Raw genomic sequence first — 222,378 nt, forward strand, 5'->3', positions numbered from 1 at the left:
ACCTGACCGGCTCCTTCGGCTCGCGGACGGCCGAGCGCCTCGCGACGCTGCGCGAGTTCCAGCCCACCGGCCCGCTGATGTGCATGGAGTTCTGGTGCGGCTGGTTCGACGACTGGGGCACCCAGCACCACACCACGGACGCGGCGGCGTCGGCGAGCGAGCTCGACGCGCTGCTCGCGGTCGGCGGCTCGGTCAACATCTACATGTTCCACGGCGGCACCAACTTCGGCCTGACCAGCGGCGCGAACGACAAGGGCCGCTACGCCGCGATCACCACGAGCTACGACTACGACGCCCCTCTGAACGAGAGCGGCGACCCGACGGCGAAGTACTGGGCCTTCCGCGAGGTCATCGCGCGCTACGCGCCGGTGCCGAACGAGGTGCCCGCGGTCTCCCCGCCGGCGCCGGTGCTCACCGCGCCGCTCGTGCCGGGCCCCGCGCTGCTCGGACTCGACGCGGCCTTCGGGCCGGCGACGCGCCTGGAGTCGATGGCGAGCTTCGACGACCTCGGGCTGGCCGGCGGGTTCGCGCTGTTCACGACGATGCTGACGGCGGGCGACGCTCCCGCCCGGCTCGTCGTCGGCGAGGAGGTGCGCGACCGCGCCTGGGTGCTGCTCGACGGCGTCCCGGTCGGCGTGCTCGCGCGCGACGACCACGAGCGGGCGATCACGCTGCCCCGCGGCACCGGCGAGCTGGCGGTCCTGGTCGAGGACCAGGGCCGGGTGAACTACGGCGAGCGGATCGGCGAGCACAAGGGGCTGATCGGCGGCGTGCGGCTGGACGGCGCGGAGCTTCTCGGCTGGGTCGCCCGGCCGCTCGCGCTGGAGTGCCTGCCCGAGTGCGGCCGGGTGCCCGGGAGCGGATCGTTCGCCGCCGGACCGGGCCTCGCCTCCGGCTCCTTCGAGCTCGACGCGCAGGCCGACCTGCACCTCGACACGCTGCACTGGGGCAAGGGTCTCGTCTGGGTGAACGGCTTCCTGCTCGGCCGCTACTGGCGGCGCGGGCCGCAGCGCACGCTGATCGTGCCGTCGCCGGTCACCCGGGTCGGGCGCAACGAGGTGGTCGTGCTGGAGTTCGAGTCGATCGCGGAGCCGGAGATCCGGCTGCTCGCGCACGCGGACCTGGGGCACACGGAGATCTAACGGACGGGCCTGCGGGGCGGGGCGGGCCGGGCTGCGGCGGGAGTGTCCGAGGCCTCTGCTAGCCTCGGGCCGCCTCCGCCCCGACGCACGGCGGAGCAGAGGGGGAACCACCATGACGCACACCACCGCCGCCCGAGCCGGACTCGCCCTCACGGGCGCTCTGCTGCTCGCGCTGACCGGCTGCACCGCCGCCGCCGAGCCCGAGCCGACCGCCGAGGCTCTGCCGCAGCACACCGACGCCGAGCTGGCGACGATCTTCGACGACATCCAGTTCGTGCCCGCGGAGTTCACCAGCACCGAGGAGATGCTCGGCTCGGTCTACCCGGGGCTCACCGCGACGGACGCCTCCTGCCTCGCGCCGTTCGGCGTCGGCTGGGACGCGGACGACACGCTCATCGACGCGGGCCTCGCCTACGGGACGAGCGCCGACCGCTCGATGACCTCGGTCGTCGCCAGCACCGGCGACGCGGACACCGCCTCCGCCCTCGTCGCCTCCGCCGAGGACGCGCTCGAGCGCTGCGCCGACGGCTCCGAGCTGTTCGCCCTGCAGGGCACCCCCGTGCAGACCACCGTCGAGCAGACCGAGCCGACGATCACCGGCACCGACGAGGCCGTCGGCTGGACCGTCACCGGCGACGTCGGCGGCGCCCCCTTCACCCTCGTCGGCATCACCACCCGCGTCGGCGGCGACGTCGTCGCCCTCGTCGGCTGGGACCCGTCGACGAACACCTCCTACGTCCCCCAGGCCACCCAGCTCTTCGTCGACGCCCTCTAGCAGCGCGGCTCAGTGGCGAGGGAGAGCGCTCGGGCGCTGCAGAACATCAGCTGAGAAGGGGTGGCCTCCGCTGTCAGGGGAGGCACCCTGCTCTCAGCTGATGTTGTGCGCAACCCCTGCTGGTCGAGCAGCGCGCAGCACGTTTCGAGCCGCGAAGCCGCTTCGCGTCTCGGTGGTGAGGGAAAGGACGCGGCGGCGCCGCGTCATGGTGATCGAGTAGCCCCGCAGGGGCGTATCGAGACCCGCCGTCACCAGCAGGGCGGGTCTGCGGACTCGCGTTCTGACGGTGGCGGATCTCGATACGCCCGCTCCGCGGGCTACTCGATCAGCATGCTTCTCCCCATACGGACTAAGTGATCTTTCCTAGGAGACCCCCGTGGTCGGCGTCAGCTCAGCCAGGAGAGCCGGCCGCCGTGCGGCGCCGCGGAGGCGAGCGGCACCCCGTCCGCCGCGAGCAGGAACGGCGTGCGCTCGGGCGCTGTCAGCGAGGCGGCCTGCTCCCGGAGCGGCGGCAGCAGCGCCTCCGCCTCGAGCGTCACCAGGCTCGCGCCCGACTCGGCGACCGTCGCCAGCACCCGCTCCCGCGCGGCCCACGGCAGGTACACCAGCGTCCCGAGCGACACCACGACCGCGCGCAGCCCCCGCGGCACCGCGGCGAGTACCTCCGGCAGCGCCTCCGCCGCGTCGCACGCGACGATCGCGGGCGGGTCCTCCCGCAGCGTCGCCACGGCGGCCCGGAGCCGCTCGGTGCGCTCCGGCCGGTCCGGCGGCAGCAGCGCCTCCAGCCAGGCGCGGTCCTCGGCGGAGCCGACCTCGAGCGGACGCAGGTCCAGCCCGCGCCGCCACGCCACGACGGGGAGCCGCGAGGGCGCCGCTCCCCCGGTCACCGCGCACTCGAGCACCGGCTCGCCCCGCCCCAGCCGAGTCGCCCCCTCCGCCCCCGTGAACACGTACGAGTACCGCTCCGGCGCCAGGCACAGCCCGGCCGAGGCGCCGATCTCGATCAGCGCGACCGGCTCCCCCGGCTCCGTGATCCGCTCCAGCGCCGCGACCAGCGGGGCGCAGCGCAGCGCCTCGTTCGTCTGGGTGAGGCGCTCCGCTGCCACCGGCGCGACCCGCGGCCACTCCCGCCGCAGCCACTCCGCGAAGGCCGCGCCGTCCACCGCCGGCGCCCCGAGCAGCCGCGCCACCGAGAACAGCAGCGACGGCTGCCGATGGGAGGGCGGCAGCTCGTCGATCAGCGCCAGCAGCGCCTCGTCGCCGGCGACGGCGAGCGCCCACTCGACCTGCAGCTCGGAGGTCTGCGCCAGCTCGACGGCGGCGCGGCGGTAGCGGTCGGCGGTCGGCTCCATGCCTCCATCCTCCGCGATGCCCCACCTGCCGCGACGGCCCGCTCAGCGCTCCAGGTGCGGCGGGTGGTCGCCGTGCCGGTGCACGATCCGCCAGCCCTGCCCGTCGATGCGGCGGTAGACGTGGGTGACCCGGATGATCAGCGGAGCCGTCTCGCGCCCGTCGATCCGCGTCGCGCCGATCTCGCGGCCGACCGTGTAGGCCAGGTCGCCGGCGACATGGATCAGGTCGTAGTGCGGCGTCAGCCCGCCGCCGGCGAACCGGCCCGCGACCCAGCCGAGCGTCTCGTCGATCGCCGCGCGGCCCCGCTCGATCGTGCCGAACGCGCCGTAGAGCGTCGAGTCCGCGGTGTCGGCCCAGCAGTGGCGGTACAGCTCCGCGTCGCCCGCGGCCATCGCGGCGAGCGCCTCGCCGACAGCCCCGAGGGCGAGCACGAAGTCGGGCGGCAGCTCGGTGACGGCGGCGGCGCCGAGGGCGGAGGAGGCGGCGGCGTCCATGCGCGGGACTCTACTCCCGAGGACTGTCGGTGGTCGCCGGTAGAACGGACGCATGTCCGGCACCCGTCAGCGCACCCTCCTCGACGTGCGGCGCATCTACGCCGAGCCGGCCGCGCTCGAGCTGCCCCGCGGGCAGGAGATCGTCGAGCGCTGGCCCGCGGCCGAGATCGTGCCGGTCGACTCGCACTGGAACATCCCGGAGGTGCACGGCGACGAGGCGAACGTCGCGCGCTGGGTGCGGATCAAGACGGAGGCGCTCGTCGTGGGCGTCAAGAAGTCGCTGGTCACCCGCCCCAACGGCCGCTCCGCCGACTTCATCGCCCCCTCCTCCGCCAACGGCTGCGCGATGGCCTGCGTCTACTGCTACGTGCCGCGGCGGAAGGGCTACAGCAACCCGATCACGGTCTTCGCGAACATCGAGCAGATCCAGCGGCACCTCGCCCGCCACATCGCGAAGCAGGGCGTGAAGGCCGAGGCGAACCAGTGCGACCCCGACGCCTGGGTCTACGACATCGGCGAGAACAGCGACTGCTCGGTGGACGCGCTGCTGAGCGACAACGTCCGCGACCTCTGCGACCTGTTCCGGATGTCGCCGACCGCCAAGGCCTCGTTCGCCACCAAGTACGTCAACCGCGAGCTGCTCGAGTGGGACCCGCTCGGCCGCACCCGCCTCCGCTTCTCGCTGATGCCCGCCGAGACGGCGAAGGTCACCGACGTGCGCACGTCGCCGATGGCCGAGCGGATCGCCGCGATCAACGACTTCGTCGACGCCGGCTACGAGGTGCACGTCAACTTCTCGCCGGTGATCCTCACCGAGACCTGGCAGCGCGACTGGACCGAGCTCTTCGATCAGCTCGACGCGGCCCTGCACCCGCGGGCGAAGGCGCAGCTCGCCGCCGAGGTGATCCTGCTCACCCACAACGCGGGCCTGCACGAGGTCAACCTCGGCTGGCACCCGAAGGCCGAGGACCTGCTCTGGGCGCCCCGGATGCAGGAGTCCAAGGTCTCCGAGAACGGCGCCGTCAACATCCGCTACCGCCGCGACCTCAAGCGCGCGGCCCTCGACCGCTTCCTCGCCCTGCTCGCCGAGCGGCTGCCCTACTGCCGCGTCCGCTACGCGTTCTGATCGAGGGTCCGGAGGAAGAGCGACGCCCCCGCGGCCGCATCGGCGCGCAGCCGCTCCTCCAGCTCCTCGTCGCCCGCCCCCCGCATCTGGGCGGCGAAGTGCCCGGCCCACCGGCCCTGCGGATCGAGCAGCATCGACACCGCTCCGCGGGCGACGGCGGCAGGTGGCCGTCGATAGCTGACGGCCGGCAGCTCCAGGATCGATTGCGCGGCCTCCCGCGGACCACCGGGGTTGAAGAGCACGACGAACATCAGGTCGTAGGCGTCCTTAGCCGTGGACCGCGACAGAAGTGCGGCTGATTTCGCGGTCAGGTATCCGGCGAGGGAAGCGAACCGCAGTTCGACGCGGTCAGGAGCGTCGACGTGGTCCGCTCTGACGCGCGGAGAGACGGAGAGTTCTCGAAGGATCGGCTGGACCAGGGCCGCAGCGGGCCCCTCCAGGTTCTGCACGGCAGCGCTCTCGGCGCCGGGGAGGCTGACGGTCTGTCCCGGCTGATCGACTACGTCGCACAGCAGATCCAGGCGCACCAGAGCGTCGCCGAGAACCGCGTCCCACTGCCACCCCGCCGCCCCTCTCCGGGCCCGGAAGCCGGACGTCCGCAGCACCCGATCCAGCCAGCCGAAGTCGAGCTCCTCGCGGTCGTAGACGAAGCCGAGCTCGAAGAGGAGATCGACATCGGTGGTCCCCAGGTGAGCGGCGGGCGCCGAGGGGGCGAGGAAGTCCGGGTTCAGCCCGCCGATGACGACGAAGTCCTGCGCGTGCGCTCCGGCGAGCAGCGCGAAACGGACCAGCGCGTCCTCCGCTCGGGCGCGCGCCGCTCTCGTCCTCGCCTCAGAAGCCAATGACCCTCTCCCTCAAGAACTCCGCCGCCTCGGCGCTCCGGCCCCCCGCCCGCAGGAGATCGGCGTAGACGCGAACCGGCGACGCGACCGTCACACCCTGCACGGACGAGGCCGAGGCCAGGATCTGAGGGGGCGAGGCAAGGAGGTGGATCCGACCGCCGGTCTCGACCTCGACCGCGCCCCCCTCGCCGCTCAGATCCTGGCAGGCTCGGTCGAAGTCCTCTGCCGTGACGCGGATCAACAGGTCGGGGACCCTGGTGAGGAAGGGTGCGAGCCGATCCGCCGCAGCGCTGCCGGAGGCGCACCAGCCGGTGGTCACGGTGCGCTCGACCAGGTCGAGGGAGTCCGCGACGTCTCGCCAGGGGACGTGGAACTGGCGCGACTCGTCCGCTCCCGCCGCTCGAGCCGAGTGCCCGGCCCAGTCGCTCAGCAGCCTGCCGGGGTCGCGGAACTCCCGGCCGGCCGTCCTCCCGCGCTCCGGACCCACCTTCGCGGTGTAGCCCTCCGCGTCGAGAGCGGCGAGCGCCTTGGAGGTCTGCTGATAGGAGAAGCCCGTGGCGGAGACCAGCTCGGCAGCCCGCGCCGCGGAACCACCCGGCCCTCCCCCACCGCGGACGAGAGCGGCGAGCGCGGCCTCCGCTGTAGCGAGCCTCGCGGCGCTCCACGCCCCGACGCGCGGGGGCCTGCGGCGCTCGGGCGGCAGCCGCACGATCAGGAGATCGGGATCGATCCGGATCACGGCGCTCCCCGACTCGTCAGCCCACGATGCGCCCTGCTCATGCAGGAGTGCGCGTGCGCCGGGCGACATCCCGCGGGCGAGGAAGACGGGCACGTCGTTGCGCCCTCCCGGCAGGTCGCGCTCGCGCGCCCGGCGCACGTCGGCCGGCAGTCCCTCGCCGATCCACACCGGAACCAGCGACCATCGCGCCGGCCGACCGACGACGACCCTGCCCGCGTCCACCCGCGGTGACGCCTCCTCGGGCAGGGCGCTGCGCAGGAGCTCCAGCAGCGACTTCTCTCGTCTCTCCACGGTTTTCATCTTACTTGGAGAAAACCTTTCTTTCTCGAAAATAATCGAGTCCAGGCTTCGGGGGAGAGAAGTACGGTCTGAGTGCGTCGGGGCGCCCGGCATCGCATTCCTGGGAGTCCGCCCGCCGTGCCGCGGCGCCGCTTCGCAAAGCGGATAGCGGCCCCCGTTCCAGGGCCGCTCCCCGTACCTTCGGAGAACGGTCGTTCCTGCGACCACTCGCTCGACTCCCCCCTCCGCCCGGCACCCGGCAGAGGGAGTCGCCGCCAGGGCCCTTCGAGCCCGGCGGCGGGTCGGCCTCCTCCGACTCGCACGACGTCCCGGCGCTCCGCCGGTTCCCCCACGTCCCGTCGCGGCCGACACCGCGACTCCCACACAGAACGGCGGCTCCGCACATGGGCGCTCTCCTCTACGGCACTCCGGCCACCTCCCACGAGATCGACGACCGCGCGCTCGCGCACCTGCAGATCGTGATGATCAACAAGTTCCGCCGCAACGAGGCCTTCGCCTTCCAGCTGGACGCCTCGAGCGCGCACGGCACCGGCCGCCAGACGCTCTGGCTGCACCCGACCATCCCGCTGCAGTTCTCCTTCCACGGCAGCCGCGTCCCTGCCATCAACGCCGCCTGGGTGCGCGCGCTGATGGAGGAGGCCAACAGCGGCCGCGGGCTGCGCATCGTCCCCGAGCCGGCGCAGCAGCCGGACTCCGCCGTCGCCACCGCCGCGGCCTGATCCCGTCACGCAGCCGGGGGGCGGGGAGACGATGATGCACGGCACCGAGCACTGGGCCCCCGACTTCCTGCGGCTCGCCGGGCCGGCGCACCACGACGCGGACTTCGCCTGCTCCACGACGCTCGACGGCGTCACCGGCTCGCTCTGCGTCACCGAGGGACTGCTGGTCCTGGGCGGCACGCAGCCGACCGTCCGGCTGCGGGCGCTCGACATCCGCTCCTGGTGGGACACCTCGACGGGCGGCACGTTCTCGCTCGCCGTCGAATCCGGCGCCCGGCACTCGGTGGTGCTGCTCTCGCAGTTCCGCGGCGCCACGGTGGTCGCCATGACGCAGGCCTTCGGGCCGCGGAAGCGCCGCGCCGCCGCCTAGGTCGTCTCCGCAGGCTGTATCCGCCCAGCGAACTTCCGCGCCGCTGCTCTCGACCTCGATGCGCACGCATGCGACGCTTGGGGGTGATGGACGACTCGAACGGCGAGGTCATCCGCTCCGACATCGGCGGGCGGGACTTCGAGCAGGCACGCGCGCTGCTCGAGTCGGTGTACAACGGGCACCGCTTCTCGGTGGAGCCGGGCGAGGACTTCTCCTACCGCTACACCTCGGTCGGCGACGGCGACGTCACGCTCCGCGGCAGCCAGTTCGCCGGCTCGATCGAGGGGCGGATCCAGACCGACGGCGAGTACGTCGTCTCCTGGCTCACCGCGGGCGAGGGCGTCACCGACCTCGACCAGGCGCCGATGCGCCAGATCTACGGCCGCCCCGCGATCTTCGTCACCGGCCGGCCGAACGCCTTCGAGTTCCACGACTACCGGCAGAACCTCATCCACTTCGACGGCGGCTACCTCGAGGGCGTCGCCCAGGAGGTGGAGGGCACGGCGGGCGGACCGCTGCTGTTCGACACCACCGCGCGCCCCGAGGGCGAGGCGCTGCGCCGCTGGTCGGCGACCGTCGCCGCGGTCGCCCGGGTGATCTACGACGTCGACAGCTCCGCGCTCCTGCGCCAGGAGGCCGACCGCGCCGTCGCCGTCGCGCTGCTCGAGACGTTCCCGCACGAGTCGCTCGCGGCGCCGACCGACCTCGCCGTGCCGCGCAGCGGGCGCCTGCGCACCGCGATCGAGTTCATGTACGCGCATGCGCACGAGCCGATCCGCACCGAGACGATCGCCGAGGCCTGCGGCGTGGGCCTGCGCACTCTGCAGTCGGAGTTCCGCCGCGAGTTCGGCTTCACCGCCGTCGACTACCTGCGCCGCATCCGGCTCGACGCCGTGCGCAAGGAGCTGCGCGCCAAGGCCTCGGGCGAGGTCAGCGTGACCGAGGTGGCGCACCGCTGGGGCTTCGCGCACCTCGGCCGCTTCTCGGCGTCGTACGCGCACCGCTTCGGCGAGCGGCCGAGCACGACGCTCGAGAAGTGACGCGCACCCGAGTGACCGGCGCCTAGAAGAAGTCCCCGCCGCTGTCGTGGTCCTCGCTCGCGCGGGCCTCCGTGGTGGGCCGGGCCGGCAGCAGCCGCCGCGTCTTGTCGCGCATGGACTCGACCGCCTCGTCGTCGTCGAGGTCGATCCCGCGGTCGAGCGCCGGGCTGGTGAAGAGCTGGCTGGCGGGCCCGAGCAGCAGGCGGGTCTCGCCGCGCAGCCCCTCGTCGGAGAGCCCCGGGACGACGACGAGGTCGGACTTCCCGACGTTCGCCAGGGCCTGGGCGTACTCGACGACCGCGGTGCACACCGCGTCCCCCAGCAGCACGAATCCGCTCGCGTAGTACAGCTTCTGCATCGTCTTCCCCTCTCGCGCGCACGACCGCGCCGAGATCCGACGCTAGAACGCGGCGCTGAGAGCTCCCACCCCCTTGACGGAGGGCCCGAGAGCTCCCCTCCCCCTACTCCTCCGCGCCGCCGACGGGCGTGCGGTTGAGCGTGTAGGCCTGCTCGCTGCCGGCCACGCCCGCGACGATCACCGTGATCGGCGCCGTGTAGGTGCCGAGCGGCCAGGTCAGCAGCAGGTCGGCGGTCTGCTCCTGGGTGCGGCCGTCGACCGGGACCCAGGCGATGGTCTTGCGGTACGAGCCGTCGGCGAGGTCCCGGTTGGTGCGCAGCAGGAGAGTCTGCGACCCGTCGGAGCCGACGCTCGAGGAGACGACCGAGAAGTTGGGGCCGTCGGCGGCGGTGATGCGCAGTGGAGTCGCGCGCGAGTCGCCGGAGCCGGAGCGGGTCATCCGCGGCGCGACGGTCAGGGTGACGAGCTCGCCGGCGGTGAGCTGCCCGGTGATCGCGATCGCGAGCGGGCGGTTCACGTTGATCTGCTCCTCGCGGAAGCTCTCGGCGGTGAAGGAGGTGTACTCGACCGAGCGGACCGACGGCGGGGGCGGCGGCGTGGTCGAGGCCGCGGCGAGCGGGGCGGCGGCGGCGACCGCGACGATCGGGACGCTCCAGGCGGCGGCGGTCGTGAGCGTGCGGCGGCCGAGGGTGCGGGACGCGGTGGTGCGGGACGCGGTGGTGCGGGATGCAGTGGTGCGGCGGGAGGGGGCGGTGGTCATGTCGTCTCCAGACGTCGGCGCGGTGCGTCCCCCTTCCGGGGACACGCGCCCACGCTAACCGACACCTGACGGCCAGCCGAGTCCCTGCGAGCCCTCTCAGCCCGAGTGCCACCCCTACGGGGGAGGTGGCGCCCGGGAGCCCCGCCGGGAGCGCTACTGCTCCGCCGCGCGCGCCACCGCCTCCAGCCGGGTGACGTGCTCCGGCCACCACTCGGCGGGGACCGGCGGCAGGTTGTCGCCCGGCGTGCGCAGCCCGACGCGGCCGTCGATCAGCTCGCGGACGATGTCGGCGTGCCCCGCGTGCCGGTGGGTCTCGGCGGTGAGGTGCACGAGGATCCGGTGCAGCGTCACGTCGCGGTTCGTCCACCACGGCACGACGCCCGGAGCGTCGAGGTCGAGCGCGGCGACCGTCGCGTCGGAGTGCGCCCAGACCCGGCGGTACTGCTCCACCACCTGCTCGCGGGACTCGTCCGCCGTCGCCCACATGTCGGAGTTCGGCTCGGACTCGTCCTCCATCCAGGGCATCGGCTCGGGGAACGGCCGGCCGAAGACGGCGCCGAGGTAGCCGGCCTCCGTCCCCGAGACGTGCTTCACCAGGCCGAGCAGGTTGGTGCCGGTGGGCACCAGCGGCCGGCGGAGGTCGTACTCGCCCAGGCCGTCGAGCTTCTGCAGGAGGGCGTCGCGGCCCTCCTGCAGGTAGCGGAGGAGAGTCTGCTTCTGAGGGGCGCTGCTCGGATCGGTGCTCATGCCCCCCAGCCTGGCCCGGGCCTCAGAGCACCGCCACCCGCGCGTCCTCGCGCACGACCTCGGTCAGCACGGTGCGCCGGGTCTCGGCGCCGACGGGCGACACCTCGCCGGTCAGCACGACCTCGGCGGTCGCCTCCCTCGTGGCGCAGTCCGGCCCGACCCAGAGCTCGACGAGCCCCGGCTCGACCGAGCGCACGCCGCGGCGGTCGGTGAAGGCCAGCCGCGCGGAGGGGACGTCGAAGCGCACCAGCGCCTGCTCCCCCGCCGCGAGCTCGACCCGCGCGTAGCCGAGCAGCTGCGCGACCGGGCGGGTCACCGAGGCGACCACGTCGCGCGCGTAGAGCTGCACGACGTCGACGCCGTCGCGCTCCCCCGTGTTGCGCACCCGCACGGTCGCGGTGAAGGCGCCGTCGGTGGGTGCCTCCGGCGCTCCGGGATCCGCCGACTCCAGCGCCAGCTCCGACCGGCTGAAGGCCGTGTAGCTCAGCCCGTGCCCGAACGGCAGCACGGGCGTGCTGTCGGCGCTGGTCACGTCGGAGGGCCCGCCGAGGATCGGGTGCAGGTAGGAGAACGGCTGCGCGCCGGCCGAGCGCGGCAGCGAGACCGGCAGTCGGCCGGACGGCGAGACGCGGCCCGAGAGGACGCCCGCGATCGCGCCGGCCCCCTCCTCCCCCGGGAAGAACGCCTGCAGCACCGCCGCGGGGGCGGAGGCGCCGCGGATCGCCCATTCGATCGCGTAGGGGCGGCCGGTGAGCAGCACCAGGGCGACCGGCGTGCCGGTGGCCACGACCGCCTCGACCAGCTCGCGCTGACGGCCGGGCAGCTCGAGGCTCTCGACGTCGTTGCCCTCGCCGACGGTGCCGCGGCCGAAGAGCCCGGCCCGGTCGCCGACGACGACCACGGCCACCTCGGCGCCGCGGGCGGCCTCGACGGCCTCCGCGATCCCTGCGGTGTCGGCGGAGGAGTCGTCGCCCTCCACCGAGCAGCCCTCGGCGAGGAGCAGCTCGCTCCCCGGGAACTCGGCGGCGAGCGCCTCCCGCACCGTGCGGATCTCGAAGCCGAGCGGCACGCCCTCGTGGTGCGCCAGCACGTGGTTGGCGAAGGAGTAGCAGCCCATCAGGGCGGGCGCGCTGTCGGCGTTCGGGCCGATCAAGGCGATCCGGCGCGGCTGGGCGAGCGGAAGTCGCCCGTCGTTCGTCAGCAGCACGAGCGACTCCTCGGCCAGGCGGCGGGCGAGGTCGCGGTGCGCGGGCGAGTCGAGGTCGATCGACTCGGGCGCGTCGTCGAAGCGGGCGTCGAGCAGGCCGAGCCGCTCCTTCTGGGCGAGCACCCGCAGCAGCGCGCGGTCGACGATCCCCTCGTCGGCGCCGCCGGAGCGGATCCGCTCGGCGAGCGGCGCGAGGAAGGCGTCGCCGGTCGGCAGCTCCACGTCGATGCCGGCCTCGAGCGCCAGCTGCGCGGCCTCGCCGAGGTCGGCGGCGACGGCGTGCATCAGGTGCAGGAAGGCGACCGCGAAGTAGTCGGCCACCACCACGCCGTCGAAGCCCCAGCGCTCGCGGAGCACGCCGGTGAGGTAGGCCGGCGTCGCGCCGACCGGGTCGCCGTCGATCTCCGCGTAGGAGTTCATCACCGAGCGGGCGCCGCCGTCGCGGATCGCCATCTCGAACGGCGGGAGCAGCACGTCCGCGATCTCGCGCGGTCCGGCGTGCACCGGCGCATGGTTGCGGCCGCCGCGCGAGGCGGAGTAGCCGATGAAGTGCTTGAGCGTCGCGTCGACGCCCGCCGACTGCAGGCCGCGCACGTAGGCGGTGCCGATCGTGCCGACCACGTACGGGTCCTCGGCGATGCACTCGTCCACGCGACCCCAGCGGGGGTCGCGGATCACGTCGAGCACGGGGGCGAGGCCCTGGTGGATGCCGAGCTCGCGCATCGAGCCGCCGATGGCCGCGGCCATCTCCTCGACCAGCTCCGGGTCGAACGAGGCGCCCCAGGCCAGCGGAGTCGGGAAGGTCGCCGCCTTCCACGCCGCCAGCCCGGTCAGGCACTCCTCGTGCACGATCGCCGGGATGCCCAGCCGGGTCTCCTCGACCAGCCGGCGCTGCTCGGCCCACAGCCACTGCGCGCGCTCGACCGGGTCGACCGGGCGGGTGCCGTAGACGCGGGTGAGCTGGCCGATGCCCTCGCGGGTCGCGTCGGCGTAGCCGGTGGAGGTGGCCATCTCGCCGGCCAGCGGCGCGACGACCTCGCCGCCCTGATCGACCCAGTAGCCGACCAGCTGGGTCAGCTTCTCCTCCAGCGTCATCCGGCCGATCAGGTCGGCGACGCGCGCGGACGGGGCGGGAGTCTCGGTGGTGGGGCTCTCGTTCATGGGGGTCATCCCTTCACCGCTCCGGTGAGTCCGCCGACGATGCGGCGCTCGAAGACGCTGAAGAAGATCAGCGCCGGGATCATCGACAGCGACACGAAGGCGAGCACCTTCGCCGTGTCGACGGAGTACTGCGACGAGAAGGCCTGCACGCCCAGCGGCAGGGTGAAGCTCGACTCGTCGCTGAGGATGAACAGCGGCAGCAGGTAGCTGTTCCAGCTCGCGATGAAGGCGAGGATGCCCGTCGTGATCACGCCCGGCATCGCCAGGCGGACGACCATCCGCCAGAAGAAGCCGATCCGGCTGCAGCCGTCGATGAAGGCCGCCTCCTGGATCTCGTCGGGGATCGCCCGCAGGAACGGCACCAGGATGATGATCGTCGTCGGCAGGCCGAACGCGATCTGCGGGAGCACGACGCCGGCGAGCGAGTTCATCAGGCCGAGGCTCTTGATCACCAGGTAGAGCGGCGTGATCGCGACGGTCATCGGGAACATCAGTCCGGCCGCGAAGAGCGCGTAGAACACGCCGCGGCCGCTGAAGCTGTAGCGGGCGAGCACGTAGCTCGCCATCAGCCCCAGCACGACGACGCCGAGGGTGGTCGCTCCGGCCGCGATCGCCGAGTTGCCGACCTCGCGCCAGAAGATGCCGCCGGTGATGACATCGAGGTAGTTCTGCACGTTCCACGGCGCGGGGAACCCGGACGGGTCGGTGGTGATCTGCGCGTTCGTGCGGAATCCGCCGATGATGATGTACGCCACCGGCGCGAGCATCAGGGCGATCACGACGACCGCGACGACGTAGGCGATGATCGTGCCGCGCCCCAGCGGGCGGCGGCGGGGCTTCGGCGGCCGCGGCGAGAGCGGCGTGGTCGCGGTGGGCGGCTTCGTGCCCGGGGGCACTGCTGTCAGGGTCGTCATCTCTTGGCTCCGGCCTTCCGCGTGTCTCCCGTGAGGGCGCCTTCGGTGTCCCGCCGCAGCACGAAGCGCTGGTAGAGCAGCGCGACGATCAGCGAGACGAGGAACAGGACCACGGCGACCGCGTTGCCGTAGCCGTAGTTGCCGGCGTTGCGGCCGTTGGTGACGAGGTACGTCGCCATGGTCGAGGTGCCGGCGGTCGAGGACACGTACTGCCCCCAGATGATGTAGACGAGGTCGAACAGCTGCAGCGCGCCGATGATCGACAGGAACGCCCAGATCCGCAGGGTCGGGGCGAGCAGCGGCAGGGTGATCCGCCGCTGCACCTGCCAGTAGGACGCGCCGTCGATCGACGCGGCCTCGGACAGCTCCTCCGGGATGCCCTGGAGGCCGGCGAGGAAGAGGATCACGGCGAAGCCGATGTACTTCCACGTGATGATCAGCATCAGGGTCCAGATGGCGATCGCCGGGTCCGAGAGCCAGTCCTGCTTCAGCGCGCCGAGCCCGACCTTCTCGAGGAAGCCGTTGACGGCGCCGCTGGTCTGGAGCATCAGGCTCCAGCCGGTGCCGACGACGACCTCGGAGATCACGTAGGGCACGAAGATCAGGACGCGGATGATCGACTGCCCGCGCAGCTTGCGGTTGAGCAGCAGCGCGATCAGGATCGCGGCCGGCCCCTGCAGGACGAGCGAGAGCACCACGATCGTGCCGTTGTGGCTGAGCGCCTCGTGGAAGGTCGGGTCCTGCAGGATCGTCAGGTAGTTCTTGAACCCGACGAAGTCGGTCGGGACGCCGTAGCCCTGCCAGCTGAAGAAGCCGTAGTAGGCCGCCATCACGACCGGGAAGATCACGAAGGCGAGGAAGACGATCAGCGCCGGGCCGACGAGGATCGCGACCTCGAGGCGGCCCGACCAGCCGAGGCCCCGGCGGCGTCGCTTCGCCGCCGGGGCCTCGGGGCGCGCGTCCTCGCGGAGCGCTGTGGTCGTCACGGTCAGGCCTTGGCCGCGGCGGCGTCGACGGCCTCGACGAGCTGCTCCGGGTCGCTCTTGCCGGCGAGCAGGTCGACGACGGCGACGTTCAGCGCGTTGCCGACGTTCTGGCCGTAGACGGTGTCGAGCCACTGCGAGACGTAGGGCGCCGAGTTGTACGCGGCGAGGATGTCCTTCAGGTACGGCTCGGTGACGGCCTCCTGCGCGACGGTGTTCACCGGCGGCGCGTTGAAGGCGGCGTAGTACTCCTTCTGCACGTCGGAGGTGGCGAGGTAGTTCAGGAAGTCGACGCACTCGTCGGGCGCCGCGGTGGAGCAGGAGTAGCCGTCGACGCCGCCCATGATCGAGCCCGGCGCGCCGGCGCCGCCGTCCACCTCGGGGAAGGGGAACCAGCCGAGGTCGGGCAGGGGCTTCTCGTCGGGGGTGAGCGAGGCGATGACGCCGGGGTTCCAGGCGCCCATCAGCTCCATGCCGGCCTGGTGGTTGGCCAGGAGTCCGGCCGAGGATCCGGCGCCCTGCTGGGCGGCGGTGGTGAGGAAGCCCTCGTTGAACGGCTCGGTGCCGGCGAAGGACTGCAGGTCCTCGCCCGCCTTCAGCCAGCAGTCGTCCGAGAAGTCCTTGGAGTCGGCCGCCTCGGCCATGGTGTCCGCGCTGCACTCGCGCAGGGCGAAGAAGTAGAACCAGTGCGCTGCGGGCCAGGCGTCCTTCGCGCCGAGCGCGATCGGCTGCGCTCCAGCGCTCTTGAGCGCGGTGACCGCGGTGTCGAGCTCGTCGAGGGTCTTCGGCGTCTCGGTGATGCCGGCCTCGGTGAAGAGGTCCTGGCTGTAGAAGAGGCCGCCGGGGAGCACGGCCACGGGCATCGCCCAGACCTTGTCGTCGAGCGTGTTCGCCAGGAACGAGCCCTCGGGGATCTCGCTGCGCGCCTGGTCCGAGATGCCGCCGGTGAGGTCCTTGACCAGGCCGCCGGCGACCATCGCGGCGAGCTTGCCGCCGCCGCGCTGGAGGAAGATGTCCGGGGCGTCGCCCGAGTTGAGCGCCGTCTGCAGCTTGCCGTCCAGGTCCTCGTTCTGGATGGCCTGCGACTCGATGGTGACGCCCGGGTTGGCGGCCTCGAAGTCGGCGATCGTCTTCTCCCAGAACTCCTGGCCGGGGCCGGTGGTGGAGTTCTGCCACAGGGTCATCGCGACGGTGCCGTCGGAGGATCCCGCGTCCTGGGCGGAGCAGCCGCTGAGGGCCGCCGCCGCGCCGAGCAGGGCCACGGTGGCCACCGCCGTCTTCCTGAATGCTGATCTCGTGAACTTCATCGTTCGAACCGTTCTCTTCGCTGAGAGGCGCCGCCAGGGAGAGCGGCGCCGGGGTGCGCCCGTCCAGGACGGGCCCGATCAGTCTCAGAGCGGCCGAAAGGATCGGCAAACGTTTTCGAAACCATTTTCGAAGCGCCGGGCTGAGGATCCGGATCGCGCTCTCATCGGCGCGCTTCCGGGGTCTAGGGTCGACCGCATGTCCCTCCGCCCGACCATCCACGACGTCGCCGCCGCCGCCGGCGTCTCGGTCGCGACCGTGTCGAAGGCGATGAACGGCCGCTACGGCATCGCGCCCGCGACGGCGAACCGCGTGCTCGAGATCGTGCGCGAGCTCGGCTACGAGTCGAGCCTGGTCGCCAGCAGCATGCGCTCGCGGCGCACCGGGGTGATCGGCGTGCTGGTCGCCGGCTTCGAGCCGTTCAGCGCGGAGATCCTCAAGGGCGTCGGCTCGGTGCTGCGCCGGTCGCGCTTCGACCTGCTCGCCTACAGCGGCTCGCACGAGGGCGAGCAGGAGGGCTGGGAGCGGCGCTCGCTCAGCCGGCTCAGCGGCACCCTGATCGACGGCGCGATCGTGGTGACGCCCTCGGTGGTGAGCACGCCGTCGGACATCCCGCTGGTCGCCGTCGACCCGCACACCGGCCGCGCCGACGTGCCGACGGTCGAGTCGGACAGCTTCGGCGGCGCCCTCCAGGCCGTGCGGCACCTCGTCACCCTCGGCCACCGGCGCATCGGCTTCGTCGCCGGCCGCGTCGACCTCCGCTCCGCCCGGCTGCGCGAGGCCGGCTACCGCGCCGGGCTCTCGGAGGCGGGGATCGCGTTCGACGAGCGGCTGCTCCGCGTGGGCAGCTACCACCACGACACGGCGCGGCTGCCGGCCTCGACGATGCTCTCGCTGGCCGACCGGCCGACCGCCGTCTTCGCCGCGAACGACGTCTCGGCCCTGGCGATCATCGAGACGGCCGCGCACCTCGGGCTCGACGTGCCGCGCGACCTCTCGGTGGTCGGCTTCGACGACGTGCCCGAGGCGGCCCGCTTCGATCCGCCGCTGACCACGATCCGGCAGCCGATGCAGACGCTCGGCGCGACGGCGGCCGAGATGCTGATCACGCTGATGGCGGGCGGCACCCCCGCCTCGCTGCACGTGCAGCTGCCGACCCAGCTGGTGCGGCGCGCGACGACCGCGCCGCCCTCGATGCGGAGGACACCCTGATGCCGGACGCGCTGACACCGGGCGACCTGACACCGGGCGAGGACGGGGCCGAGCCCCGCGACGCGCACGACGAGCTCTTCGACGCGCTGGTGTTCGTCGACCTCCCCGTGCTCGACGCGCTGCTCGACACCCGCTTCGTGATCGAGCACCCGACCGGGCTCGTGCAGTCGAAGCTCGACTGGATGGACGACATCGCCGAGGGCCTGAAGGAGTACCACGCCATCGATCACGTCGAGAGCGCGGTCTCCGGCACGGCCGCGCACCCGGTGCTCGTCTCGCGCACCCTGACCGAGGCGACGATCGGCTCGCTGCACGCCACCTGGCGGCTGCAGCTCACCAGCCGGCTGGTGCCGATCGGCGACGAGTGGGTGATCACCCGGACGACCGTCAGCACGTGGTGAGCCTCACTCCACCCCCTTGAGGGCGCTCGCCATCTCGATCCGGCGGACCCGCCGGGTGAGCAGGAGCGTCGCCGTCGAGGCGAAGCCGAGGGTGATCGCGGACGCCGCCAGCACGCTCGGCAGCGACACGTACGGGGCGTAGACCGCGCGGTCGTCGCTGAAGATGTCGGTGTAGCGGCCGAGGAACCACAGCCCCGCCGGGATGCCCGCGAGCCAGCCGAGGACGGCCGTGATCGCGTTCTCGGTCAGCGCGAGCGTCCGCAGCTCGCCGTCGCGCGTGCCGAGCACCCGGAGGGTCGCGTAGGAGCGCTCACGCTCGGAGAACCCGAGGGCGCCGAGGTTGTAGAGCGAGACGACGACCAGGAGGATCGCGAGCACCTTCATCAGGGTGAACACCCCCGAGAGCGCCGCGACCACCGACTCGGCGTTCGCCCGCTGCTCGGACAGGGCGAGCACCGGACCGGCGGCCGCCGAGGCCGGCGCGCCGTCGAGCGGAGCCTGGGTGAGGTACGCGGTGGGCGCGAAGTCCTCGCCGAGACCGGTCCAGGCCGCCTCCGAGAGCAGCAGGCCCTGCGGCTGCGACACGTCCGCGACGGCCGCGACCATCGCCGCGACCGGACCCGCGCCGCCGACCTCGAGGTCGACCCTCGAGCCGACCCCGCCGCCGGTCGCCTCCTGGATCCGCGAGGTCACCACCGGCCCGTCGACGAGCGACAGCGGGGTGCCGGAGGCGTCGCGGAGCAGGTAGAGATCGCCCGGCCCGAGCACCGTCAGCACGTACTCGGCGGGGCCGGCGCCCGCCCCGGTCAGCCGGAACGGGCGCTGCTGGATCCACTGCCCCGGCCCCGCCTGCGCGGCGAGCTCGGCGAGCTGCTCGGGCGTCGCTCCCGGCGCCACCTGCACCGAGGCGGCGTACCGGTACTGGTCGCCGTAGCCGCGCTCGATCTGGCGCGCGAGCGACTCCGGGATCCCGAAGCCGGCGACCAGCAGCATCATGCAGCCCGCCGCCGCGACGACCCCGACCGCGACCCGCACCGGGTTGCCGGCCGCATCGCGCAGCGCCCAGCGCTCGCCGAAGCCGATCCGCGACCACAGCGCGGGGAGGCGCTCGATCGCCATCCGGTGCGAGTGCTCGGCGGGCGGGCGCATCCCCTCGGCGGGAGTGAGCCGGCGCGCGCGGGCGGTGACCGCCCAGGCGCCCGCGCCGCAGGCGAGCACGAGACCCGCGGCGAGCGCCGGCGAGGTCCAGGTGTAGGCGATCCGCCACTCCGGCAGCGCGAAGCTGCCGCGCTGCGTGTCGAGCACGTAGAGCGAGAGCACGGGGGCGAGCGCGCCGCCGAGGAGCACCCCCGTCCCGACGACGACCGAGGAGAGCCCGGCGTAGTAGAGACCGATCGCGCGCCGTCCCATGCCGAGTGCGCCGAGCGTGGCGATCTCGGTCCGCTGGATGTCGACGAGCCGGCGGATCGAGGTGAACACGGCGAGGAGCGCGACCAGCACGAAGAGCGCGCTGAACAGCACCGCGAGGCCGCGGATCTGCTCGATCCGGTCGTAGACGGGCGCGATCGCCGCGTTCGTGCTCCGGTCGGCGACGCCGAGGTAGCGCTCGCCGAGGATGCCGGGGGCGGCCTCGCGCACCGTGTCCGCGTCGCCGAGCACGCGGAGGGTGTCGCCGACGAGGGGCACACCGAGGGCGGCGGCCGTCTCGGGCGCGATCACGGCGGCGGCGTAGCGGCCCGGCTCCGGCGCGATCATGCCGGGCTCGGTGAGCGCGAGGGCGTCGGGCACGAGCACCAGTCCGCGCACCTCGAGCGTGCTCGCGACGCCCGCCCGCGAGAGCGGCACCTGGTCGCCGACCGCGATGCCGTTGAGCCGCGCGTAGCCCTCGTCGATCCAGACGCCGCCGCCGTCGGCCGACAGCGCGGCGCCCTCGAGCACCAGGGGCACGTCGACCGCGTCGGACCCGGTCGTCGTGGTCGTGGTCGTGGTGAGCAGCGTCCCGGTGCCCTCCGCGAGCGGATGCGCGAGCGCGAAGGTCGTCGTCCGCGCGACCGCGGTCACCCCGGGCAGCGCCGCGAACGCCGCGACGTCCTCGTCCGTCGAGCCGAGCGCCGACACCCAGGCGTCCGGGAGCGCGTTCTCGGCCGCGAAGGAGTCGATCTCGACCTGCATCCCCCGCCACGCGCCCTCGAGGCCCGCGTAGACCGTGACGCTCAGCGCCGACATCAGCAGCACCGACACGAACTGGCTGCTGTAGCGCAGGAGGTCGCGGCGGAGCTTGCGGACGAGGAAGCGCACGTCAGGCGGTCTCGGCGACGAGGTCGCCGTCGTGCAGGCGGATCAGCCGGTCCGCCGTCCGCCCGATGCGCTGGTCGTGCGTGACGACGACGACCGCGGTCCCCGCGTCGCTCGCCGTCTCGCGCAGCAGCGCCATGATCTGCTCGCCGGTCTTCGAGTCGAGCGCGCCGGTCGGCTCGTCGCAGAGCAGGAGCGCCGGCCGCTTGGCGAGCGCGCGGGCCAGCGCGACGCGCTGCATCTCGCCCCCGGACAGCTGCCCGGGGAAGTTGCCGGAGCGGTGCCCGAGCCCGACCCGCTCGAGGCCCTCGTGCGCGCGGTGCTCGGCGCTGACCCGGTCCGTCGTCAGCGCGGCGGCGAGCGCGACGTTCTCCATCGCCGTGAGGTTCGGCACCAGGTTGTAGAACTGGAAGACGAAGCCGACGCTGAGCCGCCGGTACTCGGTCAGCTGCCGGTCGCGGAACGACGAGATCAGCTGATCGCCCACCCGGATGCGCCCGCTGGTCGCGCTGTCCATCCCGCCGAGCAGGTTGAGCAGCGTGCTCTTCCCCGAGCCGGAGGGGCCGAGGACGACCGTGAACCGGCCCTGGTCGATCGTGAGCGACGCGCGGCGCAGCGCGGTGATCCGGCGCGTCCCGGCGCGGTACGACTTCGACACCGCCTCCAGCTCGATGAACGCCGGGCCCGTCGGGACAGCCGGGCCCCTCGAGACAGCCGGGCCCGTCAGCACTGCAGGATCACCGCGCCGTAGTGCGTGCCCGCGCCGGTGCCGACGAGCAGCAGCTGCTCCCCCGGCTGCGGCTTCGCGCGGTGCAGCGCCAGCGGGATCGCCGAGCCGATCGTGTTGCCCACCTCGGGGAGGGTGATCGTCATCGTGTGCCGGCCCCAGAGCCGCGCCATCCCCTCCATCCCCGCCTTGCTGGTCTGGTGCGGGATGACCCGGTCGATCCCGGGCGTCCCCTTGCTCAGGCCGGGTCGCACGGTCTCGAGGAACCGCGGGAAGTTGCGCAGGGCGTCCACGAGCAGCTGGCCGCCGTGCATGTCGAACTTGAAGTCGGCGACCCGCTCCGGCGCCTCCTCGATCCGGATCCGCGAGCCGAAGCCGCGGATCTCGGCGTGCCGCACCCCGCTGACCTGGGTCTTGAACCGCGAGGTCACGATGCCCTGGCCGGGCGTCTCGGCGCGGCCGATCACGACCGCCGCGGCGGCGTCGCCGAAGAGGATCGCGCTCTCGGCCTGCGCGAAGTCGATGCCGCGGCTGCCGCCCTCGGTCGACACGATCAGCACCCGCTCCGCCCGGCCCGAGCCGATCAGGAAGCCGGCCTCCTGCAGCGCGAACAGGAACGACAGGCAGGTGGCGTGCAGGCTGTAGGCGAAGACGTCGGCGAGCCCCAGCCCGGCCGCGATCAGCGCGCCGCCGTCGGGGATCGCCTGCAGCGAGGTCCCGGAGGCGTTCAGCACGACGTCGACGTCCTCGGCCTCGATCCCGGCCGCGGCCAGCGCCCTCCGCGCGGCGAGCAGGCCGAGCTCGAGCGGATCCTCGTCGTCGGCGAGCCAGTGCCGGGTCTCGACCCCGGTGCGGCGGATCGCCTCCTCGGTCGAGATGCCGCAGAGCGCGGCGACCTCGGAGGTGGGCACGATGCGGGCGGGGAGCGCCTCGCCGGTGCCGAGGATGCGGATGGGGAGCACGTCGGACACGAGGGCGTCCTTCCTGTTCCGGATCGGCGGAATCACCGGAGCGAGTCCTGTATAGCGCTGTTCACGTTTCCGCGGGATGAAGTTCTGCATTCGGCGGTGCCGTCGAATTGACGACGGAGAGAGGCGCCGCCACTATGGGCCGGGGCGAGAGGGGCGGAATGAGCGAGAAGAACTTCTGGGTCGTGATCCCTTTCTTCGACGAGGAGAAGCTGATCGGCGGCACTCTCGAGGCGCTCGCCGCTCAGGACGACCGCGACTTCGAGCTCCTCCTCGTCGACAACGCGAGCACCGACGGCTCCCGCGCGGTGATCGACGCGTTCTCCGCTCAGCACCCCGAGATGAGCATCCGCACGATCGAGGAGGCGCAGAAGGGCACAGGCGCCGCCTCCGACACCGGCTTCCGCCACGCGATCGCTGCGGGCGCCGCGATCGTCGCGCGGACCGACGCGGACTCCCTGCCCGACCCCCGCTGGGTCGGCCTGCTGAAGGCGGATTTCCGCACGGGGGCGCGGATCGTGGGCGGCAAGGTGAAGCCGCGGACCGACGAGCCGGAGTACCGCTGGTACGACGGAGTGATCGGCGCGGTGCTGATCGGGATCATCGAGCGCGCGCCCCGCTACCTCTACCGGCGGCCGGGCCAGCGGTACCCGATGTTCATGGTCCCGGGGCTCAACATGGCGATCGACGCCGACCTCTACCTCGAGGTGGACGGCTTCCCGCGCTCCAGCATCGACGACACCGACGAGGACCTCGAGCTGCACCTGAAGGTGTGCCAGCTGATCCCCGGCGGGCAGGCGAGATTCGATCGCGAGGCCGTGGTGCGCTGCTCCATCCGGAAAGGCAAGAAGCTCGGCTATCTCGGAATCCTGCTCTGGTATTGGGGCCGCAAGAAGCGCACGGACGTGGTGGACATCCGATGAGTGGCAGTGTTTCTACCGTATTTCCCGGAAAGACTTCTGTCCTCGGAAAGGGGACGTCGTGCGGATACTGATCACCGGTGCGACCGGATTCCTCGGCGGTCACGCCGTGCGCGCCTTCCTCGACGCCGGCGACGACGTGATCGCCACCGGCCGCAACCGCGCCGCCCTCGAGCGGCTCTCGGCCGACGGCGCCGAGACGGTGCCCGACGACCTCGCCGGACTCGCGAGCCGGACGATCCGGGCCGACGTCCTGGTGCACTCCGCCGCGCTCTCGAGCCCGTGGGGCACCTGGGCGCAGTTCCACGAGGCGAACGTCGCGGGCACGGCGGCGATGATCGACCTCGCCGAGCGCAGCGGCATCCGCAGGATCGTCTTCGTCTCGTCGCCGAGCATCTACTCGGCCCGGCGGCACCAGTACATGGTGCGCGAGGACGAGTTCGATCCGGCCAGCCGGATGAGCCTCTACATCCGGAGCAAGATCGAGGCCGAGCGGCTGCTCCAGACCGCGCACGCGGCCGGCCGGATCCCCGAGCTCGTCGTCCTGCGTCCGCGCGGCCTGATCGGCGTCGGCGACCCGAGCCTGATCCCGCGCTTCCTCGCCGCGAGCCGGCGCCGCGGCATCCCGCTCTTCGACGGCGGGCGCAACGTCGTCGACGTGACCTGCGTGGAGAACGCCGCCGACGCCCTCGTCCTCGCCGCGCGCACCCGGCACGCGGGCGGGAGCGTCTACAACATCACCAACGGCGAACCGGCGCCGCTCGGCGAGCTGCTGCGCCGCTTCTTCGCGGCGATGGGCGAGGAGCCGCGCTTCATCACCGTCGACCTCCGCGTGCTGAGCGCCCTCGCCGTGCTGCTCGAGCAGGTCTACGCGCGACTCCCCTCCGGCGCCGAGCCGCCCTTCACCCGCTACACGGTCGCGACCCTCGCCTACGCGCAGACCCTCGACATCTCCCGGGCGCGGGCCGAGCTCGGCTACCGGCCGGCCGTGCCGCTGGCCGAGGGCATCCGCCGGGTCGGCGAGCACTATCGAGAACAGCGTGCCTGAGCAACGCGGGTCGCTCCGGGTGTTCTCCTGCGGCGACACGACGTTCCCGCTCTCCCGGGTGTTCCGCGGCGAGGGCCTCCCGCGGCGCACCTTCCCCTCGGCCGCCTTCCTCTACACGCACCCGGACGGCCGCCGCGTGCTCTTCGACACCGGCTACCCGCCGACGCTCGAGGGCACGGGACCGGTCGGCGCGCTCTACCGCCGGATCCTGCCGGCCCGGATCGCCCCGGGCGAGACCGTCGACGCGCAGCTGCGGCGCGAGGGGATCGAGCCCGGCGCGATCGACTTCGTCGTGCTCTCGCACCTGCACCCCGACCACGTCGGCGGGCTGGCCGCCTTCCCGGACACGACGCTCGTGCTCTCCGCGGGACAGCTCGAGAAGGTGCGGCGCAGCCGGATCACCGACGGGGTGTTCGCCGCGCTGATCCCGCCGTGGTTCGCCGACGCGACCCGGATCGTCGTCGACGAGCAGCCGCGGACCGAGACCGGCGGGGTGAGCGGCTTCGACCTCTTCGGCGACGGCCGCTTCGTGGTGACGCCGCTGCCCGGGCACGCCCTCGGCCACCTCGGCGCGCTCGTCGAGGGGCGCGTCCTGCTCGCCGGCGACGCGGCCTGGGGCCGGGAGTTCCTGGAGTGGTCCGACCGCCTCCGGCCGCTGCCCCGCCTGATCAGCGACGACTCCGCCGCGCACCACCGCACCTCGGCCGAGCTGCTGCGGCTGGAGGCGTCGGGCGTGACGCTCTGCTTCAGCCACGACGCGTACCCCTCGCCGATCCTCCTGCCGTGACGGGCCGAGTGCGCTGATGTGCGGAGTGCGCTGATGGGCCGGCTGCGGATCGTCCGGGCCTTCGCGCAGGCCCGGTGGGGCCGCCGGTTCCGCTCGCGCGCGGCCCTCGAGGCGGCGCAGCGGCGGCTGCTCCGGCGGCACCTCCGCTTCCTCGAGCGGCACTCCCCGTACTTCGCGCCGCTCGTGCGTGGACTCGGCGCTGGGCTCGACCCCGAGGATCTGGCGCGACTGCCGACCATGACCAAGGCCGTCGGGATGGAGCACTTCGACGCGATGAACACGGTCGGCGTGCGCCGCGACGAGGCCCTCGCGCTCGCGCTGGCCGGCGAGCGATCGCGGGACTTCTCGCCGACCCTGAACGGCGTCGCGGTCGGGCTCTCCTCGGGGACGAGCGGACACCGCGGCCTGTTCGTGATCAGTCCGCGCGAGCGGGAGGAGTGGGCCGGCACCGTCCTCGCCCGCTTCCTGCCGCCGGGGCGGATCCTCGGGCAGCGGATCGCGTTCTTCCTCCGCGCCGACAACTCGCTCTACGAGACGGTCGCCTCGCGCGCGGTCGCCTTCCGCTTCTTCGACGTCTACGACTCCGCCGCCGCGAACGTCGAGAAGCTCGGCTCCTTCGCACCCACGCTCCTCGTCGCGCCGCCGTCGGTCCTGCTGATGCTCGCCGCGGCGGCCGAGCGGGGCGAGCTCGTCGTCGCGCCGGAGCGGGTGATCGCGGTCGCGGAGGTGCTGCAGCCGGGCGACGCGGCCGTGCTGCGGAGCGCCTTCGGCGTCGCGGTGATCCACCAGGCGTACCAGTGCACGGAGGGGTTCCTCGCGCACACCTGCCGCCTCGGCACCCTGCACCTCAACGAGGACGCCGTGCTGGTCGAGCGCGAGGAGCTGGGCGACGGCCGCTTCGTGCCGATCGTCACCGATCTGCGCCGCCGGGCGCAGCCGATCGTCCGCTACCGCCTCAACGACGTGCTGCGCGCCGCCCCCGCACCGTGCCCGTGCGGCAGCGTGCTGACGGCCCTCGACGCGATCGAGGGGCGGGAGGACGACGTGCTGCTGCTGCCCGGGACGGACGGCGAGCCCGTGCGCGTCTACTCGGACGTGGTCGTCCGCAGCATGATGTTCGCCGAGGGGTTCCGCGAGTTCCGCGTCGTGCAGTCGGGGCCGTCGACCCTCACCGTCGCCGTCGATGTGCTGACCCCGGCGGTGCGCGCGTCGGTCGCCGCCGAGTTCGCGCTGCTCGCCGGCCGGCTCGGCCTCCGCCCGCCGACCCTGGTCTTCGAGGCGTACGCGCACGACCCCGCCCTGAAGCTGCGGCGGGTGCAGCGCAGCACGCCCTGACGAGCGGCGGGACGGTTCAGCCGCAGCTCAGCTCGCGAACTCCTCCGGCCGGTCGTGCTCGGCCAGCGAGAGCCGGACCCGCTCGATGTCGGCGTCCGACGGCAGCTCCGAGGTGACCGCGGCGATCGCCGTGCCGACGTCGACGCGGCTGGCCGGCAGCCCGCCCTCGGCGGCCAGGCGCGTCGCGACCTCGGCGACCTCCTCGTCGGAGAGCCGGCGGCGCAGCAGCGCGATCAGCGGCACGAAGTCCTGCTCGGGCAGCCCGGCGGGGTAGCCCGCGCGCAGCCAGCGGACGACGCGCGTGACGAGTCCGGCGCGCTCCGAGGCCGGGCGCTCCGCCTCCGCGAGCTCCTCCGGGCGGGCGAGCGGCCAGCCGGCGCTCGCGAGCCGTGCCGAGACCCGGACGAGGTCCTCGGGCAGCGCGGGGCCGAGGAGCGTCTCCTCGATGCGCTGCCGCATCCTCGCGGCGGAGAACTCCTCGCCGGCCGCGTCGGCGCGCACCGCGTCGGAGAGCAGCTGGCGGACGACCTGCTCCAGCTCGTCGCGGGTCAGGCTGCGCTGGAGGAGGCCGAGCAGCGGAACGTAGTCGGTCTCCGGCACTCCGGAGGGGTAGCCCGCACGGAGCCAGCTGACCACCCGGGCGACGACGCCGTCCGCGGGAGCGGGAGCCGCCGCGTCGGGCGCCGCCGGGTCGGTCGCCGCCATGGTCAGCCCTTGGGGACGAAGGTCGGGAAGACGTGCTCGAAGCTGACGGCCTGGCCGAGGCCGGTCGCGATGATGATGCTCAGACCCACCGCCACGGCGGCGACCACGATCACGAAGCAGAGCACGCCGAGCGCGCGGAGCAGCGGCGCGGGGAGGCCGGGAGCCTGCGCGGTCGAGGCCGCGGTTCCGCTGGCTCCGTCACCGCCGGCGAGGGCGAACGAGCGGACGCCGACGGCGAAGAGCACGGGCAGGCCCGCGCCGAGGAGCACGGCGATGAGCGCCACCTGGCCGGCGGCAGTGAAGAAGAGGGAGAGCACGGGTCGGTCCTTTCGAGTCGGTACGGAGGGATCCGGGCTAGACGCCGGCGGTCTGCTTCGCCGCGGTGCCCGCGTCCGACCACTCGTCGTTGACGTTGTGCGCGCCGATGCTGTCGCGGCGCGAGCGGACGTAGATGAAGACGGCGACGGCGACGAGGACGGCGGTCATCAGGATGCCGCCGGCGGCCCCGCCGACCAGGTGGCCGATCCACCACATCACGGCGCCCATCAGCGCGGCGGCCGGGAGCGTGATCAACCAGGCGATCACCATCCGCAACGCGACGCGCCAGCGGACCTGCGCGCCGGGGCGGCCGACGCCGGAGCCGAGGATCGAGCCGGTCGCGACGTGCGTGGTCGAGAGGGCGAAGCCGAGGTGGCTGGAGGCGAGGATGACCGCTGCGGAGGCGCTCTCGGCGGCCATGCCCTGCGGGGTGTCGATCTCGACGAGGCCCTTGCCGACGGTGCGGATGATGCGCCAGCCGCCGATGTAGGTGCCGAGCGAGATGGCGAGCGCGCAGCTGAGCTTGACCCAGAACGGGACGGACTCGGTGTCGCTCCAGCCGCCGGCCGCGATCAGCGCGAGGGTGATGACGCCCATGGTCTTCTGCGCGTCGTTGGTGCCGTGCGCGAGCGAGACGAGCGAGGCGCTGCCGATCTGGCCGATCCGGAAGCCGCGGTGGATGCGGCGGTCGGCGAGGTTGCCGATCACACGGAAGACGAGCCAGGTGCCGATCGCGGCGACCGCGCCGGCGAGCACCGGGGACATCAGCGCGGGCAGGATCACCTTGCCGACGACGCCGTCGAGCTTCGAGCCGTCGCCGGCCCAGTTGACGCCGTTGAGGCCGAGGCCGGCGAGCGCCGAGCCGATCAGGCCGCCGAAGAGGGCGTGCGACGAGCTGGAGGGCAGACCGAGCAGCCAGGTGAGGAGGTTCCAGACGATGCCGCCGATCAGGCCGGCGAGCACGATCAGCAGGAGCGCCGAGCCGCCGCCCTCGAGCAGCGCCGGGTCGGGCGCGCCGGTGGAGTCCTGGATCTTGACGACCGCGTTGGTGACGGTCAGCGCCACCTCGATGCTGAGGAACGCGCCGACCAGATTGAGGACGGCGGAGAGCGTGACGGCCACCTTCGGCTTCAACGCGCCGGTCGCGATGGACGTGGCCATCGCGTTCGCCGTGTCGTGGAAGCCGTTGGTGAAATCGAACGCCAGAGCGGTGACGATGACGAGCGCGAGAAGGATGAAGGGATCCACGGAGGAGATCCTCTCGCCCGCGCAGGCCGCTCGGAAGGGTTCGCCGGGGCGTTCACCGGCTGTTCACCTCTCCGAGCGGCGCGCCGGGCTACCCTGTGCAGTTTCTCAGGGTAGGGGCGTCCCGCGGGGCTCGCTCAGTTCGAGGAGTGCGGCAGCGGCGGCGTGAGGTCCGGCACGTGCTCGGGGTCGGCGTCGGGCTGCTGCTCGGGCTGCTCCTCGGGAGCCTGGTCCTGCTCCTGCTCGTCGCGCGCCGCGCTCGGCAGCGGCGGCGTGAAGTCGGGCGTGACCGACGGGTCGGCCGCGCCGACGGCGATGTGCTCGCGCTCGACCACGTGCTTCGGGGCGGAGGGAGCGCTGCGCTTCTCGGCCTGGGCGGCCTTCTTCGCCGCCTTCTCCTGCTGGCGCTTGAGCGTGTCGGTCTGCTCGGCGAGCTTGCGGGCCTTCTTGCGCAGCTTCTTGCTGGAGTCGCGCACGGCGTCGTGGGCCGCGCGGACCGACTTCTCCGCCTTCGCCAGAGCCTTCTTCGCGCGCTTCTGCGCGGCCTTGTCGTCGGTCTTCTGCGACGACTTCTTCGAATCGGACTTCTTCTTCTGCGCCATGCCGGCTCCTCACACTCGTCGACCCGATCGGTCGTGGGTCCACCGTAGCGAGCGGGCACCGCACGGGGCCTGGGCAGAACGGCCGGCCGGGGAGTACAACTGCCGCATGACCGATGCGATCTCCCCGCGCGACTTCCGCGCCGCCCCCGGCACCGCCGACTGGCGGGTCGTCGGCGACGGCGCCCGCGCCTACTTCCGCACCGGCGATCGCGGGGCCGGCTCCTTCGCCGCGGGCGCCGCCCTGGTCGCCGCGATCGCCGTCCTCGCCGAGCAGGCCGGCCACCACCCCGACGTCGATCTGCGCTACGGCGGCGTCGGCGTGCGCCTGATCAGCCACGACGTCGGCGACATCAGCGAGCGCGACCTGGCCCTCGCCCGCGAGATCTCGGCTGCCGCCCGTGCGCTCGGCCTCCCCGCCGAGCCGGCGGCGGTGCAGAGCCTGCAGATCGCGATCGACGCCGTCGACGTCGCCGCGGTCCGCGCCTTCTGGCGGGCCGTGCTCGGCTACTCCCCCGTCGAGGACGCCGACCTCGCCGACCCGCGCGCCCTCGGCCCGAACCTCTGGATCCAGCGGATCGAGGGCCCGCGACCCGAGCGCAACACGATCCACCTCGACCTCTACCTGCCGCGCGACGTCGTCGACGCCCGCCTCGCCGCAGCCCTCGCCGCGGGCGGGCGCGTCGTCGACGAGTCGAACGCGCCGGAGTGGTGGACCCTCGCGGACCCGGAGGGCAACGAGGTCGACCTCGCGCCCTGGCGGGACGACAGCGAGTGGAGTGCGTGAGGCCGTGACCCGGCGAGCCTGGTGAGGCAGGCTGGAGTCATGGTCTTCACTCCGAACCACGGCGGCTACTCCGGCAGGCACGGGCTGCGCCGCCCGATGCGCGGCCCCAAGCGCGACCGCTGGATGTGGTGGCGCCTCGGCTCCGGCGTCGCCGCGACCGTCGCCGGCCTGATCGCCCTGCTGGTCTTCACGAGCGGCCGGTACTGATCGTGTCGCGCGAGAGGGTCACGGGCATCGGCGGCTTCTTCTTCGCCGCGCGCGACCCGGCGGCGCTGGCGCGCTGGTACGCCGAGCACCTCGGCATCGACGAGGTGCCGATGGAGTACGGCGCCCCCTCCTGGCGCCAGGACGCCGGCATCACCGTCCTCGCCCCGATGCCGACCGGCTCCGAGCCGCTCGGCCCCGCCGGCTGGACCCTGAACCTCCGCGTCCGCTCACTCGACGCGCTCGTCGCCCAGCTCCGCGCCGCGGGCATCCCCGTCGAGATCGACCCCGAGACCTACCCGAACGGCCGCTTCGCCGACCTGCACGACCCCGAGGGCAACCGCCTCCAGCTCTTGCAGCCGGCGGGTGTGGACGCCTAGCGTCTCGCAGTCGCAGCCGCGTCAGGCGCGGTCGTGGAGGGTGATCAGGTAGCCGTCCGGGTCGGCGAAGGTGAAGGTCAGGCCGAAGGGGCCCTCGGCGGGGGCCGACGTGATCGGGACGCCGGCGGCGGCGAGATCGTCGTGCAGGGCGGCGACCTCGGTCGCGTGCAGCCAGAGGGCGACGCCGCGGCCGGGTTCGGCGGGGAGCTGGGTGCCGGGAACGATGTCCCGGATCGCGAACGGGATCGGCGCGGTGTCGAAGACGACGGCGTGCGGCGGGCCGGGGCGGCGGGAGAGGCCGAGGCGGGTCTCGTAGAACTCGGCGGAGCGCTCGAGGTCGCGGACCTGGAGGGAGAGGAAGTCGGGGCCGGTGATCGCCATGGGGGTGCCTTTCGTCGGGGGTGGGTGTCAGTTTCCTTACATCGAGCGTATGTCAGACTACTGACATGAGTCGACAGGGCGAGAGCACGGCACGGATCGAGCTGGACACCTCCGTCGGCTACGTGCTGAAGGAGGCGTCGAGCGCCCTGCGCGTCGCGATGGAGGCGGCGCTGCGGCCGCTCGGGATCACGGTCACCGCCTACTCCTGCCTGGAGCTGCTGGCGCACCGGCCGGGGCTGTCCAGCTCCGAGCTGGCGCGGGGCGCGTTCGTCACGCGGCAGTCGATGCACGTGCTGCTGCAGTCGCTCGAGCGCGACGGTCACCTGATCCGGGCCGAGACGGCGCCGAGCGGCCGGGCGCTGCCGATCCGGCTCACGGCGTCCGGCGAGGAGCTGCTGGGCGAGGCGAGCGCGGCCGTCCGGGCGGTCGAGGAGCGCATGCTGACGGGGCTGGACGGGGCGCGGATCCGCGAGCTGCACGCCCTGCTCCGCCACTGCGCGGAGGCGCTCGCCTGAGCCTGCGGCATCGATACCGTGCGCCGCTCGGCATTCTCCCAGTGGCGTTCCGGAGCTGCGCAGGTACTCTGGAGGGTCGCCGCGCGGCCCCCTGAGCCCCGGCTGACATCCCCCTGAGCACCACCTGCTGAGCGCTGCTGAGCGCCCCGCCGCCCCGACCCGCCCTGCCGCGCCCCCGTTCCCCCGCGGCGAACGACCCGGAAAACCACGACTGCATGCACCACTCCGACCACGCCCCGGCCCCCGTCTCCGCCGCGACCGCGCAGGCCCTCCCGACCCGCCGGCAGCTGCGCGAGCAGCGCGAGGCCGAGCAGGTCGCGGCGCGCAGCGTCGCCCGCACCGCCGCCGCCCGCACCGCCGCGGCGCGCAGCACGGCCCGGAGCACCGCCGTCCGCCGCCCCTCGACGCGCCGCGTGTCCGCCTTCGCCGCGATGACCTTCGTGGTCGGCCTGGCCGTCACCTCGACGATGCCCGCCTTCGCCGTCGGCGACACCCCGGAGTCCGCCGTCGCGACCGACACCGCGAACGCCGTCGCCGCGGCCCGCCCGCAGAGCTTCGTCGCCGCGGGCGTCGTGCAGCAGAGCGTCACCCGCGACGCCTTCGCCGCCGAGGCCAAGCCCGAGGTCCTCGTGCCCACCGCCTCCCTCGACGCGATCACCGCCGGCGCGGGCGAGTCGACCGCCGCGGCCGCTGGGGTCTCCGGCACCTGGGTGCTCCCGATCGCCGGCCACATCAGCAGCAGCTACGGCCCCCGCCCCGACCAGCCGGTCGCCGGCGTGAACCTCTTCCACAAGGGCACCGACCTGGCCGGCGCCTGCGGGACCCCGGTCCTCGCGGCCGCGAGCGGCACCGTCGAGGAGGCGGCCTACTCCGGCAGCTACGGCAACTGGATCCTGCTCGACAACGGCGGCGGCATCGAGACCGGCTACGCGCACAACACCGACCTGCTGGTCGACGTCGGCGACACCGTCGTCGCGGGCGAGGTCATCGCGACCCGCGGCTCGACCGGCGCCTCCACCGGCTGCCACCTGCACTTCGAGACCCGCGTCGACGGCGAGGCGGTCGACGCCGTGCCGTTCATGGCCGCCCTGGGCGTGCCGCTGGGCTAGCGCGCCGCGCTCTCCCGCAGAGGGCGCATCGCGAATGGACGCTGGACGGGCTTCGACCCGCCCACAGGACCCTGCTCGCGTCGTTCCGCGAGTCCGGTGATGCGAGTGGACGCCCATCGGGCTCGAGGACTCTCGCAGACCCCGGCTCGCGTCCAGTCGCGCAAGCCGCACAACGTGAGTGGACGCTCATCGGGCTTCGGTCCATGCGCAGGCCCCCGTAAGCGTCGACTCGCGTGGAGTCCCTGTGCCGCGAGGGGGACCGGACTGCGCGTCAGCCCAGCGGCACGGTGCGCGGGCCGGTCGAGACCGCGCCGGACCAGTGGGCGTCGGCGGGGTCGGTCGTCACGGTGATGCGCGCGTCCTGGTCGACGGCGATCTCCATCGAGCCGGTGTTGCCGCCGCCGTTGCTCGTCGTCCGGGTGGTGCCCGGGTCGTAGACGCAGGACGAGCCGGTGGTCATCAGGCCCTCGACCTCGACGATCACCTCGGCGTCGGCGGTGTCGCAGACGACCGAGACGGTCACGTAGAGCGGCTCTCCGGTGAGGCGCACGGTCCGCGGCTCGACGGTGCCGGTCTCGTCGACCCACTCGACGGCGGCGGTCGCCCCCTCGGGCAGCCGGACGGGCCCGATCGGGTGGTCGCCCGGCGAGGCCGAGGCCGAGGCGGTCGAGGAGGCCGCGGGCGCCTCCGAGACGGTCGGCGTCGCCTCCGCTCCGCTCTCCGCCGGGGCGGTGCAGGCGGCCAGCGCCAGCCCGGTGAGGGCCAGCGCGGCCCCCGTGGTCATCGTTCTTCTCCTGCTCTTCACGGCTCCCCCTGCTCGTGTCGGCGGTCGTGCCGGTCCCTCCGGTCTACCCGAGGCGGCCGCCGAGCGGGTCGGTCTCTGCGGCGGTTGCCAGGGACGCGGAGCACCGGTCGCGGCGGCTCCGGGCATCGGATCCACGGAGCCCGCGCCCAGATTCCCGAGTACTACTAGGTATATAGTGCACCTATGGATATCAGCAGCACCCGCTTCACCGATCGCGTCGTCCTCATCACCGGCGGCGGCTCCGGCCTCGGCCGCGCCACCGCCGTCCGCCTCGCCGCGGAGGGCGCGAAGCTCGCCCTCGTCGACGTCTCCGAGCAGGGTCTCGCCGCGACCGTCGAGGCGCTCCCCGAGGGCACCGAGTCGCTCACCGTGATCGCGGACGTGTCGAAGGCGTCCGACGTCGACGACTACGTCGCGCAGACCCTCGCGCGCTTCGGCCGCATCGACGGCTTCTTCAACAACGCCGGCATCGAGGGGCGCCAGAACCGCACCGAGGACTTCACCGCCGACGAGTTCGACAAGGTCGTCGCGATCAACCTCCGCGGCGTGTTCCTCGGCCTCGAGAAGGTGCTCAAGGTGATGCGCGAGCAGGGCTCGGGCATGGTCGTCAACACCGCGAGCGTCGGCGGCATCACCGGCATCGGCAACCAGTCCGGCTACGCGGCCGCGAAGCACGGCGTCGTCGGCCTCACCCGCAACTCCGGCATCGAGTACGGGCAGTACGGCATCCGCATCAACGCGATCGCCCCGGGCGCCATCTGGACGCCGATGGTCGAGAACTCGATGAAGCAGCTCGACGCCGAGAACCCGCGGAAGGCCGCCGAGGAGTTCATCCAGGTGAACCCGACCAAGCGCTACGGCGAGGCGGCGGAGATCGCCTCGGTCGTCGCCTTCCTGCTCTCGGACGACGCCTCCTACATCAACGCGGTCGTGCTGCCGATCGACGGCGGGCAGTCGATCAAGTACTGAGCCCTCACCTCGAAGCCGTCGCGGCGCGAGAGGATGGTCGGATGAACCCCACCGGGCGCCTCCGCGCCGCGCGCGACACCCTGCTCGAGCACCGCACCGACGCGGCGGCCGCCACGGACGCCTTCCGCTGGCCGGACGTCGGCCCGCACTTCAACTGGGCCGTCGACTGGTTCGACGAGATCGCCATCGGCAACGAGAAGACCGCCCTCTGGATCGTCGAGGAGGACGGCTCGGAGACGAAGGTCTCCTTCGACGAGATGCGCTGGCGCTCCGACGAGGTCGCCGCCTGGCTGCACTCCGTCGGCGTCGAGCAGGGCGACCACGTGATGCTCATGCTCGGCAACCGGCTCGAGCTGTGGGAGTCGATGCTCGCGATCATGAAGCTCGGCGCGGTCATCCTGCCCACCACGACGCTCCTCTCCCCCGCCGACCTGGCCGACCGCCTCGAGCGCGGCGAGGTCGCGCACGTGATCGCGGACGCGACCGAGACCACGAAGTTCGAGGGCCTCACGGAGGACGTGGGACTGATCGCGGTGGGCGGCGCGGCGGGCGTGCCCGAGGGCTGGCTCGACTACGCCGACTCGATCGAGGCCCCCGGCATCGCGCCGAGCGTCGTCGTCGACAGCGCCGACGCGTGCCTGATCTACTTCACCTCGGGGACCACCTCGAAGCCGAAGATGGTCGTGCACACCCACGAGTCCTACCCGGTCGGGCACCTCAGCACGATGTACTGGCTCGGCGTCCAGCCGGGCGACGTGCACTCGGCGATCAGCTCGCCGGGCTGGGGCAAGCACGCCTGGAGCTGCTTCTTCGCGCCGTGGAACGCCGAGGCGACGGTCTTCGTCTACAACTACTCCCGCTTCTCGCCGGTCGCGCTGCGCGAGCAGCTCGACCGCGCGGGCGTCACCACCTTCTGCGCGCCGCCGACGGTCTGGCGGATGCTGATCCAGTCCGACCTCGGTGCCCGCCCGCGCGCGCTCAGCGAGATCCTCTCGGCCGGCGAGCCGCTGAACCCCGAGGTGATCGCAACCGTCGAGCGCGACTGGGGCCTCACCATCCGCGACGGCTACGGCCAGACCGAGACCACGGCGATCATCGCCAACCCGCCCGGCGCCGAGGTCGTCTCCGGAGCGATGGGCCGGCCGCTGCCGGGCGTCGCGATCGCGCTGATCGACCCGGTCACCGGCGAGTCCTCCTCCACCGGCGAGATCTGCCTCGACCTGTCCACCGAGCCGGTCAACCTGATGTCCGGCTACCACGGCGACGACGAGCGCACCTCGCGCGCGCGGGCCGACGGCTACTTCCACACCGGCGACGTCGCCGTCCGCGCCGTCGACGGCACCATCACCTTCCTCGGCCGCACCGACGACATCTTCAAGTCGTCCGACTTCAAGATCTCGCCCTTCGAGGTCGAGAGCGTGCTGCTGCAGCACCCGGCCGTCGCCGAGTCCGCGGTCGTCCCGGCGCCCGACCCGACCCGGCACAGCGTGGTCAAGGCCTACGTCGCTCTGGCGGACGGCTGGGAGCCGACCGCCGAGACCGCCGCGGCGATCTTCCGGCACACCGACGAGCTGCTCTCCTCCTTCGAGCGGGTGCGCCGGATCGAGTTCCACGAGCTGCCCAAGACCATCTCGGGCAAGATCCGCCGCGTCGAGCTGCGCGAGCGCGAGGAGCAGGCCTTCGCCCGCGGCGAGGAGCTCGCGGCGGAGTGGCGGAGCGACCGGCTCTAGCCCCGGTCCTGCGTGCTCAGTCCTCCGTCGGGCGGCGGCGCTGCTGCTTGGTGGCGGAGCGCTGCTGCTTGCTCGCGAGGTGGCGGCGGCCGGAGCCGCGGGTGGGGCGGGTCGGCCGGCGCGGAGCGGCGGGCGGGGCGAGGGCCGCGGCGACGAGGTCGCGGAGGGTCGTGAGGGCGACCTCGCGGTTGCGCAGCTGCGAGCGCTCCTGCGAGACCGTGACGGTGATCGCTCCGGAGACCAGGCGCTGGGCGAGCCGCTGGAGAAGGCGCTCCCGCTGGTCGTCCGTGAGCGCGGCGGACTCCGTGACGCTCCAGGTGAGCTGCACGCGGCTGTCCGAGGTGTTGACGTGCTGCCCGCCCGGGCCGGAGGAGCGGGAGAACCGCCACTGCAGCTCGGACGCGGGGATCGTCAGGCGCGCGGACACCTCGAGATCCGCACCCACCTCGACAGCCATGCGGCAAGCCTGGCACGCCGAGCGCGGTCAGGCCGAGGGCGGACGGCCTCCGCCCGCGCCGCCGCCGCCGCCCGAGGGCACCGACCCGCCGGTCGGCTCGGTCGTCGTGTCGACGCGGACGGTGAGGGCGAAGCGGTAGCCGGAGGTGGCGTCGCCGGTCGCGGTCGGCAGCTGCAGCTCGCCGCCGTCGTCGCCGAAGACGTTGTCGTCGTCGAGGCTCACCTGGGCGAGGTTCTCGCTCGAGCCCTCGTAGCCGCTGAGCGCGTAGACCGCGGTGTAGGCGTCCTCGGGGACGGCCAGCTGCGAGGTCGCGATCGCGTTGCCGGAGTCGCTGATCGAGTCGACGTCGGGATAGACCTCGAAGTGGATGTGCGGCCAGCGGCCGGAGTAGCAGGCCGGGAAGATCGAGGTGTAGCCGACCTCGCCGTTCGCGTCGGCGACCTGCACGCCGCGGAGGTAGGTCTCCTCGGTGATGCCGTCGGAGTACATCGAGTAGCCGCCGGACGCGTCGCAGTGCCAGACGTAGACGGCGGCGTTCTCGAACGGCACGCCGCCGTTCGCGGTGTCGAGGATCGTCAGGGTGAAGGAGAGCGGTACGCCGGCCGCGGTGGCGCCGCCGTCGATGCTCGAGCGGATGTCGCTGCGGACGATGCCGGAGTCGCTCAGCACGTCGGGGCCGTTCGAGCCGTCGCCGGGGTAGGGGCCGGCGGTCTCGTCGGGGATCTCCCCGGTGGTCGCTGCGGCACTGCTGCTCGCGCTGCCCGTCGCGGTTCCGGAGGCGCTGCCCGCGACGGCCGAGCACGCGGCCAGCGCCGTGGTGGCGGCGCCGACTCCGATGAGGCCGAGCACGCGGCGGCGATCGAACATCCGGCGGCTCAGCAGGGTGCCGACGTCGAAGGAGAGGCCCTGGTCGACGACCTCGTCGTCGGGGCGGACGAGGTCGCGGCCCTCGTAGCGGAGGCCGTCGGGGGTGCGGTCGGGCTCGGGGATGCGGGACATCGGGGGATCCTTGTCACTCGGGGGCTCGGGGAACCCCAGAGTGACCGGCGCGGCAGGCGGGACCCTTTGCGTCGCCTACGAGCCTCCGATGTCCCGGCGCGACCGCCGCCAGAAGGCCTTGAGCCGGTCGACCTGCCGGTCGGTCCACGCGTTCGACAGCGCGAAGGCCGCGGCGGCGGGATCGCCTCCGCTGCTGATCCGCTGGATCGCCTCGAGCGCCTGCTGGGCGGGATCGCGGTCGTCGGGCGCGTGGGTGTCGGGCGCGTGGGGGTCCGGCGCGTGGGGGTCCGGAGGCGACCCGGTCACGATGCGCTCTCCGGGTACGGCGTGCTCGCCGCCGGCCAGTCCGAGGCCAGCAGCTCGCCGCGCAGCCGGTGGTACTGCTGCACGGCGCTGAGCGAGTCGGTGCGGAACGCGATCGCGACGGCGGCGTCGCGCCAGTAGCCGTCCCAGCCGCTGTACTGAGCGAAGACGCGGGAGCCGATGCTCTCCAGCAGCTCCCAGGCCCGGCCGGCGGTCAGGTAGCCGGCGACGTACGCGTAGCGGATCGCTCCGATCGTGCGCTCGGCATCGCCGGCGAGCAGCAGCACCGGCGGGCGGCCGCCGACCGGCTGCGCGCGCTCGAGCAGGTGGAACTCGCTCTCGCCGGTGAGAGCGGCGATCCGGGAGCGCATCCGCTCGGCGTCCTCCGAGGCGGAGACCTCGGCGAAGCGCGTCGACAGCGGACCGCGGGCGAGGACGTCGGCGACGAACAGCTCGACGTCCTCCGCCGAGGCGATGCGGAAGTCGCGGTCGAGCGCGCCGCGCTGCTCGGTGAGCGCGGGCATCGGCAGCTCCGGCCAGGGCGAGCCCTTGGCGCCGTCGGCGAAGCGGGCGCGGAGCGCGGCGGGCAGCTCGGCCCAGGTGGGCTGGAAGGTGAGCGAGGAGTTCCAGCCGCCGAAGGAGAAGTCGCTGACGGCGTCGAGGGCGAGCAGCTGCTGCTGGCGCAGGGTCGGCGCGGGCGTCCGCGCCTCGGCACGGTAGGCGGCCTGCTGCCGGCGGGGCGCTCCGGCGTCGCGGATCTGGAAGGCGATCGACGCGAGGGCCAGCCCGAGGACGAGGCCGATGCCGAAGGTGAAGATCGGCAGTCCGGTGCTGCCGTCCGCGCTCGCCAGGCCGAGCACGAAGCCGACGATCCCGAGCGGAGCGGCGACGGCCGTGACCAGCAGGGCGCGGCGGCCGATCCCGCCGCCGGGGGCGCGCCGGTGGGCGTCCGCGGCGCGCGCGTAGCGCAGGCGCGAGCGCACGGGGAACTCGACGTCTCCCGGGTGATTCTGCAGCGGCACGATCGGCAGCCTAGACGGGCAGCGAGGACGCCGCGCGTGTGGTTGCCTGGGGGCATGAAGCTTGCCGAAGCACTCCTCGAGCGGGCCGATCTGCAGAAGCGGATCGAGGCCCTCCAGTCGCAGATCGTCGCGAACGCCTCCTACCAGGAGGGCGAGGAGCCGACGGAGGACCCGTCGGAGCTGCTGGCCGAGTGCCTGCGCGCGCTGGACGCGCTGGAGCGCCTGGTCACCGCGGTCAATCTGACGAACACGGCGGCGACCACGCCCGACGGCGTGCGGCTGACCGCGGCGCTCGCCCGGCGCGAGGCGCTCCGGTCGCAGCACAGCATCGTCGTGCGCGCGGCCGACGCGGCGGCGGGCGACCGCGGCTACCGGCAGCTGCGCAGCGAGCTGCGGCGGCTGCCGGCGCTGCCGGTGCGCGAGCTGCGCGCGCGGGCCGACGTGCTCGCGCGCGAGCTGCGCGACCTCGACGCGGCGATCCAGCGCACCAACTGGGAGGTCGATCTGCTGCAGGAGTGAGCCGGAGCGCCCTGCGGGGCGCAGTCGGGCGGTGAGTCGGTAGGCGCACCGGAGCGAGCACACACCGTCGGGCCGGCGGTCAATCCGGCCCACTGTCACGCGGTGGGCAGCGTACGGCTCCGGCCATCACTCACAGCCCAGCACCGACGACCGGTGACCGCGCAGACAGGACATCTCATCACCACGTGCTGGCCGGGGCGCCGAGGGCGGGATCGGGGACCTCACCGCCTGTCTCATGTCAGCGCGCGCAGCTGAGTGGCGAAGAAGGCCAGCGAGCGGTCGACCTCGGGCAGCGCGGGCGTGCGGTTGAGGTGGCCGTGCGGCATGCCCTGCGCGAGGTAGCCGGTCGCGGCGACGCCCGCCTCCGCGAGCTGGCGGAGCAGGAGCTCGGCCGAGCCGCGGAGCTCGTCGAACTCGTTCACCAGGACCGAGGTCGGCGGCAGTCCGTGCAGCGGTGCCGCGCCGGGGAGGGCGTGCGGGGGCAGGTCGGAGAGTCGGCCGACGTAGGCGCGGACCATGTCCTCGATGCCGGCGGGCGGGAAGCGCAGCAGCGGCGGGAGCGGCAGCAGCTCGCGGATCACGGCGTCGTCGAGTGCGGGGTTCGGGAAGTGCGCGAACGGGTAGGCGAGCAGCACGTGGTCGGGGAGGCGGGCACCGGCGTCGCGCTCGCGGAGCGTCGCGGCGAGGGCCAGGGCGGCGCCGGCGCTGGCCCCGCCGATCGCGACGGGCAGCGCGTCGGGGGTCTCGGCGCGGAGGTGGCGCCAGGCGGCCTGCACGTCGTCGAGCGGGACGGGGAAGCGGACCTCGGCGCTCGCGAGGCGGTAGCCGACCGAGACGACGCGAGTGCCGGCGCGGGCGGCGAGCTCGGCGGAGACGACGTGCGACTCGCGCATCTCGAGGTCGCCGGCCTGGAAGCCGCCGCCGTGCACCCAGAGCAGCGCGGAGGCAGCGGGCTCTGCGGGCGCGTAGATCCGGAGCGGGATCGGGCCGTGCGGGCCGTCGATCGCCGCGTCGGAGACGGTGACGCCCGTGGGGAGCGACCACGGGCCGGGGTCCTCCTCGAACTCGGCGACCTTCGCCGCCTGCGCCGCGTCGAGCGGGTAGGCGACTCCGTCGAGCAGCGGCAGGCGGGCGGCGAGGTAGGGATCGAGCGGCAACGGTGCCTCCTGGAGGGTGCGGGGTACGGAGAACACGGTAGCCAGCGTTCTGCCGGACGGTGGATCTCGATACGCCCTCTCCGAGGGCTACTCGATCAGCATGACCCGAGCATGCTGGTCGAGCAGCGCGCAGCGCGTATCGAGACCCCGCTCGCCAACAGGAGCGGACCATGCTGGTCGAGTAGCGCGCAGCGCGTATCGAGACCCACGTCCGTCAGAACGGGGGCGGGACGTCCTCGAAGCGGGGGCCCGGCGGCGCCCCGGCCAGGGCGGGTGGGCGGATCGTGACGGTGCGGCCGGTCGGCGTGGTCCAGACGATGCCGCCGTCCGGGCGGGGGACGTAGGTCCAGCGGTCGCCGTGGCGGACGTGGTGGTGGCTCACGCACAGCGAGACGAGGTTCTCGAGCGACGTCTCGCCGCCGTTGCGCCACTCGATCGTGTGGTCCGCCTCCGACCTCGAGGCGCTGCGGGTGCAGCCCGGGAAGCGGCAGGTCTGGTCTCGGAGCTGCAGATGCAGGCGCATCTGCGGGGGCGGGACCCGGTAGGTGCGGCCGACGGAGACGACCGCGCGGGTGTCCGGATCCGTGAGGACGCGGGTGAAGGAGGCGCCGGTCTCGACCAGCGCGCGGGCGAGGTCGGCCGGGATGAGGCCGTAGCCGTCGAGGTCTGCGGGTGCGTCATCGAGTCCCGCGGCGGTCGACGCGGCGAGGGTGAGCCGCACCTCGGCTCGGATCCCGGGGACGTACGACTCGGACACGCGAGGACCGTCGCTCGCGGGTGTCGTCCCGGCGATGTCGCCGTCGCACAGCAGATCGGTGAGGGCATCGGCCTTCAGCTGAGCCAGGGTGCGCTCGTCGCCGCCCTCCCGGAGGGAGCGGGCGATGCGGTCGAGACGATCCCCGATCCCCATCGCGTCCGGCGCGGGGAGGAGCGCGCAGAGAGTCGCCATCCCGTCGATCTCGGGCGAGATCCACACGGCGCGGTCCTGGCGGGCGCGGGCATGGCGCTGAGCGAACGGCTCCTCGTGCAGCTCGTCGCGGAGCCGGGCGACGATCCGCCTCAGCTGCGTCGACGTCACGTCCGGCGCGACGCCCGCGGCGCGCTCGTCGAAGGCGGCGCGAGAGGCGGCGGGCAGGGTCGCGGCGATCGCGCAGATCACCTCGCTCGACTCCCAGAGGAGGCGTCCCTCCGCCACCGCGGCGCGCGTGCACGGCAGCTCCTCGACCAGCAGGATCGCGCGATCGATCACCTTCGACGCCGCCCGCTCCGACAGGCGCAGCGCGACCGCGAACTGCGCCCGGATCGACCGCTCGACGAGGCTGCTCGCCTCGCTCCGGGAGAGGCCGCCGCCCCGCGCGAACTCCTCGGGAGCGGTGAGCGCCGTGCGGTACGCCAGATGCACGGCCTCGGCCCGCGTGAGCAGGAACCGCGCCGACGTGACACCGAGGTCGGCGGCGACGCCGAGGACCGCGCCGACCGCGGCGACCGGCCCGGTCGGTTCCTCCGCGCTGCTCGCGCCGCTGATCTCATCCATACGAGTATCGAAGCAGGGACCGCCGACACCCGCGGGGCCGTCTCGAGCATCCCTCAGACAACTCCGCGAAAGAGCTCCTGTGGAGGAGCGACGGCGGCGGCTCGGGCCCCTCAGCGTGCAGGCGCAGCGCGCTCGAGGAGGAGGACCCCGTCCAGGAGGACCGTGTCCTCGCCGTCCGGGCCGGTCGCCGTCCGCTCGCGGGTCTCGACGAGCCGGGGCGTCCACTCGGCCGGATCGAGAGCGAGGGCGGCGAGCTCCTCCTCGGGCGAGGCGAGGACGGGCCCGCCCTCGTGCCGGTGCGCGTGCGCGGACCAGGGCGGCGCGGCCGCGTGCGAGACGACCGCGAGGACTCCGCCGGGCGCCACGAGCTCGGCGGCACGGCGCAGGATGGGGATCCGCGGCAGCTCCACCATCGAGTGCAGGAAGCTCGACGCGACCAGGTCGAAGACGCCCTCGACCGGCCAGTCGGCGCCGAGATCCGCCTGGCGGACATCGATCACGAGACCCCGGGCGAGCGCCTCGGCCCGGGCGCGCTCGAGCGCGGTCTCGGAGAGGTCGAGGCCGGTGACGGTCCAGCCCTGCGCCGCCAGCCAGAGGACGTCGCCGCCCTCGCCGCAGCCCAGGTCGAGGGCGCGGCCGGGGGTGACGTCGCCGACGAGCTCGACGAGGGTCGCGTTCGGCCGGCCCGACCAGACGCGGTCGGAGTCGGAGTAGCGCGCCTCCCAGTGCTCGCGGGCGGTCCCGGGCTCGGTGTCGTGCTCGGTGTCGTGCTCGGTGTCGTGCTCGTGCTCGCTGCTCATGTCGTTCCCTCCGGCGAGCGCGGCGCGTGCGTCCGGCTCCGCTCGAGGATGCCGGACCGCGCGCTCCGGAGCCAGCCGTCGTGCCGCTTCGGCACGGGCTCCTCCCCAGGTGCCGAGTGCGGGGCTCTCTCCACCGATCTCCGCGACCCCTTCCGCGACACCGCGGACGCCGATTAGCGTCGGCGGCATGAGCCTGAGCTTCGAAGAGATCATCGTCGACTGCACCGACTTCCGCGCCCTGGGGCACTGGTGGCAGGAGGCGCTCGGCTGGGACATCGTCGACGAGGACGACGAGGGGATCGAGCTGCTGCCCGCATCCGGCCGCGGCCCGAGCCTCCTCTTCCTCGACGTCCCGGAGCGGAAGACCGTGAAGAACCGCCTGCACCTCGACTTCGTGCCCGACGATCAGGCAGCGGAGGTCGACCGGCTGATCGCGCTGGGCGCCACCCGGATCGACGTCGGCCAGGGCGAGCAGTCCTGGGTGGTGCTCGCGGATCCGGAGGGGAACGAGTTCTGCATCCTCTCCGCACGAGAGTGACGGAGGGCAAGGATGCGTATGTATCGATAACCGTCTGAGAATGTCAAGGGTAGAACGATCGTTCTCGACACCTCTAGCATCGGCTTCGACGCGAGCCCGCCCCGGCCGCGCAGAGACGAGGAGAGACCCGTGAGCGCGAACGCCCTGCCCACGACGGCCCTGCCCGCGACGGCCCAAACCGCGAGAGCGGAGAAGGCGCAGTCCCCCGCACTGAACCGCACCGCCGGCCTCTACGCCTACGCCTACCGGCTGACGCTCTCGGAGTCGATGGCCACCGCCGCCCTGCACCAGGCCGCGGTCACCCTCCGCTCGGGATCACCGCGTGTCGTCGACGAGCAGTCGGCCCTCGAGATCGCACGGACGGAGATCGGCCGTCACAGCGTCGGCCGCCGCGCCGCGCTCGTTCCGGCGTCCGCTCCGGTCGGGCTCCGCGAGGACGACCTGCTCCGCTCCGCGTTCCACCGCCGCCTGCACGGCCTGCCCGCCCTCGAGCGCCAGTGCTGGCTGCTGCGCCACACCGGCGGGCACGACGTCGCGGTGATCGCCGACCTCCTCGAGATCAGCGCCGAGCAGGTGCGCTCGGCCCTCGGCAGCGCTGCGGCGATCCTCGTCGCGGGCGAGCTCGCCGACGCCGGCGCGGAGGACGCCGAGAACACCGCCCTCTGACACGCCGATCGCAGCGGCGGGTGCGGGAGGGAAGGAGCCCGAGGGACGCCGGGTCCAGCCGGCGGCGCCCCTCAGGCGTCTGAGACCGCGCGGGCGGCGCTCCCTCGGGAGCCGTCCGGGCGGAGGTTCGGGGTCAGTCGAGGTAGTCGATGTCGTCCCACGGCTCCTGCAGGTCGCCGGTGTCGCGGTCGTCGTCGGGGACCTGGACCTCTTCGAAGATCACCGGCACGCCGGAGGAGATCAGCACGCTGACCTGGCGGTTGCCGACCACGACGAAGTCGATGAGCCCGCCGCCGGCCTGGGTCGCGCGGGTCGCGGACTCCTTGAGATCGTCGACGTCCGTCCCCTGGGAGAGTCCGTAGGTCTTGCCCTCGATGGTGACGGTGGTTCGGATCATCTGGCGCGCCTGCTCCTCGACTCGGGAGCCCTCACCCTACGAATCGTGCCGAAGTGCAGCCAGGCCTTGCGGAGGAGGCGGCGGACTGCCACGCGCGCTCGCGGACTCTGCGCAGGACACGCGCGGAACGGCCCCGCTCACGCTCTCCCCGCTCGCGTCAACGGGGGTCACGGCGGGCCGGGCGGACCGTAGCGTGGCCGACGCACGATCCGAACACCCGCGGGAGCAGGACCGACCGCGGAACGAGCAACGAGGAGGATCCCATGACGGACAAGAGCACCCCCGACACTCAGCCGGTCGAGCCCGACGAGGTCGACCCCGAGACCGCGACCGACCCCGAGGGCGACCCGGTCGAGAACCCGTCCGGCTGAGCCGGGCGCGCGCCGCACGGCGCAGAGAAGGCTGAGAGCGCCGGACCCCCTGCTAGTCGGGGATCCGGCGCTCTCAGCCTGTGTTGTGCGGGTGCCGCGGTGCTGTCACCACGGCACCCGCCGGCCGGGAGGGGGAGGCTCGGCTCCCCCTCTCAGCGGCAGCGCCGCGTCGCGGTGATCAGCTGCGGTTGCGGCGTCGTGCTCGTCGCTGCTGGAGCAGCAGCAGTGCGCCGCCACCGAGGGCGAGGAACGCGAGCGACAGACCGGCACCGGTCTCGACTCCGGTCGAGGCGAGTCCGCTGGTCGGCGGCGTCCCGGACTTCGCCGGGATCACCGGCGGAGTGGAGGCCCGGGGCGTGCGCTGGACCGTGGGCGTGGGCGTCGAGGTGGGGGTCGGCGTCGGCGTCACCACGGGCGGCGTCGGCGTCGGAGTCGGGGTCACCACGGGCGGCGTCGTCGGCGGGGTCGTCGGAGGCGTCGTGGGCGGCGTGGTCGGCGGAGTCGTCGGCGGCGTCGTCGGAGGCGTCGTGGGCGGCGTCGTCGGCGGCGTCGTCGTCGGCGGAGTCGTCGGCGGGGTCGTCGGCGGGGTGGTCGGAGGCGTCGTGGGCGGGGTAGTCGGCGGCGTCGTCGGAGGCGTCGTCGGCGGCGTCGTCGGCGGCATCGTCGGAGGGGTCGTCGGCGGCGTCGTCGGAGGGGTCGTCGGCGGAGTGGTCGGCGGGGTCGTGGGCGGCGTGGTCGGCGGCGTCGTCGGCGGGGTAGTCGGCGGAGTCGTCGGAGGCGTCGTCGGCGGCGTCGTCGGCGGCGTCGTCGGAGGCGTCGTCGGCGGAGTCGTCGGAGGCGTCGTCGGAGGCGTCGTCGGCGGCGTCGTCGGCGGAGTCGTCGGAGGGGTCGTCGGCGGGGTCGTCGGCGGGGTCGTCGGCGGGGTCGTCGGCGGCGTCGTCGGAGGGGTCGTCGGAGGGGTCGTCGGCGGCGTCGTCGGAGGCGTCGTCGGCGGGGTCGTCGGCGGCGTCGTCGGAGGCGTCGTCGGCGGGGTCGTCGGCGGCGTCGTCGGAGGCGTCGTCGGAGGTGTCGTGGGCGGCGTCGTCGGCGGAGTCGTCGGCGGGGTCGTCGGCGGGGTGGTCGGCGGAGTCGTGGGCGGCGTGGTCGGCGGCGTCGTCGGCGGCGTCGTGGGCGGCGTCGTGGGCGGCGTCGTCGGCGGCGTCGTCGGCGGTGCCGTGGTCGGCGCGGTGGTCGGCGGGGCGGTGGTCGCCGGGGTGCAGGAGGACGAGACGAAGGTGTCGTCGTCGAGGGTCACGGCGCCGTTGCGGGCGAGGGCGCGGCCGTCGACGGTGACCGCGTTGGTCACGGTGATCGAGGTCAGCGCGAGGATCGAGCCCGCGAAGTCGGAGGAGGTGCCGAGGGTCGCGGAGCTGCCGACCTGCCAGAAGACGTTGCAGGCCTGCGCGCCGTTGATCAGCTCGATCCGGCTCCCGGAGCCCGTGATGAGGGTGGAGGCGGCCTTGAAGACGAAGACGGCGCCGTTCGCACCCTCGGCATCGAGGGTCACGGTGCCCGTGACTCCGATCGGGCCGGAGGCGGTGTAGACGCCGGGAGTGAAGGTGCGGCCGACGAGGTCGCCGGCGACGGACTCGGTGGTGGCCTGCGAGGTCAGCTGGTCGTAGGCCTTGACCAGGTCGGACTGCGCGCCGATCGCGTCGGCGTCCGCGGCGTGGGTCGCGCCGAGGACCTCGCCGGGCGGGAAGCCGGTGATCGCGGTGCCGGGGCTCACGCCGAGGTCGAGCGGCAGGAGCGTGTCGCCGGTGTTGGTGACGGTCGATCCGCCGAGGACCGAGAAGTTCCCCGCCCGACCGAGGGTCGGCGCCGTGGCCGCCTGGGCGGCGGTCGCGGAGAGGAGCCCCGCGGACAGGAGCAGGATCCCGGTCGACGCCGCGATCCCCACCTTCCAACGGGCCCGGTCTCGTCGGACGTGGGAGGGAGTTCCGTGCGGCATCGTTGCGCAGCGATCCGCCCACGACAGCGTGGGCTCGTGACACCCGAGGTGAGTGGAGTCGAACCGTAGCCCCGGGCCTGAGCAGGAGTACAGGGCGCGATCGCCGGCCCGGCGCGGATCTGCCGGGGATCCGGGCGTGGATCGACGGATTGTAACCCTAACGGGGGACTGCGTGCCGTTGCGCCGGTGTCCCCGGACACGTGACGCGGCCGAGGCCAGGATGACGCGGCGGCCACTTGCCCCGCCCCCGCTCGAGTGGGACCGTGGGCCGCAGCCGCCGACGCAGAGGAGCGCACCGTGGGAACCCTCGACATCGATCTGTTCAGCACCGTCGACGGGGTCGCGCAGGCGCCCGGCGGACCGGAGGAGGACCCGGGCGGCGGCTTCGCGTTCGGCGGCTGGCAGGCGCCGCTGGTCGACGAGGTGGTCGGCGAGCAGGTCCTGGACGGGATGGCCGGCATGGACGCCCTGCTGCTCGGACGGCGCACCTACGAGATCTTCGCGGGCTACTGGCCGCAGCAGCAGGGGCCGATCGCGGAGCTGTTCGACCGGATCCCGAAGTACGTCGCCTCCCGGGGGGCGCCGCCACTCCCCTGGTCCGGCTCGGTGCAGCTCGGCGCCGACCTGCCCGCCGCCGTCCGCGAGGTGCGCGAGCGCCACTCCGCCGTGCACGTGATCGGCAGCCTCGACCTGGTGCAGACGCTGCTCGCGGAGCAGCTCTTCGACCGGCTCACCCTGTGGCTGCACCCGATCCTGCTCGGCTCCGGCAAGCCGGTCTTCGGCGGCGGTGCCGTGCCCACGAACCTGCGGCTCGACGGGCCGGCCGTCACCTCGCCGCGCGGAGTCGTGCGCCTGCAGTACCTGCGGGTGGAGGGGACGCCCGGCACCGGGACGATGGGGCCCTGAGCCGCCGATCGACCCGCCGGCCTCGCGACCCTCCGGCATACTGACGGCGTGCAGGACGAGGACGACGAGCGCCAGGATCTCGAGCGCGCGCTCTACGCCCGCCCGACCGGGGACGACCGCGACGAGGCGCTGCGGGCCGAGGCGCTGCGGATCGAGGCGCAGCGGGCCGAGGCACTGCGGGCCGAAGCGCAGCGCCGACCCCTGGCCGCCGCCGCTGCCCCGGAGGCGCAGCCCGCCCCACGAGCCGCGGGACCCGCGCGGACGGCCGGCGAACCCTCGCCCGCCGTGCCCCCCGCTCGGTCGCGCCTCGTCCTCCTCGGCGCCGGGCTGCTCGTCGGCGGGCTCGCGATCGGCGCGGCCACCGCCTCCGTCATCGGCGCGGCCGTCCCGCAGCCGTCCTCGAGCGGGCCCGCGACGGCGACCGGGACCCCGACCCCGCGCGCGACCGACCGCTTCGCCGCGATCGTCGAGGGCTGGGCCGTCACCACCGACATCCCCACCGGCCTCTCGCTGATCTCGGGCGACGCCGAGGTCTACAGCCCCACCTTCGAGACCGCCCAGGACGACCGGCTGCTGCTCACGGCGCCCGACGCCACCCGGATCTGCCTCGCCCTCGAGCGCCCCGACGGCTCGCTCTCGGCGGGCTGCACCGGCCTCGAGGCCTTCTTCGCCGGCGACGCCCTCGACGTGGTCGGCACGGCGACCGGCGACGACACCCCGGTCTACACGCGCGTCACCCTCCGCCCCGACGGCAGCATCGAGGGCGGCTTCCAGCTGGTCGCGACGCCAGGCCCGGAGGCGTGAGCCGCGAATCCGCAGCGGAGACCTTCCCGCGGCGCACTCTCACCACGGCCGACGGCACCGAGCTCTCCGTCCTGGATTCAGGAGGCTCCGGCCCGATCGTCGTCGTCCTCCACGGCCTCGCCGGCAGCTCCTCCGAGTTCTTAGCCACAGCCCAGGCGCTGCCCGAGCACAGGGTGCTGCTGCTCGACCAGCGCGGGCACGGGCACAGCACGCGGCGGCCGGCCGACGTGTCGCGGGAGGCGTTCGTCTCGGACGTGATCGCGCTCATCGAGGAGGTCGGCCGGCCCGTCGCCCTGGTGGGCCAGTCGATGGGCGCGCACACCGCGCTGCTGACGGCGGCGGCCCGGCCTGAGCTGGTGTCGCGCCTCGTGCTGCTCGAAGGCGGCGAGGGCAGCGGCGACCCCGACCAGCATGCGGCGCTCGGCGAATGGCTCCGCGCCTGGCCGGTGCCGTTCGACTCCCGCGAGGCAGCGCTCGCCTTCCTCGGCGACTCCCCGCTCTCGCGCGCGTGGGTCGACGACCTCGAACAGGCGGCCGACGGCCTCCGCCCGCGCTTCGACCCCGACGTGATGGTGCGCGCGATCACCGCGGTCGCCGTGCCCCGGTGGGAGGAGTGGGAGAGAGTGACAGCCCCGACCACGGTGATCTACGCCTCCGACGGCCTCTTCACCTCGGAGGCGAAGGACGAGTTCATCCGCCGCGGACGCGACGTGACCCGCATCGACCTGGCGGGCGCCTCCCACGACGCGCATCTCGACGCGTTCGACGGATGGATCGCGGCGCTGCGAGCCGGTCTGTCGGGCTGAACGCGCCTGTCAAGCCAGCGCGGGCGCTCAGAGAAACCGAGGGCGCGGGCGCCAGGATGCGGGGACATCCGCCCGCTCCGCCGAGCACCGACCCGAGAGGCCCCGCCGTGCCCGCCAGCACCCAGAACGCCACCGCCGCCACCGACCCCGGCACCACCGCGCCCCAGGAGTACGACGTCGCCGTGATCGGCGCGGGCCCGGCCGGCACCGCCGCCGCCCTGCGCGCCGCCGAGCTCGGCGCGAAGGTGGTCGTGCTCGAGGCCGGCCGCGTCGGCGGCACCTGCGTCAACACCGGCTGCGTGCCCACCCGCGTGCTCGCGAAGACCGCGCGCATCGTCCGCGAGGCCCGCACCGCCGGCGACTACGGCGTCGACGTCGGCACGCCCGTCGTCGACTGGGCCGCGACCGTCCGCCACGTGCACGCGCGGGTCGACAAGGTCCGCTCGATCAAGCGCGAGGCGCAGCGCTTCGAGGAGGCGGGAGTCGAGCTGATCCACGAGGGCCGCGCTCGCTTCGTCGACGAGAGCACCCTCGTCCTGGACAGCGGCCGCCGGATCCGCGCGCGCTCGATCCTGATCTGCGTCGGCGGCCACTCGCGCCGCCTGCCGATCCCGGGCGCCGAGCTCGCCACCGTCCCCGAGGACGTGCTGGCGCTGCCGGCCCTCCCCCGCCGGGTCGCGGTCATCGGCGGCGGCAACACCGGCGCGCAGCTCGTCACGGTGTTCAACGCCTTCGGCTCCGAGGTGACACTGCTCGACGTCGCTCCACGCATCCTCACCACCTCGGACGCGAGCATCTCGGAGCACGTCGCCGGCGCCTTCGAGCGCCAGGGCGTGCGCGTGCACCTGGGCATCGAGACGGTCGAGCGCCTCGAGCGCGCGGAGGACGGCTCGATCGACATCACCTGGCGCGAGGACGGCTCGGCCCGCACCGAGCGCGTCGACGCCGTGATCATGGCGACCGGCTGGCCCGCCGACGTCGAGGACCTGGGGCTGGAGAACGCCGGCATCGAGGTCGTCCGCTCGGCGATCCCGGCCGATCAGTACTTCCGCACGATCGTGCCGCACGTGTTCGCGGTCGGCGACGCCAACGGGCGCGACATGCTCGTGCAGGCGGCGCAGTTCGAGGCGGAGGCGGCGGCCGAGAACGCGGTGCTCGGTGCGAACCGGCGCACCCCGCAGTTCCTGCTGCCGGCCGGCGGCTTCACGGACCCGGACTACGCGGGCGTCGGCTTCACGCAGGAGCAGGCGCGCGAGCGCGACCCGCAGTGCATCGTCGCGTCCGTGCCGTTCTCGAGCGTCGACCGCGCCGTGATCGACGACCGCGAGAGCGGATTCCTGACGCTGATCGCCGACCGCCGCCGCGAGCTGCTGCTCGGCGCGCACGCGGTCGGCGAGAACGCGATCGAGGTCGTGCAGTCCGTGACGACCGCGATGGCGGCCGGCGTCGACGTCGCGACCCTCGCGAACGTGCGGTTCGCCTACCCGACGTACAGCGCGGTGATCGGCATGGCGGCGCGGGCGCTGCTGGCCGAGCCGGCGCGGCCCGCCGAGCTGGAGTGAGCGGCGCTACCCGATCCCGGAGCGCGGCGCCAGCCCTCACCGGGTTCAGCGCCCGCTCCGAATGATGAGGGAAGGGCGACTCCCGCCCTTCCGCTCCCGAGAGGAACCACCGTGCCGATCCCCGCTGTCGACTACGCCCACATCCGCCTGACCGTCCGCGACATCGCCGTGTCGCGCGCCTTCTACGACTCCGTCTTCGGCTTCGACGTCGCCTTCGAGGCGCCGCCCGCGGACGCCCCCGAGGAGCAGAAGGAGCAGCTCGCGTTCCTCTTCGGCGGCGTGATCTACCAGTTCCCGGGCGGACTGCTGGGCCTGCGCCCGGTCGCCGACGCGGGCGACCGCTTCGACGAGGACCGCATCGGCCTCGACCACCTCAGCTTCGCCGTCGCCGACCTCGATGCCCTGAAGGCCGCCGCCGCCGCGCTCGACGAGCTCGGCATCGCGCACGAGCCGATCAAGGACGCCGGCGGCCAGAGCATCCTCGAGTTCCGCGACCCCGACAACATCGCGCTGGAGATCAGCTCGCCGAGCTGAGCGCAGCGCATGCTGGTCGAGTAGCCCCGGAGGGGCGTATCGAGACCCACCCATCGGACGACGGTGGATCTCGATACGCCCGCTCCGCGGGCTACTCGATCAGCATGAGACGGAGCCTTCCGGATGGTCTCGCCAACAGCATGCGAGCCGCTCGGATCGCATTCCATGCTGGTCGAGTAGCCCCGGAGGGGCGTATCGAGACCCGGCGTCTGCAGGACGGTGGATCTCGATACGCCCGCTCCGCGGGCTACTCGATCAGCAGGTGCCTCTCACGGGCGGCGCCAGAGGTACGGGGTCGTCGTCGAGACCTTGACGAGGCCCGAGCGCTCGAGGATGGGGCGGGAGTACTCGGTCGAGTCGCTGTGCACGAGGGTGCGGCCCGCCTCGAGCGCGGCGGCGGCGCGCGCGGCCGTCAGCGCGCGGTAGATGCCGCGGCCGCGGTACTCCTCGAGCACGGCGCCACCCCAGACGCCGACGACGTCGGAGTCCGCGACCGGCTCGAGCCGGCCGCCGCCGACCATGCGGCCGTCGACCTCGGCGACCCACAGCTCCATGCCGTCGCCGCGAGCGAGCCGTGCGACCAGCGCATCGGCGATGTCCGTGTCGACGTCCTCGCCGAACGCGGCGTCGATCATCGCGCTGAACGCGCGGACGTCCGGCTCGTCGACGACGCGGCGCAGGGTCGCGCCGTCGGGCACCGGGGCGTCGCGGGTGAGCGCCTCGAGCGGGCCGATCATGATCGACTCCGTCTCCTCGGCGACGAGGCCGTGACGCAGCAGCGCCTCGTGCAGACCGGGCGCCCGGTCGTGGCCGCGGGTCTTCCACTCGACCTTCCGGATCTCCGCGTCGGCGTCGAAGTGCGCGCGGGCCGCGGTGACGAGGGCGTCGATCGCCGCCTCGTCCGCCCCGCCGAGGTCGCGGTAGGTGACGAAGCCGCGCCCGCCGGCGAAGGTGACCAGCCGGAGCGGCCCGGCGCGCGTCACCGCCACGGCGCTCGGCGTCTCGGCGTCGGTGCGGAGCTGCTCGTCGTAGACGCGCAGGTACTGCGCGCGGAGGTCGTCGGGGTGGGTGCTGGTGGTCATCCCGCCACGCTACGGCCGGAGGGCGCAGATCGCCTCGGGGTGCCCATGCTGATCGAGTAGCCCGCGGAGCGGGCGTATCGAGATCCACCAGCGTCAGGACGGGAGTCTGCAGATCCGCCCTGCTGAGGACGGCGGGTCTCGATACGCCCCTGCGGGGCTACTCGACCAGCATGTTCGCCGGCGCCTCTTCCCGGTGGATCCTCCGATGTCAGAAAGCGAATCTGCAGATCCGCCCTGCTGGTGACACGGGTCTCGAGACACCCCTGCTGGCTGCTCGACCGGCAGGGGTGCGCACAACATCAGCTGAGAGCAGGGGGCATCCCCTGACAGCGGAGGCCACCCCTTCTCAGCTGATGTTCTGCAGCGCTCGAGCGCTCCACGCCGTTCGAGCGGGCCCTCCGGTGGTCGCACAGCACACGTTGCGGGCGTGTCGAGATCCACTCGCGTCAGAACGTGAGTCTGCAGACCCGCCGTGCTGATGACGGTCGGTCTCGATACGCCCCTGCGGGGCTACTCGACCAGCATGAGCGGAGTGACGCACCGGGGGTCAGCCGGTGACGCGGGCGATCAGGTCCTGGATGAAGGGGAGGACGTCGCCGGCCTGGTCGACGCTCGCGAAGGCGGTGGCGAGCAGCGGCCAGACGGAGCCGACGAGGGTGGCGATCACGGCGGCGACCGCGGCGACCCAGGCGAGGGCCGCGTTCCGGGAGACCAGGGCCAGAGCGAGGAACGCCAGGGCGACCAGGTAGCTCAGGACGATCGAGAGGGTGATCGCGCCGACCGGGACGTCGAGGACGCCCGCGGTCGTCGCGTCGGCCGCGCCGATCAGGCCGAGCACCGGGAGCAGCACGCCGACGACGACCAGGAAGCTGACGACGACGCCGGTCGCGAGGGCGGCCCAGGCCGCGCGCGGCTTCCGGCGCGAGCCGTAGGAGCGGGTGCGCACGGCCTACTCCGACCCGCGGCGCTCGGCGTCGGCGATGTCGGAGCCGTCGGCGGCCGAAGCATCGGTGGCCGAGGTGTCGGCGTCCACCGGCTCGACCTCGACGCGGACGACGAACTCGGCGGCGGGAGCATCGGCGGTGACGACGACGGTCTCGACAGCGTCGGAGTCCGAGTCCGAGTCCGCGTCGACGTCGGCGTCCCGCTCCACGCGGGCCGGCCGGGTCGCGACCTCGTCGGACAGCGAGTCCGCGGTGGCGTCCGACGCGGCGGCGCGGTCGGCCGCCTCGTCGAGGCGGTCCGAGGCGTCGTCGAGCGCGTCGGCGGTCCGCTCGCGGGCGGTGTCGAGCGCCGCGGCGCCCTTCTCGCGGGCGGAGTCGAGGGCGGCGCCGCCCTTCTCGCGGGCCGAGTCCATCGCGTCGCCGGCCTTCTCGACCAGCGAGGGGCCGTCCTCGCGCTCGGAGTCCGGCACCTCGATCGGGTCGAAGGGGCCGTGCACGTCGGTGACGTTGACGTTGACGACGACGCGCTCGCGGGTCAGCTGCGCGGCGGCCTTGCCGACCTGCTCGCGGACGGCGTCGATGACCTCCTGGACGGGGCGCGGGTACTCCGACACCAGGTCGAGGTCGAGGACGAGCGCGCCGTCGACGCGGGCGATGCTGACGCCCGGGCTCGTGCTGGTGCCCAGGACGGCGCGGGTCGCGCGGTCGAGGGTGCGGGCGGCGGCGCCGCCGAGGTGGTGGACGCCGGTGACACCGGCGGTGGTCTCCGCGGCGGCGGTCGCGAGCAGGCGCTCGATCGACTCGTCCTCCGGGTGCGCGCCGTCGATGGCGCGGAGGTCGTTCGTTCCGACGGTGTCGGTCATGGGGTACTCCTCAGTGGTCTTCCGGCCCTCCCGAGCGGGAGGGCCGGATCGTCCGGTGCGGCGGGTGCGCGGCACGGGGCGGCGCGGACGCCGCTACTGCACGCGGGCGCTGCTGCTCATCCTGGTGCGGAGGCCGCTGACGATCTGGATGACCACGGGGGTCTCCTCGCCCAGCACAGCGTCCCAGCTCTTCACCGCGTCGTCGATCGCGCGGCGGGTCCGCATCGGCGAGACGCCGCGGCGGGTGTGCGCGGTGACGCGGAGGACAGCGCGGTGCTTGACCTCGAAGGCGGTGACGTCGAGCGCGACGATCGAGGGATCGTGCGACAGCGCCTCCTCGAGGACGTGCTCGGCGACCTTCGCGTCGATGGTGACGGAGCCGCCGGTCGGCGTGCCCGCGCCGGAGCCGGAGCCCACGCGCAGCAGGGTCGACGTGCGTCCCCGGCCCTGGCGCACGATGAAGCGCACCAGCAGCAGGATCAGCACGAGGGCGACCACGGCCGTGACCCAGAGGATCCACGGCTGCCCGCCGGAGAGGGCGTCGGTGGTGGGCTCCGTCGCGTCCTCCGCGCCGGTGGAGACCGTCTCCTGGACGTCGGGGAACAGCGATCCGGCCGCGACGGCACCGCCGGCGAGCAGGAGCACGAGGCCCACGACGAACAGGAGGAGGCGGTTGAGGAACCGGTTGGTGGTGGTCATCGGACCGTCCCCTTCTCGGACAGGCGCACGCGGGCCGTGAGCTTCGGGCTGATGTCGTAGCCGGCGAGCTCGGCGTCGACCGCCGCGCGGATGCTGTCGACGTCGAGGCTGCGCCCGGAGGTGCGGCCGACGGTGACACCGGCCGTGCGACCGCCGATCGACACCGACACCTGGTCGGGGTCGACGTCGCCGGCGTAGGCGGCGGTGCGGGCGAGGCTCTGCGCGATCACGCGGTCGTCGATGACGGCCGCGGTGCGGTCGGCGGCGGCGCGGCGGCGGCCGCGACGACCCGGGGAGAAGGACACGACGATCAGGACGAGCCCGATCAGCGCAGCGACCACTCCGCCGGCCACGATCAGCGGGACGGGAGCGCTCGCGGCGCCGAGCACCGCGGCCGCTCCGTCCTGCGGGGCGACGAGCAGCGCGGGCTGCCCGAGGGCGGCGAGCACCGCCTCCGTGCCGATCCACGCGAAGACGAGGATGAGCAGGACCGCGAGGACGATCGCCGAGGTGGAGCGGGACGAGGTGATCTCGCGCCGGACGAGCCGGGGATAGAGGGCTCCGGTGGAGCGGGTCCCTGAGGCTGCGGGGGTCGTCACGAGACTCTCCTTCGCTCGCGCAGGTCGGCCCCGGTGATCCGGAGGTCGACGCGCCCGATGGTGGACCCGGTCAGCTCGAGGCAGCGGGTGCGGATGGTGGACTGGGCCGTGCTGAGACGGCTGAGGACCGTGCCGGAGCGGCGGTCCCCCTCGCCGAGCGGACGGATGCGCAGGGGGGCCTGCGCGGTGACGTGCAGCTTCCCCCCGTCGTCGTCCAGCTCGACCGAGACGTCCGACGCGTCGACGTCGAGCGCCTCCGCGGTGACGGCCGACACGACCCTGCGCACGGCGCGCGAGGTGATCGTCGTGCGGCCGTGGCGGGCCTGGTCGGCCATCACCGCCGCGGTCACGAGGACCGCCGCCCGCGGAGGGTGTCGGCGAGCGAGCTCAGGTCGAGCTTGCCCTCGACGACGCGGCCGACGCCGTAGCCGATGGCCATGGCGAGGGCGACCCAGAGGAGAGCCCAGAAGCCGAAGACCAGGCCGGTGACGGCGAGGACGGCGCCCAGGATCAGGCCGAGGTGGGACGGAGTCACTTGACGCGGCTCTCGGTGTCCTCGTCCTTGTCGTCCGAGGGGATGTAGACGTCGGCGACGGTCACGTTGACCTCGGTGACCTCCATGCCCACGACCGAGGAGATGGCCTCGGAGACGGCGGAGCGGATGCTGTCGGCGAGCTTCTGCAGCGCGACGGGGTACTCGGCGACGACGGTGATGTCGGCGGCGACCTGCTTCTCGCCGACCTCGACGGAGATGCCCTGGCCGCGGTCCTGCGCGTTGATCGCGTTGCGGATGGCGCCGATGGCGCGGGCGGCTCCGCCACCGAGGTCGTGGACGCCGGCGACCTGGCGGGCGGCGATGCCGGCGACCTTCTCGACGACGCCGTCGGCGATCGTGTTCTTGCCGGTCGAGGTCTCGGTGCCGTGCTTGGCCGAGGTGGTGGCGAGGGTGCTGGGGTTGACGTTGGTCATGATGCTCTCCCTGGTAGAAGGTGATGCGCGACTCGGTCGCGGTGACGACGATCCGTCGCACATGAATCAGACGTGCGGGGCTCCGGGATCGTTCCGCCGGATCAGCCAGTGCGCAGGAAACATCGAGCGACGACGCGCTCTGCGGCCAGCGCCGTCCACAGGCCCGCGGAGTTGCGCGGCAGCTGTCGGCGAGCCTCGGGGAGGAGGCGGTGGGCCGCGTGCTCAGCGGCGCAGCGTGTGGCTCGGCAGCTCCTCGAAGCGGGCCTGGTAGGCGCTGGCGAAGCGGCCGAGGTTGCCGAAGCCCCACTCGCGGGCCACGGCGGCGACGGTCGTCGAGCAGGGGTCGCCCTCGACGAGGTCGTGGCGGGCGCGGTCGAGTCGGACATCGCGCAGGTAGACGGACGGCGAGACGCCGAGGTGGCGCTGGGTGGCCTGCTGCAGGGTGCGGGTGTGCAGGCCGGCGGCGCGGGCGGCGTCGGCCGGGGTGATCGGCTCGTGCGCGTGGTGCTGCAGGAAGTCGAGGGCGACGCGGGTGCGCGAGGCGGAGGGGCGGCGCAGGACGGCGGGAACGTCCCAGGCGCGCCACGGGAAGAGCAGCAGCAGCGCGCGGGCCAGGTTGAGCTCGGCGGTGAAGCGGACGAGCGGGGCGATCGCCGCGCTCGCGAGCGCGGACGTGGCGTCGGTCACCGCGGTGCGCCAGCGGGCGAGGACGCCCGGGTCGGCGTCGGCCTCGTGGTCGAAGGAGACGGGCTGGCGCGGGCCGGAGTGCGACTCGGTCGCGACGTCCTCGAGGAAGCCGGGCGCGAAGTGCACGAGGTTCTGGCGGTGCGGCTGGTAGGCCAGGCCGAACTGGCGCTCGGCGGGCAGCAGGAACGGCGCGGACGCGGCTCCGGTGCGGGTGAAAGGCCGCAGGTTGAGCTGGCCGCCGCCGGCGCGGAACCAGCCGACGACGTACTCGCGCAGGTGCGCGATCTCGCCGGTCAGCGCGCCGGCGCAGTCGGAGGTGCGGAGCGTGACCCGCTCGCTCCCGCGGTAGGCGTAGCGGAAGGAGAAGGCGCGCGCGCCGGGCTGCACCCGGAACGAGCCGCCGCCGTAGGCCTCGGCGTAGACCGCGGACGCCTCGGCGGGGTCCGCTCCGGCGGCCTCGAACCGGCGCTCGGCGCCGACGGAGGAGTCGCTCACCGGGGCGAACGGGCTGCCCATCGTGAAGGTGGAGCCGCTGGGTGCCTGGGCGGGCGCTGTCGGCGACGGGGAGGTGTGCATGGTCGGGCTTCTCTCGGGGTCTGGGAGATCAGGGGCGGACGGGGGTCGGTCTTCGCCTCGGTGCTCTACAGATACAGACGGGTCGACGGCCGGAAACGTCACGGATCCGGGCCGTGCTCGCAATCCGGCCAGCGGATTCGTCGGTGACGGAGGAGGCTGGTAGGCATTCGGAGCAGCGGCTGCCGAGAACGCGCGCAGGCGCGCAACGACGGCGGAACGGCGGGAGGTGGCGATCGTGGCGGAAGCGCTGCCCGACGAGGCCCGGCCCGACGACGACCGGCCCGACGACGACCCGCTGCTCCGCGCCTCCGACGCCACGCTCGCCGCCCGGGCCGTGGACGGCGACATCGCCGCCTTCGAGCAGCTCGCCCGGCGCCACGGCGCGCTGATGCGGGTCTACGCCGAGAAGCTGCTGGGCTCCGAGGCGGAGTCGGACGACGTGGTGCAGGAGGCGTTCCTCACCGGCTGGCGCCGCCTCGGCGACCTCGACAGCCCCGCGCACATCCGGAACTGGCTGATGCGGATCGTCTCGCACAAGGCGATCGACCGGATCCGCGTCCGCCGCCGCCACGACGACATCGACGACTGGGATCCGCCCGCGCCCGCCGAGAGCTCGCCCGAGCGGATCGTCGAGGCGCGGCTCCAGCTGGACGCCGTCTGGGAAGCACTGGACCGATTGCCTCCCGATCAGCGACGCTGTTGGCTGCTCCGCGAGACCGCCGGCTACAGCTACCAGGAGATCGCCGACGCTCTCGAACTCCCCGTCTCGACGGTCCGCGGCCTGCTCGCCCGAGCCCGCCGCTTCCTGCTCCACGAACTGGAGGCATGGCGATGATCGACGCAGACGACGCCGTGCCCGAGGACGGCACGCCCGAGAACGGCGCTGCCGAGACCTCCGCGCCCGGCGGCGCGGTGCCCGACGACGACCTCGAGGGCCACACGCTGGAGGAGCTCGGCGAGTACCTCGACCGCGGACGCACCCCGGTCGATCCCTCGATCGAGGGCTCGGCCGCCTGCCGCCTCGCGCTCGCGAACCTCACCCGCCTGAACGAGCTGTCGGCCACCGCGCTGCGCCGCCGCGCCGACGCGGAGCCGGACCGCGACGAGGTCTGGATCGCCGGGCTGCTCGACGCGATCCGGTCCGAGGTGCGCTCCGGGCGCGACGTGCCGATCCGCCACCCCGACCCGACGCTGCGGCTCGCGCTGACCGAGGCGGCCGTGCGCGGGATGATCCGGCGCGCGGGCGACACGATGGGCGGCGTCATCATGGGCCGCTGCACGCTCGACGGCGACGTCGGGACCCCGGGCGCGGTGATCCGGGTCGACGTCACCTTCGCGCTCGAGTTCGGCGTGCCGGTCGCGACCGTCGCGGACCGCCTGCGCGAGCGGATCCGCTACGCCCTCGAGCGGCACACCGAGCTCGTCGTCGGCGCGATCGACGTCACCGTCGACGACGTGTATCCGAGCAGGGAGGACCAGCCGTGACCGACAGCACCGCGACCGACAGCACCGGGACGGACGACAGCACTCTCGACGGCGCCGCTCACGACGACACCGCGCTCTCGCAGCGTCTCACCGCCGCGATCCGCGATATCGAGGGCGTCGCCGGGGTCTACCCGGCGCAGCCGCTGCTCGAGGCGGCCGCCGACGCGCTCGCGGTGAAGCTCGCCCTGCGGCAGCCGGACGTGCTCGTCGACATCGACCGCTCGGACGGCTTCACCACCGTCACCGCGCACATCGCGGCGACCGCGGCGCTCCCCGCCCCCGAGACCCTGCGCGCCGTCGGCGAGGGGCTCCGGCGCCTGCTCGACTCGGAGCCGTCGGTGATCGGCCCGCTCGCCGTGAACGTGAAGGTCCGGCTGGTCGAGGACTCGGGGCGCGCCGCGGAGTAGCGCCGGTCAGGCGTCGATCGTGCGCTGCGCGCCGGGATCGGGGCTCGCACCCGCGTCGGCCAGCCCCCCGTCGGTCACCCTCACGTCGCTCGCCTCCACGTCGGTCGACGCGAGACTGATCCGGCGCGGCTTCGCCTTCGCGGCGATGGGGATGCGCAGCGTCAGCACGCCCGCCGTGTAGTCGGCTTGCACGCTCTCGGTGTCGAGGGAGTCGCCGAGGACGAGCTGGCGGCTGAAGATGCCCCACTGCCGCTCGGCGGCGACGGGGTCGGCGCCCTCCGGGAGGTGGCCGGCGCGCTCGGCACGCACGGTCAGCACGTTCCGCTCGACGTCGATGTCGATCCGCTCGGGCTGGACGCCGGGCAGGTCGAGCTCGACGACGAAGTCATCGCCCTCGCGCCAGGCGTCCAGGGGCATCACGGTCGGACGGGCGGCCGTGCCGAAGACCTGCCGGCTGAAGCGGTCGAGGTCGCGGAACGGGTCCTGCTGCAGAAGCATCATGGTCTCCTCACTCGCTGGAAATCGGTCGCCACCGGGCCTTTCGCCGGTGACATACAAGTATTTACAGCGGCGGGAGCGCTCGTGCAAGAGCGTCTCAGCGAACGCCGAGGAAGTCGCACCAGGCGGGCTGATCGGGGTCGTGACCGGGCCAGACCTCGACCGGCCGGCCATCGACTCCGTGCTGCGCCGCGAGGTCCGCGAGCCGCTCGATCGAGCGCTGCGCGGCGTCCGCGTCCGACGGGCGGGCCGTCCAGCCGCAGGGGGTGCGCTCGTCGAGGTTGCGCTGCAGGTCGGCGGCGTCGCAGGCGAGCACGATCGAGCGGTCGGCGAGGTCGATCCGGAACGACTGGTGGCCCGGGGTGTGCCCGCGGGTGTCGAGCGCGGCGACGCCGGGGGCCAGCTCGGTGTCGCCGTCGAGGAGCAGCACCCGCACGTCGGCCTCGAGCAGGTCGGCCGGGACGACGGTCTCGCGGCGGCCGAGACCCTCGCCGAGCCACTCCCACTCCCGGCGCTGCAGGGCGACCGGGGTGCCGGCGGGAGCGAGGCGCAGCCCGCCGGTGTGATCGAGGTGCAGGTGCGAGAGGGCGACGAGGGCGAGGTCCTCCCAGCGCAGGCCGGCCGCGGCGATCCCCTCGGCGAGCGCGTCGCCGGGCGGGACGACGGCGGTGTAGCTCTCGTAGTCGTAGTGCGCGGCGCGCTGCGCCGGGTCACGGACGCGGTCGAGGTGGAAGCCGCCGTCGATCAGGATCCAGGAGTCGCCGATGTCGATCGCCGCGCCGGTGACCGGCTCGAGGAGGAAGCGGGCCGGGTCGCCGCCGCGGAGCGAGATCGACTCGGCGATCGGCTCGTGACCGAGCACGAGCGGCACGAGGCGGTGGGGGCGATCGCCGGCGAGGGCGCCGGGCCAGTCCTCGGTGATCATGCGGTCCCCCTTCGCACTCGGATTGGATCCAATATAGTCGTGAATGAATCCACTGATCCACTCCCGCATGAGACGAGGGCTCGCATGACCGGCGCCATCCCGATCAACATCCCGATCACCACCGAGATGCTCCACTGGGGCCGCCGGCCGACCTACGAGATGGTCGAGCAGATCGTGGACGGCTACCCCTCCGACGTCTCGCGCTGGCTGATCGGCGCGCACACCGGCACGCATGTCGACGCACCCTCGCACTTCGTGCCGGGCGGCGCGACCGTCGACGAGATCGCGCTGGAGAGCGTGGTCGGGCCAGTCCGGGTGCTCGACCTGCGGCAGGTCGCGGAGGAGATCACGGACGAGGACCTCGTCGCGGCCGGCGCCGAGGGGGCCGTGCGCGTGCTGTTCCGCACGCGCAACTCGACCGACGCGCTGACCCGCGCGGTGAAGTCGGAGACCTGGGTCGGCCTCGCGCCGAGCGGTGCGCGCTGGCTGGTCGAGCACGGCGTGCTCTTCGCGGGCCTGGACTACATGACGATGGAGGCGCCCGCGCACACCGAGGAGTGGCCGACCCACGTGATCCTCTGCGGCGCCGGCGTCGTGATCCTCGAGAACGCGGACCTCGCGCAGGTCGAGCCCGGCGACTACCTGATGGTCTGCCAGCCGGTCGCCTTCGAGGGCCGCGAGGCCGCCCCCGCCCCGACGGTCCTGCTCCCCCTCCCGTGAGCCCCTCCCCGCGAGATGCCACTTGTGAGCGCGACACGCCGTGGAAAGCGCTCACAAGTGGCATCTCGCGGGGAGAGGCAGACTCGCGGAGGGGGTCAGACTCCTGCGGGCTCCAGGGCTCCCTGCTGCTCGCGGTCGAGCTCGGTGCGGACCGAGCGCTCGCCGGCGAGCTCGCGCGGGGTGCGCGGGGCGAGGAGGCCGACCACGATGAACGTGCCGAAGCCGATCGCCGCGGCGACGAGGGTGGCGTAGCCGTCGAAGCCGGCGCCGATCAGGTCGTTCGGGACGTAGAGGATGTCGTTCGGCACGCCGTAGAGCGTCGGGGTGAGCGCCAGGAAGACCAGGCGGACGACCAGGCCGACGCCGGCCGCCGTGAGCGCGGCGACGACCCCGGGGCGCTTCCAGAAGACGCCGAGCAGGAACGGCGCGGCGAGGCAGGCGAGCATGATGTCGAACGCGAGCGTCAGCAGGATGCCGGTCTGGCTGACTCGGATCGCGAGGAACGAGCCCAGGATCACGATCGGCACCATGGCGACGCGGGTCCAGCGCAGCAGCGGGTCGGGGCCGGTCCCGGAGTGGCGGCGGACCGAGAGCACGTTGCGCACGACGATCGCCGAGGTGGCGAGGATCGCGCCGGACGCCGTCGAGAACGAGGCGGCGACGACTCCGGAGAGCACCAGGATCGCGATGACCGGCGGCGCGTAGTCGTCGAGCAGCGTGAACAGCACCGGGCCGTCGGCCGCCGAGAGGCCCAGGACGGCGGTGGCACTGAGCGCGACGATCGCGAAGATCGAGCCGATCGCCGCGGTGCCGACGGCGGCGGCGTAGCAGGCGCGGCGGGCGACCTCGGGCGACTTGGCGCCGAAGATCCGCTGCATGAAGTCGATCGCGACGAGGTCGCCGATGCCGAGCGCGACGAGGGTGGCCCAGTTGACGGGGGCGCCCATCGCCGGGTCGGTGAGCTGCTCGAAGTCGAACGGCCCCATGCCCTCGGGGATGACGATGCCGTAGGCGAGCGCGACCCAGACCAGCAGCGAGATCGCCGCGACGACCGTGATCACGGTCTGGATGGCCGCGGTGTACGCGTCGGAGAAGAGGCCGCCGGCGATCGTGTAGCTGAGCACGAGGGCGACCGAGAGGATCACGCCCCAGGCGTACGGGATGCCGGCGAAGCGCTCGAGCAGGAAGCCGCAGGCCACCAGGTTGCCGGCCAGCAGGATCGTGAAGGAGAAGACCATGATCACCGAGGCGACGACCTCGGTGGTGCGGTCGTAGCGCATCCGGAAGAAGTCGGCGAGGGTGAAGAGCTTCATCGCGTTCATCGGCTTGGCGAGGAAGAGGCCCGTGATCAGGAGGCAGATCGCCAGGCCGATCGCGAGCGAGGCGCCCGCCCAGAAGCCGAACTGCGAGGTGAGGTCGGTGTTGCCGACGGTGGCGTTCGAGTCGACCGCGGCGGCCGTCAGGCTCACGGCGACGAGCGGGATGCCGAGGCGGCGTCCGGCGACGAGGTAGTTGGCGCTGTCGCCGTCGATCTTGCGGGCGACCGCGATGCCGACGGCGAGGATCACCACGACGGTGATCCCCACTCCGAGGATGATCATGCGTGCTCCGAGCTGCTGGGTGGTGCGGCGGGGTGTTTCTATCGGTTGATAGACACGGATCCTGCCGCGCGCTCGGTCGCGGTTCTTTTCGGGCGTGGGTCGATCCTGTTAACTCCGGCGCGCGTCCCCCTCCGCGAGAACGCGAAAGTTGCGGTAGTCGGCCGCGACTACCGCAACTTTTGGATGATGGGCGGGGGCTCGGCAGGCTCGGCGGGCGGGGCGGACGCGGGGTCAGACTCGGGCGAGCAGGGCCGGGCCCGCGGCGAGCGCCTCGGCGACGGCGGGGCGCGGGAGGTCGAGGACGCGGAGGGCCGCGAGGGCGACCGCCTCCGCGGAGGGGCCGGGCTCGGAGGGCTGCCGGCGGCGCTGCAGGATGACGTTCTCGACGAGGGCGAGCACGAGGGACGCGCCGGTCGCGGGGTCGGCGGCGCCGCAGGCAGCGACGAGGGTGCGGTACGCGGTCTCCAGCTCGGAGCGGCGGTCGCGGAACACGGCGAAGCGCTCGTCGCCGAGCTCGGGCAGCAGGTAGAGCGCGCCGACGTTGTGCTCGCCGGCCGCGAGCAGGCGGGCGTCGGAGACGCAGAGCGCCCAGAGGCGCGCGGCCGGCGGCTCGTCGCGGGTGAGCAGCACGGCGGCGGCGTCGAGCGAGGGCTGCACCGTGCCGAGCAGCAGCTCGAGCAGCACCGCGTGCTTGCCGCCGAAGTGGTGGTAGAGCGAGGCCTGGCGGATGCCGGCCGCCGCCGCGATGGCGTGCGTGCTGGTGCCGCCGAAGCCCTCCGTGCAGAAGAGCGCCGCGCTCGCCGCGAGGATGTCCGCCCGCGTGCCCAGCCCGGTGAGCGACGCCCCGGAGGCGCGCGGCCGTCCGGGGGGTGCGCTGGCCATGCGCTCGACCGTATCAGCGCCGTCGAGCCCCGCCGACTCTCCAAAAGTTGCGGTAGTGGCGCGCGACTACCGCAACTTTTGAGGAGTGGGCGGGTGGGCGAGGGGCGGGGGCCGGCAGACGAGGGGCGGGGGCGGGCGGACGAGGGGCGGGTGGGCGAGCAGGGCGCGCGCGAAACACGATCGCAACGTCGGGGTCACAGCGGCGACACGGGGGCGCGGTTGACTTCCTGTCGAGCGATAGAAACCCCGGCAGCGACCGGACCAGCAGACGGAGCAGGCGCAGCATGACGACATCAGGCACCTCGACCACGGCGGGTGCGCGCGAGCACGCCCGCGCCCAGGAGGCGGCGGCCGCGAGCACGCGCCCCGCGCCGCCGGCGGACGTCTCCCCCGACGACCTGCGCTGGTCCGAGCGGATCGAGGGCGGCGGCTACGGCCACCGCGTCCTCGCCCGCGGCACGCACCTCCGCCTGACCGACGTCACCGGCGACGCGTGCGTCTCACTCCTGGTCTACAACGCGCTGGAGCCGCACGAGCGGCTGAACGTCGCGGACACCGTCAAGGTGCAGTGGCAGGTCTACACGGGCGCCGGCCAGCTGCTGCTCAGCGACCAGGGCCGCGTGCTCGCGAGCGTCGTCGCCGACGACTCCGGCCGCCACGACACGATCTACGGCACCACCGCGCTGGCGCGGAACGTCGAGCGCTACGGCGACGGCTCACCGCAGGGCCCGTCGCCGGCCGGTCGCGAGCTGCTGCTGCTCGGCGCGGCCAAGCACGGACTGGGGCGGCGCGATCTGCCGCCGAGCGTCTCGTACTTCCAGGGGGTGCGGATCCGCGAGGACGGCAGCCCGGAGTGGCTCGGCGGCGCCGGGCCCGGCCGCTCGGTGACGCTGCGGCTGGAGATGCCGGCGATCGTCCTGCTGGCGAACACCGCGCATCCGCTCGACCCGCGGCCGGAGTTCACTGTCGGCCCGGTCGACGTGCACGCCTGGGCGGGCGAGCCGGCGAGCGCCGACGAGCGCGCTGACACTCCGGAGGGCCGCCGCGCCTTCCTGCAGACCGACGAGTACCTGAGCGCGAGGGGCATCGCATGAGCACCACCGGCACCGACACGAGCACGACCAGCACGAGCACCACCACCGCCTACGGCACCGAGACCCACCGCGAGACCGTCGCCGCCCGCGCCCCCTGGTCGCGCCTCCTGAAGCGCGGCGAGTTCCTGACCATCGTCGACGTCGACGGCAACCAGGCCGTCGACTTCCTCGCCTACGACGCGGAGGACCGCACCGCCTACTCCGCGGCCGCGACCCTGCAGGCGCAGGAGACGGTGTACCTGGTCACCGGCTCGGTGCTCCGCGACGCCGAGCACCGCCCGCTGCTCACCGTCGTGGCGACCGACGTCGAGCGCCACGACACCCTCGGCGGCGCCTGCTCGAAGGAGAGCAACGCCCTTCGCTACGGCTTCCACACCACGGCGCAGCACGCCTGCGCCGAGAACTTCGTCGCCGAGCTCTCCCGGCACGGGATGGGCAAGCGCGACCAGGTCTCGAACGTGAACTGGTTCATGAACGTGCCGGTGGACCCGGACGGCGCGCTCGGGATCGTCGACGGCATCTCCTCCCCCGGCCTCAGCGTCACTCTGCGGGCCGAGCGGGACACCCTCGTCGTCGTCTCGAACTGCCCGCAGATCAACAACCCGTGCAACGGCTTCGACCCGTCGCGCGCGGAGATGATCGTGCACAGCGGCGAGAACGCGGGAACGGGCAGCGCATGACCTTCGACACCCTCCTCGTCGCCAACCGCGGCGAGATCGCGGTCCGCATCCTCCGCACCGCGAAGGCGATGGGCCTGCGCACGGTGGCGGTCTACTCCGACGCGGACCTCGGCGCCGCGCACGTCGCGCTCGCCGACGAGGCGGTGCGGCTCGGCCCGGCCCCTGCGGCGGACAGCTACCTGCGGATCGACCGGATCCTCGACGCCGCCGCGCAGACCGGCGCCGGCGCCATCCACCCGGGCTACGGCTTCCTCAGCGAGAACGCCGAGTTCGCGCGCGCCTGCGCGGCGGCCGGCATCGTCTTCGTCGGCCCGACCCCCGAGCAGCTGGAGGTGTTCGGCGCCAAGCACACCGCGCGCGACGCCGCCGAGCGCGCGGGCGTGCCGCTGCTGGCCGGCACCGGGCTGCTCGACGACGCCGACCACGCGGCCCGCGAGGCCGACCGCATCGGCTACCCGGTGATGCTCAAGGCGACGGCGGGCGGCGGCGGCATCGGCATGCGCGCCTGCCGCGACGAGGCCGAGCTGCGCGCCGCCTGGCGCGAGGTGCGGCGCCTGGCCGAGGCCGGCTTCTCCTCCGCCGGCGTGTTCCTGGAGCGGCTGGTCGAGCGCGCCCGGCACGTCGAGGTGCAGGTCTTCGGCGACGGCGCCGGCCGCGTCGTCTCGCTCGGCGACCGCGACTGCTCGCTGCAGCGCCGCAACCAGAAGGTGGTCGAGGAGAGCCCCGCCCCCGATCTGCCGGACGCCGTTCGCGAGCGCATCGCGGAGGCGTCGCGCCGGCTCTGCGCCGAGGCCGGCTACCGCAGCGCGGGCACGGTCGAGTACATCTACGACCCGGTCCGGCAGGAGGCGGCGTTCCTCGAGGTGAACACCCGCCTGCAGGTCGAGCACCCGGTGACGGAGTCGCGCTACGGCATCGACCTCGTCGAGTGGATGCTGCTGCTGGCGCAGGGCGAGACGGCGTTCCTCGACGCGGTCCCGGAGCCGAGCGGCGCGGCCGTCGAGGCGCGGGTCTACGCGGAGAACCCGGACCTCGGCAACGCGCCGAGCTCGGGCACCATCACCGGGCTGCAGTTCCCGGACGACGTCCGCGTCGACGGCTGGATCCGCCCCGGCGGCAACGTCTCCACCTCCTACGACCCGCTGCTCGCGAAGGTGATCGTCAGCGGCGCGACCCGCGAGGAGGCCTGGGCCGCGCTCGGCCGGGCGCTCGCCGCCACCCGCGTCGACGGCATCGCGACCAACGTCGGACTGCTGCGGGCCATCGCCGCCGAGCCCTCGGTGCTCGCGGCCGAGCACTCCACCGCGACCCTGGACGACCTGCGCGACGCGAGCCCGCGGGTCGAGGTGCTGAAGGGCGGGATGCTGACCACCGTGCAGGACGCGACCGGGCGCCTGGGCTACTGGCCGGTCGGCGTGCCGCCGTCGGGGCCGATGGATCCGCTCTCGTTCCGGCTCGGCAACACGGCGCTCGGCAACCCGGAGGACGCGCCGGGGCTCGAGATCACGATGACCGGGCCGACCCTCCGCTTCCACACCGCCACCCGCGTGGTGCTCACCGGGGCACCCGCGCCGGCGACCCTCGACGGCGCGCCGATCCCGCAGTGGGAGCCGGTCGCGGTGCCGGCCGGCGGCGTCCTCGCCATCGGCACGGCCGAGAGCGGCATGCGCATGTACCTGCTGGTCGAGGGCGGGCTCGACATCCCGCTCGTGCTCGGCTCGGCCAGCACCTTCGACCTCGGCGCGATCGGCGGGCACGCGGGGCGCGCGCTCGCCCCGGGCGACGTGCTCGGGCTGCGGACGCCGAGCGTCCCGAACACCGTGGCGATCGTGCCGGTGGAGGAGCGCCCCGCGTTCCCGCGCGCCTGGACGCTCGCCGCGCTCGAGGGCCCGCACGCCGCTCCGGAGTTCTTCACCGAGGACGACATGGCCGTCTTCTACGCCACCGACTGGGAGGTGCACTTCAACTCGGCGCGCACCGGCGTCCGCCTGCTCGGCCCGAAGCCGCACTGGGCCCGCGAGGACGGCGGCGAGGCCGGGCTGCACCCCTCCAACATCCACGACACCCCGTACGCGGTCGGCGCCGTCGACTACACCGGCGACCTGCCGATCCTGCTCGGACCCGACGGCCCGAGCCTCGGCGGCTTCACCTGCCCGGCGAGCGTCGCGACCGGCCACCTCTGGCGCCTCGGGCAGCTCCGCCCCGGCGACACGGTGCGCTTCGTGCCGGTCACCGCGGCGCAGGCGACCGGGCTGCTCGACGCTCCGCTCGACGAGCCCGCGGCCGGCCGCGCGGCGGTCGACGACCAGGGCGTGCTGCACCGCCGGCCCGCGCACGACGGCGATCCGTCGCTGGTGCTGCGCCGGAGCGGCGACGCGAACCTGCTCGTCGAGATCGGCGAGATGAGTCTCGACCTCGCCTCGCGGATGCGCGTGCACGCCATCGCCGAGACGCTGGAGAAGGCGGCGCTGCCCGGCGTGATCGAGCTGACCCCGGGCATCCGCTCGCTGCAGGTGCACTTCGACCCGCGGACGACCTCGACCGACGCGGTCGCCGAGGCGGTGCTCGCGGCCGAGGCGCTACTGCCCGCGACCGCCGACCTGCGTGTGCCGAGCCGCACCGTGCACCTGCCGCTGGCGTGGGACGACCCGTCGACGCGCGAGGCGATCCGCCGCTACATGGCCGGCGTCCGCGACGACGCGCCCTGGTGCCCGTGGAACATCGAGTTCATCCGCCGGATCAACGGCCTGGACAGCGTCGACGAGGTCTACCGCACGGTGTTCGAGGCCGAGTACCTGGTGCTCGGGCTCGGTGACGTCTACCTCGGCGCACCGGTCGCGACTCCGCTCGACCCGCGGCACCGGCTGGTGACCACCAAGTACAACCCGGCGCGCACCTGGACGCCGCAGAACGCCGTCGGCATCGGCGGCGCCTACCTCTGCATCTACGGGATGGAGGGGCCGGGCGGCTACCAGTTCGTCGGCCGCACGGTGCCGATCTGGTCGACGCACCACCAGGCCGGAGCGTTCGAGACCGGCGTGCCGTGGCTGCTGCGGTTCTTCGACCGCATCCGCTGGTACCCGGTGGAGCCGGACGAGCTGCTCGAGCTGCGCTCCGAGATGGCCGCGGGGCGCCTGCCGCTGCGGATCGAGGAGGGCGAGTTCGGGCTCGCGGAGTACCAGGAGTTCCTCGCGGAGAACGCGGAGTCGATCGCGGACTTCCGCGCGGTGCAGGCCGGGGCGTTCGGCGCCGAGCGCGCCGCCTGGGAGGCGTCGGGCGAGTTCGACCGCGTGGAGGCGGTGCCCGCGCCGCCCGCGTCCTCCGCCGTGGAGATCCCGGACGGCTGCGAGGGCGTCGAGGCGCCGTTCGTGGCGACCGTGTTCCGGATCGACGTGGCCGTGGGGGATGCGGTCTCGGCCGGGCAGACGCTGGTCGCCCTCGAGGCGATGAAGATGGAGGCGCCCGTGACGGCTCCGGCGGCCGGGCGCGTGGTCGCCGTGGTCGCCGAGGTCGGGGCGCACGTGGCCGCGGGCACGGTGCTCGTGGTGCTGGAGACGAGGGCCGAGCAGGCCGAGGAAGAGGACGCAGCATGATGGACGACCCCGCGCTGGACCCCGCGATTCAGGACCCCGCGGCGCACGTCGCCGAGCGCTACCGGCGGCTGGCCGCCCGGCCCGAGGCGTTCATCGCCCTGCGGCCCGAGGCCGAGGTGGCGGCCGAGCTGGCCGCCGTCGATCCGGCGCTCCCGCTCGCCGGGCTGCTGTTCGCGGTGAAGGGCAACATCGACGTCGCGGGACTGGAGACGACGGCAGCCTGCCCGGCGTTCGCGTCCGCGCCGGCCGAGGACGCGACCGTGGTGGCGCGGCTGCGCGCGGCGGGAGCCGTGGTGCTCGGCTCGGCCAACCTCGACCAGTTCGCGACGGGCCTCGTCGGCACCCGCTCCCCCTACGGCGCGGTGCGGCACGCGGTCGACCCGTCGCGGATCTCGGGCGGCTCGTCCTCCGGCTCCGCGGTCGCGGTGGCGCTCGGCGGCGCGGACTTCGCGCTCGGGACCGACACCGCGGGCTCCGGCCGGGTGCCGGCCGCGTTCCACGGGCTGGTCGGGCTGAAGCCGACCAAGGGCTGGGTCAGCGCCGCCGGCGTCGTGCCGGCCTGCCGGAGCCTGGACGTGGTGACGGTGATGGCGGCGGATCCCGCGATCGCCCGACGCGCGCTCGATGTCATGGCCGGGCCGGACTCGCGCGATCCGCTCAGCCGCAGCGGAGTCGCCGAGCCGTTCGCCTCGACGGCGCGGATCGGCGTCCCGCGGCCCGGGCAGCTCGGCGAGCTGGCGCCCGGCTGGGCCGAGGCGTTCGACGCCGAGGTCGCCCGCTGGGCCGAGGCGGGGGCGACGCTGGTCGAGCTCGACATCGAGGTGTTCCTCGAGACCGCGCGGATGCTCTACGACGGTGCCTTCGTAGCCGAGCGCTACGCGGCGGTCGGCGAGTTCGTCGACGCGCACCCCGACGAGGTGGACCCGGTGGTCGGCGGCATCGTCTCGCGCTCGCGGGAGCTGCCGGCCTGGAAGCTCTTCCAGGACCAGGAGCGGCTCGACCGCGCGCGGGTCGCCTCGGACGCCGTGTTCGAGCGGATCGACGCGCTGCTGCTGCCGACGACGACCGAGCACCCGACGCTCGCGGCCGTCGCCGCCGACCCGATCGGCGTCAACTCGCGGCTCGGGCGCTTCACCAACTTCGCGAACCTGCTCGACCTGGCCGCCGTCGCCTACCCCGCCGGAGTCGTCGACGGGCTGCCGTTCGGCGTGCAGCTGATCGGGCCCGCGTTCACCGACCACCAGCTCGCCGATCTCGTCTGGAGCCGCTCATGAGCACCGCCGCCGCGAGCACCGTCCTCCTCGCCGTCGCCGGCGCGCACCTGCGCGACCAGCCGCTGCACCACCAGCTCACGGATCGCGACGCGGAGTTCGTCGAGGCGACCACGACGAGCGCCGACTACCGCCTCTACGCGCTGTCGACCGTGCCGCCGAAGCCCGGCGTCGTGCGCGTCGCCGAGGGCGGCGCGGCGCTCGAGGTCGAGGTCTACCGGCTGACGGAGGCCGCGTTCGGCTCGTTCGTCGCGGCGCTCCCGCAGCCGATGGCCATCGGCTCCGTCTCCCTCGCCGACGGCTCGCTCGTCAGCGGCTTCCTCGTCGAGCCGATCGCCCTCGCCGGCGCGGACGACATCACCGCCTTCGGCGGCTGGCGCGCCTACCTCACCCGCTGACGCGCGCCCTTCCCAGCTGGTCGAGTAGCTGGAGCGCGTTCCAAGCTGGTCGAGTAGCGCGAAGCGCGTTCCCTGCTGGTCGAGTAGCGCGGAGCGCGTATCGAGACCCGCCCACCGGACGACGGTGGATCTCGATACGCCCTCTCCGAGGGCTACTCGATCAGCATGAAGTGCGCCCGCTCCGCGGGCTCCTCTTTCAGCCTGGAGAGGCGCGCCTCATGCTGGTCGAGTAGCGCGAAGCGCGTATCGAGACCCACCCACCGAACGATGGTGGATCTCGATACGCCCGCTGCGCGGGCTACTCGATCAGCATGGAGTGCGCCCGCTCCGCGGGCTCCTCTTTCCGCCTGGCTTTCCGCGTCTCGAGACCCGCGCCTCACGCAGCGGCTAGATCGTCGGGAGGAGGATCTCGCGGACGAGGGCGTCGAGGCGGGCGTCGGCGTCGAGGAACTGGCGGAGGGTGCGTCGGGTGGCGCCGAACGAGCCGAACTCGTCGACGGTCATGCCGTCCTCGAAGTAGGCGCGGCGGAACTCGGGCAGCTCGAGCAGCGCGGCCAGGATCTCGGCGGGGACGGGGACGTCGATCTGCGCCGGGTCGACCTCGATGCGGTTCTCGTGGATCAGCAGCTGCCACTCGAACGGCGGCGAGACGACGAGGTCGCCGCCCACCAGCTCCGACCACTGCAGGTGGTTGCGGAACGCGGCCGAGAGGATGCGCGAGCGGTAGCCGCGCTCCCGGAAGATCCGGTACGCCTCCTTGAGCGCCGCGACGCCCGCCCAGTCGAGGTGGCCGGGCTGCACGAGGCGGCGGTCGGCCGCGACCGACGCCTTGATCCAGTCGTCGAGGCGCCCGCCCATGATGGTGACGACGGAGCCGAACTCGTGGTCCGGCAGCCCCTCGGCCGCGCGGCGGTCGAAGCCGCGCTCGATCGCCTCGGCGACGGCCACGGCCTGCGCGACGGTGAACGACACCGTCGCGTTGATGCTGACGCCGCGGTAGGTCGCCTCCTCGATCGCGCGGATGCCGATCGCCGTCGCGGGGATCTTCACGATGATGTTCTCCGCGAGCCCCGAGAAGTGCACGGCCTGCGCGACGAGCGCGTCGGCGTCGCGGTGCAGCCGCGGGTCGGTCTGCACCGAGAGGCGCCCGTCCCGTCCGCCGCTCGCGCGGAACGCGGGGAGCAGCAGCTCGGCCGCCTCGATCGACATCTGCTCGATGGCCAGCCAGCCGAGCTCGCTCTCCCCCGCAGTGGGGTGCTGCTCGGCGAGCGCCGCGATCCGCGGACCCCAGACGTCGAGGTGCTTCTCGATCGTGGTCAGCGCGATCACCGGGTTGCAGGTCGCGCCGACCGCGCCGAACGCGATCGACCGGCCGAGCTCCTCGAGGTCCGCGGAGTCGTTCCAGAGGCTGGTCGCCGTCGCGGCTCCGGCGCGCAGCGGCTCGTACGGGGCGGTCGCTGCGTCGGCGGTCACGGTGGCGCTCATGGTCTTCTCCAGGGGACGGGGCGCGTCGGCGCCGGTGGCAATGGTGCTCATTCTAGGCGGATTCTGTATAAATGTCCTGACATTAGGGCAGGCCTTTCCCGCCAGGCGCTCAGCCCAGCAGCGGCTTCTGCGCCGCCCGCTGCCGCGTGTACTCCTCGAACGCCCGCTGCGTGCTCGGCAGCTCGGACACCTCGGCGACGGGCACGTCCCACCAGCCCTCGCCGCTCGGCGCGTAGAGCAGCGGGTCGCTGTTGATGTGGATGAGGGTCGTGCGGTCGGACGCCTTCGCGGCGGCCACCGCGGCGCGCAGGTCGTCGATCGAGGACCCGCTCGGCGCCACCTCGATCACGTCGACGCCGTAGCTGCGCGCGTTCGCGGCGAGATCGAGCGGGATCTCGCGGTCGTCGAGCCCGCGGTACTGCGTGCCGTAGCGGCCGGAGCCGACGGTCTCGGAGAGGTGCCCGATCGAGGCGTAGCCGTGGTTCTGGATCAGCACCACGATGATCTTCAGTCCCTCGGCCACCGCGGTCACCAGCTCGGTGTGCAGCATCAGGTAGGAGCCGTCGCCGACCATGACGACGACGTCGCGGTCCGAGCCCGACGCCTCCGCCCCGCGCTTGACGCCGAGGCCGCCGGCGATCTCGTAGCCCATGCAGGAGAAGGCGTACTCGACGTGGTAGCCGAGGCTGTCGCGCACCCGCCAGAGCTTGTGCAGGTCGCCGGGCAGCGAGCCGGCCGCCTGCACGACGACGTCCTCGGGGTCGGTCGCGGACTGCACCGCACCGATGATCTCGGCCTGGCCGGGCAGCGCGAGTCCGGAGGGGGCGAACGAGGCGTCGACCGCGGCGTCCCACTCCGCCTTCTCGCGGCGGAGGCGCTCGGCGTACTCCTCGGAGACGTGGAACCGGCTCAGCTGCTCGCGCAGCGCCACCAGCGCCTCGCGGGCGTCGGCGATGATCGGCAGGCGGCTGCCGTGCTTGTAGGCGTCGAACGCGGCGACGTTGATGTTCACGAACACGACGCCGTCGTTCTGGAACACGGTGCGGCTCGCGGTGGTGAAGTCGCTGTAGCGCGTGCCGATGCCGATGACGACGTCGGCGTCGGCCGCGAGGCGGTTCGCGGCGGTGGAGCCGGTGGCGCCGATCCCGCCGAGGTACTGCGGGTGGTCCCAGGCGAGGGCACCGCCGCCGGCCTGGGTGGTGGCGACGGGGACGCCGGTGGCCTCGGCGAACGCGCGCAGCGCCTCCTCGGCGCCGGAGTAGATCACGCCGCCGCCTGCGACGACGATCGGATTCCGCGCGGCGGCGATCGCGGCGACCGCGCGCTCGAGCGGGCCGCGCTCCGGGACCGGGCGGCGCAGGTGCCACTCGCGCTCCTCGAGGAAGGCGACGGGGACGTCGAGCACCTCGGCCTGGACGTCCTCGGGCAGGGCGATGGTGACGGCGCCGGTCTCCGCCGGGTCGGTCAGCACGCGCAGCGCCGCGAGGGCGATCGAGTACAGCTGCTCCGGCCGCTGCACGCGGTCGAAGAAGCGCGAGAGCGGCCGGAACGCGTCGTTGACGGTGATGCCGATGTCGTGCGGCAGCTCGAGCTGCTGCAGGACCGGATCGGCGACGCGGGTCGCGAAGGTGTCGCTGGGCAGCAGCAGCGCCGGGAGCCGGTTCGCGGTCGCGAGGGCGGCGCCGGTGAGCATGTTGGCGGCGCCCGGTCCGACGGAGGCGGCGCTGGCGTAGGTCGCGAGGCGACGGTGCATCCGGGCGTAGCCGACGGCCTGGTGCACCATCGCCTGCTCGTTGCGCGCCTGGTGGTAGGGCATCAGGGTCGGGTCGAGGGCGTTCGCCTGCGCGAGCGCCTGCCCGATGCCGGCGACGTTGCCGTGCCCGAAGATGCCGAACATCCCCGGGATCGTGCGCTCGCGGTGGTCGCCGTCCACGGTCCACTGCCGGGCGAGGAACTCGACGAGCGCCTGGCTCACGGTCATCCGCTGGGTCTTGTCGGCCATCAGTGCTGTCCTCCGGTGGTGCTGGGTGTGCTGTCGGTCGTGTCTGTGCTGGTCGTGCTGTCGGGCGTGTACGGGAGTCGGGGGTCGATGTCCTGGTCGTCCCAGGTGCTGCGGATCCAGCCGTGCGCCGGATGGTCGCTGATCAGCCAGGCGCGCTCCTCGCCCGGGCCGGCCATCACGTTGAGGTAGTAGAGGTCGTAGCCCGGCGCCGCGACGGCGGGGCCGTGGTAGCCGAACGGGACGAGGGCGATGTCGCCGGTGCGCACCGTCGCGTCGATCGCGATCTCGCCCGCGGGCGACGTGGAGGTGCTGAACATCCCGAACGGCTCCGCGCTCGCGGGCGCCTCGACGCCGCGGCTGACGGCGGTCTCGAAGTAGTAGATCTCCTCGAGCCGCGACTCGTGGCCGGGGACGTCCTCGTCGTGCTTGTGCGCGGGGTAGCTCGACCAGTTCTCGGCGGGAGTGATCACCTCGCAGACGATGAAGCGGTCGGCCTCGAGCGCGGCCGGCGTGCCGAAGTTGTGCACCTGCCGGCTGGAGCGGCCGGCACCGCGGAGCTCGACGGGGATCTCCGCGCGCGGGATGTAGCGGCTCGGGTGCGCGGTCGCGGCGGGGGCCTCCGCGATCGCGACGCGGCCCTCCCCCGACACCGTCGCGGAGGACAGCATCGAGAGGTAGAGCACGTCGCTCGGGCCGTCGAAGACCGAGGCCCGGCCCGCGAGGACGGTGGTCTCCGCGGTGCCGTCGGCCTCGTGCCGGACGGTGAAGGAGCCGGCGAGCGGGACGACGAGGCGCTCGAGGCCCGCGGCGGGGAGCGCGAGCTCGACGCCGGGGGCCAGGTCCGCGACACGGAGTCCGGTGTGCTGCCAGCCGGGCAGGCCGGCGTCGACGACGGACTCCCAGCCGTCGCGGGCGAGCGCGCCCCGCGGGAACAGCCACTCGTTGTGCGTGGTCATCTCGGGCCTTCCGTCGTGTCTCGGGGGGGGTGCTGGCGGGGCGGGTCTCGATACGCCGCCTGCGGCGGCTACTCGACCAGCATGTGAGCCCGATGCGTCTGCGCGAGGGTGGAGCGCAACCGGTGAATCGCGTGCCAGCGATTCGACGTGCGCGGACGCAGGACGCTCTGCGGAACGCTCCCCCTTCGCGAAGCCGACCGCGGCCGAGCGACGACGAAGGAGGAGCGAGGCACAACGGCTCAGTTCTGAGGGAAACCCAGGTTGATGCCGCCGTGCGACGGGTCGAGCCAGCGGCTCGTGATCGCCTTCTGCTGCGTGAAGAACCGCACGCCCTCAGCGCCGTGGGCCTTCGTGTCGCCGAACAGCGACGACTTCCAGCCGCCGAACGAGAACGTCGCCACGGGCACCGGGATCGGCACGTTGATGCCGATCATCCCGACCTCGACCTCGTTCTGGAAGCGACGGGCGGCCCCGCCGTCGTTCGTGAAGATCGCCGTGCCGTTGCCGAACGCACCGGTGTTGATCAGCTCGACGCCCTCCTCGTAGGAGGCGACGCGGACGATCGAGAGCACCGGTCCGAAGATCTCCTCGGTGTAGGCGCGCGACGTCGTCGGCACCCTGTCGAGCAGCGTCGGGCCGAGCCAGAAGCCGTTCTCGTCGCCGTCGACCTCGATCCCGCGGCCGTCGATGACGACCTCGGCGCCGTCCTGCTCGGCGATGCCGATGTAGGACGCGACCTTGTCGCGGTGCGCCTCGGTGACCAGGGGTCCCATGTCGCAGCCGCGGCGCCCGTCGCCGATGCGCAGCTGCGACGCGCGCTCCTGGATCTTGGTGATCAGCTCGTCCGCGACCGGCTCGACCGCGACGACGACCGAGATCGCCATGCAGCGCTCCCCCGCGGAGCCGAAGCCCGCGTTGATCGCCGAGTCCGCGACCAGGTCGAGGTCCGCGTCGGGCAGCACCAGCATGTGGTTCTTCGCGCCGCCGAGGGCCTGGACGCGCTTGCCGTGCTTCGTCCCGGTCTCGTAGACGTACTGGGCGATCGGGGTGGAGCCGACGAACGAGATCGAGCGGACGTCGGGCGAGGTCAGCAGCCCGTCGACGGCCTGCTTGTCGCCGTTGAGCACGGTGAAGACGCCGTCGGGCAGGCCGGCCTCCTTCCACAGCTTCGCGAGCCAGATCGCCGCGGTCGGGTCCTTCTCGGAGGGCTTGAGGATGACGGTGTTGCCGGCCGCGATCGCGATCGGGAAGAACCACATCGGCACCATCGCCGGGAAGTTGAACGGCGAGATGATCCCCACCACGCCGAGCGGCTGCTTCGTCGAGTACACGTCGACGCCGGTCGAGACCTGCTCCGAGTACTCGCCCTTGAGGTGGTGCGCGAGGCCGGTCGCGAACTCCACGACCTCCTGGCCGCGGGTGATCTCGCCGAGCGCGTCGGAGATCACCTTGCCGTGCTCCGAGGTGATGATCTCGGCCAGCTCGCCCTTCTTCGCCTCCAGCAGCTCGCGGAAGGAGAAGAGGATCTGCTGGCGCTTGGCGAGCGACAGGTCGCGCCAGGCCGGGAACGCGGCCTTGGCCGAGGCGATCGCGGCGGCGATCTCGTCGGCGTCGGCCAGGGCGACCTCCTTGGTCGCGACGCCCAGCGCCGGGTCGTAGACCGGCGCGGTGCGGCCGGAGGCCGACGGCGACTCGCGCCCGTCGATCCAGTGCGGGACGACGGCGAGCTGGTGGAGCGGGGTGGTGCCGATGGTCTCGGACATGGTTCCTGTTCTCTTCTCGTAGGGGATGCGGTCAGCCGTGCACGAGCGCGGCAGCGGTGTCGACCGCCGCCGCGACGTCGCCGTCGGCCGGGTAGAGGAGCGTGCGGCCGACGACGAGCCCGCGGACGCCGGGCAGCGCGAGGGCCGCGCCCCACGCCGCGTAGGTCTCGTCCGGGCGGCCGGCGGGGTCGCCGCCGAGCAGCAGCGTCGGCAGCGTGGTCGCGGCCATCACCCGCTCCATCTCGGGGACGACGGGCAGCTTCAGCCAGGTGCAGGCCGAGGACGAGCCGAGCCCGGAGGCGATCGCGATCGAGGTGATCACGGCGTCGGCGGAGAGGTCGTTGACGACGGCGCCGTCGACCCACTCGCTCAGGAACGGCTCGAGCATGATCGGCAGGCGGGCCGCCGCGGCCGCGGTCACGGCCGCCGCGTTGGCCTCGAGCGTCGCGACCGAGCCGGCGTCGGCGAGGTTGATCCGCAGCAGCGTCTTCGCGAAGTCGAGGCCGTCGCGGACGATCCCGTCGATGTCGTAGCCGGTGAAGCGGTCGTCCATCTCGAAGGACGCGCCGCGCAGGCCGCCCCGGTTCATCGATCCGACGACGACCTTGTCGTCGAGCAGCCCGAGGAGCGCGAGGTCGTCGATGATGTCGGGGGTGCCGAGCACGCCGTCGACACCGGGACGCGAGAGCGCGGTGGCGAGGCGGTCGAGCAGCTCGTAGCGGTCCGCCATCGCCATCGCGTCGCCGCGCACGCCGAGCGCGCCGCGGGCGGGGTGGTCCGCGGCGACGAGCAGGAGCCGGCCGTCCCCGCCGAGCAGCGGCCGGCGGCGGCGGCCGGCGAGCGCCCGCGCGACGGCGGCCGGGTCCTCGGCGCGGAGCCGGCGCAGCTCCGCGAAGTCGCGATCAGAGCGTGACATCGGTGCGCTCCTCCAGGAAGGCCTCGACCTCGGCCGTGGTGGGCATCGCCGTCGAGCACTCGCGCCGCGAGGCGACGATCGCGCCGGCGACGTTCGCGAAGCGGAGGATCCGCTCCAGGTCCCAGCCCTCGACCAGCCCGTGGATGAGCGCGCCGCCGAAGCTGTCCCCGGCGCCGAGGCCGTTGACGACCTGCACCGGGAAGGGCGCGACCTGGACCGTCTCGGAGCGGGTCTTCGCGAGGACGCCGCGCGGCCCCTGCTTGACGATCGCGAGCTCGACGCCCCGGTCGAGCAGCGCGTCGGCCGCCCGCGACGGGTCGGTCTCGCCGACGGCGACCTCGCACTCCTCGCGGTTGCCGACCGCGACGGTGACCCACTCCAGCGCCTTGGCGACCTCCTGCGAGGCTCGCTCCGGCGAGCGCCAGAACATCGGCCGGTAGTCAAGGTCCAGCACGGTGAACGGGCGGCGGGCGCGCGCCTGCCAGGCCACGAAGTGCGCCGACCGGCTGGGCTCCTCCGTGAGCCCCGTGACGGTCGACCAGTAGACCGTCGCCCGCTCGATCGCGTCGAGGTCGAGCGACTGCGCGGTGATCGCCAGGTCGGGCGCCTTGGGCTTGCGGTAGAAGTACAGCGGGAAGTCGTCCGGCGGGAGGATCTCGCAGAACGTCACCGGGGTGGCCAGCTCGGGCTCGGTGCCGACGAACTCGTCGGAGACGCCGAGCCGGACCAGCTCGCGCTTCACGTAGCGGCCGAACGGGTCGTCGCCCGCCCGCGAGATCAGCGCGGCGGAGTGCCCGTGCCGGGCGGCCGCGATGGCGACGTTGGCGGCGCTGCCGCCGAGGTACTTGCCGAAGGTCTCGACGTCCTCGAGCCCGACGCCGTCCTGCAGCGGGTAGATGTCGACCCCGACGCGGCCGATGGTCAGCACGTCGTAGGGCGCGTCCGTCACTCCGGCCTCGCGGCGGCCTCGTGCGCGACCTCGGCGGTGACCGCGGAGTCGGGCATCGAGCGCTCGAGCTCGTGAGCGAGGGAGGCGAGCTCGGCGCCGCCGGCCATCAGGCTGGTCAGCTCGCCGAGGCTGATCTCGCTCTTCTCGAAGTTGCCGAGGCTGGTGCCGCGGTTCAGGAGGAGGAAGCGGTCGCCGACCGGGTAGGCGTGGTGCGGGTTGTGGGTGATGAAGACCACGCCGAGCCCGGCGTCGCGGGAGCGGGCGATGTACTTGAGCACCACGCCCGACTGCTTGACGCCGAGCGCCGCGGTCGGCTCGTCGAGGATCAGCACGCGGGCGCCGAAGTAGACCGCGCGGGCGATCGCGACGCACTGGCGCTCGCCTCCGGAGAGCGTGCCGATCGGCTGGTCGACGTCGCGCAGGTCGATGCCCATGCTCGCCAGCTCGCTCTGCGTGACCTCCTTCATCCGCTTCACGTCCAGGCGGCGCAGCGGCCCGCGCCCCTTGGTGATCTCGGAGCCGAGGAAGAAGTTGCGCCAGACCGGCATCAGCGGCACGACGGCGAGGTCCTGGTAGACCGTCGCGATCCCCGCCTGCAGCGCCGCGCGCGGCGACGAGAAGGTGACCGGAGATCCGTCGAGGAGCAGCTCTCCCTCGGAGGGGGTGTGCGCGCCGGCGAGCATCTTGATGAAGGTCGACTTGCCGGCGCCGTTGTCGCCGAGGACGCAGGTCACCTGGCCTGCGTTGACCGTGGTCGAGACTCCGGCGAGCGCGTTGACGGCGCCGTAGCTCTTGCCGATGTCGCGGACCTCGACGATCGTCGTGCCCACCGGGGTGCGGGGCGCGGCCGGCCGTCCGGTCGAGGGGCCGCTCGTCGTGTCGGCGCTCATCGCCCGCCTCCTGCTCGTGTCCGGACGAAGTTGTTGAGGAGCACCGCGGCGAGCAGCATGCCGCCGAGGACGGTGCGCAGCCAGTTGGTGTCCCACTGGGCGAAGGTGATGCCCTGGAAGACCATCCCGTAGATCAGCGCGCCGAGGGCGGCGCCGATCGCCGAGCCGTAGCCGCCGGTCATCAGGCAGCCGCCGACGACCGCGCAGATGATGTAGATGAACTCCTGGCCGACGCCGGTGTTCGCCTGCACCGTCGAGGTGCGGAAGAACGAGATCATGCCGACGAGCCAGGCGGCGCCGGCGGTCCCCATGAAGAGGCCGATCTTGGTCTTCAGCACGGGGACGCCGACCTGGCGGGACGAGGTCTGCGCCCCGCCGACGGCGAAGATCCAGTTGCCGGCGCGGGTGCGCAGCAGGATCCAGGTGGCCACGGCCGCCACGACGAACCACCAGAGCACCGAGACGTAGAAGGTGCCGCCGCCGATGCCGGCCGACGAGCCGAACAGCGGCTGGATGCCGTCGTAGCCCGGGACCTTAGTCATGCCCTGGATCGCGACCTGGCCAGTGATGATCTTCGTCACCGCCAGGTCGATGCCGGCGAGGGCGAAGAAGGTGCCGAGCGTCACGATGAAGCTCGGCAGCCCGGTCTTCATCACCAGGATGCCATTGAGGGCGCCCACGCCGAGGCAGACGATCAGCGAGACGAAGACCGCCACCCAGATGCTGAGTCCGTAGTGGGTGGTCAGGATCCCGACGATGAGGGCGGAGAAGCCCGTCATCACGCCGGCGGAGAGGTCGAACTCGCCGCCGATCATCAGCAGCGCCACGGCGACGGCCATGATCCCGAAGGTCGAGGCCGACTCCAGCCAGACCCCGGCGCCGGCGAAGCTCAGGAACTGCGGGGTGTAGAGGGAGAAGAACACGAGCACGGCGAGGGCGGCGACGAACGCGCCGGTCTCGGGCCGGGCCAGGATCTTGCGGAGCGGACGGCGCTCGAGGCGGGGCCTCGTCGCGATCGTCACGATGTCTGTGGTCGTCACTGCTGACTCCTGTCGGGGACGGCCGCGGCCGCTAGCGGGTGCCGTTCGCGGCGAACTCGGCGACCGCGGCCGCGTTCTCCTTGGTGACGAAGGCGGGGCCGGAGTAGACCGGCTGGCCGCCGCCGATGACGTTGCCGTTGGTCGTGTAGAGCTGGAGCGCCGTCACGCCGAGGAAGCCCTGGACGTAGGGCTGCTGGTCGACGGCGAAGGCGATCGAGCCGTCCTCGACCGCGGTGACGACGTCCTCGGAGAGGTCGAAGGTGCCGACCTGGGCCGAGCTGCCCGACTCCGACACGGCGCCGACGGCGTCGATCGCGTACTGGCCGCCGAGGGTGAGCACGCCGTCGATGGACGGGTCGGCCTGCAGCTTGGACTTGATGGTCGCCTTGACGTCGGCGTCGTTCGTGCCGTCCACCTGGAGGTTGCTCATGCTGCCGCCGAAGGTCGAGGCGGCCGCCTTGCAGCGCTCCTCGAGACCGACGTTGCCCGCCTCCTGGATGACGCAGAGCGCGTTGGTGGCGCCCGCCTCGGCGAGCTTCGTGCCGACCGCCTCGCCGGCGACCGTCTCGCTCTGGCCGATGTGGGTCAGGGCGCCGAACTCGGCGGAGCGCTCGATGCCGGAGTTGATGGTGACGACCGGGATGCCGGCCGCGACGGCCTTCTCGACGCTGTCCTTGACGCCGTCGGGGTTGGCCATCGAGACGACGATGCCGTCGACGCCCTGGGCGACCGCGTTGTCGATCAGCTGCGACTGCTTCGCCGGGTCGGGGTCCGCGTTGTAGGTGATCGTCGCGCTGTAGTCGGCGCCGGCCGCCTCGGCACCCGACTTCACGCGGTCCCAGAAGGCGTCGCCGGGGCCGGAGTGGGTGACGACCGCGTAGGTGTAGTCGCCGCCGCCGCTCGCGCCGCCGCCGGCGGTCGAGGCGGGCTCCTGGCCGGTGCCGGTGCACCCGCTGAGCAGCAGGGCCGCCGAGGCGGCGAGGCCCAGGCCTGCGAGGAAACGCTTCTTCATGAGAGCTCCTTCTCTGCGGACGGCGTCGTCTCTGACGGTCCGGAACGTCGTTGTCGGGTCGAGTATGAAATCACCGATTGCAAATGTCAATACATATTGTCATTGCGCTACGCTCGGAGCGGCTCACCGGTGAGTGGCATCGGGTGCCGAGCCGCTGTCAGGAGCATGGAGGAGCGCGCAATGGTGCACCGTTTCGGGGTAGGTCTGGTGTCGGTCGGCTGGATGGGACGCCTGCACACGCGCGCGTACCGCGCGGTCCCGGAGCACTACCCGGACCTCGGCGTCGCCGTGGACCTCGTGTCGGCGGCCGACACCGATCCTGGCACGCGCTCGCTGGCCGAGGACATCCTGGGCTATCGCCGGACGACGGCGGACTACCGGGAGGTGCTCGAGGACCCCGAGGTCGACATCGTCTCGATCTGCGCGCCGAACTTCCTGCACCGCGAGGTCGCCCTCGCCGCGGCAGCGGCCGGCAAGCCGTTCTGGATCGAGAAGCCGATGGGCCGCTCCGCCGCCGAGTCGTCCGAGATCGCGCGCGCCGCGGCCGACGCCGGTGTCGTCACCTCGGTCGGCTTCAACTACCGGCACGCACCGGCCCTGGCGCAGGCCCGCTCCCTGATCCGCGACGGAGCGATCGGCCGGGTCACCAACGTCAGCGTGCGCCTGCTCGCCGACTACTCCGCGGACCCGCTCGGCGCCCTCACCTGGCGCTTCCTGCAGGCGCGGGCCGGCTCGGGCGTGCTCGGCGATCTGCTCTCGCACGGCGCCGACCTGGCGCAGTACCTGGTCGGGCGGATCGACTCGGTCTCCGCGCTCACCGAGACCTTCGTGCGCGAGCGCCCGCTGCCCGGCTCGGCCGCGGCCGGCCACTTCAGCAAGGGCGCCGAGGGCGGCGAGCGCGGCGCGGTCGAGAACGAGGACTACGCGGCCGTGCTCGGCCGGTTCGAGTCCGGCGCGGTCGCGGTGCTGGAGGCGAGCCGGGTCGCGGTCGGGCCGCGCGCCGAGTACACGCTCGAGGTGTACGGCACGAAGGGCTCGCTGCGCTGGGACTTCCAGCGGCTGAACGAGCTGCAGCTCGCCGACGACCCGAGCGGCTACCGCACGATCATGGCCCAGCCGGGCTTCGGCGACTTCTCGCGCTTCCAGCCGGGCGCCGGGACGAGCATGGGCTTCGACGACCTCAAGACGATCGAGGCGTCGCTCTTCCTCTCCTCCGTCCTCGAGGGGCGCCAGCTCGCGCCGTCCGCCGCGGACGCGTGGTCGGCCGCCGAGATCGTCGAGGCGGCGCTGCGCAGCGACCGGTCGCGGGCGTGGGAGAGCGTCGCGGCCGTGAGCGGGGACACCACCTACGACGCGTGAGCCGCGGGGCGGCCTTCAGAGTGCGAAGGCCGCCTCGAAGGCGTCGAGCGCCGACTCCGAGTCGTTCGACGGCCACGCCTCGAGCCCGACGACCCCGTCGTAGCCGAGGGCGCGCAGCTCCTGCGCGACGGCCGGGTAGCGGATCTCGCCGGTTCCGGGCTCGCAGCGACCGGGCACGTCGGCGACCTGGATCTCGCCGATCCAGGGCAGGCAGCGGCGCACGAGCTCGAGCAGGTTCCCCTCGCCGATCTGCGCGTGGTACAGGTCGAGGTTCAGCCGCAGCCCCGGCCGGTCCACCGCGCTGACCAGCGCGAGGGTGTCCTCGGCGCGGGCGAACGGGGTGCCCGGGTGGTCGACGGCGGTGTTGAGGTTCTCGAGGGTGAAGACCCGGCCGCGCTCCTCGCCGAGCGCGGCGAGGCGGCGCAGCGTGTCCCCGGCGCGGTCGCGGTCCCCTGGCGTCACGTCGGTGCCGGGCCGGACGGGCAGGCCGCCCGGGGCGAGGCCGGTGCCGTGCAGGTTCAGCCGCGGGCTGTCGATGACCTCGGCCGCCGCGAGCGAGAGCTCGGCCGTGCGGAGCGTCTCGGCGATGCCGTCGGGGGTGATCAGATCGCCGGTGAGGTAGCCGGTCATCGACGAGAACGTCGCGCCGGTCGCCGCGAGCGCGGGCAGGTCCTTGGTGGACCAGTCCCAGATCTCGACCTCGAAGCCGCGCTCGTGCAGGCGGCGGACGCGGTCGGCGAACTCGAGCTCCGGGAAGAGCATCTCCGCGGAGGCGGCGAGGCGGACGGTCACGGCCGGCGCCCTACAGCTCGACGCTCACCGAGACGCGCTCGACCGCGGAGCGGGCGGCGGCGTCGGCGAGGACCAGGGCGGCGCGGCCGTCGGCGAACGTGGGGCTCGTCGACTCCTGGCCGCGGGCCAGCTTGATGAACTCGGTCAGCTCGGCCCGGTAGGCGACGGCGTAGCGCTCGAGGAAGAAGTCCTGGTACGGCGGCTTCGCCTGCACGCTCGTGCCGTTCGAGACGCTGACCAGGCTGGTGAGGGCGTTCGCGACCTCGATCGAGCCGTCCGCGCCGAAGGCCTCGATGCGCTGGTCGTAGCCGACCGAGCTGTGCCGCGAGTTGGTGATCGAGACGAGCGCACCGGAGGCGGAGCGGAGCGTGACGACGGCGGTGTCGAAGTCGCCGTGCTCGCGTGCGCCGGGGTCGAAGGTCGTCGTGCCGGTCGCGGTGACCTCGACGATGTCGGGGAGGAAGAAGCGCGCCATGTCGAAGTCGTGGATCGTCATGTCGCGGAAGATGCCGCCGGAGACGCCGATGTAGGCCGCGGGCGGGGCGGCGGGGTCGCGGCTGATGATCGAGAGCTGCTCGAGCGCGCCGATCTCGCCGGCGGCGACGCGGGCGCGCGCCTCGGCGAAGGCCGGGTCGAAGCGGCGGTTGAAGCCGAGGGCGATCGGCACCCCCGACGACGTGACGCGGGGCAGCAGGGTGTCGACGCGCGCGATGTCGAGGTCGATGGGCTTCTCGCAGAGCGCGGGGACACCGGCCGAGATCGCGGCCTCGAGCAGGTCGACGTGGGTCGCGGTCGGCGAGGCGATCAGCACCGCGTCGATCTCCCCGGAGGCGAACATCTCGGCGGCGTCGGTCGTCACGGTTCCGCCGTAGCGGGCCGCGACGGCGTTCGCGCCGTCGACGAACGGGTCGCAGACCCAGGCGAGCGTCGCCTCGGGGTCGGCGGCGATGTTCGCCGCGTGCACCTGGCCGATGCGGCCGGTGCCGATGAGTCCGAAGCGGAGAGGGGTGTCGGTCACGGCGATGTCCTTGCTGCCCGGGGGCGGTCTGGGTGGTGGGGTTCGGGAGGGGCGCGGTCAGGCCCAGGCGCGCAGGGCCTCGCGGTTGACGGCCTGGTCGTCGCGGCGCTCGTCGCGGAACGCGGCGATGTCGGCGTCGGGCGCGTTGAGGACGTCCTGCTCGACGACGACCCAGCCGTCGTAGCCCTGGGCGTCGATCGCGGTCATCACGGCGTCGAGGTCGATGTCGCCGCGGCCGAAGGCGACGAACGATCCGGAGGACCAGACCTCGCGCATCCCGCCGCCGGCCGCCAGGACCCGGCGCAGCTCGGCGACGTCGACGTCCTTGAGGTGCAGGTGGTTGATCCGGGGGCCCCAGCGCTCGACGGCCGCGACCGGGTCGCCGCCGCCGATCAGCAGGTGGCCGGTGTCGAGCGTGAGCCCGATGTCGACGGCGCCGAGGAAGCGGTCGATCTCCTCGGGCGACTCGATGTACGTGCCGGCGTGGTGGTGGAAGGTCGGCTCGAAGCCGGCCGCGCGGACGGCGGCGGTGGCGCGCTCGACGTTGGCGACCAGCCGCGACCAGCGGGCGTCGTCGAGCGGGTCGGCACCGGCGCCGCGACCGGGCGAGGAGCGCCGGGCCGCGGAGCCGTCGTCGGCGAGGGTCGGCAGCGGGAGCCGCGCGGGGCCGTGCTCGGACGCCTCGGCGAAGAGGCGGAGCGCGGCGTCGAGCTCGGGGAGCGAGGCCGCGAAGGCCTCGTCGTCCGAGAAGGGCAGCTGGATCCAGCCGCCGGCGATGTCGAGTCCTGACCGCTCGAGGCGCTGGCGCAGCTCTCGTCCGCGGCCGAGGTAGCCGGCCGGTCCGAGATCGACGCCGGTGTAGCCCGCCTCGGCGAGCACGTCGACGAGGTCGTCGGGCGAGACGACGTCGGCGCCCTCGGGGGTGAGCTCGAAGACTCCGAAGCTGACGGGGGCGCCGGCGACCGCGGCCTTCATCGGGACGCCCCGGGGACGGCGTGCGCGGCGGTGGCGTGCGACGGGGCGGCGTGCGCGGGGGCGCGGCGGATCATCTGGACCATACGACGGTGTACAACTCCTCGAGAGGGTGGTCTGTAATGTCGTTACAATAGCACAATGGGACGGACTGCTGAGCTGCTGAGCTGCTGATGTGCGCTGCATAATGTAGTGACGCCGACAGGTGTCGAGGACGGCCGGCGGTGAGTCGGCGGGCGGAGGGGGCGACATGGCGCTGCAGGAGGAGCACGCCCTGCCGATGGACCTCTTCATGGACCTCGACCGCTCCGGCCCGATCCCGCTCTACCACCAGATCGCGACCCGCCTCGAGCGGGCCATCCTCGACGAGACGCTCCCGGCCGGCTCCCGGCTCGAGAACGAGGTGTCGCTGGGCAACCGACTGGGCATGTCGCGGCCGACCATCCGCCGCGCCATCCAGGACCTCGTCGACAAGGGCCTCCTCGTGCGCCGCCGCGGCATCGGCACGCAGGTCGTGCACGGCAGGGTCACCCGCAACGTCGAGCTCACCAGCCTGTTCGAGGACCTCCAGCGCTCCGGCCAGAGCCCGACGACGAGCACCCTCTCCTCCACGGTCGGCACGGCCGACGAGAGGACCGCCGAGGCGCTCGGCGTCGAGGTCGGCTCGCCCGTCCTGCACCTCGTGCGGCTGCGGTCGGCGGACGGGGTCCCGCTCGCCGTGCTCGACAACACGCTGCCGGCCGACTTCGTCGACCTCGACCTCGGTGCCCTCGAGACGCACGGCCTCTATCAGCTGCTCCGGGCCCGCGGAGTGGCGATGCGCGTCGCCAAGCAGCGGATCGGCGCCCGCGCCACGACCCCGCGCGAGGCCCAGCTCCTCGACCTCCGCAAGGGCGCCGCGGTCCTGACGATGACCCGCACCGCCTTCGACAACTCCGGCCGCGCCGTCGAGTACGGCCAGCACTGCTACCGCCCCGACCTCTACTCCTTCGAGATCACCCTCGTCGACCGCTGACCCGCTGCCGGGCGGATCTCGATACGCCCTCTGCGAGGGCTACTCGATCAGCAGGAGAACGCGCGCCCTGCATGCTGGTCGAGTAGCGCGCAGCGCGTATCGAGACCCACGTGCCGGCGGTGGGCGGATCTCGATACGCCCTCTGCGAGGGCTACTCGATCAACATGAGGTGACCGCCCTCGACATGGCTGCTCGATCAGCAGGGACGGGCGCGAGCGCGCTGAACAGCACGGGCGGGCACGCCCGTTCCATGCTGGTCGAGTAGCGCGCAGCGCGTATCGAGACCCACGGGGTCGGAGGCGTCAGTTCCCGTCGCGGCGGAGCCGGGCCTCGCGGCCGGCGATGTGCACGCCCAGGCCGGTGATGCCGGCGGCGAACGCGACGATCACACCGAGCATCCCGTGGACGCTGCCCGCGCCGGCGGCGAATGCGCCGATGAGGAGCGCGATCGAGGCCAGCACGATCAGGACGGCGCCGGCGATCTCGCCGCCGCTGGATCTCCTCAGCACGTCTCGCATGCCTCCAGACTGCGACGCGCAGCGCGCCCGCCGCAAGGCTTCCGAGATGAACGGAGCACGAGAGCCCGCCGCCCGCTAGACGGCCACCCGCCCCCGCCGCAAGCCCGAGAGACGCCGAGCCTCCGCGACCAGACTGGAGGCATGCAGCAGCTGACCTACGCCTCCAAGAGCATCGTCACCACCGACGCCGTCACCGAGGCCCTCCTCGACCTCGTGACCGCGATCGACCGGCAGGAGCACTCGGAGGTGGTCAGCGTCCCCGCCTTCACGGAGGAGGGCGTGCTCATCGAGGCGAAGATGACGCTCGACGCGAGCAGCGAGCTCGTCGCGGTGCCCGTGGAGCGGGCCGTGAACGACGAGGCCGCCACCGAGGACGCCGTCGCGAAGGCCGTCGAGGACATCCGCTCGCGCATCAAGGACAACAAGCGCACCGTCGCCCGCCCCGTGATCGAGACGGAGCCGGAGCCGTACAACTACGAGGAGTTCTGAGCCGCCGCTGACCTCGGAGGTCTAGCCCAGCCGCCCGTCGAGGTCCTTGACCACGCGGCCCGACTGCAGGACCGCGCGCACCGCCGAGGGATCGCCGAGCGCGGCGATGTCGGCCAGCGGGTTCGCGTCGGTCAGCACCAGGTCGGCGAGCTTGCCCGGCTCGACCGAGCCGAGCTGCGCGTCCAGGCCCAGCAGGCGGGCGCCGCCGAGGGTGCCGGCACTCAGCGCTTCGAGCGGCGTGAGCCCGACGGCCACCAGCTGCGCAAGTTCGGCGAGATTGCGACCGTGCGGGTGCACGCCGGCATCCGTGCCGAGGGCGAGCGGGATCCCCGCCGCGACGGCCCGGCGCACCGAGTCGAGACCGCGCTCGCGCAGGAGCTCGCGCTGCCGGAGCCGCTCGACGGTGGTCGTCGCGGGGTCGAACTCGCGGACCAGGATGCTCAGGGTCGGCACGAGCGTCGTTCCGCGCTCGCGCATCAGCGCGATGGTCTCGTCGGAGAGGTCGTAGCCGTGCTCGATGCTCGTCGCGCCACCCAGCACGGCGGCGCGCGCGGCGTCGTCGGAGAGGGCGTGCGCGGTGATCGGCCGGCCGCCGCGCTCGGCGAGCAGCTCCGCGATCAGGGCGACCTGCTTCTCGGTGATGCCGACGTCGCGGGCGTCGTCGTTCGGTGAGCCGAGCCCGCCCGAGGTGGCGACCTTGATCACGTCGGCGCCGGTTCGGACGAGGGTGCGGACCGTCCGGACGACGTCCTCGTCCGTGTCGACGAGCCCGGGCGCGGGCATGCCCGGGCGCACGGCCCAGGCCGGCAGGCTGCCGTTGCGGTGGTGCGGATCGGCGTGGCCGCCGGTCGGCGAGAGCATGGCGATCGCGAGGTGCAGGCGCGGGCCGTCGACCGCGCCGCGCGCGACGGCCTCGCGGTAGCCCGGCGACAGCCCGTCGAGGTCGCGGGCGGTGGTCACGCCGGCGTCGAGCGTGCGGCGCAGGAGCCCGGCGATCTCGAGGACGTCCTCCTCCGGGAAGCGCTCGCGCGCCGCCTCCGGAGCGACCGGCACCATCGCGAGGTGCACGTGCACGTCGACGAAGCCCGGCAGCAGGAATGCGCCGGACACGTCGACCGCGCGACCCTCGAGCCCGGGATCCGCACGGCGCGGCCCCGCGTAGACGATCACGCCGTCGCGGATCTCCACCTCGGAGTCCTCGAGCGGAGCGGCGCCCGTCCCGTCGACGAGCGTCGCGCCGACGAGGCGGAGCACGCCCTCGGCGACGGGGGTGGCGGGCAGGCGGGCCGTCATGCGCTCTCCTTCGCGGCGACCGCCGCGGGACCCGAGAGGCTGAAGCCGGGCGAGCCCGGGTCGGCGTCGAGCAGGCGGCGGGTGTACCAGTGCTGGGGGTCGGCGTAGATCCGCTCGACCGGGCCGGCCTCGACGACCTCGCCGCGGTAGAGCACCACGACCTCGTCGCTGACGCGCTGGACGACGGCGAGGTTGTGCGAGATGAACATCATCGTCAGGCCGAGCGACTCCTTGATCCCGGCGAGCAGATCGAGGATCTGCCCCTGCACCGAGACGTCGAGGGCCGAGGTGATCTCGTCGGCGATCACGAAGGTCGGGTCGATGATCAGCCCGCGGGCGATCGCGACGCGCTGGCGCTGGCCGCCGGAGAACTCGTGCGGGAACCGGTGCCGCATGTTGGCGCTGAGGCCGACGCGCTCGAGCCAGGCGACGATCAGCTCCTCGTTCCGGCCGACGCGGGCGCGGACCGGGTCGATCGCCTCGGCCAGGGTCTGCGCGATGGTGCGCCGCGGCGAGAGCGAGGAGTACGGGTCCTGCGGGATCATCTGCGTGCGACGCCGGTAGGCGTGCATCGCCGAGCGGTTGGCGGCCACGATGTCGACGCCGTCCACGGTCGCCGTGCCGGCGGCCGCGCGGACCGAGCCGACCAGCACCTTGGCGAGGGTCGACTTGCCGGAGCCGGACTCGCCGACCACGCCGACGGTGCGGCCGCGCTCGACCCGCAGGTCGACGCCGTGCAGGACCTTCGCGTGGCCGAAGACCACGTCGAGACCGCGGACGTCGACCATCGCGGAGGACGCGGGGGCTCCGGCGGCCGAAGCGGCGGCGGCGCTCACGAGCGCACCTCCGGCGGCGTCGGCACGGTCACGACCGGCGTCGCGGCGAGCAGCTGCCTCGTGTACGGATGCGTCACGGTCTCCTCCGAGAGGTGGGCGATGTCCTCGATCCGCTCGACGATGCGGCCGTCCTTCATCACGAGGACGCGGTCGCAGAGCGCCCGGACGACGCCGAGGTCGTGCGAGATGAAGAGCACGGCGGTGCCGGAGTCCTCGTTCATGCGCTTGAGCACCGAGAGCACCTCGCGCTGCACCGTCACGTCGAGCGCGGTGGTCGGCTCGTCGGCGATCAGCAGGTCGGGCTTCGCGCTCATCGCCGAGGCGATCATCGCGCGCTGCTTCATGCCGCCGGAGAGCTGGTGCGGGTACTGCCGCAGGCGCCCCTCCGGATCGGAGAGCATCACTGAGCGGAAGCCGCGCAGGAGCAGGTCGAGCGCGTCGCGGCGGGAGTGGCGCAGGCGGATCCGCAGCACGTCGGAGAGCTGGGTGCCGAGGACCATGGCGGGGTTCAGCGCGGTGCCCGGGTCCTGGTAGATCAGGCCGATCTTCGCGGCGAGCACCCGGTCCGGGACGGGGCCGAGCAGGTCGGTGCCGCCGAGCTCGAGCCGGCGCGCGGACGCCTCGAGACCCTCGCCGAGCAGCTTCGCGACCACGGACGCCGTCAGCGACTTGCCCGAGCCGGACTCGCCGACGATGCCGAGCACCTCGCCGCGGCGGATGGTGAAGGAGAGGTCGGAGACGAGCTCGCGGCCGGTCGCGCCGTGGCGGACGGTGATGCCGTCGGCGACGAGCACGGCGTCGGCGGGGGCGGGCGCGGCGGTCGAGGAGTCGGTGGCCCTCGTCATCCGGGCCCGCGTCGTGTTCGAGCGCGGGTTCGCCGCCGCCGCCAGCCCGTCGCCGACCAGCAGCGCCGCGAAGGAGGCGACCGTGAGCGCGAGCGCCGGGCCGAGGATGACGACCGGGTTCACCGAGATGCGGCTCAGCCCGTCGTTGAGCAGCGTGCCCCAGTCGAAGGCGGGCGTCTGGGCGCCGAGGCCGATGAAGGAGAGGCCGGAGATCTCGACGAGCGCGCCGGAGAAGGCGCCGGCGACGAGGATCAGCGTCGGCTCGGCCATGTTCGGCAGCACGTGCCGCAGCGCGACGAGGTGCGTCGGCACTCCGGTCAGCCGGGCGGTCGTGACGTACTCGCTCGCCGCGATCTTGGAGGCGAGGTTGGCCGTGAGCCGCGCGAAGCCGGCGATGTTGGCGACCGCGATCGCGACCACCACCTGGACGACGCCCTGGCCGAGGATGGCGGCGACGATGATCGCGACGAGCATCGTCGGGTAGCTGACGGCCAGCTCGATCGCCCGCAGCCCGAGCTCGCGGACCCGCCGCGGGGCGAGCCAGACGCCGATGCCGACCGCGATGCCGACGATCGCCGAGAGCACGGTCGCGGCGAGCGCCATCAGCACGGTCGAGCGGGTGGCGACGAGGGTGCGGGCGAGCATGTCGCGGCCGAGGGTGTCGGTGCCGAGCGGGTGCTCGGCGGTCGAGCCGAGGCTGGGGCTGCCGCCGAGGCCGGTGGCCTGGCCCTCGAGCGCGATCGGGGCGATCAGCGCGGTGAGGGCGATCACGCCGAGCAGGCCGAGCCCGATCACGAGCCCGGGGTTCCAGGCGAAGGTGCGCGCGCCGGCGGGCTTCAGGCCGCGGACGGCGGGGAGGGACTCAGCCACGCTGCTCTCCGAGGGTGCGCGGGTCGATCAGACCCAGGATGACGTCGATCACGAGGGTGATCACGAGGGAGATGAGCCCGATCACGAAGACGGCCGCCCGGATCACCGGGTAGTCCTTGTCGATCGCGATCGCCTGGACGATCACGCCGCCGAGGCCGGGCCAGGCGAAGACCGCCTCGGTGATCAGCGCCGAGCCGAGCAGCGCGGTGAGGATGATGCCCGAGAGCGTCAGCGCCGTGGTGAGCAGGTTGGGCAGCATGTGCTTGGCGTAGAGGGTGAGCGCGGGCAGCCGCCAGCCGCGGGCGGTGCGCATGTAGTCCTGCTCGAGGATCACCGCGGTCTCGCGGCGGACGATCCTCGCGACGGAGCAGGTGCCGCCGACGGTGAGCGAGGCGATCGGCAGGATCGCGGCGGTGCCGAAGTCGTAGGCCGGAGAGTACGCGGGCGGCAGCACCTTGAGCAGCACCGCGAAGACGACGACGAAGCCGGTCGCGAGCACGTAGGTGGGGACCGAGGAGATCAGCCCGGTGACGGTGCTGAACACGGCGTCGAGCCAGCGGCGGCGGTCGCCGCGGGTCGCGACTCCGACCGCCATGCCCAGCGCGATGCCGAGCACGAGCAGGAGCAGCACCGCGGAGATCGTGATGGTCAGCGTGTACGGCACGGCCGTCATCACGAGGTCCATCGCGGGGATCGTGTAGCGGTAGGAGGCGCCGAAGTCGCCCTGCAGCACGCCGACGAGGTAGGTCCAGAGCTGCGCGGGCAGCGGCTGGTCGAGCCCGAGCTGGGTGCGCACCAGCTCGACCTGGTCGAGCGAGGCCGCCTCCCCTGCGATGGCGATCGCCGGGTCGCCGGGGATGAGCTGCACGATCAGGAAGGTGACCAGCACGAGCAGCGCCAGGTTGACGAGCAGGCCGAGGGCCCGGCGGAGGAGGAACCTCCGCCAGGCCCCGCCGAGGGTGCCGGCGCGGACGGCGCCCGGGCCGGGCGCCCCCGCGCCGGACGACCCGAGGCCCAACGATGCAGCGGTGGTGGCGGTCGTGGTGCTCATCGCGTCGTCTCCTCGTGTCGTCCGGCTCGGGTGGGCTGCTCAGTGGATCAGGGCGTCAGCGGATCAGGACAGGATCCGCATGGCCGAGATGTCCCAGTAGCCCGAGAACACCGAGGTGGCGAAGCCGGAGCGGGCCACGTAGCGGTGCGTGTCGGTGATCAGCGGCGTCATGTCGACGCGCTCGAGGATCGTCTTCTGGGCGGCGAGCAGGTTCTCGCACTGCGTCTCGGTGTCCGAGGCGGCCATCGCGGCCTCGTAGTAGGCGACGCCCTCGGGGTTGTCGCTGGAGGAGACGTTCGTGCCGCCGTCCGCGTAGGTCGGGCCGAGGTAGCGGGCGATCGTGGTGTGGATGAGGCCGGGGCCGGCGTTCTCCGCGGCGATCGCGACGTCCCAAGTGGCGGGCTCGGTGCGCATGGCCTTCGACCAGTCGGCCGGGTCGAGCGCCGAGACGGTGACGGTGGCGCCCGCGGCGCGGAGCGACTCGGCCAGGTAGTCGGCGGCCGGGTCCCAGTTCGACATCATCAGCAGGCGGATCGACTGACCGGTGAGCTCGGGCGTCGCGGCGGCGGGGTCGTACTTCTGCACCAGCGACTCGTCGTCCAGCGCGCAGCGGTAGCTCGCCGCGTTGACGGTGTACTGCGGCACGCCGAGGCCGTCGAGGCCGGCCGAGTTGAAGCCCTGGGTGTCGATCGCCTGGGCGACCGCGGCGCGGAGGTCCTCCTTGCCCTCGAAGATCGAGCCGGAGCCGGGGGCCTCGTTGAAGACGAGGTTGTAGGCCGAGCTGGCGAAGGTGACGGTCGTGTAGGCGGGGTCGTCCTCGAAGCGCAGCGCGTTCGAGTCGTAGAAGCGGGCCAGGTCGACTCCGCCGGACTCGAGCAGGTTGGCGCTCGTGTTGGAGTCGGACTGCACGGTGAGGTTGATCGTCTTCGCGGGCTCGCCCTCGACGTCCTGCCAGTCGGGCCAGGCGTCGTAGTCGTCGCGCAGCGTGTAGGCGGCGCTGACGCCGGCCGAGAGGTTCGAGAGCATGTACGGGCCGGACCAGGCGCCGTCGACGGTGCCCGCGGCGAGGCCCTCGGTGTCGGCGAGGCCGGCGGGGCAGATGATGCCGGTGCCGGGGCGGGTGACGCCGCCGAGCAGCTGCGAGTAGGGCTGGCTGAGCGAGATCGTCAGCGTGCCGGCCGCGTCGTCGGGGGTGAAGGTCGCGTCGCCGGAGCCGAAGGCCTGGTTCTTCCAGGTCAGCGCGCCCGAGTCGTCGAGGCCGGTGAGGTACGTGAAGGAGTCGGCGACGACGGTCGGCGTGATCGCCGTGCCGTCGGCGCAGGTGGCGTCGTCGCGGAGGGTGAACGTGTACTCGGAGGCCGAGACGGCGTTCCACTCGGTGGCGAGGCCGCCGATGTAGCCCTCGGTCTCGCCCTGGCGGAGCAGGGTGTCGAAGCCGAGGCGCGCGACGGTCACGTCGGCGTCGGCGGAGGCCTTCGCGGGGTCGAAGGTGGACGGCGCGTACCAGAGCTCCGCGTTGATGGTGTCGGTGGTGCCGGCGGTGCCGGTGGCGCTCTGCGGGGCGCTGGTGGTCCCGCAGGCGGTGAGCGCGAGGCTCGCGACGGCCGCCAGTGCGACGCCGGCGAGCAAGCTCTTCCTGACCATGGTGCTGTCCTCCAAGGGGTACGGGTGGTGCATCGGGGGCGGGGCGGAGTTGCTCGGGGGGGCCGCTCAACTTGGATCCAATCTAAGGCAATGCGGATCCCATTGTGTTTCGTCGGGATTACATCTGCCGGGCGATCCCCGCGGCCCCGTCGTGCACCGTCCGCCCGCCGACCACCGTGCGCAGCACGCGCGCCCCGGCGAACTCCTCCGCCGAGCACTCCCCCGGGTCGACCGAGAGCAGCACCAGGTCGGCGAGGAAGCCGGGGCGGAGCATCCCGCGGCGGTCCTCCGCGAAGGCCGCGTGCGCCGCGCCCCGCGTGTAGCCCTCGACGGCCTCGAGCACCGTGAGCGCCTGCTCCGGACCGAGCGGGTCGGGCAGGCGGCGCATCCGACGGCTCACCGCGGTCGCGACCACCCGGCGCGGGTCGAACGGGAAGTAGGGGGCGTCGGAGCCGAGCGCGATCACAGCGCCGGAGTCGCGCCAGTCGCGCATCGGGTTCACCGGGTCGGCCCGCGGGCCGAGCCGCCGCGTCAGTCCGGCCGCGTTGCTCCAGGCGATCGAGGGCTGCAGCGAGGCGACGACGCCGAGCCGGGCCGCGCGCTCGCGGCTCTCGGCGGAGGGCTCGAGGTAGGCGTGGATCAGCTGGCAGCGCAGGGCGGCGATCCGCTCGGGCGGGCCCGCCGCCTCGAGCGCGTCGAGCACCTCGGCGACCGCGCGGCTGCCGACCGCGTGCACGCCCAGGCCCCAGCCGCGCTGGACGCACTCCGCGGCGAGCCGCGCGAACTCGGCGGTCGCGATCCGCTGCACGCCGCGGCTTCCGTCTGGCCAGGGCTGCTCGAGGAGCGCCTGGCCCTTCATCCCCTCGCCGTCGTAGTAGACCTTGATCGGGCCGAGACGGAGCAGCTCGTCGCCGTCGCCGGTCGTGCCGTCGACGGTGTCGAGCAGGGCGAGCGCCTCGTCGACACCCGGGACCGCTTCCGTGCCGAGCTCGGGGTAGGGCATCGCGACGACGCGCAGCGACAGCTCGCCGCGCTCGTGGGCCGCGCGGTAGGCGGCGAGCTCGTCGAGCGTGACGGCCGGGTCGATGACGCCGGTGAAGCCCAGCTCGTGCAGCAGCGGCTGGATGCGGAGGAGGGCCGCGCGGCGGTCCTCGGGGGTGGGCGGGGTGTCGCCGAGCCAGTCCGGGGCGTCCGGATCGGCGTCCGCGTCGGCGAGCATCGCGGCCGAGAACGCGTCGGCTCCGGCGTCCGCGTCGAGCAGCTGCAGGGCCTTCAGGCCCGCGCGCTGGGCGTGCGAGTGCGCGTCGATGAAGCCGGGGAGGAGGGTGCCGTCGAGGTGCTCCTCGGGGGTGCCGGCCGGGGCGGCGGCGCGGACCTCCTGCAGGGTGCCGACGGCGGTGATCCGGTCGCCGTCGATCAGGAGCGCCTCGGCGAGCGGGTTCTCGGGGTCCATGGTGCGGACGCGGGCGACGAGGAGGCGGGGGGCCGGGGCCCCGTGGACGTCAGGCATCGGGCGGGACTCAGGCATCGATCGTCTCCCGGCGGTCGAGCCAGTCGTGCACGTCGGCGGCGGTGACGAGCGCGTCGCGCTGGAGGTACTCGATCGCCTCGAGGGTGGCGGCGTGCGCGCGCTCGCTCGAGCCGGCGACGCAGTCGGTGAGCACCCGGACGGCGTAGTCGTGCTGGTGCGCGTCCGCCGCCGTGTAGTGGATGCAGACGTCGGTGAGGCCGCCGACCAGCAGCAGCGTGCCCGCGCGGTAGGCCTTCAGCACGATCTCGAGCTCGGTGCCGAAGAAGGCGGAGTAGCGGCGCTTGCGGATCACGAACTCCTCGGGCCGCGGCTCGAGCCAGGACGCCAGCTCGGTGCCCGGGTCGCCCTCGAGGCAGTGCGGACCCTCGGCGCCGTCCAGCTCGCGGCCGATGTCGATCAGGTCGCGCTTGTGCACCTCCTGCACGAAGACGACCGGCACGCCGGCACTGCGGCAGTGCGCGATCAGGTCGCGCACCCGGGGTGTGCGCTCCGCCCGGCCGCTCATCACGGGGATGCCGGGGGTCGGCAGGTCCGAGGCGGCCCCGCCCTGGATGTCGACGACGAGGAGGACGGGAGTGCCGGAGACGGCGAGCATGCGGGTGGATCCTTCCGGGTGGTGCGCGGGTCGGGTGAGGTGCCCCCACGACCCCGGCGGCGCGAGGGCCGGGGCCCGTCGTCCGCCCGGCAAGTCTGACCAGGCGATCGTTCGGGCGGGGGTCGGCCGTGTTTCCCCGGGGTAAAACCTCGGGCTGCTCGGCTTGTGGAGGAGAGCCGGGCGCGGGCCGCTCCATCCGCGCCCCCTGATTCCTCAAAAGTTGCGGTAGTCGCGCGCCACTACCGCAACTCTTGAAGAGTCGGCAAGCGGCGGAGGCGGCCGGCCGTCATTCCTCAGAAGTTGCGGTAGTCGCGCTCGACTACCGCAACTTTTGGAGAGTGGGTCGGGCGCGGGCCGGGGGGCTAGACCGGGCGGGCGGCGCGGCGGCGGCGGTGCGGGAGCAGGGTGGCGACGGGGACCGGAGCGAAGCCGTCGGCGACGGCGACCCAGACGGTCGCGTCGGGGGCGTGGTCGCCGAGGAGCTCGGCGCAGACGCCGCAGGGCTCGATGAGGTGGCGGGAGCCGGCCGGGCGCTGCAGCACTCCGACGATCGAGACGACCGGGGAGCCGGCGACGACCGCGGCGCTCAGGGCGGCGGACTCGGCGCAGACGGAGGCCCGGCCGGCGCTCGCCTCGACGTGCAGGCCGGTCACGATCCGCCCGTCGGCGAGGCGGAGGGCGGCCGCGACCTCGTGGACGCCGGTCCGGTAGCGCGCGTCGAGGATCGCCGAGGCCGCCTCGAGCAGCTCGCGGTCCGGCGCGGACATCCCCGCGGGAGGCCCGTCGAGCACCGGCCGATCGAGCACCGGGCTCTCCGGCGCGGAAGGCCCCGACTCCGCCCCCTCGGTCACGACCAGCCCAGGATCCGCGCCATGTTGCCGCCCTCGACCAGCGCGCGGTCGGCCTCGTCCGGGATCGCCTTGGCGATCTTCATCCGCTCGAGGTCGAAGTCGCTGCCCGGCCACTCGGAGCCGAGCAGGATCTTCTCAGCGCCGAGCCGGGCGTAGGCGCGCTTGACGTCGGACATCAGCGTCGCCGAGGTCTCGAGGTAGACGTGCGGGTTGCGCTCGGCGACGATGATCGCCTCGGGCACGTTCCAGACCGCGCCCATGTGGGCGATGATCGTCGGCACTCCGGGGAAGCCCTTCGCGATCTCCTCGATGGCGAACGGCGCGCAGAACGCGTCGTCGAGCGCGTTGATCAGCACGGGCAGGCCGAGCTCGTCGCAGACCGCGAACAGCGGGTCGAGCAGCCCGTGATCGGCGACGTGGTAGCCGTGCAGGCTGGGGTGCAGCTTGAGCCCGACCAGGCCGGCGTCGGCGAAGCGGCGGATCTCGTCGGTCGCGTTCTCCCACTGCGGCATGACCTGGCCGAAGCCGAAGAGGCGGTCGGGGTGGGCCTTCACGAGGTCGATCAGGAAGTCGTTCTCGATGCCCTGCGCGAGGGAGCAGACCATCGCGCGGTCGACGCCGGCGGCGTCCATCCGGTCGAGGATGCGCTTCGGGTCGAACGGGGTGTAGGCGGGGGGCTGCTCGCCGGGGCGGACCCCGCTGAGGTAGTCGCTGCGGCCTCGGCGGTCCTGAGTGGTGTTGTACGCGTCGATGATCATGCGGCGTCTCCTTCTTCCGGTGTGGTGCGGGGGTGTCGTGCGGGGTGTTGTGCGGCGGGCGGCGTGTTGTTCGGGGGCGGGGCGGGCTGCTCAGCCGACCGCGGCCATCGCGCCCATGGCGACGAGCGCGGCGAGGGAGGCGAGCCTCCGGGCGGTGTCGAGGCGGCCGGGGCGTCCGGCGAGGGCGACGCGGAGCGTGCACGCCGCGTAGACGGCGACGGCGGCGCCGAGCGGCAGGGCGAGTCCGCCGCCGTGCGCGTGCCCGGCGCCCGCGAGCGGACCGGCACCCGCGGTGGGCGCGGCGTCGGCGAGGAGCACGAGGACGGCGGCGAGCAGCATCCCGACGGCGTGCAGCGCGTCGGCGCCGTGCCGCCGGACGCCTCGGCCGCGGCGCAGCCGGTCGACGAGGGCGGCGACGAGCGCGCAGCCCGCGAGCAGCGCGGACCAGAGCGGAGCGGGCAGGAGGTGCAGGGCGGGCAGGTGTACGTCGAGCATCGCGGCGAGCATGGCCGCCTCGGCGACGAGCCAGCCGCGGCCCACTCCCCGCCAGCCGGCCAGGCCGAGCGTGAGGGAGGCGGCGGCGCCCGCGAGCATCACGACCAGCAGCACGTCCACGCCGGCCTCCTGACCTCGATCGATCGCCACGGCGGGCGAGATTGGATCCAATCTAGGGCCGCGCGGATCCATGGGTCAAGCCGGACGCAGGAGTGGGCTCGCCGTTCGACGACACCGACCCCCTCGTGGGATCCAATACCTGCCATGATTGGATCCCGGCCGACCTGGCCGCTGATCGGAGGGGATCATCGCGTGACGACCCAGGGCGACAACGCACTCGTGGACGATCTGGCCGCCCGGATCCGGGCGAAGATCATGTCCGGCGAGATCCCGATCGGCGCCCCGCTGCGCCAGGCCGAGCTCGCGACGCAGTTCGGCATCAGCCGCACCCCGGTCCGCGAGGCGCTGCGCCAGCTGCAGACCGGCGGGCTGATCGAGGTCGTCCCCAACCGCGGCGCCGTCGTTCGCGTGCCGGTGCCGTGGGAGGTGCGCGAGGCCTACGAGGTGCGCGCCGAGCTGGAGTCGCTGGCCGCCCGCCGCGCGGTCGACCGCCTGGACGATGCGACGATCGCCGAGCTCCGCTCCGTCAACACGGCCATGTACGAGCGCTCGCTCGCCGTCGCCGCCGGCACCGCGGCCGAGCGCGACGGCAGCGCCAACGACCAGTTCCACGGGCTGATCTACCAGGCCTCGGGCAACACCCGCCTCAGCCGGATGCTGATCGAGATCAACGACGCCTTCCCGCGCAATGTGTCGGGCCTGGTCCTCCGCGAGAACTCGCGCCACCGCGAGGAGAACTTCCGCGAGCACGAGCAGATCGTCGAGGCCTTCGTCGCCGGCGACCGCGAGCGCGCCGCCGCGATCATGCGCGAGCACGTCCTCCGCGCGGGCGAGCACCTCGCGCACTGGTACGAGCGCCGCTCCTCGACGGTGTTCACGGGCTGAGGGGCGGAGTCGGCCGCACAACATCAGCTGAGAAGGGTGGGCCTCCTCCCACAGAGGAGGCCGGGTGCTCTCAGCTGATGTTGTGCGGCGGAGTCAGCTCCGCGGCACCGTCGACCCGCGGATCAGCAGCTCCGTCGGCAGCAGCGTCGCCCGCGGAACGTCGTCGCCGGCCAGCAGCCGCACCAGGACCTCGGCCATCGCGTCGCCGAGGCCGGCGGCCGGCTGGCGGACGGTCGTGATCGGCGGCTCGGCCGCCTCCGAGGAGTAGTCGCCGTCGAAGCCGGCGAGCGCCACGTCGCCCGGCACGCTCAGGCCGCGCTCGCGCAGCACCGCCAGGGCGCCGGAGGCCATCTGGTCGTTGGAGGCGAAGACCGCGTCGATCGGGCGGCCGGAGTCGAGCAGGCGCCGCATCGCCTCGGCGCCGTCCCGCGGCGAGTAGTCGCCGATCTCGACGAGCGAGGCGTCCAGGCCGCCCGCCTCGACGGTCGCGCGCCAGCCCGCGAGGCGGTCGATCGCGCCGGGCATGTCCTGGCGGCTCGCGATCATCGCGGGCGCGCGGCGGCCGAGGCCCAGCAGATGCTCGGTGACCTGGCGCGCCGCTCCGACGTTGTCGACGTCGACGAAGTGGCTGTCGTGGTCGTCGAGGCTGAGCGGGCGGCCGCCGAAGACGAGGGGGACGCTCGCGCCGATCCGGGCGTAGGAGTGGTCGCCGCTGTGGTGCGACACCACGAGGGCGCCGTCGACGTTGCCGCCGAGGAGGTAGCGGCGGGTCTTGTCGGGCGTCGCCTCGGAGGCGATCACGATGTTGAGCATGTAGTCGGTCGCGGCGAGGCGGGTCGCCGCACCTTGCACGACGGCGGCGAGGAACGGGTCGCCGAAGACCTTGCCGATCGACTCGGGCACCAGCAGGGCGAGGACCTGGGTCCGCCGGCTGGCGAGCGAGCGCGCCGCGCGGTTGGGCACGTAGCCGAGCTGCTCGATCGCGAGGCGGACGGCGGCCTGCGCCTCGGCCTTCACCTTCGGCGAGTCGTTGACGACCCGGCTGACCGTCGCCCGGGACACTCCGGCGAGCGCGGCGACGGCCTCGAGCGTGGGTGCGGCCGGTGCGGTGTCGTGACTCATGCGTGCCTCTCGAGCGGTGGACCCCCGGGCCCGAGAGTAGCCGAGCGGGCGCGTGCCCTTCGAGACACCCCTGCGGGGGCGCTCGCTCACCGGCCATGGCGGCCGGAGGCGTCAGGAGAAGAGTCTGCAGGCCAGCCCTCCTGGGGACGGCGGGTCTCGATACGCCCCTCCGGGGCTACTCGACCAGCATGCTGGCGGCCTCTCCATGCTGATCGAGTAGCCCGCCCAGCGGGCTTCCTATGCTGATCGAGTAGCCCGCGCAGCGGGCGTATCGAGATCCACCATTGCGCTGGGCTCCCGGGATCAGCCCTTGACTGCGCCGCCCATGATGCCGGCGATCAGCTGCTTGCCCGCCAGCACGAACAGCACGAGCAGCGGGATGATCGACAGCACCGCGCCGGCCAGCACGATCGAGTAGTCGACGTAGTAGCCCGACTGCAGCTGCGACAGCGCGGTCTGCAGCGTCGGGTTGGTCGGGCTCAGCACGATCAGCGGCCAGAGGAAGTCGGTCCACGCCATCATGAACGTGAACAGCGCGAGGATCGCCATCGCGGGCCGCGCGGCCGGCACCGCGACGGTCAGGAACGTCCGGAACTGGTTCGCTCCGTCGACCCGCGCCGCCTCGATCAGCTCGTCCGGGATCACGTCCACCAGGTACTGCCGCATGAAGAACACGCCGAACGCGGTGACCAGCGTCGGCACGATCACGGCGCCGAGGGTGCCGGTCCAGCCGAGCTGCCGCATCAGGATGAACAGCGGGATGATGCCGAGCTGGGTCGGGATCGCCATCGTCGCGATCACGGTGATCATCAGCCCGTCCCGCCCGCGGAAGCGCAGCTTCGCGAACGCGTAGCCGGCCAGGGTCGAGAACGACACGACCGAGAGCGTGATGATCCCCGAGACGACCACGCTGTTCAGCAGCGCCGTCCAGAACGGGATCGCGGTGAACACCTGCGCCGCGTTGGCCAGGAAGTTGCCGCCCGGGATCAGCGGCAGCGTCTCGCCGCGGGTCGCGTTGCTCCCGCTGGCCACCACGAACGACCACCAGAGCGGGTAGGTCGAGCCGAGGATGAAGGCGCTGAGCAGGCCGTAGGTGAGGAACCCCGGGCGGTCGACGCGGCCGGCGCCGGAGGAGCGCGGGCGCCGGGCGCGACGCTCGGGCTCGGCCGCGACAGGCGCAGCGGCGGGAGCGGTGGGAATCGTCGCGGTCATCGGTCGCTCGCCTTCTGCGCCGGTCGGCGCGTGCGCGTTCTCACGCGGTTCTCGACGGACGCGATCCGCCGCGAGATCGCGAAGTTCACCAGTCCGATCAGCACGATCAGCAGGAACAGCAGCCAGGCGACCGCCGCCGCCTCGCCGAAGTTCTGCCGGAAGAACGCCATCTCCCAGAGGTAGAGGACGGTCGTCTGGAACTGGCGGTCCGAGCCGCCGATGCCGCCGGCGTTCGAGACGTCGAACAGGCGCGGCTCGGCGAAGATCTGCAGCCCGCCGATCGTGGCCGTGATGATCACGAAGATCAGGGTCGGCCGGATGCTCGGGATCGTGATCGAGGTGAAGCGGCGGAACGAGCCCGCTCCGTCGAGCGCAGCCGACTCGTGCAGGTCGCGCGGCACGGCCTGCATCGCGGCGAGCAGGATGAGCGCGTTGTAGCCGGTCCAGCGCCAGTTGACCATCGACGCGATCGCGATGTGGCTGGCGAGGCGGTCGTTGGTCCAGTCGATCGGGGCGATGCCGACCAGGCCGAGCAGATTGTTCGCCAGGCCCTCCTGGTCGCCGAAGATGCTCGAGAAGATCAGCGCCACGGCGACCGGCGAGACGACGTAGGGCAGCAGCACGCTCATCCGCCAGAAGGTGCGGGCGCGCAGCGACTGGTCGAGCACCGCCGCGAGCACCAGGGCCACGGCGAGCTGCGGGATCGTGGAGAGCAGGAAGATGCTCAGCGTGTTGCCGATCGAGTTCCAGAAGAAGCGGTCGCCGAGCACCGCGGCGAAGTTGCCGAGGCCGACGAAGTCGCCCTGGCCCTGCAGCAGCTGCCAGTCGTAGAGCGAGACCACCAGCGTGTAGACGAGGGGGAACGCTCCCGTGATCGCGAACAGCAGGAAGAACGGCGAGATGTAGAGGTAGGGCGACGCCTTGACGTCGAAGCGGCTCATCCGCTGCTTGGCCGTCAGCGGCAGGCGGGGCGCGGGGCGGCGGCCGGGAGGCGGCGCGGCCGACGCGGTCGGCGGGGTCAGGGTGCTCGTCATGGGTCGCTCTCGTCGGTCGCTCTCGTGGGGGACGCGTTCGTGGGACACGTCGTGGGACACGTCGTGGGACGCGTCATGGGAAGGGGAGGGAGGGCCCCCGCCCGGCCTGCTACCGGACGGGGGCCCTGTCTGAGGGGAGCGGGTCAGTCGACCAGCTCGTCGAGGAGCGAGAGCGCCTCGTCCCAGCCCTTGTCGCCGTCGAGCTCGCCGCGGTCGACCTTCTGCAGCACCGGGCCGAAGACGTTCTCCTGGATCAGCGAGTCGTCCGGACCCTTGTACTGGGCGACGACGCCCTGGGCGCGCTCGGCGAGGATCGCGCCGGTCGGCGAGCCGTTCAGCGCCGGGTCGGGCGCGGCGGCGGAGGCGAGCTGCTCCTGGGCGGAGACGGTGCTCGGGAACGGACCGGTCGCGTCGAACGCGGCGATCTGCTGCTCCGGCTCACTCAGCCACGAGGCGAGCTCGGCGGCCTCGGCGGGGTGCTTCGACTGCGTCGGGACGGAGAGGAACGAGCCGCCCCAGTTGGCCGCGCCGCCGGGGAAGACGTCGGCGAAGTCCCAGCCGGTGGCCTCGGGGTCGCCGCCGCCGGCCTCGACCTGCGCCTTCACCTGGCCGAGCATCCAGCCCGGGCAGACGAACGTCGCGAAGGTGCCGTCGTTGAAGGACTTGCCCTTGTTCCAGTCCCAGGCCTTCTGCGCGGCCGAGAGTCCGGAGGCGGCGCCGTCGGTGATCCAGCCCCAGCGCTCCTGCAGCTCGGCGTTGCCGTCGATGTTCAGCTCGCCGTCGGCGGTGTAGTAGCCCTCGGGGAGCTGGTTGACCATCGCGTTCCAGACGAAGCCGGACTGGTCGTACCAGGCCTTGCCGGTCGCGTCGTGGTACTGCTTCCCGGCCGCGAAGTAGTCCTCCCAGGTCGCGTCCGCGCCGCCGAGCAGCTCCGCGACGGCGGCGCGATCGGTGGGCAGGCCCGCGGCCTCGAAGGCGGCGGTGCTGTAGCAGAGACCCTCGGGGCCGATGTCGGTGCCGTAGCCGATGACGCGGCCGTCGGGGTCGACGGCCTGCTCGTACTTCCAGTCGACCCAGTCGGCCTTGCGGTCCTCGATGCCGTGGTCGCGCAGGTCGACGAACTGGTCGGAGACCTCCATGATCGAGCCGAGCCAGCCCTCCTCGATGGCGACGACGTCGGCGAGGCCGGAGCCCGCGGCGAGCTTGGTGAACGCGTCGGTCCGCGCGTTGCCGCCGGTGTCGATGTTGTTCGGGACGATCGTGACGCCCGGGTGGGCGGCCTCGTACTCGGCGTAGAGGTCGTCGAACCCCATGGCGCCGAACGTGGTCACGGTCAGTTCGATGTCGCCGTCCTCGGCCGCGCCGGATCCGGACGAGCAGCCGGAGACGAGCAGGGCCAGGGCGGCGGCGCCGGCGATCGCCGTGGCGATCCTGGCGCGTCGTGATTCGAGCACGGTCACTCCTTCGTGATGGGTGTCAGGGCACCCCTGGGGGCGCTCCCACGGTGCTGTGCTGCCGCGTGTGAGAGCGCTCTCACGAGGTGTGAGGCGAGCATACGGAGCGGGTCGCGGGGAGGTCAAGACTTTTGTGAGAGCGCTCTCTTCCGCCTTAGCGGCGGGTGCCGGTGGAGGTTCGGCTCGCGGAATCGGCCTCGGCTCGTGGGTTCGGGCCGGACTCGCGAGCCGGAGGTGCTTCCGCGAGCCGGAGGCAGCGCCGGACGACGTCCGGCACGCGGAACGGCCTCGGGCACGTGGAAACCGGACGAAACAACGAGCCGGAGCTGATTCCGCGAGCCGGAGAGGTGCGAGCTCGAGATCCGCCGGGACCTCGGGCGACTCCGGACGGTTCCGGCACGGATCGAGCACGTGGAGCAACCCTCGGCACGCGGAGATCCGGCAGAACCGCGAGCCGGACGCGATCCCACGAGCCGGACACGGCTCGGGGCGCCGCCGGCACGCAGAATCACCCTCGGCTCGTGGAAACCCGCGGAAACGACGAGCCGGAGCCGATCGCGCGAGCCGGAGGCGGCTCCCGGATCGAAGGCGTCTCGGGCCCGCCTCTTGACGCGGCACTTGTTTTTCACAAGCATGGGCGCAGACGCCGCGGCTCGCGGCTCCCACTGACAAGGAGAGACCGCCATGCCCTCGATGTTCGTCAACCTGCCCGTCACCGACCTCGAGCGCGCGAAGGCGTTCTACGTCGCACTCGGCTTCTCGATCAATCCGGCGTTCTCCGACCACAACGCGGCCTGCGTCGTGGTGGAGGAGGACCACAACTACTTCATGATCCTGTTGCGCGAGTACTTCCAGACCTTCAGCGACCTGCCGATCGGCGACCCGGCCGTGAACCCCTCCGTCTCGACCGCGATCTTCCTCGACACCCGCGAGGCCGTCGACGCCGCCGTGACCGCGGGGCTCGCCGCGGGCGGCTCCGAGTCGCGGCCCGCGTCCGACTACGGCTTCATGTACCAGCGCCAGGTCTCCGACCCCGACGGCAACCTGCTCGAGTTCGGCTGGATGGACCCGGTCGCCGCTGCGCAGGGGCCGGAGGCGTTCACCGGCGAGCAGGCCTGAGGGCGATGGCCGCACGCGACTACGGGCAGTACTCGGCGCTCACCCGCGCGGTCGAGCTGGTCGGCGAGCGCTGGGCCTTGCTGATCGTGCGGGACCTGCTGGTCGGGCCGCGCCGCTACAGCGAGCTCGCGCAGGGGCTCGCGCGCATCCCGAGCAACGTGCTGGCCGGCCGGCTCAAGGAGCTGCAGGCGGCCGGGATCATCCGGCGGGCGCCGCGCTCGCGCATCATCGTCTACGAGCTGACCCCCTACGGCCGCGAGCTCGAGCCGATCGTGCTCGCGCTCGGCGCCTGGGGCTTCAAGGCGCTCGGTGATCCGCGCGAGGAGCAGGTGATCACCCCGGACTCGATGACGGTCGACCTGCGCACTGCGTTCCGGCCGCAGGTCGCGGCCGAGCTGCCGGCGACGGTGTACGCGGCGCAGGTCGGGCCGGCCGGGCTGCTGATCCGGGTCGACGGCGCGGCGCTGGACGTGTCGCGCGGAGAGGTGCCGGGCGGCGAGGCTCCGGTGGATCTCGCGTTCTCTACTGGCGCGGACATCCGACTGCTGCTCTCGGGCGAGCTCGCGCCGGAGCGGGCGATCGCGACCGGCGCGGTCACGGTGCTCCGCGGGCGGGACGCGCTGCTCGGGCGCTTCGCGAGCACGTTCCACCTCGCGGCGTGAGGGAGCCTTGCTGATCGAGCAGTCCGCGCAGCGGACCCCGTGCATGCTGATCGAGCAGCCCGCGCAGCGGACCCCGTGCATGCTGATCGAGCAGCCCGCGCAGCGGACCCCGTGCATGCTGATCGAGCAGTCCGCGCAGCGGACGTATCGAGATCCACCGCCGCTCGGAGGGTGGGTCTCGGTACGCCCCTCCGGGGCTGCTCGACCAGCGTGCGGCGGCGCGTCCGGGGCTGCTCGACCAGCATGGGGGCTGCTCGACCGGCAGGCGGGCGGAAGGGCTGGCCGCTGAGCGAGGGGCGGGTGGCCGCGCAGGGCGCCTCCGGGGCCGCGCGGCCGAGAGCCGACTGGGCGCGCGGCTCCCCCGGCGCCGGCGGGTGCTGGAGTGGCGGTTGCCCTCGCGCGCCGCGGGGCCGTCCCACGACCCGCGGAGGAACCCCCATGCCGTCACCGAAGCCCGCCAGCCGCACCACGAGTGAGCAGCGGAAGGAGCACGCCGAGCAGTACTCCGCCGCGGCGCGCTACGCGTCCGAGGCGTTCGGCACCTTCCTGCTCGTCGCGGGCGGCGTGGGCACGGCGATCTTCGCCTCCGCCTTCCCGGACAGCGGCAACGCGCTCGGCGTCGGCTTCCTCGGCGTCGCGCTCGCCTTCGGACTCACCCTCGTCGCGGGGATCTACGCCGTCGGCCACATCTCGGGCGGGCACTTCAACCCGGCCGTCTCGATCGGCTTCGCCCTCGCGGGGCGGACGGAGTGGCGGCACATCCCCGGCTACATCGTCGCCCAGATCGTCGGCGGTGTCGTGGGCGCCGGAGTCGTCGCACTGATCGCGGCGGACGGACCCGCCGGCTACTTCGACGCCGCCCGCGACTCCGGCTTCGCCTCGAACGGCTACGGCGCCGCCTCCCCCGGCGGCTTCGGGCTCGGCGCGGTGATCCTGGCCGAGGTCGTGCTGACGGCGGTCTTCGTCGGAGTGATCCTCTCCGTCACCTCCAAGAGCGAGTACAAGTCCGTCGCCCCGATCGCGATCGGCCTCACCCTGACCCTCGTGCACCTGATCAGCATCCCGATCAGCAACACCTCGGTGAACCCGGCCCGCTCGATCGCGGCCGCCGTCTTCGCCGGCCCGGACGCCCTCGGCCAGGTCTGGGTGTTCCTGCTGGCGCCGGTGCTCGGCGCGGCGATCGCCGGCCTCGCCTCGAAGACGCTGCACCGCACCCGCTGACGCGCGCGTCCGGCCTGTCGCCGCGTCGACAACGCAGAAGTTGCGGTAGTCGAGCGCGACTACCGCAACTTCTGAGGAATGGGGGCCGCCCGGTGGGCGGGGCGAGCAGCAGGACGGAGGCGGGCCCCGGGCTGCAACGCTCCGGCCGTGCAGAACATCAGCTGAGGGGGCCGCTCGACCGCGATGGGCGATGAGTGCGCGTCTCGGCTGATGTCGTGTCGCACCGATCGCGCGGGATCTCGATGCGCCCGCAAGCGGGCTACTCGATCAGCATGCTGCGGCGGGCGCGTCAGCCGAGGAGCATCGCGAAGCCCTGGGCGGGGAGGGTGACCGGGGTCGCACCCGTGGCGGGCGACTCGCTCACGAGGGTGCCGTCCTGCGCGTAGACGCGGAGGGTGCCGGTGCCGTCGACCGTGGTCGGCTGGGGCGTCGCGGTCGAGTTGCGGACCAGCTCGGTGCGGCCGGTGTCGCCGACGACCACCAGGCGCGAGACGACGGGGCGGACCAGCAGGGCGTCGAGCTTCGTCTCGCCGGACAGGGCGCGGACCTCGACGGTGGTCGAGCTCGCGGGGAGCGTGCGCCGCAGCTTCTGCGGCAGCAGGATTCCGGACGCCTCGGTGACGCCCTGCGCGCCGACGGTGCTGGTGAGCACGTCGAGCGGGCGGCGGCCGGAGTTCCAGAGGCTGATCGGGGTCTTCTCGGTGCCGCGCTCGGCGGCGAAGATCACGGCCTCGACCAGGCGGTCCTGGGTCGCGGAGCCGACGGGGATCGTCGCGGACCGGCGCCAGTTCGAGAGCGACAGGTAGGAGCCGCTCCAGCCGGACTCGCCGGTCCAGGCCGACTCCGGGGTGACGACCGTGCCGCCGCGGGCCGACTCGGCCTCGACGAGGCGGAGGCCGTCGCGGCTCGCCTGGGTCGTGACCGCGGTCGCGCGGGCGGCGACGGACGGGTGGGCGTCGAGCGCGAGCATCGAGAGCAGCCCGTGGATGGTGCTCTCGGCGCCGCTGTTGCGGTTGACGCTGCCGTCGGCCTGGACGCCGTCGTAGGTGACGCCGGTCGCCGGGTCGTAGACGGGGGCGCTGCTGAGGTTGAGCCCGAAGAACCAGGCGCCCTGCACGCCGGCGAGGTCGGTGTAGGCGCTGGAGCCGGTCGCGTCGGCGAGGGCCAGCGAGTTCTGCAGCCGGGAGTCCGCGCCGTAGGCGATCTGCACGCGGTCGGTCGGCGTCGGGTTCCAGCCGTTGTCCGGGCCGCCGGCGGTCAGCAGCTCGGGGGCGAAGCGCGCGGCGTCGACGACGGCCGGCTCGAGGAGCGACGCGTCGCCGAGCGCGACGGACGAGGCGGCCAGGCCGCCCGCCATCTGTGAGGACCAGGAGTGCCAGAGCGAGCGCGACTTCGTCCAGGGAAGGATCGCGCCGTACGGCCAGGAGGTGGTGTCCGCTTCCGTCGTGGTGCGGGCGTAGGCGGCGACGCCCTCGGCGAGCTTCGCGGTGCTGGCGCGCACGGCGGCGTCGTCGGGCGCGGCCACGACGTAGGCGGAGAGGCCGAGCAGCGCCTCCGCGGTGGCGTCGGCTCCGTCGACGATCAGCCAGGCGGGCACGTCGACGCCGTCGGCGACCGCGTACTCGCCGTAGCGGGTGAGCACCTCGCGGTCGACGGCGGAGACGCCGAGGCGGAGACGCTCCTGCAGGAAGGCGGCGAAGTCGGGGTCCTCGTCCTGGAACGCGGCGTAGCCCTCGCCGAGCGCCCAGAGGGTGCGGGCGAGCCAGTAGCTGTCCTCGGAGTCGCTCGGGTCGGGCAGCTCGACGGGCTCGGCGCTGGGGTTCAGCTCGCCGTCGGGCTGCATCCAGAGGACGACGTTGCCGGCGTCGTCGCCGTCAGTGGTCTGGAAGTAGGCGAGCGAGCGGAGGGTCTCGTAGGCCTTGTCGCGGCTCGCCGTCGAGCCGGTCTGCTGCCAGTGCCGGAGGTAGACGACGGCGGCGCGGGAGACGTCGTCGGTGTTGTAGGCGCCCTGCGCCCAGTCGCCGGTCGCCGGGTCGAGTGGGCCGCCGCCGACGCGCTCGAAGGTGCCGCCGTCGCGGGCGTCGGCGTAGGTCCACGGGAGTACGAGATCCGGCTCCTCGGCGAGGCGGTAGGTGCTGTGGCCGGGCTGGGGCTCCGGCGTGGCGGTGTCGAGCAGGAAGTCGAGGTGCGCGGTGTTGGTCAGCGGCTCGGCGGCCTGGGCGGGGGCCGCGCCGACGGCGAGGCCTCCGGCGACGAGGGCGGTCGCGGCCAGGACGGCGGCGGCGCGGGGTCTGAAGTTCGTCATTGAACTCTCTCCTTGAAGGGGGGTGGTGGCTGGGGGTGGGGGATCTCGATACGCCCGCTGCGCGGGCTACTCGATCAGCATGAATAGGCGCCCGCGGCGCGGGCTCGGAGGGGCATCGCCCGCGGGGCTCGGAGGGGCGATCGCATGCGGGGCTCGGAGGGGCGACTGCATGCTGGTCGAGTAGCCCCGGAGGGGCGTATCGAGACCCGGCGCCTGCAGGACGGTGGATCTCGATACGCCCGCGGAGCGGGCTACTCGATCAGCATGAAACGGCGCCCGCCACGCGGGCTCCTCCGCGCCTACTCGTCCGTGCGGAGCAGGCGGGCCGCGCCGATCTTGGAGTCGGCCATGCCGTAGAAGACGTAGTGGCGGCCGTCGATCTCCTCGATGGCGGTGGGGAAGACGACGTTGGGGACGATGCCGCTGCGCTCCTCCTCCGTCTCGGCCTCGAGCAGCGGCTCGGAGGTGCGGGCGATCACCTTCGAGGGGTCGTCGGCGTCGAGGAGGATGGCGCCGGCCGCGTAGTTGACGTGCTGCTGCTGCGAGAAGGCGCTGTCGATGGTGCCGGTGACGCCGTGGTGCAGCAGCAGCCAGCCCTCGGGCACCCGCAGCGGCACGGGGCCGCCGCCGATCTTCAGCTCCTCGTAGGCGAACTCGGGGCCCGCGACGAAGCGGTGCCGGGTCCAGCGGGTCAGGTTCGCCAGGTCGCGGTCCACCTCGTCGACCGGCACGTAGCTGATCCAGATGCTCTGCCGCGGGTCGTCGACGCCGGCGGGCAGCCGCACGCCCTCCCCCGGCCGGGTCTCGCCGAGGTCCCACATCGGCCGGTGCAGCACCGCGAACGAGCGCGTGCCGTCCGGCGCCGCGACGATCTCGGGGAAGAACACCGTGTCCTTGTTGTGGAAGAGCCCGAGGTCGATGTCGAGGTCGTCGTCGTAGGCGAAGGTCACCGGGCCGAGGCGCCGCCACTCGCGCAGGTCCTCCGAGACGGCGAGCGCCGTCCGCGGCCCGAGCGGCCCGTACGCGACGTAGGTCATCACGTGCAGGCCCAGCGCCTCGATGAAGGTGACCCGCGGATCCTCGACGCCGGAGTGCGTCGCCCCGCGCTCGAAGGCGCGGTCAGGCGCCAGCACGACGCCCTGGCGCTCGACGCCGACGGGCACGCCGTCCTCGACGAGCACGCGGGCCAGGCCGATCCGCGAGACGTTGCCGGCGGCGACCATCCGGGGCAGGAGGTACAGCTCGCCGTCGGGTCCGCGTCCGCTGCCGGGGTTGAGCACCCCCTCGGCCTCGAGCGGCTCGCCGGGGAGCGGCTCCATCACGACGCCGACGCGCTCGAGGCGGTAGGGGACGGCGGTGCGGGTGGTGGCGGTGGTGGTGCCGGGGGTGGGAGTCATGGTCATCCTTTCACTCCGGATCCGAGATCCGTCGAGACGAAGTAGCGCTGGAACACGATGAAGAGCACGACGACGGGGGCGGCCAGCACGACGGCGCCCGCGAGGATCGCGCCGAACGGGTTGTCGGTCGACGACGCGACGTTGGAGATGTAGTTGGCGAGGGACACGGCGAGCGGCTGCAGCGACGCGTCCTTCGTGATCAGGAACGGCCAGAGGAACTCGTTCCAGGGGCCGATGAAGGTGAGCAGCACGGCCGTGACGAGCGCGGGGCGCACGAGCGGCAGCGCGATGTTCCACAGCAGCTTGATCTCGCCCGCCCCGTCGATCCGCGCGGCCTCGAACAGCTCCTTGGGCAGCTGCAGGAAGTACTGCCGGAAGATGATCACCGCCGTCGAGTTGATGGCGAACGGCAGGATCATGCCCAGGTGGCTGTCCGCGAGCCCGTAGTCGCGGGCGATCAGCACGTAGAGCGGGATCTGCAGCAGCTGGAACGGGATGACCTGCACCAGCAGCGCGAGCGCGAACACGGCGTTCCGGCCGCGCCACTCGAGCATCGCGAGCGCGTAGCCCGCCAGCACCCCGAAGACGATCGTGCAGAGCAGGACGCCGCCGGTGAAGATCCCCGAGTTGATCAACCCGGTGAGCAGGTTGATCCGTTCGTTGACGTTGACGTAGTTGTCGAGCGTGAGGTTGCCCGCCTCCGGGATCGCCCCGGCCAGGGTGGGGTCGGGGTCGGTCTGCAGCGAGCCGATCACCATGTAGTAGAAGGGGAACAGGAAGACGATCGCGCCGAGCGCGAGCACGACGCCGCGCAGGATCACGGCCGATCGGCTCGAGGCCGGGCGCTTCCGCCGGGTCGGCGGGGCGGCGGCGGCGGGAACCGCGGAGGTCGCGCCTCCGGCACTGGCGAGCGTGCTCATGAGTTCCTCTCCCCGGCGAAGCGGTTCTGCAGGTAGGCGATGACGAGCACGAGCAGCACCAGCACGACGCCGATGGCCGAGGCCACGTCGGGCTGCCCCTGCTGGATGCCCAGCTGGTACATCAGCAGCACGGGTGAGGCGGAGGCGCCGTTGGGCCCGCCGCCGCCGGTGAGCAGGTAGGGCTCGGTGAAGAGGTTCGCGCCGGTCACGGTGGAGACGAGCAGCACCAGCAGGGTCGCCGGCCGCACGCTCGGCACGGTCACCGACCAGAACTGCCGGATGCGGCCCGCGCCGTCGGTCGACGCCGACTCGTAGAGCTCCTTCGGCACGTTCTGCAGCGCCGCCAGGTACAGCAGGATGTAGAAGCCGAGCTGCTTCCAGGTGACGTAGAGCGCGATGATCGGCATCGCGAGCTTGTCGTTGATCAGCCAGGACGGGTCCGGCGCGAGCGGCCCGAGCAGGCTGTTCACGAGTCCGTTCCCGTTGAAGAGGAACAGCCAGACGCCGACGACCGCGACACTCGCGGTGACGTAGGGCACGTAGAAGCTGACCCGGAGGAACGTGCGCAGGTGCACGACCTTGTCCAGCGCCGAGGCGAGCAGCAGCGAGAGCACCACCGTCAGCGGCACGTTGATCACCAGGAAGATCCCGATGTTGCCGAAGGAGCGGATGACCTGCGGGCTCGAGAACGCGGTGACGAAGTTGTCGAAGCCGACGAACGGGCGCTCGACCTGCACGCCGGGGGCCGCGAAGAAGAAGTCGTGGAAGGCGATGTAGACGGAGTAGCCGACCGGGAACGCGAAGACCGCGAGCACGAACAGCAGGTAGGGGCTGCCGAGCAGCAGCCCGAACGGCTGCGGACCGAGGACGCGGCGGAGCAGGCTCCGCTTGTCCTGGGGCCGCGGGGCTCCGGCGCCCTGCGACGCCGGAGCCTTCGGGGCGAGAGTCGTCATCTCACTGCCGTCCGGCGTGTCACTGCTGGCCGGCGAGCCCGGTGACGGTCTCCGCCGCCCCGTCGAGCGCCGACTGCACGTCGCCGTCGCCGAAGATCACGGTCTTGCCCCAGGCGTCGCGGATCGCCTGCAGCATCTGCACGGTGTTCGGGCCCGAGGGCACCTCGATGGTGCGGCTGGCCTGGTCGCCGAAGCGCTGGTAGGCGGGGTTGGCCTCGAAGTAGTCGGCGTAGGTGGTCTGCAGGTCGGTGCGCAGCGGCATCTGGCCGGTGGTCTCCAGCAGCGAGCGGTCCTGCTCCTCACTGGTGGCGAACTTCAGGACGTCCCAGGCGGTGCCCTTGTTCTCGCAGGCGGAGTAGAGGCCGACGTTCTTCGCGTCGCTGAAGGTCCAGGTGTCCTCGGCGGGCGTGCCGTCGGGGGTGGGCACGGAGACGGAGCCCCAGTTCAGGTCGTCGTAGACCGAGACCGCCCACGGGCCGACGATCGACATCGCGGCCTGGCCGTCGGCGAACGCGTCGCCCTGGTACTGCTCGCGGCCGGCGAGGCCCTGGTCGTAGAGGCTCTTCCAGAAGTCGGCGACCTGGTAGCCGGCGTCGTCGGCGAAGGTGGCCTTCCCGTCCTCGACCAGCCCCGTCCCTCCGGTCGCCGCGGCGTAGAGCGGCATGAAGTCGAACTGGGTCTGGAAGAACTCGCTGGTCGGCGCGGGCTGGATCGCGGCGGGCGCGGCTCCGGACTCGACGAGGGTCTTCGCGGTGGCGGTGAACTCGTCGTAGGTGGCGAGCGAGGGGTTCTCCGGGTCGAGGCCGGCCGCGGTGAAGATGTCCTTGTTGTAGAAGATGACGACCGGGTTGCTCTTCCACGGCATCTGGAAGTACTCGCCGTCGGCGTTCTGGTACTGCTCGGCGAGGTCGCCGCTGCGGGTCTCGATGTAGTCGACGCCGTCCTCGAACTCGGACAGGTTCACGAGTCCGCCCTGGCGCTCGAACTGGCCGACCGCGCTGGGCGCCGTGTTGAAGACGAGGCAGGGCGCGTTGCCGGCGGTGATCGCGGCGCCGATGACCTCCTCGCTGCTCTTGCCGGCCGGGATCTCCTGGCCGGTGATCTGCTCGTCGGGGTGGTCGGCGTTCCAGGCGTCGACCATCGACTTGCCCCACTGCACCTCCTGCTCGTTGTTCGAGTACCAGATGGTGATCGGGCCGGTCGCGGTCAGGTCGGTGGAGGCGCCTCCCCCACCGCCGCTGCAGGCGGTCAGTCCGAGGGTCGCGAGCGAGGCGATGCCCACTCCGGTCAGCCAGCGTCTCTTCATCGAGGCCATGGTGTTCTCCTTGTTCTGCGCGTGCGCGGCGGTGCGCAGGCGCGTCAGGTGTTCGGCGGGTCAGGTGTTCGGGGTGTCGGTGGGTCGGGACCGCGGTGGCGCGGTCGAGTGGCGGACCACGAGTCCTGCGGGCTCGAGGTCGACGTCGGGGGCGGTGCCGTTCTCGATCAGGTCGAGGAGGGTCCGCGCGGCCGCCTCGCCCCAGCGCGCGGGGCGCGTGCGGGCCGAGGTCAGCGAGGGGTAGACGTGCGCGGCGATCTCGGAGTCGTCGAAGCCGGTGATCGAGAGGTCGTCCGGCAGGCGCAGCCCGCGGGTGTGCGCGACGCCGAGGCCGGCGATGGCCATCGGGTCGTTGGCGAAGACGATCGCGGTGGGCGGCACGGCGGAGTCGAGCAGGGTCTCGGTGGCGCTCGCGCCCTGGCCGGCGCTGAAGTCCGTGACGACGACGGGACCCGGCTCGAGGCCGGCGTCGGCGCAGGCGCGCTCGAACGCCTCGCGGCGGCGGAGGGAGTGCAGCAGGTGACCGGAGCCGGCGACGTGCGCGATGCGGCGGTGGCCGAGCTCGGCGAGGTGCTGCACGGCGCCGGTGATGCCGGCGGTGTCGTCCATCACCACCGCGGGCGAGCTCGAGCCGTCGAGGCGGCCGAGCGTGACCGCGGGCAGGCCGAGCTCGGCCAGCAGCGCCGGGCGGGCGTCGGCCTCGCGCAGGTCGCTGAGGAAGACGCCGTCCACGCGGCGGTCGGCCGCGAGGGTGCGGTAGACCGCCTCCTCCGAGGCGCCCGGGTCGACGACGCTGAGCACCAGCACCCGGCCGTGCTCGGCGAGCACCCGCTCGACCCCCGAGATGAAGGCCGGGAAGAACGGGTCGGCGGCGATGACCTCGGGGTCGCGGGCGACCACGAGCCCGACGGCGAAGGAGACGCTGGTCGACAGCGAGCGGGCGGTGAGGCTGGGCCGGTAGCCGAGGTCGGCGGCGACGCGGAGGATCCGCTCGCGCGACTCCGGCGAGACGCCCGGCCGGTCGTTCAGCGCGAAGGAGACGAGCGCCTTGCTGACGCCGGCCGCGCGGGCGACGTCGAGGATCGTCGGTCGTGCCGCCATGGCCGTGCCTCCTGCTCGTCGTCGAGTCCGCGTCTGAACCGGTTTACTTAACCGGTTCAGGCACCGTAGCAGGCGCGTGCAGGCGGAGGGAAGCACCGGCGAGGCGCTGACCCCCGGATCGAGACCTGCGCCCGCCCGAACATGCTGGTCGAGTAGCCCCGAAGGGGCGTATCGAGACCGAACATCGCCAGCAGGGCGGGTCTGCAGACTCGCGTTCTGACGGCGATGGATCTCGAGACGCCCACTCCGCGGGCTGCTCGATCAGCATGGGGGCCCGCTGCGCGGGCACCTCGATCGGCATGCTTTCGCCAGCGGACCCGCGATGGGGCTCGCGCCGCGAGCAGGCCCCCGCCCGCGTCCACTCACGAGCGCCGACCTACGCGAGTGGACGCCTACTGGGCCCTGCGCTCCAGCAGGACCCCGTTCCGGGTCCACTCGCCGTACATGCTGGTCGAGTAGCCCCGCGGGGGCGTATCGAGACCCGACGTCGTCAGCAGGGCGGGACTGCGGACTCGCCTTCGGGCGGTGGTGGATCTCGATACGCCCGCTGCGCGGGCTACTCGATCGGCATGGGCCCGTCCCCGCGGGCAAGGCGTGGAGGCCCGCTGCGCGGGCTACCCATCAGCCGGGAGGCTCGCTCCGCGGGCTGCTCGATCGGCATGCAGACGGCCCGAGCCGTCGGCACGTCGAAACCCGACAGTTGCCGGAGAAGGTCTATGCATACGCATGCAGGGTGTGAGACAGTCGGTTGTCGCGACAGGCAACCCGAAACTGCCGTCGTGACGAAGACCTGAGTGGCACGGGCATCCCGAGCGGCGCACCTCGCGTGCGGCGCTGCCCCGCCGCTCTCACGCCCGCCGCCGGCCCGCCTCCTTCCGGAGCGCCCTGGCCGGCGCACCTCACCCCCAAGGACACCCTGATGAACGACACCCGCCTGCGCTCCACCCTGCCAACTCTGCCCACCTCGCCCGCCCTGCCCCGCCGCAGCGTCCTCTCCGGCGCCGCCTGGTCGGTCCCGGTGATCGCCGTCGCGATCGCCACGCCGGCCGCCGCCGCCTCGACCGCCCCCGAGGCCGACAAGGGCCCGATCACCGGCACCATCGCCTTCACGCCGGTCCAGTACCGCGGCACCCGCGCCGGCGACCGGGTCGAGTTCCCGGTGCTGACCGGTGTCGTCACCATCTCCCGCGGCCCGCTGCCGGCCAAGGTCTTCCTCAACTTCTCCGAGGTGAGCGAGGGACGCGTCGACCTGCGCCGCGACGCCGGCCGCTACGTCGCGGTCGACCCGGCGACCGGCCGCTTCGAGGTCCGCGGCGTCTACAACGCGATCGTCGGCGGCGACAACCCGTTCGGCTTCGTCTACGCGGGCGTCGAGGCGGAGGACGCCGACGGCGCCCTCTTCGGCTACACCGTCGCCGAGCTGATCGGCTGACCCGCCGACGGTCCCGCGAGGTCGGCGCGCGTCACCGGGCCAGGGCGGCCAGCTCCGCCCGGTTGTGCGCGCCGGCCTTGCGCAGCAGGTTCGACACGTGGAACTTCGCGGTGTTGCCGCTGATCCCGAGGTCGTCCGCGATCCGCTGGTTCGAGGCGCCGAGTGTGATCAGGTTCAGCACCTCGCGCTCGCGGGCGCTCAGCTCGGCGACGTCGAGCCCGTCCGGTTGAGCCGGCGGGTCGAGCGGCAGGCGGATCGACAGGGTCGAGCCCCAGCCCGCCGTCGACGCGATCGACAGCTCGCCGTCGAGGCCGCGCACGCGCTCCGCGATCGGGCGCAGCGCCTCGTCGCGGGTGGTCAGCTCGCCGCGGCCGTCGTCGCGGATCTCGACCAGCAGGTTCAGCCCGTCGCAGTCCCACTGGATCCGCACCCGCCGCGTCTGCTCCGACTCCACGAAGGCCAGCACCGCGCTCCGCACGATCGCGCGCGCCGCGTGCGCGACCTCGCCGGGCAGCGCGCGTCCCGTCGCCGGCGGCTCGACGAACTGCACGTCGAGATCGCCGAACCGCACCAGCGGGCTCAGGTCGCGCCGCAGCCGGGCGAACGCTCCGACCACCGGCTCGAGCATCGCGCTGCGCTGCTCGTCGGAGGCGGTGCGCAGCTCGACCAGCGCGTTCGCGGCGATGTCGATCGCGACGGTGCGGGCCGCCCGGTCGTCCAGGCGCTCGGCGCGCAGGGCGGCGAGCACCGACTCCAGCGCCACCGCGTGCCGGTCGGCCTGCTCGGCGACGGTGCGCGCGTGCTGCTGCAGCAGCGAGCGGGAGGCGGGGGTCTCGGCGGCGGTCTCGGCGGGCTCCATCCCTCGAACCTACCCGGCCTACCCGCACACGGCGCCACCCACCCGATCGGGTAGGCGGAACCGTCTCATCGGGTGGTGGGAGCCGGTGTCCCCCACGCGCAGGCTGGCCACATGCCCGCATCCACCGACGTCACCACCGACCCCGCCCAGGCCCTCGCCGCGATCGTCGCCGAGGTCTCGAAGGCGACCGCCGCGCTCACGACCGACCGCCTCGAGCCCGTCGCCGAGCTGCTCGCGGACGCCGAGCGCGTCTTCGTGCACGGCGCCGGCCGCTCCGGCCTCGCGCTGCGGATGACCGCCATGCGGCTGATGCACCTCGGTCTCGTCGTGCACGTGGTCGGCGACGTCACCACCCCCGCGATCCGCGAGGGCGACGTGCTGCTCACCGCGAGCGGCTCCGGCACCACCGGCGGCATCGTGCGCGCCGCGCAGTCCGCCGTCGACGCCGGCGCGCGGGTCGCCGCGATCACCACCGCCGCCGGATCCCCGCTGGCCGAGCTGGCCTCCGCCGTCGTGATCGTGCCGGCCGCCGACAAGCTCGACCGCTCGGGCGCGGCCTCGGCGCAGTACTCCGGCGGGCTCTTCGAGCAGGTCGTCGTGCTCACCGGCGACGCCCTGTTCCACGCGCTCTGGAAGCGCGGCGGCGCGAGCGCCGACGAGCTCTGGCCGCGCCACGCGAACCTCGAATGACGACCGACCCCACTCTCCTCCATACCCCCACCTCGACAGGAAGAAGCACCCCGTGAAGCTCCAGTTCGCCATGGACACCCTCAGCACCGACGCCGCCCTCGAGCTCGCCGCCGTGGCCGCCCCGCACGTCGACATCCTCGAGCTCGGCACCCCGCTGATCAAGAGCGCCGGCCTCTCGGCCATCACCGCCGTCAAGGAGGCGCACCCCGACAAGACGGTCTTCGCCGACCTCAAGACGATGGACGCCGGCGAGCTCGAGGCCGACATGGCCTTCAAGGCCGGCGCCGACCTGGTGACCGTCCTCGGCGTCGCCGGCGACAGCACCATCGCCGGCGCGATCGCCGCCGGCAAGAAGCACGGCAAGGGCGTCGTCGTCGACCTGATCGGCGTCCCCGACAAGGCCGCCCGCGCCCGCGAGGTCGTCGCGCTCGGCGCCGAGTTCGTCGAGATGCACGCCGGCCTCGACGAGCAGGCCGAGGAGGGCTTCACCTTCGAGACGCTGCTGCGCGACGGCGAGGCCTCGGGCGTCCCGTTCTCGGTCGCGGGCGGCGTGAGCACCGCCACCATCGAGTCGGTGCAGCGCTCGGGCGCCGTGGTCGCCGTCGCGGGCGGCGCGATCTACGGGGCGCCCGACGTGGGTGCGGCGGCTGCCGCGCTGCGCGCTGCCATCGCCTGATCGCCGCCATCGCCTGATCCCTCGGGGCGGCGTCGCGCGATTGCGCGCCGCCGCCCTCCTGCAGCTCAGCCCCTCAGACTCGCGCTAGGGAAGTCGCGGTGGCGCGATCAGTTCGAGGAAGCCGCCGAGCGCACCCTCGAGGTAGACGATGCGCGTACCCGCTCGGGCGCCGCTGGTCATCCGGTGGGGCGGACCGACCGGCCGCCAACCGTGCGCAGCACCCAGGCCCAGCACCCGGTCGAGGTCCGAGACCGTCAGCGCGATGTGCACCGTGCCGATGTCCGCGGGTGAGCCGGCTGCTCGAGCCGACCGAGGGGGGTCGTACTGCAGCAGCTCGACTCGGTGGTCTCCGAGTGTCACCACCGCTCCCTGGATCGTCGTTCCGTCGACACCCGTGGTCGCGACCGTGGTGTCCGCATCGAGCGTGAAGGTGCGGTCGAGTGTGAAGCCGAGACCGGAGCTCGATGAGCGAGAGGACATAGGCTCGCACGCATGGCAGCCGGCGCAGTGATGTACAACTTCGCGATACAGCTGGCCGATGTGGACCGCGGCGTCTACGAGGACATCACGCTGCGGGCCGCTCGGCACCCTTCCGAGACCGACGTGTTCATGATGACGCGCGTGCTCGCCTACTGCCTCGAATACGTGGAGGGGATCACCTTCAGCGAGGGGATCTCGTCGACGGCGACCGAGCCGGCGGTGCTGGTCCGTGATCTCACCGGCAGGTTGACCACGTGGATCGAGGTGGGCGCGCCGGATGCCGAGCGACTGCACTTCGGGAGCAGGCTGGCCGACCGCACGACGGTCTACACGCATCGCGACCCGGAGAAGGTGATCGCGGCGTGGTCCGGCAAGCGAGTCCACCAGCCCGAGCAGATCACCGTGCAGAGCTTCGACCACGGGTTCCTGGATGCCGCGGTCGCGGTACTCGAGCGCCGCAACTCGCTGACCGTGTCGGTCGTCGAGGGGCAGCTGTATCTCGAGTTCAACGGCGTGACGTCGAGCAGCGACATCCACGTGCATCAGCCGGGCTGAGCGTCGGCACCCTCGACGCGAACGGAAGGACCGAGTCGCGTCCTGTTGCACGTCGACGTCCGTCGACGACTGCATTCCAGGCGGAGGCACGGCCGTCACGACGGGCCGGGTGCAGTGCTCGTCGGTCTGCTGCTCGCGTACTAGGCGGTGCTGGAGGCGTTGATCGCGCCGACGTGCTCCTTGGAATCGTGGTACCGGGACCTGGTGCCGGCCAGGCCGGCTCGGGAGCCGGAGGAGAGCACGACGGTGAGGCCGCGACCCGTACTGCTGAAGTGTCCGACGTCGTGATCACGGCACCGGGAGCGGCCGTGGTCGCGGGGGTGACGAGGGAAGTCGATGTACAGCACCGCGGGTCGGCGGTCAGCAGAATCATGTCTTCGAACGAGGCAGAGAGCATCCAGTTCCCGGTGCAGCGGACTCACTGGGGCACCGGGGCTCTCAGCGACGCCGAGCCGGGCGGTCTTCTTGAACGTCTCAGTGCGCAGTGCGCGGTCGCCGCCGCCGCCGCCGCCGGTCGAGCCACCGTCGCCTGATTCCCGCGGCGCTGCGCGCCCTTCCTCAGGCACATCGCCCTCCTCCAGCGCCAGCCCTCCGACTTGACCCCTCCCGCCCCAGCCCTCCATACTCGTCAAAACGAACTTTGAGTTCACCTAGTGAACTCCGCATCCCTCAACGACGAGCGGAAGGAACACCCCATGGGGTTGGCTGTCTGGGCCCTCATCGCGTACATCGCGGTCATCGTGATCTGGAGCGTCGCGCTCAAGCGCGGCATCGGCGAGGCCATGGTGGTCGGCTTCCTGGTCGTCTGCGCCTTCGGCGGCGGCGACTTCCTCCGCCTGGTCCTGGTCGGCATGCAGGCCGCCTTCGATCAGGAGATCGTGTTCGCCGCGCTGGCCTTCACCTTCATCGGCTTCCTGCTCGCCTCCACCGGCGTCATCGACCGGCAGGTCGACCTGCTGAACTCGCTGCTCGGCCGCCTCCTCGGCGGCGCGGGCTACGTCGCCACCGTCGGCTCGGCGCTGTTCGGCGCGGTCGCGCACTCCGGATCCGCCAACGCGGCGACCATGGGCTCGGTCGCGATCCCGTGGATGAAGCGCTCGAACTGGCCGCCGCACGTGGCCGCGACGCTGATCGCCGGGAACGCGGGCAACGGCACCGTCATCCCGCCGAGCGCCTCGTTCTTCATCCTGATCGGCACCGCCACCGTCGCGCCGTACATCTCGATCGACCAGCTGCTGCTCGCGATGTTCGCCGCCGCCGCCTGGTGCATCCTCTGGCGCCTGATCGTCGTCTTCTACTTCGTGCGCAAGTACAAGATCGGCCGGGTCGCCGCCGCCGACATCCTGCCGTTCGCCAAGTCGTTCCGCCGCGGCTGGACCTCGCTGCTCGTCTTCCTCGGCATCATCATCCCCGTCGTCGTCACCCTCGGCCCCACCGGCGAGGCGCTGACCGGCGTGCTCGGCGCGGACGTGATGGACGCGATCAGCATCATCGTCTGGATCCCCGTGCTGCTCGGCCTCTTCGCCGCCGCGCTGGGCTGGCGCGGCCTGCCGAAGTCGGGCCGGGAGTGGTACGGCTTCGTCGCGAAGACCGCGCCCCGCTACCGCGACATCGGCGCGACCCTGGTCTTCGCCTTCGCCGGCGGCGCGGTGCTCACCGAGCTCGGGCTCGCGGAGCAGCTCTCCAGCGTGCTGAACGGGCTGAACGCCTCGCCCGTCGTGATGTCGGTGATCGTCGCCGTGATGGTCGTCCTGGTCGCCGGGCCGCTGAGCTCGACCGCGACCATCGCGACGATCGGCGGCATCGGCTTCAGCGTCCTCGTCGCCTCGGGCGTCGACCCGGTGCTCGCGGCGTGCGTCGTCCTCGTCGCCGCCTCCACCGAGGGCGCCTCCCCGCCCGGTGCCGCCGCGATCTACATCGCGACCGGCATCGCCCAGGTGAACCCGGTGAAGACGTTCGTCCCGCTGATCGTCCTCTACGTCCTCCCGATCCTGCTCATCGCCGCCCTCATCGGGCCGGGCTGGCTGCCGGTGCCGCACTGATGCGCGCCTGCACCCGCTCCCGCGTCCGCCCCGCCGCCGCTTTCCCGCCCTCGTCCTGGAGACACTGATGTCCGAAGAAACCGCCCCCCGCGACTCCCCGCACGGCCCCGGCCGTCAGCGCGTCATCTCGCTGATGACCACCGTCTTCGTGGTCCTCCTCGTCACGATGCTCGTGCTCGGCACGATCCTCGTCCTGCTGCAGATCGCCGGCCTGGTCGTCGTGAACGGCACCCTCATCGCCGGCGCCTCCGCCGCGCTCAGCCCGTGGACGTTCGGCGTCGCCGGCGTCCTCGGCATCTGGACCCTCCTCCTCTCCTACGCCCACGGCTGGAAGCCCGCCGACTAGGCGGCGCCCCCTCGACACGGAACGAGAACGACATGACCGAGAACGAGCCCTCTCAGAACGCCGCGGCACCGAAGACCCTCCTCGAGCGCTTCGCCGCCCTGCCCGTCGCCAACGTCGGCGACTCGATGGACCGCCTCGGCGTCGTCGACGCCGCGATCCGCCCCGTCTGGCGCGGCGCCCGACTGGCCGGCCCCGCCTTCACGGTGGAGGTCGCCGGCGGCGACAACGCGGGCATCCACGAGGCGATCGGCCGGCTCAGCCCCGGCGACGTCCTCGTCGTCAACGGCCACGGCGTGCAGGACCGCGCGCTCGTCGGCGAGCTGATCGGCGAGCGGCTGCGCAAGGTCGGCTGCATCGGCATCGTGATCGACGGGGCGCTGCGCGACGTCGACGACCTCGAGGAGATGGGCTTCCCGGCGTTCGCCCGCGCGGTCAGCCCGGCCGGCCCCTACAAGAACGGACCGTTCCGGCTCGGCGTGCCCGTCGCGATCGGCTCGGTCGTGGTCTCCCCCGGCGACCTCGTGCTCGGCGACTCCGACGGCCTGGCGGTCGTCCCGCGCGGCGAGGCCGAGGCCGTGCTGGAGCGGGCGGAGGCCAAGCACGCCACGGAGACCGCGACTCGGAAGAGCATCCTGGCGGGGCCGTGACCGGGGACGGGACCGCCGCCGGGGACGCCGGGGCAGCGGACGTCAGCGCCGCGGCCCGGGACAATGGTGGCCATGGCCCAGACTCCCGCGGACGCGTCCGCCTCGACCGTGCGCAGCGTCGACCGCGCGCTCGACCTGCTCGAGCTCCTCGAGCGCAGCGACTCCCCGTTGCGGCTGGTCGAGCTGAGCCGCGGCTCCGGGCTGCAGAACGCGACCGTGCTGCGGATCCTCGGCTCGCTGCAGCACCGCGGCCTCGTCGCCACCGAGAACGGGCTCTACCGGCTGGGGCCGGCGGCGCTCGGGATGGGGCACAGCTACCTCGCGACCGACCCGCTGATCGCCCGGGCCCGGCCGGTGCTGCAGCAGCTGGCGGGCAGCACGGGCCTGACCGCCTCGCTCTACGCGCGGATCGGCGACTCGCGGATCCTCACCGTCCGCGTCGACGGGCAGGACCCGCTGCGCTACCAGCTCCCGCTCGGCCGGCGGCTCCCGCTGCACGTGGGCGCCGGGAAGAACATCCTGGCCGCCCTGCCGGAGGACGAGCGCGACCGGATCCTCGAGGGGCTCGGCGACACCGACACCGCGGCCGGCGAGCGGGTCACGGCCCGCGAGCTGCGCGAGCAGCTCGCGCAGGTCCGCCGCGACGGCTTCCACATCTCCATCAACGAACGCGAGACCGGCGTCGCCGCCGTGAGCGTGCCCCTCGGGGGCGCTGCCGGTGACGTGATCGCCGCGATCTCGGCCTCGGGCCCCCTCGAGACCACCCCCCGCGCCCACCTCGAGGCGCAGGTGCCAGAACTGCGCCGAGCGGCGAACGCCCTCCAGCGCTGATCAGCCGGAGCGCGAGCGTCCGGCGAAGGAAGGACGCGCGATGCGCATCGGATTCATCGGACTCGGCGAGGCCGGAGCCCTCTACGCGGCGGCGGCCGCCGCCCACGGGGACACGGTCTCGGGCTACGACCCGGCCGCTCCCGGCACTCCCGAGGGGGTGGAGCGGACGGCTGACCTGGCGGGCGCCGTCTCCTCCGCCGACCTCGTCGTCGTGCTGACGGCGGCGTCGCTGAGCGAGCGGATCGCGGCCGACGCCGCCCCGCACCTGCGCGCGGGCGCCGTCTACGCCGACTTCACCACCGCCTCCCCCGCCACGATGGAGGCGGTCGAGCGGGTGATCGACGCCGCGGGCGCCCGCTTCGCGGACGTCGCGATCCTCGGCCCCGTGCCCGCGAAGGGCGCGCGGACCGAGACCATCGTCAGCGGCGCCGCGGCGGCCGACGTCGAGGCCTGGCTGTCGTCGCTCGGCGCCGAGGTCGAGCGGATCGACGGCCCGGCCGGCGTCGCGACCTCGCGCAAGCTGCTCCGGAGCGTGCTGATGAAGAGCCTCGCCGCGGTCGTCGTGGAGGCCGTCACCGCCGGCCGCGCCGCCGGCTGCGAGCCGTGGATCCGCGAGCAGATCGCCGCCCAGCTCTCCGGCGACGTCGAGGCCAAGATCGACCGCTACGAGACCGGCAGCCGCAAGCACGCTGTCCGCCGCAGCCACGAGATGACCTCCGTCGTCGAGTACCTCACCGCCCTCGAGGTCCCGTCCGAGATGTCCGCGGCCTCGGAGCGCGTCCTGCAGCGCCTCGCGGACGAGGAGGCGGGCGGCGCATCGCGGGCGTGAGCAGCGAGCGCTCCCTGCTGGTCGAGCAGCCCCGCAGGGGCGTATCGAGACCCATCCTCAGACGTCGGTGGATCTCGATACGCCCGCTCCGCGGGCTACTCGATCACCATGCATCTCCCGGACGGAAAGGGCGCAGCGGCGACCGCCCTCCATGTTGGTCGAGTAGCCCCGCAGGGGCGTATCGAGACCCGCCGTCGTCATGCGTTCGGGTCTGCAGACCCATCTTCAGACGTCGGTGGATCTCGATACGCCCGCTCCGCGGGCTACTCGATCAGCATGAATTCACCAGCGCGAACAAGGTGATCTGTCCGAGGAGACCCAGCTCGGGTTGTCTTCGAGGGCTCCGACGCGCCGCGCCCACCGCTCCCCGGTCCTAGCCCCGCTCGGCTCCGGGCTCAGCGCCCGCCCAGCTCGCGAGGTAGGGCAGGCGCCGCTCGAGTGCGAAGACGCGGGCGACCTCGGCGGCGTCGGCGCGGCGGCGGGCGGACTCCTCGTCGGTGCCCGACCAGGCGTAGGGGTAGGGGAACGGGTCGGTGAGGTGCGCCATCAGGTGCAGCACCATCTCGTCGTCGTCCTCGGCGGTGACGTCGGGGCTCGCGGTGCCGCGCTCGTTCCACTCGGCGCTCCAGCGGCCGGCGAAGTCTCGGCGGGCCGACCAGCGCGGGTCGCCGTCGTAGGCGAGGCGGTCCTCCCGCACGACGGACCAGTGCCGGTCCCGCGACGGCAGCAGCTCGCGCGCCGCCTCGACGACGGAGACGGGCGTCCAGCCGGCGGGGAAGAAGGTGCGCAGCGCGGTCGCCAGGACGAGCGGAGTCGGGAGCGTCGACGCGTCCGCGCGGCCGGCGCTCACCAGCGCGCACACCGCGAGGGTCTCCGGGTGCGGCCCTCCGGAGGCGCGGCCGAGCTCGGCCAGGTGGATCGCGAGGGAGCGGTGGAACGCGGCCGAGGCCTCCGCGTCGGCGAACGGCGGGGCGGGGATGCGGCGGTCGAGCCGGATCCGGGGGATGTGGCGCACGACGGGTCCTCTGGTCGGTCGGGTCTCAGGTCACGGCTGCCGAACGGCGCGCGGCCGCAGGCCGTCGAGAAGCACGTCGAGCAGCACCGCCCGGTCGGCGGGAGAGCCGAGGCGGACGGCGTGCTCGATGCCGCAGACGAGGTGCTCGAGGTGGTCGATCGTGAGGTCCGGGCGGACGGCGCCGGCGGTGCGCGCCGCCGCGAGCACGGCCGCGAAGGACTCGAAGATCTCGCGCTTGGCCGCGCGGACGGACTCGGCCTCGTCCTCCGGCGAGAGCAGCACCGCCTGGAGACCGCCGTCGGACAGCTGGAGGTCGAGCGCCTCGCGGAGGTAGACGGCGAGGGCGGCGCCGGGGTCGGGCAGCGCGACGGCGCGGCGCGAGACGGCGAGCATCGCGTCGAGGGTGTCGGCGGAGAGGGCCTCGACGAGGGCGTGGACGGTCGGGAAGTGCCGGTAGACGGTGGCGACGCCGACCCCGGCCTCGCGGGCGACCTCGTTCAGCCGCAGCGTGCCCCGGTCGTGGGTGCGCGCGACCTCGAGGATGCGCGCGCGGCTCCGCGCGGCGTCGGATCGGAGGACTGCCATGCGCCCCATCCTACGCAAGCGGATGAGTCATCCGTTTCGTGCTAGCGTCCGATGCGGATACATCATCCACTTCGAGAGACGAGGACCGCATGACGAGCGAGCACCCGAGCTGGGACACCGACCGACTCCCCGACCAGACCGGGCGCACCGTCGTCGTGACCGGTGCGACCGCGGGCATCGGCTACTTCGCCGCCGAGCAGCTGGCCGGCGCCGGCGCGGACGTCGTCCTGGCGTCGCGCTCGGCGGGCAAGCTCCGGCGGGCGGCGGACACCCTCCGCGACATGGTCCCGCGAGCCCGGGTCCGGACCGTCGTGCTCGAGCTCGGCTCGTCCGCCTCCGTCGACCGGGCCGCCGCGGAGCTCGCCGCGCTGCCCCGCCTCGACGGGATACTGCTCAACGGCGGCGCGATGAGCATGGACCCGCGCGCGGTCACCGAGGACGGGCTGCCGCTGCTGCTCGGCACGCACGTCGCCGCCAGTGCACGACTGGTCGCGCGGCTGCTGCCCGCACTCGCGGCCACCGCGGCCGAGCACGGCGGCCGGAGCCGGATCGTGCACACGTCGACGGGGTTCGTGCAGCAGTTCCCGATGCGGGTGGACGATCTGCGCCGGGTCCCGCGGGTGGGCATCAGCGCCTACACGAAGACCAAGACGGCGACCGAGATCTGGGCTTTCGAGCTCGACCGCCGGCTTCGGGCGGCGGGCGTCCCGGTCGCGTCGATCGTCACGCGGCCCGGAGTGGGCGTCGATGCGAAGACCCCGGAGCGCGCGGGGATCCGCGACGCGACGACCCCTCACCAGCGCAATCCGTACACGCCGTGGGCGCAGGGCAAGGACACCGCCGCCTGGTCGGCCGTGCGGGCGCTCACCGATCCGCAGCTGCAGGGCGGGGAGTACGTCTCCCCGCGGGGCCGCCTGCGGGGAGCGCCCGTGCTCGTCGCGCCGCCGGCCCGGACCGCCGCTCCCCCGGCGGACGCGGCCGACCGGCTCTGGCGCCAGGTCGAGGAGCTCGCGGGGGTCGGCGTCGACCTCTGAGGCGTGACCCGCGGTCAGCCCTCGAGCCAGTCGAGGGCTGCCGTGAGCAGCCGCACGTGCCCGGGCGAGGAGTACGACGCGGCGTCGTGGCCGAGCGCGTCGTAGACGGTGCGGCCGCCGCCCTCGCGCTCGAGCGCCCAGGCGATCGGGTGCCGCTCGCCGTCGTGCTCGTGCGTCGCGAGGATGCGGGCGGCGTCCGCGACCTCGAGCCAGGAGTAGCGCTCGTCCTGCACATCGAAGTCGTCGAGGCCCGCGGTGATCGGATGCGCGCCCGCGGCGATCGCGATGCGGGCGGGTCCGTAGTCCGGGTGCATGGTCGTGCCGCGGACCCAACGGCCGCCGAGGAGCGTCGCCCACTCCGGGGAGCCCCCGAAGCTCGTGGAGCTGACGTGGATCCCGAGCACCGGGACCGCCGACCGGTCGAGCAGGGCGAGCGCCGCCGCCCCCTCGGCGAGCGGGCTCGCGCCGCCGTCGCGCGGCTGACCGACGTCGACGACGAGCAGGTCCGGGAGCGGTGCGCGGCCGGAGCCGAGATCGGCGAGCGCCTGGTCGACGTCGCCGCGGATCTCGACCTCGTGCCCACGCGCCGAGAGCAGCGCGGCCAGGGCGGCCGCGGTCTCTCCGAAGGGATGCCAAGGATCAGCGTAGCGGCCGTCGCCGCGGAGGAGCAGGGCGGTCACGGCAGCTCCGTTCTCGAGCGGACATCGGTCGCGGCAGCGCGGTCAGCTCGCGCGCGGCATGCGGAGGTCCGAAGACCGCATCCGCCGAGCCGTATCGTCCCACGCGGGTTCCGCGAACTCGCTCTCGTGGAGTGCAGCCGCACAACATCAGCTGAGAGTGGAGGGCCTCCGCTGTCAGGGGAGGCCGGTCCGTTCTGGCTGATGTTGTGCGCGCCGATCCCGTCGCCGGCCGCGGCGAGTCGCCGCCCGGCCCCCGCGACTCTCCGAAAGCTGCGGTAGTGACGCGCGACTACCGCAACTTCTGGAGAGTCGAGGAGGGATGCAGGCCCGGCGTCAGAACGACGGGGCGCGGGCGATCCAGCCGGTGGCCTCCTCCAGGGCGCGGGTCACCGCCAGCAGCTGGGCCTCGCGGCCGTGGCGGCCGACGACCTGGACGCCGACGGGGAGGCCGTCGGGGGTGAAGCCGGCGGAGGTGACGACGACCGGGTGGGCGGTCAGGGTCAGGCGGTTGGCGAGCATCTGCCAGGTGAAGTAGCGGTCGAAGTCGTGGCCGTCCACGGACGGCACCCACTCGAGCTCCGCGGGTGGCGCGACGACGGGGGTCGCCGGCAGGATCAGCACGTCGTGCGTCTCGAGGACGCGGGCGGTGTCGCGGAAGAGGCGGGTGCGGCGCTCGTAGGCGTCGGCGAGCTGCGTCGCCGACATCGCTCGGCCCTGCTCGACGTTGCGGACGTAGTCGGGGCGGAAGCCGGTGGCGCCCGCGTCGACGGCGTGCCGGCCGCCGAGGAAGAACTCGAAGGTCTCGATGGTCTCCCAGGCCTCGTCGGCGCCCGCGAAGTCGGGCTCGTCCGCGTCGAGCACGGCGCCGAGTCCGGAGAGCTGCGCGGCGAACGCGGCGTGCACGGCGCGCACGTCGGGGTCGATCGGCAACCCGCCGGCGTCGTCGCTCCACGCGATCCGCAGGCCGTCGACCGCGACCGGGCGCGCGGCGTGCACCGGCAGCGACGACAGCGGCCAGACGCTCTTCTCGACCGAGAGCGCGTCGAGGAAGAGGGCGGCGTCCGCGGAGTCGCGAGCCATCGGGCCGGTCACGCCGTGCGGGGTCCAGGCGTTGCCGGTGCGCCCGCTGGCCACGCGGCCGGGGCTCGGCCGCACGCCGACGACGTTGCAGAACGCGGCCGGGTAGCGCAGGCTGCCGCCGCTGTCGGAGCCGTCGGCGATCGGCAGCATCCGCGCGGCGAGGGCGGCGGCCGCGCCTCCGCTCGACCCGCCGGCGTGGCGCGAGACGTCCCACGGGTTCACGGTGGTGCCGAAGACCGGGTTGAAGGTCAGCACCCCCTGGCCCATCTCGGGGGTGTTGGTCTTGCCGATGATCAGGGCGCCGGACTCGCGCAGCAGCGTCGCGAGCACGCTGTCGTGCGCGGCGGGCGCGGCGTCGGCGAAGGCGGCGGAGCCGTTCGTCGTCGGGAAGCCGGCGACGTCCATCAGGTCCTTCACCGCGGTCGGCAGGCCGTGCAGCGGGGGCAGCGGCTCGCCGGCGGCGAGCGCCTCGGCGGTGCGGCGGTCGGCGGCCTCCGCGGCGGCGAGCGAGACCGAGTCGGGCTGCTGCGAGACGACGGCGCGGATCGCGGGGTTCCGCTCCTCGATCCGCTCCAGGTGCGCGCGCATCACCTCGACGGCCGAGACCTCGCGGGAGGCGACGGCCGCGGCGAGCGCGACGGCGCTGCTGTCGGCGAGGTGCTCAGCCAGGCCCGCCATCAGCGGCCGCCCTCGTGACCGTGCTGCTGCTCCGCGTGCTCGTGCCCGGCGTGGGCGTCCGACGCGCCATCGGTGTGGCACGCGTGCGCGTCGCCCGAGCCCGCCGGCGCGCAGTGCGCCGACTCCGACGCCGGCACGTCCAGCGACGGGTTGCGGTCGAAGAAGCCGTCCGGCTCCAGTCGCAGGCTGATCCGGTCGACGGGCATGATCGGCCACTGCTCCGGGCGCGGGAAGTGGTGCACGCCGAGGACCGGCCAGAGCACGAGGCGCTCGTTCTCGAGCGAGCGGTCGGCCTGCTGCCAGACGTGCACGCCGTCGTCGCCGAGCTCGCCCTGGTTGGGGTACTCGCCGGCGATGAAGCGCTGCTCCGGGTCGAAGGCGCTCGCCCAGAGGTGCTGCCCGACGAAGGGCGCCTTCCGCTCGACGACGCTGCCCGGGCGGGCGTAGAGCTGCGCGGTGTTCTGCAGCGCGAGGCGGTAGGCGGTCGCCTCGCCGTAGCGGTTCTGCGCCGACTCGCTCTCGATCCGCCAGTGCAGGGCGCGCGACGGGTCGGCGCGGCGGGCGGCCACCGACTCCGAGGCCAGCGGCGTCTCGACGGCGAGGCAGGCGTTGCCGTACGGGTTGGTCGTCTCGTCGGGGTCGGCCTCGGCGTGCACCTCGACCAGGCGGTTGAGCGGGCCGTCGATCGCGGTGTCGAGGCGGACCGCGAAGTAGTGCTGGTGGATCGGCGCCTGCACGTTCGGCGCGACCATTCGCCCCGAGCGCGGCGACTCGCCGTCGGCGATGCCGCTCACCGACATCAGTCCGGTCAGCTTCACCTCGAGCTCGACCGAGCCGTCCTGGTACAGCGACCAGTAGAAGCCGTAGTCGTAGTTCGCGACGGTCGCGAAGCTGGAGATCACCAGGCGGCGGCTGCGGCGCACCTCGGCGCTGCCGGTGCGGGTGTTGACGTGCTTCCAGAGGATCGAGTCGTCCTCCTCGTGCAGGCAGATGCCGTTGACGATGGTCTGCGGCTCGCCGTGGCCGTCGAGGTAGTCGACGTCGAAGTAGCGGATCTCGCCGAGGCAGTCGCAGCCGAGCTCGAGGCTCGCGGTGAGCGGGCCGGCGCCGTACTCGCCCCAGTCGAAGAAGTTCTTGCGGTAGGCGGTCGGGTCGCTGTCGAGGTACGGCACGTACATCTCGTTGACGGCGGCGCGCGCCAGCACCGGACGCTCGACGTCGCCGTCGCGGTAGGTCAGCTCGTGCAGCACGAGGCCCTCGCGGTGGCTGAAGCCGACCCGGAACGACCAGTTCTGCCACTCGACGCGGTGCCCCTCGATCGCGAAGCCGGGGCCGTCGGCCTGCACGATGTCGAGCTTGGACACCTCGCGGTCGGGGCCCCAGGTGCCGGCGGTGTAGACGCCGGTCTCGCTCGCCATCGGGATCACGCCGTGGTCCTCGATCCGGATCACCTCGAGGGTGTCGAGGTCGAGGATCGGCACGAGGCCGGCGACCGGGCGGGCGTAGCCGTTGTCCTCGGGGAACTCGCGGTACCAGACCGTGCCCCAGCTGAGCCGGCGGTCGGCGAGGTCGTCGGGCACGAAGCCGGTGATCGACTCCGGGTCGACCCAGACCAGCGAGGTGTCGGTGATGCCGCGGAGGGCGAGCGCCTCCGTGAGCAGCGGGGAGTTGCGGGCCGCCTGGGCGATCAGGCGCGCCTCGTCGCTGGAGACGCCGGGGCGGCGGTGGTCGACGTCGGTCCAGACCTCGACGATCGCGGGGCTGTCGGGGCCGGCGGTCCAGCCGCGCACCTCCCAGGCGGCGCGGGCGTCCGGGTCGAGCACGACCAGGCGCACGGGGCGCGCGCCGCCGGGCGCGATGCCGCGGGCCTTCTCCTCGTCCAGGCTGATGCCCCAGAACCGCGGGCGGGCGCCGATGCGGTCGCTCGCGCGGACGGCGGCGACGAAGGACGCGATCTCGGCGGCGGCGAGGGGGTCGAGGGAGTGCGAGTGAGTGGTGAGGGTGCTGGTGCTGGTGGAGCTCATGGCGGCGGCGGTCCTTCGGTTCGGGGCGTCAGGCGTGCGGAAGAAAAGGGGAGTTCAGCGGGATAAGAGGAGCGGAGCGACGGGGCCGGTCCGACGAGGCGGGCGCGGTTCCCGGCCGCGACGGTCGAGAGCGGTCAGCCCGCCCCCGCGACGATCGCGCGGCCGTCGGCCCGCGGATCGCTGGCCGCGTCGAGCCGCCCGTCGCGATGCAGCCGCACGAGCTGCACGTGCCCGGCCTCGTCGATCGGGCCGGACGATTCGGCGACCGGAAGCCCGAGCTCTCGCGCCGCAGCGACCGCAGCCGGAACCCCCGGCTCCGCCACGAGCGTCAGCTCCTCGTGCCCGAGGTCCCGCGCCCCGACGACGAAGCGCGGCCGCTCGAGCACGGCGGCCGGATCCGCGGCCGGATCGAGCAGCTCGCGCACGAGCTGGGCGAGGATCCACGGCTGGGCGCTGCCGCCCTGGCAGCCGAGGCCGAGCAGCAGGTCCCCGCTCTCGGCGATGACCGGCAGCAGCGTGTGCGGCGGGCGCAGGCCCGGGCCGACCCGGCCGGGGTGGGCGGGGTCGGTGCTGAAGGCGGAGCCGCGGTTGTGCAGGACGATGCCGGTGCCGGGGTCGAGGATCCCGGAGCCGAAGAGCTGGTAGACGCTCTGGATCAGAGTGACGACGGTGCCGTCGGTGTCGGCCGCGGTGACCGCGACCGTGTCGCCGAGCGCGCGCCCGGCCCGCGGCAGGGAGCCGCGCGAGAAGGAGCGGGGGTCGAGCATGGCGGCGACGTCGATCGCTCCGCCGCGCGGGTCGCCGAGCGCGGACTGCCGCACGAGCGCCGCGTCGCGGACGGCCTCGACGAGCTGCGCCGTGTCGCCGGAGAGCGCCTCGGGCAGGACGCCGAGCAGCACCACGCCCTGGCTGGGCGGCGGAGCCACCCACCAGCGCACGCCGCCCTCGCGGGAGGCGGCCGGCTCGACCAGCTCGGCCTCGTGCGCGGCGAAGTCGGCGGGGGTGTGCGCACCGCCGAGGGCGGCCAGGCGCGCGGCGAGGGAGTCGGCGATCCGGCCGCGGTAGAACGCTCCGGGGTCGTCGACGAGCTCGGTCAGCGAGGCGGCGAGCGCGGGCTGCACCAGCAGGTCGCCCTCGCCGAGGAGCCCGCCGTCGCCGTCGCCGAAGACGCCGCGCATGCCCTCGTCGGCGAGCAGCTCGTCGCGGCGCAGGGCGATCGCGCGGCCGAGCCCCGCGGAGATCGGGAAGCCCTCGGCGGCGAGCGTCGCGGCCCGGCGGAGCGGGGTGTCGAGGCCGAGGCGACCGCCCAGACCGGCGATCGCCTGCCAGCCGGCGACCGCGCCGGGGATGGTGACGGTCTGCGGGCCCTGGCGCGGCATCCGCTCCTCGCGGGCGAGCGCCGCGACGTCGATGCCCGCGGGCGCCGCTCCGGCCGAGACCACCGCGACGACGTCCTCGCCGGGGCGGCGGACCAGCGCGATCAGGTCGCCGCCGAGGCCGCACTGGTGCGGGTAGACGACGGTGAGCGCGGTCGCGGCGGCCAGGGCGGCGTCGATCGCGTCGCCGCCGTCGGCGATCGCGCGGGCGGCGGCGTCGAGTGCGGCGGGATGCGGCGCCGCGACGGCGACGCGGGCGGGAGGCGGGGAGAGGGTCATGCGGTCACCGTCCGGTCCGGGCTGAGGAAGTCGAGGTCGGGGCGGTCGACGCCGTCGACGAGGTCGGCCAGCGCCTCGCCGATCGCGGGGCCGAACTTGAAGCCGTGGCCGGAGCAGGCCGCGGCGACCAGCACCTCGGGCCGGCCGGGCAGCGCGCCGACGACGAAGCGCTTGTCGGGGGTCATCGTGTAGAGGCAGGCGACGGCCTCGCCGCCGGCCGTGTCGATCCCGGGGACGAAGCGACGGAGCAGGCTCTCGAGGTGCGCGATCTCCGCCGCGGTCGGCGGGGCGACGGGCACGGCCGGGTCCCAGACCGGTCCCGCGTCGACGCCGATCTTGGCGCCGGAGCCGGCCGCCTCGGGCAGGCCGAAGACGAGCCCGTCCGGCAGGTCGACGGAGAAGCAGCCGAGCGCCGGCGGCTGCGCGACGCTCTGGCCGGCAGGGACGGTGAGGGTGAGGATCCGCTGCACCTCGAAGAAGCCGGCGGTCTCGGGCAGCAGCCGCTCGACCCAGGCGCCGCCGGAGACGACGAGGCGGCGGGCGCGCAGCTCGCCCGCGGAGGTGCGGACGGTGACGACGCCGGCGCTGTCTCCGGTGCCGACGCTCCAGTCGAGCACCTCCTCGTCGAAGCGCAGCTCGGCGCCGGCGGCGGTCGCGGCGGACTGCGCGAAGGCCAGCGCGCGGGCGGCCTCGACGACGCCGGCGTCGGGGTCGTGGACGACGCCGTAGTCGGCAGGCGGAACGAAGGAGGAGTCGGGCACGGGCACCGGCCGGCTGCGCCCGCCCTGCAGCGCCGCTTCGCCGCGGTGCGCGTAGAGGCCGCCGGTCGGGTGAACGAAGGGCGCGCCCGCCGCGGCGGACCAGCGGTCCCAGCCGCGGAAGGCGCGGTCGACCAGGTCGTTCCAGACCGGGCTCGGGTAGGCGCGACGGATCATCCGGGTCGCACCGTGCGACGAGCCGCGGACGTGGCCGGGGCCGAACTGCTCGATCCCCACCACGCTGCGCCCGCGCAGGGCGAGCTCGAAGGCGGTGGCGGAGCCGTGGATCCCGAGGCCGACGACGATCGCGTCGTGGACCGTGTCGTCGGAGACCGTCACGAGGTCACCCCCGCGACCGCGGCGAGCAGCGCCTCGACGTCCGACTCGTCGGTGTAGACGTGCGGCGACACCCGGACGACGCTCGCGAGGCCGCGGGCGCCGAGGTCCCACTGCGCGTGCGAGGCGGGCACCGCGAGCGAGTCGACGGCCGCCTCGCGCAGCCGCGCCGAGACGGTCTTGCCGGGGACGCCGTCGACGGTGAAGGTCACGATGCCGGACGGCGACACGGGCGGATCCGCCACGGTGACGCCGCCGATCGCGGACAGCTCGGTGCGCAGCCGGGCGCCGAGGGCCACCAGGTGCGCCTCGGTCGCCGCCGTGCCGCGCTCGTGCGCCTCGCGCAGCGCCTCGCCGAGTCCGAGGCGGAGGGCCACCGACGACTCCCAGGTCTCGAGGGCTCTCGCCGTGCCGTCCATCGTCCACTCCTGCTCGCTCGTCCACTGCGAGCCTCGCACGTCGGGCGCCCAGGCCCCGATGCCCTCGAGCAGGCCGCGGCGGAGGAAGACCAGCCCGGTCCCGCGCGGCCCGCGGAGGAACTTGCGTCCGGTGGTGACCAGGGCGTCGCAGTCGATCGCGCGGATGTCGATGTCGAGCTGACCGACCGACTGGGTCGCGTCGAGCACCGTGATCGCGCCGTAGCGGCGGGCCAGCACGCCGATAGCGGCGACCGGCTCGACGAGTCCGGAGGAGGTGGGGACGTGCACGGCGCTGATCACGGTGCGGCCGCTCGCGGTGGCGAGGGCGCTCTCCAGCGCCTCGATGTCGAGGCCGCCGCTGGAGTCGTTGGGGAGGAGCGTCAGGCGGACGCCGTCGTAGCGCTCGAGCGCGAGCAGCCGCAACGCCTGGCTGACGTAGCTCGAGCGCGGGGCGAGCACGGTGTCGCCGGGGCCGAGGCGGAGGGCGTCGAAGATCGCGCGGAGGCCGCTGGTCGCGCTGTCGAAGAAGGCGATCTCGTCGGCGTCTGCGCCGAGCAGCGCGGCGGCGGCGGCGTAGGCGGCGTCGATCCGGTCGGCGACGTGGTTCGCGGCCTCGTAGCCGCCGATCCGCTGCTCGAGGCGGAGGTGCGCGATGACGGTCTCGAGGACGGAGTCGGTCATCAGGCCCGCGCCGGCCGCGTTGAAGTAGTGCCGGCCGGCCGTGCCGGCGGTGCGAGCGCGCTCGGCGGCCACATCGATGGACGTCCGGGCGGGGGCGCCACCGGTGAGGCCGATCGTCATCTGCAGGTCCCTTCTCGCGGTCGCCGTACCGCCGACCCCTTAATGGATCCCATCGTACGCAGGTTGTATCCATTCTGGCTACCGCCGGATACGCTGAGGCGCATGAGCCACCCCGTCGTTGAGCATTCCCCCGAGCAGCGTGCCCGCGAGCTCGGCCTCGCGATCCCCGACTACCTCGACCCGCCCTACGGCGGGCGCTACGGCGGCAGCACCCTGCGGGCGTTCCACCGCACCGGCGACCTGCTCGAGCTCAGCGGCATCACCCCGGAGTCGCGCGACGGCGCCCTGCTGCACCCGGGAGCGGTCGGCGTCGACATCACCCTCGAGCAGGCACGGGAGGCGGCCCGCTACACCGCCGTCAACGCGCTCGGCATGATCCGCGCGGCCCTCGGCTCGCTCGACGAGGTCGTCGCCCTCTCGCGCGGGCTCTGCTTCGTGCTGTGCCCGCCCGGCTTCGAGCGCCTCAACGAGGTCTCGAACGCCGCGAGCGACCTCCTCCTCGACGTCTTCGGCCCCGACGCCGGCCGGATGGGCCGCGCCTCGATCGGCGCCACCGCCCTCTCCCGCAGCGCCTGCTTCGAGCTCTGGCTCAGCCTGGAGTGCCGGCCCCGCTGACACCGCGGGGTCTCTGCTTGCTGATCGAGTAGGCCGCGGAGCGGGCGTATCGAGATCCACCACCGTCAGAACGGCGGCGGTGCATCGACGAAGCGCGGTCGGCGCGGTGGGTCCGGCGGTCGCCCCGGCAGCGGCGGCGGCCGGTTGCTGACACGGCGCCCGGTCGGCGTCGTCCACACGATCGTCCCGGCGTCGTCCTTCGTGTACGTCCATCGGTCGCCGTGCCGGAGGTGATGGTGGCTGGTGCAGAGCGCGACGAGGTTCTCGAGGGAGGTCTCGCCGCCGTTGCGCCACTCGATCGTGTGGTCCGCCTCGCTGCGCGCGGAGGTGCGGAGGCAACCCGCGAAGCGGCAGGTCTGATCCCGTAACTGCAGATGCAGCCGCATCCGCGACGGCGGAAGACGCTGCGTCCGGCCCACGGAGACGACGGCACCGGTGTCCCGTTCGGTGAGCACCCGGGTGAACGACGCCGCCGTCCGGATCAGCTCCCGCGCCACGTCGGCAGGCACGGGGCCGTAACCGTCCAACTCAGCGGGCTCGTCATCCAGGTCCACGGCCGTGGACGCCGCGAGCGTCAGCCGCACCTCCGCCCGGACACCGGGGACGAACGTCGGATCGGGACGATCCTCCGCGTCCGGGGTCGTGCCGATGATGTCGCCGTCGCAGAGCAGATCCACGGCGACGTCGGCGCGCAGTTGAGAGAGCGTGCGCACATCCCCGGCGTCGCGCAGAGAACGGGCCATTCGGTCCGCACGCTCGTAAGCACCCATCACCGCAGGCGCCGACCCGTACAGGCAGAGCGTCGCCATTCCGTCCACATCCGCCGTGACCCAGACAGCGCGATCCGCTCGCGCTCGGGCATGCCGCTCGGTCAGCGATTGCTCGTGCAGCTCCTCCCGCCACCGGCGCAGAGCTCGGCGCAGCTGGGTGAGCGCGGAGGTTGTGGAGGAGGCTCGCTGCCGGGTGTCCGACGACGGTGGGTCTCGATACGCCGCCGGAGGCGGCTACTCGACCAGCATGAACGCGCCGCGGAAGGTGGAGATTCGACCAGCATGCAGGGCCGCCGAAGGCGGTTGCTCGACCAGCATGCAAGGCGGCCGAGGGCGGTTGCTCCACCAGCACGGAGGGCCTGCGCTCATGCGTCGTGCGGGCGCCGGTCATGCTGATCGAGTAGCCCGCGGAGCGGGCGTATCGAGATCCACCCGAAGCAGAACCTCGGTTGCCGCACGCACGATCGTGGTGGGTCTCGATACGCCCTCCGGGCTGCTCGACCAGCATGCGACGACGCTGCGAGCCGCTCGACCCGCATGTGGCGGCTGCTCGACCAGCAGGCCGCCCGACCGCCGAGGCGCCCGCGGCGCCGCCCTAAGCTCGAGGGCGTCGGTGGTCGGTGCAGCCCAGCAGGAGGACGAGTCGTGGACGTGGTTCTCGGAGTCGACGTCGGCACGTCCAGCACGAAGGCGATCCTCGTCGGCCTCGACGGGCGGGTCGTCGCCGAGGCGGCCCGCGCGCACGTCGTCGACCGGCCGCGGCAGGGCTGGGTCGAGATGGACTCCGGCGTCTGGTGGGCGGAGTTCCGCAGCCTCGTCGCCGAGCTCACCGCCGCCGCGCCGCACGGGGTCGTCGTCGCGGTCGGGGTCAGCGGCATGGGCCCGTGCGTCCTCCTCACCGACGCGGCCGGCGACGAGCTCCGCCCCGCGATCCTCTACGGCGTCGACACCCGCAGCGTCGGCATGCTCGACGAGGTCACCGCACTGCTCGGCGGCGAGGAGGCGATGCGCGCCCGCACCGGCTCCGGGCTCTCGGCGCAGGCCGCGGGCGTCAAGCTCGCCTGGGTCGCCCGCCACGAGCCGGAGCTCTGGCGCCGCGCCGTCCGCTTCACCATGCCGTCCTCGCGGATCGTCGAGCTGCTCACCGGCGAGTACGTGCTCGACCACCACTCGGCCAGCCAGTGCACGCCGCTCTACGACGTCGCCCGCGAGGAGTGGATCGACGAGTGGGCCGCCCTGCTCGCCCCCGGCCTGCAGCTCCCCCGCCTCGGCTGGCCCGGCGAGATCGCCGGCCGCATCACTCCCGAGGCCGCCGCCGCGACCGGACTGCCGGCCGGCGTGCCGGTGGTCTTCGGCACCATCGACGCCTGGGCCGAGAGCCTCAGCGCCGGCCGCCGCCGACCGGGCCGGGTGTTCCTCCAGTACGGCACGACGATGTTCCTGGTCGCGCCGATGGCCGCCCCGACCCCGCTCGGCGGGATGTGGACGACGGTCGGCGCCGCCCCCGGCGAGCCGACCGCGGCCGGCGGCATGGCCACCTCGGGCGCCGTGACCGACTGGCTGCGCCGGCTGACCGGCGCCTCCTGGGCCGAGCTGCTCGACGAGGCCGCGCGGTCCGGACCGGGCGCCGGCGGGCTGCTCGTGCTGCCCTACTTCGCGGGCGAGCGCTCGCCGTTCGCCGACTCCGACGCCCGCGGCGTGATCGCCGGGCTCGGCGTCGGCTCCACCCGGGGCGACCTCTACCGCGCCGTTCTCGAGGCGACGGCCTTCGCCGTCCGGCACCACCTCGAGGTACTCCGCGAGCACGGCGTCCGGGTCGAGGCGCTCGTCGGCGCGGGCGGCGGGGTCGCCGCCGAGCTCTGGCCGCAGATCGTCAGCGACGTCTGCGGCCTGGAGCAGGTGATCCCCACGGTCTCGGTCGGCGCGGCGTACGGCTCGGCCGTGCTCGCGGCGGGCCTCGTCACCGACGTCGACATCGAGGAGTGGAACCCCGCGGCGACGACCCTCGTGCCCGATCCGGCCGTCGCCGCGCTCTACGACGGGCTGTACGCGGACTTCCGCCGGCTCTACCCCGAGACCCGCGCCACCGTGCACCGCCTGGCGCAGCGGAGCCGGGACCTCGGGGCAGGCGGCTGATCTCTAGGCGTCCACGCCCGCCGGCGCGCTCCCGTCGTAGCCGCAGATCGCCGCGACCTTGCCCGCCGACGCGCTCGACGGATCGAACTCGTAGCCGAGCCACTCCCGCGCCATCCGCCGCGCCACCTCGAGCCCGACCACGCGCTGCCCCAGGCAGAGCACCTGCGCGTTGTTCGACAGCACCGACCGCTCCACCGAGTAGGAGTCGTGCGCCGTCACCGCGCGCACCCCCGGCACCTTGTTCGCCGCGATCGCGACGCCCAGGCCCGTGCCGCAGACCAGGATCGCGCGGTCCGCGGACCCGTCGGCGATCATCCGCGCGGCCGTGACCGCGATGTCCGGGTAGTCGGTGTGGCTGTCGGCGTCGACGCCGACGTCGGTGACCAGCGAGACGCGGTCGTCCTTCAGCAGATCGGCCTTCAGCGCCTCCTTGTAGTCGTGGCCCGCGTCGTCCGATCCGACGACGACCCGATAGGTGGTGGTCATTCCGCTCCTCCTTTTTCCGTGGCGGGCTCCGCACCGGCGCGCTCCGCGAGGACGTCGCCGACCGCGGTCAGGATCATCCCCATCGAGGTCGCGCCCGCGTCCGGTGTGCCCAGGCTCTTCTCGGCCAGGGGTCGTGCGCGGCCGACCTTCGGCCGCAGGTCCGCCGTCGCCGCGGCGCGCTCGACGGCGACGCCCGCCGCCTCCCGCCACGCCTCGACCAGCGACGAGCCGCCCGCCACCCGCTCGCGCAGCACGCGGGCGAACGGCAGCAGCGCGTCGAGCATGGTCTTGTCGCCCTCGCCCGCGCGCCCGAGATCCACGATCGACTCCGCGAAGGCGTCGACGCCGGCCACGACGTCCGCCGCCGAGTACTCCTCGCGCCCGTCGGTCAGCGAGGCGCCGAGCGCCTCGAGCGCCGCGCCCCAGAGCACCCCGGAGGTGCCGCCGGCCTGCTCCGCCCAGGACTGCCCCGCGCGGGACAGCAGCCAGGCGCCGCCCGCGCGCTCCTCGATCCGGTCGAGGCGCCGGGTCGCCGCGCCGATGCCCTTGAGCATCCCGCGGCCGTGGTCGCCGTCGCCCGCGACCGCGTCGATCCGCCCGAGGGTCTCCTCCTCGCGCTGCAGCAGCTCGCGCATCCGCTCGAGAGCGGCGCGCACGGTCTCGCCGAGCGCGACGGCCGCGTCCGTGGCGGAAGGAGCGGACTCCTCCTCACCCGCCGCGGCGTCCTCGCCCGAGGGCGCCAGCAGCGCCGCGACCGGCGCCGCGACCCGGCGGTAGGCCGGCGTGTAGGCGTCGGCGCGCCAGTAGCGCTCGAGCTCGTCGTCGAGCCACTGCAGCGTCAGCGAGACGCCGCCCATGTCGAGGCTGGTGACCAGCTCGCCGACCTCCGGCTCGACGGTCTGCAGCCCGGCCTCCTCCAGCCGGCGCGCGATGTGGCGCCAGAGCAGGAAGAGCTCCTCGTACTTCGTGGTGCCGAGCCCGTTGAGGATCGGGGCGACGCGCGTCGTGCCGCCCTCCGCTCGGGCACCCTCGGGAAGGTCCGCCAGGAGCCGGTCGACGAGCAGATCCGCCAGCTCCGCCGCGCGCAGCAGCTCGATGTCCTGGATGCCGGGCTCGCCGTGGATCCCGAGCCCGAGACCCAGGTGGCCCTCGGGCACGCTGAACAGCGGCTCGCTCGCGCCGGGCATGGTGCAGCCCGAGAACGCGACGCCGAGCGTGCGCGTCGCCGCGTTGCTCGCGTTCCCGATCCGCTCGACCTCGTCGAGGGACAGCCCCTCGGCGGCAGCCGCTCCCATCGCCTTGAACACCGGGAAGTCGCCCGCGATCCCGCGGCGCTTCCCGATCTCCTCCGCCGAGGCGATGTCGTCCGTGACGACGACGATCCGGGTGTCGATCCCCTCCTTGCGCAGCCGCTCGGCCGCGATGCCGAAGTTCATCGTGTCGCCGGCGTAGTTGCCGAAGCTGAACACCACTCCGCGACCCTGATCGGCCGCCTTCGCGACCGAGTAGGCCTGCGCCGCGGAGGGCGAGGTGAAGATGTTGCCCACCACCGCTCCGGTCGCGAGACCCGGGCCGACCGTGCCGCTGAACGCCGGGTAGTGCCCGGAGCCGCCGCCGATGACGACCGCCACCTGCGGCGACGCGCCGGCGGTGCGGTGCGCGACCACTCCGCCGGGCACGCCGCGCAGGCGGTCCGCGTAGAGGGAGAGGAAGCCGGCGAGCTGGTCCTCGGCGAACTCGTCGGGGTCGTCGTAGATCGTCGTCATGCCGTCAGCTCCGGGCGTCGGCCGCGACGACCGCCTCGGTCAGCGACGGGACGATCGAGACCTTGACCGAGCCGCCCTGGCTGTCGGCGACGAGGTCGAGCGCCTCCTGGAACTGCTCGAGCGGGAACTGGTGCGTGCAGATCTCGTCCATCGGCAGGACGCCGCTCTCGAGCAGCTTGATCGCGGCGGGCCAGCAGTTCGGGCCGAGGTGGGCGCCGAGGACGTTGAGCTCCTTGTCGTCGCTGATGATCGACCAGTCGACCGAGGCGTTCGATCCGAAGACGGAGTACTCGACGTAGGTGCCGAGCTTGCGCAGGATGTTGAGGCCCTGCGAGACCGCGGACGGGTGGCCGGTGGCCTCGATGTAGACGTCGGCACCGTAGCCGCCGGTGAGCTCCTTGACGACGGCGACCGCGTCCTGCTTCGTGATGTTGATGACGAGGTCGGCGCCGGCCTTGGTGGCGAGCGCGAGCTTCTCGTCGCTCATGTCGAGCGCGATGACCATCTTCGGGTTCTTCTGCCGGGTGCCCGCGATCGCGCCGAGGCCGATCGGGCCGGCGCCCGCGATGACCACGACGTCGTCGAACTGGATGCTCCCGCGCTCGACCGCGTGCATGGCGCAGGACAGCGGCTCGCTGAACGCGGCGACCTGCGGGGCCAGGTCGCGGCTGACCGGGTGGGTGAGCGCGCGGGTCGGGACCAGCACGTACTCGGCCATCGCACCGTCGAAGCCCTTGAAGCCGAACATGTCGTGCGGTCCGCACATCCAGTAGGCGCCCATCAGGCAGTAGCGGCACTCCCAGCACGGCACGATCTGCTCGCAGGCGATGCGGTCGCCCAGCGCGACGCCGCGCTTGGCGAGCGCCGCGTCGTCGCCGGCGACGACGGTGCCGACGAACTCGTGGCCCGCGATGCGGTCGCGCTCGGCCCAGGCGGGGCGGTTCTCGTCGCCCCAGAACTTGGCGGCGCCGTGGTAGCACTTCAGGTCGCTCGCGCAGACGCCGACCGCGTCGACGCGCAGCAGCAGCTCGCCGGCGGCGGGGACCGGCACGGGCACGGTCTCGAGGCGGTAGTCCTCCGGGCCGTGCACGACGACGGCGCGCATGGACTCGGGCACGTCGGAGCCGTCGAAGTGCCGCGTCTGCGGGGAAGGAGTGGTGATGGTCATGGGAAGCCTCCGAGGGGTTCGCGGGGCCGCTTCGTCGCGGCCTTCCCGAACCTACCCCGTCCAGAACACTTGTCAAGAACAGAATTTCTATTCTCCGCGGGACGTGGCCGATCTGCCGCCAATTCCGTCGCGGCCCTTGCGGAAATTCTGTGTTGAACATAATTTCTTCTCCGGAGGCGGGTTCGCCCATCTCCCGCAGCGACGGAGCCGCCCCCGGGGGACGCCGTCACGAGCACCACCACGACCAGCACTCCCGACCAGCGAACGGACACCGCGATGACGCGTGCACTCCCTCCCACCACGAGCAGGCCCCCGATCGGCGCCTCCCGGAAGCGCCTGATCCTCGCCGCGGTCGTCGTGGTCGTCCTCGCCGCGATGGCGTTCAGCACCAAGGTCGTGGGCGCCGACTCCGACCTGGGCGCCGGCCCCGCCGAGTTCTCGGCCGAATCCTGGGCCGCCGAGAACTTCCCCGTCATCCAGGAGGGCATCGCCGACCGCGCGGTCGACGCCGCCACCCTCGCCACCGCGATCGCCGCCGACAGCGCGGGCGCCGCGACCGAGTACGGCGTCCCCGGCGGCACCGGCCCCGAGTTCGCCACCACCTTCACCGGCACCGTCGGCGCCGGCCAGAACGGCATCTACCCCGTGACCGTCGAGGGCGTCCCCGGCGACGTCCTGATCCGCGTGCAGACCGGCCCCGCGATCAACGGCACCGACCTCCGCGACGCCACCGGCACCGTCGAGTTCGGCCAGTTCACCAACCAGATCGACTACCAGGACGCGGCGAGCGCCCTCAACGAGCAGCTGAAGACCACCGTGCTCGGCGCGGTCGACACCACCGCGCTCGAGGGGAAGACGATCCAGGTCACCGGCGCGTTCCAGCTGATCAACCCGGCCGGCTGGCTCGTCACGCCGTCCGAGCTGGTGGTCCAGTGAGCACCGCCGCGGCCCCGGTCGCCGGCATCGGCGAGGTCGTCCTCGAGGCCGTCGACGTGGTCAAGACCTACGGCGCCACCCGCGCGCTCAAGGGCGTCGGCTTCTCGGTGCACCGCGGCCAGGTCACCACCCTCTTCGGCGAGAACGGCGCCGGCAAGTCGACGCTGATGAAGATCCTGTCCGGGGTCGAGCAGCCCACCTCGGGCGAGATCGTGCTGAACGGCACCGCGGTCGCCTTCGAGGACACCGTCGACGCCCGCGAGCACGGCGTCTCGATCATCCACCAGGAGCTGAGCCTCGCCCCGAACCTCTCGGTGCGCGACAACATCTTCCTCGGCCGCGAGATCACCGGCCCGTCCGGCGTCGACTACGCCGAGGAGGCGCGCCAGGCCCGCGCGGTGCTCGAGGAGCTCGGCGAGGACATCGACCCGCTGACCCTCGTCGCCGACCTGCGGCTCGGCCAGCAGCAGCTGATCGAGATCGCCCGCGCCCTCTCCGTCGACGCGCGGATCCTGATCATGGACGAGCCGACCAGCGCGCTCAGCGCCGCCGAGGTCGAGGTGCTCTTCACCGTCATCCACGACCTCACCGCCCGCGGCGTCTCCATCGTCTACATCTCGCACCACCTGGAGGAGGCGCTGGAGATCACCGATCACGCCGTCGTCCTCCGCGACGGCTCGGTCACCGCGACCGCCGTCGCCGCCGACATCGACCTCGCCTGGGTCGTCCGCGCGATGGTCGGCGAGGGCTTCGACCTCGGCTCGCCGCCCACCGGCTACCCGTTCGGCGACGTCGCCCTCTCGGTGCGCGGCGTCAGCGTCGCGGACCCGTCGATCCCCGGCCGCGACGTGGTCGACCGCATCGACCTCGACGTCCGCGAGGGCGAGATCGTCTGCCTCTACGGGCTGATGGGCGCCGGCCGCACCGAGCTGCTCGAGGCGATCGCCGGCCGCACCGCCGTCACCGCCGGCACGATCTCGAAGAACGGCCGCGACCTGGCCGGGATGTCGATCGCCGAGCGGATCGGCGCGGGCCTCGGCCTCGTCCCCGAGGACCGCCAGCGCGACGGCCTGGTGCAGACCATGACCGTCGGCCGGAACCTCTCGCTCGCGAGCATCGGCTCCTTCGTGAAGGGGCTGTTCCTCTCCCCCCGCCGCGAGGTCGACCTCGTCACCGACTCGATCCGCACCGTGCACGTGAAGACCGCGGGCGGCGAGGCGATGATCGGCTCGCTCTCCGGCGGCAACCAGCAGAAGGTCGTCATCGGCAAGATGCTGGCCACGCAGCCCGACGTGATCCTGCTCGACGAGCCGAGCCGCGGCATCGACATCGGCGCCAAGGCCGAGGTCTTCCGGCTGCTCTCCGAGCGCGCCCGCGACGGCCTGGCCGTCGTCTACACGACCTCCGAGGTCGGCGAGTGCCTCAGCATCGCCCACCGCATCATCGTGCTGAGCCGAGGCCGGATCGCGGCCGAGTTCGGCTCGGACGTCTCCAAAGAAGACATCATGGCCGCCTCCGGTGAGGCCGTGATCTCGTGACCACTACGGAACGGAAGCCCTCAATGACCTCCACCGCGACCGGGCAGCGACGCCCCGCGCTCTTCAAGGACGGTTTCGACCTCGGCCGCCTGCTGCTGCAGGGGCGCGCGTTCTTCGCGCTGATCGCGATCATCGTCGTGTTCTCGATCCTCTCGCCCAACTACTTCACCGTCGGCAACATCCTCACGATGTCCTCGCACGTGGCGGTCTACGCGATCCTCGCGATCGGCATGCTGCTGGTGATCCTCAACGGCGGCATCGACCTCTCGGTCGGCTCGACGCTGGGCTTCTCGGGAGTGATCGCCGGCTTCCTGATGCAGGGCGTGCAGATCGGCGGGAGCACCCTCTACCCCGCGCTCTGGGTCGTGGTCGTGCTCTCCTGCGCGGCCGGCGCGCTGATCGGCCTGATCAACGGGATCCTGGTCGCGCGGTTCAAGGTCGCCCCGTTCGTCGCGACCCTCGGCATGCTCTACGTCGTCCGCGGCGTCGGACTGCTGATGACGAACGGCCTCACCTACAACGACCTCGCGGGGCAGCCCGAGCTCGGCAACACCGGCTTCGACTGGCTCGGGTTCAACCGCCTGCTCGGCCTGCCGATCGGCGTCGTGATCATGATCGTCGTCGCGATCGTGGTCAGCCTCCTGCTCAACCGCACGGTCTTCGGCCGCTGGCTGTACGCCTCGGGCGGCAACGAGCGCGCCTCGGAGCTCTCCGGCGTGCCGGTGAAGCGGGTCAAGGTCCGCGTCTACGTGCTCTCGGGCCTGTTCGCCTCGATCGCCGGCCTCATCCTCTCCTCCGAGCTCACCAGCGCCAGCCCCACCGCCGGCAGCTCCTACGAGCTCACCGCCATCGCCGCCGTCGTCATCGGCGGCGCGGCCCTCACCGGCGGAGTCGGCACCGTCCGCGGCACGCTGCTCGGCGCGTTCGTCATCGGCTTCCTCTCCGACGGCCTCGTCATCATCGGCGTCTCGTCGTACTGGCAGACCGTCTTCACCGGCGCGGTGATCGTCTTCGCGGTCCTGCTGAACGCGGTGCAGTACCGCGGGAAGCCGCGCAAGGGCGGCGGCTCCGGCCCGCGGCCCGCCTCCGACGCGGGCGCTCCGGCGCCCGTCCCCCAGACATCGGGCGCCCCGGCCGCCTAGGCCGGCCTCCCGAGAGAAGACCTCGGTCGGCCACCGCCGATCGGACCACAGTGAAAGGAACAGACCAATGAACCGCAAGCTGGCAACGGTGCTCGCCGCGGGCGCGGGGCTCACCCTCGTCCTGTCCGGATGCTCCTCCGACGCGGGGACCGCGGGAGAGGCCGCCGGCACCCCCGGCGCCTCCGAGGGCGGCCTCATCTCGATCATCGTCAACGACCCGGCCAACCCCTACTGGCAGACCGAGGGCGACGTCGCGTCGGCCGAGGCCGAGGCGCTCGGCTACACCGCCAACGTGGGCGCCTCGAAGGGCGACACCAACACCGAGAGCACCCTGATCGACACCGCGATCACCAACAAGTCGGTCGCGATCATCCTCGACCCGGCCAACGCCTCCGGCTCGGTCGGCGCGGTGAAGAAGGCCGACGCGGCGGGCATCCCCGTGATCCTGGTGAACGCCGAGATCAACGAGACCGGCCTCGCGAAGGCGCAGCTCGTCTCCAACAACGCCCAGGGCGCGGCCCTCGGCGCGCAGCAGTGGGTCGCGGACGTCGGCGACACCGCGAACTACGCGGAGCTGTTCGGATCCCCCTCCGACAACAACGCGCAGACCCGCTCGAACGGCTACGCGACCGTGATCTCGCAGTACCCCGGCCTCGTCGAGGTCGCGAACCAGGTCGGCAACTGGGACCGCACGCAGGGCCACGACAAGATGCAGTCGATCCTGCAGGCCAACCCGGACGTCACCGGCGTCATCTCCGGCAACGACGAGATGGCGCTCGGCGCGATCGCGGCGCTGAAGGAGGTCGGCAAGCTCGACCAGGTCAAGGTCGGCGGCTTCGACGGCTCGCCCGACGCGGTCGACGCCATCAAGGCCGGCGAGCTGCAGTACACCGTGCTCCAGCCCGTCGCGACCTTCGCCAAGGAGGCCGTCCAGCAGGCCGACTCCTTCCTCCGCACCGGCGAGACCGGCGCCTCGGAGGAGAAGCAGGCGTTCGACTGCATCCTCATCACGAAGGAGAACGTCGACAAGATGACGGCCCCCTTCACCCTCTCCGAGTAACCCACCCGTCCCTCCTCCCTCCGCGAGATGCCACTTATGAGCGCCTTTCACGGCGTGTCGCGCTCACAAGTGGCATCTCGCGGAGGGGGAGGGGACCTGCACGACGCCGAGGAAGAGGGCACAATGACGCACGTGACTCCGCCGCCCAGCGCCCCCCGGCGCTCCGACACCGTCAGGTTCCCCCTCGACGTCGTCTATCAGGCGGCGCGGATGTACTACCTCGAGGACGCGACCCAGGTCGAGATCGCCGCGCGGCTCGACGTCTCGCGGCCGACCGTCAGCCGCCTCATCGCCGAGGCCCGGCGCCTGGGCCTCGTCCGGATCAGCGTGATCGACCCCTTCGTCGACGAGAACACCGGCCTCGCCGACGCCCTCCGCGAGGCGCTCGGCCTGAACGCCGTGCACCTCGCCCCCGTGACGCACGCCGCCACCCTCGGCCGCGACCTCGCCGTCCCGGTCGCCGCCGCCCTCGCCGACATGCAGCTCGGCGTCGGCGACGCCCTGCTGATGTCGCTCGGCCGCACCGTGCACGACCTGGCCAGCTCGGGGATGCTGCCGCCGCTGCCCGGAGTGACGATCGTCCCCGCCGTCGGCGGCCAGGCCGAGCCGCAGTCCTGGTTCCAGACCAACGAGATCACCCGGATGGCCGCCGCCGCGACCGGCGCCCGCTCCAGCTTCCTCTTCGCGCAGGCCCTGCCCAGCCCGGCGATGCGCTCCGGCCTCGAGGCCGACCCCGCGTTCCTCCAGGTGATGGACCTCTGGAGCAGCGCCAAGGGCGCCCTGCTCGGCATCGGCGCCCCGACCGCCACCCGCCACGAGCTCTCCTCCGGCCTCCCCAGCGACCGGCACCTCTTCGACGAGGCCGCCGGCGACGTCTGCCTCAACTTCTTCCGCGCCGACGGCTCGGCCGTCGAGTTCCCCGGCAGCGAGCGGATGGTCCGCGTCTCCCGTGCCGACCTCGCCGCCCTCCCCCACGCGGTCGGCGTCGCCGTCGGCGTCGACAAGGCCCCGAGCATCCTCGGCGCGGTGCGCGGCTCCCTGATCAACGCGCTGGTCACCGACGCGGTGACGGCCCGCGCGGTCCTCGCGGCGGTGTGACGCCGGCCGCGGGCGGCGCTCAGGCCAGCGTCGTGGGCTGCGGCGTCACGGGGTAGGACAGCGGCGGGAGGTCGACCGCGGTCGGGCAGAAGGACGTCGAGCCGAGATCGACCTGCGTGGTTCCCGGAGCGCCGGGGACCGCGAGCACCATGACGGTCGCGGCCGTCGGCGCGCACGAGCCGGTGGTGTCGGTGAGGAACGTGAGGTAGGCGTGCCCGCCCGGCTCGACCGTGACCGGCTCCCCCGAGAACTGCTCGCCGGAACCCGCCTGGACCACGGTGTCCACCGGGGCGCCGGCGTCGTCGAGGAAGGTCACCTCCGGAGTGCCCTGCAGCACGCAGGCGCCGGTGCCCGCGTCAGTCAGCTCCACGATCACCGTCACCGTGTCCTGCACCTCGAAGGTGGACGTGCCGGCGAGCGCGCACGCCTCGGCGACCGCCGAGGGCGTGGTCGTCGCGCTCGCGGTGCCGCTCGGAACGGGGCCGGCGGACGCGGTGCCGCCGGCAGCGGTGCCGTCCGGACTCGGCGCCGTGCAGCCCGCGATCCCGACGGCGAGGAGGACGGCCACCCCGCCGAGAGCGCACGCACGACCGGGCTTCATCGCGGACCTCGCACGATCATCGGACGCTCCTTCGCAGCACGACCCCGCCGGAGGCCGCTTCACCGTGCCGGCGCTCCGCGAGCCTCCTCCCAGTGTGCGCGCACGAAGGGAGGAGCGGTAGTGGCCCGCTGACGCAAAACGACAGATGGCGAATAGCGCTCCGGAAACCTACTGTGGAGGGGCGGTCGAGGAGTGGGGGCTCCGGTGACGCCGCGGGCGGACCGACGCGGACGTCGGTGCCGAGGTGCTCTCGGCCGCATCGGGGGACTGCGGCCGGGAGCACCGGCCCGGGCGGGACGGCTCGGCCGGGCCGGAGCCCGTCACGTCCACGCGCACGGGCCTGCGCCCGCGAGTGGACGCGGGCGGGGGCCCGCTTCCGACTCGGGCCCCATCGGGCGTCCTCTCGGAGGATCATGCTGATCGAGTAGCCCGCGGAGCGGGCGTATCGAGATCCACCAGCGCCGGTCCTGGAGTTTGCAGACCCGCCCTGCTGATCACGGCGGGTCTCGATACGCCCCTGCAGGGCTACTCGACCAGCATGTCTGCGGGCGTCTCTTCCAAGGAGATCCACCCGCACGCTGCGTGGCGACCGCACTCGCCCCGGGGATCGACCCGCGGGCCCGCTCCGCCCTACGCTTCGACGATGACACGCACTGACGCGCCGGGTCGTCCTCGCAACACGGTCGGGCTGATCGGCTTCCTGCTCGCGGTCCTCCAGACGCTGACGCAGATCATGCTCGCCGGCGTCACCACCGCGATACCGGTGCTCGCCTACGGCAACGGCATCGACGCGACGAGCATCGGCGCGCTGTTCGCGGGCATCGCCCTCGTTCAGCTGCTGCTCGCCGCCGCCACCACCGGGCTCGGCGTCGCCGGCGTGGTCCGCCCGGGACGCCCGCGGATCCTCGCCGCGATCGCGCTGGGCGTCGGGGCGCACGGCGTCCTCGTGGGCCTGGCGACGCTGGTCCTGCCCCCGCTGGTCGGACTCGTCCTGCAGTGATCGCGCCGCGGTCTGCGACGGCCGCGGCGTCACCGGCCCGCCGGATCACGACCGCCCCGCGTCGCCCCCGGTCGTCCGATTCCGGACATGACCGCTAGAGGACGTTGCCTCCGCGACCCGGGGCCTGCCACTGTCGCAGAGCGACCGACGACGGTCCACGACTCGAAGGACCGGAGTTCACCGATGAGCGATTCCCTGTCGACCGATCACCCCACGAGCGAGATGACGCCCGAGGTGCTGGCGGCGTTCAGCGACGCCTGGTCCCGCCACGACCTCGAGGAGCTGATGAGCCACGTCACCGACGACTGCGTCTACGGCGCGTCCGTCGGTCCCGAGCCCGGCCGGACCTGGTCCGGGAAGGAGCAGGTCCGCGAGGGCTTCGCGCTGATGCTCGCCTTCGACACCGGCCAGGAGCGGCACGAGGAGGGGGAGCCCCTCATCGCCGGCTCGCGCGGCGCGGCCACCTGGTCCTTCACCGGGACCGGCCCCGACGGCGAGCCCCAGGTCACCCGCGGCTGCGACATCTACGAGTTCCGCGGCGGCAAGATCGCCCGCAAGGACGCCTTCCGAAAGGTGTACAAGGCCGACGCGCCGTCCGACTGACGATCGGAGCCCGCACGCGGCCTCACGTTGGTCGAGTAGCCCCGCAGGGGCGTATCGAGACCCCGGTGATCAGCAGGGCGGTCTGCAGACTCCTCTTCCGACGCTGGTGGATCTCGATACGCCCGCTCCGCGGGCTACTCGATCAGCATGCCTTCGCCCGCACGAACAAGGCGATCGACGTGCAAGAGACGCTCACAGACATGCTGGTCGAGTAGCCCCGCAGGGGCGTATCGAGACCCGCCGCGATCAGCAGGGCGGGCCTGCAGACTCCTCTTCCGACGCTGGTGGATCTCGATACGCCCGCTCCGCGGGCTACTCGATCAGCATGCCTTAACCCGCACGAACAAGGCGATCGACGTGCAAGAGACGCTCACAGACATGCTGGTCGAGTAGCCCCGCAGGGGCGTATCGAGACCCGCATGCCTTCACCCGGGCGATACCAGCGACTCCAGGCCTTTTCCGCGAGCCTGAGCGCGCCCGCCACCACCTCCGGCACGCGAAACGACCTCCGGCACGCCGTTCCGCGCGGATCCAGCGCGCCCGAGCCGATTCCACGAGCCCGAGCTCACCCTCCGGGACGCGAACCGGCCTCCGACTCGACGATCAGCGATGAATCTTGCGGCGCGGATGAACGCTCGCGGGGGCCGGGCAGTACCCCTCTTCGAGTCGCCGATCTGCGGCGACCGGAAGTCTCGAGGAGTTCATGATGAGCAGGACCTTGAAAGTCGGCATCACCGCTGTCGCCGTCGCGAGCGTGATGGCCGTCGCCCCCGTGCTGGCCGGCGCGAGCACTGTCGCTCCCGCCGCCGCGACCAGCGACGCCAGCAGCGCTCTGGTCAGCGCCGCCCGCTCGGTGGCCGCCAAGCTGCGCGTCGTCGGTCTCGCCGACGAGGGCACGGCGCTCGTGCAGTTCAACCCCCTCAAGCCCGGCACGGTCTCCGGCAGTGTCGCCGTCACCGGTCTGACCGGCGGCGACACCGCGCTCGTCGGCATCGACTACCGCGTCCAGGACGGCGAGCTCTACGGCGTCGGGAACACCGCGGCGAGCGCCGGCGTCTACTCCATCGACGCGACCACCGGCGTGGCCGCTCCGGTCACCCGGCTCACCGTGGCGCTCAGCGGCACCACCTTCGGCGTCGACTTCAACCCGGCCGCGAACGCCCTCCGCGTGATCAGCGACACCGGCCAGAACCTCCGCCAGCCGTTCGCGACTCCGGGTGCCGCGACCGTGGCCGACGGCGCGCTCAGCTACGCCGCGCCCGCCGTCGCCACCGGCGTCAACGGAGCCGCGTACACGAACAACGATCTCGACCCGAACACGGCGACGACCCTCTTCGTCCTCGACACGGCGCTCGACCAGATCGCGATCCAGTCCCCCGCCAACGCCGGCACGCTGGCGCCGACCGGGAAGCTCGGCGTCGACGCCGCGGGTGTCACCGGCTTCGACATCTACTCCGTCCTGCGCAACGGCGGCTCGATCGGCTCGATCGGCCTGGCCGCGGTGAATGGCTCGCTCTACGAGGTGGGCGTGCTCAACGGCACGGCCACCCGCCTCGGCACGATCGGCGCGGACGTCACCGACATCGCGATCCCGCTCGTCCAGCGCTGACCCGACCGGTCAGGCACGGCACCGACGCCGGCCGGCGCTCCGCGGGGAGTGCCGGCCGGCGTCGTGCTCGGCATCGACGTCACTGCTCCGAGGGGGCGGTGCGCGCCCGGAGGACGCCGAGGGCGACGAGCCCGGCGGCGAGGCCGGCCAGGACGAGCCCGGCGACGCCGACCGCGCCGGAGAGCTGCTCGGCCCCGGTCGCGGTCGCGCGGACGCTCGTGATGCTGCCGGCGACGAGGGCGCTGAGGATCGTGCCGCCGGCGGCGATGCCGACGGCGGTCGCGAGCTCGCTCGCCGTGTCCACGAGGGCCGCGCCGACGGAGGTGCGCTCGGCCGGGAGCCCGCGGAGCACGTTCGTCCCGGCGACGACGCCGACCACGCGCATCCCCGCCGCGACGAGCACGAGGGCGATCAGCACCCCGCCGTAGCCGAAGCGGCCGAGCAGCCCGAAGACGGCGAGCCCGGCGACCACGGCGCCCGCGCTCACCGCGGCGGCGCGCTCGAGGCCGACGCGCGCGACGAAGGGGCCGACGAAGCGACCGCCGGCGAGGAGGACGACGACCTGCGGGAGCAGGCCGAGCGCCGCGGCGGCCGGGCTCCAGCCCCAGGCGAGCTGCAGCTGGAGCGTGACCAGGTAGGAGAGCCCGCCGACGGCGAGACCGGTCGCGGCCTTGAACGCCAGTCCGCTGGAGACGAGCGGCAGGGCCACGAGGCGCAGGTCCAGCAGCGGATGCCGGGCGCTGCGCTGGCGGAGCACGAAGCCGGTCCCCGCGAGGACCGCCGTCGCCACGGCCGCCCACGGCGCCCACGGTCCGATCCCGGTACCGGTGCCGGCGCCGTCGCCCGTGGATCCGGTGCCGACGAACAGCGTCGGCGCGACGAGGGCGGCCGCGATCGTCACCGTGCCGAGCAGCGCGCCGACGACGTCGATCGGGCCGCGGTGCAGGTCGTCCAGGGCATCGGCCGGCACGCCCAGGCGGATGCCGATCAGCGCGAGCACCGCGATCGGCACGTTCACGAGCAGGAGCACCTGCCACGGCGCGACCGCCAGCACGAGACCACCGGCGGTGGGGCCGACCGCGAGTCCGACGAGCCCGGCGGTCGAGACGACGGTCAGCGCCCGGACCCGGAGGTCGTCGGTCCCGAACAGGCGGAAGGCGAGGGCCATCGACCCGGGCGTGGTCATCGCCGCCGCGATCCCCATCACGGCCCGGACGGCGATGAGCTGCTCCGTCGTCGTCACGGCCGCGGTCGCCAGGCTCGCGACGGCGAGCAGCACCAGGCCGGCGAGCATCACCCTGCGGCGTCCGAAGCGGTCGGCGATCACGCCGAAGAGGAGCATGAGGCCGCCGAACGCGACCGAGTAGGCACCCGTCACCCACTGCAGGCCCGCGGTCGACGCGTGCAGCTCGCGACCGAGCGTCGGCAGGGCGACGTTCAGGACCGAGTTGTCGAGCATCTCGAACAGGAAGACGGCCGAGAGTCCGGCGAGGGCGATCCAGGCGTCGCGCAGGCGGCGGGGAGCTGCGTCTCGCGGGGCGGATCGGGGGGTGTCGAGCACCATGGGCGCACTCCTTCACAGGGAAGAAGTGGCGGATCTCTCGATGCCGCGTGCGCGTGCAGACCGGCGCGGCCTGCGTTTTACCTCAGATGCGACGACCGTACACCCGGGGCGGGTCGACGGGCGACCACCGCCGCCGAGGTGGCCGGCTCAGCGGAAGGGCAGCGCCTGCTCCCGGCTGGTCAGCGTGCCGCTCGCGACCGGGCTCCGGCGCCCGCCCCCATGCTGGTCGAGTAGCCCCGCAGGGGCGTATCGAGACCCACCGTCGCCAGCACGGATGCCGGAAGCGGCTCAGCGCTCGGGCAGGCGAGCGGTGGTCCAGGCCAGGGCGTCCGCGACGGCGGCGGAGTCCGGGCCGACGACGGTGCCGTGGTCGAGGCCAGGGTAGGGGCGCGCCTCCAGGGCGGTGCCGTCGGCGGCGGCGGCCCAGCGCTCCAGCGAGGCGGGGGCGACGACGTCGTCGGCCTCGCCCCAGGCGACGAAGGTCGGGGTGCCGGGCGCGGTCGTGGCCGTGTTGCCCGCGAGGCGGCGCCGGAGCAGCGAGGCCGAGTCGCGGACGCCGACCGGGACGGCCCCCGCGGCGACCTGCTCCAGCCCGGCCGTGAGCTCGGCGGTCGGCGGGTCGCCCAGGCAGCCGGCCGCGACGGCCTCGAGGACGGGGGCGAGCGCCGGATCGAAGCCCTTCGTCGCGGAGTCGTCGCCGTACCAGGCGTCGTAGCCCGCGGCGATCCAGCCGCCGAGCAGCGCGGCCGCGACCGGGGGCGCCGTCGGCGCGATCAGCTCGCCGGGATCGACGGCGGGCGCGAAGGCGGCCACCGCTCGCACTGTCAGCTCGGGCGCGTACGACGCGGCGGTGCTCGCCGTCCAGAGCGCCGCGTGCCCGCCCTGCGAGTGGCCCCAGACCGCGAAGCCGGCGTCGAGTGCGCCGCCGGACAGCTCCCGGGTCGCGCGCACGGCGTCGAGCGACGCGCGCGCCTCCCCCTCGCCGACCAGATAGGGCATCGGCCGGTCCGTGCGCGGATCCGCGAGGTCCGGCGCGACGACGGTCCACCCTCCGCGCAGGAGCTCGTCGAGCCCGGGCACGGCCCCGCCGGTGAGCCAGCCGGGGATCGCGCTCGGCGAGCAGGCGGCCTGCGCGCCGGTCGTCCCGTGCTCCCAGACGAGGATCCGCCCCGCGGCGGCGCCGACGGTGGTCGGGCTGATCACCAGCGCGTGCGAGGAGACCGCGCGGTCCTGCACGTCGAGCGTGCGGAAGGTGACGCTCTGCACGACCGAGCCGGCCGGCGCCTCCCCCGCCCACGGCCCGACGTCGAGGACCGCCCCGGGCCGCGACGGATCGGCGGACGACGGCGCGGGCTCCGGCGCCGCCACGCAGCCCGCGCCGCCCAGGAGCACCCCGACGGCGAGCAGCGCGACGCCGAGCCCCCGCGCCCGCCCACCCGCGCGACCCGCCCTCACGCGTCGAGGGACCCCGAGACCAGCCCGGCCTTCCACGAGATCGTGCCGTGCTCGAAGTCCTGCACCGTCGTGCCCGCGGCGTTCACGTACTGGCCCGCCAGCGGGAAGCCGTAGGCCGGCCGCCACGCGGTCAGGATGTCGCCGAGCACGAGCCAGGTCCCCGTCGGCGCGTTCGAGAAGACGCGCACGCCGGTCGGGCCGTTCTGCATCCCGTCGGCGAACGGCCCCGACGGCGGCAGCGCGACCTGCCGCCAGAGCACGCCGGCGGCGACCGGTGAGCTCCACCAGCCGGTCGGCGTCTCGAAGCGGGTGCCGGACACGTGGTCGCGCCCGAGAGCGGTCGGCCCCACGGTGAAGACGGGGCTCACCGCCGCGCCGAGGGCGGAGTCGGCGTGCGCGTCGAAGCGGACGACCTCGTCGCGCGCGGGGACGCCGTTCTGGAGCATCCACTGCACCGCGAAGGCCGCCTGCTTCGGCGCGTTCGCCGTGTCGAAGACGCCGAAGGTGTCGGAGGCCCCCTGGTCCTTCAGCTCGTGGAGGTACATCGGCCCGGCGAAGGACATCTCGGCCCACTGCGTCACGCCCGACGAGAGGAACCGCGCCTGCGGATCCGTGCCCAGGACGCTCGGGTAGCCGTACTCCGTCGCCCAGATCTGCGACGACCCCGCTCCGGCCGCCCGCAGCGACGCTGCGAAGCCGATCACCTGGCGCACCGGAGTGAGGTCCCAGCGGGCGCTCTCGGCGAGGGTGCCGTCCATGTCGTAGGGGTGGAAGGCGTAGTGGTCCACCTTCGTCGCGACGATGCCCGCGGCGATCATCCGGCGGACGAACTCCGGCGCGAGCATGTCGCCCGCGGCGGTCGATCCCGGCCCGAGACCGCCGCAGACGGTCAGGGTCCCGGGGGCGGCCGCGCGGATCTCCTCGACCGCCGCCTTCACGAGCGAGGTGAAGAACACCGGATCCGGCCCGGGCCAGAAGTACTCCTTGCCGTTGGGCTCGTTCCAGATCTCGTAGGCGAAGATCCGCCCCTTGTAGCGGGTCGCTGCGGCCTTGACGAAGCGGCGCCAGGTGGTGAGCGAGGCGGGCCGGTTGTGCGGCTGCCCCTCCTTCTTCTGCGCCGCGGCCCAGTACGGGGCGCTGCCGAGCACGGCCAGCACCGACAGCCCCCGGGCGCGGGCGCCGTCGACGATCGGATCGAACAGCGACCAGTCGAAGGTGCCGCTCTTCTGCTCGGCGAAGAACCAGGAGAGGTCGAAGCGGAGGGAGTTCGCGCCCACCGCCACCATCCAGTCGAGGCTGCGGGTGCGCGACTCCGCCGTCTCCCAGAGGATCCCGGAGTTGACCGAGAAGCCCGCCCCCGAGCGGGGCGCGATCGCGCGGGGCGCGGCGGCGGCCGCGGCGCTCGGCAGCGCTCCCGCCGAGAGGGCGAGCGTGGACAGCCCCGCGGCGGAGATCAGTCCGCGGCGGGAGAATCGTGGTGCGTCGGACGGTCTGCTCGATGCCATGGCGCTGCTCCTCCACCGGTGCGCCGAGAGCTCTCCCCCGGCCGTGTCCCCCGATCATTCCCGCTCCCCGCGGATCCCGCCCCCGCGCGGATCCGGCCGCGCAGGGCGCTCCCGAGGGGCGCCGCCTCGGTAGCATCGATCCGGGTCGACGCGGGCGGACCCGTCGAGGGCCCGATGCGAGGAGGATCCGTGGCCGAGAGACCGGGAATCGACGCCGGCAGGCGCGAACGGCTCCCCGAACCCCCTCGGCTGGCCGGCACGGCGCCCGCCGAGATTGGCGGATTCGGGCGCCGCCCTGTCGCAGCGGCACGCCCCGGCGCCGCTCGAGGGGCCGCTCGAGGAGCCGCCCGATGAGCGCCGCGGAGACCGCCGCCGAGCCGTCGCTCCGCCGCCGGCGCTCCCCGCGGATCCTGCTGGTCTGCGAGGGCAACATCTGCCGGTCGCCCGCGGCCGAGCTCCTCCTCGAGTCCCTGCTCGACGGCGTGCCGGTGCGGATCGCGAGCGCGGGGCTCGGCGCCGCGCTCGATCGGCCGATGCCCGAGCCGATGCGCGCGGCGATCGCGGACTGGGGCGTCGACGCGCACGCCCTCGACGAGCACCGCGGCCGGCAGCTCACCCCCGAGCTGCTCGAGCGCTCCGATCTGGTGCTCACCATGACCCGGGAGCAGCGCACCGCGGTCGTGCGCCTCGCCCCGGCCCTCCTCTCCCGCGCCTTCACCCTCGCCGAGCTCGCCCGCCTGGCCGACGGCGCCCGCCCCGGCGACTCGACCGACCCCGGCACCCGGCTCCGCCAGCTGCTCGCCAGCGTGCAGGCCCGGCGGCCGCTCGCCCAGGCGGCCGCCGCCGCCGAGGACATCGCCGACCCCTACCGCCGGTCCCACGACTCCTACGAGCAGGCGGCCGCCGCGATCCGGGACGCGCTCGAGCGGGCCGCACCGGCGCTCCGGGCAGCGCTCACACCGGGCGACGGCGACCCAGCTTCCGCAGTCGCAGCGCCGGTCGCTCCACCCCCAGGAACACCACCGACGCCAGCGCGACGGTCGTAGCGAGCACGACGGCGGCACCGGTCACCAGCCCGATCGGGGTGTCCGGGAAGTCGACGCCGGCGCGGTCCAGGAAGAGGATCACCGGCATGTGCAGCAGGTAGATGCTGAGCGAGGTCTTGCCCAGCCAGAGCAGCACCGGGTTGTCGACGAGGTGCGAGACCCGCCAGACCGAGTGGCCGTCCTTGACCGGCAGCGCGAGCAGCAGGATCACCCCGAGCGACGCGATCGCCACGCCCGCGCTGATGAACCGCGGCACGAGCAGGTAGGCGGCCACCACCGCGACGAGCCCGACCGCGATCGCGATCCAGCCCGAGCGCCGGGCCGTGCGCAGCCCGCGCGGCCCGACCGCCTCGCGCTCGACGGCGATCCAGACGACGATCGCGACCATCCCCCAGCCGAAGCCGTCGGCCCAGACGGGCAGGCTGCGGCTGAAGACCGCGAGGGCGTTCGGTCCCCACTCCGAGGAGCCGTACTCGAGGCCCGACGCCTGCTGCCAGAGCGTGCCGGCGGTCTTCGAGACCAGGCCCACCGCGACGAGGACCGCTCCCGGTGCCGCCGCGACCGCGTAGAGCCCGAGCCGCGGAGCGACCCGGCCGAGGACCAGGACGCAGACCGCCACCAGCGGCGGCAGCAGCAGGTAGTAGGCGAGCTCGATGGTCAGCGTCCAGGCGGGCGCGATGCCGGTCTGGATCTGGGAGGGGAGGTAGGACTGCTGGAGGCTGAGGTGCAGGAGCACCCGCCACGGATCCTCGAAGCGGCCGATCGCGCTGTCGCCCGCACCGTCGCGGACGGCGTCGTAGGCGTTGGTGAGGTAGAGGGTGCCGCTGAGCCAGGCCACGACGAAGCCGACGGTCGCTCCCGGGAAGACGCGCAGCACCCGCGAGAGCGCGTAGTCGCCGAGCTTCCCGCGCATGCTCGTCCCGGCGACGACCGCCCGGGCGAACGGCCAGTAGATCAGGAAGCCGCTCAGCACGAAGAAGGAGACGACCGCCTGCGCAGTGACCTCGAGCCCCGTCCCGCGGAGGGCGCCGGGCGCCCAGTGCGAGCCGACGTGCGCGACGATGATGCAGATCGCCAGGCCGCCGCGGAAGCCGTCGAGGCCGATGACGCGCAGGGGGCGGCGGACGGGGGTCCGCTGGGTGGTGGCGGTCATGGCTGACGCTCCTGTCGGGGGGACGGCTGCGGAGTCGCGAGGGCGGCGGCGGTCCGCACTCCGGCCACCGGATCGGCGGGTGGCGGCGCGGGCGGAGCCACGCTGCAGAGCTGGGTCAGCAGCAGGCCGAAGGCGAGCGTGAGCGGGGTCATCGTGACGACCGGGAAGTCGACCTGGAAGGCGAAGAAGACCGTCCCGGCGTAGACCGCGAGGGCGAGGTCCGAGCCGGACCCCGAGCCCGCCCGCCGCGACCGCCGGACCGCGACGACCAGCACCACGAGCAGCAGCGCCACGAAGAGCAGCCCCGAGAGGATCCCCGCGCGCCAGACGATCAGCAGCGGCGTGTTGGCGACGTGGTTGAGCGAGTAGCCGTAGGCCGCGTCGGTGAACTCCCGCAGGTCCCAGCCCCGGCCGAACCACCAGTGCCCGGCCATCTGCCCCGGGTAGTTCGCCAGCGCGTCGACGCGGTCCGAGACGCCCGCGGTGCGCGAGTCGAAGGAGTCGACGAAGCGGTCGCGGAGCGCCGGCACCCAGTAGAGGCTCCCGAGCGCGAGGATCCCGCCCGCGACCGACGCGGCGCGGGCGCCCGCCGAGCGGTGCGAGACCACGAGCGTCACGGCGAGGCCGAGCACCAGCGCGCCCATCGCGCCGCGGGAGAACGTCCCGACGATCGCCGCGCCGAGCAGGACGAGCACCAGGATCCGCGGCCGGCCGCGCAGCTGCGCGCCGGCGATCCCGAAGGCGAAGAGGAAGAACAGCCCCGCGACGTTCGGGTCGACGTAGAGCCCGCTGACCCGGGTGAGCGAGGAGCCGTCCACCGTCACAGTCCGCAGGTTGCCGACCGCCGAGGTGTCGCCGTAGCCGAAGAGGGTGAGCGAGTTGAGCAGCTGCCCGCCCGGATCGAGCACCACCATGACCAGCGCGGTCGCCGCGCCGATCGCCGCGCCCGCGACGAAGGCCCGCAGCACCGTCCGCCGCATCCGCTCGTCGGCGACGAGCGCGAGGATCGTGATGCCGGCCGCGAGCGCCCAGCGGAGGTAGGTGAGCAGGGCGCCGATCCCGTCGAAGGTCACCACCATCGAGAAGGCCGAGACGATCAGGAAGGCCGTCAGCACGCCGAGCACCGCGGTGCTCTGCGGGCTGGAGCGGGGCCGCAGGCAGAGCACGGTCACGGCGAACCAGACGGCGAGCGCCAGCACGGCGTAGGTCCCGGTGCCGGGGACGGTGGCGAACGGCGCCGCGCCGAGCACCCCGCCGAGGGCGACGGCCGAGAGCGCGGGGACGCGGACGGCGAGGTGGAGCAGCAGCGGCGCGCTGCAGAGCAGGATCGCCACCGCGGTCGTCGCGACGCCGCCGCGGACGACGGCGAGCAGCAGCGCCGCCAGCGCGACGAGCGCGTAGGCGACGGCCGCGAGCACCGGCAGCGGTCGCCAGCTCATGGCGCCAGCCAGTCCTGGACCGCCCGGAGCGGGCGCTCCTGCCGCCAGTGCTCGATGTTCTGCTCGTAGACGTCGTCGCCGAGGCGGCGTGCGAGCGCGGAGTCGAGGAGGAGCCGGCGCGCCTGCTCGATGAAGCCCTCCCTGGTCTTCTCCACCGGGAGATCGAAGAGGGAGTCCAGGCTCCCCACGGCGGCGGGCGTGCCGACGACCGGCATCCCGCGCGCGACGGCATCGAGGATCTTCACCCGCACGCCTCCGCCTGTGGCGATCGAGGCGAGGATCCCGCGGCAGGAGGCGAGCGTCGCGTCGAGGTCGTCGACGAAGCCGAGCTCGCGGACCCCCTCCGTCACGGGCAGCGGCCGCTCGCCGTGCCCGATGACGAGCAGCTCGGCGCCGGGGATGCCCGCGCGGATGGCAGGCCACCACTGCAGCAGCAGGCGCACGCCCTCCTCGTTCGGCGGCCAGCGGCGGTCGCCGACGAAGGCGACCCGCGGCGCGGCGAGGTCGCGCCGGTGGCGGGACACCGGCGGGAGGGTGACGTCCAGCCAGCGCGTCCGCCGCACTCCCCGGCGCGCGAAGTCGTCCGCCTCGCCGGCGTCGTAGGTGGCGACCGCGACCGCCTCGCGCACCGCCCGCAGCTCGTCGCGGAGGATCATGCCGCTCTGCAGGCGCCCGAGGTTCCCGCGCGCCGCGCCCCAGACCAGCGACTCCGACACGACGGTGTTGATGTACAGCTTCTTCTGCACGCCGGAGCGGAAGTACGGCTCGGCGAGGTAGGTGTGGTCGGCGACGACCCGGTCGGCGTCGCTCGCGGTGATGGCGGCGCGCAGCTCGGGCAGGTCGAAGCGCTCGTGCACCAGGCTCCGCCCGCGCGCGAGCGCCCCGGCGACGAGGCGCACCGGCGACGGCGGCGACTTCTTCACGAGCGTGTTCCCGTTCCGCACGCCCGACTCGCGCGAGAGCGCGATGTAGCGGACGGGCCCGAGCTGCTGCGCGAGCGAGTAGACGAGCGAGAACATCGTCATGTCCCCGGTGCGCTCGAGCTCGGGGTCCTTGGCGACGAGGAACTCGGTGACGCCGCTCATGCGGATCCCTCCCCTGTCGCGCCCGGGACGGGAGCCGCGGCCGGCGCGACCGCCGGCGGGTCGACGGAGGCGCCGCCGACGTCCGGCGGCCCGCCCGCCCGCCGGTAGGAGTCGTGCAGGACGACGGCGAAGGCGCCGACCAGGAGCACCTCGCCGACGACGGCCGCGAGCGCCGCGGCCGTCCCGCCGGCGACGCCCGCGAGCACCGCGATCGCCAGGCACGCGGCGCGCAGCAGCAGGGCCGCCCCCGCGCCGAGGATGCGGCGCCGGTCGGCGCCCAGCACGTACAGCGCGGTGACCCACGCGTTCGAGACGGAGCGCAGACCGGCGAACGGGGCCAGCACGAGCAGCAGCACGCCGACCTGCGCGGTCCGCTGGTCCAGGAGCAGGACGCCGCCCACTCCCGCGGTCCCGAGCGCCATCACCGCGCCCAGCCCGAGAACGAGCCCGAGCGGCGGGCCGCCGTGCCGGCGCCCGCCCGCGTCCCGCAGCGACGCCGTGTACTGCTGGCCGAGCAGCTGCCCGACGATCGACGCCGCGAGCACCAGCTGCGAGGCGATCGCGTAGGCGCCGACGACCTCGTCGCCGAGCAGGAAGCCGAGGAGGAGGATGTCGCCCTGCAGGTAGAGCGCCGTGATGACCGCGTCGACGACGAGCAGCAGCTGCCCGCGCGCGCCCCGCGGCCAGCGCGGCCGGACCCCGCGGATCCCGCGGACGGCGACGACCGCGACGACGAGGTAGGGCAGGACGTAGGCGAGCATCAGCAGCTCGAGCGGGAGACCCCGCCCCGCGAGCAGCCAGAGCCCGACCGCTGCCAGGATCGAGCCGACCTGCCGGGCGGCGTCCCAGCGGGTCGGCAGCATCGGCTCGCCGTCGCGCAGCGCCCGGCTCTTGACCGCGTTGAACAGCATCTCACCGCCGGCGATCAGCAGGGCGAGCCCGGCGACGAACGACCAGGCGTAGACCATCGCGCCCAGCGCGAACAGGGCGAGGCCGAGCAGCGTGCGGGCGCTGCGCTCCGCCGCGTAGGTCGCCGCGTCCACGCGGACGCTGCGCACCAGGAAGATGTTCTCGGACGGAGCGGCGAGCACCGCCGCGGCGGCGAACGCCATCGCGTAGAGGCCGTAGTCGCCGAGGCCGACGGTCGCCACCAGGAACAGCATCCAGGCCAGCCCGGAGCCGCGGCCCAGCACCATCCAGCCGCTCGCGCCGGCGAGGGCGAGGATCCGCCGACGCCCCTGCCCCGCGGCGGCCGTCCCGGTCACGAGCGGGCGCCCTCGAGCAGCGCGGACCAGCGACGGGCGAACACCGCGAAGGCCGCCGCGCTGGTGAGCCGCTCCGCGAGGCCGGCCGAGCGCTCCGCGAGCGCGCCGATCGCCGCGTCGTCGGGCACCATGGCGTTGACCCGCTCGGCCAGCTCGCGCACGCCGCCCTCGACCACCTCGGCCTCGTCGCTGAGACCCGGGTGGCCGAGGGCGATGATCGGCGTCCGGTAGGCGAGAGCGCGCGCGACGACGCTCGACGCGACGTGGATCGTGGGACCGTAGGCGCCGCGCCGGCCGTAGGGCAGCACGATCGCGCGGACGCCGGCGAAGAAGCGGTCCTCGTCCTCGCCCTCCACGCCGCCCAGCACCCGCACGCCCGGCACCGGCTCCAGCGCCTCGGTGCCGCGCCCCGCCACCACGATCTCGATGGCCGGATCGACCGCGGCGCGGAGCGCGGCGAGCTGGTCGAAGCCCTTGCCGCGGTAGACGTACCCGAACAGCCCGATCGCGAGCGGGCGCTCCGCCGCCGGGGCGACGGCCGGCTTGACCGGGGCGGGCAGGAAGGCGACGTCGACGTCGCGGACGCGCAGCTCCTCCTCGATCGCCGCCGCCCCCGACGCGGTGAGGGCGAAGAGCGAGACGCCGCGCAGCACGCGCCGCTCGAGCAGGCGGTGCAGCCGCATCAGCGGGAAGTGGATCGCGTGGGTCGCGAAGTGGCTGCGGCCGACGAGCGCGGTGCGGAACGGCGTCCAGACCGCGAGCGGAGCGTCGTGCAGCGTGGCGGTGACGACGCTCGCCCGCGCGCGCACCCGACGGCTCGCGAGCAGCCAGAACGGCACGATCACGCCGCCGCTGTGCTCGGTGTGCACGATCACCGGACCGGTGGCCGTCGCGATCGCCCGCAGGACCTCGCGGCGGGCCCGTCGGACCTCGGCCACGCCGTCCGCCCCGGCCCCGCCGTGCCGCACCTCGACGACCGCGCCGGCCACCTCGCGGGCCCGGGCGATGAGGTCGTCGGCGTAGTCGCTCACTCCGCTGGAGCCGGTGCGCGGGGCGACGTAGACGAGGGTGACGTCCGACCAGCCCTCGGCGCCCTCGTACTCGCGGATCATCGCCGCCCTCTCGTGCATCAGTAGAACAGCCGTCGGAAGCGGGTCGAGTAGGCGAGCGAGGAGGTGCGCTGCCCGCGGACGACGGCGGGCACGCCCGCGACGATCGTCATCGCCTCCACGTCCGTGCGCACCAGCGAGCACGCACCGACGACGGCGCCGCGGCCGATCGAGACCCCCGCGACCACGGTCGTGCGCGAGGCCAGCCAGGCGTGGTCGCCGATGGTCACCGGCTCCTCGACGGCCTCGAAGGTGTCGGACTGCGGCAGGTGGTACGCGGTGATGATGTGGGTGTCGCTCGCGATCGCGACGTCGTCGCCGATCGTGATCCCGCCCCGCGCGTCGAAGAAGCAGCGGAAGCCGATCGAGCAGTTCTCGCCGATCACCAGGCGGTCGATGTCGAGGATCGACGTGCCGCGGCCGATCGAGGTGCCCGCGCCGATCCTCGCGCCCCACAGCCGCAGCACGCCCAGGCGTACGAGGTGGGAGGGGACGTGCGTGGCGACGATGTTGAAGGCGGCGATCCCGAGCTGCCGCCAGGCGCGGCCGGCGATCCCGGTCACGAGGGCATCAGCTCCCGCTTCGAATCGTCCGCACTGGCCGCGGGCTCCTCCGGGCGGACCTGCGCGATCGCCTCGACGTAGGCGCGGCTCTCGTAGCCGTAGGCGCGGCCGCGGTCGTCGGTCGCGGCGAGCAGATTCACCACGACGCCCACGAGCGGGGCGTGCACGCGCTGCAGGGCGTCCTTCGCGTTGGTGAGCTGCGGCCGCTTGACGAGCGCCGAGCCGACGACGAAGAGCACCGCGTCGGCCGCCCGCGCGAGCACGAGCGAGTCGGCGACGGGGAGCACGGGCGGGGCGTCGAGGACCACGTAGTCGGCCTCGGCGTGCAGCTCTTGCAGGATGCGGTCGAAGGTCGGCGAGGCGAGCAGCTCCGCCGGGTTCGGCGGGGTGCGGCCGGACGCGAGCACGCGGAGCGAGCCGCTCTCGCCGACCGGCTGGAGGAGGTCCTTCGCGGCGGCCCGGCCCAGCAGCGCGTCGGTGAGGCCGACGCCGGTCTCGAGCCCCAGCCGCTCCGACAGCCGCGACACCCGCAGGTCCGCGTCGACGAGGATCACGGACTTCCCGGCCGCGGCGAGGCTCGCGGCGAGGCTGAGCGAGATCGTCGACTTCCCCTCCCCGGGGATCGAGGAGGTGACCAGGATGATCCGCCGCGGCGACCCGCCGATGTCGACGAAGGTGAGGTTGGTGCGCAGCGCCCGGATCGCCTCGCCGAAGGAGGAGCGCAGCGCCGCCTCCTCGATCAGCGGGACGGTGCCGAGATTCCGGGTCCGCGGGATCGTCCCGAGCAGCGGCACGCCGAGCAGCGCCTCCGCCTGGGCCGCCTGCCGCACCCGCTGGTCGAGTGCGTTCAGGAGGAGAGCCAGCCCGACGCCGAGCAGGATCCCGGCGAGCCCGCCCGCGATGAGGACGAGCGGGATCGACGGCCACGACGGCGCCGCGGGCGGTGCGGCCTCCTCCAGCGGCGTGACCGTGACGACGGGGTCGCGTCCGGCGAGCGGCCGCTCGAGCGTCTCGGTGATCGTCGAGGAGAGCGAGGACGCGACCGCGTTCACGAGGTCGGCGGCCTCCTCGGCCGACCCGGACTCCGCTGAGAGGTTGATGATCAGGCTGTCGAGCTCGACCGTGGAGGACACCCGCGTCGCCAGCTCCGCGGAGGTGGTCTGCAGCCCGAGGTCCTCGATGACCGCGTCGAGCACGATCGGCAGCGTCGCCACCGCGGCGTAGGACTCCACGCGGCTCTGCGTGTAGGTGGACCCCTGCAGCAGATCGGTCGCGGAGCCCGAGGCCTGGTTCGAGACGAACAGCCGCGCGGTCGCGGTGTACTGCGGCGCCGTGAGCAGCAGCGCCCCGCAGCCGGTCAGCAGGCCGACGGCGAGCACGCTCACCACGAGCGCCCAGTAGCGCTGCCAGATCTGCACGAGTTCTCGGAGGTTCATGGGGCTTCTCTCGTCGTGTCCCGGAGCACCGCGTCAGCCCTCGAGAGCGGCGCGGACGCGCTCGGAGACGATCGGTGCGATGGCGGTGGCGTAGTCGTCGGTGATGTGCTGCTCGTCCGCCCGGACGAGGGTGCCGCCGGCGAACGCCGGGCACAGGTCGGCGCTGGCGCAGAACAGGTCGCGGGTCTCCACCAGCCGGGCGGAGGGGGACGCCGCCACGGCCTCGGTGACGGCGTCGAGCTGCGAGAACCAGGTCTCGCTGACCGGCGCCGCGCAGTCGGACGGCGAGGCGACGCGGGTGTAGCAGGTCGCCACCGCCTGGCCCCGGGGCGGCGTCATCAGCACGACGGTCCGGGCGTCGCCGACCTCGGCGAGGCTCCGCTCGAGGCCCTCGGTCCAGCGCGCCTGCGCGGTCGAGCGGTCCTCCGGGATCAGCTGGAGCATCTCGACCTCGGCGTCCGAGACGATCACGGCGGCGGGCCGGAGCGCCGCGATGCGCTCCAGCGTCCAGCGGCGGTGGTCGTCGCAGGTCGCGGGGAAGCCGGGGGCCGGGTCGGCGGTGACGGTCCCGGTGACCGGCAGGTCGGCGAACGGGCAGAGCGCTCCCGTCAGCAGCCGCACCCGGTACCCCTGCTCGTTGAGCGAGCCCGCGAGCGCGGGAACCCAGGCGAGGGCGACGGAGTCGCCGACGACGACGGCGGTCCTCGGGAGCGACGCGTCGCCGATCACGCAGTCGTCCTCGTTCGCCGCGTCCACCGTGATGCAGGTCCGGGCGAGGGCGCCGCCGAAGGCCGCGTCCCCCGCGTCGATCGCCTCCGCGACCGGCTCCGGCCAGGAGACCGCCGACGAGGCGGCACCGAGCGCGGCGGTGACCTGATCGAGCCCGTCGAGCCCCTCGGGCACGGCCGGCGCGGCGCCCGGCTCGACGGCCGTCGACGCGGAGACCCCGGCGACGGCGACGCTGTCGCGCGGGAGCACGAGCACGACGGCGGTCGTCACGAGCGCCGCGGCGGCGAGGCCGAGCGCGACCCAGCGGGGCCAGCCCTCGCTCCCGCGCCGGTCGGTGCGGCGGGCCCGCGGCTCGAGCCATCGGCTGCGGCGCACGGGCTCCTCGATGCCGTAGTGGCTCGCGGTGGCGAGGACGAGGGCGAGCGGGATCGCTCCGGCGAGGTACCAGGGCGAGTCGTGGCCGACGAGCGCGGCGAGGAAGACGAAGACCGGCCAGTGCCAGAGGTAGAGCGAGTAGGAGATCCGCCCGAGGAACCGCGAGACCGGGTTGCTCAAGAGGACGACGTGGGAGGGTCCGCCCTCTCCGGCGACGATGATCGCCGCGGTCGCCAGGGTCGGGAGCAGCGCCGCGACGCCCGGGTACGGGGTCTGCGGAGTGAGCACGAACGACGCGGTGACGAGCACCGCGACGCCCAGCCAGCCGAGCACCGGGCGCAGCCGGTCCGGGATCCGGCGCCAGTGCGCCGCCCCGAGGAACAGGAGGGCCCCGAGGGCGAGCTCCCACGCGCGGGTCAGCGTCGAGAGGTAGGCGACCCCCGGCGACAGCTCGGACTCCACGACGCCCCAGGCGAAGGAGGCCGCCGCGACGACGGCGACCAGCGCGACGACCGCGCGCGACGACGGCGGCCAGACCCGCTGATCCGCCGGCCCGCGCCGGCGCCGGGCGACCGCGCGCGCGATCCCGAAGCCGACCAGGACCAGCAGCGGCCAGACGAGGTAGAACTGCTCCTCGACCGCCAGCGACCAGTAGTGCAGCAGCGGCGACTGCGGCGCCCAGGTGGCGAAGTAGTCGGTGCCGTTGAGGACGAAGTTCCAGTTCGCGCTGACCAGCGCCGCCCAGACCCCGTCCACGAGGATCGACTCCGCCCGGGCCCGGCCGAAGACCAGGAAGCCGGCCAGCACCGTCACCGCGATGACGACCGCGGCGGCCGGGGCGAGCCGGCGGAACCGGCGGACGTAGAACGTCGGCAGCGAGATCCGGCGCGAGCGGGTGTACTCCTTCACCAGGAGCCCCGTGATCAGGAATCCGGAGAGCACGAAGAACGCGTCGAGGGCGACGAAGCCGCCGATCGGAACCTCCGCGAAGTGCGTCAGGAGGATCAGCACGACGGCGAGCGCGCGGAGTCCCTCGAGGTCCGCGCGGTAGCTCGAGCCACCCGGCGAACGCGGCGCGGTGAAGGGTCTGGACACCGTGCACCTCGCGTTCTCGATGGGGTCGGGAAGGCATTCACGGCGCGCCGATACGACCGACGGAATGTCCTGTTTCTCGCTGTCGACGACGACTCGGCATCACTGTAGTGCGACGCCTTCTTCACGCCTACCATCGCATTCGCCCGGTATGTCCTCTCGAAGAGCGAAGAGGAGCGATCGGTGAATCCGCGGAGCAGACGGGTGACCATGACACGCCATTCCGACGACGAGCAGTCCGACCGGAGAGAACCTCTCGAGCGGGTGACGGTGCTCCATGTCTGCGAGCGCTTCGGCGGCGGTCTCGCCGACGCGATCTCGAGCTTCGCCGCGGCCGATGCGGGGATCCGCCACGTCCTGCTCTACGCCGCCAGTCCGGAGGTTCCGCTGCCGGTCTCGGCGCACGCGCTCTTCGACGAGGTCCTCGAGCTGCCGGCCGGCCACCTCGCCCGCGTGCTCGCCGTGAGGAGCGCAATTCGCCGCACCCGCGCCTCGATCGTGCACTCGCACTCCGCATTCGCGGGTCTCTATGCGCGCCTGGCCGTCTCGCGGCACGGCACGGCCCAAGTGCATTCGCCGCACTGCTTCCCCTTCGAGCGGGCGGATCGCGGGCCGTCGGCGCTCCGTGCGTTCCACCTGATCGAGTGGGTCCTGGCGCGCAACACCAGCCTCTTCGTGACCTGCTCCGAGAACGAGCTGCGCCGCGCGCGAGCGCTCGGCGGCGCCCCCGCCACCTGGGTGGTGAACTGCGCCAACGGCGTCCCGGCCCAGTTCATTCGCGACAACATCAGTGATTCCCCACCGGGATCAGAAGATATCGGGCATGATTCCGCACGCATCGTCGGAGTGGGCCGAATAGCCCCGCAGAAGGGCCCGGACATCTTCGCGAAGACCGCGAGGACTATCGCCGGACAAGGAGTTCTGGCGCGATTCCACTGGGTCGGTCGCGGAAACTCGGACGACCTCACGAATGATCTCGAGGAATCGGGTGTCGAGGTGACCGGCTGGCTCTCCAAGGAGAGCGGTCTCTCCGTTCTCGCGGGCGCGAGCGTCTATCTGCACACGGCCCGCTGGGAGGGCTTCCCGGTGTCCCTGCTCGAAGCCGTGGCGCTCGGCGTGCCGGTCGTCGTCCTCCGCCGGCCGTACGCCGAGTCGCTCCCCGAGGAGCTGCTCGCGGAGGAGCACGAGCTCGCCGACCGGATCGCCCGCCTCCTCGGGGACGCCGACCTGCGCCGGAGGAACGTCGCCCTGGCCCGCGACGCCCTCTGCTCGCACGTCCCAGGCCGCCAGCGGGAGCAGCTGCAGGACGCCTACCTCTCCCTGACGGCGTCGAAGGCGCGGCCGCGCACCGCGCCGGAGCCGGTCCCCGCCCTGCGCTTCCCCGCCGAGAAGGCCTCCTGACCCGTCGACTTGCGACGTCCTGAGCCCCGATCGGGGGCCGCCCTCTCCCCGGAGAGCGGACCTCGATACGCCCGCGGAGCGGGCTACTCGATCAGCATGAAGCGCAGGCGCCCGCCCCCCATGCTGGTCGAGAAGCCCCGCAGGGGCGTATCGAGACCCACCGCCGCCAACAGCCCAGGCCTGCAGCCCCGCGCGCCGCGCAGCCGACCCGGGGTCGTCCGCTTCAGTGCGCCGCGTCGTACGCGGCCTGCACGTCCGAGGGCACACGGCCGGAGCGCGGGACCTCGTAGCCGTGCCGCCGCGCCCAGTGCCGGATCGCGGCGAGCATCTCGGGACTCTTCCGCCCGGCGCTCGCGGCGATCGGCGTCACCCGGGAGCGGGCCGGCGCCTCGGACAGCGGCCGGGCCGCGTCCACGAACGGCGCGAGCGCGCGGTGCAGGTGCCCGATGTTGGCCGCCGACAGGTCGATCTCGTACGCGTCGTCCCCGACGGAGAAGGACACCGTCCCGCCGCGCCCGGCGGCGATGGGCGCACCGGTGAGATCGTCCACGAGCACGACCTGGGAGACCACGGATCCGACCACCTTTCACAGGAGGAGCAGTGCGGCCGATCGGACGCACGCGCACGTCCATGGAACCAGATGCGGGCGCGCCTCGGTGCCCGGCGCGGTCCGACGACGGGACGGCGGCCGGCGAGAGCGACGTCGAAACCTCTTGAGAACAGCCTCCGATCAGCACCTTCAGCGGCGTCCTGTGCGATTCGCCCCCGCCGCGGCCGGGTCGTCACGGTGCCCTCAGAAGCAGCGGTCGGGGCGAGTAGTGGCCGGGACGCGCGAAGTCAACTAAGTTGACTTCACTGCTCGACCACCCTGAAGGAGGACGCATGTCCACGACCGCCCCACTCACCGCCCAGAGCTCGATCGGGGAATGGCTGAACCACCCCGAGGGCTCCGCGCTCATCCGCGACGTGCTCGGCGGCGCCGCCGGCGGCTTCGACGAGGCGAAGCTGGCGCCGGTGCGCTCCCTGCCGCTGCAGCAGCTGGTCGCGCTGAGTCAGGGGCAGCTCCCGCAGAGCGTCGTCGACGACCTGGTGCTGCGGGCGAACGGCGGCGTCATGCCCGAGGCCGCGGAGAGCACGGGCTGGCGCGAGAGCGTCACCCCCGGGCGCTTCGCAGGGAGGACCGTGATCGTCACCGGCGCGGCGTCCGGCATCGGCCGCGCGACCGCCTCCCGGATCGCCCGCGAAGGAGGCCGCGTCGTCGCCGTCGACATCTCGGACGAGCGGCTCCAGGAGTTCGCGGCCTCGCTGCCCGAGGCCGAGATCGTGCCCGTCGCCGGCGACATCACGAAGCAGGACGCCATCGACGCCATCGTCGCAGCGGCCGGTGAGCGGATCGACGGCCTCGCCAACATCGCCGGCATCAACGACGACTTCTCCCCCGCCCACGAGACCTCGGACGCGGTGTGGGACCGGGTGATCGCCATCAACCTCACCGGCGGCTTCAAGCTCTCCCGAGCCGTGCTCCCCGCGATGCTCGCGGCCGCGGCCGGATCGATCGTCAACGTCGCCTCCGAGGCGGGGCTGCGCGGCAACGCGTCCGGCAACGCCTACACGGTCTCCAAGCACGGCGTCGTCGGGCTCACCAGGAGCGCCGCGTTCATGTACGCGGGCAGCGGGATCCGCGTGAACGCCGTCGCGCCCGGCGGCGTCGCCACCGGCATCCCGTTCCCGCCGAACGTCTCCGAGACCGGCAGTGCCCGGCTCGCCCCGTTCCAGAGCGCGATCCCCTCCGTCGCCTCCGCGGAGCAGCTGGCGGCGTCGATCACCTTCCTGCTCAGCGACGACGGCGTGAACATCAACGGGGCGATCCTGCCCAGCGACGGCGGCTGGTCCGTGCAGTAGTCAGGCGGACGCCGGCGGGCCGGACCGGTCCGCCGGAGTGAGCAGGCCCTGCAGTGCGTCGCCGTAGCGCTCGACGATCTGCTCGTGGTCGGTGGCGAGGAGCACCTCGTCGCCGACCACCCACATCGAGTGCAGCAGTCCGCCGACGAGCGCCGCGGCCAGGCGGGCGCGCAGGTCCGCATCCGGCCCCGTCATGCGGGCCCGCAGCGGAGCCACGAACGCCTCCTCGTGCACGGCGTGCAGCCGGGCGCCGATCGCCGGCTCGCTCCCGCCGCGCACCAGCGCGAGGAAGACGGCCTGCGTGTCGCGCTCGTCCGCGAGCAGGGAGGCGACGAAGCTGCGCCCGAAGTCCCGCAGCGGCACGTCCAGCTCCGGGCGGTCCTGGATGCTCACCTGCATCACCTCGAGGAACAGAGCCTCCTTCGACCCGAACCGGCGGACGACGACGGCGGGATCCACCTGCGCCTCCGCCGCGATCTCGCGGACGGTGACCCGCGAGTAGCCGCGCTCCCGGAACAGCCGCTCCCCCGCCGCGCGGATGCTCGCGCTGAGGGCGGCAGGAGAACGGCGAGGCACGGTGCTCGATCGTACCCGCGAGGTGCCGGACGAGGCGCGCCGAGCAGTTCGTCGACTCCGCGTGACGGGGGCGGTCACGGCTCGGTTCAGCGCTGCCGGCGGGCGCATCCGGCCTACCCTGCCGACATGGCCCTGCATCTGCGACAGATCGTGCTCGACGCCGAGAACGCGCGAGAGCTCGCCGCGTTCTACCTCGCCCTGCTGGACGGCGAGTACCGACCCGGGGACGAGCCGGCCGCAGACGGCTCCGACGACGACGCCGAGTGGGTCGCGATCCGCACCTCCGAAGGGGTCGGCATCACGGTGCAGCGGGTGGACGAGCTGCCCCGGGTGACCTGGCCGGACGGGCCGGTGCGCCAGCAGCTGCACCTCGACTTCACCGTCACGGATGCGGAGGAGCTCGAGCGGCAACGTGCGCGAGCGGTCGCCCTGGGCGCCACGGTCATCGACGATCAGAGCGCAGATCCGGAGGAGGCGCTGTACGTCCTCGCCGATCCGGCCGGTCACCCGTTCTGCATCTTCGTCGCAGACGACGGAACAGCACAGCCGAGCAGTCCGTGACCCGCCGGGCCATCGACTCCCTCGCCACCTCGTCGGAGCGGCCGGCGAGGAAACCCTCTGCGGCCGGCGGTGTCGCACCGAGCGATCATCAGCGGAACACTCCTCAGCGGTCGACCTCGCCGCCCGGCGGCTCGTGCCGATCAGCGCCCCTGCTTCTCCGGAGTCAGCTGCCCGTGAGCTGCGACACCCGGCCTCGGGACACGCCGAGGATCGCCGCGGAATCCGTCACGGAGTAACCGGCTTCACGCAGTCGTCGCGCTGCGGCACGCGAGCGAACCGCAGCGGCGACGGACGCCTGAGCCGCCTGCTCGGTCGCGCGTCGCGCTTCGATGATCTCGGCGCCGAGCGGACCGATCTCCGGAACGACGGTCACGTCCCATCCGCTGTGGTCGACGCTCGGATCGACGGTGTCGAGATAGTCGCGCACCTGCTGCACGGCCTTGTCGAGCGCGCTGACCTGGGTCACGGTCTCGCCGTCGATCCACAGCTCCCAGCCGTGCTCCCAGTGATGGGCCGTGACCGTGATGCTCATCGCTCGTCCTCCTTCGCCGCCTCGATCGCGTTCAACGCCTTGCGCACGAGTCCCGGCGAGACGTCCCGAGTCTGCGTGAGGACCACATGATGCCTGCCGTTGCACGACCACACCTCGTGGTCACCCTTCCCCTCTCGGGAAGTGAAGCCCGCAGCCCGCAACAGCGCCACCAGCTCCCTGTACCGCATCGGCTTGACCACGACCATAATTTACCCGGGCTCAACCGGCAACGGCGAGCCCGGATGGATGAGCGCGAGCGGTCACCCCGTCGGGCACGATCCGTCCCGTCGGCACGCCGCCGGTCCCCGGCGTCTCGAGCGGAGGGGGCGGCTCGGATGCCGGCGGAGGGTGGGGAGGAGACCGACGCCCAGGGGGAGATGGGTCTCCTTGGAAGAGACGCCCGCAGACATGCTGGTCGAGTAGCCCCGCAGGGGCGTATCGAGACCCACCACCGCCTGGACGTCTGCCTCTTCCCGCCCTGCGCCGGCGCCGAAGGCGCCCCCAGGGCCGCGCGTCGGCTCCGGGCGCCCGGGCAGGTGGGACGCCGCTGACCCGACGTCGCCCGAAGTGCTCAGTGTCGCCTCAGCGCGCCAGCAGCCCGAACGACCCGATGACGACCGGCACCACCGCGACGGCCAGCAGGAGGTAGGACAGCACGAGCCCCACCGTCGACTCGCGGCGAGGGCCCTCGCGTCGTCGCGCCACGTGACCGACGACGACGCCGGCCAGCGGGAGGACGTACTGCAGCGTCGTCGCGATCCCGATCACCAGGGGATCGCCCCGCCACAGGCGAGCCACCGCCAGGTATCCGATCGCGTACGACACGACGGCGAGAACGCCCAGCACGAGCGACGCCCGCGTCCACCCGCGTCCGGTCCGCCGTGCAGTGCCCGTCTCCTTCATCACACTCATGCCTCCACTGTACGAAGCGACCCTCGCGTTCCGTGGGCTCGGACCCGCACGAGGGCGGGGCGGAGGACGCGGATCCCGCCTCAGCGGAGCGGTCGGCGGTACGGGGTCGCGACGCGGAGCATCAGCGCTCCCGCGAAGGCGAGGAAGGCGGCGCCGATCAGCCCGAAGCCCGGCGGGTCGTCCGCCGAGGTGTGACCGCCGTTGATCATCGGGGTGAAGGCGGAGTCGATCAGCGCACTCGACGCCAGCACCGCGACGAGCGCGAGGCCCGCGGTGCCGAGGCGTCGCCCCGCTGCGACGGCGGCGACGATCACGACGAGCGCGAGCAGCACCTCCACGAACCACACCCAGTACGGCAGGAGCCACGCCGGCGACGGCGCCTCGTACTGCAGGAAGTCGCACGCCGCGCTCTCGAACCCCTCGGACCAGCAGGGCGCCCAGAAGTTCGCCGCGCCGATCCCCTGCACCGCCGCATGGCCCATCAGCAGGACACCGACCGCCACCGCGAGCACGGCCAGCAGGATCGACCGCCGCCGCTGGGACAGGACGGGCACGGCTCTCGTCATCGCCACGGTCGGGAGAGTAGAGCCGCTGGGTGAACAGCGGGCGGACTCCCCTCCACCGGACGGGGAGATCGGGCAGCGACCGGGGAGTCGAGGTGGCGCTCGATCGCGGGGTCAGAGTCGGGGTGGCGTCGCCCGCGATCGAGCCGGGGGTCACCGGGGCGAGGGAGACCGCAGCGGCCTCACCCGGAGGTGAGGCCGTCAGGACGAGGACGCCTCAGCTCCGATGCGAAGAAGCCGGTGATCCGGTCGAGCGCCTCGAGGACCACGGCCCGATCGCGCCCGGCGAGGAGATCGTGGTCCGAGCCGACGAAGACGTGGTGCTCCGTGCGCACGCCACCGCTCCGGAGCCGCGCGGCGAGCTCGGCGCCCTCGGGGGCGAGCGTGTCGTCCCCTCCGGTCAGCACGAGCGTCGGCGGCATCGCCGCAGGCAGCGCGAGGTCGCGGGACGGCGACGCGAGAGGCTCCTGCTGGCGCGGGACGTCCGGGAAGTACGCCCAGCCGACGAAACGCTGGACGAACGGGCTGATCGCCGGACGACGGACGCCCGACGTCCGGTCCGTCCGGATCACGTCCGTCACCGGGACGACGAGCGCGACGGCCAGCGGAGCCGGCAGCGACGCCGCGTGCAGCTGCTGGCAGATGTTGATCGCGAGCTTCGCCCCGGCGCTGACGCCGCCGAGCAGGAGCCGGTCCCCGGACCATCCGGCGCCGGTCTCCGCCTGGAGCCAGCGGGCGATGTCGCAGGCTTCCTCCTCGGCGACCGGATACTGCACGCGCGGCCCGGTGTCGTAGTCCGGCAGCACCACGACGGCACCGAGCCGATCGGCCATCGCCCGCGCGATGTGCAGGTCCTGCTCGGGGTAGCGGTTGACGAAGCCGCCGCCGTGCAGCTGCAGCACGACCGGAGCGTCCGGGTCGTCGACGGCGGGACGCTGCACCACCGCGCGGACGACGCCGTGCCGGGTCGGGATCCGCAGGCCGGTCGGGGCGGGCAGTCGGGTGCTCGGCTCCGGGAGACCGCGGGGCGATCCGACGCGGGCCCGCGACCCGATCTGCGCGAGGGCCCAGAACAGCGGGCTGAGGGGACGGCGGACGGTCACGCCTCCACCGTAGAGCGGCCGCGGGGGTGGCGCCCGCACGACGGACGCTCGTCGAGCGGGAGGGCTGACGCGACGGCGCGTCCGGTTCACCTCCGGCTCGCGGAATCCCCTCCGGCTCGTCGTTCCAGGCGTTTCCAGCGAGCCCGAGCACACTCCACGAGCCGGAGGGCGCCCGACAGCTGATGCGGCGGCGGTCTGAGTCCTACGGCGCCCAACGCGACCATCAGGTGATCGAGCACTGACGCGGCCGATCCCCGTTCGGGACCGCGCGGCGCTACTGTTCGGGCATGATCTCCCCCGAGCACTTCCTGGCGTTCGCGCTCGCGTCGGTGGCCCTGATCGTGATCCCCGGGCCGAGCGTCCTCTTCACGATCAGCCGGTCGATCGCCTACGGCCGCCGGGCGGGGGTGCTGAGCCTGCTCGGGAACGCGCTCGGGATCATGCCGGCCGTCTTCGCCGTGGCATTCGGCGTGGGTGCCGTCGTCGCGGCGTCGGTCGTCGCCTTCACCGTCCTCAAGCTCGCGGGAGCCGTCTACCTGGTGTGGCTCGGCGTGCAGGCGATCCGCCACCGCCACGCGCACGCCGGCGCCTCGACCACTGCCCCGGCGTCGTCGTGGACCCTCCTGCGTCAGGGCTTCGTCGTCGGCCTGACGAACCCCAAGACGGTCGCCTTCTTCGTCGCCGTCCTCCCCCAGTTCGTGGACCCGGCCGCCGGCCCCGTCTGGGCGCAGCTCCTGCTGCTCGGCTTCACCTTCCAGGCCCTCGCGCTGATCTGCGACAGCGTCTGGGCGCTGGCCGCGGGCACCGCGCGCTCGTGGTTCGCGTCGTCCCCGAAGCGGATGTCGACCCTCACCGGCACCGGCGGCGTGATGATGATCGGCCTCGGCGGCACGCTCGCGCTGACCGGGTCCAAGAGCTGATCGGGTCCGCGGGCTGACCGGCGAGATCCCGGGCAGCACGAAGGCCCGCTCCCGGATCCGGGGGCGGGCCTTCGTGGTCGGGATCGTCCCGGGAAGCTACACGCCGCGGCTGGCCCAGACGGCGACGCCGAGTCCGTCGTACTCGACGAGGTTGCCGTCGTTCTGCATGACGAGGCGGTAGGGCTCGCCGGTCGCACTCGGCTTCGGCATGTTGGACCAGTAGCCCTGGCCCTCGCCGGAGCCGGGGGCGTAGACGACGAGGTAGCCGATGTCCAGGCCGACGATGCTGCCGGGGATCGAGGTGCCGGTCGACCAGTCGGCGCCGCGGGCGCCGTAGACGACGAAGTTGCCGTCGCGCTGCATCACGGCCCGCCAGGCGCCGTTCGCCGAGGTCAGCTGCTCGTTGCTCAGCAGGAGGTAGTTGTTCTGCAGCGTGTCGCGGCGGAGCTGTCCGGAGCTGCTCCAGAGCGGACCCCGATCGCTGGCACCGATGACGAGGTTCCCGTCGCCGCCGAGGTACATGGTGGCGCCGGGGTTGCCGTCGGTTCCGGAGGACCACTTCACCGAGCCGTCGGTGCCGTAGATCACGGCGTTGCCGTCGGTCTGCATCACGAGGCGGTTGCCGGCGCCGCTGGTGCCGGTGAACCACAGCGGGGTGCTGCCCGTGTAGACGACGAAGTTGCCGTCGGCCTGCATGATCGCGCGGCTCGGCCCGGCGGTCAGCTGCTGGCCGGCGGCGAGGGTCTGCCCGGACTCGAGCGTGAGGACGTCGGGCGCGGCGATGCGGCCGTTGACGAAGCTCGCCCAGGCGGGGGTGCCGGTGGCGCGGTAGACGACGAGGTTGCCGTCGTCCTGCATCCGGAGGGTGGAGCCGGGGTCGTTCGTCCCGGTGAACCAGACGGGACGGCCGGTGGCGTCGTAGATGACGACGTTGCCGTCGGCCTGCATGATCAGGCGGTCGCCGCGGCCCTGGGTGGCGGACTGCCAGACGACGCCGTAGGTGGCCAAGACGACCGCGTTCCCGTCGTCCTGGAACACGAAGCGGAAGGTGCCGTCGGGGGAGACGAGCGACTGGCCCCTGGTGAGCTGCTGCCCGGCGGTGAGCACGGATCCCTCGGCCGCGGCCACGGCGGCGGCCGTGATCGCGTGCGGCGCGCTCGCGGCGAAGGCCGGAGCCGCGCCGGCGAAGAGGCTGCCGGTCAGCGCCAGGGCGGCGAGTCCGGAGACGAGGGGACGGGAGAGGGAAGGCGTCATCGCGATGCTCTTTCGGCTGGTGGTGAGTGGTGAGAGACGGGCGATCAAGCGCGGTGCGCGGGGTCGCAGCACATCTGACCGATGTCTATCAGCGCGGTGCCCGGGTGCACATCCGTCGTCCGGGGGGCGCCGATCTCGGTTGCATCACGACCGCGGGGCGGGGGGCGACCGCCCTTCCCAGCAGTGCCTGCTCGCCGGTCCGCAACGCCGCTTTAGTCTCACCGGGATGCGACAGCCCTCCGGCGACAGCGGACGGAGTCGTAGGGTTCCCGCCATGGAGCAGCCCCCTCCCACCACCGCCCGGCGGACCTGTATCAAGCCGGGAAGCCGCTTCGCGACACGGCGGTGGGAGAGAATGCTGCGGCCGATCTTCATGCTGGTCGAGTAGCCCCGCAGGGGCGTATCAAGACCCACCGTCCCCAGCAGGGCGGGTGCGGACTCGTCCTCACGATGCAGGTGGATCTCCATACGCCCGCTGCGCGGGCTGCTCGATCAGCAGAGTGTCTCCCCACACCGGACGCTGCTCGGCGCGCGTGGTGGGGGCGGGGCCGGGCCCGGCCCCGCCCCGTGGAATCGGGCGACGCGTCCGGTCATCTGCGGGGTACGGGACCGGAGGGCGGATTCCACCCCTCGAGCGGCGCGTGCGCGCTGCGCTCGAGAGTCGAGGGAGACGGGGGCCGGGTCTCGCGATCACCGGCAAGCTTCGCGCACGGCCGCGATCGTGTCCAGGGGGCGGCCGCTCGCAGGCATCGCGGGCGCGGCAGCCCGGCGCCTAGGCTCGCGGAATGGCGAAGCGGAGGATGCCGGCTCGCGCGCAGGCGATGCTCCTCCGCCACCCCTGGACGCTGGCGGTGCTCAGCGGCGTGTTCGTGGCGATGATCGTCGTGCTCGCCGCGGACGTGGGCTGGGCCCCCGCCGCGATCGTCGGCGGGGGCCGCCGGCACGCTCCGCTGTGGCTGGTGGCGGGGATCGGGCTGCCGTTCTTCGGCACCGGAGTCGTCGTGGGAGTCGTCAAGCAGGTGCAGTTCATGCGGCGGCGGCGGCGCGCGCCCGTGTCGCCGAGCCCGGAGGTCGAGCGGCTGCGTCGGGAGGGCCCCGGCTGGCTGAGCCGCCGGGAGGACGAGGCGCGTGAGCGGGAGGAGTCCGCGGTCGTCTCGCGGGAAGCGGTCGGCCGGCGCGCAGGGCGAGCAGCCCGACGGAGGGGGCCGTCGTGAGCAGTAGGCGGCCGGCGCCTGATCGCGCAGCCTGCGGTCGTGACTCTCGTGGAGCGGCAAGGCGCCGTCCGGCTCCTGAACCGCGCGGAACGCGCGCGCCCCGTCGCTGATCGAGCAGGCCGCATCGTGGGCGCATCGAGATCCACCGTCTACCGGAGTCGAGTCTCGATACGCCCTCCGGGCTACTCGACCAGCATGGGGTCGCGTCCATGCTGACCGCGCAGCCCACGAAGCGGGCACTGCATGCTGATCGAGTAGCCCGCATCGCGGGCGTATCGAGATCCACCGTCGTCAGAACGGCGCGGGCACGTCGACGAAGCGGGGCCCGGGTGGCGGGTCGGGCGGGCGGCCGGGGAGCGGTGGCGGCCGGTTGCTGATCCGCCGGCCGGTGGGGCTCGTCCAGACGATCGTCCCGCTGGAGTCGACCGGGTCGTAGCTCCACTGCTCTCCGTGCCGGACGTGGTGGTGGGAGGTACAGAGCATGACGAGGTTCTCGAGACAGGTCTCGCCGCCGTTGCGCCACTCGAGCGTGTGGTCGGCCTCGCTGGTCGCGGCGGAGCGGGTGCAGCCGGGGAAGCGGCAGGTCTGATCCCGCAGCTGCAGGTGGAGGCGCATTCGGGCGGGCGGGAGGCGCTGGGTGCGTCCGACCGAGACGACGACACCGGTGTCCGGATCGGTGAGGACCCGGGTGAAGGAGGCCGCGGTGCGGATGAGCTCGCGCGCGATCGGTGCGGGGACGGGGCCGTAGCCGTCGAGGTCCGCGGGCGCCTCGTCGAGGCCGACCGCTGTGGATGCGGCGAGCGTCAGCCGCACCTCGGCGCGGACGCCGGGGACGAAGGTCGGATCCGGCCGGTGCTCGGCGTTCGGCGTGGTCCCGGCGATGTCGCCGTCGCAGAGCAGGTCGATCGCGGCGTCGGCGCTGGGCTGCTGCAGGGTGCGGGGGTCGCCCCCGTCGCGGAGCGTGCGGGCGATGCGGCGCAGCCGTTCGTGCGCGCCCACCACCGCGGGTGCCGGGCCGTGGATGCAGAGCGTGGCCATTCCGTCGATGTCGGGCGTGACCCAGGCGGCGCGGTCCTCGCGGGCGCGGGCGTGCCGCTGGGCGAGGGGATCCTCGTGCAGCTCCTCCCGCCAGCGGCGCAGGGCGCGGCGCAGCTGCGTGAGCGTCATCGACGGTGCCGCTTCGGCGGCACGCTCGTCGAGAGCGGCGCGGGAGGATTCGGGGAGACTGCCGGCGGTCGCGCAGATCGCCTCACCTTCCTCCCAGTGCAGGCGCGCCTGCGCGAGCAGTTCCCGCGTGAGCGGCAGGTGCTCCATCAGCAGCTGCGCGTTCTCGAGACGGCGCGCGATCACCTGCTCCGGCAGGCCCTCGGCGACGGCGAGCTCCGCGCGGATGGAGCGCTCGACGAGATCGCGGGTCTCACCGGGGGTCGCGCCGCGGGCGAAGACATCCTGGTGGGCGAGGGCCGTTCGGTGGAAGTCGTAGAGGGTCTCGGCCTCGACGAGGCGGCGCTGGGCCGCGGCGCGGGCGTTCTCGGCGGCGTGGCCGCTGAGTGCGCGCAGGTGCGCGAGCACCTCTTCCGTCGATTCGAACTCCGTCATACGAGTATTGGATCAGGGACCTCCGACACTGGAGCCGGCTCGTGGGGGCAGCGGGACGATCGGGGGCTGAACCGGGGCTGTGGAGGAGGCACTGCGTCGGCGGGGCGGGTCTCGATACGCCCTTCGGGCTCCTCGACCGGCACGCAGCGCCCTGCGGCCACCTCTACTGGCACGCAGCGCCCTGCGAGCTCCTCGACCCGGTCGGCGCCCCGTGAAAGGCTCGCCCGGTGAACGGCGGGGACGATCAGCGCGACGGCGCGGAGCCGAGCCCGGTCGAGACGACCGAGCGGCTCCTGCTCTGCCGACCCGTCGAGACGGACCTGGACGAGCTCTTCGCCCTCTACTCGGATCCCCGGCTGGCCGAGGGCGATCCCCTCCTCCTGCACCCCACCCGCGCACACACCCGCGCGGTGCTCGACCGGCGGCGGGAGCAGTGGGCGCGCGACGGCCTCAGCAGCTGGGTGGTCCGCGAGCGGAGCACGCGCGGCGGACCCGGCCTGATCGGCATCGGCGGCTGCTCGCTCTTCGCGGGCACGGCGTGGAACGTGGCGTTCACCCTCCGCCCGGACCACTGGGGCAAGGGCTACGCGCAGGAGATCGCCGCCGCGGGCATCGGCCGGGCGCGACTCCTCCGCCCGGAGCTGCCGATCACCGCGATCGTCGCGGAGCAGAACCGGCGCTCCCACCGCGCCGTCGAGCGCCTCGGCCTCGTGCGGGCGTGGACGGGCCCCGACGCGCACAGCCCGGACCCGACAGCCCGGGTCGTCCTGTACGCCGACCGCCCGCTCTCGGCGGAGCGGATCGACCGACTGACGAGCTGACGCGTCCTGTGGTTGGGTTGCCGCACCGACCACACCTGGAGGACGACGATGCCCGACCACGACGAGACATGCGCAGCCGAACTCCGGAGCCGAGCAGCGGCGGTCCCGGCATGAACGGCGTCGGCCCGATCGACGTCGCCTTCACCGCGCCGATCGGCGTCACCGTGAAGGGCGACCTCTGGTCGTGCGTGGAGGTGCCGGACTCCGCCGCGCTGTTCGGCACCGGCAAGTCCGTGAAGGTCGTCGCGACAGTCGACGGCGAGCCGCTCACCGCCGGCCTGATGCCCACCGGCGCCGGCGGCCACATGCTCTCGATCAGCGCCAAGCTCCGCAAGAAGCTCGGCAAGGACCTCGGCGACGACGTCGCCGTCCACCTGACGGAGCGCCTGACCTGACGGCGGGACCGCGGGAGAACGGTGGATCTCGATACGCCCGCGGTGCGGGCTACTCGATCAGCATGCACTCCCCGCCCGGCGAGCAGCCACCCTTCCATGCTGGTCGAGTAGCCCCGGAGGGGCGTATCGAGACCCGCCGCCGTCAGCAGGGCGGGTCTGCAGACTCGACTTCTGACGCTGGTGGATCTCGATACGCCCGCGGAGCGGGCTACTCGATCAGCATGGGACGGCTGCTCGGTCAGCACGCGGTCACGGCAGGACGCCGTCCGGGCTCCGCCACTCCGGGTGGCGGGCCTCGACGGCGTCGGTGGTGGCGTACTGGGTGTCCGTCGTCAGGGCTAACGGGCTCTGGACGTCGATCTGCACGTAGTCGAGGCGGTCCCAGACGGAGACGTGCCAGTCGCCCGGGGAGTCGCCGTCCCAGGTCGCGGTGCCCTCGGCGCCCGGCCGGGTGAACCACAGCTCGGCGCCCTCGCCGGTCTCCGCGGCGTCCTGCGTCAGCTCGTCCGCGACCCAGCCGTCGGCGAGCAGCTCGCCGCCGATCGCCTCCTGGATCTCCCGGCTCGCCTCGGGCCCCGCCTCCTGCGGCACCAGGCGGAGGAACAGCTCCACCCAGCGCTCGTCGTCGTGCCGAGCCGAGGGCTTGCCACCCCGCACCGACACCCGGAGGTCCGCACCGATCAGCACCGGATGCAGCGACTCCGCGGCGGTCACCGCGCTGTCGCCGAGCTCCTCCGCCGCGAGGATCTGCTCGTCGACGCCCGCCGTCGGCCCCGTCGCGCAGCCGGTCAGCAGCCCGAGCAGCACGACGCCCGCGGCCACCGCCGCCCGCCTCGATCCCATCGGTCCACCGTAGCCACAGGTGCGGTCGACGTCCGCGAGGGCTAAGATCCGCGAGACGCGACCCGACGCGGATGGACGGATCCTGGCCGGCCACGATCGTCGGTGCGCCCGGATCCGGAGACCCCTTGGACGCTCGACGACGCCTGCTGGTGGGGGCCGGAGCACTCGCGCTGGTGCTGGTCGCGGGGGCCTTCGTGCTCGACGCGACCGCCGACGGCCCCGGCGACGGCAGCCCGACCAGCGCGGGCGCGACCGACCCCGCGGGCACCTCCTCCCCCGGCGCACCCTCCTCCGGCACCACCTCCTCCCCCGGCGCCGCCGCGACTCCGGGCGCGACCTCCACCGCCACCGTGACCCCGCAGGACCCCTCGAACCCCGCCGCCGTCGCCGACCCCTCCGCCCCGCTCGAGGTCTCCGGCCCCGCCCCCGTCGACACCGGCCTGCCCGACTCCACCCCGCGCGCCGCCCTCGTCTCCCTCCCGCTGCCCGCCGCCGCGAGCGCCACCCGCGCGCTGGTCGCCGGCTACCCGTCCGCCGTCGTCGCCCCGCTGCCCGACTCGATCGTCGCCTCGAGCTCGGTCGAGCCCGCCGGCGACGCGCTGCGCTCGGGCCTCACCGCGACCGTCGCCCTCGACGCCGAGCAGATCGTCGAGAGCTACCGCCGCTCGCTGGCCGCGCAGGGCTTCACCTCCGCCGCCGTCGACGCCCCCGCCGACGGCGCCGCGATGGTCTTCACCGCGGGCGAGGACAGCGTCAGCCTCTCCGTCACGCCGACCGGCACCCCGCGGATGAGCTACTCGCTGATCGCCGTCCTGCACCCGAGCGGCGGCTAGGCGTGTACATCTCCCTGTCCGACCGGCCCGAGGGCGCCGCGGAGCAGCCCGCGCGCGGCACCGGTCCGTCGCGGATCGCCCCCGCCGTCATCGCCCTCGGCATCGTCAGCCTCTTCACCGACATCTCCTCGGAGTCGACCGCCGCGATCCTCCCCTTCTACATCACCGCCGCGCTGGGCATGTCGACGCTCGTCTACGGCTTCCTCGACGGCCTCTACCAGGGCGTCAGCGCCTTCGTCCGGATCGGCGCCGGCTGGACCGCCGACCGCACCGACCGTCCCAAGCTGGTCGCCCTCGCCGGCTACGGGTTGTCTGCGATCGCGCGCCTGGGCCTGCTGGTCGGCAGCGGCCCCGCGGCCCTCACCGCGGTCGTCACCGTCGACCGTCTCGGCAAGGGGATCCGCACCGCGCCCCGCGACGCGATGATCTCCGCCTCGTCCGAGCCGGCCTCGCTCGCGCGGTCGTTCGGCGTGCACCGGATGCTCGACACCGTCGGCGCGACGATCGGGCCGCTCCTGGCCTTCGTCGTGCTGCTGCTCGTGCCGGACGGCTACTCGACGGTCTTCGTGCTGTCGGCCGCGTTCGCGACGCTCGGCGTGGTGGTGCTGCTGCTGTTCGTGCCGGACGTGCGGACGCGCATCGCCGGCGGCACGGCTCGAACGAAGCTGCCCTGGCGCCGCCTCTGGGACCGGCGCCCGCGCCGCCTGCTGCTCGCCGCCGGCCTGCTCGGGCTGCTCACGGTCGGCGACGGCTTCGTGTACCTGGTGCTGCAGAGCCGCAGCGGCTTCGCCGCGCAGTGGTTCCCGCTGCTGTACGTCGGGACGAACGCCGCCTACCTCGCCCTCGCGATCCCGTTCGGCCGCCTCGCCGACCGCTGGGGCCGCGCGCGGATGTTCGCCGCCGGCCACGTGCTGCTCCTCGCCGTCTACGTGCTCGCCGCGTCACCCGCCTCCGGGCTCGCGGTGACGATCGCCTGCCTGCTGCTGCTCGGCGCCTTCTACGCCGCGACCGACGGCGTGCTCGCGGCCGTCGCCGGGGCGAGCGTGCCCGCCGAGATCCGGGCGAGCGGGATCGCGGCGGCTCAGACGGTCGTCGCGGTCGCGCGGCTGTTCGCGTCGGTCGGCTTCGGCGCGCTGTGGCTGTGGCTCGGCCGGGAGGGCGCGATGATCGCGGTCGCCGTCGGCCTCGCGGCGGCGATCCCCCTGGCGGTGCTGCTGCTGCGCGAGCGCTTCGCGGAGAAGAAGGGATGACGGCCGGGCAGGCGAGCCGTCTCTCGGACCGCGCGCGCTGGATCATCGCCGTGGTGGCCGCCGTCGCCCTCCTCGGCGGCGCGGCTGTGTACGGAGCGGGCGCCTGGGCGCGGTACCAGGCGCGCGCCTCCGCCGACTCGGCCGTCGCCGTCTCGACCGGCGCCCCCGCGGACGGCGACCGGATCGTCTTCCGCAACACCGCGAGCGGCCAGGGCTACGGGCTGGTCGCCTCCGTGCCGCTGGCCGACCCGGGAGCGGCGCGCACCCTCACCGACCGCGCCTGCGACCGCGTCGCCGCGACCGAGTTGATGGAGCTGTGCCTGCGCACCGACCGCGGCGTGCTGACCACCTTCGAGGCCGTCCTGACCGGCGCCGACGGCGAGACCCTGCAGACGTGGCCGCTGCCCGGCATCCCCAGCCGCGCCCGCATCGGCGACGGGATGCTGAGCACCACCGCGTTCGTCACCGGGCACTCGTATGCGCCGACCACCTTCTCCACGCAGACCGTCATCCGCTCGCTCGACCCGGCCGTGCCGGACCCGGGGGATCTGGAGTCCTTCGCGCTGAGCGTCGCCGGGGCGCCGCTGACGGCCGCCGACCGGAACCTGTGGGGGGTCACCTTCGCGGACGACGGGGACACCTTCTACGCGACCGCGGCGTCGGGGTCGCGGACGTGGCTGGTGCGCGGGAGCATGTCGGCGCGGACGATGACGGCGATCCACGACACGGCGGAGTGCCCGTCGCTCTCGCCGGACGAGACGCGGGTCGCGTACAAGAAGGACGTCGGGGACGGGGTGCCGGACTGGCGCATCGCGGTGCTCGATCTGTCGTCGGGGGTGGAGACGGTGCTGCCGGAGGAGCGGAGTGTGGACGACCAGGTGGTATGGCTGGATGACGGGACGCTGCTTTACGGTCTTCCGCGGGAGGGGGCGGCGGGCGACACCGATGTTTGGTCGATCGTGGCCGATGGCGCGGGCGACCCCGAGCTGTACCTCGAGCACGCGTGGTCACCGTCAGTCGTGCGGGGCTGAGGCTGGGAAGAAAACCGGTGGTCAGCAACGAGAGCACTTGACGCGCGGAATATCCACGCGTGAATTCTGACCGGGCAAAAGCGACGTCGACGGCAGAGGAGATCGGACCAACACCTCCGGAACTTCGTCTACCAGTACGGCAAGGTTCCCTCACTAAGACTCGATGCCCTATTCCAGGCGGCGTCGGCGATCCACACCGACCTCGCCCGCTTCGAGAGCGTCGGTGCGGAACCGCTCGACCGAAGTCACGTACGCACCCCCTCCCACTAGAGACTGAACGGCAGCAACCGATGTACCTTCCCGCTCCCCGTGGCCTGAAAAACCCTGAAGCAGTCCGCGAACGGCTAGACCTCCTCGAGACGGAGCCACGCGTCCAGCCACTCCGCGCTTGGGCAGCAGAGGTTGTTGAACGCCGGCGCCCGAGACAGCCCGACATCGTCATTCCACACTTCGACCCAGCCGAGGCGGGGGTAGAGGCCCGAGTGCTCCTGCTCTTCGAAGCACCTGGCCCCAAAACGGTTCCCGAGTGGGGTGGCTCCGGCTTCATCTCCGTCGACAATAACGACCTGACAGCGCAAAACGTTTGGACGGCCCGCAACGACGTCGGCCTCCACGAACACGTGCTGGCCTGGAACATCAACCCGTGGGTTCTCGGCCGAGCAGATGTGAAACCGACCGCCGACGAACTCGGGCAAGGTGCGTCCGAACTACGCCGGCTGCTAGCCGTCCTACCGGACCTGCGCGTTGTCATCGCTAGCGGAAAGAAGGCGCAGGCCGGCTGGGACCGGCACGTCGCGCCATTTGTCGGCGAGAAGTACGTATCAATCCATGCGCCGCACCCTGCCGGGCAGTCCTTCGCTCAAACAGGAAACCGGGAGCGCTTCGTGCGCTCCCTCGAACGCGCGGTTCAGCTTGCAGGTTAGGCGAGCGCGGCCACGACACTGATCGCCGTGTTGATCCGCGGCGCCGCGCTCGCTCTCCCTAAGGAGTCCACCACTACGACTGCGGGCCCGTCCTTGGCGTCGTGCCAGGCGTGGGATTTGTAGGCGGATCCGTTGTAGGAGGCACGCGGTGAACGGTGATGCCGCGGTGGGCGAACCAAGCGACCGCGCGGCGCAGCACGCCGATCGCGGTGAGGTCATCAACAGGGTGCCGAGCGCGTCAGCAGCCAGGATCTTCCACGATGAGTGACACGCGAAAGGTCAGTCGTTCGCCCGATTCGGCGCGCACCTCGAAATCGACGTCGAAGCGGGGATCGTCGCACGAGGTGGGCTTTGGCGCGGTGAATTCGCCCGTGATCGCGATGACGGCGCCGGAGTCCGCACCGCCGAAATCGAATCCGACCTCGGAGCGCATCTGCTCCAGTACCCCGGAGTTCATCTGCACAGTCTTATCGGATCGGGCGATCTCGGCGTCCGCCTTATCGAGGAGGCGGTCGTCGTCGCGGAGCAGGACGTGCACCCCCATGTTCGTGTTGCCGACGTTCGTCACGTCGATGTCGAGCGCCACCCACTGCCCCGCCTGGACGGTGAGCGTCGCGACAGGATCGGCCTCGGCCGAGGCCGCGCCGATGAGGCGCCACCCCCCGGTTACTTTCAGATCGTCGGAGTAGGGAACCACAGCGGCCCCCCACGCGGCACCGGCGGTGGGCACGGGGATGTCCGGCGCGCTCGCCGCGCATCCAGTCAGAGATGCGCAGAGTGTCAGCGCCCCCGCGAAGGCGAGCGCGGCCGTGGCGCGGATCGGTGCTCTCATCACTCTCCCGTCGACCGGTCGAGGCGGTGACCGGTCTGGATGCCAGACCATACCGCCTCGATTCCGGAGCGCGTTCCGGGGGGTGGTGTGACCTGCCTGTTCGGCCCGACGACGCTGTGCACCATGACCACTCTCCTCCGACCCGCCCCCCGAGCGAACCGCGCATCGTCGACCGAGGCGCCCGGGCGCGGCCTCGTCATCGCCCTCCTGCTTCTCCTCGCCGCCTCCAGCCTGGGCGCCGTCGCCGTCGAGCACTTCCGCGGTCCGGACGCCCTCGTGCTGTCGGTGTGCACGGCCGCGATCGGCGCCTTGGTGGGCGCGGCGCTCGCCGTCCTGATCGCACGCGACCCCGCCACGACCGGCGGCAGCGCGTTCCCGCTCGGTTTCGTCGCCTCGGTCTTTGGCGTGCTGCTGCGACTCGGCCCGCCGGCGTTCGGCTCGATCAACAGCATCACGGTGGCGGGGATCACGGTCGTGGTGGGAGAGGTCGCAACGCTCGCCATGATCGTCGGAACCGGCACCATGCTGGCCGCTACCGCTTCACACGAGTCGAGCGGGATCCGGCGCTCGACGCCGCAGCGCGCGTTCCTCGTCACCCTCACCCTGGTGCCGCTGGTGCCCTTCACTCTCGCCAGCGTCGACGACCTCGGACCCCTCGTCGTGCTTCTCGCCGCCGTCATCGTGATGGCCGGTCGCGCGTCGGGCGCGCTCATGCTGCTGGTCGTCTCGTCGATCGCGGCCGGATGGGCCGCCGTCACCGTCCTCGACCGAGTGCCGATCGCGCAGGAGCGCCTGTGGCACGTGCTCGAAGGCGACTACCAGCTCGACACGGCGCGACTCGCGGTGGGCTTCGGTGCGTTCCTCTGGGGCGGCGGCTTCGGCAGCAACGGCTTCGCGGAGGCGATCCCGGTGGCGGAGAGCGATCACCTCCCCGCCTACCTCGTGGGCAGCCTAGGAGTGGCGCCGTTTCTCGCCGTGATCGTCATCGTGTTCGTGGCCCTGAGCATTCTTGCTCGGCGACTGGCTGCGGGGTCGGCGTCCGCGACCATCGCGGCGACCGGGATGGTGGTAGCGGCCGCCGTGCAGCTCAGCTGGAGCGTGCTCGGTTCTGTCGGCGGTGTGTTGCCCCTCACGGGCCTGCCTCTGCCGTGGATCGGAGCGAGCGGATCGACATCCTTCGTGTGGTGGTTCGTCGCCGGTTTTGTCGTGGTGGCGGCGTACCGCGACCGACCCGTCTTCTCGTGGGCCGGCCCCGGCAGGCGCCTCGACAGCTCCCTCGTCGGCCGCGTCATCGCGTTCTCCATAGCCTGCGTGTCGGTGATCGTGCCTGCGGCGACGTCGCTGGCCGCAGGAGCGTTGATCGCGGCACCCAGCGCCTCCGGGATCGGCGGGGGCATGGCGAGCCTTGCCATCCGCGGAGACATACTCTCCGCAGACGGCAAGCCGCTGGCGGTGCGGGAAGCCGACGGCACCACCCGCTACCCACAAGGCGAGCTGACGGTGGAGACGGTCGGCCTGATCGCGCCGGGCGTGAACCAGTACGGCCTGGAGAGGGCGGCGTCCGCTCCGCTCACGTGCGGCGGCGCCACCTCGCTCCAGGCAGCCGTGGCGGGTCTGATCGGGCCGCGCTGCGTTCCGGCCGATGTCGTCTCCACGCTGGTCCTCTCGATCCAGGAGCAGGCGCGCGCGGCGACCGCCGGCTATACGGCGTCGGTGCTCGTGCTGGATCTGGACGACGGCGGGATCCTCGCCGCATACAGCTCCAACCCCTCTCAGCCGCGGCCGGATCCGGGGCTTGTCGCCTCGGGCGAGCTCGACATCGACGCGGTGTCGCCGCTACTTGAGACGAGTCCGTTCTCGCCTGCGGTACTGAACGAGACCGTCTTGCCCGGTTCGGTTTTCAAGATCCCGGTGCTGGCCGCAGCCGCCGAGTCGGGGGTCATGGCATACGAGGGCCCGGCAGCGGGGCTCGATCCGGATCTACTCGGAGTGGAGAACGCTTGGGGCGGGTCGTGCCCCGCCGCGGACTTTGCCGCCGCGATCGCGTACTCGTGCAACTCCGTGACGGCCGCGACTGTGCACGACGCAGGACAGCAGGCGACGGCCGACGGGCTGCACACGTACTTCGGATTCGACGGCGACCCGCTCCTCGTCGACGGCCAGCCCGTTCCAGCCGGGACGACGGGGCTGCAGGACGAGCTGCTGACGGATGCGGAGCTATCGCGTTCGGCGATCGGGTTGCAGAGCGTCTCGCTCACGCTGCTCGACATCGCCCGCGCCTCCGCGCTGGCGGTCGGCGCCGACGCGGACCTCGCTCCGCACCTGCTAGCCGGCGTGTGCGTCAGCGACGAGCAGCAACCGGTCGCGGCCTCGCCGTCGCCCACCGTCGAGCCGCTCGGTGACGCGACGGTCGCGCTGATCAGGGCCGGGATGGCGAAGGCCGTCACGGACGGAACGGCCACGGCGCTACTCGACGGGGTCAACCTGCCGGAGGGGGTGACGCTGCTGGCGAAGACGGGCACGCCGGATCGGCTGGTGGACGGCGCGACCGTGTACGACTCGCTCAGCGTGGTCGTCGTGGGTGAGCGGCTGATCGTGACGAGGGTCGCCGGAACGCTCGAGGCGCCGACACCCAACCACGATCACCCTGCCCTACTGGTTGCCCGAGACATGCTGCCCAGTATTCTTCAAGCAGATGCGACACGGGCGGCCGACGCCTGCTCGAAGGGGACCCGATGATGGACCGCACCGATTCCACCGACAGCACCAGCTCCGTCACCGCCGTCCGCGTCGTGTCCCATGCCTTCGACGACTCCGGAGTCCAGTTCCGCCGCGAGGTGCACCGGTTGCCACTCGGTCCCACCGCAGTCTGGGGCCTGGCCAACCGCGAGGAGGATCCGGGCGATCTGAGGATGCCATGGACGCAGACCGACCTCGGCGCGCCCAGCCGGAACGTGCATCACAAGGTCATCTCAGCGAAAGTCCTCCCCGGCGGTCTCCTACTGACGGCCACGAGGGCTTACAGGTACGGCGATCCCAGTTCGTTCCGCGTGCTGGTGCAGAACCGGCCGCTGCCGCGAGTGGGGGACGAGTCGACCGACACGTTCTCCTTCGGCGACCACCCCGAAATTGTCGTCCAACTCAGCTACCGGTTCTCGGCCCCCGACTCACTGCGCCGCGTGGAGCTGCGCTTCACCCCTCTCCGAGCGTCGATGCCGCGCAATAGCGAGCCAGTACCGCCCGCGGATGCTCAGGCTCAGGCGCGTGCACTGTTACGCGACTCCTGGTGGCTGCATGCCCGCTCCTCGGGCGCGTTGGAGATTTACGCGTTGATCTGCCGCGCGATCGTGGACCGCGGGGACGCACCGGCCACCGCGGCCTGGCACGCCGATGTGCAGGCCGAGCTCTCTACCCGCTACGGCTCGGAGGGGCGCTCGGGCAAGCTGAAAGGTGCGGCGGGCAGCTTCTTGCGCAATTCGACCGACCCCTGGCGGCAGGCCCGCAAAATTCTCTCGCTGGACGACGCCTTCCTCGATCCGGTCGAGACGTCCGCCGGAGCGGTGGGGCACCGGATCGATGCCACCTGGGAGAGTGCGTTCACGCTGTGCGGAGCCCTCCTCGAGGCCCGCGTCGTGCTGCCCGAGGACCTCGCGGACGTCGGCATGCCAGGCCCGCGGAGCCGGCGATGAGCCGCGCGCGGGTCGCCACCGTCTCCGAGAGCAGCGAGCTCGGCGGCCGCGCGCAGCAGCAGGACGTGGTGCGCGTCGGAGACAGCGCCGTCTCCGCCTACGCGGTGGTGTGTGACGGGATGGGCGGGCGCCCGGACGGCGCCCGGTGCGCGCTCCTTTCGGCGCAGGCCGCGGAGGAGGTCGTTTCGCGGGCGCACCGGCGCCCCAACAGTAAACGGCTCGTGTCGTACCTGATGGCCCTGCCCGGCAACGTGCGTGGCCAACTGCTGCTCGAAGCTGAGAGAGGCAGGCTCTTGCCGAACGCCTCGACCACGCTCGCAGTCGCCCTCATCCACGATGGGATCGCGTGGCTGCTGAGCGTCGGCGACTCCCGGTGCACGGTCGTGCGCGATCACGACGTGCTGGAGTCCACCACGCCGCACAATCGCTTGGCGGAGTCGCTGCGCAACGGCGAGACAGCCCTTGCGGAGAGCGCCGAGCGCGAGTTCTACGCCGCGACGGTCACCCGGTCGATGGCGCCGGAGTCAGCCGACCTGCTCGACGCAGGCGAGAGGGTGGCGGTCTGGGCTGTTCCGGTGCAGAACGGCGACATCGTGCTGGTGACCAGCGACGGCGTGCACGAGGCCCTCGGTCTCGTCGCGATGGCCGAGCTCGCCGCACGCACGGTGGCCGCCGGCGACGCCGCCGGTCTCGCCAGCATCCTCACCAGGGCGGCGGTCTTGGCGCTACCGGGCGGCGACAACGCCAGCGCCGCGGCCCTCGTGGTCCACGGCGTGGAGGCGCGCTGATGGTGGTGGGGGCGGGGACCAGCCTGACCTTCGAGATCGGGCAGAGTCTGACCCAGGTCGTGCTCAGGGATGCACTCGTTGTGCGCGCCGATGCCGGCGCACCCACCCTCTGGAACGGCGTCACCGAGGTCCGAGGTATCGCGAGCCGTCCCGTGATGGTCAAGATCCAGCAGTCGGCGGCCGCCAACGTCTTCGGCAACGTGATCGCCTCGGAGGCCGCCGTCTACAAGTGGATCGATCTGGACCAGAGTCGGGGTCTCCTTCAAATCCGCACTCCCGAGTACTACGGTCGCGCGGACATCGATGGAGCTGTAGCGATCGCGCTGGAGCGCGCCGAGGGCTCGCTGGCCACCGTCCTGGAGAGACGGATCCGTGATCACCGACGTGGCGACGAACTGATGGAGCACCTCGCCTCGCTCGCCGCGTACGCCGCCGTCGCGACCCTGCTGTCACTCGCCGACGTACGCGACAACGGGACCCTGGTCGAGGGCGAGACAGTACCCTTCTACGCCCATCGCGACATCAAGCCGGAGAACATCCTCATCCGGCATCAACCGGGTCGGGACTACGACGCACTGCTGGCCGATTTCGGTTACGTCGTCGCGAAACCGAACAGCGATCGCGGTCAGCTCTCGGCCGGACTCGCTGCTCCCGAACAACGCGGCACCGACCTGCACTCGAGCCTGGAGACCGACCTATGGCAGGTGGGCCTAATGGTGTGGCGCACCCTGCACGACGGAATGACTCCGTTCATCGACGACAACGGCACGCGCCTGGACATGCACGACAACCGGGTGCAGGACGTCCACACTCCTGTCAATTGGGACACCGACCCGGATCCGAAGCAGGACCCCGTTCTGCGCGACTCCGTGCCGCTACGTCTCGCGCGCGCTCTCCTGGTTTCGGGCGGGAAGAACGTCCGCGAGGAGGCCGCCCGACAGATGTTTCCCGAGATCCGGGAGGCTCACCAGAAGGCGCGGGTCGCGCTGAGCGACCCTGCACTGGCGCTACAGCTCGAGGAGGTGTTCCCCGCGGAAGCGGGAGCGGCGGGCAGGAAGGGGAAGGCGAACCAGAACGCGAAGAGCTTCGACAGCACGGCGGAGCGGATCATCGGCCTGGCGCCGTCGCACCCCGCGCAACCGAAGAAGGCCCGCGTGCCGCGTGAACCGCGCACCCGCCGCCCCCGCGCGTCGCTGCTGCCCGCCCTGCGCCGCGGGGCGGCGATGGCCGCGTCGGCCGTGCGGAAACATACCTTTTTCCTGCCGGGCCTTCTCGCCTTCCTCGGCACGGGCCTGGGCACGGCAGGCCTCACGGCTACCCTGGCGCTGTTCGTCGGCTGGAGTCAGCTGATGCCGATCCCTAGCGAGCAGATCGATTCCCTCGTGCGCTGGATGGGCGTGGTGCTGCTCGCGGTCGCGGCCGCAGTCATATTCGTCGTCGTCGCGATGCGGCGGCGCGCCATCCCGCCGAACCGGCGACGACCGGTTCAGGTCGCCGCGCCGGTGCTCGCCGCCCTGGCCGCCCCCGCCATCGTCGCCGCGATCGTGCTCCTCGTCCTCGGGCAGCCTCTCGACGCATCGGGCACGGCCATGCTCGCGGCCTCCGCGGTACTCGCCGGTGCAGCGGCGGGGCGTAACCCGCTGCGGGCGCGTGGTCCGCTGCGCGATCGGGAAGCGGCCAGCGAACAAGCTCGCTGGGAGGCGGCGCGTCACCGGCGGCCCATCTTCACCTCGCTCGTCGCTGCGGGAGGCGTGCTCGCCGTGGGCGCCACCCTGTTCGGGCCGGGCGGGCTCGAGACCCTGTCGAACCACGTCGTCCGCGCAGAGACGACCGCCCTCGTACCGGGAGCGCCGAACGGCGATCCCGTGTTCATCAATCCGCACGCCATCGCCGTGAACGACCGCGGGGATGTGGCGGTGGTCGACCGGGTGGGGGTCGGCCGCGACGTGGTGTGGCTCGTGCCGGCCGACGGCACCAAGGAGCCCCAACGGCTGCTGAGCACCCTGAGCTGGCGGACGCAGGCCGCCGGGACGCTCGTCAACGTGCCCAACGCCGCTCCCCTCGGCCCGCTGCAGGCCGGGCTCCGCGACGCGGCGACGCCGAACACGGGTGACCCCGTTCGCAGCATCCGCTCGATCACGTTCTGGTCGGATGACCAGCTGCTCCTGCTCGGCGAGGACGGCGTGACCAACCTCATCTTCGACCCCGACGCCCCGTCCCCACCGTTCCGCATCACCCGGCTCACCTCCGCGCTCGCGGGAAACAACGAGGGTGCGCAGATCCAGACCGACGGCCGCTACGTCTACGTGCGCAACGCGGAGAAGACCCCCGCGACCGAGGCGAAGTACTGCGACTACACAGACGCGACGGTGGCCGCGTATGACGCCGTCTGGTGGTTCGATCCGCGGGCGGATACGCCGCAACCGGCCGTTTTGGAGCGCGACACCGCCAAAGGCGGTCCGTCGGCCGACTGCGTCGAGCAGACCTCGAACATCTTCGCCGACGGTGAGGGTGTCCGCCTGCTCGGCCAGCGCTACATCGGTGGCGAGTACCAGCTCACGCTGACGACGATCGACACCGCGGGGAAGGAGCCCGGCAGCCGCTCGGACGTGGACGAGGAGATCACCATTCTCGAACACTTCGACATCGATTCGTCTAGCTTCGCGAGGGGGGCGTCGACCTCAGGAGGTCGGCTGATCGTGTCTCAGGAGGGGTGGGATTGCGTCGGCGTGCTTCGAACGTCCGGCGAGGTTGCATTGCCGGCCATCACCGACGCGCGGGAATCCACCGGTTCCGCTTCGGATCAGTGCGCCGACTTCTCGAGCGCGTGGCGCACCGACGTCGCGTCGGAGATCCCCGCGATCACCGACGACGCCGGAGTCTCCGACGAGGAGAAGGAGGCGAAGGCGGCGCAGTTGCGCAGCGCCTGTACGGCCTACCAGCCGACCGGCAATCTGCTCTACGGGGACGGATGGCTGCCGATGGCGAGCGGTGGTCCGGACGACGCCGCGTATATCGTGAGCCAGGCCGCCGTGGGCTGCACGCCCACTGTCTTCCGGCTCGACCCGGACTCGGTCGACTTCATGCCCGCACCGAATGTCACCAGTCAGCCCAGCGGGCTCGCCGAGTACGTGCTGGGCGAGACGGCGATCATGAGTGCCACGAAGCCCTATGCGAGCGGGGCGGCGGTCTACTGGAACGCCCCCACGCTCGGGCAAATCGAGTCGGGACCGAACGGCACGGGATGGCAGAGCATCAACTCGTTCTCGGCGATCAATGACCGGCCCCGCATGGTCTTGCGCGGCAGCGGCTACCTGCGGGTCGACCTCGGGTCGAACGACGACACGGACGCGACGGAACTCGCCGTCCTCCGATCAACCGAAGAGTACGGCGTATCGAACCGGACGCGGCTCACAATCCCGGGACTCACCGATATGGCCATCTACGACGGTCAGTACTACATCGCACGGTGCGGGCAGATCTTCCGCACGACGTTCGAGGCGCTGCAGGCCCTGCCAATGGCGACGCCGGAGAACCTCTACGCCGACCCGGCGTCGCTCACGGTCGAGATGCTGGTGGGCTCCGGCTCGATCAACGATGAGTGTGCCGCCCCCACCGACAGACCCGCCGCGGGCGAGACGAAGCTAGCGGAGGCCGACCTCGCCCCTGTCGCGCTCGAGGTGTCGTTAGTCGACGACCACTTGCTCATCACCTATGCCGACGTCGGACGGTTCGGCGACGACAAGGTCAGCCGGATCCGGGTGGCGGACATCACAAGTTCGACACTTCGCACCGTCGGCTACGACCCAGACGATTCGGTCCATTCGCAGGAGAGCAACAACTACACGGGCGACGTACTGCTCGGCGATATCGGCCGGCTCGGGCTGGTGCCCACCGACGTCTCGCGGAGTCGGGACGGGCTCATCGTCGTCTCCACGGCGAGCAAATCCGGCACCGGCCCCGTGCTGCTCCTGCGCGACGGCGGCCTGAGCGTGATCGAGGTGGATGGCGAGCGCGAGGTGACCGGGATCACGTGGGGTGCCCGATTCCTCGGGTTCGGCCAGGACGGCGACGGCTACGCCGACGGGCAGCCCCTCGTAATCACCGACGGCACGGAGGGCGACGTGATGGTGCTCGAACTGCCGGCCTCGGGCCGCACCGGCACCGCGTGGCGGCAGGAGGTGCTCGAGAACGTCGGACTGACGTGGTGGGCACGGTCACTCCAGCCCCCGGAGTGACGTCCGAACGCATCGACGTTTGACTTCGGATGCGACCGGAACCCGTCCGGTCCGGAACGGAGTCCACGATGCACGTTCTGTCTTTCTCCGGTGTCGAAGCGGCCCTCTTCGCCGAAACGGCTACCTCTGGCGCCGCCGCGGCTACCGGATCCGTGCCCGGCCTCGGCGCCGCCAGCTGGTTCCTCGGCCTGCTGCTGTTCGTCGTGCTCGCGGTGATCATCATCCGTCGGCGCGACCGCATCCCCTTCGACGCGATCCGCCGACGGGCGGAGGGCGCCCTAGCCGCGACCCCGGCGGGTCGGTTCTTCGGTCTCGCCGCGCCGTCGCAGACTCACCGCCTGGTCGAGGAGGTGAAGGACGTCGTCACCAAGAAGCTGACGACGGAGTACGGCCTATTCCTCACCCACGGAACGACCCCGGTCGGAAGTCTCCTCCTGGTGATCCCACAGGCGACGGCGGCGACCATCGCCGAGTACGCGTCGCTCTTCGACATCGTGGTGCGTGGTGCGGCGGACGACGCGTTTGCCCTCGCCCTGGTGAACGCCAACACAATCCGGTACCCCGGTGCCGACCGCGCACACCGCGAAAAAGTGCAGCGCGCCGCCGCGGCGGCGCCGAAGGCATCGGTCGACATCGCGTACGTGACGAGCTACGGCACCTCCGTGAAGGCCGTGTTCGGTAGCGACCGCAAGAGCGCCCTCCGCCGCGCGCAGCGCGCGTTCGCCGACGAAGTGCCCGCGAACGCAGTGGTGACCGACGTGCCGATCGAGATCGCGGAGGCCGAGCCCGCGGTGGATTTGCTCGCCTACTTCGACACGCCGCGGTCCGACCTGGGTGCGGCCTCGGCAGCGGCCGACGGCGCGACGGCCGGCGCAGCCTCCGCCGCCGCGTCGAGGGGGGTGCCGACCTACCCTGCTGCCGCGCCGATGGGGGCCCCGACCCGATCCGCCGCCGACCAGGAGACCCGATGGGCGACGCCGCGCCGCGGGCCGGAGCCCACGCAGCCGGCGACTCCGATCACCGCGGTGCTCTCGCACGGCAGCACGCAGCGCACGACCTACCTCCGCTCCGGTGTCGGCGTGAGCTACGGCCGCGGTAACGACAACACAGTCACCGTCGTTGACGACCCCACGATGAGCGCGCAGCACGCCACCCTCACGGCACACGGGGACCGGCTGGCGGTGCACTCCACGGGCCGCACGGGCACCTGGGTCACCCCGATGGCGGGCGGCGCGGCGCGCTTCATCGGCGTCGGCGAGACGGTGACCGTTGATCTCCCCGTCCGCATCGTGCTCGGCGACGCGCGCGACACGGTCGTCGCCGTCTCCGATGGCACCCTCCGCACCTGACCGTTCACGCGGCCGGATTTGCCGTTCTCGCACCATGTAACTGATAGTGATCCCCTGAGCGCGAGGGGCTCCGGTGCCGCCCTGCTGTCGGCTGCGCGCATGGCGCGGCCGACAGCAGCACTCGCCGGCTCAGCGGTGTTGCACCCCGATGTTCGGCTCGACGTAGTTCCCTCGTCCGCATCACGGTCGACGTGCAGCGTCGAGAGGCCGCCGGGGATGACGTACTCCCCCGATGCCGGCAGGGCCAGCCCGGTCCACTCCTCCCACTTGGCGACGTTGCCGGTCATCACCTGCGACCGCGGGGCGACATCGAGGACGCTTGCACCCATCCGGACGTGGATGCGCAGCCATGGGTCCAGTGGCAGCCCGTCCTCCCGGGTCCACGCCGCGTAGACGTCGATCGGGGTCAGTGGGTAGCGCGGCTTCGTCGTCGGGCGCAACGGCACGATCACGTGCTCGTAGCCGCTCGTGATGCTGAGGTCGCGGAACGCGCCGAGCAGCGTCCCGGCGAGGCCGGCTCCGGTGCGGTCGGGATGCACCTGCGTGGCGCAGACGACGAGGGTCGTCGCCTCGCCCTCCTCCTTGAGCGCGCGGCAGAGGGAGTCGCCGTACCCGGCGGGCAGACCCTCGCGGGTGCCGTCCCACCGGATTGGCACAGCCCAGCCCGCAGCGACCGGCACATCCTCATCGAGGACCACGAGCTCAAACCGGGTGAACCGCTCGCGCACCTGCGGCAGGTGCTCCTCCGCGAGGCGAGCCGCGGAGATGAACGCCGGCCACCCCGAGCTGAAGAGTGCCTCCATCTGGGCGTCGTTGCGCGGGCGCGCATTGAGTAGTTCTACCGACTTCAGCGGCCCAGTCTGCGCGGAGGGCGGCCGCTACGCGATCCCCTACTAGGACGCTGCCTGCTCTCCCGCGGCTGCGCGGCGGGCGGCTTCCGCCTGATGGCGATACAGCGACGCACGACTCCACCCAACGAGACGAGCAGCATCCTCAGCAGTGCGCCCACGCGCTCGCGCGTCCCCGGCAATCGCGAGCTTGTCCGCAACTACCGCCGGATCCGACAGGGGCCGGCCGAAGCGCGTTCCGCTGGCACGTGCGGCGGCGATGCCGGCGTTGACTCGTTCGACGATGAGCTCCCGCTCGTACTCCGCGAGCGTGGCAAGCATGTGCAGCATCAGCCGACCCGTCGACGTCGGCGGGTCGATACCGTCCGAGATCGACCGGACCTGCACGCCGCGCTCGCGCAGCAGATTCACCGTGTTCAGGACGTCGATCAGTGACCGGCCGAGACGGTCGACTCGCCAGACGACGACGGTGTCCCCCTCTTCGGCGTACTCGAGCAGCATCTTCATCCCGCGTCGCTCGATCGCGGTCTTGCTGCCGGACGTCACGTCCGCGAACACGTCGCGCTTCTGCACGCCGGCCGCGACGAGCGCGTCGAGCTGCAACTGCGCGTCCTGACTCGACGTACTCACACGTGTATATCCGAGAAGCCGCACGAACCCAGTCTGACTCGGAAAGCCCCTCCTGGCACCCGCCTGAGACGAAACACCGCAAGACAAGTTGTTGAGACGGCGAGACCCCCGCCGTTCCCACCGAGGTCGACCTCAGAAAGACCGTTGACAAACCGTCTCAGAAAGCTATTGTTTATTGGCACAGCAGAGTACCGCGCTGAAGGATCCCCGTACGGAACGAGCCGATGGCGCCCGAGGAACTCCGAGATCACAAGACGTGGCGTCTCGGGTACTTTCGCTTCATGACTTCACCAGTGACCAGCGGCACATGGACAGCGACGGACGCAACAGGTACGACGACCAGCGGAACTTGGGAGGACACGACTGGCGGAATTAGTACGCAGGCTGGGGCGGTTGGGCCGGTCTCCTGGCACCAGCGAGTCAAAGCTGCTCTCTTTGCCGCATGGAAGGACGCGCGTCTTCAAAGCATCCTGATTATCGTTGCGCTGGCTGGCCTCGTCATCCTGTTCGTCATGGTTGCAAATTTTGTCGATGGGGGTGCTGTGGTTCTAGCGGTGATCGCTGCGGGACTGCTGTTCATCAAGGAGGCGTTGACGACAATGTCGCGCGCCTCGAAGCTCAAGCCTTTGAATCCGGCGTTCTTCGAGGATCTGGCTGCAATCTGCTCATTATTCGCAGCGGTATTCGGGGCTCCTGCGATTGTCGCAGGGCTCATCAAGTTGACGAACGGGTAGAAAACGGGGGTTGCGGTGTCACACCTAGAGTGGCGCGCATGATACGAGCTCGCACGATCCTGTCCGCGGTGACGGTCAGCGCGGTCGCGCTCCTTGTCGCCGGCTGCGGGCCGACCGACTATCGCGGCTTTGACAGCGACATCGACGGAGCGCTCTGGCGCCAGATCGCCGCCTTCGAGGACCCCTGTCATTCGAGCTCTTCCAACCGCTTGTCAACGAGCCCGAGCCCTACCTAACGGCTCTCAGCGGCACGCGATGGGATGGGGAAGCGTCTACGGCGGCCGAGCTCGACCTCGATGCTGGCGGCATCGTCCTCTACGACGTCTCGTCCACGCCCACCTCGGCGTATGCCTCGGTCTTCATCGCCTCAGGTCCTCGCTCCCCCACCGATGACGGCGCAGGTCCGAGCGACGTCTACACCTGCTACCGCATCGACACCGCGTTTGACGATGCCGCCATGCCGTCAGCCGGACGGATCCTCCTCGACAGCTGCCCAGAGCCCCTGGTGTCGCTGCTGGCCGAGGACGCAATCTTCGCCAGCGGCGAGGAATTTGACGGGGAAGCCGACCGGCGCCGCAGCCACAGCGATCCCCAGAAGAAACGCGCCCGTGCGCTACATGGCACCCTGAAACCAAGGCATGATCAAGGTGTGTTGAACCGATCGTCTTTGGCTGCGGAGCTTCTAGAGCTGACGCCCGAAGACTACGTGTCCCACCGACTCATCGATCGAGTACCCGCCGTCTTCGACGACCGCTCCGCGTACATCGCATGGAAGAAGGAACTTGCCGCGGGGCTTGGAGTGGACCCGTATGGAGTCATCCTCGTCGGAAGTGCTTGCACGGGGTATAGCCTCAACCCGAACAAAAACTTCCGCGATTTCCACGAGCGCAGCGACTTAGACGTGGCGGTTGTCTCGGATCAGCACTTCGACGAAGCTTGGCGGTTCTTGCGTGACCTGGGCGTGCAGATCCACAAACTTCCGCCCGCTACGAGGAGGGCAGTAAACTCTCATCGGTCCGGTCACGTTTTTGACGGCGTCATAGCTACAGACACGTTCGTCGAGCACCTGCCATTCGGCAAGCTCTGGGTTCCCGTGCTCGAGGGAATGACCTTGGCGGCTCCAGCGAACGGCCGCAAGGTGAAAGTCCGCTTGTACCGGGACCTGTTCGCGCTAAGGTCATACCAACGGCGCGGAGTAGAGAACGCTCGAACACGTATAGCAGAAGGTGCATAAGTGACCCAGGACTATCTCCGTCTTTCTACAGTCACCGCCGCGACATTCAAGCGACTGTCGGATAACGGCCAACTCGAACTTCGGCCCCCGTATCAACGCAATCCCGTGTGGCTAGAAGGACAGAAAAGCTATTTGATCGACACGATCTTGCATGGCTTCCCAGTGCCAGAGCTCTATATGCAAGTAGTCGCAGATGAGACCGGTTCCGAGACGCACGTTGTCGTAGACGGTCAGCAGCGCCTAACTGCTCTCCTGGATTTCATCGCCGGCGAATACGCACTTAGCGGGCTAGATTCGAGCTGGAACGACAGCAGCTTCGAGGACCTCAGCCCTGAGGAAAAGACCTCCATCTTTTCCTACAACTTCGTCGTGCGCATGCTACCCGACATGCTTGACGAGCAAATTCGAGCGATCTTTCAACGACTCAACCGCAATGTCGTCGCCCTGAGTCGGCAGGAACTAAGGCACGCAACTTACTGGGGCGAGTTCATCAAGTCCATGGAAGAACTCGCTACTGAAGGATTCTGGCGTAACTCCGGGGTGTTCACCGCGAACGAAGTACGCCGCATGCTCGATGTTGAGTTCATCAGCGAGCTCGCGATCGGTATAATGCACGGCCCTCAGAACAAGAAAATTAGCCTCGAACGCTGGTACGCCGTCTACGAGACTGAATACGAGGAAAGACAGCGTACGGAGTCGATCTTCCGTTCTACTCTTGGAGAGATCGACCGCCTCTTGCCCGAAATCAGTCGAACAAGGTGGTCAAAAAAATCTGATTTCTATACGCTCTTTCTGTACCTGATATCTCAAGCAGATAAGTTCCCGCTTGCCAGCGACGAGCGAGACGCTCTGGCAACCCATTTAGTGGATTTTGCCACTCAGGTCGGAGTGGTGCTCCGACTTGACCCAAGCCAATCGGCTACCGTGATCAAGCCGGTGTTGGACTACTCGAGGGCAGTACAGAGGGCAGCGAGCGATCTGGGAAACCGGCGAACCCGAGCACAGTCTTTACAAGAATTTATCTCTGGAGAGCGTGGGGTCGTAGACCTCAATAGCGAACAGTTGGACGACGCGTCGGACGAGAACCAGATCGAGGACACTTACGACGAGGAGTAACGCAGCGCCACAGTTGTAACGACCGGCGGGCTCTCGAGCGCTGGCGCTGATCCCACGCATGAAGGTCATGATGACCCCGTGGGCGCTGGGGCCAGCGCGAGAGCACGCTCACTCCTGATACAAACGTCTTAATCGAGATTTCTTCACTACTGCGGTGGTGCGGCGCGCGCTAACGTTTCACAATGGCGCAACCACTGAACTCGCTTGCCGGCTGGGTCACTCAACAGGAGTGGCCACGAGTAAGCTGTCCCGACTGCGCCGTCGGATCGATGGCGTTTAACTCCTCGCAAGAGCTGCTCGACCAGGAATCGGCGGAACTCGAAGAGCGAGTCCGACACGAGCAGGCGGCACCCGACGAACTTACCGGCGTCTTTACTGGCACTCTTAAGTGCGACAATGCGAGTTGTCAACGTGTTGCAGCCATGAGCGGGGATTGGCGCTACGTCTGGGGTTATTCAGAAAGTCTCGGAACTGTGCTTTACGACGATTATGCAGTCCGGTATATCAATCCCGCGCCGAGACTATTACTTACTCCAGCAAAAACCCCTATCCCGGTAGTGGAAGCCGTCGCGCTAGCGTCTCAGTTGCTATGGTCGAGCCCCGACGCTGCGGCAAGTCAGTTACGTCGAGCGGTTGAAGAATTGTTGACATCCTTGCGAGTCAAACGGTTCGAGCTCACCTCGAAAAAGGGCGGGAAGAAGAGAACTCGAAGACGCCTTGATGCGCACGCAAGGATTAAAATGCTCCCTGCCAAACACGCTCATCTGGCGGATACATTGATGGCAGTCAAGTGGATTGGTAATACTGGAACTCACGAAAGCGGACTAACCGTTCGCGACGTCGAAGACGGAGCTGCCCTCCTTCAGCTTGCCCTTCAACGCCTTTACGACACTTCGATAGATGAGCTTCTTGCAAAAGCTGGTCGGATTAACCTTCGAAAGGGCCTTCCCCGGAAGCGATGAAATCTAAGGTCCAGACAATCAGCGCGGCCAGCCAGACTTCGCCCATGGGCGCTAGGCAGGGAGAGCGCTCCGCCTCTGCTGCGGTGAGCGGCGGGTCGTGCGTGATCGACCGGTAGCCTGCTGTCATGAGCTGGGCCACTGATTCCGCGGCGATCCAGCCGGTCTCATCGGTGGTCGCGTACCAGACCGAGGCTGCTCTGTCCGGCCATCGACCATGGTGGCGGGAACGCGTCGCTCGGGCCGGCCTCGGAGCGGAATGGGCTGACCTCGAAGTCGCCCTCGACGCCCGCGCTCCCGGCCCGCTTCCTGCGGACAGCGCCGCTCTCGACGTTCTGGACGCGTACACGCTCGGGCTCAGCTGGAGAAAGCCTTCGCCGACCTCTTTGACCCGGAACTCGAAGGCGATGCCCTCGAGACACAGATCGATGTCTGGGTCGCCACCCACCTCGACGCCACTGGGCGTCTGCGGGCAATGGGCGCTCGACGCCGCTCGAGCACCATCGACGCCGTCTACGTCACGCTCCCCACCGGCGACACCCGCCAACTCGAAGCGGGCCTCGCCTCCCTCATCCTCAAGGGCGTCGTGGAGGGGTGGGCGACCAACAAGCTCCGAGCACCCCTCGTGCTCACCATCTCCGAGCCCGGCGACAAGATCTACGTCGCGGACGAACGCTCGCTCCGGACCATCGGCATCGACATCGACACGGGAACGCTCCTCCCCGACGCGCTCCTCGTCGACACGGAAGCCGAACCCCTCCAGTTCTGGATCATCGAAGCGGTCGCCACAGATGGTCCCATCGACGAATCCCGCAAGCAGCTGCTCCTGGACTGGGCCGCCCAGCAGGGCATCCCGACTGAGCAGTGCCTCTTCCTCACCGCGTTCGAGTCCAGGCACAGCCCGGCCGCCCGCCGCCGGCTGAAGGACCTCGCCAACGACACCTACGCCTGGTTCCTCGACGACCCCGACAGCGAACTGGTGTGGCGCTCCATCGAACCGCCCGCCACCCCTGCGCGCCTCGCCACCGTCACTCCGATCTCCCGCCCACCGGTCTAAGACCGGGCCCGAACCGCAAGACCGTCGACAGGGGGACGCACATGAGGGCTCGAGTAACAGCCGACACCATCGGATACGTGTTCCGCACCGACTGCCCAGACGAGAACTGGGCGTACATCGGACAGAGCACGCGCCTGGATCCCGAGACCATGCGCACCTACTTCGGCAGCGGATTCAACTTTCAGCAGGCCACCGCAGAGCGAGGAACCGCCGGCTTACAGAAGACCATCCTCGCCACCGCCCGAACACCACTGGAGCTGCATTACCTCGAGATGCTGCACATCGCGCGTGCCCGCGCGAAGGGCGCGACGCTGCTGAACGGTGACCTCGGCGGCCCGCGACCTTTTCCCGTCCTCCAACGCCACCTACGTCAGCAGCTCCCGGAATCGATTACGGCCCGGATCGATCCGAAGCGGTTCTACAAGCTCCTCAAACGCAACCGCTCGCTCGTCGAACAGGCCATCCTGGACGCCTCAGATGTCCCGACCGACGACTTCTACGCCGGCATGGAGCGCGACCTCATGGCCCTGGAAGACCTCTCCCACGCCTGCCCCAAGTGCGCCTCCCCTGTCGGTGCGGTGTGCCGAACCAACGTCGGTTCTCCCGGGAAGCCGCACAACCCGTCGCGGAATCATCGAGCGCGCCCTCGAGCAGGGAGCTGAGCGCTGTTTGTTACTGATTCAGCTTTTTCCAGCAGGAATTGATTAAAGCCCCGCCGAGTCGGCCAAACTGAAGCTCTGCCGGCGCTGCTAGTGCGGGGTAAATTTCGAGGCGTGGCAGGCGGTAGTGACGCGTCGAGCTCGACGCACCGGGCGGCCTACTGTCACCAGCCAGTGAACACGAGGCGGGGACCACACGTCCGTCGGCCTCCAGTCACACCGGCCGAGCTCACTCCGCTGAGATTGTCCGAAGTGGTCCAGACCCTCTGCCGGAGCAGAACTCAGTCGTCGCCCTCGAGCGACATCAACTCCGGATGCTGAACCAGCGCATCCTCGCCATGGGTCATCCTCACCGTGAGCACCGCCGCGGCCGGCACATCGACGCCGCGGAGCATCAGCGACTCGGCCGAATCGAACTGGGTGACAAGAGTCCAGGAGTCGACCTCCGGATAGACCGCAGTCATGGCGCTGTAGTGGAAGCTGAGCCAGCGGCCACCGCTCACCTGGCAGACGAGCCGCTGATTCGACACGAGCAGACGGACCTGCTGACGATCCCGCCACTGGGCCTGCGCCTGAGCATGCGCGACCGAGGCGTTGACCGTGTTGCTGACGGCGTTGGCGAAGAGGCCCGCGGCGACGAAAGCCGGTCGCCCCACGTAGAAGCCCGACGTGCGGGTGTAGGAGACGTCCCGGCCGTAGTACCGGAAGTAGTCGGCCCGGGTGTCCAGGAAGAAGACCTCGCCCGGTCCGGGGACGACGTCCCACACTCGGATCTCTGCGGGCAGCTGCCGCGCCAGCAGCAGCGCGCGCAGATCGACGGCCGCGCGCCGCCCGCGGTCCGACGCTTCACGCTGCTCGATCGTCGCCCGCTCCGTCGCGGTGAAGCGCCCCTTCGCCCGCCGCGCGCGCCCGTGGACGATGACGGCCTGGACGATCGCCACGATCACAGCGGCGACCGGCACGAGGAACGCAGCAGCCAGCAGGGCGAGCTGCAGAAGCAAGGACTGCAGGTCCCCCTCGGCGGCCGAGAGCGATACGAGATACTGAGACCAGCCGAAGCCGACGAACGCCACGGGTGCTGACACCAGCGGAACGATCCACCGCAGGTGCGACCGCTTCCGGTACGGCCGCCCACCGAGCTGCTCCGCGACCATTCCGCTGCCCAGCCGATCCGCACTCATCTGGCCAGTTTGCCGCGAATCCCTGATCCCGAGACGGGGCGTCGCTCGATCGAGGCGCACACTGCATCAGTCGCGCGAACCCCACGGAATCCGCCCCTCGCCCCACCCCCACTAGAAGGACCCCACATCATGAGCATGGAAGGCGTCGCCTGGAGCTCTCTCTACCGGATCTCCTCCGCCCAGAGCGGCAAGCACGGCATCTCCCGCGAGTCCGTGCGCCGCATCATGACCTTCGCTGTCCCCTACCGCGCCCGCCTCCTCCTCTTCATCGGCCTCAGCGTCGTCGGGGCGTTCCTCGCCGTCGCGACGCCGGTGCTCGCCGGACGGGTGGTCGACACGATCGTCGCCCGCGGTGCCGTGGGCACGATCGTGCAGCTCGCCGTGATCATCGCCGTCGTGGCCGTGGCCGACGCCGGCGTCTCGCTCGTCACGCGCTGGTACTCGGCGCGGATCGGCGAGGGTGTCATCCTCGACCTCCGCACCGCCGTGTTCAACCATGTGCAGAAGATGCCGATCGCGTTCTTCACCCGCACCCGCACCGGCGCCCTCGTCAGCCGGCTCAACAACGACGTGATCGGCGCGCAGCAGGCCTTCAGCGGCACGCTCTCCGGCGTGGTCACGAACGTCGTGGCGCTGGTCCTCACCCTGATCGTCATGCTCAGCACGTCCTGGCTGGTCACGGTCCTCGCGGTGATCATGCTGCCGATCTTCCTCATCCCCGCGCGCCGGATGGGCAGCCGCCTCGCCGCCCTCCGCCGGGAGGCCGCCGACCACAACTCCGCGATGAGCACGCAGATGACCGAGCGCTTCTCGGCGCCCGGCGCCACCCTGGTCAAGCTGTTCGGCCGGCCCGACGAGGAGGCCGAGGAGTTCCGCGTCCGCGCCGCCCGCGTCCGCGACATCGGGGTCCGGACGGCGATGCTGCAGCTCGTCTTCGTCACCGCGCTGACGCTCGTCTCCGCGCTCGCCCTCGCGCTCGTCTACGGGCTCGGCGGCGTCCTCGCGCTCGGCGGGCAGCTCGACACCGGCGCGGTGGTCACCCTGGCCCTCCTGCTCACCCGCCTCTACGCGCCGCTGACCAGCCTCGCGAACGCGCGCGTCGAGATCATGAGCGCGGTCGTCAGCTTCGAGCGCGTCTTCGAGGTCCTCGACCTCCAGCCGCTCATCCAGGAGAAGCCCGACGCGGGCACGGTCCCCGAGGGTCCGGTGTCCGTCGAGTTCGACGACGTCCGCTTCGCCTACCCGTCCGCGGACAAGGTGTCCCTCGCCTCCCTCGAGGAGGTCGCCGTCCTCGACACCCGCGGCGGCGAGGAGGTGCTGCACGGCCTCTCCTTCCGGATCGAGCCGGGGCAGACCGTCGCGCTCGTCGGCACGTCCGGGGCCGGCAAGTCGACGATCGCGCAGCTGCTCTCGCGCCTCTACGACGTCGACAGCGGCGCGGTGCGTCTGGCCGGCACCGACGTCCGCGACGTCACCTTCGCCTCGATGCGGCACACCCTGGGCATGGTGACCCAGGACGGCCACCTCTTCCACGAGACGATCCTGTCCAACCTGCGCCTCGCCCGGCCGGAGTCGACCGACGACGAGGTGTGGGACGCCCTCCGCCGCGCGCGACTCGAGCCGCTCATCCGCTCGCTACCCGACCAGCTGGACACCCTGGTCGGCGAGCGCGGCTACCGACTGTCCGGCGGCGAGCGCCAGCGGCTGACCATCGCGCGGCTCCTGCTCGCCCAGCCCCGCGTCGTCATCCTCGACGAGGCGACGGCGGCGCTCGACTCCACCTCGGAGGCCGCGGTGCAGGCGGCGCTCAGCGAGGCGCTCGAGGGCCGGACCGCGATGGTGATCGCCCACCGCCTCTCCACCATCCGCAGCGCCGACCTGATCCTCGTGATCGAGGACGGCACGATCGTCGAGCGCGGCACGCACGAAGAGCTGCTCGCCGCGGCCGGCCGCTACGAGGAGCTGCACCGCACGCAGTTCGCGGTGCAGAAGGACGTGGCGGCGGAGGAGGAGGCGCTCAGCGGGTCCTGAGCGCGACCGAAGTCGCTGGGGTGGGCGGGTCTCGATACGCCCCTGCGGGACTGCTCGACCAGCAGGTGTGCGGGCGTCTCCAGCAGAGGAGACCCACCGTCGTCCGTGGGGCTGGTCTGCACACTCGCTTTCAGCAGGGACCGCGACGGACGCACGAGGAGCCCTGCTTCAGCGGCTCTCGGCTCGACCCCGCCCCGGCTCCTCCCCGCCTCCGGGCGGCCACTGCCCTATCGTTACCGCTAACACGGGATCAGGCGGCGGGGGACGAGCATGGCCGACAGGCAGCAGCGCGCGGCGACCATCTACGACGTCGCCCGGGCGGCGGGGGTCTCGCATCAGACGGTGTCGCGGTTCCTGACGGGGACCGGCGGCATCCGTCCGGCGAACCGGGTCCGGGTCGAGGAGGCGCTGCGGACGCTGAACTACCGGACCAACGCCACCGCTCGCTCGCTCGCCACCCGGCGCACGCACCGCCTCGGGGCACTGGTGCACGAGCTGTCCGGGACCGGTCCGGGCAAGACGATGCAGGGGGCGAGCGACGCCGCCCGCCGGGCCGGCTACTCGCTCGACATCATCAGCCTCGACACCTCGGACGACGTCGAGCTCGCCGACGCTTTGGACGCGCTCGGCAGCCGGGACCTGGAGGGCATCCTCGCCACGGCGCCCACCGACGAGGTCGATGCGGCGCTGCGCACGCTCGATCTCCCGATCCCGATCCACATCGATCGCGGCGGCGAGCGGACGGACGGCTCGTCGGTGGTCGGCACGCGGCTCGCCGTCTCGCACCTGCTGGAACTCGGCCACCAGTGCATCGCGCACCTCGCCGGCCCCGAGCGCTGGATCTCCGCGCAGGACCGCGCGCGCACCTACCAGCAGTGCATGGCCGAGGCGGCGCTGCCCACCCGTCCGCTCGTGCACGGCGACTGGTCCTCCCGCTCCGGCTACGCGGCGGCTCCGCAGCTCTTCGCGGAGGCCGGCGTCACGGCGGTCGTCGCCGCGAACGACCGGATGGCGCTCGGGCTGCTGCTCTGGCTGCACGACAACGGCCGGCGGATCCCCGAGGACGTCAGCGTCGTCGGCTTCGACGACATCGCCGAGGCGGAGTTCTTCCACCCACCGCTGACGACCGTCCGCCAGGACTTCACGGCGATGGGCCGCGCCTCCGCGCTGGCGCTGATCGCCCTGGTCGAGGAGTCCGACCGGGCGGGCGCCGTCGACTACCCGGCGCCGGAGCTCGTCGTGCGCGCGTCGACCGCCCCTCCCGCCTGAGGAATCCGCGAGCCCGCGGAACCACGACCGCGGACTCTTCGATCCCCGAATCGTGACCGGTAACGAATCACCCTTGCGGTGACGAAGACGGCGCTCTACGGTGATCCTGTCGCACAGTTCGTTACCGGTAACGAAACCCGGATCCACGACGCGACGCGCCTTCTGCAGAGCAGCAGAGGATTCACGCAGGGATGAAGACACCGATGAGAACGACGAAGTTCCACAGGCCGCTCGCGGCCGTGACCGCCCTCGCCGCCGCCGCCCTCCTCGCGGGGTGCACCGGCGCGACCAGCCCGGCCGCGACCGGCGACGCCGACGGCCCCGTCACCCTCGAGTACTGGTCGTGGGCCCCCAACATCGAGAAGATCGTCGACGTCTGGAACCAGGCGAACCCCGACATCCAGGTGGAGGTCAACACCTCGACCGGTGGCGCGGAGATCGTCGCGAAGCTCAGCGCGGCGAAGCAGGCCGGCACCCTGCCGGACCTCTCGAACACCACCTACGAGAACCTGCCGAACCTGATCACGAGCGAGATCGCCTCCGACGTCACCGCGATCATGGGCGACCGGGAGGCGGAGACGGCCGGCCCCGCCTGGGAGCTGACGACGTTCGACGACGTGAACTACGCCGTCCCGCAGGGCACCGCGCCGATGTTCCTCTACTACCGCACCGACATCTTCGAGGCCAACGGCCTGGCCGTCCCGACCACCTGGGACGAGTACGCCGACGCCGCCCGCGCCCTGCACGCCGCGGACCCGACGAAGTACCTCGCCACCTTCCCCGCGAACGACGCGCAGCTGTTCGCCGGGCTCAGCCAGCAGGCCGGCGCCGAGTGGTGGAGCCAGGAGGACGGCACCTGGACGGTCGCGATCGACGACCCCGCCTCGCAGAAGGTCGCCGACTACTGGCAGGGCCTGGTCGACGACGGCAGCCTCGCGACCTTCAAGACCTTCACCCCCGAGTGGCAGGCCGCGCTCGCCGACGGCACGCTGGCCAGCTGGCTCGGCGCGGTCTGGACTCCCCCGCTGCTGCAGAACAACGCTCCCGACACGATCGGCAAGTGGGCCGCGGTGCCGATCCCGCAGTGGACTCCGTCCGACCCGAGCTCCGGAGTCCTCGGCGGCAGCGGCACGATCGTGACCACCGGCTCCGACCACCCGGAGCAGGCGCGCGAGTTCGCGCTCTGGCTGAACACCTCGACCGAGGCCCTCGAGGCGTACATCGAGTACGCCAGCATCTGGCCCGCCGCGCTCTCCGGCCGCGAGCTGCCCGAGCTGCAGCAGGCCCCGGCGCTGCTGCCCGAGCAGACCGACTTCTACGCCACCGCCGACGAGATCGACCAGATCACGGCCTCGGTGACCTGGGGGCCGAACGTCTCGGTCGCCTACGACGCCTTCAACAACGCCTTCAGCGCCGCCGTCAACGAGAAGGGCAGCTTCGCGGAGGCTCTCGCGAGCGTGCAGGAGGCGACCGTCGCGGACCTCGAGAAGTCCGGCTACGACGTCGCCGGGCAGTGAGGCTCCCGTGACGGCCATCGCCGCGCCCCGGACCGGGCGCCCCTCGACCCTCGCCCCGCGCGCGGCGCCCTGGTTCTTCGTCGCCCCCGCGGTCCTGCTCGCCGTCGCACTCCTCGCCCTCCCGCTGCTCTACACGGTCTGGCTCAGCTTCCGCGGCAATACCGTCAGCGGCAGCGGGCTGGGCGTGAAGAAGGAGACGTTCGTCGGCTTCGACAACTACGCGCGGACCCTGTCCGACCCCGCGCTCTGGGCCGGCTTCGGCCGGATGCTGACCTACGCGCTGCTCTCGGTGCCGGTCACGATGATCCTCGCGCTGGTGTTCGCGCTCCTGCTCGACAACCTCTCCACCCGCTTCGGCCGGTTCTCGCGGATCGCGATCTTCGTGCCCTACGCGGTGCCGGGCGTGATCGCCGCGCTGATGTGGGGGTTCCTCTACCTCCCGGGCGTCAGCCCCTTCGTCGACGCGGCGACCGCTCTGGGGCTGCCCGCTCCGGTCTTCCTCGGACCGGACTCGGTGTTCCTCTCGGTCGCGAACATCGCGATCTGGGGCTCGGTCGGCTTCAACATGGTGATCCTCTACACCTCGCTGCGCGGTCTGCCGTCCGAGATCTACGACGCCGCCCGCATCGACGGCTGCTCCGAGCGCCAGCTCGCGCTGCGCATCAAGCTGCCGCTGATCGTGCCGGGAGTGATCATGACCGGGCTCTTCTCCGTCATCGGCGCACTGCAGGTCTTCTCGGAGCCGAACACGCTCGTGACGCTCACCACGGTGATCGGCTCGGACTGGGTGCCGATGATGCTGATCTACCGCGACGCCTTCGTGACCAACGACCTGTTCTCGGCGTCGGCGACCTCGGTCGTGGTCACCCTCCTCACCCTCATCGCCTCGCTCGGCCTGCTGCGGTTCCTGCAGTCGCGCGCCTTCGGAGAAGACTGATCATGACCGACACCCTCACCAAGCTCCCGCCCGTCCTCGAGGATCCGCGCCGGGCCGCGCAGTCGGTCCGCTCCCGCCGCCGCGGCCCCACGGTCACCCGGCCGCGGGCGGCGTTCTGGCCGACCGCTGTCCTGCTCGTCGGGGCCGTCTACTGCCTCCTGCCCGTCTTCTGGCTCTTCACGGCCGCGACGAAGCGCTCGGGCGAGCTGTTCACCACCTTCTCGCTCTGGCCGAGCTTCACCGGCGGGTTCCAGGAGAACTTCGCCCTGCTGCTCGGGGTCGGCAACGGCGCGTTCTGGTCCTGGTGCCTGAACAGCCTGATCTTCGCCGGCGGCGGCGGACTGCTCGGCACCGCGGTCTCCGCTCTCGCCGGCTACGGCCTCGCGAAGTACTCCTTCCGCGGGAAGAAGCTCGTCTTCAACTTCCTGCTGATCGGAGTGCTCATCCCCGGGGTGATCCTCGCGATCCCGCAGTACCTGCTGCTCTCCTCCGTGGGGATCGCCGGCACCTACTGGTCGGTGCTGCTGCCGTGCATGATCAGCCCGTTCAGCATCTACCTCTGCCGCATCTACGCCACCGCGGTCGTGCCCACCGAGATGCTCGAGGCCGGCCGGATCGACGGGGCGAGCGAGTGGCGGATCTTCTCGCGGATCGCCGTGTACCCGATGGTGCCCGGGCTGATCACCGTGTTCCTGCTGCACTTCGTCGGCATCTGGAACAACTTCCTGCTCCCCTTCATCATGCTCTCGCGCACCGACATGTTCCCGTTGACGGTCGGCTTCTACTCGCTGATGAACCAGGGCAACGACCAGCCCAACACCTACAACGTCGTGATCATGGGCTGCCTCGTCTCGACCATCCCGCTGATCGCGCTCTTCCTCTTCCTGCAGCGCTACTGGCGCCTCGACCTCGTCAGCGGATCGCTCAAGGGCTGACCGCCCGGTTCCGCCGACCGCCCTGACCGCCCGGTTCCGCCGACCGCCCTGTCCGACCGCTTCTCCGCGCCGACCACCTCTCTCACACCGAAGGATCGACATGACCACCACCGAGACCGCCACCGCTCCGACCGCGACCGGCAGCACCCTCCCCGACGGCGGCTGGCCCGTCATGCTCACCCCGTTCCGCGAGGACCGCTCGCTCGACTTCGAGCAGGTCGACGCCCTCACGGACTGGCTGATCGACAACGGCGCCGCCGGCATCTTCACCGTCGCGCTCTCCAGTGAGATGTACGACCTCACCGAGGAGGAGCGCCTCGCCCTCGCGACGCGGGTCGTCGCCCGCTCCGCCGGTCGCGTCCCGGTGGTCGCCTCCTCCGTCTCCTCGGGCACCGCGGAGGAGCAGGCCGCGTCCGCCGCCGCGATGGCCGCGACCGGGGTCGACGCGGTCGTGCTGATCTCCTCGCTGGTCGGCGGGCTCACCACCACCGAGGAGGAGTGGCGCGCGACGGTGCAGCACATCCTCGACACCGTGCCGGGGGTCGACTTCGGGATCTACGAGTGCCCGGTGCCGTTCAAGCGCCTGCCCTCGACCGAGAACGTCGCCTGGATGGCCGGGACCGGCCGCTTCGTCTTCTACAAGGACACCTCGCACTCGCTCGAGACCATGCAGGAGCGCCTCGCCGCGATCGCGGGCACCCGGCTGAAGCTCTACAACGCGCAGATCTCCTCCCTCACGGACTCGCTCCGCGCGGGTGCCGCGGGCCTCAGCGGCTACGCCGCGAACATCTACCCGGAGCACGTGGCCTGGCTCTGCGAGCACTACGACGACGAGCCCGCCGAGACGGCCGTCGCCGTGCAGCGCCTGCTGACGGTCGCCGAGCACACGATCAACTCCCGCTACCCGACCTCGGCGAAGTACTACCTCCGGCACAGCTCGCGTCTGGCGATCGAACCGATCAGCCGCTGGAAGCCCGAGGGCATCGGCGCGCACGAGGGCGCACCGCTGCTCGAGCTCGCCGCCTACATCCGCGACCTGCGCCTGCCCGGGGCGGCGCGGGTCGACGGCGCCCGCTAGATGCTCGTCGGGGCGTACCCGTCGCTGCCGGAGCACGCGCGTCGCGACGCGGCGGCCTTCGATGCCTTCCACGAGCGGATCGCACTCGTCACCGGATGCGCGGGGTTCGAGATCCCGTTCGGCAGCGCCTTCGTGCCCGACGAGGCGGAGCTGCTGCGGCTGCTGCGCCGCGGGGGGACGCACGTGCTCACCCTGCTGCCGGCGGTGCTCGAGCGCGGGGTCGGGCTGGCGGATCCGGTCGAGGAGCGCCGGGCGGCCGCGGTCGCCCTCGTGCGGCGGGCCGTCGCTGCCGCAGTATCGGTGAACGAGAGCGAGCGTCGCGCGGTCGTCGACGCGGTGCTGCTCCACTCGGCGCCGCGGGTGACGCGTGCGACGGCGGACGCCGCCCGAGCGGCGTTCTCGCGGAGTCTCGCCGAGATCGCCGGCTGGGACGCGCACGGCGTGCGGTTCGTGATCGAGCACTGCGACTCCTTCGAGGGGCCCGGCCCGGCGAAGGGCTTCCTCGACCTTCCGACCGAACTCGACCTCGCCTCCCGCCACGGCTTCGGCACCGCGATCAACTGGGGCCGCTCCTACCTCGAGACCCGCCGCCTCGACGGCCCGCTCGAGCACGCGCGCGCCGCGGGCGACGTCGGCACCCTGGCGATGCTCGGCGTCTCGGGAGTCAGCGACACGGCCACGCCACTCGGCCCCGCGTTCAGCGACAGCCACGCCCCCGTCCGCACCGACGACACCGTCCCGAGCCTGCTCGATCCCGACACCCTGCAGCGCTTCCTCGGGGTGGATCCCGGAGCTCGTGTCTTCACCAAAGTCGCGGGTGGACCGCACGCACTGGCCGCCTCCGCCCACGCCGCCCGCCGGCCCTTCCTGCCGGCCGAGCAGCCCCGCAGGCTCCCCCTGCCGACCGAGCAGCCCCGCAGGCTTCCCCTGCCGGCCGACCAGCCCCGCAGGCCCCACATGCTGGTCGAGTAGCCCCGCAGGGGCGTATCGAGACCCGCCGCCCCCAGCATTTCCGGCCTGACGACACGACGCCGACCACATCACCGCTCTCTGGAGACACGCCATGACCCACCACCCCGCCGACACCCGCTACGACCGGATGACCTACCACCGCACCGGCCGCAGCGGCCTGAAGCTGCCCGCCCTCTCGCTGGGCCTGTGGCACAACTTCGGCGAGACGAAGCCGATCGAGACCCAGCGCGCGATCGTCCGCCGAGCCTTCGACCTCGGGATCACCCACTTCGACCTCGCCAACAACTACGGCCCGCCCTACGGCTCCGCCGAGACGGCGTTCGGCCGGATCCTCGCGGAGGACCTGCGCCCGTACCGCGACGAGCTGGTCCTCTCCACGAAGGCCGGCTACGACATGTGGCCCGGCCCCTACGGCGATCACGGCTCGCGCAAGTACCTGCTCTCCTCGCTCGACCAGAGCCTCGGCCGGCTCGGCGTCGAGTACGTCGACGTCTTCTACTCGCACCGCCCCGACTCCGAGACCCCGATCGAGGAGACCATGGGCGCGCTCGCGACTGCGATCCAGCAGGGCAAGGCCCTCTACGCGGGCGTCTCCAACTACTCGCCCGAGCAGACGATCGCCGCCCGCGACGCGCTCGCCGCGCACGGGGTGCCGCTGCTGATCCACCAGCCCCGCTACTCGATGCTCGACCGCCGCCCCGAGGAGTCGGGCCTGCTCGACCTCGTGGAGCGGGAGGGCATCGGCGCCATCGTCTTCTCCCCGCTGGAGCAGGGCCTGCTCACCGACCGCTACCTCTCCGGCGAGATCCCGCCGGACTCGCGCGCCGCGGTCGGGCACTTCCTCAAGCCCGGGGCCCTCCAGGGCGACTACCGGCGGCTGATCCAGGGCCTGAAGGAGATCGCGGACGGGCGCGGCCAGAGCATCGCGCAGCTCGCGCTGAACTGGGTGCTGCGCTCCTCCGCTGTCACCTCAGCGATCATCGGCGCCTCGAGCGTGCAGCAGCTGGAGCAGAACGTGGCGGCCCTCGACGCACCGCCCCTCTCGGCGACCGAACTCGGGGCGATCGAGGATCTGCTCCCGCACTGACACCGTGCCGACCGGCGAGCTCGGATGCATCCACACGTCGGTTCCCGGCCCCGCGAGTCGAGGGCGTCCTGAGGGACGAGGCGCCACGCGGCATCGGACATCGACGTCCGCTAGCCGATGATCCTGTCCAGGGTCGCGGCGGGAAGATCGAGCCGGTTCAGCAGGCGGAGGACGACGAAGACGCTGGGGTTGTCCTGGTCGCCGCGCTCGATGCGGCGCAGAGTCGCGGTTCCGACGCCTGCGTCGCGCGCGAGGTCCTCCTGGCGGAGCCCCCGCTCCAGCCGGGCTCGGCGCAGGTGCGCTCCGAGCCGGCGTGCGGAGTCGGTGGTGGGGTGGAGAGGTCGAGGCATCGGCGATCGGCCCTTCGGTGCTCAGTCGGACGGGATCGGGGTGCCGCGCCGGCCGTAGGCGCCGGCGGCGAGGAACGCGGCGGCCAGCAGTGCGGCGACGAGCCAGAAGGCGTTGAGGAGCCCGAACGACTCCGAGAGGCCGCCGATGACGGGCGGGCCGGCGAGGTTCGCGAGGTAGCCGACGGAGGCGACGATGCTGACGCGGGCGGCCGGGTTCGGACCGCTGTCGGCGGCGGCGGACATGCCCAGGGGGAAGCCCATCGAGACGCCGACCGCCCAGAGCACCGTCCCGAGGAGGATCAGCCAGGTGGGCCCGCCGAGGATGAACAGCACGAGCCCCAGCACCCCGACGGCGGCCGTGATCCGGATGGTGGCGACGCGGCCGATGCGGTCGACGACCGGGCCGCCGACGACGCGAGCGATCGTCTCACCCAGGGCGAAGACCGTGAAGAAGAGCGCGGCGACCGTCTCCGTCTGTCCGTGGCCGTCCCGGGCCGAGAGCGACAGCCAGCTGTTCGCGGTCCCCTCCCCCAGCTCGGCGCCGAACATGACCACGCCGATGAGCAGAAGCCGCCAGTCGGCCAGGACCCGCAGCCGCTGACGCCAGCCACTCGAGGCCGGGGCTCCCGCGGCGCTCGCCTCGACGGCCTGCGCCGCCGGAAGGTAGCGGACCGCGATCAGGCCGGCGATCGCGATCAGCACCGCCTCGGCGCAGAACTGCCACTCGAAGCGGATCCCGGCCGCCGATGCGCCGGCGCCGATCACGGAGCCGAGGATCGCGCCCGCCGACCAGGCCGCGTGCAGCAGCGGCATCAGCGTCTTCTGCACGGCGGCCTCGACCGCCGCACCCTCGACGTTGATCATCACGTCGAGCGAGCCGACCCCCAGGCCGACCGCGACGAACCCGACGATCGTGATGCCGAGGGAGCCGGCGACTCCGGCTCCGAGACCGACGACGGCCACGCCGGCAGCGGTCGTCAGGAGGGCGCCGAGGATCGCGCGCCGGGCACCGAGCTTCGACAGCAGCAGCGCCGCGACGCCCAGGCCGGCGATCGAGCCGACGGTCACGCCTGCCAGGGCGAGGCCGATCACGGCGTCCCCGATCCCCAGGGAATCGCGGATGCTCGGGAGTCGCGGACCCCAGGTGGAGACCGTGACGCCCCCGAGGGCGAACATCACCATGACGGCGTTCCGCCACGCGGCGGTCGAGTGGCGAGAGGGGGCGAGGGCGGTGCCGTGAACGTTCACAGGCCAGACGCTAGCAGAGGTCGGCGCAGAACCGTGAACGTTCCGATTTCCGTAGAGAAAGAGAGCCCGGGCGAGCGCATCGGTGCGCCGACCCGTGCAGTCGCGGTCAGGCGGAGTCGCGCAGGAGGAGTGTGAGCCCGACGACGGACTCCCCCACCGGCCCCGTTCCGCCGTCGGAGAAGGCCCGCTCGAGCAGCGTGACGGCCGCCTCCGCGAGCCGAGCCTTGTCGATCGCCAGGGTCGTCAGCTCGGGCGTGACGAGTCGGCCGATGTCGAGGCCGTCCACGCCGATCACCGCCACCTCTTCGGGCACGCGGCGCCCGGCCCTCGCCAGCGACTTGAGCACGCCCAGCGCCATGATGTCGTTGTAGACGAGGACCGCGTCGAGCTCCGGGCACTGCTCCAGCAGCTCGCCGGCCCCGCGCATCCCGCCCTCCATGCTCTCCTCCGCGACGAGTGCCGGCAGGTCCCGCCAGGACAGGTCGTGCTCCTCGAGACCTGCGCGGAAGACGTCGCGGCGGACGTCGGTCCCCACCTCCGAACCGAGGAACGCGATCCGGCGCCGGCCCTGCGCGACGAGACGATCGACGGCCGCCCGGACCCCCTGCTCGACCTCGAGCACGACCCGCCCGTTCAAGCGCTCGTCGGCGGGCCCGTCGATCATCACCAGCGGCAGTCGCCGCTGCCCGCCCCGCAGCACGTCCTCGGGCAGCAGCGACAGGGTGTCCGTGCGGCAGCCTGTGAGCACCAGCGCGTCGACGCCCGAGACGATCGTCGCGAGCTGCCCGCGCGCCTTCCCCCGGTCCGTGCCGACGTCGCAGAGCAGCACGCCCCAGTCCCGATCGGCCGCGACCCGGTTCACCGCCGCGGCGAGTTCCGCGAAGTACGGGTTGCTCAGGTCCTCGAGCACGAGCCCGATGATCGTGCGGCGCCCGCGGACCATGCTCTGCGCCGCCCGGTTCGGACGGTAGTTCAGCTCCCGCGCCGCCGCGATCACACGCGCCTTCGTCGTCGCCCGGACATCCGCCATGTCGTTGAGAGCACGGCTGACCGTCTGCCGCGACACGCCTGCGACCCGCGCCACGTCGATGATCGTCGCCGGAGCAGGAGGAACGGACATGGCACGAGGGTACGCGCTGGGCGCGCCCCCTCTCAGGGCCGTCGGAGTCCCCGCTGCGACTCACGGCCGTCCGGCCCGGGGCGGACGTCCGGTGTCGAGACTTCACGCGCCCGTGACGCGGGGACCGTCCGCTCTGCGTCCGCGACCTGCTCGTCGGTTGCGCTCTCGACGTCCAGCAGCAGCCGTTCCGAGGTCCCCGCCGCTCAGAACAGCCGGACCGCGTCCTCCGGCTCGTCCAGCCCGCGCACCAGCGTCGGGATCCGCTTCTTGAAGGCGAAGAACCCGCGCGACGCCGACGGCCACGCCGTGCCGTCCCAGCGGCGGCGCACGGTGACGAGCGCGATCCCCTCCTGGGCGAGGGCCGAGCGGAGCGCGTCCAGCCGCTCCTGCACGGGGCCGACCGGCGCGTACGGGACCACGACGGTGTCGAGCCGCTCGGACGCGGCCCAGTCGACGACCGTCGAGGGCAGCGCATCGGCCAGCACGCGCGCCGGCCGGCCGCCCTTGTCCGGCGTGCGCTCCGCGGCGTCGGCGATCGCCGCGGCGGTGAAGTCCTGCACCGCCTCGGAGACCGCGAAGGGCGAGCGCTCCCCCGGGTCGGCGAAGACCGCGGTCGCGATCAGCCGCTCCGGCAGTCCGGGCTGCTCGGCGAGGAGGCTCGCCGCGTCGAGGTCCTCCTCGTGCAGCAGCAGGCCGGGGCGGGTGCCGAGGGTGCCGACGACGTCGTCCGGCTCGATCGGCGTCCGGGGCGGGAAGTGCTCCTCGCTGAGCGCGGGTGCCGAGCCGGCGAGGCCCTGCGGCGAGAAGCGGCCCTCCGTGTACTTGGCGATGTTGGACGCGGTCGCGAGGTACGTCTTGCCCGGGGTCTGCAGGCCGGCGACCCAGCGCCAGGAGAGGGTGTTGGAGGCGGCGTCGCCGTCGAGCAGGTGCCGGTAGAAGAAGTTGGCGCCGAGCTGCCAGGGCAGGCCGAGCGTGAAGATCCAGATGCTGGCGAACCACATGCGCGTGTGATTGTGCAGGTACCCGGTCTCGACGAGCTCCTGCACCCAGGCGTCCATCGCGTCGATGCCGCTCCGGCCCTCGATCGCGTCGCGGTAGCCGGTCGGGAGGTGCCCCTCGAAGTCGCTCACCTCGCGGCGGTAGCGGCGCCACACCTCGGGGTTCTGCTCGAGCCAGCCCTTCCAGTAGGTGCGCCAGAACACCTCCTGGACGAACTTCTCCGCGGCGGTGAGCGTGTGGCGGGCGAGGACGGCGACGACGACCTCCCGCTCGGTGACGAGCCGGTGGCGGACGTACGGAGAGAGCCCGGAGACGTTGCTCCGGGACGGTCCGTGGTCGTGATTGCGCTCACGCGTGTAGGCGGAGCCGGCGCGCGCGACGAAGTCGTCGAGCGCCTCGAGACCGGCGGCTCGGGTCGGGATGAACATCCCGCCATCATGCGACGCGCTCCGGGGCGGGGGCTGACAGCGGCGGAGTGAGCACGAGCCATCGGCGCGGAGAGCGGGCGGTTCGCCGCGCATACTCCCGGGCGCGACGAAGGGCTGCCACCTCTGGAGCAGGTGGCAGCCCTTCGTCGCGCGAGTCGGAATCCCGGTCAGAACCGCCCGGCCATGGTGAAGCCGTTGGCGTCGACGTGCTTCTCGATGATCGTGATGCCGAGAGCGCCCGCGATGGAGGTCCATGCGGTGAGCTCGTCGCGGTTCCCGAGACCTGTGCTGGTCTGCACGAAGCCCCGTCGGGGAGTGATGACCGCCGTGCTCCCGTAGCTCGGGCCGCGACCGCTTCCGGCGTCCTGGTAAATCACGATCATGTTCATTTCGTCATCCTCTGTGTCGGGGCCGATGGTCGATGTCGAGCCTGTGTACTGCCAGTGCCAGGGTTCGCTCGAGAAGGTCTGTGTGAAGTCGAATTCGCGGGCATGACGGACGAGCCAGTCGTGCTGCCTGTTCCAGATGTCGACCGCTGTCCCGAAGCCGTGCGTCGACGAGCCCGGGCGGGCGATGGACACCGGGCCCTCGGGGTGCTCGTAGCGGTACTGCTGCTGGACGAGGTCCCGGTAGCCGCCGTCCGGAGAGGTGACGACCATCGTGACTCCCGTCGCAGCCCTGCACGCCGCGACCATCGCCGTCCACTTCGCAGCAGTCGATCGTTCGAGCAGCACGGTCCCCGCACTGCCGGCGACCGTGGTCAGTCTCGCCGGGTCGACAGCACCGTTGCTCTCCGGAGGGGAAGCGGCGCGAGCGGCTGCTGCCGGGCCGAACAGGTGCTCCACCGTCAGGAGCGACAGGCCTCCGGCGGCCCCCGCGACGACCAGTCGTCTCGATAGCGATGTCATGTTCTCCCCGTGCGTGAGTCGGTGGCCCGCCGATCGGACCCGTGAGACGCTCTCGCTCGATGCAGACGCGGATCGGCCGAGAGGAACGTGGGTCGGGATCGGATGAATCAGTGAAGAGACATCGGGCGGCGAAGGGGCTTCCCCCTGTGAAAGGCGGCGTCGTGGTCGACGTCGAAGGCATCACCTTCGCAGTCGAGCCGGGCTGCGACGGTGGCGTGCGCGTTCCGTGGCGCGTCATGCAGCTCTGCACACCCGGGGTGGCGATCGACCTCGGTCATGCTGGTGGCGTGGAGAGCGTCGCGGAGTGGCCGACCGGCGAGTGGGTCGTGGATCCGGTGAGCCAGGTGGAGTGGCCGGTGCCGGAGGGGATCAGCCCCGAGCGGGTCGTCGAGCACGCGCGCCGCGCCGACGCGGGTGAGCTCGTCGACCTCCGCTTCTTCCTGGGGCCCGGGCACGACGGCGCACTGTGGGACGACGAGGGTCCCCGGGAGCCGAGCCACATCGGAGTGTCGGAAGCCTTCGCGGCCGATCTGCGGGCCTCGATCGAGGTCTGGCTCACGCACCACGACGTCTTCGACGGGTGGGACGGGAGCGTCGACACCACCGAGTGGCTGCGCGAGGGCGCGCGGCTCGCGCGCCGGCTGCAGCGGGAGCTCTACGACGTCGCCCGCGTGCTGTCGTCGTACGGGCCGTGAAACTTCGTCCTCCGGTCCCGCTCCTGCGCGGCTCTTCCGCGACGACACCCTCGCGAAGCGCCAGGACGCCGCTCGAAGCGCCATTGGCGCGTCGGCATCTTCACCGTCTCTGCGGCCGATCCTCGCGCGTCAGCGGCGCGGGAGCCCGGCGAAGCCGACCGAAACAGCGCAGAGTGGCGCAAA

The 222,378-nt window shown here is 72.6% G+C and carries 215 protein-coding genes and 1 pseudogene (1 of these 216 cut by a window edge); 96 read left to right on the plus strand and 120 right to left on the minus strand.

Annotated elements, in window-relative coordinates; all coding sequences use genetic code 11:
• Together MT353_RS12950 and MT353_RS12955 are read left to right on the plus strand one after the other, a co-directional pair.
• A protein-coding gene (locus MT353_RS12950) for a beta-galactosidase family protein (RefSeq protein WP_243624741.1) crosses the window boundary here: on the plus strand, positions 1-1,142 show its 3' portion. The gene continues 667 nt to the left of window position 1, outside the view; only the last 1,142 of its 1,809 coding nucleotides appear in the window; its start codon lies off the left edge, out of view; its stop codon occupies positions 1,140-1,142.
• A 112-nt stretch (positions 1,143-1,254) separates the two neighbouring features.
• On the plus strand, positions 1,255-1,917 hold the full coding sequence (locus tag MT353_RS12955; RefSeq protein ID WP_243624742.1) for a hypothetical protein: 663 nt from the start codon (positions 1,255-1,257) through the stop codon (positions 1,915-1,917).
• Between the two features lie 386 nt (positions 1,918-2,303).
• On the opposite strand, the gene MT353_RS12960 is transcribed toward MT353_RS12955, so the two are convergent.
• Together MT353_RS12960 and MT353_RS12965 are read right to left on the minus strand one after the other, a co-directional pair.
• Entirely contained in the window at positions 2,304-3,269 is a 966-nt protein-coding gene (locus tag MT353_RS12960) for a DUF2332 domain-containing protein (RefSeq protein ID WP_243624743.1), read from the minus strand.
• A 42-nt stretch (positions 3,270-3,311) separates the two neighbouring features.
• A complete protein-coding gene (locus tag MT353_RS12965) occupies positions 3,312-3,764 on the minus strand; it encodes a DUF4440 domain-containing protein (RefSeq protein WP_243624744.1) in 453 nt (150 codons plus the stop codon).
• 52 nt (positions 3,765-3,816) lie between these two features.
• Here MT353_RS12965 and MT353_RS12970 point away from each other — a divergent pair, with 52 nt between their 5' ends.
• A complete protein-coding gene (locus tag MT353_RS12970) occupies positions 3,817-4,890 on the plus strand; it encodes a spore photoproduct lyase family protein (protein ID WP_243624745.1) in 1,074 nt (357 codons plus the stop codon).
• On the opposite strand, the gene MT353_RS12975 is transcribed toward MT353_RS12970, so the two are convergent.
• Positions 4,878-5,732, minus strand: a complete 855-nt coding sequence (locus MT353_RS12975; protein ID WP_243624746.1) for a hypothetical protein — start codon at positions 5,730-5,732, stop codon at positions 4,878-4,880. The two genes, MT353_RS12970 and MT353_RS12975, sit on opposite strands and share 13 nt — an antisense overlap.
• A complete protein-coding gene (locus tag MT353_RS12980) occupies positions 5,722-6,864 on the minus strand; it encodes a type IV toxin-antitoxin system AbiEi family antitoxin (protein WP_243624747.1) in 1,143 nt (380 codons plus the stop codon). Before MT353_RS12980 ends, MT353_RS12975 begins: the two co-directional genes overlap by 11 nt.
• Before the next feature lie 290 nt (positions 6,865-7,154).
• On the opposite strand from MT353_RS12980, the gene MT353_RS12985 reads away from it, so the two are divergent.
• From MT353_RS12985 to MT353_RS12995, 3 genes are all read left to right on the plus strand, one after another.
• Complete coding sequence (locus tag MT353_RS12985) at positions 7,155-7,490, plus strand: ATP-dependent DNA ligase (protein WP_123447516.1); 336 nt, start codon at positions 7,155-7,157, stop codon at positions 7,488-7,490.
• Between the two features lie 31 nt (positions 7,491-7,521).
• Complete coding sequence (locus MT353_RS12990; RefSeq protein WP_123447515.1) at positions 7,522-7,860, plus strand: hypothetical protein; 339 nt, start codon at positions 7,522-7,524, stop codon at positions 7,858-7,860.
• An 86-nt stretch (positions 7,861-7,946) separates the two neighbouring features.
• Positions 7,947-8,900: an AraC family transcriptional regulator gene (locus MT353_RS12995; RefSeq protein ID WP_243599651.1), complete on the plus strand. Its 954-nt coding sequence runs from the start codon at positions 7,947-7,949 to the stop codon at positions 8,898-8,900.
• Positions 8,901-8,922: 22 nt separating this feature from the next.
• Here MT353_RS12995 and MT353_RS13000 read toward each other — a convergent pair whose 3' ends face one another.
• The 7 genes from MT353_RS13000 to MT353_RS13030 form a co-directional block, all read right to left on the minus strand.
• Complete coding sequence (locus MT353_RS13000) at positions 8,923-9,258, minus strand: hypothetical protein (RefSeq protein WP_123447513.1); 336 nt, start codon at positions 9,256-9,258, stop codon at positions 8,923-8,925.
• 103 nt (positions 9,259-9,361) lie between these two features.
• A complete protein-coding gene (locus MT353_RS13005) occupies positions 9,362-10,018 on the minus strand; it encodes a hypothetical protein (RefSeq protein ID WP_243624748.1) in 657 nt (218 codons plus the stop codon).
• A 153-nt stretch (positions 10,019-10,171) separates the two neighbouring features.
• Positions 10,172-10,765, minus strand: a complete 594-nt coding sequence (locus MT353_RS13010; protein ID WP_243624749.1) for a DinB family protein — start codon at positions 10,763-10,765, stop codon at positions 10,172-10,174.
• 22 nt (positions 10,766-10,787) lie between these two features.
• Positions 10,788-13,133 carry a glycoside hydrolase family 3 N-terminal domain-containing protein gene (locus tag MT353_RS13015; protein ID WP_243624750.1) on the minus strand — a complete coding sequence of 782 codons (2,346 nt, stop codon included), beginning with the start codon at positions 13,131-13,133 and terminating at the stop codon, positions 10,788-10,790.
• A 5-nt stretch (positions 13,134-13,138) separates the two neighbouring features.
• Positions 13,139-14,047, minus strand: coding sequence for a carbohydrate ABC transporter permease (locus MT353_RS13020; RefSeq protein WP_243624751.1), 909 nt, complete (start codon positions 14,045-14,047; stop codon positions 13,139-13,141).
• Positions 14,044-15,033, minus strand: coding sequence for a carbohydrate ABC transporter permease (locus MT353_RS13025; RefSeq protein WP_243585885.1), 990 nt, complete (start codon positions 15,031-15,033; stop codon positions 14,044-14,046). Before MT353_RS13025 ends, MT353_RS13020 begins: the two co-directional genes overlap by 4 nt.
• A gap of 2 nt (positions 15,034-15,035) precedes the next feature.
• A complete protein-coding gene (locus MT353_RS13030) occupies positions 15,036-16,337 on the minus strand; it encodes an extracellular solute-binding protein (RefSeq protein WP_243615686.1) in 1,302 nt (433 codons plus the stop codon).
• A gap of 196 nt (positions 16,338-16,533) precedes the next feature.
• Here MT353_RS13030 and MT353_RS13035 point away from each other — a divergent pair, with 196 nt between their 5' ends.
• A complete protein-coding gene (locus tag MT353_RS13035; protein WP_243581482.1) occupies positions 16,534-17,547 on the plus strand; it encodes a LacI family DNA-binding transcriptional regulator in 1,014 nt (337 codons plus the stop codon).
• Positions 17,547-17,948, plus strand: coding sequence for a nuclear transport factor 2 family protein (locus MT353_RS13040; protein ID WP_243615688.1), 402 nt, complete (start codon positions 17,547-17,549; stop codon positions 17,946-17,948). The genes MT353_RS13035 and MT353_RS13040 overlap by 1 nt, the downstream gene beginning before the upstream one ends.
• 3 nt (positions 17,949-17,951) lie before the next feature.
• On the opposite strand, the gene MT353_RS22000 is transcribed toward MT353_RS13040, so the two are convergent.
• The 3 genes from MT353_RS22000 to MT353_RS13055 form a co-directional block, all read right to left on the minus strand.
• Entirely contained in the window at positions 17,952-20,246 is a 2,295-nt protein-coding gene (locus MT353_RS22000) for an ABC transporter permease (protein ID WP_243599646.1), read from the minus strand.
• Between the two features lies 1 nt (position 20,247).
• Positions 20,248-20,901 carry an ABC transporter ATP-binding protein gene (locus MT353_RS13050; RefSeq protein ID WP_243599645.1) on the minus strand — a complete coding sequence of 218 codons (654 nt, stop codon included), beginning with the start codon at positions 20,899-20,901 and terminating at the stop codon, positions 20,248-20,250.
• A gap of 65 nt (positions 20,902-20,966) precedes the next feature.
• Positions 20,967-21,941 carry a 3-oxoacyl-[acyl-carrier-protein] synthase III C-terminal domain-containing protein gene (locus tag MT353_RS13055; RefSeq protein WP_243599644.1) on the minus strand — a complete coding sequence of 325 codons (975 nt, stop codon included), beginning with the start codon at positions 21,939-21,941 and terminating at the stop codon, positions 20,967-20,969.
• Positions 21,942-22,099: 158 nt separating this feature from the next.
• On the opposite strand from MT353_RS13055, the gene MT353_RS13060 reads away from it, so the two are divergent.
• From MT353_RS13060 to MT353_RS13075, 4 genes are read left to right on the plus strand one after another with little or no spacing between them, the layout of a single operon-like run.
• Positions 22,100-22,861 carry a glycosyltransferase gene (locus MT353_RS13060; RefSeq protein WP_243599643.1) on the plus strand — a complete coding sequence of 254 codons (762 nt, stop codon included), beginning with the start codon at positions 22,100-22,102 and terminating at the stop codon, positions 22,859-22,861.
• 58 nt (positions 22,862-22,919) lie between these two features.
• Positions 22,920-23,906 (plus strand): NAD(P)-dependent oxidoreductase, encoded by a 987-nt coding sequence (locus tag MT353_RS13065; protein ID WP_243599642.1) that lies wholly within the window; start codon positions 22,920-22,922, stop codon positions 23,904-23,906.
• Positions 23,899-24,693 (plus strand): MBL fold metallo-hydrolase, encoded by a 795-nt coding sequence (locus MT353_RS13070; protein WP_243624752.1) that lies wholly within the window; start codon positions 23,899-23,901, stop codon positions 24,691-24,693. Before MT353_RS13065 ends, MT353_RS13070 begins: the two co-directional genes overlap by 8 nt.
• Positions 24,694-24,726: 33 nt before the next feature.
• On the plus strand, positions 24,727-26,028 hold the full coding sequence (locus tag MT353_RS13075) for a F390 synthetase-related protein (RefSeq protein ID WP_243624753.1): 1,302 nt from the start codon (positions 24,727-24,729) through the stop codon (positions 26,026-26,028).
• Between the two features lie 27 nt (positions 26,029-26,055).
• On the opposite strand, the gene MT353_RS13080 is transcribed toward MT353_RS13075, so the two are convergent.
• The 4 genes from MT353_RS13080 to MT353_RS13095 form a co-directional block, all read right to left on the minus strand.
• Complete coding sequence (locus tag MT353_RS13080; protein WP_243624754.1) at positions 26,056-26,733, minus strand: DUF3349 domain-containing protein; 678 nt, start codon at positions 26,731-26,733, stop codon at positions 26,056-26,058.
• A 2-nt stretch (positions 26,734-26,735) separates the two neighbouring features.
• Positions 26,736-27,050, minus strand: a complete 315-nt coding sequence (locus tag MT353_RS13085) for a hypothetical protein (RefSeq protein WP_243599639.1) — start codon at positions 27,048-27,050, stop codon at positions 26,736-26,738.
• A 37-nt stretch (positions 27,051-27,087) separates the two neighbouring features.
• Positions 27,088-28,299 carry an inorganic phosphate transporter gene (locus MT353_RS13090; protein ID WP_243624755.1) on the minus strand — a complete coding sequence of 404 codons (1,212 nt, stop codon included), beginning with the start codon at positions 28,297-28,299 and terminating at the stop codon, positions 27,088-27,090.
• A gap of 134 nt (positions 28,300-28,433) precedes the next feature.
• A complete protein-coding gene (locus MT353_RS13095; protein ID WP_243624756.1) occupies positions 28,434-28,898 on the minus strand; it encodes a hypothetical protein in 465 nt (154 codons plus the stop codon).
• Between the two features lie 106 nt (positions 28,899-29,004).
• Here MT353_RS13095 and MT353_RS13100 point away from each other — a divergent pair, with 106 nt between their 5' ends.
• From MT353_RS13100 to MT353_RS13110, 3 genes are read left to right on the plus strand one after another with little or no spacing between them, the layout of a single operon-like run.
• Positions 29,005-29,682 (plus strand): VOC family protein, encoded by a 678-nt coding sequence (locus tag MT353_RS13100; RefSeq protein ID WP_243624757.1) that lies wholly within the window; start codon positions 29,005-29,007, stop codon positions 29,680-29,682.
• Between the two features lie 39 nt (positions 29,683-29,721).
• Positions 29,722-29,889, plus strand: a complete 168-nt coding sequence (locus tag MT353_RS13105) for a hypothetical protein (RefSeq protein ID WP_164874583.1) — start codon at positions 29,722-29,724, stop codon at positions 29,887-29,889.
• A 2-nt stretch (positions 29,890-29,891) separates the two neighbouring features.
• Positions 29,892-30,266: a VOC family protein gene (locus MT353_RS13110; protein ID WP_243624758.1), complete on the plus strand. Its 375-nt coding sequence runs from the start codon at positions 29,892-29,894 to the stop codon at positions 30,264-30,266.
• A gap of 21 nt (positions 30,267-30,287) precedes the next feature.
• Here MT353_RS13110 and MT353_RS13115 read toward each other — a convergent pair whose 3' ends face one another.
• Positions 30,288-30,647 carry a VOC family protein gene (locus tag MT353_RS13115; protein WP_243615693.1) on the minus strand — a complete coding sequence of 120 codons (360 nt, stop codon included), beginning with the start codon at positions 30,645-30,647 and terminating at the stop codon, positions 30,288-30,290.
• Positions 30,648-30,712: 65 nt separating this feature from the next.
• Here MT353_RS13115 and MT353_RS13120 point away from each other — a divergent pair, with 65 nt between their 5' ends.
• Complete coding sequence (locus tag MT353_RS13120) at positions 30,713-31,162, plus strand: MarR family winged helix-turn-helix transcriptional regulator (RefSeq protein WP_243624759.1); 450 nt, start codon at positions 30,713-30,715, stop codon at positions 31,160-31,162.
• A 215-nt stretch (positions 31,163-31,377) separates the two neighbouring features.
• Positions 31,378-32,271: a M23 family metallopeptidase gene (locus tag MT353_RS13125; RefSeq protein WP_123447495.1), complete on the plus strand. Its 894-nt coding sequence runs from the start codon at positions 31,378-31,380 to the stop codon at positions 32,269-32,271.
• Positions 32,272-32,542: 271 nt separating this feature from the next.
• Here the strand turns inward: MT353_RS13125 and MT353_RS13130 are convergent, their stop codons facing one another.
• On the minus strand, positions 32,543-33,055 hold the full coding sequence (locus MT353_RS13130; protein ID WP_243624760.1) for a hypothetical protein: 513 nt from the start codon (positions 33,053-33,055) through the stop codon (positions 32,543-32,545).
• Positions 33,056-33,259: 204 nt separating this feature from the next.
• Between MT353_RS13130 and MT353_RS13135 the strand changes: the two genes are divergently transcribed.
• A complete protein-coding gene (locus MT353_RS13135) occupies positions 33,260-34,045 on the plus strand; it encodes a glucose 1-dehydrogenase (RefSeq protein ID WP_123734567.1) in 786 nt (261 codons plus the stop codon).
• 41 nt (positions 34,046-34,086) lie between these two features.
• Complete coding sequence (locus MT353_RS13140) at positions 34,087-35,775, plus strand: AMP-binding protein (RefSeq protein ID WP_243599633.1); 1,689 nt, start codon at positions 34,087-34,089, stop codon at positions 35,773-35,775.
• Positions 35,776-35,791: 16 nt separating this feature from the next.
• Here the strand turns inward: MT353_RS13140 and arfB are convergent, their stop codons facing one another.
• The 4 genes from arfB to MT353_RS13160 form a co-directional block, all read right to left on the minus strand.
• Positions 35,792-36,232, minus strand: a complete 441-nt coding sequence (gene arfB / locus MT353_RS13145) for an alternative ribosome rescue aminoacyl-tRNA hydrolase ArfB (RefSeq protein ID WP_243599632.1) — start codon at positions 36,230-36,232, stop codon at positions 35,792-35,794.
• Between the two features lie 27 nt (positions 36,233-36,259).
• Positions 36,260-37,231 (minus strand): intradiol ring-cleavage dioxygenase, encoded by a 972-nt coding sequence (locus MT353_RS13150; protein WP_243624761.1) that lies wholly within the window; start codon positions 37,229-37,231, stop codon positions 36,260-36,262.
• A 75-nt stretch (positions 37,232-37,306) separates the two neighbouring features.
• Positions 37,307-37,537, minus strand: a complete 231-nt coding sequence (locus MT353_RS13155) for a hypothetical protein (RefSeq protein ID WP_243615697.1) — start codon at positions 37,535-37,537, stop codon at positions 37,307-37,309.
• Entirely contained in the window at positions 37,534-38,556 is a 1,023-nt protein-coding gene (locus MT353_RS13160) for a DUF1266 domain-containing protein (RefSeq protein WP_243624762.1), read from the minus strand. The genes MT353_RS13155 and MT353_RS13160 overlap by 4 nt, the downstream gene beginning before the upstream one ends.
• Before the next feature lie 54 nt (positions 38,557-38,610).
• Between MT353_RS13160 and MT353_RS13165 the strand changes: the two genes are divergently transcribed.
• On the plus strand, positions 38,611-39,075 hold the full coding sequence (locus tag MT353_RS13165) for a DIP1984 family protein (RefSeq protein ID WP_243624763.1): 465 nt from the start codon (positions 38,611-38,613) through the stop codon (positions 39,073-39,075).
• Between the two features lie 233 nt (positions 39,076-39,308).
• Here MT353_RS13165 and MT353_RS13170 read toward each other — a convergent pair whose 3' ends face one another.
• The 3 genes from MT353_RS13170 to MT353_RS13180 all read right to left on the minus strand — a co-directional run bounded on the left by MT353_RS13170 (position 39,309) and on the right by MT353_RS13180 (position 42,566).
• Positions 39,309-40,232 carry an alpha/beta hydrolase gene (locus tag MT353_RS13170; protein ID WP_243615699.1) on the minus strand — a complete coding sequence of 308 codons (924 nt, stop codon included), beginning with the start codon at positions 40,230-40,232 and terminating at the stop codon, positions 39,309-39,311.
• Between the two features lie 214 nt (positions 40,233-40,446).
• A complete protein-coding gene (locus MT353_RS13175) occupies positions 40,447-41,766 on the minus strand; it encodes an HNH endonuclease signature motif containing protein (RefSeq protein ID WP_243624764.1) in 1,320 nt (439 codons plus the stop codon).
• A 110-nt stretch (positions 41,767-41,876) separates the two neighbouring features.
• Positions 41,877-42,566, minus strand: a complete 690-nt coding sequence (locus tag MT353_RS13180) for a cyclopropane-fatty-acyl-phospholipid synthase family protein (protein ID WP_243624765.1) — start codon at positions 42,564-42,566, stop codon at positions 41,877-41,879.
• Between the two features lie 187 nt (positions 42,567-42,753).
• On the opposite strand from MT353_RS13180, the gene MT353_RS13185 reads away from it, so the two are divergent.
• Entirely contained in the window at positions 42,754-43,104 is a 351-nt protein-coding gene (locus MT353_RS13185; RefSeq protein ID WP_123447481.1) for a VOC family protein, read from the plus strand.
• A 129-nt stretch (positions 43,105-43,233) separates the two neighbouring features.
• Positions 43,234-43,770, plus strand: coding sequence for an RNA polymerase sigma factor (locus tag MT353_RS13190; RefSeq protein ID WP_243624766.1), 537 nt, complete (start codon positions 43,234-43,236; stop codon positions 43,768-43,770).
• Positions 43,771-43,903: 133 nt separating this feature from the next.
• On the opposite strand, the gene MT353_RS13195 is transcribed toward MT353_RS13190, so the two are convergent.
• Both MT353_RS13195 and MT353_RS13200 read right to left on the minus strand, forming a co-directional pair.
• Positions 43,904-44,167: a hypothetical protein gene (locus tag MT353_RS13195; protein ID WP_123447479.1), complete on the minus strand. Its 264-nt coding sequence runs from the start codon at positions 44,165-44,167 to the stop codon at positions 43,904-43,906.
• Positions 44,168-44,716: 549 nt separating this feature from the next.
• Positions 44,717-46,477 (minus strand): ice-binding family protein, encoded by a 1,761-nt coding sequence (locus MT353_RS13200; protein ID WP_243624767.1) that lies wholly within the window; start codon positions 46,475-46,477, stop codon positions 44,717-44,719.
• Positions 46,478-46,825: 348 nt separating this feature from the next.
• Here MT353_RS13200 and MT353_RS13205 point away from each other — a divergent pair, with 348 nt between their 5' ends.
• The 5 genes from MT353_RS13205 (at position 46,826) to MT353_RS13225 (ending at position 51,140) form a co-directional block, all read left to right on the plus strand.
• On the plus strand, positions 46,826-47,434 hold the full coding sequence (locus MT353_RS13205; RefSeq protein ID WP_243624768.1) for a dihydrofolate reductase family protein: 609 nt from the start codon (positions 46,826-46,828) through the stop codon (positions 47,432-47,434).
• A gap of 48 nt (positions 47,435-47,482) precedes the next feature.
• Entirely contained in the window at positions 47,483-48,238 is a 756-nt protein-coding gene (locus MT353_RS13210) for a hypothetical protein (protein ID WP_243624769.1), read from the plus strand.
• The gene (locus tag MT353_RS13215; RefSeq protein ID WP_243624770.1) at positions 48,235-49,044 is read left to right on the plus strand and encodes an alpha/beta fold hydrolase; all 810 of its coding nucleotides are present in this window, start codon (positions 48,235-48,237) and stop codon (positions 49,042-49,044) included. The genes MT353_RS13210 and MT353_RS13215 overlap by 4 nt, the downstream gene beginning before the upstream one ends.
• A gap of 107 nt (positions 49,045-49,151) precedes the next feature.
• Positions 49,152-50,606, plus strand: coding sequence for an NAD(P)/FAD-dependent oxidoreductase (locus tag MT353_RS13220; RefSeq protein ID WP_243624771.1), 1,455 nt, complete (start codon positions 49,152-49,154; stop codon positions 50,604-50,606).
• 111 nt (positions 50,607-50,717) lie between these two features.
• Complete coding sequence (locus MT353_RS13225) at positions 50,718-51,140, plus strand: VOC family protein (protein WP_123447474.1); 423 nt, start codon at positions 50,718-50,720, stop codon at positions 51,138-51,140.
• A gap of 269 nt (positions 51,141-51,409) precedes the next feature.
• Here MT353_RS13225 and MT353_RS13230 read toward each other — a convergent pair whose 3' ends face one another.
• The 9 genes from MT353_RS13230 to MT353_RS13270 form a co-directional block, all read right to left on the minus strand.
• Entirely contained in the window at positions 51,410-52,222 is an 813-nt protein-coding gene (locus MT353_RS13230; protein ID WP_243624772.1) for a GNAT family N-acetyltransferase, read from the minus strand.
• A 547-nt stretch (positions 52,223-52,769) separates the two neighbouring features.
• A complete protein-coding gene (locus tag MT353_RS13235; RefSeq protein WP_243624773.1) occupies positions 52,770-53,168 on the minus strand; it encodes a hypothetical protein in 399 nt (132 codons plus the stop codon).
• Between the two features lie 3 nt (positions 53,169-53,171).
• A complete protein-coding gene (locus MT353_RS13240) occupies positions 53,172-54,029 on the minus strand; it encodes an Asp23/Gls24 family envelope stress response protein (RefSeq protein ID WP_243624774.1) in 858 nt (285 codons plus the stop codon).
• Between the two features lie 93 nt (positions 54,030-54,122).
• Positions 54,123-54,728, minus strand: coding sequence for a hypothetical protein (locus MT353_RS13245; protein WP_243624775.1), 606 nt, complete (start codon positions 54,726-54,728; stop codon positions 54,123-54,125).
• Positions 54,725-55,327, minus strand: a complete 603-nt coding sequence (locus tag MT353_RS13250) for a DUF6286 domain-containing protein (protein ID WP_243624776.1) — start codon at positions 55,325-55,327, stop codon at positions 54,725-54,727. The genes MT353_RS13245 and MT353_RS13250 overlap by 4 nt, the downstream gene beginning before the upstream one ends.
• The gene (locus MT353_RS13255; protein ID WP_243581525.1) at positions 55,324-55,677 is read right to left on the minus strand and encodes a hypothetical protein; all 354 of its coding nucleotides are present in this window, start codon (positions 55,675-55,677) and stop codon (positions 55,324-55,326) included. The genes MT353_RS13250 and MT353_RS13255 overlap by 4 nt, the downstream gene beginning before the upstream one ends.
• On the minus strand, positions 55,674-55,862 hold the full coding sequence (locus tag MT353_RS13260) for a DUF2273 domain-containing protein (RefSeq protein WP_123734545.1): 189 nt from the start codon (positions 55,860-55,862) through the stop codon (positions 55,674-55,676). The genes MT353_RS13255 and MT353_RS13260 overlap by 4 nt, the downstream gene beginning before the upstream one ends.
• Entirely contained in the window at positions 55,859-56,296 is a 438-nt protein-coding gene (locus MT353_RS13265; protein ID WP_243624777.1) for an Asp23/Gls24 family envelope stress response protein, read from the minus strand. Before MT353_RS13265 ends, MT353_RS13260 begins: the two co-directional genes overlap by 4 nt.
• Positions 56,297-56,518: 222 nt before the next feature.
• Positions 56,519-57,559, minus strand: a complete 1,041-nt coding sequence (locus MT353_RS13270) for a helix-turn-helix domain-containing protein (protein ID WP_243624778.1) — start codon at positions 57,557-57,559, stop codon at positions 56,519-56,521.
• Positions 57,560-57,794: 235 nt separating this feature from the next.
• Between MT353_RS13270 and MT353_RS13275 the strand changes: the two genes are divergently transcribed.
• Genes MT353_RS13275 through MT353_RS13285 form a run of 3 tightly spaced genes read left to right on the plus strand, consistent with a single transcriptional unit; the run spans position 57,795 to position 59,451 of the window.
• Positions 57,795-58,394 carry an RNA polymerase sigma factor gene (locus MT353_RS13275; protein WP_308197465.1) on the plus strand — a complete coding sequence of 200 codons (600 nt, stop codon included), beginning with the start codon at positions 57,795-57,797 and terminating at the stop codon, positions 58,392-58,394.
• Positions 58,391-59,044, plus strand: coding sequence for an Asp23/Gls24 family envelope stress response protein (locus MT353_RS13280; protein ID WP_243599611.1), 654 nt, complete (start codon positions 58,391-58,393; stop codon positions 59,042-59,044). The genes MT353_RS13275 and MT353_RS13280 overlap by 4 nt, the downstream gene beginning before the upstream one ends.
• On the plus strand, positions 59,041-59,451 hold the full coding sequence (locus MT353_RS13285) for a hypothetical protein (protein WP_243599610.1): 411 nt from the start codon (positions 59,041-59,043) through the stop codon (positions 59,449-59,451). The genes MT353_RS13280 and MT353_RS13285 overlap by 4 nt, the downstream gene beginning before the upstream one ends.
• Before the next feature lie 6 nt (positions 59,452-59,457).
• Here MT353_RS13285 and MT353_RS13290 read toward each other — a convergent pair whose 3' ends face one another.
• Positions 59,458-59,952: an Hsp20/alpha crystallin family protein gene (locus MT353_RS13290; protein WP_308197523.1), complete on the minus strand. Its 495-nt coding sequence runs from the start codon at positions 59,950-59,952 to the stop codon at positions 59,458-59,460.
• A 94-nt stretch (positions 59,953-60,046) separates the two neighbouring features.
• The gene (locus MT353_RS13295; RefSeq protein WP_243624779.1) at positions 60,047-60,874 is read right to left on the minus strand and encodes an N-acyl homoserine lactonase family protein; all 828 of its coding nucleotides are present in this window, start codon (positions 60,872-60,874) and stop codon (positions 60,047-60,049) included.
• An 84-nt stretch (positions 60,875-60,958) separates the two neighbouring features.
• On the opposite strand from MT353_RS13295, the gene MT353_RS13300 reads away from it, so the two are divergent.
• A complete protein-coding gene (locus MT353_RS13300; protein ID WP_243624780.1) occupies positions 60,959-61,594 on the plus strand; it encodes a cyclase family protein in 636 nt (211 codons plus the stop codon).
• A gap of 95 nt (positions 61,595-61,689) precedes the next feature.
• Here MT353_RS13300 and MT353_RS13305 read toward each other — a convergent pair whose 3' ends face one another.
• Positions 61,690-63,195, minus strand: coding sequence for a sodium:solute symporter family protein (locus MT353_RS13305; protein ID WP_243624781.1), 1,506 nt, complete (start codon positions 63,193-63,195; stop codon positions 61,690-61,692).
• 231 nt (positions 63,196-63,426) lie between these two features.
• Positions 63,427-64,077: a TetR/AcrR family transcriptional regulator gene (locus MT353_RS13310; protein WP_243624782.1), complete on the minus strand. Its 651-nt coding sequence runs from the start codon at positions 64,075-64,077 to the stop codon at positions 63,427-63,429.
• Between the two features lie 284 nt (positions 64,078-64,361).
• Between MT353_RS13310 and MT353_RS13315 the strand changes: the two genes are divergently transcribed.
• Genes MT353_RS13315 through MT353_RS13335 form a run of 5 tightly spaced genes read left to right on the plus strand, consistent with a single transcriptional unit; the run spans position 64,362 to position 71,113 of the window.
• A complete protein-coding gene (locus MT353_RS13315; protein WP_243624783.1) occupies positions 64,362-65,171 on the plus strand; it encodes an urea amidolyase associated protein UAAP1 in 810 nt (269 codons plus the stop codon).
• Complete coding sequence (locus MT353_RS13320; RefSeq protein ID WP_243624784.1) at positions 65,168-65,851, plus strand: urea amidolyase associated protein UAAP2; 684 nt, start codon at positions 65,168-65,170, stop codon at positions 65,849-65,851. The genes MT353_RS13315 and MT353_RS13320 overlap by 4 nt, the downstream gene beginning before the upstream one ends.
• Complete coding sequence (gene uca / locus MT353_RS13325) at positions 65,848-69,444, plus strand: urea carboxylase (RefSeq protein ID WP_243624785.1); 3,597 nt, start codon at positions 65,848-65,850, stop codon at positions 69,442-69,444. The genes MT353_RS13320 and uca overlap by 4 nt, the downstream gene beginning before the upstream one ends.
• Positions 69,441-70,718 carry an allophanate hydrolase gene (atzF, locus tag MT353_RS13330; protein WP_243599602.1) on the plus strand — a complete coding sequence of 426 codons (1,278 nt, stop codon included), beginning with the start codon at positions 69,441-69,443 and terminating at the stop codon, positions 70,716-70,718. Before uca ends, atzF begins: the two co-directional genes overlap by 4 nt.
• Complete coding sequence (locus tag MT353_RS13335; protein ID WP_243624786.1) at positions 70,715-71,113, plus strand: hypothetical protein; 399 nt, start codon at positions 70,715-70,717, stop codon at positions 71,111-71,113. Before atzF ends, MT353_RS13335 begins: the two co-directional genes overlap by 4 nt.
• Positions 71,114-71,500: 387 nt before the next feature.
• On the opposite strand, the gene MT353_RS13340 is transcribed toward MT353_RS13335, so the two are convergent.
• The 9 genes from MT353_RS13340 to MT353_RS13380 form a co-directional block, all read right to left on the minus strand.
• Positions 71,501-72,649, minus strand: coding sequence for a transaldolase family protein (locus MT353_RS13340; RefSeq protein WP_243624787.1), 1,149 nt, complete (start codon positions 72,647-72,649; stop codon positions 71,501-71,503).
• Between the two features lie 58 nt (positions 72,650-72,707).
• Entirely contained in the window at positions 72,708-74,600 is a 1,893-nt protein-coding gene (gene iolD, locus MT353_RS13345; RefSeq protein ID WP_243624788.1) for a 3D-(3,5/4)-trihydroxycyclohexane-1,2-dione acylhydrolase (decyclizing), read from the minus strand.
• Entirely contained in the window at positions 74,600-75,556 is a 957-nt protein-coding gene (gene iolB / locus MT353_RS13350) for a 5-deoxy-glucuronate isomerase (protein ID WP_243624789.1), read from the minus strand. The genes iolD and iolB overlap by 1 nt, the downstream gene beginning before the upstream one ends.
• Positions 75,557-75,795: 239 nt before the next feature.
• Positions 75,796-77,319: a CoA-acylating methylmalonate-semialdehyde dehydrogenase gene (locus tag MT353_RS13355; RefSeq protein ID WP_243624790.1), complete on the minus strand. Its 1,524-nt coding sequence runs from the start codon at positions 77,317-77,319 to the stop codon at positions 75,796-75,798.
• Between the two features lie 31 nt (positions 77,320-77,350).
• Positions 77,351-78,235: a deoxyribose-phosphate aldolase gene (locus MT353_RS13360; protein ID WP_243624791.1), complete on the minus strand. Its 885-nt coding sequence runs from the start codon at positions 78,233-78,235 to the stop codon at positions 77,351-77,353.
• The gene (gene iolC, locus MT353_RS13365; RefSeq protein WP_243599595.1) at positions 78,222-79,184 is read right to left on the minus strand and encodes a 5-dehydro-2-deoxygluconokinase; all 963 of its coding nucleotides are present in this window, start codon (positions 79,182-79,184) and stop codon (positions 78,222-78,224) included. The genes MT353_RS13360 and iolC overlap by 14 nt, the downstream gene beginning before the upstream one ends.
• The gene (locus MT353_RS13370) at positions 79,181-80,074 is read right to left on the minus strand and encodes an ATP-binding cassette domain-containing protein (protein ID WP_243615722.1); all 894 of its coding nucleotides are present in this window, start codon (positions 80,072-80,074) and stop codon (positions 79,181-79,183) included. Before MT353_RS13370 ends, iolC begins: the two co-directional genes overlap by 4 nt.
• Positions 80,071-81,114, minus strand: a complete 1,044-nt coding sequence (locus MT353_RS13375; RefSeq protein WP_243624792.1) for an ABC transporter permease — start codon at positions 81,112-81,114, stop codon at positions 80,071-80,073. The genes MT353_RS13370 and MT353_RS13375 overlap by 4 nt, the downstream gene beginning before the upstream one ends.
• 31 nt (positions 81,115-81,145) lie before the next feature.
• Positions 81,146-82,126: a sugar ABC transporter substrate-binding protein gene (locus MT353_RS13380; protein ID WP_243599592.1), complete on the minus strand. Its 981-nt coding sequence runs from the start codon at positions 82,124-82,126 to the stop codon at positions 81,146-81,148.
• A gap of 180 nt (positions 82,127-82,306) precedes the next feature.
• Here MT353_RS13380 and MT353_RS13385 point away from each other — a divergent pair, with 180 nt between their 5' ends.
• The gene (locus MT353_RS13385; protein ID WP_243624793.1) at positions 82,307-83,485 is read left to right on the plus strand and encodes a Gfo/Idh/MocA family protein; all 1,179 of its coding nucleotides are present in this window, start codon (positions 82,307-82,309) and stop codon (positions 83,483-83,485) included.
• Between the two features lie 15 nt (positions 83,486-83,500).
• Here MT353_RS13385 and MT353_RS13390 read toward each other — a convergent pair whose 3' ends face one another.
• Genes MT353_RS13390 through MT353_RS13400 form a run of 3 tightly spaced genes read right to left on the minus strand, consistent with a single transcriptional unit; the run spans position 83,501 to position 86,270 of the window.
• The gene (locus MT353_RS13390; RefSeq protein WP_243624987.1) at positions 83,501-84,247 is read right to left on the minus strand and encodes a TIM barrel protein; all 747 of its coding nucleotides are present in this window, start codon (positions 84,245-84,247) and stop codon (positions 83,501-83,503) included.
• Between the two features lie 40 nt (positions 84,248-84,287).
• On the minus strand, positions 84,288-85,295 hold the full coding sequence (gene iolG, locus MT353_RS13395) for an inositol 2-dehydrogenase (RefSeq protein WP_243624794.1): 1,008 nt from the start codon (positions 85,293-85,295) through the stop codon (positions 84,288-84,290).
• Between the two features lie 57 nt (positions 85,296-85,352).
• Positions 85,353-86,270: a sugar phosphate isomerase/epimerase gene (locus MT353_RS13400; RefSeq protein ID WP_243624795.1), complete on the minus strand. Its 918-nt coding sequence runs from the start codon at positions 86,268-86,270 to the stop codon at positions 85,353-85,355.
• Between the two features lie 247 nt (positions 86,271-86,517).
• On the opposite strand from MT353_RS13400, the gene MT353_RS13405 reads away from it, so the two are divergent.
• On the plus strand, positions 86,518-87,282 hold the full coding sequence (locus MT353_RS13405) for a GntR family transcriptional regulator (RefSeq protein WP_123734522.1): 765 nt from the start codon (positions 86,518-86,520) through the stop codon (positions 87,280-87,282).
• Between the two features lie 302 nt (positions 87,283-87,584).
• Here MT353_RS13405 and MT353_RS13410 read toward each other — a convergent pair whose 3' ends face one another.
• The gene (locus MT353_RS13410; protein WP_243624796.1) at positions 87,585-87,800 is read right to left on the minus strand and encodes a hypothetical protein; all 216 of its coding nucleotides are present in this window, start codon (positions 87,798-87,800) and stop codon (positions 87,585-87,587) included.
• Positions 87,801-87,941: 141 nt separating this feature from the next.
• Here MT353_RS13410 and MT353_RS13415 point away from each other — a divergent pair, with 141 nt between their 5' ends.
• Positions 87,942-88,289: a hypothetical protein gene (locus tag MT353_RS13415; RefSeq protein ID WP_243624797.1), complete on the plus strand. Its 348-nt coding sequence runs from the start codon at positions 87,942-87,944 to the stop codon at positions 88,287-88,289.
• A 21-nt stretch (positions 88,290-88,310) separates the two neighbouring features.
• Here the strand turns inward: MT353_RS13415 and MT353_RS13420 are convergent, their stop codons facing one another.
• From MT353_RS13420 to MT353_RS13465, 10 genes are all read right to left on the minus strand, one after another.
• Entirely contained in the window at positions 88,311-89,582 is a 1,272-nt protein-coding gene (locus MT353_RS13420) for an amidohydrolase family protein (protein ID WP_243624798.1), read from the minus strand.
• Complete coding sequence (locus tag MT353_RS13425; RefSeq protein ID WP_243624799.1) at positions 89,579-90,418, minus strand: ABC transporter ATP-binding protein; 840 nt, start codon at positions 90,416-90,418, stop codon at positions 89,579-89,581. Before MT353_RS13425 ends, MT353_RS13420 begins: the two co-directional genes overlap by 4 nt.
• Positions 90,415-92,133 (minus strand): dipeptide/oligopeptide/nickel ABC transporter permease/ATP-binding protein, encoded by a 1,719-nt coding sequence (locus MT353_RS13430; RefSeq protein WP_243599585.1) that lies wholly within the window; start codon positions 92,131-92,133, stop codon positions 90,415-90,417. Before MT353_RS13430 ends, MT353_RS13425 begins: the two co-directional genes overlap by 4 nt.
• On the minus strand, positions 92,126-93,184 hold the full coding sequence (locus MT353_RS13435) for an ABC transporter permease (RefSeq protein WP_243599584.1): 1,059 nt from the start codon (positions 93,182-93,184) through the stop codon (positions 92,126-92,128). Before MT353_RS13435 ends, MT353_RS13430 begins: the two co-directional genes overlap by 8 nt.
• 63 nt (positions 93,185-93,247) lie before the next feature.
• On the minus strand, positions 93,248-94,828 hold the full coding sequence (locus MT353_RS13440; protein WP_243581556.1) for an ABC transporter substrate-binding protein: 1,581 nt from the start codon (positions 94,826-94,828) through the stop codon (positions 93,248-93,250).
• Between the two features lie 118 nt (positions 94,829-94,946).
• Positions 94,947-96,338, minus strand: a complete 1,392-nt coding sequence (locus tag MT353_RS13445; protein WP_243624800.1) for an amidohydrolase — start codon at positions 96,336-96,338, stop codon at positions 94,947-94,949.
• A 10-nt stretch (positions 96,339-96,348) separates the two neighbouring features.
• Complete coding sequence (locus tag MT353_RS13450; RefSeq protein WP_243624801.1) at positions 96,349-96,954, minus strand: cysteine hydrolase family protein; 606 nt, start codon at positions 96,952-96,954, stop codon at positions 96,349-96,351.
• Positions 96,955-97,316: 362 nt separating this feature from the next.
• Complete coding sequence (locus MT353_RS13455; RefSeq protein WP_243624802.1) at positions 97,317-97,760, minus strand: hypothetical protein; 444 nt, start codon at positions 97,758-97,760, stop codon at positions 97,317-97,319.
• A gap of 41 nt (positions 97,761-97,801) precedes the next feature.
• Complete coding sequence (locus MT353_RS13460) at positions 97,802-98,563, minus strand: amidohydrolase family protein (protein ID WP_123447441.1); 762 nt, start codon at positions 98,561-98,563, stop codon at positions 97,802-97,804.
• A gap of 90 nt (positions 98,564-98,653) precedes the next feature.
• Entirely contained in the window at positions 98,654-99,208 is a 555-nt protein-coding gene (locus tag MT353_RS13465) for a hypothetical protein (RefSeq protein ID WP_243624803.1), read from the minus strand.
• A 162-nt stretch (positions 99,209-99,370) separates the two neighbouring features.
• Here MT353_RS13465 and MT353_RS13470 point away from each other — a divergent pair, with 162 nt between their 5' ends.
• Positions 99,371-100,063 carry a GntR family transcriptional regulator gene (locus MT353_RS13470; RefSeq protein WP_207901612.1) on the plus strand — a complete coding sequence of 231 codons (693 nt, stop codon included), beginning with the start codon at positions 99,371-99,373 and terminating at the stop codon, positions 100,061-100,063.
• A gap of 93 nt (positions 100,064-100,156) precedes the next feature.
• Here the strand turns inward: MT353_RS13470 and MT353_RS13475 are convergent, their stop codons facing one another.
• The 4 genes from MT353_RS13475 to MT353_RS13490 form a co-directional block, all read right to left on the minus strand.
• Positions 100,157-101,185, minus strand: a complete 1,029-nt coding sequence (locus tag MT353_RS13475; RefSeq protein WP_243624804.1) for a LacI family DNA-binding transcriptional regulator — start codon at positions 101,183-101,185, stop codon at positions 100,157-100,159.
• 303 nt (positions 101,186-101,488) lie between these two features.
• Positions 101,489-102,397, minus strand: a complete 909-nt coding sequence (locus MT353_RS13480) for a carbohydrate ABC transporter permease (protein WP_123734512.1) — start codon at positions 102,395-102,397, stop codon at positions 101,489-101,491.
• Positions 102,394-103,431, minus strand: coding sequence for a carbohydrate ABC transporter permease (locus MT353_RS13485; RefSeq protein WP_160086513.1), 1,038 nt, complete (start codon positions 103,429-103,431; stop codon positions 102,394-102,396). Before MT353_RS13485 ends, MT353_RS13480 begins: the two co-directional genes overlap by 4 nt.
• Positions 103,432-103,574: 143 nt before the next feature.
• Positions 103,575-104,885, minus strand: a complete 1,311-nt coding sequence (locus tag MT353_RS13490) for an ABC transporter substrate-binding protein (protein ID WP_243624805.1) — start codon at positions 104,883-104,885, stop codon at positions 103,575-103,577.
• Positions 104,886-105,569: 684 nt separating this feature from the next.
• On the opposite strand from MT353_RS13490, the gene MT353_RS13495 reads away from it, so the two are divergent.
• From MT353_RS13495 to aqpZ, 3 genes are all read left to right on the plus strand, one after another.
• Complete coding sequence (locus tag MT353_RS13495; RefSeq protein WP_243624806.1) at positions 105,570-106,004, plus strand: VOC family protein; 435 nt, start codon at positions 105,570-105,572, stop codon at positions 106,002-106,004.
• A 5-nt stretch (positions 106,005-106,009) separates the two neighbouring features.
• Positions 106,010-106,666, plus strand: coding sequence for a helix-turn-helix domain-containing protein (locus MT353_RS13500; RefSeq protein WP_132435434.1), 657 nt, complete (start codon positions 106,010-106,012; stop codon positions 106,664-106,666).
• Positions 106,667-107,104: 438 nt separating this feature from the next.
• On the plus strand, positions 107,105-107,887 hold the full coding sequence (gene aqpZ / locus MT353_RS13505) for an aquaporin Z (protein ID WP_243624807.1): 783 nt from the start codon (positions 107,105-107,107) through the stop codon (positions 107,885-107,887).
• Between the two features lie 289 nt (positions 107,888-108,176).
• Here aqpZ and MT353_RS21625 read toward each other — a convergent pair whose 3' ends face one another.
• The 6 genes from MT353_RS21625 to MT353_RS13535 all read right to left on the minus strand — a co-directional run bounded on the left by MT353_RS21625 (position 108,177) and on the right by MT353_RS13535 (position 115,878).
• The gene (locus tag MT353_RS21625) at positions 108,177-110,192 is read right to left on the minus strand and encodes a hypothetical protein (protein ID WP_279400750.1); all 2,016 of its coding nucleotides are present in this window, start codon (positions 110,190-110,192) and stop codon (positions 108,177-108,179) included.
• 299 nt (positions 110,193-110,491) lie between these two features.
• On the minus strand, positions 110,492-111,589 hold the full coding sequence (locus MT353_RS13515) for a glycosidase (protein ID WP_243624808.1): 1,098 nt from the start codon (positions 111,587-111,589) through the stop codon (positions 110,492-110,494).
• Between the two features lie 2 nt (positions 111,590-111,591).
• Positions 111,592-112,509, minus strand: a complete 918-nt coding sequence (locus MT353_RS13520) for a carbohydrate ABC transporter permease (RefSeq protein WP_123447430.1) — start codon at positions 112,507-112,509, stop codon at positions 111,592-111,594.
• Positions 112,506-113,462, minus strand: a complete 957-nt coding sequence (locus MT353_RS13525) for a carbohydrate ABC transporter permease (protein WP_123447429.1) — start codon at positions 113,460-113,462, stop codon at positions 112,506-112,508. Before MT353_RS13525 ends, MT353_RS13520 begins: the two co-directional genes overlap by 4 nt.
• 19 nt (positions 113,463-113,481) lie before the next feature.
• Positions 113,482-114,777 (minus strand): extracellular solute-binding protein, encoded by a 1,296-nt coding sequence (locus MT353_RS13530; protein ID WP_243585829.1) that lies wholly within the window; start codon positions 114,775-114,777, stop codon positions 113,482-113,484.
• A gap of 60 nt (positions 114,778-114,837) precedes the next feature.
• Positions 114,838-115,878, minus strand: a complete 1,041-nt coding sequence (locus tag MT353_RS13535) for a LacI family DNA-binding transcriptional regulator (protein ID WP_243624809.1) — start codon at positions 115,876-115,878, stop codon at positions 114,838-114,840.
• Between the two features lie 919 nt (positions 115,879-116,797).
• Here MT353_RS13535 and MT353_RS13540 point away from each other — a divergent pair.
• The gene (locus MT353_RS13540) at positions 116,798-117,310 is read left to right on the plus strand and encodes a hypothetical protein (protein ID WP_243599572.1); all 513 of its coding nucleotides are present in this window, start codon (positions 116,798-116,800) and stop codon (positions 117,308-117,310) included.
• A 31-nt stretch (positions 117,311-117,341) separates the two neighbouring features.
• On the opposite strand, the gene MT353_RS13545 is transcribed toward MT353_RS13540, so the two are convergent.
• Positions 117,342-118,169: a response regulator transcription factor family protein gene (locus MT353_RS13545; RefSeq protein ID WP_243599571.1), complete on the minus strand. Its 828-nt coding sequence runs from the start codon at positions 118,167-118,169 to the stop codon at positions 117,342-117,344.
• A 111-nt stretch (positions 118,170-118,280) separates the two neighbouring features.
• Between MT353_RS13545 and hxlB the strand changes: the two genes are divergently transcribed.
• Both hxlB and hxlA read left to right on the plus strand, forming a co-directional pair.
• A complete protein-coding gene (gene hxlB / locus MT353_RS13550; RefSeq protein WP_132435456.1) occupies positions 118,281-118,859 on the plus strand; it encodes a 6-phospho-3-hexuloisomerase in 579 nt (192 codons plus the stop codon).
• A 52-nt stretch (positions 118,860-118,911) separates the two neighbouring features.
• Complete coding sequence (gene hxlA / locus MT353_RS13555) at positions 118,912-119,535, plus strand: 3-hexulose-6-phosphate synthase (RefSeq protein ID WP_243624810.1); 624 nt, start codon at positions 118,912-118,914, stop codon at positions 119,533-119,535.
• 84 nt (positions 119,536-119,619) lie between these two features.
• Here hxlA and MT353_RS13560 read toward each other — a convergent pair whose 3' ends face one another.
• Positions 119,620-120,015, minus strand: coding sequence for a VOC family protein (locus tag MT353_RS13560; protein WP_243624811.1), 396 nt, complete (start codon positions 120,013-120,015; stop codon positions 119,620-119,622).
• Between the two features lie 12 nt (positions 120,016-120,027).
• Between MT353_RS13560 and MT353_RS13565 the strand changes: the two genes are divergently transcribed.
• The 7 genes from MT353_RS13565 to MT353_RS13595 all read left to right on the plus strand — a co-directional run bounded on the left by MT353_RS13565 (position 120,028) and on the right by MT353_RS13595 (position 125,265).
• The gene (locus MT353_RS13565) at positions 120,028-120,570 is read left to right on the plus strand and encodes a YaeQ family protein (protein WP_243624812.1); all 543 of its coding nucleotides are present in this window, start codon (positions 120,028-120,030) and stop codon (positions 120,568-120,570) included.
• Positions 120,571-120,842: 272 nt separating this feature from the next.
• Positions 120,843-121,103 carry a hypothetical protein gene (locus tag MT353_RS13570; protein ID WP_243624813.1) on the plus strand — a complete coding sequence of 87 codons (261 nt, stop codon included), beginning with the start codon at positions 120,843-120,845 and terminating at the stop codon, positions 121,101-121,103.
• Between the two features lie 162 nt (positions 121,104-121,265).
• Positions 121,266-122,612 carry a TRAP transporter large permease subunit gene (locus MT353_RS13575; RefSeq protein WP_243624814.1) on the plus strand — a complete coding sequence of 449 codons (1,347 nt, stop codon included), beginning with the start codon at positions 121,266-121,268 and terminating at the stop codon, positions 122,610-122,612.
• A 67-nt stretch (positions 122,613-122,679) separates the two neighbouring features.
• A complete protein-coding gene (locus MT353_RS13580) occupies positions 122,680-122,958 on the plus strand; it encodes a hypothetical protein (RefSeq protein WP_132435466.1) in 279 nt (92 codons plus the stop codon).
• 32 nt (positions 122,959-122,990) lie between these two features.
• Complete coding sequence (locus tag MT353_RS13585; RefSeq protein ID WP_243624815.1) at positions 122,991-123,605, plus strand: methyltransferase; 615 nt, start codon at positions 122,991-122,993, stop codon at positions 123,603-123,605.
• 72 nt (positions 123,606-123,677) lie between these two features.
• Positions 123,678-124,436: an IclR family transcriptional regulator gene (locus MT353_RS13590; protein ID WP_243599563.1), complete on the plus strand. Its 759-nt coding sequence runs from the start codon at positions 123,678-123,680 to the stop codon at positions 124,434-124,436.
• Positions 124,437-124,476: 40 nt separating this feature from the next.
• Positions 124,477-125,265 carry an NAD(P)-dependent oxidoreductase gene (locus MT353_RS13595; RefSeq protein ID WP_243624816.1) on the plus strand — a complete coding sequence of 263 codons (789 nt, stop codon included), beginning with the start codon at positions 124,477-124,479 and terminating at the stop codon, positions 125,263-125,265.
• Positions 125,266-125,638: 373 nt separating this feature from the next.
• Here MT353_RS13595 and MT353_RS13600 read toward each other — a convergent pair whose 3' ends face one another.
• Both MT353_RS13600 and MT353_RS13605 read right to left on the minus strand, forming a co-directional pair.
• On the minus strand, positions 125,639-126,280 hold the full coding sequence (locus MT353_RS13600; protein WP_243599561.1) for a hypothetical protein: 642 nt from the start codon (positions 126,278-126,280) through the stop codon (positions 125,639-125,641).
• 30 nt (positions 126,281-126,310) lie between these two features.
• Positions 126,311-126,865 (minus strand): TetR/AcrR family transcriptional regulator, encoded by a 555-nt coding sequence (locus tag MT353_RS13605; RefSeq protein ID WP_243624817.1) that lies wholly within the window; start codon positions 126,863-126,865, stop codon positions 126,311-126,313.
• 89 nt (positions 126,866-126,954) lie between these two features.
• Here MT353_RS13605 and MT353_RS13610 point away from each other — a divergent pair, with 89 nt between their 5' ends.
• Positions 126,955-127,899 (plus strand): SDR family NAD(P)-dependent oxidoreductase, encoded by a 945-nt coding sequence (locus MT353_RS13610; RefSeq protein WP_243624818.1) that lies wholly within the window; start codon positions 126,955-126,957, stop codon positions 127,897-127,899.
• A gap of 14 nt (positions 127,900-127,913) precedes the next feature.
• On the opposite strand, the gene MT353_RS13615 is transcribed toward MT353_RS13610, so the two are convergent.
• From MT353_RS13615 to MT353_RS13640, 6 genes are all read right to left on the minus strand, one after another.
• Positions 127,914-128,579, minus strand: a complete 666-nt coding sequence (locus MT353_RS13615; protein ID WP_243624819.1) for a ThuA domain-containing protein — start codon at positions 128,577-128,579, stop codon at positions 127,914-127,916.
• A gap of 333 nt (positions 128,580-128,912) precedes the next feature.
• Positions 128,913-130,337: an amidase gene (locus MT353_RS13620; RefSeq protein ID WP_243624820.1), complete on the minus strand. Its 1,425-nt coding sequence runs from the start codon at positions 130,335-130,337 to the stop codon at positions 128,913-128,915.
• The gene (locus MT353_RS13625) at positions 130,337-132,361 is read right to left on the minus strand and encodes a primary-amine oxidase (protein ID WP_243624821.1); all 2,025 of its coding nucleotides are present in this window, start codon (positions 132,359-132,361) and stop codon (positions 130,337-130,339) included. Before MT353_RS13625 ends, MT353_RS13620 begins: the two co-directional genes overlap by 1 nt.
• A 134-nt stretch (positions 132,362-132,495) precedes the next feature.
• Positions 132,496-134,016: a gamma-glutamyltransferase gene (locus MT353_RS13630; RefSeq protein ID WP_243624822.1), complete on the minus strand. Its 1,521-nt coding sequence runs from the start codon at positions 134,014-134,016 to the stop codon at positions 132,496-132,498.
• Positions 134,013-135,113, minus strand: coding sequence for an FAD-dependent oxidoreductase (locus MT353_RS13635; protein ID WP_243624823.1), 1,101 nt, complete (start codon positions 135,111-135,113; stop codon positions 134,013-134,015). Before MT353_RS13635 ends, MT353_RS13630 begins: the two co-directional genes overlap by 4 nt.
• Positions 135,110-136,330: an aminotransferase class V-fold PLP-dependent enzyme gene (locus tag MT353_RS13640; RefSeq protein ID WP_243624824.1), complete on the minus strand. Its 1,221-nt coding sequence runs from the start codon at positions 136,328-136,330 to the stop codon at positions 135,110-135,112. Before MT353_RS13640 ends, MT353_RS13635 begins: the two co-directional genes overlap by 4 nt.
• Positions 136,331-136,432: 102 nt before the next feature.
• Between MT353_RS13640 and MT353_RS13645 the strand changes: the two genes are divergently transcribed.
• Entirely contained in the window at positions 136,433-136,945 is a 513-nt protein-coding gene (locus MT353_RS13645) for a RidA family protein (RefSeq protein WP_279400751.1), read from the plus strand.
• 65 nt (positions 136,946-137,010) lie between these two features.
• On the opposite strand, the gene MT353_RS22125 is transcribed toward MT353_RS13645, so the two are convergent.
• Positions 137,011-137,754 (minus strand): HNH endonuclease signature motif containing protein, encoded by a 744-nt coding sequence (locus MT353_RS22125; protein ID WP_374204710.1) that lies wholly within the window; start codon positions 137,752-137,754, stop codon positions 137,011-137,013.
• Positions 137,755-138,360: 606 nt separating this feature from the next.
• Between MT353_RS22125 and MT353_RS13655 the strand changes: the two genes are divergently transcribed.
• Positions 138,361-139,851: an FGGY-family carbohydrate kinase gene (locus tag MT353_RS13655; RefSeq protein WP_243624825.1), complete on the plus strand. Its 1,491-nt coding sequence runs from the start codon at positions 138,361-138,363 to the stop codon at positions 139,849-139,851.
• A 3-nt stretch (positions 139,852-139,854) separates the two neighbouring features.
• Here the strand turns inward: MT353_RS13655 and MT353_RS13660 are convergent, their stop codons facing one another.
• The 3 genes from MT353_RS13660 to MT353_RS13670 are packed head-to-tail and all read right to left on the minus strand — an operon-like array spanning position 139,855 to position 143,271.
• Positions 139,855-140,337, minus strand: coding sequence for a ribose-5-phosphate isomerase (locus tag MT353_RS13660; RefSeq protein WP_127888036.1), 483 nt, complete (start codon positions 140,335-140,337; stop codon positions 139,855-139,857).
• Complete coding sequence (locus MT353_RS13665; RefSeq protein ID WP_243624826.1) at positions 140,334-142,103, minus strand: dihydroxyacetone kinase family protein; 1,770 nt, start codon at positions 142,101-142,103, stop codon at positions 140,334-140,336. Before MT353_RS13665 ends, MT353_RS13660 begins: the two co-directional genes overlap by 4 nt.
• Positions 142,104-142,107: 4 nt before the next feature.
• On the minus strand, positions 142,108-143,271 hold the full coding sequence (locus MT353_RS13670) for a zinc-binding dehydrogenase (RefSeq protein WP_243624827.1): 1,164 nt from the start codon (positions 143,269-143,271) through the stop codon (positions 142,108-142,110).
• Positions 143,272-143,547: 276 nt separating this feature from the next.
• On the opposite strand from MT353_RS13670, the gene MT353_RS13675 reads away from it, so the two are divergent.
• From MT353_RS13675 to MT353_RS13695, 5 genes are all read left to right on the plus strand, one after another.
• Entirely contained in the window at positions 143,548-144,207 is a 660-nt protein-coding gene (locus tag MT353_RS13675; RefSeq protein ID WP_123705917.1) for a DUF2291 family protein, read from the plus strand.
• The gene (locus MT353_RS13680) at positions 144,204-145,745 is read left to right on the plus strand and encodes a sugar ABC transporter ATP-binding protein (protein WP_243599548.1); all 1,542 of its coding nucleotides are present in this window, start codon (positions 144,204-144,206) and stop codon (positions 145,743-145,745) included. The genes MT353_RS13675 and MT353_RS13680 overlap by 4 nt, the downstream gene beginning before the upstream one ends.
• A 23-nt stretch (positions 145,746-145,768) precedes the next feature.
• Positions 145,769-146,887 (plus strand): ABC transporter permease, encoded by a 1,119-nt coding sequence (locus MT353_RS13685; protein ID WP_123447405.1) that lies wholly within the window; start codon positions 145,769-145,771, stop codon positions 146,885-146,887.
• 67 nt (positions 146,888-146,954) lie between these two features.
• Positions 146,955-147,947 carry a D-ribose ABC transporter substrate-binding protein gene (locus tag MT353_RS13690; protein ID WP_243624828.1) on the plus strand — a complete coding sequence of 331 codons (993 nt, stop codon included), beginning with the start codon at positions 146,955-146,957 and terminating at the stop codon, positions 147,945-147,947.
• A 132-nt stretch (positions 147,948-148,079) separates the two neighbouring features.
• Entirely contained in the window at positions 148,080-149,045 is a 966-nt protein-coding gene (locus MT353_RS13695) for a sugar-binding transcriptional regulator (protein WP_243581596.1), read from the plus strand.
• A 19-nt stretch (positions 149,046-149,064) separates the two neighbouring features.
• Here MT353_RS13695 and MT353_RS13700 read toward each other — a convergent pair whose 3' ends face one another.
• A complete protein-coding gene (locus tag MT353_RS13700; protein ID WP_243624829.1) occupies positions 149,065-149,646 on the minus strand; it encodes a DUF4232 domain-containing protein in 582 nt (193 codons plus the stop codon).
• Between the two features lie 643 nt (positions 149,647-150,289).
• Between MT353_RS13700 and MT353_RS13705 the strand changes: the two genes are divergently transcribed.
• From MT353_RS13705 to MT353_RS13715, 3 genes are all read left to right on the plus strand, one after another.
• Complete coding sequence (locus MT353_RS13705) at positions 150,290-150,646, plus strand: hypothetical protein (RefSeq protein WP_243624830.1); 357 nt, start codon at positions 150,290-150,292, stop codon at positions 150,644-150,646.
• A gap of 183 nt (positions 150,647-150,829) precedes the next feature.
• Positions 150,830-151,249, plus strand: coding sequence for a nuclear transport factor 2 family protein (locus MT353_RS13710; RefSeq protein ID WP_243624831.1), 420 nt, complete (start codon positions 150,830-150,832; stop codon positions 151,247-151,249).
• Positions 151,250-151,955: 706 nt separating this feature from the next.
• Positions 151,956-152,858 (plus strand): DUF4394 domain-containing protein, encoded by a 903-nt coding sequence (locus MT353_RS13715; RefSeq protein WP_243624832.1) that lies wholly within the window; start codon positions 151,956-151,958, stop codon positions 152,856-152,858.
• Between the two features lie 79 nt (positions 152,859-152,937).
• Here MT353_RS13715 and MT353_RS13720 read toward each other — a convergent pair whose 3' ends face one another.
• The 3 genes from MT353_RS13720 to MT353_RS13730 all read right to left on the minus strand — a co-directional run bounded on the left by MT353_RS13720 (position 152,938) and on the right by MT353_RS13730 (position 157,382).
• Positions 152,938-154,422, minus strand: a complete 1,485-nt coding sequence (locus MT353_RS13720) for an MFS transporter (protein WP_243624833.1) — start codon at positions 154,420-154,422, stop codon at positions 152,938-152,940.
• A gap of 288 nt (positions 154,423-154,710) precedes the next feature.
• The gene (locus MT353_RS13725; protein WP_243624834.1) at positions 154,711-155,877 is read right to left on the minus strand and encodes a lipase family protein; all 1,167 of its coding nucleotides are present in this window, start codon (positions 155,875-155,877) and stop codon (positions 154,711-154,713) included.
• Positions 155,874-157,382, minus strand: a complete 1,509-nt coding sequence (locus MT353_RS13730; RefSeq protein WP_243624835.1) for a cellulase family glycosylhydrolase — start codon at positions 157,380-157,382, stop codon at positions 155,874-155,876. The genes MT353_RS13725 and MT353_RS13730 overlap by 4 nt, the downstream gene beginning before the upstream one ends.
• Positions 157,383-157,732: 350 nt before the next feature.
• Here MT353_RS13730 and MT353_RS21640 point away from each other — a divergent pair, with 350 nt between their 5' ends.
• Positions 157,733-158,428, plus strand: coding sequence for a low molecular weight phosphatase family protein (locus MT353_RS21640; RefSeq protein ID WP_279400753.1), 696 nt, complete (start codon positions 157,733-157,735; stop codon positions 158,426-158,428).
• On the opposite strand, the gene MT353_RS13740 is transcribed toward MT353_RS21640, so the two are convergent.
• From MT353_RS13740 to MT353_RS13775, 8 genes are read right to left on the minus strand one after another with little or no spacing between them, the layout of a single operon-like run.
• Positions 158,337-159,581 carry an acyltransferase gene (locus MT353_RS13740; RefSeq protein ID WP_243624836.1) on the minus strand — a complete coding sequence of 415 codons (1,245 nt, stop codon included), beginning with the start codon at positions 159,579-159,581 and terminating at the stop codon, positions 158,337-158,339. The genes MT353_RS21640 and MT353_RS13740 overlap by 92 nt on opposite strands.
• Complete coding sequence (locus MT353_RS13745; protein ID WP_243624837.1) at positions 159,578-161,020, minus strand: hypothetical protein; 1,443 nt, start codon at positions 161,018-161,020, stop codon at positions 159,578-159,580. Before MT353_RS13745 ends, MT353_RS13740 begins: the two co-directional genes overlap by 4 nt.
• Positions 161,017-162,105, minus strand: coding sequence for a glycosyltransferase family 4 protein (locus MT353_RS13750; protein WP_243624838.1), 1,089 nt, complete (start codon positions 162,103-162,105; stop codon positions 161,017-161,019). The genes MT353_RS13745 and MT353_RS13750 overlap by 4 nt, the downstream gene beginning before the upstream one ends.
• Positions 162,102-163,370, minus strand: coding sequence for a hypothetical protein (locus MT353_RS13755; RefSeq protein ID WP_243624839.1), 1,269 nt, complete (start codon positions 163,368-163,370; stop codon positions 162,102-162,104). Before MT353_RS13755 ends, MT353_RS13750 begins: the two co-directional genes overlap by 4 nt.
• Positions 163,367-164,482, minus strand: a complete 1,116-nt coding sequence (locus tag MT353_RS13760; protein ID WP_243624840.1) for a hypothetical protein — start codon at positions 164,480-164,482, stop codon at positions 163,367-163,369. Before MT353_RS13760 ends, MT353_RS13755 begins: the two co-directional genes overlap by 4 nt.
• A 17-nt stretch (positions 164,483-164,499) precedes the next feature.
• Positions 164,500-165,042 carry a DapH/DapD/GlmU-related protein gene (locus MT353_RS13765; RefSeq protein WP_243599533.1) on the minus strand — a complete coding sequence of 181 codons (543 nt, stop codon included), beginning with the start codon at positions 165,040-165,042 and terminating at the stop codon, positions 164,500-164,502.
• The gene (locus MT353_RS13770; RefSeq protein WP_243624841.1) at positions 165,039-166,478 is read right to left on the minus strand and encodes a polysaccharide biosynthesis tyrosine autokinase; all 1,440 of its coding nucleotides are present in this window, start codon (positions 166,476-166,478) and stop codon (positions 165,039-165,041) included. Before MT353_RS13770 ends, MT353_RS13765 begins: the two co-directional genes overlap by 4 nt.
• 33 nt (positions 166,479-166,511) lie before the next feature.
• Positions 166,512-168,677 (minus strand): acyltransferase family protein, encoded by a 2,166-nt coding sequence (locus tag MT353_RS13775; protein ID WP_243624842.1) that lies wholly within the window; start codon positions 168,675-168,677, stop codon positions 166,512-166,514.
• Between the two features lie 207 nt (positions 168,678-168,884).
• Here MT353_RS13775 and MT353_RS13780 point away from each other — a divergent pair, with 207 nt between their 5' ends.
• Positions 168,885-170,075: a glycosyltransferase gene (locus MT353_RS13780; protein ID WP_243624843.1), complete on the plus strand. Its 1,191-nt coding sequence runs from the start codon at positions 168,885-168,887 to the stop codon at positions 170,073-170,075.
• Positions 170,076-170,298: 223 nt separating this feature from the next.
• Here the strand turns inward: MT353_RS13780 and MT353_RS13785 are convergent, their stop codons facing one another.
• A complete protein-coding gene (locus MT353_RS13785; protein ID WP_308197524.1) occupies positions 170,299-170,646 on the minus strand; it encodes an Lsr2 family protein in 348 nt (115 codons plus the stop codon).
• Between the two features lie 311 nt (positions 170,647-170,957).
• Between MT353_RS13785 and MT353_RS13790 the strand changes: the two genes are divergently transcribed.
• Positions 170,958-171,977 (plus strand): SDR family NAD(P)-dependent oxidoreductase, encoded by a 1,020-nt coding sequence (locus MT353_RS13790; RefSeq protein ID WP_243624844.1) that lies wholly within the window; start codon positions 170,958-170,960, stop codon positions 171,975-171,977.
• Here the strand turns inward: MT353_RS13790 and MT353_RS13795 are convergent, their stop codons facing one another.
• A complete protein-coding gene (locus MT353_RS13795; RefSeq protein ID WP_243615747.1) occupies positions 171,978-172,553 on the minus strand; it encodes a TetR/AcrR family transcriptional regulator in 576 nt (191 codons plus the stop codon).
• A 126-nt stretch (positions 172,554-172,679) separates the two neighbouring features.
• Here MT353_RS13795 and MT353_RS13800 point away from each other — a divergent pair, with 126 nt between their 5' ends.
• Complete coding sequence (locus MT353_RS13800) at positions 172,680-173,114, plus strand: VOC family protein (protein WP_243615748.1); 435 nt, start codon at positions 172,680-172,682, stop codon at positions 173,112-173,114.
• Between the two features lie 163 nt (positions 173,115-173,277).
• Here MT353_RS13800 and MT353_RS13805 read toward each other — a convergent pair whose 3' ends face one another.
• The 5 genes from MT353_RS13805 to MT353_RS13825 form a co-directional block, all read right to left on the minus strand.
• Positions 173,278-173,646: an antitoxin HicB gene (locus tag MT353_RS13805; RefSeq protein ID WP_243615749.1), complete on the minus strand. Its 369-nt coding sequence runs from the start codon at positions 173,644-173,646 to the stop codon at positions 173,278-173,280.
• On the minus strand, positions 173,643-173,846 hold the full coding sequence (locus MT353_RS13810; protein ID WP_243599525.1) for a type II toxin-antitoxin system HicA family toxin: 204 nt from the start codon (positions 173,844-173,846) through the stop codon (positions 173,643-173,645). The genes MT353_RS13805 and MT353_RS13810 overlap by 4 nt, the downstream gene beginning before the upstream one ends.
• A gap of 382 nt (positions 173,847-174,228) precedes the next feature.
• Positions 174,229-174,558 carry a hypothetical protein gene (locus MT353_RS13815; protein ID WP_243615750.1) on the minus strand — a complete coding sequence of 110 codons (330 nt, stop codon included), beginning with the start codon at positions 174,556-174,558 and terminating at the stop codon, positions 174,229-174,231.
• An 80-nt stretch (positions 174,559-174,638) separates the two neighbouring features.
• Positions 174,639-175,130: a hypothetical protein gene (locus MT353_RS13820; RefSeq protein WP_243624845.1), complete on the minus strand. Its 492-nt coding sequence runs from the start codon at positions 175,128-175,130 to the stop codon at positions 174,639-174,641.
• A 173-nt stretch (positions 175,131-175,303) separates the two neighbouring features.
• Positions 175,304-176,224, minus strand: coding sequence for an alpha/beta hydrolase (locus MT353_RS13825; protein WP_243624846.1), 921 nt, complete (start codon positions 176,222-176,224; stop codon positions 175,304-175,306).
• A gap of 287 nt (positions 176,225-176,511) precedes the next feature.
• Here MT353_RS13825 and MT353_RS13830 point away from each other — a divergent pair, with 287 nt between their 5' ends.
• Positions 176,512-177,144, plus strand: a complete 633-nt coding sequence (locus MT353_RS13830) for a LysE family translocator (RefSeq protein WP_243624847.1) — start codon at positions 176,512-176,514, stop codon at positions 177,142-177,144.
• Between the two features lie 96 nt (positions 177,145-177,240).
• Here the strand turns inward: MT353_RS13830 and MT353_RS13835 are convergent, their stop codons facing one another.
• Positions 177,241-178,398 carry a hypothetical protein gene (locus MT353_RS13835; protein ID WP_243624848.1) on the minus strand — a complete coding sequence of 386 codons (1,158 nt, stop codon included), beginning with the start codon at positions 178,396-178,398 and terminating at the stop codon, positions 177,241-177,243.
• A 785-nt stretch (positions 178,399-179,183) separates the two neighbouring features.
• On the opposite strand from MT353_RS13835, the gene MT353_RS13840 reads away from it, so the two are divergent.
• The gene (locus MT353_RS13840; RefSeq protein ID WP_243624849.1) at positions 179,184-179,612 is read left to right on the plus strand and encodes a hypothetical protein; all 429 of its coding nucleotides are present in this window, start codon (positions 179,184-179,186) and stop codon (positions 179,610-179,612) included.
• Between the two features lie 291 nt (positions 179,613-179,903).
• Here the strand turns inward: MT353_RS13840 and MT353_RS13845 are convergent, their stop codons facing one another.
• Positions 179,904-181,211 (minus strand): HNH endonuclease signature motif containing protein, encoded by a 1,308-nt coding sequence (locus tag MT353_RS13845; RefSeq protein ID WP_243624850.1) that lies wholly within the window; start codon positions 181,209-181,211, stop codon positions 179,904-179,906.
• Between the two features lie 227 nt (positions 181,212-181,438).
• Between MT353_RS13845 and MT353_RS13850 the strand changes: the two genes are divergently transcribed.
• Together MT353_RS13850 and MT353_RS13855 are read left to right on the plus strand one after the other, a co-directional pair.
• Positions 181,439-182,032 carry a GNAT family N-acetyltransferase gene (locus MT353_RS13850; RefSeq protein WP_243624851.1) on the plus strand — a complete coding sequence of 198 codons (594 nt, stop codon included), beginning with the start codon at positions 181,439-181,441 and terminating at the stop codon, positions 182,030-182,032.
• A gap of 68 nt (positions 182,033-182,100) precedes the next feature.
• Complete coding sequence (locus MT353_RS13855; protein WP_243624852.1) at positions 182,101-182,427, plus strand: DUF1905 domain-containing protein; 327 nt, start codon at positions 182,101-182,103, stop codon at positions 182,425-182,427.
• A 249-nt stretch (positions 182,428-182,676) separates the two neighbouring features.
• On the opposite strand, the gene MT353_RS13860 is transcribed toward MT353_RS13855, so the two are convergent.
• Positions 182,677-183,270, minus strand: coding sequence for a hypothetical protein (locus tag MT353_RS13860; RefSeq protein WP_243624853.1), 594 nt, complete (start codon positions 183,268-183,270; stop codon positions 182,677-182,679).
• Positions 183,271-183,395: 125 nt separating this feature from the next.
• On the opposite strand from MT353_RS13860, the gene MT353_RS21645 reads away from it, so the two are divergent.
• The 4 genes from MT353_RS21645 (at position 183,396) to MT353_RS13880 (ending at position 187,307) form a co-directional block, all read left to right on the plus strand.
• On the plus strand, positions 183,396-184,103 hold the full coding sequence (locus tag MT353_RS21645; RefSeq protein ID WP_279400755.1) for a hypothetical protein: 708 nt from the start codon (positions 183,396-183,398) through the stop codon (positions 184,101-184,103).
• A 2-nt stretch (positions 184,104-184,105) separates the two neighbouring features.
• Positions 184,106-185,353, plus strand: a complete 1,248-nt coding sequence (locus MT353_RS13870) for an MFS transporter (protein ID WP_308197525.1) — start codon at positions 184,106-184,108, stop codon at positions 185,351-185,353.
• A complete protein-coding gene (locus MT353_RS13875; RefSeq protein ID WP_243624854.1) occupies positions 185,350-186,384 on the plus strand; it encodes a hypothetical protein in 1,035 nt (344 codons plus the stop codon). The genes MT353_RS13870 and MT353_RS13875 overlap by 4 nt, the downstream gene beginning before the upstream one ends.
• A 482-nt stretch (positions 186,385-186,866) precedes the next feature.
• Complete coding sequence (locus MT353_RS13880) at positions 186,867-187,307, plus strand: uracil-DNA glycosylase (RefSeq protein ID WP_243624855.1); 441 nt, start codon at positions 186,867-186,869, stop codon at positions 187,305-187,307.
• Positions 187,308-187,405: 98 nt separating this feature from the next.
• Here the strand turns inward: MT353_RS13880 and MT353_RS13885 are convergent.
• Positions 187,406-187,518: pseudogene (locus MT353_RS13885) on the minus strand (IS481 family transposase); the annotation flags it as partial.
• A 27-nt stretch (positions 187,519-187,545) separates the two neighbouring features.
• The gene (locus MT353_RS13890) at positions 187,546-188,139 is read right to left on the minus strand and encodes a hypothetical protein (protein ID WP_243624856.1); all 594 of its coding nucleotides are present in this window, start codon (positions 188,137-188,139) and stop codon (positions 187,546-187,548) included.
• Between the two features lie 123 nt (positions 188,140-188,262).
• Here MT353_RS13890 and MT353_RS13895 point away from each other — a divergent pair, with 123 nt between their 5' ends.
• The 5 genes from MT353_RS13895 to MT353_RS13915 all read left to right on the plus strand — a co-directional run bounded on the left by MT353_RS13895 (position 188,263) and on the right by MT353_RS13915 (position 198,203).
• Positions 188,263-190,878 carry a penicillin-binding transpeptidase domain-containing protein gene (locus tag MT353_RS13895; RefSeq protein ID WP_243624857.1) on the plus strand — a complete coding sequence of 872 codons (2,616 nt, stop codon included), beginning with the start codon at positions 188,263-188,265 and terminating at the stop codon, positions 190,876-190,878.
• On the plus strand, positions 190,875-191,828 hold the full coding sequence (locus MT353_RS13900) for a hypothetical protein (RefSeq protein ID WP_243624858.1): 954 nt from the start codon (positions 190,875-190,877) through the stop codon (positions 191,826-191,828). The genes MT353_RS13895 and MT353_RS13900 overlap by 4 nt, the downstream gene beginning before the upstream one ends.
• Entirely contained in the window at positions 191,825-192,616 is a 792-nt protein-coding gene (locus MT353_RS13905; RefSeq protein ID WP_243624859.1) for a PP2C family serine/threonine-protein phosphatase, read from the plus strand. Before MT353_RS13900 ends, MT353_RS13905 begins: the two co-directional genes overlap by 4 nt.
• Entirely contained in the window at positions 192,616-196,854 is a 4,239-nt protein-coding gene (locus tag MT353_RS13910; protein ID WP_243624860.1) for a hypothetical protein, read from the plus strand. The genes MT353_RS13905 and MT353_RS13910 overlap by 1 nt, the downstream gene beginning before the upstream one ends.
• A gap of 350 nt (positions 196,855-197,204) precedes the next feature.
• Positions 197,205-198,203 carry an FHA domain-containing protein gene (locus MT353_RS13915; RefSeq protein ID WP_243624861.1) on the plus strand — a complete coding sequence of 333 codons (999 nt, stop codon included), beginning with the start codon at positions 197,205-197,207 and terminating at the stop codon, positions 198,201-198,203.
• An 893-nt stretch (positions 198,204-199,096) separates the two neighbouring features.
• Here the strand turns inward: MT353_RS13915 and MT353_RS13920 are convergent.
• The gene (locus MT353_RS13920) at positions 199,097-199,705 is read right to left on the minus strand and encodes a recombinase family protein (protein ID WP_243624862.1); all 609 of its coding nucleotides are present in this window, start codon (positions 199,703-199,705) and stop codon (positions 199,097-199,099) included.
• 269 nt (positions 199,706-199,974) lie between these two features.
• On the opposite strand from MT353_RS13920, the gene MT353_RS13925 reads away from it, so the two are divergent.
• The 6 genes from MT353_RS13925 (at position 199,975) to MT353_RS13950 (ending at position 205,443) form a co-directional block, all read left to right on the plus strand.
• A complete protein-coding gene (locus tag MT353_RS13925; protein ID WP_243624863.1) occupies positions 199,975-200,415 on the plus strand; it encodes a hypothetical protein in 441 nt (146 codons plus the stop codon).
• 457 nt (positions 200,416-200,872) lie between these two features.
• A complete protein-coding gene (locus MT353_RS13930) occupies positions 200,873-201,649 on the plus strand; it encodes a hypothetical protein (RefSeq protein WP_243624864.1) in 777 nt (258 codons plus the stop codon).
• The gene (locus tag MT353_RS13935; protein WP_243624865.1) at positions 201,650-202,765 is read left to right on the plus strand and encodes a DUF262 domain-containing protein; all 1,116 of its coding nucleotides are present in this window, start codon (positions 201,650-201,652) and stop codon (positions 202,763-202,765) included.
• Between the two features lie 269 nt (positions 202,766-203,034).
• The gene (locus MT353_RS13940) at positions 203,035-203,727 is read left to right on the plus strand and encodes a DUF4145 domain-containing protein (protein WP_243624866.1); all 693 of its coding nucleotides are present in this window, start codon (positions 203,035-203,037) and stop codon (positions 203,725-203,727) included.
• A 472-nt stretch (positions 203,728-204,199) separates the two neighbouring features.
• Positions 204,200-204,781, plus strand: coding sequence for a BsuBI/PstI family type II restriction endonuclease (locus MT353_RS13945; RefSeq protein WP_243624867.1), 582 nt, complete (start codon positions 204,200-204,202; stop codon positions 204,779-204,781).
• Between the two features lie 77 nt (positions 204,782-204,858).
• Entirely contained in the window at positions 204,859-205,443 is a 585-nt protein-coding gene (locus MT353_RS13950; RefSeq protein ID WP_243624868.1) for a hypothetical protein, read from the plus strand.
• A 278-nt stretch (positions 205,444-205,721) separates the two neighbouring features.
• On the opposite strand, the gene MT353_RS13955 is transcribed toward MT353_RS13950, so the two are convergent.
• Positions 205,722-206,621 carry a hypothetical protein gene (locus tag MT353_RS13955; RefSeq protein ID WP_243624869.1) on the minus strand — a complete coding sequence of 300 codons (900 nt, stop codon included), beginning with the start codon at positions 206,619-206,621 and terminating at the stop codon, positions 205,722-205,724.
• Positions 206,622-206,750: 129 nt separating this feature from the next.
• Between MT353_RS13955 and MT353_RS13960 the strand changes: the two genes are divergently transcribed.
• The 8 genes from MT353_RS13960 (at position 206,751) to MT353_RS13995 (ending at position 216,447) form a co-directional block, all read left to right on the plus strand.
• Positions 206,751-208,652 carry an ABC transporter ATP-binding protein gene (locus tag MT353_RS13960; RefSeq protein WP_243624870.1) on the plus strand — a complete coding sequence of 634 codons (1,902 nt, stop codon included), beginning with the start codon at positions 206,751-206,753 and terminating at the stop codon, positions 208,650-208,652.
• Between the two features lie 270 nt (positions 208,653-208,922).
• Positions 208,923-209,921, plus strand: coding sequence for a LacI family DNA-binding transcriptional regulator (locus tag MT353_RS13965; RefSeq protein WP_243624871.1), 999 nt, complete (start codon positions 208,923-208,925; stop codon positions 209,919-209,921).
• Positions 209,922-210,124: 203 nt separating this feature from the next.
• Positions 210,125-211,438 (plus strand): ABC transporter substrate-binding protein, encoded by a 1,314-nt coding sequence (locus MT353_RS13970; RefSeq protein WP_243624872.1) that lies wholly within the window; start codon positions 210,125-210,127, stop codon positions 211,436-211,438.
• Positions 211,439-211,445: 7 nt separating this feature from the next.
• On the plus strand, positions 211,446-212,375 hold the full coding sequence (locus MT353_RS13975) for a carbohydrate ABC transporter permease (RefSeq protein WP_243624873.1): 930 nt from the start codon (positions 211,446-211,448) through the stop codon (positions 212,373-212,375).
• Between the two features lie 2 nt (positions 212,376-212,377).
• Positions 212,378-213,310: a carbohydrate ABC transporter permease gene (locus tag MT353_RS13980; RefSeq protein WP_159986384.1), complete on the plus strand. Its 933-nt coding sequence runs from the start codon at positions 212,378-212,380 to the stop codon at positions 213,308-213,310.
• A 100-nt stretch (positions 213,311-213,410) separates the two neighbouring features.
• Positions 213,411-214,388 (plus strand): dihydrodipicolinate synthase family protein, encoded by a 978-nt coding sequence (locus MT353_RS13985; RefSeq protein WP_243624874.1) that lies wholly within the window; start codon positions 213,411-213,413, stop codon positions 214,386-214,388.
• On the plus strand, positions 214,389-215,360 hold the full coding sequence (locus tag MT353_RS13990) for a DUF4862 family protein (RefSeq protein ID WP_243624875.1): 972 nt from the start codon (positions 214,389-214,391) through the stop codon (positions 215,358-215,360).
• 91 nt (positions 215,361-215,451) lie between these two features.
• Positions 215,452-216,447, plus strand: coding sequence for an aldo/keto reductase (locus MT353_RS13995; protein WP_243624876.1), 996 nt, complete (start codon positions 215,452-215,454; stop codon positions 216,445-216,447).
• Positions 216,448-216,557: 110 nt separating this feature from the next.
• Here MT353_RS13995 and MT353_RS14000 read toward each other — a convergent pair whose 3' ends face one another.
• From MT353_RS14000 to MT353_RS14020, 5 genes are all read right to left on the minus strand, one after another.
• Positions 216,558-216,797: a helix-turn-helix domain-containing protein gene (locus MT353_RS14000; protein WP_123736065.1), complete on the minus strand. Its 240-nt coding sequence runs from the start codon at positions 216,795-216,797 to the stop codon at positions 216,558-216,560.
• Positions 216,798-216,818: 21 nt separating this feature from the next.
• The gene (locus MT353_RS14005) at positions 216,819-218,045 is read right to left on the minus strand and encodes an MFS transporter (protein WP_243624877.1); all 1,227 of its coding nucleotides are present in this window, start codon (positions 218,043-218,045) and stop codon (positions 216,819-216,821) included.
• 106 nt (positions 218,046-218,151) lie between these two features.
• Positions 218,152-219,165, minus strand: coding sequence for a LacI family DNA-binding transcriptional regulator (locus MT353_RS14010; RefSeq protein ID WP_243624878.1), 1,014 nt, complete (start codon positions 219,163-219,165; stop codon positions 218,152-218,154).
• A gap of 203 nt (positions 219,166-219,368) precedes the next feature.
• Positions 219,369-220,592, minus strand: coding sequence for an FAD-binding domain-containing protein (locus MT353_RS14015; RefSeq protein WP_243624879.1), 1,224 nt, complete (start codon positions 220,590-220,592; stop codon positions 219,369-219,371).
• A 167-nt stretch (positions 220,593-220,759) separates the two neighbouring features.
• Positions 220,760-221,500 carry a M15 family metallopeptidase gene (locus MT353_RS14020; RefSeq protein WP_279400757.1) on the minus strand — a complete coding sequence of 247 codons (741 nt, stop codon included), beginning with the start codon at positions 221,498-221,500 and terminating at the stop codon, positions 220,760-220,762.
• Between the two features lie 161 nt (positions 221,501-221,661).
• Here MT353_RS14020 and MT353_RS14025 point away from each other — a divergent pair, with 161 nt between their 5' ends.
• Positions 221,662-222,195, plus strand: coding sequence for a hypothetical protein (locus MT353_RS14025; protein ID WP_243624880.1), 534 nt, complete (start codon positions 221,662-221,664; stop codon positions 222,193-222,195).
• Positions 222,196-222,378: the final 183 nt, after the last annotated feature.

Origin of the sequence: Rathayibacter sp. VKM Ac-2927 (genome assembly GCF_022815525.1) — a bacterium.
Lineage (GTDB): Bacteria > Actinomycetota > Actinomycetes > Actinomycetales > Microbacteriaceae > Rathayibacter > Rathayibacter festucae.

Excerpts from the sequence above, each read along its gene's own strand:
- MT353_RS12955 (WP_243624742.1), top strand. The coding sequence starts at position 1,255 with ATGACGCACACCACCGCCGCCCGAGCCGGACTCGCCCTCACGGGCGCT.
- MT353_RS12960 (WP_243624743.1), bottom strand. The coding sequence starts at position 3,269 with ATGGAGCCGACCGCCGACCGCTACCGCCGCGCCGCCGTCGAGCTGGCG.
- MT353_RS12965 (WP_243624744.1), bottom strand. The coding sequence starts at position 3,764 with ATGGACGCCGCCGCCTCCTCCGCCCTCGGCGCCGCCGCCGTCACCGAG.
- MT353_RS12970 (WP_243624745.1), top strand. The coding sequence starts at position 3,817 with ATGTCCGGCACCCGTCAGCGCACCCTCCTCGACGTGCGGCGCATCTAC.
- MT353_RS12980 (WP_243624747.1), bottom strand. The coding sequence starts at position 6,864 with ATGCCGGGCGCCCCGACGCACTCAGACCGTACTTCTCTCCCCCGAAGC.
- MT353_RS12985 (WP_123447516.1), top strand. The coding sequence starts at position 7,155 with ATGGGCGCTCTCCTCTACGGCACTCCGGCCACCTCCCACGAGATCGAC.
- MT353_RS12990 (WP_123447515.1), top strand. The coding sequence starts at position 7,522 with ATGATGCACGGCACCGAGCACTGGGCCCCCGACTTCCTGCGGCTCGCC.
- MT353_RS12995 (WP_243599651.1), top strand. The coding sequence starts at position 7,947 with ATGGACGACTCGAACGGCGAGGTCATCCGCTCCGACATCGGCGGGCGG.
- MT353_RS13000 (WP_123447513.1), bottom strand. The coding sequence starts at position 9,258 with ATGCAGAAGCTGTACTACGCGAGCGGATTCGTGCTGCTGGGGGACGCG.
- MT353_RS13005 (WP_243624748.1), bottom strand. The coding sequence starts at position 10,018 with ATGACCACCGCCCCCTCCCGCCGCACCACTGCATCCCGCACCACCGCG.
- MT353_RS13010 (WP_243624749.1), bottom strand. The coding sequence starts at position 10,765 with ATGAGCACCGATCCGAGCAGCGCCCCTCAGAAGCAGACTCTCCTCCGC.
- MT353_RS13015 (WP_243624750.1), bottom strand. The coding sequence starts at position 13,133 with ATGAACGAGAGCCCCACCACCGAGACTCCCGCCCCGTCCGCGCGCGTC.
- MT353_RS13020 (WP_243624751.1), bottom strand. The coding sequence starts at position 14,047 with ATGACGACCCTGACAGCAGTGCCCCCGGGCACGAAGCCGCCCACCGCG.
- MT353_RS13030 (WP_243615686.1), bottom strand. The coding sequence starts at position 16,337 with ATGAAGTTCACGAGATCAGCATTCAGGAAGACGGCGGTGGCCACCGTG.
- MT353_RS13035 (WP_243581482.1), top strand. The coding sequence starts at position 16,534 with ATGTCCCTCCGCCCGACCATCCACGACGTCGCCGCCGCCGCCGGCGTC.
- MT353_RS13040 (WP_243615688.1), top strand. The coding sequence starts at position 17,547 with ATGCCGGACGCGCTGACACCGGGCGACCTGACACCGGGCGAGGACGGG.
- MT353_RS13060 (WP_243599643.1), top strand. The coding sequence starts at position 22,100 with ATGAGCGAGAAGAACTTCTGGGTCGTGATCCCTTTCTTCGACGAGGAG.
- MT353_RS13075 (WP_243624753.1), top strand. The coding sequence starts at position 24,727 with ATGGGCCGGCTGCGGATCGTCCGGGCCTTCGCGCAGGCCCGGTGGGGC.
- MT353_RS13080 (WP_243624754.1), bottom strand. The coding sequence starts at position 26,733 with ATGGCGGCGACCGACCCGGCGGCGCCCGACGCGGCGGCTCCCGCTCCC.
- MT353_RS13095 (WP_243624756.1), bottom strand. The coding sequence starts at position 28,898 with ATGGCGCAGAAGAAGAAGTCCGATTCGAAGAAGTCGTCGCAGAAGACC.
- MT353_RS13100 (WP_243624757.1), top strand. The coding sequence starts at position 29,005 with ATGACCGATGCGATCTCCCCGCGCGACTTCCGCGCCGCCCCCGGCACC.
- MT353_RS13105 (WP_164874583.1), top strand. The coding sequence starts at position 29,722 with ATGGTCTTCACTCCGAACCACGGCGGCTACTCCGGCAGGCACGGGCTG.
- MT353_RS13115 (WP_243615693.1), bottom strand. The coding sequence starts at position 30,647 with ATGGCGATCACCGGCCCCGACTTCCTCTCCCTCCAGGTCCGCGACCTC.
- MT353_RS13120 (WP_243624759.1), top strand. The coding sequence starts at position 30,713 with ATGAGTCGACAGGGCGAGAGCACGGCACGGATCGAGCTGGACACCTCC.
- MT353_RS13125 (WP_123447495.1), top strand. The coding sequence starts at position 31,378 with ATGCACCACTCCGACCACGCCCCGGCCCCCGTCTCCGCCGCGACCGCG.
- MT353_RS13130 (WP_243624760.1), bottom strand. The coding sequence starts at position 33,055 with ATGACCACGGGGGCCGCGCTGGCCCTCACCGGGCTGGCGCTGGCCGCC.
- MT353_RS13135 (WP_123734567.1), top strand. The coding sequence starts at position 33,260 with ATGGATATCAGCAGCACCCGCTTCACCGATCGCGTCGTCCTCATCACC.
- MT353_RS13140 (WP_243599633.1), top strand. The coding sequence starts at position 34,087 with ATGAACCCCACCGGGCGCCTCCGCGCCGCGCGCGACACCCTGCTCGAG.
- arfB (WP_243599632.1), bottom strand. The coding sequence starts at position 36,232 with ATGGCTGTCGAGGTGGGTGCGGATCTCGAGGTGTCCGCGCGCCTGACG.
- MT353_RS13150 (WP_243624761.1), bottom strand. The coding sequence starts at position 37,231 with ATGTCCCGCATCCCCGAGCCCGACCGCACCCCCGACGGCCTCCGCTAC.
- MT353_RS13165 (WP_243624763.1), top strand. The coding sequence starts at position 38,611 with ATGAAGCTTGCCGAAGCACTCCTCGAGCGGGCCGATCTGCAGAAGCGG.
- MT353_RS13175 (WP_243624764.1), bottom strand. The coding sequence starts at position 41,766 with ATGGATGAGATCAGCGGCGCGAGCAGCGCGGAGGAACCGACCGGGCCG.
- MT353_RS13180 (WP_243624765.1), bottom strand. The coding sequence starts at position 42,566 with ATGAGCAGCGAGCACGAGCACGACACCGAGCACGACACCGAGCACGAC.
- MT353_RS13185 (WP_123447481.1), top strand. The coding sequence starts at position 42,754 with ATGAGCCTGAGCTTCGAAGAGATCATCGTCGACTGCACCGACTTCCGC.
- MT353_RS13195 (WP_123447479.1), bottom strand. The coding sequence starts at position 44,167 with ATGATCCGAACCACCGTCACCATCGAGGGCAAGACCTACGGACTCTCC.
- MT353_RS13230 (WP_243624772.1), bottom strand. The coding sequence starts at position 52,222 with ATGACCACCAGCACCCACCCCGACGACCTCCGCGCGCAGTACCTGCGC.
- MT353_RS13240 (WP_243624774.1), bottom strand. The coding sequence starts at position 54,029 with ATGACCGACACCGTCGGAACGAACGACCTCCGCGCCATCGACGGCGCG.
- MT353_RS13245 (WP_243624775.1), bottom strand. The coding sequence starts at position 54,728 with ATGACCACCACCAACCGGTTCCTCAACCGCCTCCTCCTGTTCGTCGTG.
- MT353_RS13265 (WP_243624777.1), bottom strand. The coding sequence starts at position 56,296 with ATGACCAACGTCAACCCCAGCACCCTCGCCACCACCTCGGCCAAGCAC.
- MT353_RS13270 (WP_243624778.1), bottom strand. The coding sequence starts at position 57,559 with ATGCACACCTCCCCGTCGCCGACAGCGCCCGCCCAGGCACCCAGCGGC.
- MT353_RS13280 (WP_243599611.1), top strand. The coding sequence starts at position 58,391 with ATGATCGACGCAGACGACGCCGTGCCCGAGGACGGCACGCCCGAGAAC.
- MT353_RS13290 (WP_308197523.1), bottom strand. The coding sequence starts at position 59,952 with ATGATGCTTCTGCAGCAGGACCCGTTCCGCGACCTCGACCGCTTCAGC.
- MT353_RS13295 (WP_243624779.1), bottom strand. The coding sequence starts at position 60,874 with ATGATCACCGAGGACTGGCCCGGCGCCCTCGCCGGCGATCGCCCCCAC.
- MT353_RS13300 (WP_243624780.1), top strand. The coding sequence starts at position 60,959 with ATGACCGGCGCCATCCCGATCAACATCCCGATCACCACCGAGATGCTC.
- MT353_RS13305 (WP_243624781.1), bottom strand. The coding sequence starts at position 63,195 with ATGATCATCCTCGGAGTGGGGATCACCGTCGTGGTGATCCTCGCCGTC.
- MT353_RS13310 (WP_243624782.1), bottom strand. The coding sequence starts at position 64,077 with ATGGCCAGCGCACCCCCCGGACGGCCGCGCGCCTCCGGGGCGTCGCTC.
- MT353_RS13315 (WP_243624783.1), top strand. The coding sequence starts at position 64,362 with ATGACGACATCAGGCACCTCGACCACGGCGGGTGCGCGCGAGCACGCC.
- MT353_RS13320 (WP_243624784.1), top strand. The coding sequence starts at position 65,168 with ATGAGCACCACCGGCACCGACACGAGCACGACCAGCACGAGCACCACC.
- uca (WP_243624785.1), top strand. The coding sequence starts at position 65,848 with ATGACCTTCGACACCCTCCTCGTCGCCAACCGCGGCGAGATCGCGGTC.
- atzF (WP_243599602.1), top strand. The coding sequence starts at position 69,441 with ATGATGGACGACCCCGCGCTGGACCCCGCGATTCAGGACCCCGCGGCG.
- MT353_RS13335 (WP_243624786.1), top strand. The coding sequence starts at position 70,715 with ATGAGCACCGCCGCCGCGAGCACCGTCCTCCTCGCCGTCGCCGGCGCG.
- MT353_RS13340 (WP_243624787.1), bottom strand. The coding sequence starts at position 72,649 with ATGAGCACCATTGCCACCGGCGCCGACGCGCCCCGTCCCCTGGAGAAG.
- iolD (WP_243624788.1), bottom strand. The coding sequence starts at position 74,600 with ATGGCCGACAAGACCCAGCGGATGACCGTGAGCCAGGCGCTCGTCGAG.
- iolB (WP_243624789.1), bottom strand. The coding sequence starts at position 75,556 with ATGACCACGCACAACGAGTGGCTGTTCCCGCGGGGCGCGCTCGCCCGC.
- MT353_RS13355 (WP_243624790.1), bottom strand. The coding sequence starts at position 77,319 with ATGTCCGAGACCATCGGCACCACCCCGCTCCACCAGCTCGCCGTCGTC.
- MT353_RS13360 (WP_243624791.1), bottom strand. The coding sequence starts at position 78,235 with ATGTCACGCTCTGATCGCGACTTCGCGGAGCTGCGCCGGCTCCGCGCC.
- MT353_RS13370 (WP_243615722.1), bottom strand. The coding sequence starts at position 80,074 with ATGAGCGCCGACACGACGAGCGGCCCCTCGACCGGACGGCCGGCCGCG.
- MT353_RS13380 (WP_243599592.1), bottom strand. The coding sequence starts at position 82,126 with ATGAAGAAGCGTTTCCTCGCAGGCCTGGGCCTCGCCGCCTCGGCGGCC.
- MT353_RS13385 (WP_243624793.1), top strand. The coding sequence starts at position 82,307 with ATGGTGCACCGTTTCGGGGTAGGTCTGGTGTCGGTCGGCTGGATGGGA.
- MT353_RS13390 (WP_243624987.1), bottom strand. The coding sequence starts at position 84,247 with ATGCTCTTCCCGGAGCTCGAGTTCGCCGACCGCGTCCGCCGCCTGCAC.
- MT353_RS13400 (WP_243624795.1), bottom strand. The coding sequence starts at position 86,270 with ATGAAGGCCGCGGTCGCCGGCGCCCCCGTCAGCTTCGGAGTCTTCGAG.
- MT353_RS13405 (WP_123734522.1), top strand. The coding sequence starts at position 86,518 with ATGGCGCTGCAGGAGGAGCACGCCCTGCCGATGGACCTCTTCATGGAC.
- MT353_RS13410 (WP_243624796.1), bottom strand. The coding sequence starts at position 87,800 with ATGCGAGACGTGCTGAGGAGATCCAGCGGCGGCGAGATCGCCGGCGCC.
- MT353_RS13415 (WP_243624797.1), top strand. The coding sequence starts at position 87,942 with ATGCAGCAGCTGACCTACGCCTCCAAGAGCATCGTCACCACCGACGCC.
- MT353_RS13420 (WP_243624798.1), bottom strand. The coding sequence starts at position 89,582 with ATGACGGCCCGCCTGCCCGCCACCCCCGTCGCCGAGGGCGTGCTCCGC.
- MT353_RS13435 (WP_243599584.1), bottom strand. The coding sequence starts at position 93,184 with ATGAGCACCACGACCGCCACCACCGCTGCATCGTTGGGCCTCGGGTCG.
- MT353_RS13440 (WP_243581556.1), bottom strand. The coding sequence starts at position 94,828 with ATGGTCAGGAAGAGCTTGCTCGCCGGCGTCGCACTGGCGGCCGTCGCG.
- MT353_RS13445 (WP_243624800.1), bottom strand. The coding sequence starts at position 96,338 with ATGCCTGACGTCCACGGGGCCCCGGCCCCCCGCCTCCTCGTCGCCCGC.
- MT353_RS13450 (WP_243624801.1), bottom strand. The coding sequence starts at position 96,954 with ATGCTCGCCGTCTCCGGCACTCCCGTCCTCCTCGTCGTCGACATCCAG.
- MT353_RS13460 (WP_123447441.1), bottom strand. The coding sequence starts at position 98,563 with ATGATCATCGACGCGTACAACACCACTCAGGACCGCCGAGGCCGCAGC.
- MT353_RS13475 (WP_243624804.1), bottom strand. The coding sequence starts at position 101,185 with ATGAGTCACGACACCGCACCGGCCGCACCCACGCTCGAGGCCGTCGCC.
- MT353_RS13480 (WP_123734512.1), bottom strand. The coding sequence starts at position 102,397 with ATGACCGCGACGATTCCCACCGCTCCCGCCGCTGCGCCTGTCGCGGCC.
- MT353_RS13485 (WP_160086513.1), bottom strand. The coding sequence starts at position 103,431 with ATGACGAGCACCCTGACCCCGCCGACCGCGTCGGCCGCGCCGCCTCCC.
- MT353_RS13495 (WP_243624806.1), top strand. The coding sequence starts at position 105,570 with ATGCCCTCGATGTTCGTCAACCTGCCCGTCACCGACCTCGAGCGCGCG.
- MT353_RS13500 (WP_132435434.1), top strand. The coding sequence starts at position 106,010 with ATGGCCGCACGCGACTACGGGCAGTACTCGGCGCTCACCCGCGCGGTC.
- aqpZ (WP_243624807.1), top strand. The coding sequence starts at position 107,105 with ATGCCGTCACCGAAGCCCGCCAGCCGCACCACGAGTGAGCAGCGGAAG.
- MT353_RS21625 (WP_279400750.1), bottom strand. The coding sequence starts at position 110,192 with ATGACGAACTTCAGACCCCGCGCCGCCGCCGTCCTGGCCGCGACCGCC.
- MT353_RS13515 (WP_243624808.1), bottom strand. The coding sequence starts at position 111,589 with ATGACTCCCACCCCCGGCACCACCACCGCCACCACCCGCACCGCCGTC.
- MT353_RS13520 (WP_123447430.1), bottom strand. The coding sequence starts at position 112,509 with ATGAGCACGCTCGCCAGTGCCGGAGGCGCGACCTCCGCGGTTCCCGCC.
- MT353_RS13525 (WP_123447429.1), bottom strand. The coding sequence starts at position 113,462 with ATGACGACTCTCGCCCCGAAGGCTCCGGCGTCGCAGGGCGCCGGAGCC.
- MT353_RS13530 (WP_243585829.1), bottom strand. The coding sequence starts at position 114,777 with ATGGCCTCGATGAAGAGACGCTGGCTGACCGGAGTGGGCATCGCCTCG.
- MT353_RS13535 (WP_243624809.1), bottom strand. The coding sequence starts at position 115,878 with ATGGCGGCACGACCGACGATCCTCGACGTCGCCCGCGCGGCCGGCGTC.
- MT353_RS13540 (WP_243599572.1), top strand. The coding sequence starts at position 116,798 with ATGAACGACACCCGCCTGCGCTCCACCCTGCCAACTCTGCCCACCTCG.
- MT353_RS13545 (WP_243599571.1), bottom strand. The coding sequence starts at position 118,169 with ATGGAGCCCGCCGAGACCGCCGCCGAGACCCCCGCCTCCCGCTCGCTG.
- hxlB (WP_132435456.1), top strand. The coding sequence starts at position 118,281 with ATGCCCGCATCCACCGACGTCACCACCGACCCCGCCCAGGCCCTCGCC.
- MT353_RS13560 (WP_243624811.1), bottom strand. The coding sequence starts at position 120,015 with ATGTCCTCTCGCTCATCGAGCTCCGGTCTCGGCTTCACACTCGACCGC.
- MT353_RS13565 (WP_243624812.1), top strand. The coding sequence starts at position 120,028 with ATGGCAGCCGGCGCAGTGATGTACAACTTCGCGATACAGCTGGCCGAT.
- MT353_RS13575 (WP_243624814.1), top strand. The coding sequence starts at position 121,266 with ATGGGGTTGGCTGTCTGGGCCCTCATCGCGTACATCGCGGTCATCGTG.
- MT353_RS13580 (WP_132435466.1), top strand. The coding sequence starts at position 122,680 with ATGTCCGAAGAAACCGCCCCCCGCGACTCCCCGCACGGCCCCGGCCGT.
- MT353_RS13585 (WP_243624815.1), top strand. The coding sequence starts at position 122,991 with ATGACCGAGAACGAGCCCTCTCAGAACGCCGCGGCACCGAAGACCCTC.
- MT353_RS13590 (WP_243599563.1), top strand. The coding sequence starts at position 123,678 with ATGGCCCAGACTCCCGCGGACGCGTCCGCCTCGACCGTGCGCAGCGTC.
- MT353_RS13595 (WP_243624816.1), top strand. The coding sequence starts at position 124,477 with ATGCGCATCGGATTCATCGGACTCGGCGAGGCCGGAGCCCTCTACGCG.
- MT353_RS13605 (WP_243624817.1), bottom strand. The coding sequence starts at position 126,865 with ATGGCAGTCCTCCGATCCGACGCCGCGCGGAGCCGCGCGCGCATCCTC.
- MT353_RS13610 (WP_243624818.1), top strand. The coding sequence starts at position 126,955 with ATGACGAGCGAGCACCCGAGCTGGGACACCGACCGACTCCCCGACCAG.
- MT353_RS13620 (WP_243624820.1), bottom strand. The coding sequence starts at position 130,337 with ATGGCGGGCCTGGCTGAGCACCTCGCCGACAGCAGCGCCGTCGCGCTC.
- MT353_RS13625 (WP_243624821.1), bottom strand. The coding sequence starts at position 132,361 with ATGAGCTCCACCAGCACCAGCACCCTCACCACTCACTCGCACTCCCTC.
- MT353_RS13630 (WP_243624822.1), bottom strand. The coding sequence starts at position 134,016 with ATGACCCTCTCCCCGCCTCCCGCCCGCGTCGCCGTCGCGGCGCCGCAT.
- MT353_RS13640 (WP_243624824.1), bottom strand. The coding sequence starts at position 136,330 with ATGACGATCGGCCTCACCGGTGGCGCCCCCGCCCGGACGTCCATCGAT.
- MT353_RS13645 (WP_279400751.1), top strand. The coding sequence starts at position 136,433 with ATGAGCCACCCCGTCGTTGAGCATTCCCCCGAGCAGCGTGCCCGCGAG.
- MT353_RS22125 (WP_374204710.1), bottom strand. The coding sequence starts at position 137,754 with ATGGCGACGCTCTGCCTGTACGGGTCGGCGCCTGCGGTGATGGGTGCT.
- MT353_RS13660 (WP_127888036.1), bottom strand. The coding sequence starts at position 140,337 with ATGACCACCACCTATCGGGTCGTCGTCGGATCGGACGACGCGGGCCAC.
- MT353_RS13665 (WP_243624826.1), bottom strand. The coding sequence starts at position 142,103 with ATGACGACGATCTACGACGACCCCGACGAGTTCGCCGAGGACCAGCTC.
- MT353_RS13670 (WP_243624827.1), bottom strand. The coding sequence starts at position 143,271 with ATGACCATCACCACTCCTTCCCCGCAGACGCGGCACTTCGACGGCTCC.
- MT353_RS13675 (WP_123705917.1), top strand. The coding sequence starts at position 143,548 with ATGACGCGTGCACTCCCTCCCACCACGAGCAGGCCCCCGATCGGCGCC.
- MT353_RS13685 (WP_123447405.1), top strand. The coding sequence starts at position 145,769 with ATGACCTCCACCGCGACCGGGCAGCGACGCCCCGCGCTCTTCAAGGAC.
- MT353_RS13690 (WP_243624828.1), top strand. The coding sequence starts at position 146,955 with ATGAACCGCAAGCTGGCAACGGTGCTCGCCGCGGGCGCGGGGCTCACC.
- MT353_RS13700 (WP_243624829.1), bottom strand. The coding sequence starts at position 149,646 with ATGAAGCCCGGTCGTGCGTGCGCTCTCGGCGGGGTGGCCGTCCTCCTC.
- MT353_RS13705 (WP_243624830.1), top strand. The coding sequence starts at position 150,290 with ATGACACGCACTGACGCGCCGGGTCGTCCTCGCAACACGGTCGGGCTG.
- MT353_RS13710 (WP_243624831.1), top strand. The coding sequence starts at position 150,830 with ATGAGCGATTCCCTGTCGACCGATCACCCCACGAGCGAGATGACGCCC.
- MT353_RS13715 (WP_243624832.1), top strand. The coding sequence starts at position 151,956 with ATGAGCAGGACCTTGAAAGTCGGCATCACCGCTGTCGCCGTCGCGAGC.
- MT353_RS13720 (WP_243624833.1), bottom strand. The coding sequence starts at position 154,422 with ATGGTGCTCGACACCCCCCGATCCGCCCCGCGAGACGCAGCTCCCCGC.
- MT353_RS13730 (WP_243624835.1), bottom strand. The coding sequence starts at position 157,382 with ATGGCATCGAGCAGACCGTCCGACGCACCACGATTCTCCCGCCGCGGA.
- MT353_RS21640 (WP_279400753.1), top strand. The coding sequence starts at position 157,733 with ATGAGCGCCGCGGAGACCGCCGCCGAGCCGTCGCTCCGCCGCCGGCGC.
- MT353_RS13740 (WP_243624836.1), bottom strand. The coding sequence starts at position 159,581 with ATGACCGCCACCACCCAGCGGACCCCCGTCCGCCGCCCCCTGCGCGTC.
- MT353_RS13745 (WP_243624837.1), bottom strand. The coding sequence starts at position 161,020 with ATGAGCTGGCGACCGCTGCCGGTGCTCGCGGCCGTCGCCTACGCGCTC.
- MT353_RS13750 (WP_243624838.1), bottom strand. The coding sequence starts at position 162,105 with ATGAGCGGCGTCACCGAGTTCCTCGTCGCCAAGGACCCCGAGCTCGAG.
- MT353_RS13760 (WP_243624840.1), bottom strand. The coding sequence starts at position 164,482 with ATGATCCGCGAGTACGAGGGCGCCGAGGGCTGGTCGGACGTCACCCTC.
- MT353_RS13770 (WP_243624841.1), bottom strand. The coding sequence starts at position 166,478 with ATGAACCTCCGAGAACTCGTGCAGATCTGGCAGCGCTACTGGGCGCTC.
- MT353_RS13780 (WP_243624843.1), top strand. The coding sequence starts at position 168,885 with ATGACACGCCATTCCGACGACGAGCAGTCCGACCGGAGAGAACCTCTC.
- MT353_RS13790 (WP_243624844.1), top strand. The coding sequence starts at position 170,958 with ATGTCCACGACCGCCCCACTCACCGCCCAGAGCTCGATCGGGGAATGG.
- MT353_RS13800 (WP_243615748.1), top strand. The coding sequence starts at position 172,680 with ATGGCCCTGCATCTGCGACAGATCGTGCTCGACGCCGAGAACGCGCGA.
- MT353_RS13805 (WP_243615749.1), bottom strand. The coding sequence starts at position 173,646 with ATGAGCATCACGGTCACGGCCCATCACTGGGAGCACGGCTGGGAGCTG.
- MT353_RS13815 (WP_243615750.1), bottom strand. The coding sequence starts at position 174,558 with ATGAGTGTGATGAAGGAGACGGGCACTGCACGGCGGACCGGACGCGGG.
- MT353_RS13830 (WP_243624847.1), top strand. The coding sequence starts at position 176,512 with ATGATCTCCCCCGAGCACTTCCTGGCGTTCGCGCTCGCGTCGGTGGCC.
- MT353_RS13835 (WP_243624848.1), bottom strand. The coding sequence starts at position 178,398 with ATGACGCCTTCCCTCTCCCGTCCCCTCGTCTCCGGACTCGCCGCCCTG.
- MT353_RS13840 (WP_243624849.1), top strand. The coding sequence starts at position 179,184 with ATGGCGAAGCGGAGGATGCCGGCTCGCGCGCAGGCGATGCTCCTCCGC.
- MT353_RS13845 (WP_243624850.1), bottom strand. The coding sequence starts at position 181,211 with ATGACGGAGTTCGAATCGACGGAAGAGGTGCTCGCGCACCTGCGCGCA.
- MT353_RS13855 (WP_243624852.1), top strand. The coding sequence starts at position 182,101 with ATGCGCAGCCGAACTCCGGAGCCGAGCAGCGGCGGTCCCGGCATGAAC.
- MT353_RS13860 (WP_243624853.1), bottom strand. The coding sequence starts at position 183,270 with ATGGGATCGAGGCGGGCGGCGGTGGCCGCGGGCGTCGTGCTGCTCGGG.
- MT353_RS13875 (WP_243624854.1), top strand. The coding sequence starts at position 185,350 with ATGACGGCCGGGCAGGCGAGCCGTCTCTCGGACCGCGCGCGCTGGATC.
- MT353_RS13890 (WP_243624856.1), bottom strand. The coding sequence starts at position 188,139 with ATGAGAGCACCGATCCGCGCCACGGCCGCGCTCGCCTTCGCGGGGGCG.
- MT353_RS13895 (WP_243624857.1), top strand. The coding sequence starts at position 188,263 with ATGACCACTCTCCTCCGACCCGCCCCCCGAGCGAACCGCGCATCGTCG.
- MT353_RS13900 (WP_243624858.1), top strand. The coding sequence starts at position 190,875 with ATGATGGACCGCACCGATTCCACCGACAGCACCAGCTCCGTCACCGCC.
- MT353_RS13905 (WP_243624859.1), top strand. The coding sequence starts at position 191,825 with ATGAGCCGCGCGCGGGTCGCCACCGTCTCCGAGAGCAGCGAGCTCGGC.
- MT353_RS13910 (WP_243624860.1), top strand. The coding sequence starts at position 192,616 with ATGGTGGTGGGGGCGGGGACCAGCCTGACCTTCGAGATCGGGCAGAGT.
- MT353_RS13930 (WP_243624864.1), top strand. The coding sequence starts at position 200,873 with ATGCCGTCAGCCGGACGGATCCTCCTCGACAGCTGCCCAGAGCCCCTG.
- MT353_RS13940 (WP_243624866.1), top strand. The coding sequence starts at position 203,035 with ATGGCGTTTAACTCCTCGCAAGAGCTGCTCGACCAGGAATCGGCGGAA.
- MT353_RS13945 (WP_243624867.1), top strand. The coding sequence starts at position 204,200 with ATGGGCGCTCGACGCCGCTCGAGCACCATCGACGCCGTCTACGTCACG.
- MT353_RS13955 (WP_243624869.1), bottom strand. The coding sequence starts at position 206,621 with ATGAGTGCGGATCGGCTGGGCAGCGGAATGGTCGCGGAGCAGCTCGGT.
- MT353_RS13960 (WP_243624870.1), top strand. The coding sequence starts at position 206,751 with ATGAGCATGGAAGGCGTCGCCTGGAGCTCTCTCTACCGGATCTCCTCC.
- MT353_RS13965 (WP_243624871.1), top strand. The coding sequence starts at position 208,923 with ATGGCCGACAGGCAGCAGCGCGCGGCGACCATCTACGACGTCGCCCGG.
- MT353_RS13970 (WP_243624872.1), top strand. The coding sequence starts at position 210,125 with ATGAGAACGACGAAGTTCCACAGGCCGCTCGCGGCCGTGACCGCCCTC.
- MT353_RS13980 (WP_159986384.1), top strand. The coding sequence starts at position 212,378 with ATGACCGACACCCTCACCAAGCTCCCGCCCGTCCTCGAGGATCCGCGC.
- MT353_RS13985 (WP_243624874.1), top strand. The coding sequence starts at position 213,411 with ATGACCACCACCGAGACCGCCACCGCTCCGACCGCGACCGGCAGCACC.
- MT353_RS13990 (WP_243624875.1), top strand. The coding sequence starts at position 214,389 with ATGCTCGTCGGGGCGTACCCGTCGCTGCCGGAGCACGCGCGTCGCGAC.
- MT353_RS13995 (WP_243624876.1), top strand. The coding sequence starts at position 215,452 with ATGACCCACCACCCCGCCGACACCCGCTACGACCGGATGACCTACCAC.
- MT353_RS14000 (WP_123736065.1), bottom strand. The coding sequence starts at position 216,797 with ATGCCTCGACCTCTCCACCCCACCACCGACTCCGCACGCCGGCTCGGA.
- MT353_RS14010 (WP_243624878.1), bottom strand. The coding sequence starts at position 219,165 with ATGTCCGTTCCTCCTGCTCCGGCGACGATCATCGACGTGGCGCGGGTC.
- MT353_RS14015 (WP_243624879.1), bottom strand. The coding sequence starts at position 220,592 with ATGTTCATCCCGACCCGAGCCGCCGGTCTCGAGGCGCTCGACGACTTC.
- MT353_RS14020 (WP_279400757.1), bottom strand. The coding sequence starts at position 221,500 with ATGACATCGCTATCGAGACGACTGGTCGTCGCGGGGGCCGCCGGAGGC.